We start from the raw sequence: 198,469 nt of genomic DNA on the forward strand, positions 1-198,469 counted from the left end.
GTTAAATTAAATAGCAAAATCTGTATTCGCGTTATTTGCATGATCTGTCATTTGGCCTGCATGCAGAATGCCTGTATTTTCCAAGACTCTCGTAGCACACCACGGTGGCCGCCATGAACCCTGAAACACTTGAACTGCTGGTCACCCGGGAAATGCCCTTCGGCAAGTACAAGGGACGCATCCTCGCCGACCTGCCCGGCCCTTATCTCAACTGGTTCGCCCGCGAAGGCTTTCCCAAGGGCGAACTCGGCGGCCTGCTGGCACTGATGCAGGAAATCGACCACAACGGCCTTTCCGATCTGCTCGATCCGCTACGTGCCAAGCACGGCAAGCCCAAGCCCCGCCATTGATCGCTGCCCCTTCCCTGAACCTCAATCACCGATAAAGAGCCCAGCATGCCAAGGACTGTCACCACGCTGGCCCGCGACGAAGAGCATTGGCGGGGCATTGCCCGGCAATTCGACCTCGAGTCCGGACCGATCAACCTCGAGAACGGCTATTTCGGGCGCATGACCCGCAAGGTGGCCGAGGACTACCAACGCAATATCCTCTGGGTCAACAGCAGCAATTCGGTGCATGTGCGCCAGCGCTTCGAGCAGGTCGAAGCCCTGCAGATCCGCCACCAGCTGGCGCGCTTGCTGGAAGTCCCGGATAACGCCGTGGCCCTGACCCGCTGTGCCTCCGACGCCTTGCAATCACTGATCCGCAACTACAATCGCCTGCAACCCGGGGACCAGGTGCTGCTCAGCGACCTGGAGTACGACACGGTGAAAAGCGCCATCCGCTGGCTGGCTCGCCACCGTGGCGTGGAGGTGATAGAAATCCAGCATCAGCACCCTGCCAGTTTTGACAGTCTTGTAGCGACCTACAAGGATGCATTCGAACGTTATCCGCGCCTCAAGTTGATACCCCTGACCCACGTCACCCACCGCAGCGGCCTGGTGATGCCGGTCCAGGCCATCGCTGCCCTGGCCAAGGAATACCAGGTCGATATCATCCTCGACGGCGCCCATGCCCTGGGCCAGATCGATTTCGACCTGCAGCAACTGGGCATCGCCTTCGCCGGTTTCAACCTGCACAAGTGGATCGGTGCGCCATTGAGCCTGGGCTTTCTCTACATCGATCCCGAGCGCCTGGACGCCATCGACCCCGACATGGACGAATTCCACTTTCCAGTGGACGACATCCGCGCCCGCACGCCCTACAGCACACCCAACATTCCGGCCTTGATGACCTTGCCGCTGGTATTCGAGGAACACCGGGCCATGGGCGGCGCGGCAGCCAAGGGCGCGCGCCTGAACTACCTGCGCGAAACCTGGACCGAAGCCGTGCGCCAGTTGCCGGGCATCGAGGTGATGACGCCAGCGGACCCGCGCCTGTGCTGCGCCATTAGCGCCCTGCGCTTCACTGGCCACCAGGACCAGCAAGCCCTGGTGGACCGGCTGCTGCGCGACTACGACCTGTTCACGGTGATCCGCAAGGGCGCAGGCTTCGGCCCCTGTATCCGCATCACCCCGGGCCTGGTGACGCCGCTGGAGCATATCCAGCGCCTGGTCGTCGCCCTCGAGGAGCTGGCCACCAGCTGAGGCCTTCCGGAGCCGCTGCCGCGGGGCCGCCACCAGCCCTTTGCGCCAGCGCTTGCGGGGGGGTCGGGCCGGCACTTTTTCCGGGCAAAAAAAAAGGTGCGCCGACCAAGCGCACCATAAAGCCGTAGAACACACCAACGAACAGGATTGGAGCTTCAGTCCAGCAAGGCCAGGGCCTGTGCCGTGCACTCCTGGATACGGGCCCAATCGCCGTCCTTGATCCACTGCGGATCGAGCATCCAGCTACCGCCCACGCACATCACGTTCTTCAACGCCATGTAGCTCTTGATATTGGCCGGGCCGACACCGCCAGTAGGGCAGAACTTGACCTCGCCGAACGGCCCCCCCAGGGCCTTGATCGCCGCCACGCCGCCGCTGACCTCAGCCGGGAACAGCTTGAAGCGGCGATAACCCAGGGCATAACCCTCCATGATCCCGGAGGCGTTGCTGATTCCCGGCAACAGCGGGATCGGGCTGGCGACGCTGGCTTGCAGCAGCTCGCGGGTGATGCCAGGGGTGACAATGAACTGCGAACCCGCCGCCTCCGCCGCCGCCAGCATCTGCGGGTCGAGCACGGTGCCGGCACCAGTCACCAGTTCCGGCCGCTGCTCACGCAGGATCTGGATGGCCTTGAGGCCGAACTGCGAACGCAGGGTGACTTCCAGGGCCGTCAGGCCACCCGCGGCCAGGGCGTCGGCCAGGGGCAGCACGTCCTGCTCACGGGCGATGGTGATCACCGGCAGGATCCGCGCCTTGGCGCAGAGACTGTCGAGCAGGGCTACTTTGTCCGCCATGGAAACGGTCGGAGGGAGGTTTGTCATCGCGGCTGATCCTTGGCTCATGGGCACCAGTAAATCTCTAACGGGGTTTGCAGGAAGGCGCGAATCGGCATATCGGCGACCACGTCGCCAGCCAGTGCGGCACCCAGGGTGGTCAGCTTGGACTGACCGGAAATCGACAGCAGGCTGCTACGGGCCGACGCCAGCAGGGCCCGACTCATGCTCAGGCGCTGGCGGGGCACGGTGGGCGCCAGCATCGGCCAGCACCGCCGGCTGCCAGCGGGCTCGAGCGCCTCGGCCAGGTTCGGGCTGCCGGGGAACAGCGAGGCCGTATGCCCGTCATCGCCCATGCCCAGCACCAGCACGTCGATCCCGGGCAACTGCGCCAGGGCCTCGTCGGCTTGCTGGGCGGCCTCTTCCAGGCTGGCCGCGGCGCTATAGAGACCAAGGAAACGCGCCTTGGCCACCGGCCCCACCAGCAAGTGCTGCTTGAGCAGGCCGGCATTGCTATCGGCATGCTCCACCGGAACCCAGCGCTCGTCGGCCAGGCTGATCAGCACCTTGGACCAATCCAGCTCCTGCTTGACCAGGGCCTGGAAGAACGCCACAGGGCTGCGGCCACCGGAAACCACCAGGCTCGCCTGGCCCCGCGCGGCAATGGCCTCGCGCAGTTGTTCGGCGACCTTCAGGGCCAGGCCCGCGGCCAGCAGGGTCGAGCTGCGAAATTCGTGGGCGCGCACGCCCGCCGGCAATTGCAAATCAGATATCGCCATACCATGACCTCCCATCCCGCGTGATCAGTGCAATGGAACTCATCGGCCCCCAGGACCCGGCCGCATAGGGCTTGGGCGCATCGCCGGACTTCTTCCAGCCGGCGATCAACTGGTCGCACCACTTCCACGCGGCTTCGATTTCATCTTTGCGCACAAACAGGTTCTGGTTGCCGCGCATCACTTCCAGCAACAACCGCTCGTAGGCGTCGGGAATCCGCGCGCTGCGATAGGTATCGGAAAAATTCAGCTGCAACGGGCCGCTGCGCAATTGCATGCCCTTGTCCAGGCCCTGCTCCTTGGTCATCACCCGCAACGAGATGCCTTCGTCCGGTTGCAGGCGGATGATCAGCTTGTTGCTGATCTGCAGGCGCTGCTCGGGGGCGAAGATGTAGTGCGAGGGTTCCTTGAAGTGGATGACGATCTGCGACAGTTTCTGCGGCATGCGCTTGCCGGTGCGCAGGTAGAACGGCACCCCGGCCCAACGCCAGTTGCGAATATCGACACGCAGCGCGACGAAGGTCTCGGTATCGCTCTGGGTGTTGGAGTTTTCTTCCTCCAGGTAGCCAGGTACCGATTGGCCCTCGCTGTGGCCGGCGATGTACTGGCCACGCACCACCTGGGTGGTCAGGCCTTCGGGACTGATGGGCGCCAGGGCCTTGAGCACCTTGACCTTCTCATCGCGGATGCTGTCGGCCGAGAGGTCGGCCGGCGGGTCCATGGCGATCAGGCAGAGCAATTGCAGCAGGTGGTTCTGGATCATGTCCCGCAGCTGGCCGGCCTTGTCGAAATAGCCCCAGCGGCCTTCGATGCCGACCTTCTCGGCCACGGTGATTTCCACGTGGGAGATGTAGTTCTGGTTCCACTGGGTTTCGAACAGGCTGTTGGCGAAACGCAGGGCAATCAGGTTCTGTACCGTTTCCTTGCCCAGGTAGTGGTCGATCCGGTAGATGCGGTTCTCCGGGAAGAACTGCGCCACGGCATCGTTGACCTTGCGCGAGGAATCCAGGTCCGAGCCGATGGGTTTTTCCAGGACCACCCGGGTCTGCTGGTTGAGTCCGACCCGCGACAGGTTCTCGCAGATTGCCCCGTACACCGCCGCCGGCGTGGCGAAATAGGCGATCAGGCGCTGCTCGCTGCCAACCCGCTCGGCCAGGGCCACATAGTCCTCGGCCTTGAGGAAATCCACATGCAGGTAGCTCAGGCGGGCCAGGAACCCCTTCAACACGGCGGCGTCGATGTCATGGGCGCCGACGTACTTGTGCAACTCAGCCTCGATATTGGCCAGGTGTTCCTGCTCGCTGCCCGGCTCGCGGGCCAGAGCCAGGATCCGTGTGTCCTCATGCAAGAGGCCGGCGGCATCGAGCTGGTACAAGGCAGGAAACAGCTTACGCAGCGCCAGATCACCCAGCGCGCCGAACAAGGCAAAGGTGCAGGGTTCAACCGTTATCGAAGGCATGATGTTTGTTCTTTTATCAAGTTAAGCTACAAATACCTTTTTTCAAGGTATCACTCAAGGGAAAATGTAGTAATAAACACAACATCTTCACAAAATATCGATTCCAGGTGGTCCTCACTCCGGGCCACCAGTACGATAGGCCACCTTTCAACTTCGCATTGCAGGCGCGGCGAGCCCGGCACGCAGCGTAATCCCGGGACCCCGGCGGCATCACGATCGCCAACGCCCTTCCCGGATTGACCGCCTCCCGGCTTCCCCGTTTCACCTGTCTAGCCGATCTAGGAAACCTGAATGGACCGAGTGCGAAATCTACTGGAGCAGATCCAGAACCGCCTTGAAGAATTGAACAAGGCGGAACGCAAAGTCGCCGAAGTCATCCTGCTCAACCCGCAGCAGGCCACCCGCTTCAGCATCGCCGCCCTGGCCCAGGCCGCATCGGTCAGCGAACCGACGGTCAACCGCTTCTGCCGTTCGTTCGGCGTCAGCGGCTACCCGGAACTCAAGCTGCAACTGGCCCAGAGCCTGGCCAGCGGCGCTGCGTACGTCAGCCGTGCGGTGGAAGCCGACGATGACCCGGCAGCCTACACCCAGAAGATCTTCGCCAGCGCCATCGCCTCGCTGGACAGCGCCTGCCAGCAGATCGACCCGCAGCAGGTCAGCCGCGCCGTGGACATGATGATCCAGGCCCGGCAGATCCACTTCTTCGGCCTCGGCGCCTCGGCTCCGGTGGCCATGGACGCCCAGCACAAGTTCTTCCGCTTCAACCTGGCGGTGTCGGCCCACCCCGACGTACTGATGCAGCGCATGCTCGCCTCGGTGGCGCACACCGGCGACCTGTTCGTGATCATCTCCTACACCGGCCGCACCCGCGAATTGGTGGAGGTCGCGCGCCAGGCTCGGGAGAACGGCGCCTCGGTGCTGGGCATCACCGCCGCCGGCTCGCCGCTGGCCAAGGCATGCAGCCTGAGCGTGCACCTGCCACTGCCGGAAGACACCGATATCTACATGCCCATGACCTCGCGGATCATCCAGCTCACGGTGCTCGATGTCCTGGCCACCGGCATGACCCTGCGCCGTGGCGTGGACTTCCAGCCGCACCTGCGCAAGATCAAGGAAAGCCTCAACGCCAGCCGCTACCCGGCAGGCGACGAGCTCGACTGAAGCCACAGGCTCCCGCGACCTGCGGGAGCCTCTTTGCCCTACCCCGCCGCGCGCGCCTGCAGGCTCAGGTGGGCCCGTTCCCCCGGCGCCAGGCGCAGGCTGTCGGTGCCACCGGCGGCCGCTTCGACACAGACGAAACGCGACACCTCGCTCCAACTCACCCCCAACAGTGGCCGGGTACCGGGATGCCAGACCACGGTGTCGGCGTCCTCGCCGGTATCGATGCGCAGCGCGCGCTGCCAGGCACGGTCCTCGATCTGCAACTCGCCCTCGTGCTGGAACACCCGCTGGCAGCCACCGTCGACACGCAACTCGCCCTGTTGCCGGCAGGCCTGGCGATTCAAATGATCGTAGCCCTCGGCGCCATCGAGCCCGGACAGCGCTACCTCACCGACATCGCCAATACGCCAGTAGGCGTGCAAAGCCTGGCTCAACTGGCAGGGTTCGCTGTCCTGGTGCTCGGTGCTCAAGCGCAGGTCCATGCCCCGACCCAGGTGCGCATGCAGCTCGACCTTCCAGTCGCACAGCTGCAATTGCCAATGCAGGCGCACACCCTCTGCATCGCTGTCGCTGCCCAGCAGCTTCCAGTCCAGCAAGCGCGCCCAACCATGGGAAGGCCAGGCATTCTCGCTCGGGTGCCGACCATACCAGGGCCAGCACACCGGCACCCCACCACGGATCGCCCCCACCTGCGGCCACTTCGCCGCGCACCAGAGCCAGGGTTTCTGCCCGGCGGGCTGGAAGTGCAGGAGCTGTGCGCCCTGGCGACTGAACACGGCCTGGCACAGTGGATGATCGATCACCAGCACATCGCGCATCTGGTAGCGCTCCCAGGCAAACACCGGGCGCTCGCGCAGGGTCTTGAAAAAACGTTGCAGGGGATGCTCATGCATGTGCCGCGGTCCTGAAAATCATGGGGGGTAGTCGTACAGCTGGCGGCCATCGCGAGAGCGCCTGGCAAAAAAAAGCGGATAGCCAAGGCCATCCGCAATATGCGCACAGAGAAAGGAGCTTATCGCAACAGCGTCAGAACACCGACTGAATTTTCAGGCCGGCCACCAGGGCGTTGTCGACCTGGTCCACACCGCCCGGATGGGTGATGTACTGCAGGTTGGGGCGCACGGTCAGCCAGTCGGTCACATGGAAACCGTAGTTAATCTCGTAGTTGTACTCGGTCTCGCGCAGCGGCGAGTACAGCGGGTTGTCGTAGTCGCTCACGCCGATGGCGGCGTTGGCCAGCTGGGCGTTCTTCTTCACGTCGTCGTTGACATGAATGCGGGCGAAACCGATGCCCACGTCATCCTTTGGCCGGGCATCGAACGGCCCCTTGTAGACGAACATCAGCGACTGGTAGTTGTCGATGATGTTGGTGTCCTTGTCATGGAAGGTGGCGTTGGCGGCGATGTTCAGGCCACGCGAGGCGTCGCCGTTATGGCTGGTAAGTTGCTGCTGGGCGACGAACCAGTAGCCGTGCTTGCTGTTGTGCACGCGATAGGCGCTGCCGGTGGTGGCGGCATCCTGGCCATTAGCGTCCTCGCGCACGTCATTGGCCTTGGCCGTGCTCTTGTAGTAACCCACACGGTACTCGCCCGGCAGGTTGTTGACCTTGGGCGACCACACCAGCTCTACCGGCAATACCGTGCCCTTGGTGCCGCTGCCGCTGAGCTTGAAGCCATTGCCGTGCTCGGTCTGCGACGGGTTCTGGTTGTAGGCGCCGATCTGCGCATAGAACTCGGGGGTGATGTGGTACTTGATGCGCAGCGCCGCCTGGCTGACCGGCCAGTTGTACCAGATGTTGGTCGCCCAGTTGCCCACCTGGGAACCGCAGAAGGCCAGGTTCTGGAACTCGCAGGGGAAGGTGTTGAAGTCCTCGCCCTCGCCGAAGTAACCGGCCTTGACGTCCAGCTTGCCGTCCAGGAACTGGTGCTGGATCCACAATTGGGTCAGGCGCACCATGTGCCCGCGGCCGTAGACCTCCTGGGAAGAACTCAAGGTGCCGGCCCGGGGATCGCCGACGCGATCGTTGGAGATGTTCTGGCCATTACGATTGGTCAGCTGGATCTTGGCCTGGGTGTTGTCCCAGCCCAGCAGTTTCTGCAGGTCGAACGCCACGCCCAGGCCGAACTGGTCGCTGTAGCGCCCGGTCTTGTCGTCGTTGTAGCCGCCATGCAGGTTGGCGCCCATCTCCGCGACGTAGTCGGCCTTGATGTCGATCCCCTGCTCCAGCAGCTTGGTGCGCGTACCGCCCCAATCGCCGGTCATCCACTTGGAGTTGGCGCCGAACGCTTCGTCGGCCATGGCCTGGCCGGACAGGACCAGCGCCGCCACTGCCGAAAGCTGGCAGAGCAGGCGGGTATTGCCGTGTTGCTTTTTCATCCCTACATCCTCGTCTTTATTGTTATTAACGGTTTATCCAACGCGGTTTACAGTCCTTGCGACGGATGACAGGCCATCCGCCCCGAATTCATCGCCCCTTGAATTGCGCCACATTGCCGCCGTGGCCCTGGGCCATGGCAGGGCCGGCCGCGCCCAGGCGCTCGCCGCTCTGGGCATCGAACAGCAGGACCCGGGCCGGGTCGAACTGCAGGGTCAGGTTCTGCCCGGCCGCGGGCGCCTGGTCCGGGGCCAGGCGGCAGCAGACCTTGGTGCCATTGAGGGTGACGAATACCAGGGTATCGGGCCCGGTGGGCTCCACCACCTCGACTTCGGCCCGGATGCTCGGCAGGCCGTTGGCCTCGGCGGGCGCCAGGGCGATCTGCTCCGGACGGATGCCGAGGATCACCTCGCGCTCCTCGAGCCCGGCGTCACGCGGTCCCAACGGCAGCTCGCAACGGGCCTGGCCACTGTCCAGCAAGGCCAGCAACCGCCCCTCCTGGCGCTGCAGGCGCAGGGGAATGAAGTTCATCGGCGGCGAGCCGATGAAGCTTGCCACGAACAGGTTGGCCGGATCGTTGTAGATCTGCTGTGGCGTCCCGAATTGCTGGATGATCCCGTCCTTCATCACCGCCACCTTGTCCCCCAAAGTCATGGCCTCGATCTGGTCGTGGGTGACATACACCGTGGTGGTCTTCAGGCGCTGGTGCATCAGTTTCATTTCGGTACGCATCTCGACCCGCAGCTTGGCGTCGAGGTTGGACAGCGGCTCGTCGAACAGATAGATCTTCGGCCGCCGCGCCAGGGCCCGGCCCATGGCCACGCGCTGCTGCTGGCCACCGGAGAGCTGGCCCGGCTTGCGCGCCAGCAGGTGCTCGATCTGCAGCAGCTTGGCCACTCGCGCCACCTCGGTATCGATCTCGGCGGTGGGCATCTTGCGGATCTTCAGGCCGAAGGCGATGTTGTCGCGCACGCTCATGGTCGGGTACAGCGCGTAGGACTGGAACACCATGGCGATGTCCCGGTCCTTGGGGCTCATGCCGCTGATGTCGGCATCATCCACCAGGATCGCCCCGCCGCTGATGGTCTCCAGGCCAGCGATGCAGTTCATCAGGGTCGACTTGCCGCACCCCGAGGGGCCGACGAGGATCAGGAACTCGCCGTCGTCGATCTTCAGCTCGATGTTCTTCAAGGTGTCCGGCAGGCCGGCACCGTAGGTCTTGTTGACGTTGCGTAATTCGAGAGTTGCCATGCCTTACCCCTTGACCGCGCCGGACGTCAGCCCGCGCAGGAAATACTTGCCGGCGAAGATGTACACCAGCAGTGTCGGCAGCCCCGCGATCATCGCCGCCGCCATGTCAACGTTGTATTCCTTGGCCCCGGTACTGGTGTTGACCAGGTTGTTCAGGGCCACGGTGATCGGTTGCGCGTCGCCACTGGCGAACACCACGCCGAACAGGAAGTCGTTCCAGATCTGGGTGAACTGCCAGATCAGGCAGACCATGATGATCGGCACCGACATCGGCAGCAGGATCTTGCCGAAGATGGTGAAGAACCCCGCGCCATCCAGGCGCGCGGCCTTGACCAGGGCATCCGGCACGCTGACGTAGTAGTTGCGAAAGAACAACGTGGTGAAGGCCAGGCCGTAGACCACGTGCACCAGCACCAGGCCGGTGGTGGTGTTGGCCAGGCCGAACCGGCCAAGGGTGAACGAGGCCGGCAGCAGCACGGTCTGGAACGGCAGGAAGCAGCCGAACAGCAACAGGCCGAAGAACAGCTGCGAACCGCGAAAGCGCCACATCGACAGCACATAGCCGTTCAGCGCGCCGATCAGGGTGGAGATCAGTACCGCCGGCACGGTGATCTTCACCGAGTTCCAGAAATAGCCACCCACGATGTCCCAGGCCTTGATCCAGCCGATGCCATCGACCACCTGGGGCCAGCTCAAAAGGTTGCCGGTGCGGATATCCTCGGGGGTCTTGAAGCTGGTGAGCAGCATCACCACCAGCGGCACCAGGTACACCGCCGCCGCCAGCAGCAGCGTGGCGTAGATGGCGATCCGGTTGAAATTCAGGCGCGGCCTGGCGAGCGAATCAGTCATGGCGCTTGCCTCGCAGTTCGGAATACAGGTACGGCACCAGGATGGTCAGCACCGCGCCCAGCATCAGCATGGCGCTGGCCGAACCGATGCCCATCTGGCCACGGCTGAAGGTGAAGGAGTACATGAACATCGCCGGCAGGTCGGAAGAGTAGCCAGGGCCGCCGGCGGTCATCGCCGCCACCAGGTCGAAGCTCTTGATCGCGATATGGGCCAGGATCATGAAGGCACTGAAGAACACCGGGCGCAGGCTCGGCAGAACGATCTTCAGGTAGATGGTCGGCAGGCTGGCGCCGTCCACCTGCGCCGCACGGATGATCGACTGGTCGACACCCCGCAGGCCGGCCAGGAACATTGCCATGACGAAACCCGAGGCCTGCCATACGGCGGCGATCACCAGGCAGTAGACCACGCGATCCTGGTCCACCAGCCAGTCCAGGCGAAAGCCTTCCCAGCCCCAGTCGCGCAGCATCTTGTCCAAGCCCAGGCCGGGATTGAGCAGCCATTTCCAGGCGGTACCGGTGACGATCATCGACAGCGCCATGGGGTACAGGTAGACGGTGCGGATAAAGCCCTCGCGGCGGATGCGCTGGTCCAGCAACACCGCCAGGAATACCCCCAGCACCAGGCTGATGCCAATGAACAAGCCGCCGAACAGCGCCAGATTCTTGCTCGCCACCCACCAGCGGTCGTTGTCCATCAGCCGCAGGTACTGCTGCAAGCCGACCCACTTGTAGCTCGGCATGAAGCTGGAGTTGGTGAAGGACAGAATGAAGGTCCAGATGATGTAGCCATAAAAGCCCACCAGCACGATCACCATGCTCGGCGCCAGCACCAGCTTGGGCAACCAGCGCTGCAAGGCATCCAACGGCGAGGCCTTGCTGAAAACCGCCACAGAGCTCATCGAGATAATCCAGTGTGAAGGAGTGAGTATCCGCAGGAACGAGGCTCGCCCGCGAATGGGCACCGACACTCAAGTCGATGCCCACCGATGCACCGCCTTCGCGGGCAAGCCTCGCTCCTGCCAGGGAGAGCGTTTCGGGAATGGCCGCAGGTACGCCTGCGGCCCGGACCTCACTGCGCGGCCTTGACCGCCGACGCCAGTTGCGCACTGGCCTTGGCCGGGTCCGCATCCTTGTCGTTCATGAAGTTGGTCACCACATCGAAGATCGCGCCCTGCACCGCCAGGGACGTGGCCATGTTGTGCGCCATGCTCGGCTGCAGCCCGCCGGTCTTCTCGTCCGCCAGGAAGTCCTTGGCGGCGGCCTGGGCGCAGGAGTCGAAACCTTCGGCGTCCATGGCGTTGAGCATGTCGGTGCGCACCGGGATCGAGCCCTTGTTGATGCTGAAGACTTTCTGGAAGTCCTTGCCCAGGGCGACCTTGGCCAGGTCCTGCTGGGCGGCGATGTCGCCCTTGCGGTCGGCCTTGAGCTTGAACACGGCCAGGGAATCGATGTTGTAGGTGAAGGCCTTGTCGGTGCCCGGGAACGGCACGCATTGGTAATCCTTGCCGGCGACCTTCTTGGCCGCGGTCCATTCGCTCTTGGCCCAGTCGCCCATCATCTGCATCCCGGCCTTGCCGTTGATCACGTCGGCGGCGGCGATGTTCCAGTCACGCCCGGCACGGTTGGGGTCCATGTAGCCGGAGAGCTTCTTCAGCTCGGCGAAGGTCTTGGTCATCTCCGGGCCTGCCAGGGTCTTCTGGTCCAGGTCCACCAGGGCCTTCTTGTAGCCTTCGGCGCCCATCACCGAGAGCACCACGTCTTCGAATACGGTGCTGTCCTGCCAGGGCTGGCCACCGTGGGCCAGGGCGATGAAGCCGGCGGCCTTGAGCTTGTCGCCGGCGGCATAGAATTCTTCGAGGGTGGTGGGCGCCTTGGCGATCCCGGCCTTCTTGAACACCTCGGGGTTGATCCACAGCCAGTTGACCCGGTGGATGTTCACCGGCACGGCCACGTAGTCACCTTCGTACTTGACGGTATTGGCCACCTTGGGTGAAAGCAGGCCGTCCCAATTCTCGCTCTTGGCCACGTCCTTGAGGGTATCGGTACTGAGCAGGCCGGTGCTGCCCCATTCCTGGATGTCCGGGCCCTTGATCTGCGCCACACCGGGCGGGTTGCCGGCCACGGCGCGGCTCTTGAGCACGGTCATCGCGGTGGAACCGCCACCGCCGGCCACGGCGCCGTCCTTCCAGGTGAAACCGTCTTTCTCCACCTGGGCCTTGAGCACATCGACCGCAGCCTTTTCACCACCGGACGTCCACCAATGGACCACTTCCACGGAACCTTTGGAATCGGCGGCCAGGGCACTCAGGGGGAACAGGGAGGCAAGGGAAATGACAGTGGCGAGGCGAGAAATCGCATTCATCTGAAGTACCTTTCTTGTTGTTATGCATGCAAGTCTGGTGCTTGCGCTGCAAACGAGTCTAAACAGCCTAGTCCAGCGCCCGGGTAACGAAGCGATGGAGAAATGTCACCGCATGGTTACACAGAGCCCGTGGCAGGCACTCGGGCCAGGGCCGAAGCCATGCTCGGCGCCAGCGGCAGGCGTGGAATCAGCACGGCCTGCCAGGCGTGATAAAGGTCCGGCTTGCCGCCCCAGATTTCTGCCGCAGGGCGGTTGTCCAGGCCCAGCTCGTGGTGCCAGCTGCCGAACTCGCAGTCGATGAAATGCGCCTGGCAGAACTCCCAGAAAACCCGATACCAGGTCTCGTAGCGCTCCTCTGCGGTGCGCCTGAGCAGGGCACTGGCGGCGGCGCTGGCTTCGGCGTGGGTCCAGTGCAGGCGCTGGCGCACCACCGGGCGGTTGTCCCAGTCCAGGGTGTAGACGATGCCCGGGGCGCCATCCACGTTCCAGCCATGACGGCAGTTGCTGTCGAACAGGCGCTGGGCATCCAGCACCAGCCAGCCAGGGGTCAGCATTCCGGCCTGGCCCCGCGCGGCCTCCAAGTGCAGCAACAGCCGCGCCCACTCGAATCCGTGGCCCGGCGTGGTGCCGAAGGGGCGAAAACCATCGGCGGGACAGTCCCGGTTGTAATCGCGCAAGGGCTGCCAATCCAGGTCGAAGTGCTCGACCACCATGAAGTCGTTGGCCGCGGCATGGCCGTGGATCAAGCGCTCGGCGATGCGCAGGGCGCGGCTGAGCCAGCGCGGGTCCTGGGTGACATCGGCCAGGGCGAGAAAGGCCTCGGTGGCGTGCATGTTGCTGTTGGCCCCGCGATAGGCCTCCTGTTCGCTCCAGTCGCGGCTGAAGGACTCGATCACCGCGCCCTCCTGCTCGCTCCAGAAATGCTCCTCGATCACGCCGACCGCCTGCTCCAGCAAGGCCTCGGCACCCGGGCACCGGGCCACCACCGCGGAACTGGCGGCCAGGGCGACGAAGGCATGCAAGTAGGCAGCCTTGCCGCCATTGCCGTCGGCCTGCCCGGCCACCGCGAACCAGCCGCCATGCTCGGCATCGCGCAGTGGACCTAAGAGCGCCGCGACGCCGTGGTCCACCAGCTCGGCAAAGCCAGGCAGCCCCTGGATATGGGCCATGGCGAAGCTGTGGGTCATGCGCGCGGTATTCATGGTTTCGGCCCGGGCGCCAGCAGGCAGGCAGCCCCGGGCATCCAGGTTGCCGAAGCCCTCGGCAAGCCGCGAAGCCTTGGCGAAATCCAGCAGCCGCAGGCCCTCGGCGGCCAGCCAGCTGTGGTGTGCGGGAGCGTTCAGCCAACTGCTGAACGGCAGGGAAAGAGGTTCCATGGACGACCTGTTGTTGTTCTTGTCGAAGGCTTGAGTCTAATCAAGCCAAGGTTCGCCCCAGGTAACGAAGGACACGGCAAATGTCACCAGGTCGTGACAAACCAGCGGGCGCCGGTAGGAGCGCAGCTTGCTCGCGATGCGCGATAACGCGCCCTGCCAGGCATGACGCTTGCCAGGCAGGCCTCGCTGCTACAGGAGAAGAAGAGTTGTTCAGTCCGCGAAACGCGGCAGGTACAAGGTCACCCGCAAGCCACCTTCGCGCAGGTTCTGCAAGCTGACTTCCCCGCCATGGCTATGGGCGATATTGCGCGCGATGCCCAGCCCCAGGCCGTAGCCCTGTTGCTGGCCGGCCAGGCGAAAGTGCGGCTCGAAGACCTGCTCCAGCCGCTGCTGGGGCACTCCGGGGCCCTCGTCGTCCACATGCAGGATGAAGGCGCCGGCGTCATCCTCGATATGCAGGTGGGCGTTCTGCCCATATTTCAGGGCATTGTCGATCAAGTTGCCCATGCAGCGCTTGAGCGCCAAGGGCTTGCCCGGGTAGCTGGCCAGGGCCCGCCCCTGCTGGGTCACCCGGCCATTGCCGGCGGGCGCCAGGTAAGGTTCCACCAGGCAATCGAGCACCTGGTTCAAGTCCACCGGCTCGATGTTCTCGTGGATGTCGGTGTCCTTGACGCATTGCAGTGCGCCCTTGACCAGCAGCTCCAGCTCATCGAGGTCGCGGCCGAACTTGGCTTGCAGTTGTTCGTCTTCCAGCAGCTCCACCCGCAACCGCAGGCGGGTGATGGGAGTGCGCAAGTCATGGGAGATGGCGCTGAACAGCTGGCTACGCTCGGTCAGGTAGCGGCTGATGCGCTCGCGCATGCTGTTGAAGGCCCTCGCCACCTCCACCACCTCGCTGCCGCCGCCCGGCGCCACCGGCTGCACATCGGCGCCCAGGGACAGCTCGCGAGCGGCCCGGGCCAGGCGCTTGAGGGGCCGGCTCTGCCAGTGCACCAAGAGGCCGATGAACAACAACAGGAAGCAGCTGGTCAGTAGGATGAACCACACCTGCTGCGCCGGCAGGCCCTGCTCCTCGAGGCTGGTGTAGGGCTCGGGCAGCAATGAAGCGATATACAGCCACTCGCCCGGGGCCATCTGGATCTGGGTCACCAGCACTGGCGGGTTCACCGGCTCCAGGGTCAGGGCGTAGTGGGCCCAGGACCGTGGCAGCTCGTCGAGCTTCAAGCCTCCATTGAAGATCCGCAAATCGTCGGGCCGTACGAAGGTCACAGAGATATCCGCATCGTTGCCCAGGGACTGGCGCAGCACCTGCTCCACCGCCTGCAATACCGCCTCCTTGCGCGGCGTGGCCGGCAACACCTGCATGTCCAGCGGCTTGTCGTTGAGGGTCACGACAAAACGCGTGCCGCCCATGCTGCGCAACTGATCGAGCACCAGCGGCCGATAGGCCACCGGTAGCGAACGCAGGTAACTGACGCTGGCGGTCATCGAATGGGCCAGGCTGCGGGCGCTGGTCACCAGGCCCTCGAGCTGGGTGGCGCGCAACTGCGAGACCCAGATCACGCTGGACAGGGCCTGGGCCAGCAGCACCACCAGCAGGGTCAGCAACAGCATCCGGCCCAACAGCGAACGCGGCATGGGCATCCGCTGCAGGCAGCCCTTGAGGGTTTCAGCGAGCACAGTCAGCGACCACATTGGCCGCCAGCTGGTAGCCGCTGCCGCGCACCGTGCGAATCAGCCGCGGCGGTTTTTCCGTGTCCCGCAGGCGTTGGCGCAAACGGCTGACCGCCATGTCGACGATGCGATCCAGGGGCATCAGGTCGCGGCCACGGGTGGCATTGCCGATGGTGTCGCGGTCGAGGATTTCCTGGGGATGATCGAGAAACAGCTTGAGCAGGGCGAAGTCGGCGCCGGAGAGGATCACTTCCTCGCCGTCATTGTGGAACAGGCGGTGGCTGATCACGTCCAGGCGCCACTCGTCGAAGCACAGTACTTCGCCGCCAGCCCGTTCCTGGGCGAATTGCGCGCGGCGCAACAAGGCCTTGATCCGTGCCTGCAACTCACGAGGGCTGAACGGCTTGCCCAGGTAGTCATCGGCCCCCAGCTCCAGGCCGATGACCCGGTCGGCTTCATCGGAGCTGGCGGTGAGCATGATGATCGGCACCTGGCCGCGCTTGGGGTGCTGGCGAAGCCAGCGACACAGGCTGAAACCGTCTTCGTCGGGCAGCATCACGTCGAGGATCACCAGGTCGCTGGGCGCCTCGTTCAGGGCCTGGCGAAAACCCGCGCCATCGGCGGTGCTGCGCACCTGGAAACCGCAACGGCTGAGATAAGTCTCCAGCAGCTCGCGGATTTCCTGATCGTCGTCGACCAACAAGATCGACCTACTGACTGAACTCACCCATGCCGTCCTTTGTTGTTGTCATGAATGGAGGGCGATTATGCCTGTTCCAGGGCCACCCCGGCGCCGGTCAGTCCGGAATAGGGCGCGGTCACCAGCCACACCGGGATGCCCTTGAAGTAGTCGCTCATGCAGCCCTTGTCGGCAAAGCTCTTGGCGAAGCCGCTCTGGATGAAAAAATCGGCAAAACGCGGGATCACCCCACCGACGATGTACACCCCGCCCCGGCCACCGGTGGTCAGCACGTTATTGCCCGCCACCCGGCCCAGCCAGCAACTGAACTGTTCCAGTACCTCGCGGGCGATAGGGTCGCCGGCCAACCCCGCGGCAGTGATCGCCTCGGGGGTATCCAGGCGCGGCTCGTGGCCGTCCACTGCGCAGATGGCCCGGTAGACCCGCGGCAGGCCGCCGCCGCTGAGGGCGGTCTCGGCGCTGACATGGCCGATTTCGTCGTGGATGTGTTGCCAGAGCTGGGTTTCCCGGGGGCTGCTCAAGGGCAGGTCGACATGCCCACCCTCCCCTGGCAGGGCCATGTAGCGGCCATCGCCGAAGTTCAGCAGGGTGCCCACGCCCAGGCCGGTGCCCGGGCCGATCACCACCGCCGGACGCAACGGCTCGGCAACGCCCTCGCAGACCACGCGGAATTCATCCGGTTGCAGCCGGGTCATGCCCAGGGCCATGGCCGAGAAATCGTTGACCAGCAGCAAGCGCTCGACCTGCAGTGCCTGGCAGAACGCCTGGCGGCTGAGGTGCCAGTGATTGTTGGTGAAGCGGAACTCGTCGCCGCTGACCGGCCCGGCCACCGACAGGCACACCGAACCCACCGCGCCCAGGGCCAGGCCCTGTTCCTTCAGGTAGGCCTTGATGGCATCTTCCGGACAGCTGTAGTCCGCCGTGGCATGGACCTGGATCGCGTCCAGCTGTTGGTCTTTCCACAACGCGAACCGGGCGTTGGTGCCGCCGATATCACCGACCAGGGCCAGTTTCAATTCAGTGTCTCCAGGGCAGAAGTGAAGGCGCTGGCGCCCTGCTCTGCCGAGCTGAAGGCCATGCGCATGAAGGCGAAGAGTTCGCGGCCGGTGCCGACGTTGTTGCCCAGGAGGCCCTTGGCCGGCTCGCGGGCGGCGAACTGTTCGGCGTCCACCTTAAGCTCCAGGGTGCCCTTGACGCCATCCACACGAATGATGTCGCCATCCCGCACCCGGGCCAGCGCCCCGCCGACCTGGGCCTCGGGGCTGACGTGGATGGCCGCCGGGATCTTGCCCGAGGCGCCGGACATGCGCCCGTCGGTGACCAGCGCCACCTTGAAGCCACGGTCCTGCAGCACACCAAGGAATGGAGTCATCTTGTGCAGCTCGGGCATGCCATTGGAGCGCGGGCCCTGGAAGCGCATCACCGCCACGAAGTCTTTCTCCAGTTGGCCGGCCTTGAAGGCGTCGGCCAGGTCCTGCTGGTCCTGGAACACCATGGCCGGAGCCTCGACGACCTGGTGCTCGGGAGCCACGGCGGAGACCTTCATCACTCCGCGCCCCAGGTTGCCTTCCATGACCCGCAGTCCGCCTTCCGGCGAGAAGGCCCGGGCCACCGGACGCAGGATGCTTTCGTCGAGGCTCTCGATCGGGCCGTCGCGCCATACCAGCTTGCCGTTGTCCAGGAATGGCTCCTGGGTATAGCGGCTCAGGCCGGGGCCAGCCACGGTGTTGACGTCTTCGTGGAGCAGCCCGGCCTCCAGCAATTCGCGAATCAGGAACGACATGCCGCCGGCGGCCTGGAAGTGGTTAATGTCGGCCTTGCCGTTGGGATAGACGTGGGACAGGGTCGGCACCACCTCGGACAGGTCGGCCATGTCCTGCCAGGTCAGCTGGATGCCCGCAGCCTGGGCGATGGCCGGCATGTGCAGGGTGTGGTTGGTGGAGCCGCCGGTGGCGTGCAGGGCGACGATGGAGTTGACCAGGCAACGCTCGTCGACGATTTCACCAATGGGCGTGAAGGCGCCGCTCTGGCGGGTCAGGCGGGTGACCTGTTGCGCCGCCTCATGGGTCAGGGCATCGCGCAACGGCGTGTTGGGGTTGACGAAGGACGCGCCGGGCAAATGCAGGCCCATGACCTCCATCAGCAACTGGTTGGTGTTGGCGGTGCCATAGAAGGTGCAGGTGCCCGGGCTGTGGTAGGACTTCATCTCCGATTCCAGCAGTTCTTCGCGACTGGCCTTGCCTTCGGCATAGCGCTGGCGCACATCGGCCTTCTGCTTGTTGGAGATCCCCGAGACCATGGGGCCACCGGGGACGAAAATCATCGGCAGGTGGCCGAAGCGCAGGGCTCCCATCATCAGGCCAGGGACGATCTTGTCGCAGATACCGAGCATCAGGGCGGCATCGAACATGTTGTGCGACAGCGCTACCGCCGTGGACAACGCAATGACCTCGCGGCTCGGCAGGCTCAGCTCCATCCCCGCCTCGCCCTGGGTCACGCCATCGCACATGGCCGGGGTACCACCGGCGAACTGGCCCACCGAACCGATCTCGCGCAGGGCCTTCTTGATCAACTCGGGGAAATGCTCGTAGGGCTGGTGCGCCGACAACATGTCGTTATATGACGAAACAATCGCCACGTTGGCCGCGTTCATCATCCGCAGGCTGTGCTTGTCTTCGGCGCCACAACCGGCCACCCCATGAGCGAAGTTCGCGCATTGCAGCTTGCCGCGCTGCGGACCGTCGCTGGCTGCACCGCGAATCAGGGCGAGATAGGCCTGGCGAGTGGCGCGACTACGGGCGATGAGCCGTTCGGTGACCTCAAGAACGCGGGGATGCATGTGTAGAACTCCAGGCTAACGGATGTGGCGACCTGTTTGTCTATGCTGGTCCAAAGTCCCGCCGCTGGGGGGCAGAGGAGGAAATTCCTGACCATTCGGACCAGTTGATTCAGGTCACTCGTTGTAGATAAGACAAAATACTGCCACTAAAAAGGCTTGTTTTCTATTTCTATGCGAATAATCTTGTAATTCCAACAACAAATCCTACGACAGGCGCTTACCCATGACTCTTCGAATCGCAATCAATGGTTTTGGCCGCATCGGCCGCAACGTCCTGCGCGCACTCTATACCCAAGGCTATCGCCAGGATCTGCAGGTCGTCGCCATCAACGATCTCGGAGACAGCGCTATCAATGCCCACCTGCTCAAGCACGACACTGTCCACGGCCTGTTCGACGCCGATATCCAGCATGACCAGGAGAGCCTGACCGTCAATGGCGACCGTATCGCGGTCAGCGCCATCCGCAACCCGGCCGAGCTGCCCTGGGCCGCAGAGAAGATCGACGTGGTGTTCGAATGCACCGGGCTGTTCACCGACCGGGCCAAGGCCGCTGCCCATCTTACTGCCGGCGCACGCAAAGTGATCATCTCGGCTCCGGCCAAGGGCGCCGATGCCACCGTGGTCTACGGGGTCAACCATGACATCCTGCGCCAGTCGCACCAGATCATCTCCAACGCCTCCTGCACCACCAACTGCCTGGCCCCGGTGGCCCAGGTGCTGCATCGCGAGGTGGGGATCGAGAACGGCCTGATGACCACCATCCACGCCTACACCAACGACCAGAACCTCACCGACGTCTATCACACCGACCCCTACCGCGCTCGCTCCGGCACCCAGAACATGATCCCGAGCAAGACCGGCGCAGCCGAAGCCGTGGGCCTGGTGCTGCCGGAGCTGGCCGGCAAGCTGACTGGCATGGCGGTGCGGGTGCCGGTGATCAATGTCTCCCTGGTGGACCTGACCGTGACCCTCAAGCGCGACACCAGCGCCGAGGAAGTCAACGCGCTGCTCAAGAGCGCCAGCCAGCATTCGAAGATCCTCGGCTACAACACCCTGCCGCTGGTTTCCAGCGACTTCAACCACAACCCGCTGTCGTCGATCTTCGACGCCAACCACACCAAGGTCAGCGGCGGTCGCCTGCTCAAGGTCCTGGCCTGGTACGACAACGAGTGGGGGTTCTCCAACCGCATGCTGGATAACTGCCTGGCCCTGTGCAACGCCGAATGATCGGCTGACCATCGGCCAACGGCAGAGGCTCCCGCCAGGAGATTGTCAACTGCCTGGCGGGATGGCCCACACAAGGCTTGACCACGGATGTATATGACAATCATTATCATCCGCTAAAAAATGGATCAGGCCTTGCTGTGAGTCAGACGCACTTCAACCACGTATTCCTCACTCAACGAACTTCTCTGCTGCGTACGCTGGAGCGGATGGTCAACAACCACAGCACCGCCGAAGACTTGCTGCAAGAGACCTACCTGCGCGTGACCCGGGCGCTTGCCGAGCGAACCATCACCCACCTGGAACCCTTCGTGTTCCAGACCGCCCGCAACCTGGCGCTCGACCACCTGCGGGCCCGGCGCATCCAGGACCGGACCCTGCTCGAGGACGTACCGCAGCAGGTACTGGAGAGCGTCGCGGCGCCCACCAGCAGCGCCGAGGATGCTGCCCATGCCGAACAACTGCTGGAACGCCTGAACCTCAGCCTGGGCCAGCTCAGCACCCGCCAACAACGGATCTTCATCCTCAGCCGCCTGCACGGCCAGAGCTACCAGGAGATCGCCGACGAACTGGGGGTCTCCCCGAGCACGGTACAAAAGGAACTGAAACTGATCATGGCCATCTGCATCGGTGTCGCCGAACGCCTCGAAGGCCAATGAGCCTCGACGACCAGGCAGAATGACTGCGTCGGCCCCGGGGCTTTTGCTACCCTTGCCCGGCTTTCGCTCTCTCTTGAAAAAACAGCTGCGCACAGACGTGGCCGAGGAACACCCGTGACGGACTTTCACAGCGCCGAGCCCCCCACCCCTGCCGGCCAGAATCCGAATATCCAGGCCATGGACCAGGCCCTGGACTGGCTGATCGAACTGGAACACCCGACCCAGGAACAGATAAGTCGCTTCCACCAATGGCTGGCGGCGTCACCGCTCAACGCCCAGGCCTTCGCCAAGGCCCAGGCCATCTGGGATGGTCCGCAAGTGGCACAGTCCGCCCTGGCCCTGGCCGCTCCCGCGAAGGTCTCGCCCCTGGCCCGCCTGCGCCCACATTGGAAACCGCTGGCCACCGCCGCCGTGCTGGTCCTTGGATTGTTCAGCTTCAGCAACCTGCCCCTGCGCCTGCAGGCAGACCACCTGACCCTGGTGGGCGAACGCCAGCGCCTGCAACTCGAGGACGGCTCCCGGGTGCTGCTCAACACCAACTCGGCGTTCTCCAGCGATGTCGACGAGCACCGGCGCACCGCGCGGTTGTACCAGGGCGAAGCGTTCTTCGAGATCCCGGGCAATCGCGGGCTGCCCCTGGAACTGGAGGCCGGCCCGGTACGCGCCAGCGTGCGCGATACCACCTTCGCCGTGCGCTACCTGGATGGCATCGCCCAGGTCCAGGTCCAGCGCGGGGATGTCGATCTGCGCGCCACCCAAGCCGACCAGAGCCTGCGCCTGAGCGCCGGCGAAAGCGTAAGGGTCGGTCCCCAGGGTTTCGACCAACCGGCCAAGCTCGACGCCGGCAAGGAGCTGGCCTGGGTCGAAGGTCGCCTGGTGTTCGAAAACTGCCCGCTGAGCCAGGTCCTGGCCGAGTTGCGCCGTTACTATCCAGGCTGGATCGTCAACACCAACGAACAGTTGGCCAGTGTCGCGGTGACCGGCAACTACCGCCTGGACCAGCCCCTGGACGTGGTTCGCTCCCTGGCCCACATCACCTCGGCACGACTGTCGGAGCTGCCGGCGCTGGTGATTCTCAATTGAGAACAATTATTTTTACGCGATAGCCACAGGTCGTACGTCTCGTTATAGCCAATGCAATTGATTCGCATTTTTGAATGTAAATCTGCACACCTATAAAAGATTCGTGCGACCCGGAGCGCTTTCGATGTCTTCTTGCCTCAACAGCCGATCCTCAGTTCCTCACTCCCGCCTGCATCACTGCACCCTGTCTCTGCTCACCGCGGCCATCCTGCTGGCCGGTGCCCAGGCCGCACCGGCGCTGGCCGACCAGCGTGCGGCGCCCGCCAGCCAGCGCATGGGCAACTACACCTTCGCCATTGCCCAACAACCCCTGGTATCGGCCCTCAACGCCTTCACCAGCGTCACTGGCTGGCAGGTAGGCCTGCCGGCCGAATTGGGCAAGGACGTGGTTTCTCCGGGAGTACGCGGTGCGCTGACGCCGGAGAAAGCCCTGGACCGGCTGCTGGCCGGCACCAACCTGAGCTATCGCAAGTTGGGCAACAACAACATCGTCCTGGAGAAACGCAGCAATCCCAATGCGGTGAACCTGCAACAGGTGACCATCAGCGCCACTCGCCAGGAACAGGACATCAACTCGGTACCGAGCACAGTGAGCGTGCACACCCGGGAAGAACTCGACCGCCAGAACGTCACCAACATCAAGGACCTGGTGCGCTACGAACCCGGGGTTTCGGTGGGCGGCGCCGGTCAGCGCGCCGGCATCAGCGGCTACAACATCCGCGGCATCGACAGCAATCGGATCCTGACCCAGGTCGACGGCGTCGAAGTCCCGAACCAGTTCTTCAGCGGCCCCTACGCCAAGACCAACCGCAACTACGTCGACCCGGAAATCGTCAAGCGCGTGGAAATCCTCCGCGGCCCGGCCTCGGTGCTGTACGGCAGCAACGCCATCGGCGGCGCGGTCAGCTACTACACCCTGGACCCCGACGACATCATCAAGCCCGGCCAGGACTTCGGTGCCCGCTTGAAGACCGGCTACAGCTCGGCCAATGACAGCTGGTTGAAATCCGGGACCTTTGCCGGCCGTGTAAACGAGTTCGACGGGCTGCTGCACCTGAGCCAGCGTGACGGCCACGAAACCGAATCCTATGGCGGCAACAACGGCACGGGCCTGGCGCGCACCGCCGCCAACCCGGAAGACACCCGCACCACCAATGTGCTGGCCAAGCTCGGCTGGAACTATGCAGACAATGCACGCCTGGGCCTGACCTACGAAAGATACAAGGACGATCGTGATACCGATCAGAAAAGCTCCTATGGCGGCCCCTTCGACAAAGGCAAACCTGCGATTCCCGGCAATATCCTGCCCGGAGGCATGTATCAATGGCGCAAGGGCAACGACACCCTCACCCGCGAGCGGTTCGGCCTGGAGCACAACTTCGCCCTGGACAGCCTCCTGGCGGACAACGTCAAGTGGAGCCTGAACCATCAGGTCGCCAAGACCACCCAGGGCACAGAGGAGTTCTACTACCCCATTACTCGTAAGGTCCTGCGCACCCGTGAAACCAAATACGAGGAACAACAATGGGTGTTCGATGCTCAGTTGGACAAGGCGTTCGCTATCGCTGAAACCGATCACCAACTGACCTACGGCACCACGCTCAAACGCCAGAAAGTCACCGGTTCGCGTACTGGCAACGGTGTCTGCCTGAGCGTCGGTCGCGGTTGCCCGAGCGTTGGAGCCATCAGCACTGCCGACGTGCTGAACAAGTCCAGTGACTTCCCTGACCCAACCATCAACAGCTACGCGCTGTTCGCCCAGGACCAGATCAGCTGGAATGCCTGGACCTTCACCCCGGGCCTGCGCTACGACCACATCCAGCTCAAGCCACACATGACCCAGGAGTTCCTCAATGCCGTCAATCCCAAAGGTACGACCCAGGTCAATGTCGAGGAAAAGACCTGGCACCGGGTCTCGCCAAAATTCGGCCTGACCTACGCCTTCGACGAGCACTACACAGCCTATGGCCAGTATGCCGAGGGCTTCCGCACGCCGTCGGCCAAGGCGCTCTACGGGCGTTTTGAAAACCTCGCGGACGGTTATGTGGTCGAGCCCAACTCCAACCTCAAGCCGGAAACCAGCAAGGGCATCGAGACCGGCTTGCGTGGCAACTTCGCTGCCGGCTCCTTCGATGTATCGGTGTTCTACAACCAGTACCGCGACTTCATCAACGAAGATGCGATCAACCCAGGCGCGCAACAGACGGCGGTCATCCAGAGCAATAACATCAAGCGCGCCACCATCAAGGGCGCGGAGGCCAAGGGCCGCTTGAACCTGGATGCCCTCGGTGCACCCCAGGGCCTGTACAGCATCGGTTCGGTGGCCTATGCCCACGGGCGCAACAATGACAATGGCGAGCCGATCAACAGCGTCAACCCGCTCAAGGGCGTGTTCGGCCTGGGCTACGACCAGGACGACTACGGCGCGTTGCTGAGCTGGACCCTGGTCAAGCGCAAGGACCGGGTCGACAGCACCACTTTCAAGGCTCCGGATGGCGCCAGTAGCCAGTTCAAGACGCCCGGCTTCGGCATCCTCGACCTCACCGGCTTCTACAAGGTCACCGACGACCTGACCGTCAATGCCGGCCTGTACAACCTGACCGACAAGAAATACTGGAACTGGGACGACGTGCGCGGCTACGACGGTGCGGGTGAAGCTGGCGCCACGGCCCCGGCCAACCTCGACCGCCTGACCATGCCGGGCCGTAACTTCTCGGTGAACCTGGTCTGGGATATCTGACCCAGCTGCTCCTCACTGCTCTTTTTCATCAAGGGCAGTGAGGATTTTTTACTGTGTCGCGTCTTCTTGTTCGTCTAGTTATAACTGCCTCTCATTCTCAAGGACATCGGTATGACCGCCCAGGCTTGCGCCCAACCTCACCACCTGCGTTCCCAACGCCTGAACCAGATCACCCACGAGCCGCATTCCAAGCTCGATGCCCTGGTCAAGGCCCACGCGCCCTTCGAAACCCAGGGCGCCTTCGCCCGTTTCGTGGTGGCCCAGTACCTGTTCCAGTCGGAACTGGTGGAGCTGTACAACGATCCCGAGCTGATCGCGATCGTCCCTGACCTGGCCGAGCGTTGCCGCGCCGAAGCGGCCAAGGCCGACCTCGCCGACCTGGACACCGAAGTACCGGCGCCGGTTGCCGGTGCCGTGCGCAACCCGAGCAAGGCCGAGGCCCTGGGCTGGATCTTCGTTTCCGAGGGCTCCAAGCTTGGCGCCGCGTTCCTGATCAAGCGCGCGGTGGGCCTGGGCCTGAGCGAAACCTTCGGTGCCCGCCACCTGGGCGAACCGGCCGGTGGCCGTGCCGAAGGCTGGAAGACCTTCACTCGCATCCTCGACGGCCTGGAGTTCAGCGCCGAGGAAGAAGCAGCGGCGGAAAAAGGCGCCCTGGATGCCTTCAATCGCTTCACCGTGTTGCTGGAACAGGCTTACTCCAGCGCGGCACAACCGGCCTGATCCCCGCGACTGTGGCCAGGGCACGGTGGAGTGTCCTGGCCCACAGCGGTATCCTCTGCCGCGGCCCGTCTCGCGGATCAGCCGTACCACGCGTTACCTCAGCATCGATGCCATGACCCCCATTCGCCCCCCCGCTTCGAAAATCTCCCGCCTGCTGTTCGGCGCGCTGGCCTATGTCAGCCTGGCCATCGGCCTGATCGCCATCGTGGTACCGGGCCTGCCGACCACCGAGTTCATCCTGCTGGCCGCCTGGGCCGCCACCAAGAGCTCGCCGCGCCTGAGCGCCTGGATGGAGAACCATCGCCTGTTCGGGCCGATCCTGAGCAACTGGCGCAATGGCCGGATCGTCAGCCGCAAGGCCAAGGTCAGCGCCACCATCAGCATGCTGCTGTGCGCCGGCCTGATGCTGGGCCTGCTCAACCACCACTGGACCCTGTATGCCGCCATCGCCGGGATGACCCTGGGCAACCTGTGGATCTGGTCACGTCCCGAGAGCCTGGCGCAGGCCTCCTGAAGCCCCTTATCTGGCTGCTATGCCCTGTGCCTTGGGGCATTTATGTCAAGGGCATGACCGTTCGTCGGCGGCGCCTCACGCAAAGATCGCCCTAGCCGATGTTCCGGGCATGGCGCTGAAATGGACTTGGCGAGCGGAGTCATCCGACTCCGTGCTTTCCATCTGTCCTTTCGCGAGATCGCCCCATGTTCGACTCTCTCTCCATTCGCCTGAAGATCGTGCTGCTGTCCGGATTGTGCCTGCTGGGGGTCGTGGCCCTGATCGTCAGCATGAACCTGTACCAGAGCCGGCAGAACAACCAGCTGGTCAACACCTCCAGCACCCGCATGCTGACCGCCGGAGTCGAAGACCTGCTGCAGGCCAAGGCGGCCGACCAGGCGGTGCGCATCCAGAAGACCTTCGGCGAGAGCCAACTGGCGCTCAACGCCCTGGCGGACCAGGTCCGCGACCTGCGCCAGATGGCCAGCAAGCGCGGGCTGGAAGCCTCCGCCCTGCGCGAGGAACTCAACCACAGCCTCAAGACCGCCTTCGAGCGCAACGCCAAGGTGCTCGGTATCTGGCTGGCCTACGAACCCAACGCCCTGGATGGCAAGGACAACGAGTTCACCAATGATGCGGCTCGCTCGTCCAACGAGCGCGGGCGCTTCGCCACCTACTGGAGCCGCTCCGGCGGCCAGGGGCTCAATACCGTGATGACCGAGGATGACCTGACCAGGACCACCCTCAACCTCAGCGGCACGCCCTACAACATCTGGTACACCTGCCCCCGGGACAACCGCCGCACCTGCCTGCTCGATCCTTATGCCGACACCATCGGCGAGGACAAGAAGCAGGTACTGATGACCACCATCTCCCTGCCGTTGCTGGCAGACGGCAAGGTAATCGGGGTGATGGGCATCGACATCGCCCTGGACTCGCTCCAGGCTGCCGCCGGCGAAGCCCAGCGATTCCTGTTCGATGGCGCCGGGCACATGATGATCGTCGCCGGCAGCGGCTTGCTGGCGGCGGTCGGCGCCGATGCCGGCCAGGTGGGCAAGAACATCAACGATACCCTGGGCACAGAGGGCAAGGACCTGCTCGCGGCGGTGACCGGCAACCAGGCCAAGACCCTGCAGCAAGGCGAGCTGATCCGCTCGGTCTACCCTTTCAGCCCGATCGCCGATGCCAAGCCCTGGGGCGTGACCATCGACCTGCCCCGGCAGGTGCTGCTGGCCGACTCGGTGAAGCTGCAGACACTGCTGGACGAAGCCCAGACCAGCGGCACGCTCAAGACCGTGCTGGTCGCCATCGGCGCCGGCCTGCTGGGCCTGGCCCTGATCTGGCTCAGCGCGTCGGGCGTGACCCGGCCGATCAACGGCGTGGCGCAGATGCTCAAGGCCATCGCCAGCGGCGATGGCGACCTGACCCAGCGCCTGGACTACAGCAAGAAGGACGAGCTGGGTGAGCTGGTGGGCTGGTTCAACCGCTTCCTCGACAAGCTGCAACCGACCATCGCCCAGATCAAGCAAAGCATCATCGAAGCCCGCGGCACCGCCGACCAGTCTTCGGAAATCGCCCGCCAGACCAGCGAAGGCATGCAGGTCCAGTTCCGCGAAATCGACCAGGTGGCCACTGCCTCCAACGAAATGAGCGCCACCGCCCACGAGGTCGCCAGCAGTGCGGCCAATGCCGCCCAGGCCGCCCGCGGCGCCGACCAGTCGGCCAGGGAAGGCATGACCATCATCGAACGCAGCACCCAGGACATCAGCCTGCTGGCCGACGAGGTGAGCAAGGCGGTGGGCGAAGTCGAGGCCCTGGCGGTGAGCAGCGAGCAGATCGGTTCGGTGCTGGAGGTGATCCGCAGCATCGCCGAGCAGACCAACCTGCTGGCCCTCAACGCCGCCATCGAGGCTGCCCGCGCCGGTGAAAGCGGCCGTGGTTTCGCGGTGGTGGCCGATGAAGTACGCAACCTGGCCAAGCGCACCCAGGACTCGGTGGAAGAGATTCGCGTGGTGATCGAGCGCATCCAGAGCGGCACCCGCGACGTAGTGACCACCATGCATGCCAGCCAGAGCCAGGCGCAGAGCAATGCCGGGCAGATCCAGCAAGCGGTCCAGGCCCTGGGCAAGATCAGCGACGCGGTGACGGTGATCAGCGACATGAACCTGCAGATCGCCAGTGCCGCCGAAGAACAGAGCGCGGTGGCCGAAGAGGTCAACCGCAATGTCTCGGCGATCCGCAGCGTCACCGAGACCCTCACCGAACAGGCCAGCGAGTCGGCCCAGGTCAGCAGCCAGCTCAATGCCCTGGCCACCCAGCAGATGCAGCTGATGGACCAGTTCCGCGTCTGAGCCAGGCCCTTGTGACGCGGCAACCCGCGTCACAAGACCCGCGCCTGCGCCTCGACAGGCCAGGGGATTTCAGGGTGCAATGCCCTCCTCTTGTCTCGAGGAGCCGTCCATGTCCCCGCTACTGGCATCCATTCAAGCCGCCCTGGACCTGCCGCCGTCCAATCTCAACGAACAAGGCGAGGGCGCCCTGCCCTCGGCCTTCGCCGTCAGTGACCTGGCCAGCGCCAGCATCGGCGCCGCCGGGCAAGCGCTGGCCGAACTGCTGCACAGCCACACTGGCCGTCGGCCCGTTGTCAGCGTCGATCGGCGCCTGGCCTCGTTCTGGTTCGCCAGCTCGCTGCGTCCCCAGGGTTGGAACCCGCCGGCGCTCTGGGACCCGATCGCCGGCGACTATGCCACCCGCGACGGCTGGATTCGCCTGCATACCAATGCTCCCCATCATCGAGCCGTGGCCGAACACGTCCTGGGCGCCGCCAGCGACCGCGCGACCATGGCCACCCGGGTGGCCGGCTGGAACGCCCTGGAACTGGAGCAGGCCATGGTCGAGCAAGGTGGCTGCGCGGCGCAGATGCGCAGTTGGGCCCAATGGCAGGCCCACTCCCAGGGCCAGGCGGTGGCCGGCGAGCCCCTGGTGCACTGGCTGCCCGGTGGCGAACCCCGGGGCAAGGCCTGGAGCGGTTGCAGCGAACGGCCACTGGCCGGGCTCAAGGTCCTGGACCTGACCCGGGTCCTGGCCGGTCCCGTGGCCAGCCGCCTGCTGGCCGGGCTCGGCGCCGACGTGCTGCGCATCGATCCGCCCTGGTGGAACGAACCGGCCGTCGAACCGGAAATGACCCTGGGCAAGCGCTGCGCCCGCCTGGACCTGCACGATCGCCAAGACCGCGCCACCTTCGAAGGCTTGCTGGCCCAGGCCGACCTGCTGCTGCATGGCTACCGCGGCGACGCCCTGGACGGCCTGGGCTATGACAGCGAGCAGCGCCAGCGCCTGGCCCCGGGCCTGATCGAGGTGAGCCTCAACGCCTACGGCTGGAGCGGTCCGTGGCGCAACCGCCGGGGGTTCGACAGCCTGGTGCAGATGAGCAGCGGGATCGCCGAGGCGGGCATGGCCTGGAAGGCTGCGCAACGCCCCACGCCATTGCCGGTCCAGGCCCTGGACCACGCCACCGGCTACCTGATGGCCGCCAGTGCCCTGCGGGCACTGGATCCGACCTGGCGCCACGGCGGCCAGGCGCGCCTGTCCCTGGCGCGTACCGCGCAGTTGCTGGTCGAGCATTCAGGCCAGGGGCCAGCCACTAGCGGGTTGCGCGGGGAAGATCAGGACGACCAGGGACTGGTGCTGGAGCAGACCGCCTGGGGTCCGGCCCATCGCTTGCGCGTGCCCCTGCAGATCAGCGGCACGCCGATCCAGTGGGATTGCCCGGCCGGCCCCCTGGGTGCCCATCGCGCCCGCTGGTGGTAGGCGCCTGGCTCCTCAGCTACCCGATGTCCACAGCTGCTGCGCCACATAACCGCGCCAGGGCCGCCAGGCCTCGGCCCGGGCCAGCAGTTGCCGGGCACTGGGCCGCTGGCCCTGGAGGGTGGCCATGGCATTGAGCAGGCCCACATCGGCCGCCGGGAAAGCGTCCATCTCACGCATGTGCCGCAAGGCGATGTAATGCGCCGTCCAGTCACCGATTCCTACCAGCCGCAGCAGGCCATCGAGCCCCTGCTGCAAACTGGCCTTGGGGTCGAGCAAACCCGGATCCGCCAGCAATGCCCGGGCCACGGTGGACAAGGTCCGGCCACGGCTGGCGGGCATGCCCAGGGCAGCCAGGTCCGCCACGGCCAGGACGGCGGGCGTGGCGAACACCTGGGTCAGTCCCGGCCAACCGGGATCGGGGAGTGCCAGTGGCTGGCCATGCACCGCCACCAGCCGAGTGGCGAGGCGGATCGCACCCGCTACCGTGATCTGCTGGCCCAGTACCGCGCGGATCGCCAGTTCGAAGCCATCCCAGGCGCCCGGTACACGCAACCCGCGATGGGCCAGCAGCAAGGGTTGCAACAGCGGGTCGGCGGCCAGCTCTTGGTGGATACGCAGTACGTCGGCATCCAGGTCGAACTGCCGGCGCACGCGCATCACCACCTGGCCGATCAGTGACGGGGACGGTTCCGCGCCCCCCAGGTTCAAGCGCAAATCCAACTGCTCGCCAGGTCCGGGGCGCAGGCTCAGGGTGCCCTGTCTCCCATCGAGCTCGAAGCTGCGAGCGTAGACACCGTCCTGCACCACCTCCAGGCCGCCGATGGCGCGCACCGCGAAGAACCCCAGCATGGCCTGCCAGTCATAGGGCCCCTGGTAGGGCAGCAAGAGCCGCTGCTGCGGGTTCATAGCGCCAGCAAACCACTGTAGAGGCCGTAGGCCGCCAGCAGCGCACCGACGATCACGGCACTGAAGATCAGCTTCTCCGGCAGGGTGAACAACGGCTCGCCCTGCTCATGCTTGGCCTTGGCGAACAGGATCACTCCCGGCGCGTAGAGCAGCGCCGAGAGCAGCAGGTACTTGACCCCGCCGGCATACAACAACCAGATGGCATAGCTCAGGGCGACCACGGCGATGCACAGATCCTTGAGGCGTTCCCCCGAGGCTTGCTCGTAGGTTTCGCCACGGCCACTGAGCAGCACCGCATAGGCCGCCGACCACAGATAGGGCACCAGGATCATCGACGACGCCAGGTAGATCAGCTTGGTATAGGTGCCGGCGGACACCAGGGTGATCAGCAGGAATACCTGGATCATCACGTTGGTCAGCCACAGGGCGTTGACCGGTACATGGTTGGCGTTTTCCTTGCGCAAGAAGGCCGGCATGGTCCGGTCGCTCGCGGTGGCGTGGAGGATCTCCGCACACAACAGGGCCCAGGACAGCAGGGCCCCGAGCAACGATACCGCCAGGCCGACGCTGATCAGCAAGGCGCCCCAGGGCCCGACGATATGCTCCAGCACCGCCGCCAGGGACGGGTTCTGCAAACTGGCCAGCTCCGGCTGGCTCATGATCCCCAGCGACAGCACGTTGACCAGCACCAGCAGCGCCAGCACGCCGAGGAAACCTATCACCGTGGCCCGCCCGACATCCGCGCGCTTCTGCGCCCGCGCCGAATACACGCTGGCTCCCTCGATGCCGATGAACACGAATACCGTGACCAGCATCATGTTGCGCACCTGGTCCAGCACTCCGCCGAAATTCGGGTTGGCGCGCCCCCAGATGTCGCGGGTGAAGATCTCCGCCTTGAAGGCCACTGCGGCGATCACGATGAACATCACCAAGGGCACGATCTTGGCCACCGTGGTCAGCTGGTTGATGAACGTGGCCTCCTTGATCCCGCGCAGTACCAAAAAATGCACGGCCCACAGCAACAGCGAGGCACAGCCGATGGCCACCGGGGTGTTGCCCTGGCCGAACACCGGGAAGAAGTAGCCCAGGGTGCTGAACAGCAGGACGAAGTAGCCGACGTTGCCCAGCCAGGCGCTGATCCAGTAGCCCCAAGCTGAGGAGAAGCCCATGTAGTCGCCGAAGCCGGCCTTGGCGTAGGCGTAGACCCCGGAATCCAGTTCAGGCTTGCGATTGGCCAGGGTCTGGAACACGAAGGCCAGGGTCAGCATGCCCACCGCGGTAATCGCCCAGCCGATCAGTACCGCCCCGGCGTCGGCCCGGGCCGCCATGTTCTGCGGCAGGGAAAAAATCCCGCCGCCAATCATCGAGCCCACCACCAACGCGATCAGCGCACCCAATTGAAGCTTCTGTGCCGGTTGTGACATCCCTACTCCTTATATCAGCGAGTCGCCCTGGCGATAAAATTAGACGCAATTAAATAACTTTCTAGGAATTTGATTCTGATAGTAACAGTCAATTAATCATCCTTTATTCGGGCACTCCGCGACTACCCGCCAGAACACACTGAATAACCGAGTATTTTGTCAAGAGTATGTACCAAGTGCCATCATCACTCTCGCCTTAATTAGCAAGCGGCATGATTTGCATATTCTTTGAAAGGGTCTAGCGTCAATCGACATCGATAATGGAAGCCACCTCTTGAAAGGAGATCAAAGCCTTATGGGATGGGCCTTGCAGGGCTGCATTCTACCTCTCGCTATAAGACTTAAGTCATTCATTCACAACGAAATGCAGCAATTGACTGATCCAAGTCAGCAGTTTGGATTGGCGACAGACTTAATCTGAAGTCTCTCTTCTCCTGCATTGGAGTCATGCGATGTCTGAATCTCCCGGAAAACTAAAACTGGGCGCATTAGTCGCCTTGGTAGTGGGTTCCATGATTGGCGGGGGGATCTTTTCCCTGCCGCAGAACATGGCAGCCAGCGCCGATGTCGGGGCAGTTCTTATTGGTTGGGCAATTACTGCAGTCGGCATGTTGACATTGGCATTCGTCTTTCAAACCCTGGCCAATCGCAAACCTGACCTGGATGGCGGTGTATATGCCTACGCCAAGGCCGGATTCGGCGACTACATGGGCTTCTCCTCAGCTTGGGGCTACTGGATCAGCGCCTGGCTGGGCAACGTCGGCTACTTCGTCCTGCTGTTCAGCACCCTGGGTTACTTCTTCCCGATATTTGGGGAGGGGAACACTCCTGCTGCGGTGATCGGTGCCTCGGTCCTGCTCTGGGCGGTGCACTTTCTGGTGCTGCGCGGGATCAAGGAAGCGGCTTTCATCAACCTGGTGACCACGGTGGCCAAGGTAGTGCCGCTGCTGCTGTTCGTACTGATCGCGCTCTTCGCCTTCAAGCTGGACATCTTCACCGCTGACATCTGGGGCGTGAAGAACCCGGACCTGGGCAGCGTGATGAACCAGGTACGCAACATGATGCTGGTCACCGTCTGGGTGTTCATCGGCATCGAGGGCGCGAGCATCTTCTCTTCCCGGGCGGAAAAACGCTCCGATGTGGGCAAGGCCACCGTCATTGGCTTCATCACCGTGCTGCTGTTCCTGGTGCTGGTGAACGTGCTGTCCCTGGGGATCATGACCCAGCCGGAACTGGCAAAGCTGCAGAACCCATCCATGGCCGCAGTCCTGGAACATGTGGTGGGCCACTGGGGCGCGCTGCTGATCAGCATCGGCCTGATCATCTCGCTGGTGGGAGCGCTGCTGTCGTGGGTCCTGCTGTGCGCCGAGATCATGTTCGCCGCCGCCAAGGACCACACCATGCCGGAGTTCCTGCGCCGCGAGAACGCCAACCACGTACCGGCCAACGCCCTGTGGCTGACCAACGTCATGGTGCAGGTCTTCCTGGTCATCACCCTGTTTTCCAAGGGCACCTACCTGTCGCTGATCTACCTCGCCACCTCGATGATCCTGGTGCCGTACTTCTGGTCGGCGGCTTACGCGGTGCTCCTGGCAGTGCGTGGCGAAAGCTACGAACAAGCCCTGGCCGAGCGCAAGAAGGACCTGGTGATCGGCGCCATCGCCCTGCTCTACGCGGTGTGGCTGCTGTACGCCGGCGGGGTCAAGTACCTGCTGCTCTCGGCCCTGCTCTACGCCCCCGGCGCGGTGCTCTTCGCCAAGGCCAAGATGGAATTGCACAAACCGGTTTTCACCCGTGTCGAGAAGCTGATCTTCGCGGCCGTGCTCCTGGGCGCCGCAGCGGCTGCCTACGGCCTCTACGACGGCTTCCTGACCCTGTAGCTGCACCTGCATTACCCCCTGATTGTTTTGTCTCTGGAGGATCACAGTAATGACCACGGAAAAAGTTAAGTACGGCGTCCATTCCGAAGCCGGCAAACTGCGCAAAGTCATGGTTTGCTCCCCAGGCCTGGCCCATCAGCGGCTGACTCCGAACAACTGCGATGAACTGCTGTTCGACGACGTGCTGTGGGTGGCCCAGGCCAAGCGCGATCACTTCGACTTCGTCACCAAGATGCGCGAGCGGGATATCGATGTGCTGGAGATGCACAACCTGCTGACCGACATCGTCGCCATCCCCGAAGCCTTGGACTGGATCCTGGAGCGCAAGATCACCGCCAACACCGTTGGCCTGGGGCTGGTGGAGGAAGTCGGCTCGTGGTTGCGTAGCCTGGAGCCGCGCAAGATCGCCGAATATCTCATCGGCGGGGTCTCGGCCGATGACCTGCCCAGCAGCTTCGGCGGCAGGACCATCGAGATGTTCCGCGACTTCCTCGGCCATGCCAGCTTCATCCTGCCACCGCTGCCCAACACCCAGTTCACCCGCGATACCACCTGCTGGATCTATGGCGGCGTGACCCTCAACCCCATGTACTGGCCGGCGCGACGCCAGGAAACCCTGCTGACCACCGCCATCTACAAGTTCCACCCCGAGTTCACCAACGCCGACTTCCAGATCTGGTACGGCGACCCCGACCAGGAGCATGGCGCCTCCACCCTGGAAGGCGGTGACGTCATGCCCATTGGCAACGGCGTGGTCCTGATCGGCATGGGCGAACGCTCGTCCCACCAGGCCATCGGCCAACTGGCGCGCAACCTGTTCAAGAACAAGGCCGTGGAGCGAGTGATCGTTGCCGGCCTGCCGAAGTCCCGCGCGGCGATGCACTTGGACACCGTGTTCAGTTTCTGCGACCGCGACCTGGTCACCATCTTCCCCGAAGTGGTCAATCAGATCGTTCCCTTCACCCTGCGCCCTGACGAGAGCAAGCCCCACGGCATCGATATCCAGCGCGAGAAGACCAACTTCCTCGACACCGTGGCCGCCGCCCTCAACCTCAAGGCCCTGCGGGTCGTGGAGACCGGCGGCAACAGCTTCGCCGCCGAACGCGAGCAATGGGACGACGGCAACAACGTGGTGGCCGTGGAGCCCGGCGTGGTCATCGGCTACGACCGCAATACCTACACCAACACCCTGCTGCGCAAGGCCGGTGTGGAAGTCATCACCATCAGCGCCGGAGAACTGGGTCGCGGCCGTGGCGGCGGCCACTGCATGACCTGCCCGATCGTGCGTGACCCGATCGACTACTGAGCCTTTAGAAGACCCGCTGTCCGACCGCGCCTGCCCGGCGCCGGTCGGGCCGATCACCGAATTCGAGGAAAATCACCATGGCCTTCAATATCCACAACCGCAACCTGCTGAGCCTGGAACACCACACCCCACGCGAGCTGCGCTACCTGCTGGACCTGTCCCGCGATCTCAAGCGCGCCAAGTACACCGGCACCGAGCAACAGCACCTGAAGGGCAACAACATCGCCCTGATCTTCGAAAAGACCTCCACCCGTACCCGCTGCGCCTTCGAGGTAGCGGCCTATGACCAAGGGGCCAACGTCACCTACATCGACCCCAACTCCTCGCAGATCGGCCACAAGGAAAGCATGAAGGACACCGCCCGGGTGCTGGGGCGCATGTACGACGCCATCGAGTATCGCGGCTTCAAGCAGGAGATCGTCGAGGAACTGGCGAAGTTCGCCGGGGTGCCGGTGTTCAACGGCCTGACCGACGAATACCACCCGACCCAAATGATCGCCGACGTGCTGACCATGCGTGAGCACGCCGACAAGCCGATCCACGAGATCAGCTACGCCTACCTGGGCGATGCTCGCAACAACATGGGCAACTCGCTGCTGCTGGTGGGCGCCAAGCTCGGCATGGACGTGCGCATCTGCGCGCCCAAGGCCCTGTGGCCACATGACGACCTGGTCGAGCGCTGCAAGAAATACGCTGAGGAAAGCGGTGCGCGCATCACCCTCACCGAGGACCCGAAAGCCGCGGTCAAGGGCGTGGACTTCATCCACACCGACGTCTGGGTCTCCATGGGCGAGCCGGTGGAAGCCTGGGCCGAGCGCATCGAGCAACTGCTGCCCTACCAGGTCAACACCCAGCTGATGAAGGCCACCGGCAACCCACGGACCAAGTTCATGCACTGCCTGCCGGCCTTCCACAACAGCGATACCAAGGTCGGCAAGCAGATCGCCGAGCAGTATCCGCACCTGGCCAACGGCATCGAAGTCACCGATGACGTGTTCGAGTCCCCGGCCTGCATCGCCTTCGAGCAGGCGGAGAACCGCATGCACACCATCAAGGCGATCCTGGTCTCGACCCTGGCCGACCTGTAAATCCCCTTCGGCACCGGCGCTGCCCAGGTAGCGCCGGCACCGGACTCTAGAAGGACTGCATTATGCGTATCGTCGTTGCATTGGGCGGTAACGCCCTGCTGCGCCGTGGTGAACCCATGACCGCGGACAACCAGCGCGCCAACATCCGCATCGCCACCGAACAGATCGCCAAGATCCATCCCGGCAACCAGCTGGTGATCGCCCACGGCAATGGTCCGCAAGTGGGACTGCTGTCGCTGCAGGCGGCGGCCTACACCCAGGTCTCGCCCTACCCGCTGGACGTGCTCGGCGCCGAGACCGAGGGCATGATCGGCTACATCATCGAACAGGAACTGGGCAACTTGCTGGACTTCGAGGTGCCCTTCGCCACCTTGCTGACCCAAGTGGAAGTGGACGCCAGGGACCCGGCGTTCAAGAACCCGACCAAGCCCATCGGCCCGGTCTACGACAAGGAAGAAGCCGAGCGCCTGGCCAAGGAAAAAGGCTGGGCCATCGCTGCGGACGGCGACAAGTTCCGCCGCGTGGTGGCGAGCCCGACACCCAAGCGCATCTTCGAGATCCGTCCGATCAAGTGGCTGCTGGAGAAAAGCAGCATCGTGATCTGCGCCGGTGGTGGCGGCATCCCGACCATGTATGGCGAGGACGGCAAGCTCCAGGGCATCGAGGCGGTGATCGACAAGGACCTGTGCTCGGCGCTGCTGGCCCGGCAACTGGAAGCCGACCTGCTGGTGATCGCCACCGACGTCAATGCGGCGTTCATCGATTTCGGCAAGCCGACCCAGAAGGCCATCGCCCAGGCCCATCCGGACGAAATCCAGAAGCTGGGCTTTGCCGCCGGCTCCATGGGGCCCAAGGTCCAGGCGGCCTGCGAATTCGCCCGGCAGACTGGAAAAGTCGCGGTGATCGGTTCACTCTCGGACATTGAAGCCATCGTCCAGGGCCAGGCCGGCACGCGCATCAGCACGGAGAAACCCGGCATTAGCTACCTGTAGACGCCCGCTGCCGGAACACGGGCAGGCCCATCGCCTGCCCCTCTTCAACGCCCAGGAGGACAACGCCTATGGCCATGTTTGAGCCCGGTCACCTGCATATCGAGCGCCATGCGCTGAACAAGGACGACTACAGCTACAACCTGTGCATCGACTATGAAGTGGCCCATGACCCCAAGGAGGGCCGGGGCATGCAATTCACCCTGCACGGCACCATCGAGGACAAGCCACTCAAGGAACAGTTCTTCCTGGCCAAGGACCAGGCCTTCGATTTCGCCCGCCATGCCGCGCGTATCGCCCAGCAACACGGGATGCCCAAGAGCGCCAATATCTCGTCCCTGCACAAGTACTACGACGAGATGTTCGAGGATGTGCGCAAGCAACTGGACATCAAGTCCGGCGACCCGATGAACCCCGAACACCTGGAATAAGTCCCGGGCAGCTGCGAGCCTGCCGGCGCCAGTCACGCCCGGCGGTCTTGCGCACCTGCCCCGGACCTTGCTCGGCGCCGGCCACGGCGACTTCGACTAAGCCCCGCGCCCAAGGCATACTGGCAGCCCTCCAGTGCCCCAGAACCTTCCGTCACCCCATGCGTATCCACGTCAGTTTCATCGACCGCGTCGGCATCACCCAGGAAGTGCTGGCCCTGCTCGGCGGGCGCAACCTCAACCTGGATGCGGTGGAAATGGTGCCGCCCAACGTCTACATCGACGCCCCGACCCTGAGCCCGCAAGTCCTGGATGAGCTGCGCGACGCGCTGTTCAACGTACGAGGTGTACAGGCCGTGACGGTGGTCGACATCCTCCCCGGACAACGCCGCCACCTGCAGCTCGATGCCCTGCTGGCCGCCATGACCGACCCGGTGCTGGCCCTGGACAGCGCCGGCAAGGTGCTGCTGGCCAACCCGGCGCTGGTGGCCCTGTATGGCCGTGAGCCTGCGGGGGAAAGCGTGGCCGAGCTGTTCGCCGACCCCGGCCTGCTGGCTACGCTGCTGGAACAGGGCTTTCGCCTGCCGCTGCGGGAAGTCACGGTCAATGGCCAGACCCTGTTGCTCGACGCCATGCCCATCACCGACGCCGGCGCACTGCTGACCCTGTACCAGCCCAATCGCATCGGCGAGCAGTTGTCGGCCCTGCACCACGATCATGCCGAGGGCTTCGATGCCCTGCTCGGCGAGTCGCCGGCGATCCGCACCCTCAAGGCCCGGGCGCAACGGGTCGCGGCCCTGGATGCACCGTTGCTGATCCAGGGTGAAACCGGCACCGGCAAGGAACTGGTGGCCCGCGCCTGCCACGCCATCAGCGCTCGCCATGGCGCGCCGTTCCTGGCCCTGAACTGCGCGGCGCTGCCGGAAAACCTCGCCGAGAGCGAACTGTTCGGTTATGCCCCCGGCGCCTTCACCGGGGCCCAGCGCGGGGGCAAGCCAGGGCTGATGGAGCTGGCCAACCAGGGCACGGTATTCCTCGATGAAATCGGCGAGATGTCGCCCTACCTGCAAGCCAAGCTGCTGCGCTTTCTCAATGACGGCAGCTTTCGCCGGGTCGGTGGCGACCGCGAGATCAAAGTCGATGTGCGCATCCTCAGCGCCACCCACCGCGACCTGGAGAAAATGGTCGCCGAGGGCAGCTTCCGCGAAGACCTGTTCTACCGCCTCAATGTGCTGAACATCGAAGTGCCGCCATTGCGCGAACGCGGTCAGGACATCCTGTTGCTGGCCCGCTATTTCATGCAGCAGGCCTGCACCCAGATCCAGCGGCCGGTATGCCGGCTGACCCCGGGCACCTACCCGGCGCTGCTGGGCAACCGCTGGCCGGGCAACGTGCGCCAGTTGCAGAACGTGATCTTTCGCGCGGCGGCGATCTGCGACGGCAATCTGGTGGACATCGGCGACCTAGACATCGCCGGGACCTCGGTAGCGCGCCAGAACGATGCCGAGGTCGAGAGCCTGGAGCAGGCGGTGGAAGGTTTCGAGAAAGAGCTGCTGGAAAGCCTCTATGTCCATTACCCCTCGACCCGGCAGCTGGCCAACCGCCTGCAGACCTCCCACACCGCCATCGCCCATCGCCTGCGCAAGTACGGTATCCCCGGCAAGCCCTGAAGCAGGCTGCACTGCTTCTTTAGCAGCGAAGCTCGCTCGCGAAAATCTCAACGACGCCGCAATGCCTGGAGCCTGCGCAGCGCCCTCGGCTTCTATCGCGAGCAAGCTGCGCTCCTACAAAAAACGGGCGAAAAGCGACCTCCATCTGTACTGAAAGCGCTACAGCGGAACGATATCGCTACAGTCGCGTCAAGCCTCTGTTCTCCAAGACTTTGATCCCAAAAGCGTTTTTTTCGCAGCCAGGGCTGTAGCGATTTCGCTACAGCCGATCCAGTCATTTGCTCGCCAAAATAACTCAAGCCATTGATTTATAAAGAATAAATAAGAATTGGCCATGTTCTTGCTATGGATATCGCCATTCGGCTCGGCCCCGCACGAGCATTCAATCGCGTCCACCAGACGAAATCTGGCCCCTGAGGAGTTTCCATGAGCGAGTTGCGTTTTACCGAAGATCACGAATGGCTGCGTGCTGAAGCCGATGGCAGCGTCACCGTTGGCATCACGGCTTTCGCGCAGAACGCCCTGGGCGATGTGGTGTTCGTGCAACTGCCCGAATTGCAGGGCTACGACAAGGGCGCCGAAGCCGCCACCGTGGAATCGGTGAAGGCTGCCAGCGGCGTGTACATGCCCCTGGACGGCGAAGTGGTCGCCATCAACCCGGCCCTGGAAGACCGCCCGGAACTGGTCAACGAAGACCCGCTGGGCGAAGGCTGGTTCTTCCGCTTCATTCCTGCCGATGCCGGCGCTGTGGGCCAACTGCTCGACCAGGACGCCTACGACCGCCTGATCAAAGCCAACGCCCAAGCCTGAGGAATCCGTGATGACCGTCAACCTCACCACCGCCAACGAATTCATCAGCCGCCATATCGGCCCGCGCCAGGACGATGAGCAAGCCATGCTCAACCGCCTGGGCTTCGACTCCCTGGAAGCCCTGAGCGCCAGCGTAATCCCCGAGAGCATCAAGGGCACCAGCGTGCTGGAACTCGGCGCCGGCCAGAGCGAAGCCGATGCCCTGGCTTCGATCAAGGCCATCGCCGCCAATAACCAGCTGTTCAAGACTTATATCGGCCAGGGCTACTACAGCTGCCATACGCCTTCGCCGATCCTGCGCAACCTGCTGGAAAACCCGGCCTGGTACACCGCCTACACCCCATACCAGCCGGAGATTTCCCAAGGCCGCCTGGAAGCCCTGCTGAACTTCCAGACCCTGATCAGCGACCTGACCGGCCTGCCGATCGCCAACGCCTCCTTGCTCGACGAAGGCACTGCCGCCGCCGAAGCCATGACCTTCTGCAAGCGCCTGAGCAAGAACAAGGGCAGCCATGCCTTCTTCGCCTCCGTGCATTGCCACCCGCAGACCCTGGACGTACTGCGCACCCGCGCCGAACCCCTGGGCATCGAAGTGGTGGTGGGCGATGAACGCCAGTTGACCGATGTCAGCCCGTTCTTCGGCGCCCTGCTGCAATACCCGGCCAGTAATGGCGACCTGTTCGACTACCGTGAGCTGGCCGAACGTTTCCATGGGGCCAATGCCCTGGTGGCCGTGGCCGCCGACCTGCTGGCCCTGACGCTGTTGACCCCGCCGGGCGAATTCGGCGCCGACGTAGCCATCGGCAGCGCCCAGCGCTTTGGCGTGCCACTGGGCTTCGGTGGCCCGCACGCGGCCTATTTCTCCACCCGCGATGCGTTCAAGCGCGACATGCCTGGCCGCCTGGTCGGCGTCTCGGTGGACCGTTTCGGCAAGCCGGCGCTGCGCCTGGCCATGCAGACCCGCGAACAGCACATCCGTCGCGAGAAGGCCACCAGCAACATCTGCACCGCCCAAGTGCTGCTGGCCAACATCGCCAGCATGTATGCCGTGTACCACGGTCCCAAGGGCCTGGTGCAGATCGCCCAGCGCATCCACCAGCTGACCGCGATCCTCGCCCAGGGCCTGGCGCAACTCGGCCTGGCCCCGGAACAGCAGGACTTCTTCGATACCCTGAGCCTGCACACCGGCGCCCGCACTGGCGCATTGCATGAACAAGCGCGTGCGCAGCGCATCAACCTGCGGGTGATCGACGCCGAGCGCCTGGGCCTGTCCCTGGACGAGACCTGCTCCCAGGCCGACGTCGAAACCCTGTGGCAGCTGCTGGCCGAAGGCAAGCCGGTACCGGACTTCGCCAGTGTGACCCAGGCCGTCTCCAGCCGCATTCCGGCGGCGCTGGTACGCCAGTCGGCGATCCTCAGCCATCCGGTGTTCAACCGCTACCATTCGGAAACCGAGCTGATGCGCTACCTGCGCAAGCTGGCGGACAAGGACCTGGCCCTGGATCGCACCATGATCCCGCTGGGCTCGTGCACCATGAAGCTCAACGCCGCCAGCGAGATGATCCCGATCACCTGGGCCGAGTTCGGCGCGTTGCACCCCTTCGCCCCGACCGAGCAAAGCGCCGGCTACCAGCAACTGACCGACGAACTGGAGGCGATGCTCTGCGCCGCCACGGGCTATGACGCCGTGTCGCTGCAGCCCAACGCCGGCTCCCAGGGCGAGTACGCCGGCCTGCTGGCGATCCGTGCCTATCACCAGAGCCGTGGCGAAGGCCGTCGCGATATCTGCCTGATTCCATCCTCGGCCCACGGCACCAACCCGGCTACCGCCAACATGGCCGGCATGCGCGTGGTGGTCACTGCCTGCGACGCCCGGGGCAACGTGGATATCGAGGACCTGCGAGCCAAGGCCATCGAGCACCGTGAGCACCTGGCCGCGCTGATGATCACCTATCCCTCGACCCACGGCGTGTTCGAGGAAGGCATTCGCGAGATCTGCGGCATCATTCATGACAACGGCGGCCAGGTGTACATCGACGGCGCCAACATGAACGCCATGGTCGGCCTCTGCGCCCCGGGCAAGTTCGGCGGCGACGTGTCCCACCTGAACCTGCACAAGACCTTCTGCATTCCCCATGGCGGTGGCGGCCCTGGTGTCGGCCCGATCGGCGTCAAGTCGCACCTGGCGCCGTTCATGCCGGGCCACGCGGTGCTGGACAACAAGCAGGGCGCCGTCAGCGCCGCGCCGTTCGGCAGCGCCAGCATCCTGCCGATCACCTGGATGTACATCCGCATGATGGGCGGTGCCGGGCTCAAGCGTGCCTCGCAATTGGCGATCCTCAACGCCAACTACATCGCCCAGCGCCTGGAAGAGCACTACCCCGTGCTCTATACCGGTAGCAACGGCCTGGTGGCCCACGAGTGCATCCTCGACCTGCGTCCACTCAAGGACAGCAGCGGCATCAGCGTCGACGACGTGGCCAAGCGCCTGATCGACTTCGGCTTCCACGCCCCGACCATGTCGTTCCCGGTGGCCGGCACGCTGATGATCGAGCCGACCGAAAGCGAGTCCAAGGAAGAACTGGATCGTTTCTGCGACGCCATGATCCGCATCCGCGAGGAGATCCGCGCCGTGGAGAACGGCACCCTGGACAAGGACGACAACCCGCTCAAGAACGCTCCGCACACTGCGGCGGAACTGGTTGGCGAGTGGACGCACCCGTACAGCCGCGAGCAGGCGGTGTACCCGGTGGCGTCGCTGGTCGAAGGCAAGTACTGGCCACCGGTGGGCCGGGTCGACAACGTGTTCGGCGACCGCAACCTGGTGTGCGCCTGCCCGTCGATCGAAAACTACGCTTAAGGCAGCCACAAGCTAATAGCCTCAAGCTGCAAGCAAGAGTTGCCCGACTTCTGACTTGCAGCTTGCAGCTTGCGGCTTGCGGCTTACAGCTGCCGCTATAACAAGAAACCGGAGAACCAACATGTCCCTGAGCGTGTTCGACCTGTTCAAGATTGGCATAGGCCCCTCCAGCTCCCACACCGTCGGCCCGATGCGCGCAGCCGCGCGCTTCGTCGAGGGCTTGCGCCGTGAACAGCTGCTGGCCGCCACCGCCAGCGTCAAGGTCGAGCTGTATGGCTCGCTGGGCGCCACCGGCAAGGGCCACGGCAGCGACAAGGCCGTGCTGCTGGGCCTGGAAGGCGAACACCCGGACACCGTGGATACCGAAAGCATCGGTGCTCGCCTGCAAGCGATACGCAGCAGCGCAAGCATCAACCTGCTCGGCGAACAGCGCATCGCGTTCAACGAGAAAGAACACCTGGCGCTGATCCGCAAGCCCCTGCCCTATCACCCCAACGGCATGATCTTCCGTGCCTTCGATAGCGCCGGATTGCAGATCCGCAGCCGCGAGTACTACTCCGTGGGCGGTGGTTTCGTCGTCGATGAAGACGCCGCCGGCGCCGACCGCATCGTCGAGGACGCCACGCCACTGACCTTTCCGTTCAAGACCGCCCGGGAACTGATGCAGCATTGCAGCACCTACGGCCTGTCCATCAGCCAGGTGATGCTGGGCAACGAAAGCGCCTGGCGCCCGGAAGCTCAGACCCGCGAGGGCCTGCTGAAGATCTGGCAGGTGATGCAGGATTGCGTGGATGCCGGCTGCCGGCATGAAGGGATATTGCCGGGCGGGCTCAAGGTCAAGCGCCGGGCCCCGGCCCTGTACCGGCAGTTGTGCAAACACCCGGAAGCCGCGCTGCGCGATGCGCTGTCGGTACTGGATTGGGTCAACCTCTACGCCCTGGCGGTCAACGAGGAAAACGCCAATGGCGGTCGGGTGGTCACCGCCCCCACCAACGGCGCGGCCGGCATCATCCCCGCGGTCCTGCACTACTACATGCGCTTCATTCCCGGGGCCAACGAGGACGGGGTGGTGCGTTTTCTCCTGACTGCCGCCGCCATCGGCATCCTGTACAAGGAAAACGCCTCGATCTCCGGCGCCGAAGTCGGCTGCCAGGGTGAAGTGGGCGTGGCTTGCTCGATGGCCGCCGGTGCCCTGTGCGAAGTCCTGGGCGGCAGCGTGCAGCAAGTGGAGAACGCCGCGGAAATCGGCATGGAACACAACCTCGGGCTGACCTGCGATCCCATCGGCGGGCTGGTGCAGGTGCCCTGCATCGAGCGCAACGCCATGGGTTCGGTGAAAGCCATCAACGCGGTGCGCATGGCCTTGCGCGGAGACGGGCAGCATTTCGTGTCCCTGGACAAGGTCATCCGCACCATGCGCCAGACCGGCGCCGACATGAAAAGCAAATACAAGGAGACCGCCCGTGGCGGTCTGGCCGTGAACATCATCGAGTGCTGATACCCACGCTTGGTATCGGTCCATTTTTCAGGAGTCGCCATGTCCACCGAAACACTGTTGAAAACCCCATTGCACAGCCTGCACCTGGAACTCGGCGCGCGCATGGTGCCGTTCGCCGGCTACGACATGCCGGTGCAGTACCCATTGGGCGTGATGAAGGAGCACCAGCACAGCCGCGAGCAGGCCGGGCTGTTCGATGTATCCCACATGGGCCAGATCCTGCTGCGCGGCGCCAACGCCGCCAAGGCCCTGGAGACCCTGGTGCCGGTGGACATCATCGACCTGCCGGTGGGCATGCAGCGCTACGCCATGTTCACCAATGAACAAGGCGGCATTCTCGACGACCTGATGGTGGCCAACCTGGGCGACGAGCAACTGTTCCTGGTGGTCAACGCCGCCTGCAAGGACCAGGACCTGGCCCACCTGCGCCGGCACATTGGCGAGCAGTGCGAGATCCAGCCGCTGTTCGAGGAGCGTGCCCTGCTGGCCCTGCAAGGCCCGGCGGCAGTCAGCGTGCTGGAGCGCCTGGCGCCGCAAGTGGCGCAGATGACCTTCATGCAGTTCAAGCCGGTGACGCTGCTGGGCGTCGACTGCTTCGTCAGCCGTTCAGGCTACACCGGCGAAGACGGCTTCGAGATCTCGATCCCCACGGCCCGGGCCGAGAAGATCGCCCGCGCCCTGCTGGCCGAACCGGAAGTGGCCCCGATCGGCCTCGGCGCCCGCGACTCGCTGCGCCTGGAAGCCGGCCTGTGCCTCTATGGCCATGACATGAACGAACAGACCACGCCGATCCAGGCCAGCCTGCTCTGGGCCATCTCCAAGGCCCGTCGGGCCGATGGTCCGCGGGCGGGTGGCTTCCCCGGCGCCGCAGTGATCTTCGCCCAGCAGCAGGAGGGCGTGGCGCGCAAGCGTGTCGGCCTGCTGCCCCAGGAACGCACGCCGGTTCGCGAAGGTGCGGAAATCGTCGATGCCGACGGCAATATCATCGGTAGCGTCTGCAGCGGCGGTTTCGGCCCGACCCTGGGCGGCCCGCTGGCCATGGGTTACCTGGATATCCGGTACACGGCGCTCGACACGCAGGTTTGCGCAATAGTTCGTGGGAAAAAGGTGCCAATGCTTGTAAGCAAAATGCCATTCGTGCCCCAACGCTACTATCGCGGCTAAACGACTGTTTCTATAAGTAACGCGGTTGCGTTAGAAGTGCACTAATCTGTAACGCAACCGCCATAAAACAGTGCATATTTTCGATACTGAAAGGCACTTATAACGCTCGAAAACAATTGAACAACTCTATCGAATAAGCCGTGCACGCTAGTTCCGCCAAACCTCGGCAAGCTATGTAAAACCGGGGCTTCGCGGGGCTTGTTTTTTCTCCCGTAGTTGGCGTAGAGTCTCCCCACTGTGTTTGCATGGGTCGCTTGGAATCGTGACCTGGGCAGTAGCTAACAAGTTTGCTACACCCGTTCGACGTCTCTTACTTTCCTGCAACCCAGCCCAGTACTCTTCCCCAGGGAAGAGACTGTCATTAATTTTTTAGCGTCAAAGGAAATAAGAAATGTCCCAACGTCAGAGCGGTACCGTCAAGTGGTTTAACGACGAGAAAGGTTTTGGTTTTATCACTCCAGAGAGCGGTCCGGATCTGTTCGTACACTTCCGCGCCATTCAAGGTAACGGCTTCAAGAGCCTGAAAGAAGGCCAGAAAGTGACCTTCATCGCTGTGCAAGGCCAGAAAGGCATGCAGGCTGACGAAGTACAAGCAGAAGCTTAATCGTCTGCAACGAAAAAGCCCCTGATGCTGACATCAGGGGCTTTTTTGTGCGCGCAAATCCGTAAAATGGCTTCTTTTTTCCAGATGAGAGCCTGTCATGCCCAAACACCTGCTAAGCCCCCAGGGCGAATTCCCCGCCGCCGGCCTGGGCCGTCGCCTGGCAGCGATGTTCTATGACTTCCTGCTATGTGTCGCCCTGCTGATCGTCACGGGCGGCATCTACAAGCTGATCCAGATGCAGATCATTGGCGAAGCCAAGATGCGCGCCCTGACCGAGTCCGGGGCCCTGGATGGCGACCCGTTGTACTCCACGGTCCTGCTGTTCGTGCTGTTCGGTTTCTTCGCCAAGTTCTGGACCCACTCCGGGCAGACCCTGGGCATGCAGGTCTGGGGCATTCGGGTGCAGAACGCCGACGGCAGCCGTATCAGCCTGTGGCAGGCGCTGCTGCGCTTCATGGTGTCCATCGCTTCCTGGCTGTGTGCCGGCCTGGGCTTTTTCTGGGTGCTGCTGGACAAGCAGAAACGCAGCTGGCACGACATCTATTCCAACACCCAGTTGGTGCGCATCCCCAAGCGGAAGAAATGATTCGCCCCCAATGAAAAACGCCCCGACAGATCGGGGCGTTTTTTTGCCGGGACAAGCTTCAGGCGTTGCCAGCCAGCTTCATCCGCGCGGCCTGGGTGAAATCCAGCATGCGCTTGAGCGGGCGGATAGCGTTGGGGATCAGCGCTGGGTCCACATGGATCTCGTTGCTGCCCTGCTGCAGGCAATGCAGGGTGCGCTCCAGGGTGTTCATGGCCATCCACGGGCAGTGGGCGCAACTGCGGCAGGCCGCGCCATTGCCGGCAGTAGGGGCCTCGATGAACACCTTGTCCGGGCACAGCTGCTGCATCTTGTAGAAGATGCCGCGGTCGGTGGCGACGATGAAGGTCTTGTTCGGCAGGCGCTGCGCCGCAGCGATCAGCTGGCTGGTGGAACCCACCGCATCGGCCAGTTCGATCACTGAGCTGGGCGACTCCGGATGCACCAGGATCGCCGCATCCGGATACAGCGCCCGCATGTCTTCCAACTGCTTGGACTTGAACTCTTCGTGGACGATGCAGGCACCGTCCCACAACAGCATGTCGGCACCGGTCTGGCGCTGGATGTAGGTGCCCAGGTGCTTGTCGGGCCCCCAGATGATCTTCTCGCCGTTGTCCATCAGGCTCTCGACGATCTCCAGGGCACAGCTGGAAGTCACCACCCAGTCGGCCCGGGCCTTCACCGCCGCGGAGGTGTTGGCATAGACCACCACGGTGCGCTCGGGATGCTGGTCGCAGAATGCCGAGAACTCCTCCACCGGGCACCCCAGATCCAGGGAGCAGGTGGCGTCCAGGGTCGGCATGAGCACGCGTTTTTCGGGGTTGAGGATCTTCGCCGTCTCGCCCATGAAACGCACTCCGGCCACCACCACGGTCTTGGCCGGATGGGCATTGCCGAAGCGGGCCATTTCCAGGGAGTCGGAAACACAGCCACCGGTCTCTTCGGCCAGGGCCTGGATCACCGGATCGCAATAGAAGTGGGCAACCAGCACTGCGTCCTGGGCCTTGAGCTCAGCCGCGATGGCGGTACGGAAATGGGCTTCTTGCTCGGCACTCAACGGCACGGGTTGCTTGGCGTCGAGGTGGGCTTGAACCAGAAGGCGTTCGGAAATTTGCGTCATGTTCGCAAGACCTGCAGGCGCTTGGGCGCGAAAGTCGAGTATACCACCGGCTCCGGACCGCTCAGGGCCCCGCCGGGAGAGTGGATGCATCAGGCACGGACAACGTTGGAGCCGCGCAAGGCTACAGAATATCCCGGGTATTCAAAAGCTTATTCTGCCCGGTGCCTGCCCTTCACCACCCGAGCCGACTGACGGCCAAGCCCCCCAGCAGGCCCGATGCGCGAGCGCTCCGGGCCCTGGCTGGCAGGGCATGCTCGAACCTCAGTCGATGCCTTGCTCGGAAGACTCTTCCAGGACCCGCTTGGGGTGCATGCCGTTGACCATGCCCATGAACGGCGCATGGATCGAATACCCCAGCAGGCGCTGGATATGCTCGCTGCACTGGCGCACGGTATGGCGGGGAATGGACAGGCTGAAGTTCTCTTGCTGGCGCGCCCAGGGTTCGCAGTACTGCGCGGTCAAGGCCAGGCGCGGTGCCGTGCTGCGATTGGCCCCACCGCCATGCCAGAGAGTACCGAGGAACAACACCAGCGATCCCCTGGGCATCACCACTGGCCGCGCCGCTGCACGCTCGGCCGCAGTGGGCAGGCGCGCGTCCCACAGGTGGCTGCCGGGAATCACCAGGGTCGCGCCGTTCTGCTCGGTGAAATCGTCGATGGCCATCACCGTCGCCGCGCCATAGGGCGGACGCGGGCGAGCCATGGGATAGAAGGCATCGTCGTAGTGCAGGCTCTGGGCGATCTCTCCTGGCAGGATATTGATGGCCTGCAACTGGGAAAGCAGGTAATTGGGCGCCAGGATTCGATCCAGCAAGCCCAGCACCAGGGGATGCTCCACCAGCGGGTTGCAGGCCAGGGTCTTGGCGATCACCGCATACAGGCGCTGGGTCCGCAAGCCTTCGAAGGCATTGCGGCCGGTATGGGGCGACAACTGCGCCAGCAGTTCTTCGCGCATGCGGGTAACCTGCTGCTCATCGAACAATCGTTCGAGCACCACGAAACCATCGCGCAGCAGATCCTCCAGGAGCGAGTCCAGGCGCTGCGCCGGCACGGGCTCCTGGGTGCCGGCGGTCGAGGGATAGGTTCTGGCATAGCCGCTGCTCATGAAGTCATGCTGCTCGGGCAAGGTCTTGTCAGTCATCGCTGCACTCCCGGGTGGTAGGTCGCATCAATGTGCAAGACTAGAGGAGCCATCGCCAATGACGCTTTGCCTCAACTGACATGACCGACTGGATCGTTGCCCCGACCATCCCCGCGCGCTTCGCCCGCGAAATGCTGGCCCAGCTACGCCTCGAGCCACCGGCCCTGGCTGCGCTGTTGCAGCGCAGCGGCTTGTCGGCGCAAGTGCTGCGTGACGGGCAACGCATCGCCCCACGGCACTACCGGGCCTTGAGTCGCCTGGCCGTGGGTAGCGGCCATGACGAGGCCTTCGGTTTCTTCGCCCGCCCGGTGCCCCCGGGCAGCTTCGCGCAATTGTTGCGGCTACTGGTGCACCTGCCGACCCTGGCCGATGCCTTCGACGAAGCGGCGCGCTTCTATCGGCTGTTCGACGACTCGCTGCCCTGGCACCTGGAAAAGGACCACAAGAGCGCCCGCCTGGTACTGACTCCACGGACCGCAATCCAGGCCGATTCCGCCTTGTGGCCGCACATGCTGTTGCTCGCCCTCTGGCACACCGGCAGCTGGCTGGCGGGCCAGACCCTGGCGCTGCGCAAGGTGGTCCTGCCCGAGGCCCTCGTCGGCTTCGCCGCCCAAACCCGCTTCCTGTTCGGGCGCCAACCCCTGTGCGGCACGCAGGCCCTGCTGGAGCTGCCCGCGGCGAGCCTGCGAGCGCCACTCCTGCGGCGCCCCGAGGAGGCCGCGCGTTTTGCCCGTCACTTGCTGCAAACCCTGCTCTCCCCCGGCCCGGCGGCCAGTTTCGAAGCTCATCTGCGCGGCTTGCTCAGTGTCGCCGACCCCTTTGCCGGCCTCTCCGAACCCCAGGCCGCCGAGGCCCTGGGCATGTCGCGGCAAACCCTGGCGCGCAAGCTGGCGGAACTGGGCACCAGCTTCCTTGGCATCCGCGATGACCTGCGGCGCGACCTCGCTTGCAGCCTGCTGGTGCGCGGTTCGATGAGCGTCGCGGACCTGGCGCAGTTGCTCGGCTATTCCGAACCCAGCGCTTTCCAGCGTGCCTTCAAGCAATGGACCGGCCTGCCACCCGGCGCCTACCGCGGCGGCAAGCGCACAGCGGCTGACGACGACTGATCACCAGGCCCGGGAACGCAGTCCCGGCGCCTCGGATGATCGGCGCCTGGCCACCCTCCCCCCTACCAAGCGTCCACGTAATCGGTGATTTGCCGCAGGTACGCAGCTTTCCTCTCGGCCGGCAACCAGCTGACCTCGAAGGAATTGCGCGCCAGTTGCACCATCTCGGCGGGGGTCATCGAGTAGCTCTGCGCCAGGGCGAACATGTCGTCGGACACATAGCTCTGGAAGTACGCCGGATCATCGGAATTGACCGTGACCTTCACCCCGGCCCGCAGCAATTGCAGGATCTCGTTGCCCTTCATGTCGCCGACGAAACCATTGGACACCGGGCAGCAGGTCAGGCCGATGCCCTTGTCCCGCACATACGCCACCAGTTCCTGGTCCTCGACGATGTTGGTGCCGTGATCCAGGCGATCGACCTGGATATCCAGCAAGGCCTGGCGAATGTTGCCGATGGAATTGTGCTGGTCGATGTCGCAATGCATGGTCAGGTGGAAACCCGCCTGCCTGGCCTTTTCGAAGACCTCCTTGAATTTCCCCGGCGGGTTGCCGTTCTCGTCGGAATCCAGGCCGATGCCCAGGATCTGCTCGCGGTACGGCAGGGCCTGTTCCAGGGTATCGGCGGCCGATTGCGCGGACATGTCCCGCAAAAAGCACATGACCAGGGCGCTTTCCACGCCAAGGGCGGGGCTCTCGCGGACGGCCCGGTGATAGCCGTCGATCACGGTCGCGAAAGCGATGCCACGGCTGGTGTGGGCCTGGGGATCGAAGAACAGCTCGACATAGCGGACATTGTGTTCCCGGGCCTTGTGCAGGTAGGCCATGGCCAGTTGGTAGAAGTCCTCCTCCTGCTGCAGGACGTTCATCGCCGGGTAGTACACCTGCAGGAACGACGACAGCGAATCGAACCTGTAGCTGCGCTTGATCTCCTCGATGGTGCCCTGGCCGATATCGATCCGGTTGCGCTGCGCCAGGGCCAGCTTCAACTCGGGCTCCAGCGTCCCTTCCAGGTGCAGGTGCAATTCAGCCTTCGGCAAGCCTTTGACGAAGTCGTGGGTAATGGTGGTCGGTAGCATCGGGTCAGCCTCCTGTTTTTATTGTCACGTCGGATCCCGCACCTGCGGGTTCGCCCTCGCCACCGATCGGCTGGTGGACCAGGGTGTAGTAGGCCAGGGCCGCCACACAGGCCACGCAGGCCGCCAAGACGAAAGCCAGGGCAATGGAATGAGTACGGTCGATGATCCAGCCGCTCACCACGGGGGCGAAGGAGCCGCCGAAAAAGCCGACGAGGTTCTGGATGCTGCCCAGCGAGGCCACGAGCTGGCGCGGTGCGGCCACGCTCACCAGCCCCCAGGCAGAGCCTCCGGCCAGGTTGACGAAGAACATCGCCAGCGAGAGGCAGGCGATGCAGGCGACGGTGCTATCCACGAATACCGAGGGCACGCTGAACAAGGCGCCGCCCAGTAGCCCGACGATCAACGGCAACTTCCTGCTGGCGATCGGCCTGGCCCCGGCGGCGATCAGTCGATCGGCCAGCCACCCGCTGCTGAACATGCCCAGGGTCGCGAACAGATAAGGAACGGTCAGTGCCCAGCCGGTGCCCGCCACGCTCAGCTGGCGTTCGCCGGCCAGGTAACCGGGCAGCCACGCCAAGGTCAGCAGCACCATGTACATGACGCCGATGAAACCCAGGGCGATGCCCCAGGTGGTGCGGTGCCGGAACAGCCCCTTCCAGTCGGCGAAGCTGGCCTGGAACGCTGGGGTATCGGCCGTGCTGGCGACCTGGAAACAGTCCAGGTCTGCGCAGGTGCACTGCGTTGGCTGGCGATCGCGGTACAACACCAGCCACACCAGCGCCAGCAGGCCACCCACCAGGCCCATGATGACGAACATCCCACGCCAGCCGAAAGCCAGCATCAGGCCGGTCAAGAGCGGCGGCGCGATCATCGAGCCCAGGGTGGTGGAAGCCAGGAACGCGCCGGTCGGCAGGCCGCGCTCGCTCACCGGGAACCAGTCGCTGATCACCTTGACCCCGCCGGTGTATTGCGGTGACTCGCCAACGCCCAGGCAGGCCCGCGCCACCAGCAACTGCAACATCGAGGTGGCCAGGCCACAGACCGCCTGGGCGGCCGACCATGCCGCCAGGGCCCAACCGAGCACCAGCCGCGCGCCCTTGCGATCCACCAGGGCACCGCTGGGCAACTGCGCAAAGGCATAGGCCCAGGAGAAGGCCGAGAAGATCCAGCCCATCTGCGTGGCGGACAGCGACAGGTCGGCGCTCAACAAATGGTTGGCGATCGCCACCGTGCTCCTGTCGAAATAATTGACGATGCCCATCAGCATCAGCAGCACCACCGCCGTCCACTGCGAGCGGCGCAGGTGCCGGGTCTTGGCATGGCTCATCACGATGACTCCCAAGCGTCGCGACAGCCTGGACTAGGCGGCCCGCTCACCGATGTAGGACGGCTTGATCCGTGGCCAGACCTGGACGGTGAGCCGGTCGATTTCCAGGGAGAACTCCTGGTGCAACGTCCTCTTGGCGTCAGCGTCCAGCCAACAGGCATCGACCCCGGCCAGGGCCAGTTGGCGAGCCTGGTGGATGCCCCAGCCGCAGTGGCTGAACAGCTTGGTCCAGGAATGCTCGAGGTCGGTGTGGTGCAGGTAGGGATCGTCGGTGCCGATGTTCAGGCGCAGGCCGGCATCGTGCATCAGCTTGATCGCGTCCATGCGGTTGTCCAGGTTGCTTTTCTTGGCGGTGCACACGGTGACATTGAAGGCGATGCCCTGCTCCCGCGCCGCGATTACCGCTTCCGGGTCGGCCAGCAGGTTGTAGCCATGGTCGACACGATCGCAGGCCAGGGCCTCGATGCAGGTCCGCAGGTGAGTGGGCGGTGCCAGCGCCAGGGGCTGGTTGTCCTCGCAGACATGGGCAGTGCGCCGCAGGCCATGGCGCGCAGCCAGCTGGTAGGCCTCGATGAACCGTTGCGGCGGGCCCTTGCCCTCGGCGAAGTCCATGCCGATGCCGGCCACTTCGTCACGTCGATGCTCCAGCACTTGCTCGACCATGGCCCGGGCCACCCCTGCCGGACGTTCGCGGTCGATACAGGGAACCAGCAAGCTGGAAATGGCGAAATCGCGCCGGGCGGCGTGCATGCCATCGACCAGGCCATCCACCACCACGGGATAACGCACCTGGTTATCGAGGAACACCGTGGGGTTGAACGACAGCTCCAGGTGCCGGCAATTGCCCTTGCGCTGGGCGTCTTCCAACAGTTCGTAGGCCACCCGGGCAAAATCCTCCCGGTCCACCAGGCACTGCCCGGCCAGGCGCAGGAGCTTCAAAAAGCCCGGAAAGTCCCGGTACTGGTAGATCTGCCGGGCATCCCCGGTGGGCAAAGACAGGCCATGCTTGCGCCCCAGGGCAGCGAGAGTGTCCGGGCGAATGGCGCCCAGCAGGTGGATATGCAAGTCGGTCTTGGGAATACGCCGCAGGAAATCACCCAGCACGGGATCTTGAATCATGGTCGAGCGCCCCTCTGATCATTATTGTTGTTCTGTCATCCAGCAGGCTCTGGCGGGCCAGTGGCCACGGCTTGGTGTTTCGAGTATATGCCGGCAAATCAATGGAAAAAGTTGTTAATTCTGCATGTTCATTAGATTTTCATTAATGAGCTGGCAGACTCTCCGACAGTCCTTCGCGCCAGGAATACCCCCATGAATTCCAAGGAAACCAGTGGCGTCTCCAAGCGCCTGCTCGCTGCCCTGTCGTTGCGCCACCTGCACTACTTCGCCACCCTAAGCCGGGTCCTGCACTTTCGCCTGGCCGCCGAGGAACTGGCCCTGACCGCCTCCGCCCTGAGCACCTCGATCAAGGAGACCGAACGCCTGATCGGCGCCCAGCTGTTCATTCGCAAGGGCCATCAGGTCACCCTCTCGGAGATCGGCGCGGCGATCCTGCCCATCGCCGAGCACCTGCTGAACACCGCGGGCAATGCCGTGGCCGACATGGTCCACATCAGCCAGGAACGCCAGCAGACCATCCGCATCGGCCTGGTTCCGTCGGTGGCCCACCGGATCCTGCCCAAGCTCCAGGAGCTGCAACGACAACATGCCGACCTGCGTTTCGACTTCATCGACCTGCCCACCCGGGCGCTGATCAATGATGTGCGCAGCGCCAAGGTGGACTTCGGCATCGGTGCCGGCGATGCGACAGCCGGATTGCCCATGCACCGCTTGCTGGTCGACGAACTGGTGGTGGTGGTGCGCCAGGACGATCCGCTGTGTGCCGCCCGTAGCGCGAGCTGGGCCCAGCTCGATAACCGGCCGGTGGCGCACTTCCTGCTGGGCAGCGTCGCCGACCTGGCGCTGGGTTCGCCCAAGGCCCAGGAAGTCATCGTCAAGGCGGCGTACCGGGTCTCCTTCACCGAAACCCTGTACAGCCTGATCCGCGCCGGATTCTGTGTCGGCATCGTGCCTCGCCTGACCGCAGAAGGCCTGCTGTGCAACGAGCTGACCTGGCTGCCCATCGTCAAGCCGCGGATCCAACGTGACATCGTGCTGTTCGAAACCAGCCACGGGCCACGCACCCCCGCGGTCGCCACCTGCCTGGCCTTTCTCAAGGCCCAGGCTTGCCAGGCCGCCGAGGAACCTGCCGCGGATACTTCAGGAGCGCACTGAACATGCACCACTGCTTGACCAACGATCCGCAGCTACAAGCTGCGCTGGCGCTCCTCAAGCAAGTACTCGGCCCCTGGGGCAACTGATGGACGACTGGTCCGACAAGCAGGCCCAGGCAGGACAGCTGGCCCGGGTCTTGCGCGAACGAATCGGCGAACTGCCCTGAGCCGCCGGCAGGTTCAGACCGGCTCGCCCAGCACCCGACGCGCCTCGCGCCAGCCCGATAGCAGCGCGCCATGGACCGTCGCGCTGTAGTCCGGATGGGTAGCCTCCCCGGCGAACAGCAAGGTATTGCCGACCGGGGCCGCAAGATCCTGGCGGTCGGACGGCCGCGCCCCGACCTGGGGAAAGGAATAACTGCCGCGGGCAAAGGGATCCGCATGCCAGCGAGTGATGTGCATATCGCTCGGCAGCGGGATCGAGGAACCGAACATCTGGCGCAGGTGGGCCATGGCGTCGTCCTGGATCTCCTGGTTCGACATGCCTTCGAGCAACCGGGCCGGGGTGCCGCCATGCAGGGCGCAGAGCACGGGTTTCTTGGCGTAGTGGTTCAAGGGGTACCAGTTGGCCCACAGGCCCTTGTCGGTATTCAACTGGCTGATGATCGCGGCCTGGCCCCAGAACACCTCCGGGAACAGGAACACCGCCTTGTTGTAGACCCCCATGCCCAGGCGCTCGATGGCACCGCGCTTGGCCACAGGCAGTGCCGGCGAGAACGTGACTCCGCCTTCCTTGAGTACTCCCAGGGGCAAGGTGACGATCGCGATATCCCCCGCCAGCTCGCCATGGCTGGTAACCACGCGCACGCCCGATGGGTCATGCCGGATGCCGGTGACCCGATGGTTGAAGCGAATCTCCAGGCCTTCGGCCAACCGGTCCACCAGTTGTCCGTAGCCCTTGGGAAAGATCACTTCATGGCCATCGAAGCCACTGCCTTCCTGCAACCCCCAGGCAGCGATGTCCTGCGGGTCGGCGGCGAGCCCGTCCTCCAGTTCACGACTGAACAGCTCCATGACCGTGGCCTTCTCGGCCTGCGTACCGGCCAACCCGGCGAGTACCTGCAGCATTTCATCCCGGGCATTGCGCTCCGGCGCGGCGCCTTGCACTTTGCGCCCGAGGAGCTTGTTCGCCTGGTCCTGAAGTTGCGTGAGCCACTCCAGCTCCTTACTGCCCAGCTTGCGTCCATCGGCGTCGTAGACCAGGTTCGACGCAGGTCTTTCCACGTCATACACCACGGTCTGGATCCCCAACTGCCGGGCCAGGTTGGCGACCGGGTTGCCATCGACGCCATGGATCCAGGAGGCCCCCAGGTCCACCGGAGTATCCCGCCAACTGCGATTGGTCCATATCCGCCCACCGACCCGGTCACGGCCCTCGATCACCGTCACACGATGACCGGCCGCATGCAGCATCCTGGCGGCGGCCAGTCCGGAAATACCGGCACCGATCACCAGGACGCTCTTGGCAGCGGGAGCTGGCGCGCCCCTGGCAATGACTGGAGCCACCAATGGCGATGCCGCAAGCAGGCTCAACTTGATCAGGGTTCTACGAGAAAAATCAGGCATGGTCCAAACTCCAGGATTGAACAATCCGAATGGTCCAGCCTTGTACCATGCAGAAACTTGTATTCATTGGGCCTCGAGGTCCCATGCTCCACGCAGCAGACTTATCGAGGCTTCAAACAATAGCCGGCAACTTGCAACTACCCGACCGGAAGCACAGCAGAACCCAGCCTGAACTTCCCCATCTGGTTAATTCAATATCTACCTGATATCAAAAAGCAGTATGACTGCACGTACCAGACCAACCATAAGCGCTATTTCATTGGCGTCGGCCTTCAACCAGCAACTTGCATCGGGGCTCATAAGAACCTCATCGAAGTTAAATCTTGGTAAAAAATCGATAAACCCCGGCGTATCGCCGCAGCACTTGTTCGAACATGTCGGAATTGCAATGAAAGCCGCGGGCTATTGAGCCCGCTACATTAACAATCAGGAAAAGTGATATCTGTAAATATAAGTAAGAACAAGTTCGTTCATATTCACAGGATGCGCGAACAGGCCAGCCCATATCCTCGTTCATCGACGCGGGTGGACAGCGAGTACCAGGCTCAACGGACCACGGTCGCCCAATCGCTGTACTGTGCCGCGTGGACCCGATCGGACTCCTGCAACTGTCGCTCCCGGGCGTAGACCGGGTCTGCCGCGATCTGCCGCTCCTGGGCCGGGCTCAGGGCGATGCCATGGTCGATCCCCGCCTGCTCGAGGAATGCCTGGGCGGCCAGATAATCATGCAGGTCGATGATCGATGCCTGGGCACACTCCAGGCTCGCCTCCTGCCCCTCCTCGAAGTACAGCAACAGGTCCGAGAAGGCATACAGGTACAGGTTGCCCAGCACCTGGGCGCCACTGGCATCCTGCTCGTCCACCACCACGGCATCTAGCTCCGCTTCCAGGCCTTCGCAGTCCGGCGACGCCCCTCCACCCAGGCAGATCCAGGCCTGGTCGAGAAAGTCCCGGCAGAACCCGGGAACCGCCAGCGGCTGCGGCAATTGGAGGCTTGCCAGTCGATCAAGGGACTTCAAGACGACGTACAGCTGGATGCGCTCTTGTGCTTGCATAAAATCTCTTCGCTCCCGGGCTTACTGATACTGATCCAGCTCGTCGTGGATCAAGCCTGCCAGGTCATCGGGGCTGATGAGTACTCCTGGATGCGTCGGCACGGGGAATACCTGGCAGGCGCGGTTGTCCGCCTGCAACCCCGGCAACCATCTGCCACGAAACTCGTCGAGGGCGATAGGCCGCGCGCTAAAACCAGCCCAGGCGCCGGTGGCGCAGGACTCGGCCAGCGCGGCCTCGGGCCAGAAGGGCACGGCCTCGCCAGCATCGCAAGCCGAGGTGGCCCATCCGCTGTCGTAGAGTCCCCATGCCTGCTCGAAATCCACCAGCTTGCGCACGAAATAGTCGAGCCGCTCCTCGGGCCCCAGGGCCAGGAGATTGTGCAATTTGCGCTCATGCATTCCAGGCACCTGCCGCGAGCTGTCGAAGGGTCATCGCCGATATCCGGCCTGGCAGGTCATTGGCCATTGCTGGCACACAGTGCTGCTGGTTGTCCCAACGCAGTCGCGCGATCGAGCGCGGATCGTCCTGCTCGCCGCACTCCAAAAGCTCCAGCAGGCTCGAACACCAGGCAAGCTCATGGGCGATTTCCTGCTCCAGCGGTTCATCCAGCACATCGATGGCCTCGAGCACCTTGCCGACGGCCCAGCGAGCCTTGTCAGGTTCGCCCGCAAGCAGGCACTCGATGCAGTAGCAAGTACCGATCACCGCGCACTGGGCCTGGTCGGCCAACTCGTCGCTGAAGTCCCGGGTATCCGGGATCGCCTCGTACAACCGCTGGTGCAGCGCCTGCAACGGCAAGCCATGCCAGCGACCGACCTGCTGGAACAGCAGCTCCAGGACCTCGGCATTGACGTCCGTGCCCGAACGGTACTTCTCGGAAAAAGCCCGGTAGACCGGCACCAGCCGCTTTGCAGCCAGCAGGCAGAACAACCCGGCTTGCGCCCTGGGCATGCCCTGCAGCCTTCCATGGTCGAACATCATTGCAGCCACTCTCCCGCTCAAGCTTCCAATTCCAGGCGCCCCGCGATCAGCGGCAGGGGCGCGCCATGGTAGACAACCCAGCGCCCTTCCCGAAACCCTGACGGAATCTCTTGGCGGCTTGCACGGAGGCCATATCGGCCCTCTGCCGAAGCGCCAGGACCAACCAGCGGCAAGCCGCGCCCCGTTCAACTGCTGGAACACTCCTGCACTTGCTGGCGCAACCAGCGATGCACCTGGTCGTTGTTCACCCGTGGATGCCAGGCCTGGGAGAACTCGCCGCTGGGGGTCACCACCGGCAGGGTGAAGATGCTCAGCGGCAGCAGCGGCAAGGACCATTCGACGAAACGCCGGGGAATCACCGCCACCAGCTCCGAGGTGCTGGCCAACTGCATGGCCGCCTGGAAGCCGGGCACCACCAGCGGCACCTTGCGTTGCAGGCCGATCTTCTCCAGCTCCAGGTCCAGCGGCCCGCGGGTGCGCCCCCGACGCGAGACCGACAGGTGCGGATAGGACACCAGGTCCTGGGCACTGACATGGGCCAGGCGAGCCAGCGGATGCTGGTTGTTGACCACCCCGACGAAGCTGTCGATGTACAAGCGCTGCTTGTACACCTCGGGGCCCAGCGGCCCGGCGATGCCGATGTCCAGATCGCTCAAGCCATCGCGCAGGGCAGCGACATCCTCGTTGCCCTGGGACATGAAGCGCAGGGTGACATGGGGCGCCTGCTCGGCGACCCGCTGGCTCAGGCGCAAGGCCCAGGCACCGGTGAAACCGTCCTCGGCGCGCAGGGTGAACACCCGCTTGATGGTGCCCAGGTTGAGCTGCTGCTTGTTGCCCAGGACATTGCGCGCGTCTTCCAGCAGGTCATGGACCTGAGGCGCCAGCTCCAGGGCCAGCGGCGTAGGCACCAGGCGCCGCCCCGCCAGGACGAACAGCGGATCGCCCATGGTCTCGCGCAGGTTGGCCAAGCGCCGGCTCATGGCCGGGATGCTCAGGTTCATGCGTTCGGCGGCGCCGGTGACGCTGCCTTCGCGCAGCATCGCGTCGAAGGTCAAGAGCAGGTTGAGGTCGGGGAAGTTCATCGTGGCGTCTCGTTTGCATTTGGTGCAAATCTAAACTCCGTTATTTGCAATTTTCAATACACCTGGGCCTCTCTAGCATCCCGTCACAACCTAATCGTTCAAGGACGTTGTGATGGCTCCTTATCGTTTGCTCCAGTCTGCAACCCTGCTGGGCCTGCTACTGACGCTGCCGGCCTGCATCAGCCCCCGGCACACGCCCGAACCGCCCAAGCTGCTGTCCGCCGACGCCCTCGCGGCCGGCCAGGACCTCACCCTGGCCACCACCCGGAGACCGGCCAGCGACCACGACCTGTGGTGGCGAACCTTCCAGGACCCGGACCTGGATCGCCTGCTCGACGCGGCCCTGGACCATTCGCCCAGCCTGGCTCTCGCCAGTGCGCGCATCAGCCGGGCCGAGGCCGAGGCCAACGTCGCCCAGGCCAATACCCGGCCCGGCCTGTCGGCCATGACCCAGATCCTGCGCAGCCAGGATTCCGAGCACTACAAGACCAGCGCCAGCGAATCCGGCACCTGGCATAGCGACGGCCAGGCATTGCTGCAAGGTCGCTACAACCTCGACCTCTGGGGCCTGAACCGCGCGTTGAACGAAGCGGCGGTGGGTAGCCTGCGGGCCGCCGAGGCCGACCGCGCGGTGGCGCGCCTGGCCCTGAGCGGCAGCCTGGTGGAAACCTGGTTCGCCCTGGCCGGCGTGCTGGAGCAGCAGACCGTGGTCGACCAGGCCCTGGAGCAGCGGCGCAGCATCTACCGCATCAGCGAACAACGCTTGCAGTCCGGATTGGGCACCCAGGTCGACGTGGTCCGTGCCCGCGGCCCCATCCCTTTGCTCGAGGCCGAGCAGGCCCGGCTGCAGGGCGCTGCCCGCGTGTATCAACTGCGCCTGGCGGCCCTGGCCGGCAAGGGACCGGACTGGGGCGAGCAATGGCGGCCTCGCGGCACGGACCTGCGACGCAGCGTGGTATTGCCCGGGCAGCTGCCAGCCGACCTGGTGGGCAACCGTCCGGACGTCATCGCCCAGCGCTGGCGCGTCGAAGCCCAGGCACAGCGCATTGGCGCGGCACGCGCGGCGTTCTACCCGAACATCGACCTGCTGGCCTTCGCCGGATTCCAGAGTTTCAGCTTCCAGAACTTGTTCCACCACGACAGCCGCACCTACGGCGTCGGCCCGGCGCTGACCCTGCCGATCTTCGATGCCGGCCGCCTGCGCGGCCAGTACCAGGCCCAACAGGCCGGCTATGCCGAGGCCGTGGCGAACTACAACCAGGTGCTGGTGGATGCCCTGGCCGACGTCGCCCGCTATCTCTCGCAACTGCAGGCCCTGGAGGGCCAGCGGGTGAAGACCGTGCAGGGCCTGGACGAAGCCGAACGGGCCTATGACCTGGAATACCTGCGCTACCGCCAGAGCCTCACCGACTTCCTGCATGTGCTCGACGCCCAGACCCGGGTGCTCGATGCCCGCATGCAACTGGTCCAGCTCAAGACCGCAGCGCAACAGAACCACGCCGGCCTGTTGCGTGCCTTGGGCGGCCGGACCGAAACCGACAAGAACGTCACCCGACTTGCAGAGACTTCCCATGACTGACGCCTCCCCAACCCCGCCCCCGGCCAAGTCGCGCCGTGGCCTGAACTTCCTGATCATCACCCTGGTGGCCCTGGCCCTGATCCTCGTGGCCGGTGCCTGGTGGCTGCTCTACGGCCGCCTCTACGAAAGCACCGACAACGCCTACGTGCGCGGCGACGTGATCCTGGTCTCGGCCCAGGCCCGCGGCACCGCTACTGCAGTGCACATCCAGAACACCGACACGGTGAAGGCCGGCGACGCCCTGGTGGAGATCGACCCGGTCGACGCCCGCCTGGGCCTGGATGCCGCGACCCATCAACTGGCCCTGACCGTGCGTGCGGTCAACAGCCTGTATGCCGAGGAAAACGACCTGGCGGCCCAGGTCAAGTTGCGCCAGGCCGAGGCCAGCCGCGCCAGCCAGGACCTGCAACGGCGACGCGCGGTGATCGCCCAGGGCGGGGTCTCCGGCGAAGACCTGCACCACGCCGAGGAAGCGGCGCAGGTGGCCCAGTCCGGAGTGCGCGCCGCCGAGGCCAGGCTGGCGGCCCTGCAGGCACGGATTCAGGGGACCACGGTGGAAAATCATCCGCAGGTTGGCGCGGCGGCCGAACGGGTACGCGAGGCCTACCTGGCCCTGGCCCGGACCAAGGTTCCCGCACCGGCCGATGGCCTGATCACCAAGCGTGCCGTGCAAGTGGGCCAGCACATCGAGCCCGGCACCGTGCTGATGGGGCTGGTGCCATTGGACAAGGTCTGGGTGGAAGCCAACTTCAAGGAGTCGCAGCTGGGGCAGATCAAGGTCGGCCAGGCGGTGGAACTGTTCGCCGACCTGTATGGCCAAAAAGTGACGTACCACGGGCGCATCCAGGGCATCGAGGCCGGCAGCGGCGCTGCGTTCGCCACTATCCCGGCGCAGAACGCCACCGGCAACTGGATCAAGGTGGTGCAACGGGTGCCGGTGCGTATCGCCCTGGACCGCGAGGAAGTGCTGCGCCACCCACTGCGCATCGGCCTGTCGATGACCGTCAAGGCGATCCTCGGTGAACCCGGGGAACAGCCCGCGCAAGCCAAGGTGCAAGACAGCACCGGGGTCTACGACAACCTCGAGCAGGGTAGCCAGGCGCTGGTCGAGCAGATCATCGCGCAGAACCTGCAAGCGTCGAAACTCAGCCTGTCGAGGAACGAACGATGATCGCCAAACGTCCCATCGAACCACTGAGCGGCGGCACGCTGTTCCTGGGCGCGCTGGCGATCGGCATGGCCAACTTCATGATGGTGCTCGACACCACCATCGCCAACGTCGCGGTGCCGACCATCTCCGGCAACCTCGGCGTGGCCCCCGACCAGGGCACCTGGGTGCTGACTTCGTTCAGCATTTCCCTGGCCATCGGCCTGCCCTTGACCGGCTGGCTGGTGCAGCGCTTCGGCCAGGTCAGGCTGTTCATGACCGCGGTCGCCCTGTTCGTGCTGGCCTCGGTGTGCTGCGCCCTGGCGCCGAACCTTGGTTCGCTGCTGCTGTTCCGGATCTTCCAGGGAGCGGTGTGCGGCCCCCTGGCCCCGTTGTCCCAGGCCCTGCTGGTGGCGATCTTCCCGCCTGAACGACGCACCTCGGCGCTGGTGGTGTGGTCGATGACCACCTTCCTCGGGCCGGTGTGCGGCCCGATCCTGGGTGGCTATCTGACCGACAACATCAGTTGGCCGTGGATCTTCTACATCAACGTGCCGGTCGGGGCGTTCATCCTGCTGACCCTCGGCCAGGTCCTGCATGGCCGGGACAACCCGACCCGCAAGCTGCCGGTGGATGTGGTCGGCTTGCTGCTGCTGATGGTCGCGGTCGGTTCGCTGCAGATCCTCCTCGACAAGGGCCAGGACCTGGACTGGTTCGCCTCCACGCCGATCCGCGTACTCGCGGTGGTGGCGGTGCTGGGTTTTGCGTCATTGATCAGCTGGGAACTGACCGAGCAGCATCCGATACTCGACCTGCGCCTGTTCAAGGAGCGCAACTACGCCATCGGCACCCTGTGCGTGACCCTGGGCTTTTCCCTGTACTTCGCCTCGCTGGTGCTGGTGCCGCTGTGGCTGCAGACGGAGATGGGCTACACCGCGACCTGGGCCGGGATCGCCACCGCGCCGCTGGGGATCGCCGGAGTGGTGCTGGCGCCCTTCATCGGGCGGCTGATGCAGCACCTGGATGCGCGGATGCTGGCGAGCATGGCCTTCATCTGCTGGATCGGCGCCTCGTTGTGGCGCATGGGCTTCGAGACCGGCCTGGACATCCAGTTCATCGGTTGGAACTCGGTGCTGATGGGCGCCGGCACGGCCTTCCTGTTCACCCCGCTGGTGGCCATTTCGCTGTCGCGCCTGCCACCGGAAAAGATCCCCGCGGCCCTTGGCTTGCAGAACGCCCTGCGCATGACCGGCGCCAGCTTCGCCGTGTCCCTCGGCCCGGCGTTCTGGGACCACCGGGCCCGTGGCCACCAGGTCGACCTGGCCGAACGCATGAGCCCTTTCGATCACTGGAGCGGCCAGGCCCGGGCCAACCTCGACAGCCTCGGCCTGTCACCCGAGGGCGCCCTGGAATGGCTGGGCCGGGCCATCGATCGGCAGGCCCACATGTTGGCGCTCAACGACTTCTCGCTGGCCAGCGCATGGCTGTTCTTCGCCGTGCTCGGCATCGTCTGGCTGGCTCATTCACCCAAGGCGAAAGCCAAGTAGATCCGGAGTATTCATGTTCCTGCGTAAAAAAATGAAGTACGACATCGAAGTCACCGCCATCCATGACCTCACCCCCCTGGTACGGCGCGTCACCTTCAGGGGCGAGCTGTTCGGCGGCGACCTGGAGTGCCAGCCGGCCCAATGGCTGAAGCTGTTCCTGCCCAATGGCGGCAACCCCGCCAGCCGTGCCTACAGCATCCGCCGGCATGATCGGCAAGCGTCCAGCGTCGATATCGATTTCGTCCGCCATGGCCATGGCCCGGCCGGACGCTGGGCGGAACAGGCCCGGGTCGGCGACTGGATCGGCTGCTCGGCATTGCGTGGTGGTTTCCAGCCCCAGGAAGAGGCCGAATGGTTGCTGCTGGCCGCCGATGAAACCGGCACCCCGGCGGTGATGAGCATCCTCGAGAGCCTGGCCCCCGGCGACCGCGCGGTGGTGGTGCTGGAAGCTGCGAGCATGACCGAGCTGCAGGCCATGGACACCCTGGCCACGGTCAACTACGAATGGATGTTCCGCGACGAGCATCCGCACACCACCAACCTGCTGCTCGAAGGCATCGACAAGCTCCAGCTGCCTTCGGGGGTCGGGCAGTTCTGGATCGCCGCCGAAGCCCAGGCGATCAACGAAGTCCGCGACTACCTCACCGACGCCTGCTCGATCCAGCGCCGCCTGGTACGCAGCAAGGGCTACTGGATGCGCGGCGTCGCCGACCACCGCGACCGCGACTGAAGCGCCCTCCTGCTTCTTCCCTGGGGCACGACGTCCAGCCGTGGGCCCGGCGCCGAGCCGGGCCCCAGGTCCTAGTCGATCCGCGGGTGCTGCTGCACCAGGTTCTTGCGCTTGGCCTCGAGCTCGGCGATCTGCGCATCGATGTCTTCGATCTTCTGCTCGATGTTGTCGTGGTGCTCTTGCAGCAACTCCCGGGCCTCCTCGATATCGGCCGCCGCCGGAGCGGCGCCACGCAATGGCTTGTTGGCCGTCTCGCGCATGGAAATACCGGTGATCAAGCCGATCACCGCAATCACCATCAGGTAGTAGGCGGGCATGTACAGGTTCTGGGTGGTTTCCACCAGCCAGGCGGCGATCGTCGGGGTCAGGCCGGCGATCAGCACCGAGATGTTGAACGCACTGGCCAGGGCGCTGTAGCGGATACGCGTGGGGAACATCGCCGGCAACGTGGAGGCCATCACGCCGATGAAGAAGTTGAGCAGCACGGCCAGGATCAGCAGGCCGGCGAAGATTACCCCCAGCACCCCGCTGTTGATCAGCATGAAGGCCGGGATGGCCAGCACGAACAGGCCGACGCTGCCGAAGATGATGAAGGGCCGGCGGCCGATCTTGTCGCTCATGAAGCCGATCAGCGGTTGCACGAACAGCATGCCGACCATGATCGCGATGATGATCAATACCCCGTGGTCTTCGCTGTAGTGCAGGTTGTGCGACAGGTAGCTGGGCATGTAGGTCAGCAGCATGTAGTAGGTGACGTTGGTCGCCACCACCACGCCGACACAGGTCACCAGGCTGCGCCAATGCTGGGTCGCCACTTCCTTGAACGACACCGCCGGGCCCGAGGCCAGGCCTTCGCGGTCACCTTGCTCGAGTTTCTCGACATGCTGCTGGAAGGCCGGGGTCTCCTCCAGGGCATGGCGCAGGTAGAGGCCGATGAGGCCCAGTGGCAAGGCCAGGAAGAACGGCAGGCGCCAGCCCCATTCGAGGAACTTCTCTTCACCCAGGATGGTGGAGATCAGCACCACCAGGCCCGCGCCAAGGACGAAGCCGGCGATCGAGCCGAAGTCCAGCCAGCTGCCGAGGAACCCGCGCTTGCGGTCCGGGGCGTATTCGGCGACGAAGATCGAGGCGCCGGTGTACTCCCCACCCACGGAAAAGCCCTGGGCCATCTTGGCCAGCAACAACAGGATCGGCGCCCAGATGCCGATCGAGGCATAGGACGGGATCAGGCCGATGGCGAAGGTGCTCAGGGACATGATCACGATGGTCGCCGCCAGGACCTTCTGCCGTCCGTAGCGGTCGCCCAGGACCCCGAAGAACAACCCGCCCAGGGGCCGGATCAGGAATGGCACGGAGAAGGTCGCCAGGGCGGCGATCATCTGCACGCTGGGGCTGGCATTGGGGAAGAACACCTTGCCCAGCGCATAGGCGACGAAACCATAGACACCAAAGTCGAACCACTCCATGGCATTGCCCAGCGCGGCGGCGGTGATCGCCTTGCGCATCTTGGCGTCGTCGACGATGGTGATGTCCTTCAAGCCGATCGGCTTGACCCTTTTCTTGCGCGACTTCATAGCAGTTTCCCTATGGCTGGACTGTGCTCATGCATACCTTTGCCCCGGGCCCGAATGGTGGCAGGTACGAGCTGACAGCGAGATGACCAGTGTTCTACCGGCCGGGGCTCCATGCCATCAGATAGCCAGGAATCCGAAAAAATTCACTGTCCATGGCAATTGGCGATTTGTTTGTCCCGTGGTGCCTGCTGGCAGGCCGTACGACAAGGGCGCCTTGCGCTTTCCATCCCTAGGGCTTTAGTGCTATTGAAAACGCCGATCAGGCTGTTCGACAGTGATCCAGTCGACGGCAGGTTGGAACTCCCGGTGCTGCCCATCCACTAACTTCGGTCGCCGCAACTCCAGTACCCAGACATGGCCTAGTGCCGATAAGGACATCCAATGAAAACTCTAAAAAGCCTGCGTTCCTTGGCGATCCTGGCCCCCGCCAGCTTGTTGGCCGCCTGCGCATCGATTGGCGGCCCTGCCAGCCCCGCGCAAAAGAACCCTACCAGCCAACTGCTGGACATGCTCGACCAGGCCACCCGCGAAGGCATGTCCGTGGTGCTGGTGCCGACGCTGATGCCCAACAAGAGCGTGACCGATCTTTCCAGCTATTCGCACCGGGTCATCTTCAAGAACAAGGACATGCCCGGCATCGCCTACATGCAGGCCTTCGCCAACAACGACCTGGAGAAGATCAAGGAGGCGGTCTATCTGTGGGACTTCCTCGAGGTCAACATCATCCCGCCGGGGACGTACCTGTTGTCCGGCGGGATCGACTACAAGATCGACAGCACCCTGGCCGACATCAAGGCGCCCAAGGGCCAGCCGGGGGCCACGCCCTTGGGCGCGGTGAACCTGTCCGCCGTGCTGTATCGCCGGTTCGTCAAGGAAGAGTATTGGCGTGATGCCTCCTATGCCGACAGGACCTATTCCCAGAACGTCTGCAGTGCCGTGCACATGGCGTCCGGCCAATGCGTGAGCTGGTCACAACAGAACTACACCCAGCGCGAGCAGGTCTCCCAGGGCGGTTGGACCGAAGGCACGAAGATTCAGGACGTCCAGTCCATCAAACTGCAAGCGCAGATACCCGACGCCTATGCCCCGCTGGCCTTCACCATCAAGCCGGGCCAGATCCTGCTCAGTGACCGCTTCCACCTGAAGACTCCGGGCGTGCACTACGACCCGAAAACCTGCAAGGCCGTGGACACGCAAAACATCAAGTGCGCCCTGCGGGACATCCAGGTCTACATGCGACCCGCGCCCATGGAGTTTACGCAGAAGTTCATCGATCACGAGCAACCGAAACTCTCCGAGACAGGCCGCCAGGTGCTGGCGCGCATCCAGCCGATGAAGACCCAGGTACTGGGTGAGAAAGGCATGGAGGACCTGGTGTGGGGCCTGCCGGTCAGCCTGAAGAAACCAGGCAAGTAGACCCGTCGCCGCACCGCACCCGGCCTAGGGAACCGGCTCGTCATCGGGCCGGAACTCCACCGTTGCCCCTGCTGCCTGCAGTTGCTCTTGCAGCGCCAGCAGGCGTATGCGCAAGCCACTGCCGACCAGGATTTCGTCCAGCTGCGCCAATGCCAGGGCCTGTGCCAGGGGCACATCGAGCGCGGCGCGGAAAATCTTCACCACCTTGATCTTCTGCGGGCCAATGCCGGTGATGAGCAATTGGCCGCATTGGTAGAGGCTCTGGTCCAGCACTTGCTGCTCGGCATCCGGTTCTGCCGGCTGGTCGCACTCGCTGCGTTGCCGATGGACTTCGCGCCACAGCTCAAGGGCCAGGTCGGTTTCATTCTCGATCAAGTGCAGGGCTTGCGGACTTGCCGGGGCCAGGTCGTGCAATGCCGACAACAACTGGGCGAAACCCTGGAGGCTGGGAGCGATCATCGTCGCCTCCCAATGACCCGCTCCATGCCGGGCAAAGTACACGGGAAAGCCCGCGGCCTGCTCATGGATATCGATGAAGAACGGATCGTCGAAGTAGTTCCTGGCGATCACGTACCAGCCCGGCCGCCAGGCGCCGCAGGTAGAGGCGACAAGGCTTTCGCCGGTCAGGCCATGGGAGCGATAGCCGATCTGGAAGCGCGCCCACTCGCCTAGCGTCGGATAGCTATCCGGCAACTCGAGGTCGCCGGTGACGATGGCTGCGGCCATGAACTCTGCGACCTCGCCCGGCATGGGGTCAGGGAGGTGGTCCTGGTCGGTGCTGGACATACGGCGGATCATCCTGGCTGGTATGGGCGCAGGGCCTGGAGTGCAGGCGCCATCATCTGGACAGTTGCCTGGCCTGGGTTTCATCGAAGCCCTCGGGCGCCAAGTCCTTGATCACAAGATTCATGTGGAAGACCCGGTGCTGGTCTTTCGACCAGGCGCCATGAACATGCCGCCAGGTCGGAAAGTCGGCCCGCGCCAGTTTTCTCTCGGCGAAATAGAGGTTCTTGCCATCACCCGAAAACTCCTCGGTGAGGATTCGCCATTGTGCGGCGAGCACGCCCTTGAGCGGCTTGCCATCGTAGTAGACGGCCTCGCCATCACAGGCATACAGGTCGTTCTCGGCAATGACCCGCAAGGCCATGCAGCGTGGGTTGCCGCTCATCTTCCGGCCGTAGTACCAGGCGCTGTGGTCGTCGGCGCCGTAACTGCCGCCCACATGGCGAAAGCTGCCGGGATCGACGTCCCGCAGGGCCTTGAACGAGGTTTCATATTCGAAGTAGACATGCTGCCGGTCCAGCCAATACAGGCCGACTCGGCGAAAGCTGTCGCGGTCTATTTTCGGCAAGCGGCTCCAGGCGTGGTAAATGCAGGAAGCATCCCGGCCCAGGAAATACTGCTCTTCGCAGAACTCGAATGTCTGCGGATCAGCGGCCGCCAGCTTGCGCCCTTGATGCCAGACCTTGCCCTCGCGAATGGCCCAGTATTGGATCCCGTAGGCACCGACGAACTTATGCTCGGGGAGTGCGGCCAGCTTTTTCCATGTCATCGAAGCGATCCCTGGTGCGAAATGAGGGCGAGGCTACGCCATCTGGCCTTGGGGGCGCTAGACAGGCGCAGGCGACAGCGGATGGCCTTGCAGCCCTGCGGGCGACTGATCTCAATCCGCTTTCAACTGCACCCAGAGCTTGCCAAGAACCTTTTGCAGCAGCGCGCATTCGTCCTGGTCCAGGCTGCTGGTCAGGGATTCGCACATCCCCCAGAACACCGGCAAGGACCGCTCCAGCAACTCGCGCCCCTGCTCGGTCAACTCCAGGGCGAAGCTGCGCCGGTCCTCGGTACTCAGGCGGCGCCTGAGCAGGTCGCGCTTCTCCAGCCAATCCAGCAGGCCAGTCACCGTCGAACGGGTCACGCCAAAGTAATCCGCGATGTAGGACGGCGTGACCGCCTGGCTTTCTATCAGGCCCCGCTCGGCCAGGCCGAAGAACATCAGCAGGTCGAACTTGCTTTCCGATAGCCCGAACGGCGCCAGGCTGGCATTGGCGCGTTGCTCGATGTCATCGCACAGCCAGAGCATCAGCAGGCCCAATCCGGCACGGGATCGATCGGTCGCGCCTTCGGCGGTATCGCGCATCAGGGCGAGGTGGGGACGGGTCGCGGCGGATGCGGCGAAAGATGTTCCGGAGCCTTGCTCGGGACTGGCGACAGGCTTGGATGCAGGTGGTTTTGAGCGGGACATGGGCGACATGGGTCAATGAGGAGGTTGCCAATCATACCAAGGGGAAATAGTATTTTATCCGTATAGTACGCTACACGTACTATATTTCGATATTGCTATCACGCCCCTTCCCGGGGCCAGCGCGTGCAAACCAACAAGGAAAACGCAATGTCCGTGAAAGTTGTTGAGCTTCACCACGTAGGCTTCGGCGTGAACAACGCCCAGGCCGATGCCATGCTGGACTTCTATCGCGATGTCCTTTCACTGCCCCAGGACCCGGCCCGCTGGAAGATCCCGGGTATCTACGGCTCGTGGTTCAACCTGCCCAATGGCACCCAGTTGCACATCCTCGGGTGCGATGGCGTTTCGCAATATGCCAAGCGCCCTGACCAGGACCCGGTCTCCAACCACTTCGCGCTTGCGGTGGAGGATGTACTGGCAGCCGAGAAGGTGCTCGTGGAGCGGGGTATCGAGTACTTCACCCTCGACAATGTGGCCTCGCCCTCCTTGAAACAGCTGTTCCTACGCGATCCGGCCGGCAACCTCATCGAGTTGCACCAGGCCAGCGAGCGGCGCCCTGGCGTCGACTCGGCCAACCAGGACAAGACCCCCACCGCCAATCGCTGAAACCGTTCAGGACATAGCCATGTATTTTGATATGAAGGCGCTGAGCCCGGAGCAGCGCAGCAACCTGGTGCACTCCACCGTGATCCCCCGCCCCATCGCCTGGGTCAGTTCCTGCGATGGATCGGGGGCGGTCAATGTCGCACCATTTTCCTTTTTCAACGTGATGTCGGGAGACCCACCGCTGCTGTGCCTGTGCATCGGCTCGCGCTCGGGAGAACCCAAGGACACCGCGCGCAACATCATCGAGCGTGGAGAGTTCGTGGTTAACCTGGTCTCGGCCCCGATGGCCGGGCGCATGACCGTCACCTCCATCGATTTCGATGCCCAGGTCAACGAGGCCCTCGAGGCCGGCCTGCAGATGCTGCCCGGCCAGCAAGTGAGCATTCCACGCATCGCCTCGAGCCCTTGCTCGATGGAGTGCCGGGTTCGCCAACTGATCGACATCGATGGCGTGCGTACCTTCATCCTCGCCGACATCGTCGGTACACACCTGTGCGAGGAAGCGATCATCGACGTGACCCGCATGTTCATCGACCCGACGTCCATGGCCTTGATCGGCCGGCTGCACAGCCCCGGCTGGTACTGCGAAGTGTCTGCGGATTTCCAGATGCCGACACCGACGCCACAGGCCTGGCAGTCCTTGAAGGCCCAGGGCCGAGAGCAGGAACTGCTGGCATGGCGGGAACCATCCACCTCGCAAACAGGCGCAAAAGAACGATGCTGAATGCCCATGAAATACAGGAATGCGCCAATCGCCTGGATGCCGCCGAACGCTCGCGCGAACAGATTCGCCAGCTTTCCCTGAGCCATCCGGACATGACCATCGCCGATGCCTACGCCATCCAGCGTGCCTGGGTCGAGACGAAACTGGGCCGTGGCCGGAGGATCATCGGGCACAAGATCGGCCTGACCTCCAGGGCGATGCAGATGGCCTCGCAGATCGACGAGCCCGACTACGGCGTGCTGCTCGACGACATGCTCTGGCCCGATGGCGGCGAGATTGCCCGCGAGCGCCTGATATTGCCCCGGGTCGAGGTCGAACTGGCCTTCATCCTCGATCGTCGCCTGGCGGGGCCGGAGGTGACGATGCTGGATGTGCTGGATGCGACGCGCTATGTCGTGCCGGCGCTGGAGATCATCGATGCACGTTCGGAACAGCTCGACCGCGACACCCAGCGGCCGCGCAAGGTGGTCGATACCATTTCCGACAACGCCGCCAATGCTGGGATCATCCTCGGCGGGCGCCCGGTGCGCGTCGACGACCTGGACCTGCGCTGGATCGGCGCCATGCTCCTGCGCAACGGCGTGATAGAGGAAACCGGCCTGGCGGCAGGCGTGCTGAACCATCCGGCCAACGGCGTTGCCTGGCTCTCCCGGCGCCTGGCGGTATTCGACACCGCCCTGGAGAAAGGACACATCGTGCTGTCCGGCTCCTTCACTCGCCCGGTGCGAGCGGAGGCCGGCGATACATTCCACGCCGACTTCGGTCCATTGGGCAGCGTGGGCTGCCGTTTTATCTGAGCACTGCATGTGCAGGAGATAGTCATGCATAACGAATTCAAGCAGGCCCTGGTGACGGGGACTCCCCTGATCGGCCTGTGGCTCGGCCTGGCCAACGGGTACACCGCGGAAATGCTCGGGGGCATCGGTTATGACTGGTTGGTGATCGACAACGAACATGCTCCCAATACGCTGCAATCGACCCTCGCCCAGTTGCAGTGCCTGGCGGCGTCCCCTACCCATGCGGTAGTCCGGGCGGCCAGCGACGATGCCGTGGAGATCAAGCACTTGCTCGACCTGGGGGCCCAGACGTTACTGGTTCCCATGGTGGAAAGCGCCGAGCAGGCGGCCAGTATCGTTGCCGCCACCCGCTACCCTCCCCATGGCATCCGCGGCGTGGGAGCGGCATTGGCCCGCGCCTCGCGATGGCAGCAGATCCCCGGCTACCTGGCGACGGCCGATGAACAGATTTGCACCCTGGTGCAAGTGGAAAGCCGGGCCGGCATCCAGGCCTTGGCGGAGATTGCCAGGGTCCCGGGGGTCGATGGCGTGTTCATCGGGCCTGCCGACCTGGCCGCCTCCCTCGGTCACCTGGGTAACCCGGCACATCCCGAGGTGCAGGACGCCATCGCAGGAGCCATCCGGGAAATCCGTGCGGCCGGCAAGGCCCCCGGGATTCTCACCAGCGACGCGGCCATGGCCCGGCGCTACCTGCAGTTGGGTGCCGTGTTTGTCGCCGTGGGCTCCGATGTGGGGTTGCTGGTGAGTGGCGCCAAGGCACTCAGGGAAGCATTTGGGCAGGTGCCTTGACCCCGGGGCCGGGATACCCGGCCTGCGGGTCGATGCCCCGATGATTGCTGCGGGTGGAGATTGCCCCGGTACTCGAGACAGAACCTGGCGAAGGGAAGCGAAAGGACCTGCTGCCAGGGTCGGGGCAGATGAAAAAACTCGGCCTTTGCACTGCGCTGGCAAGCCCTTCAAGGTCGTCTTGCGGCGGCCTTGAAGGGCCTGGGCTCGGCGCCGCTATTTGGACAACGACAACGGTACGCCCCAGATCGGGTCTTCCATGCCTTGCTTGCCCAGCGGCGTGATCTGCATGGGCTGGAGCCTGGACAGCAGTTGCCGGTGCTTGTCGCTCAGGACCCGTTGCTCGATGAGATTCTGCGTAAAGCTCATGGGCGCCGGCCAGGTGTAGACGGTCAGGTTGTCCAGCGGACACTCGATCTTCTTCGGATCGATCGCCCGGCACTTGGACTGCTGGTACTTGTAGCCAGGAGTCTTGAGGTGCATGCGCGGGGCCAGCAGCAATTGCCCGCCCTGGAGGGTGAAGCTGGCCAGCGCCTTGTCGACCGGCAAGCGCGCCTGGACCTTGATCGACGGCACATCGCGGGAATCGGTCTGTTGGTAATACCCGGCCCCAGAGCCCTGCGTCGTCTGGGTATATTGCTGCTCGCCCCAGGCCACGCAGGCGCCAGACGCCACGTGCACGGTGGTACAGACCTTCTCGGTCTTGATCTCGCTGCCATAGGTGGCGTCCTTCCAGACCTCTTCCCGGTAGTACTCGCGATAGAGTTCGGGGGACAGGTAGGCGGTGCCATTGGCGCCACGACCCGAACCGGGCGGGCCGCTACGGGCGCCTATCTGGTCGAGCAAGCCGTGGATCTGGTAGTCGTCGCCACCGGTCAGCAGGTATTTGCCGGGGGGCAGGATATGCACCTCGAAGGCCTTGAACAGGTAGGTCTCGCCAGGCTTTCTCTGCAGCGCGTTGGTCTGGAACTTGCGGCCGAAGGTGATCTTCGGGTCCTTCTCGTATTCCCAGATCGCTGTCGGCGTCCACTGGGTCATGGTCAGCGCATCGCTCAGCGACTTGTGCGGCATCACGTCGGCCACCAGCACCACCGCCATGTTCGCCTTCAGCGCCGCGTCCACCTGGTCCAGCAACTGCGCGTAGCGCGGATCGTCCATGCTGCCGTAGGCGCCCGAACCGAGGTCGGACACGCAGCCGGAAAGGGAAAGAGAGAGAAGCAGTGCAGCGGGCAGGGTAAAACGCGGCCAGGACAGTTTCATGTATCGATCCTTGATAGGCGTTGGTATGGAACCTCGAACGGCCATGATCACTGGCTTGGGGGGCGCAGCGCAATATTTGCCAGAGTGCGCCGGATGACTTGCAGGTGCGAGCGCCCACCTCGCTCCTCGCGCAAAGCCGTCCCCTGCCCCTGGACGGCAACTCGAACCTGTTGCCCAGTGGGCATTCAGCGGACCGCTTCAAGTCCAGCGCCGCCCGCAGAGGATTCCGGCCGCCTTCATTGGATCGGGCTCACATCCAGTTTTTTCTTGCGTGATGTTCAACTGATGTCTATTGCGCCTGTTTCCAAAAACCGAACGCCCTCCTACAATCGCGACTCATTCTTATCTGCACCTCATTCATGGGAAGAGGAAAGTGCCCACGGACTCCCTGTTGCAACCGCTCGATAGTCTTTACCGCAACCACCACAACTGGCTGCAGGATTGGCTGCGCCGCCGCCTCGGCGATCGCGAGCGGGCAGCCGATATTGCTCAGGACACCTTCCTGCGCCTGCTGGTGCAGCGACGCCTGCCGGAGCAGGGCGAGGGCCGTCGATACCTGGCGCAGATCGCCCGCAACCTGGTCATCGATCAGTGGCGTCGCCAACGCATCAAACAGGCTTATCTGGAAAGCCTGGCCGCCATGGCCGAACCGGAAAGCCCCTCGCTGGAAACCCGCGCGATCGTCATCGAAACTCTGATGCAGATCGACGCCATGCTCGACAGCATGCCGACCAAGGTGCGCAAGGCCTTCCTGCTGTCGCAGTTCGAAGGGCTGACCTATGCCCAGATCGCCGAGCGTCTGGGGGTCAGCGTCAGCTCGGTGCAGAAATACATGCTGCGGGCCATCACCGCCTGCTACCAAGTGCTGTACGCCGAATGAAAACCGCCAGCGAAGCGCCTATCCTCCCCGCCATCGTCGAGCAGGCAAGCCACTGGCTCATGCTGCAATGGAACGGCGGACTGGATGACGAACAGCTGCGGCGCCTGGCTGCATGGCGTGCCGCCGACCCCGAACATGAGCGCGCCTGGCTACGCCTGGAACATCTGCAGAGCACCCTTTGCAGCGTACCAGCAGACACCGCTCGAGTTGTTCTGAGTGAGTTGCCCGATGCGCGCCGCCGACATGCGCTCAAGCTCGTCGGCGCCTTGCTGCTGGCCGGAGGCAGTGGCTATCTCGTCCAGTCGCAACTCCCCTGGCGCGAGGCCATGGCAGACCTGCGAAGCGGCACGGGCGAGCGCCTGCAGCGCACCCTGTCCGATGGCAGTAGCCTGAGCCTGAACAGCGGCAGCGCCGTGGACATCCTGTTCAGCGCCAGCGAACGGCGCATTCGACTGCTGGCTGGTGAACTGCTGCTCGACAGCGGCCATGATCCGGCCAAGCGCCCATTGATCGTGGAAACCGTCGCCGGGGAAATCCAGGCACTGGGCACACGCTTTTCCGTGTACCAGCATGATGGCGGTTGCCAGGTCGCGCTATTCGAAGGCGAACTGGAATTGCGTCCCCGCCAAGCACCCGCCACACGCCTGCAAGCTGGACAGAGCCGTTGGTTCGACGCCAGCCGACTGGGCGATATGACCCCGGCGAACCGCAACGCCATCGCCTGGCACGATAACCGGCTGATCGCCGAGCGCATGCCGCTGGGACGGTTCATCGCTGAACTGGCTCGCCATCGTCCCGGCATGCTGCGCTGCGAGCCGGCCGTCGCCAGCCTGCCGCTCACCGGGGTCTTCCCCCTGGCAGACACCGACCGCGTGCTGGCTGCATTGCAGCAGTCGCTGCCAGTGAAGGTCCGCAGCTTGACACGCTATTGGGTGGTCGTCGGCCCTGCTTAGAGGGCGCTACACGCTTAACGCGCGTTATCCGGTGAGTCACCCGCCCTTTCTGTGCCACAGGTTAAAAAAAACCGCTGCAGCTTGTCGGTTTTGCCAACTGGCCCGGGATACCTCTTGAACTCAACTAAGAAGCATTCTCAAGAGGATTATCCAGAATGCCGCATCTGCCCCTCACTCCCCGTTCCCGGCTGAGCCTTGCGGTTCAGCGCGTACTGTTCGCCGGTTTGCTCAGCGGTGGCCTGCTGTTTGCCATACCCAAGACGCCGGCCTGCGCTAGCGAGCAAACCCGCAGCTACGCCATTCCCGCGGGCAACCTGGATCAAGCCCTGAACCGCTTCGCGAGCGAGAACGGCATCCTGCTTTCCGTCGATGCCCAGCTCACCGCCGGCAAGCGCAGCCCAGGCCTCGATGGCAGCTATCCGGTGGCAGAGGGCCTGTCCCACCTGCTAGCCGGCACGGGTCTGCGGGCGACTAACAGCGGGGGCAACTATGCCGTGGAAGTGGCGCCGGACAACGCAGGAGCGCTGCAGCTAAAGACAACGACGGTGACCGGTGCCGGCCTCGGCGCGACGACCGAAGGCACCGGCTCGTACACCACCGGCCAGACCAACACCGCGACCAAGCTCGACCTGAGCCTGCGCGAGACGCCGCAGTCGGTCAGCGTGATGACCAAGCAGCGCATGCAAGACCAGAACCTGCGCAGTATCGGCCAGGTGCTCGAGCAGACCCCGGGCCTCAATGTGCAGAGCCCCGGCAGCGACCGCTTGTATGTGTACTCTCGTGGCCTGCCCATCGACAATTTCCAGTACGACGGCGTGCCGACCACCTCCTTCGCCTTCAGCCAGGCAATGCCCCATGCGCTGTCGGACATGGCCATCTACGACCGGATCGAGGTAGTCCGGGGCGCCACCGGCCTGATGTCCGGCGCTGGCGATCCCTCCGGTACCGTGAACATGGTACGCAAGAAGCCCACCAGCACCTTCCAGGGCCATGTCAGCGCCGGGCTCGGCTCCTGGGATCTATATCGTACCGAGGTCGATGTATCCGGCCCGCTGACCGACAACGGCGCCGTTCGCGGCCGCGCCGTGGCTGCCTACCAGCAAGGCAACAGCTTCACCGACCACCTGCAGCAGGAAAAGACCATCCTCTACGGCGTGACCGAGATGGACCTGTCCCCCGACACCCTGTTCACCCTGGGCGTCGAGTACCTCAACAATGACCAACGCGGTTTTTCCACCACCGGCCTGCCCGTGGTCGGCAGCATCAGTCGCCATGGTTTCCAGTACAACATGCCGCGCTCATACAACGGCGCCAGCCGCGACAGCAGCAACCGCCAGGAGTCGGTCAACACCTTCGCCTCGCTCGAGCAGAAGCTTGCCAGTGACTGGACCCTCAAGGTGGCCGCCAACTACCTGTACGGCACACGTGACTACGACTCGATCATCGTCGGCACCACCACCGGCTTCCTCAATCCTGCAACCGGCAGCGGCCTGAACTACACCGCCACCAAGGGCGACAACACCCAGCAGCAGCGCGGCGTGGACATAGCCCTGAGCGGCCCGTTCGAGCTGCTTGGCCGCGAGCATGAGTTGGTGATGGGCTTCAACTACCAGACCTACGAAAACCGCCGCAACGGTTTCGGCAACCTGCTGGCCAACGGCAAGAGCGACAACGGCGTCAGTAGCAAGCCGGTGAACGTCTGGAGCTGGGACAACCACGCCCCGAGCGCGTCGTACAACTTCACCCGCGAAGACGACAACATCGACCAGCGACAGACCGGGGCCTACCTGGCCACCCGCCTGAAGCCCACCGACGACCTCTCGGTGATCCTCGGCGCTCGTGTCAGCGACTACAAGTACGGCGCGATGCTGCACTACAACACCTACGACATGGTGAAGTGGAATACCGACGATTCGGTCAAGGTCTCCGGTGAAGTGACGCCCTATGCTGGCGTGGTCTATGACCTGAACGACGTGCACTCGGTGTATGCCAGTTACACCAGCATCTTCAAGCCCCAGCCCTACCGCACCCGGCAAGGCAAGCTGCTGGACCCACGCGAGGGCGACAACTACGAGATCGGCCTGAAAAGCGAATATTTCGGCGCACGCCTGAACACCGCCATCGCCTTGTTCGAGATCGAGTTGGACAACGACGCGGTCGGCGACGGCACGATCGAAGGCAGCGGCGGCACCGTGACGGCCTACAAGGCGGAAAAGACCAAAACCAAGGGCATCGACATGGAGATCAGCGGTGAACTGAGCCCAGGCTGGAACCTGCTGGCCAGCTACACCTACTCGCAGGTCAAGGACAAGAACGGCGAGCGGGCCAAGACCACCATCCCCACCGACATGTTCAAGCTGTGGAGCACCTACCAGCTGCCAGGCGCACTGGACAAGCTGACCATCGGCGGCGGAGTCAATTGGCAGAGCGGCATGCACTTCACCGCGGACAACTGGCAGCTCAACAGCCCGGTCAAGGTCAAGCAGGATGACTATGCCGTCGCCAGCGTCATGGCCCGCTACCAGTTCACCTCGAAACTGTCGGCCACCGCCACTGTCGACAACCTGTTCGACAAGAAGTACTACAGCGCGCTGGATGAGAACTTCCGCAGCGCTTCGTACGGCAATCCTCGCAACTTCCTGCTTACCACCCAGTACGAGTTCTGATCCTGCAGCCGGTGGTTCCCACGCCAGCGTGTGAGAGCCACCGGACGCGAGCCCCATGAAAGAGCTGCGTAGCGCGCCGACAACCCCCAACGCAGATCACCCCGTACAGATGCCCCTGGCACAATCGGCCAGATGATCGGCCGCCTGATAGATCTTGCTTTGCATATCCTGATCGTACATATCGGCGCTGCTCGTCATGGAGCCCCACATATCGAGGAAGATCCCCGCCAGGTTCTTGGGAATGCTGCCCTGCCCCTCCAGCCCGATCTCGATCTGCTCCAGCAAGTCCATCAGCACCTCGAGCGAACCACAATCGAGGCCGCGTTTTTCACGCAGTTGCAGGTCAAAGTCCAGCCACTTCTCGATGAAGGTCGAGATCAACTGATCAGTCATTGATGAGTATTCCGCCAGTGGAAAAGATGTTTGCGGTACAGAGGGGCCTCAACAAGCCGCATCGCGGTACAAGACAGCCATGCTGTGCCCCCAAACCGATAGAGGGGGCCACTCTACAGCCTCGCCACGGGTTTATCTTGCCGCTCGCACAGACGTCCCCATTGCCTAGCAGGCGTTGGGTACGGGCCATGCCACCGCCTGGTCTGCATGACGTCGGCGGAGCGCAGGATGTCGGGTCTATCGCCTAGGCGGGATTGGGAAAATGTCGTCTGGCTGGGGCTATCAGCACTGCCCGATTCAAGCCTCCAGCACACTCGACACTTTGACCGCCTCTACAGTGAAAACCATCGCTGGTTGCAAGGCTGGCTATGGCGCCGATTGGGCTGCCATGCCAATGCCGAAGACCTGACTCAAGACACCTTCCTGAGAACCTTGAAACCCACCCAACTGGCGAGCATTGAGGAGCCCAGGGCGTTTCTATGCTTGATCGCCAGCCGCGTACTGTGCTCGTTTTGGCGGCATACCGAACTTCACCGAGCTTGCCTCGATGCCTTGGCGTCTCCACCCGCGGCTTCGAAGTCGAGGTTTCCGTCGAGTTGATGCCCGACTGGAACATGCATGGCGGCTATACCTACCGCCACTCCGAAGACCAGGACGGCAACAAGGTCGGCACCACTCAGCCCGAGCAGATACTGCGCGTGGTCACCACCTACCGACTGCCGGGCGTGTTCAACCGCATGACCGTGGGTAGCAACATCTCCTGGCAGAGCAAGATCTACTACGACACCACCCTGGGCTTTGGGGCCAATGCCATCGATGCCCACTTCGAGCAAAAGCCCTACACGCGGCTTGGGCTGATGGCCGCATATGATTTCACTGACAAGCTGCGCGGTACGTTCAACCTGAACAACCTGACCGGCCGCAAGTACTTCAGTGGCATGGGCAGCTACACCTCCACGTTCCATGGCGAACCACGCAACCTGATGGCAAGTATGAAATACAGCTTCTGAGCTGGTGGGCAATATCCGACATCACCGGCGGCCAGGCCGGCTGGAGGAAGGTCGCAGAAGGAGGACAATGGGGCAGCAGGCGCAATACCCAGGGAGTCGAGACACGTGACTTGTCAGGTGCAGCCACATGTCAATTTGGGTCGATACTTCGACCAAACACCGCACCAGACGGTGCGAGGGCCTGTATTGTGTCGGCAGTGCTTGATCGCCGCACACAACCTGTGCTGAGCGTCACGACACCATCGAGGTCTTCGCCGCACAGCCGGTAGGTTTCCTCGCCTACGCGCTTCAGCAGTGATCGTCCGCGAACAGTCCGACCTTGGCCAGCTCGACACGCTCGCCCACCTCCAGCGACTGCGCCATCGCGCACGAACATCGGCGTGCACTCCTCGACCTCCAACTCACCGTCGAGCAGCTCGTCACAGGCCGCTAGCGCGCAACCACGCGCTATAGCCCCGCGACGGATCGGCACGCCCTACCGCCGCCATCAGGCGACTTTCCCGTGGCGTATAGCCGAAATACTGCTTGTAGGCGCGACAGAATTGCGTCGGGCTGTTGAACCCATATCGATACGCCAGTTCGGAAATGGTCCGGTGCGACACCTGATGCGCGAGCAGGTGCGTACGAATCTTGATGAGCCGGCGCCGGCGAATATAGGTGGCGACACCATCCATCGGCGTGAACAGCCGGTACAGCGCCGATCGCGACAGCCCGACCTCGCGGCAGATCTGCTCGACGTTCAGGTCGGGCGAGTCCAGGTGCGTCTCGATGTATTGCCGCGCGCGCTCGTGCTTCAGGTGATCGACGCCCTGTGCAGACTGCTCGATCGTGTCGGCATCCTGAAACACGGCGTGCAGCAGGCTCAGCGTGCCCTGCGCGACGTGCGCGATCTGCTCCGCGCGCAGCACCGACAGGTAGCGCACGGCCAGTTGCAACTGGCTGATGAGCAGTAGGCTCGCGTGGCAATTCAGTAGTTGGCCGTGCAGCAAGCTCGCCGATACCGGAATCATGCTGCGCGGAACGATGAGGATCACCGATTCACCCTCCGGCACCGTGGCGCTGAATGGCTTCGACATGTCCAGCAGCGCCAGGCACGCGCACGGCTGCTCGAAACCGCGCCCGTCGATTTCATAGCGCAACGTGCCGACGGGATTCAGCAGCAGGTAGAAGAAATCGAAACCGTCCTGCCGGATCAACGCCACGGTCCGTTCGAAGCGATAGCTCAATGGCGCGGCCGCCGTGGTGCTCTCGAAACGCCGGAAGCCGAGCACCATCGACCCGAACGGTACATCGACCTGATCGAACGCGAAACAGCCCGCCTGCACGCCGTGCATCGTCAGTTCGAGCAGCCGATGGTGCCCAACCCACGATTCGACCCGCTGCTCGCTCGGATAGTCTCGCGTGGAAAACTGGTAGCCGTCGCGCTTGCCCCCTATCCAGGCTGGGGGCTCAGCGAGGCTGCGCCGGCCGGTCTCGAGCGCCAGCACGGGCATGCACGGCGTGCCCCACGCCTGCGTACGCATCTCTTGCACTTCTTCCATGATGTGTCTCGTTATTCTTGTAGGTTGACACTAAAAATACTTGTCCGAACGTGCAAGGCAGATGGTCGCCCCGTCGCCTATTCAGGCGCCCTCGACGCCTGAGCAACGCTCAGCCGACGTCTTTGCTCAACGAAGAGTCCGGCAACGGCATCTCGGATTCCTCGTGCGTCCGTACTGACCCTAGTGCAGCGAACACCACGAGCGCCGTGATCACGGCCGCCCCTGCCAGCAGATAGAACTGGAACTCGAAGGCCGCGTTATATACCTGCAGCAGCAGCTCACGCGCCGCGCCCGGCAGCAGCGATACGGCGTGCGTTACATCCGAGATCGCGAGCCGGTTCGCCGCCTCCTTCAGCATAGTGGGCTCAGCACCAGCGATCCCCGCGTGGCTCAGGTCACCGAGGATTCGCGCCGACAGGATTGCACCGACCACCGCGATCGCCACCCCATCCGCCGTGAGGCGCACCGCGTTGAAGATGCCGGTCGCCATGCCGGCCCGCTCCTTCTCCACGACGCTGACCGCCATCCCGTCCATCAACCCCCATGGCAGGCCAATGCCCACCCCGATCACGATCAGCGGTGCAACCGAGTTCGCGAGCGTACCGGACGCCATCGCGACACCGAGCCACGCGAGCCCAACCGCCGCGATCAACAGGCCGATGCCGGAAATCACCCCGGCCGTGAGCCAGCGCGCGAGATACGCTGCGACGAACGGCAGCACCAGCAATGGTGCGGACAGCGCGATCATGAAGCATCCGGCCTCGAACGCGCTCTGCCCGTCGATGCCCATCAGGCGCATCGGTAGCAGCAGGATCAGCACCACATAGGTATAGGCCGGCGCGGCCGCGAGCACCTGCACGCCGATGAAGCGCGCACTGCGAAACAGCGACAGTTCGAGCATTGGCCGACGCACGTGGGTTTCGATCGCGATAAAGATCGCGAGCAGCACCGCCGACGCCAGCAGCGAGCCGATTACGACACGGCTGCCCCAGCCGTTTTCCGGCACCAGCAAGATCGCATAGGTGAACAGCCCGAGCGTGGTCGTGAAGCTGATCGCGCCGGGCCAGTCGAGCCCAGCCGCGTTCGGGTCGCGCGACTCGCGTGCACTGATCTGCACGAACAGCACCACCAGCACGCCGAGTAGCGCGGGCAGCCAGAACACCCAGCGCCAACCAAGCGTATCGACCAGGAAGCCCGCCACCAGCGGGCCGAATGCGGCACCGAGCCCGAAGGTCGTGCCGATCATGCTGAACATCTTGGTACGGTCGCGGCCGTGGAACTCTTGTGCGAGCGCTGCCATCGCGCCCGCGAACGCGGCGGCAGCGCCGAGCCCCTGCACCAGTCGCAGCACATCGAGCACCAGCACGGTCGGCGCCAGCGGGATTGCGGCCGTCACCAGTACATAAACCAGCATGCCAAGCAGCCACAGCAGCTTACGCCCATATACATCGGCGAGACTGCCCGCCGCCATCGTCGCACTGCCATAAGTCAGCAGGTACGCGTTAGAAACCCAGTTCAGTTCGACCGCGGAGCCTCCCAACACACGGCTGATCGACGGCACGGTCACGACAGGTCCCGCGATGCTGAGCGGAATCAGCACCGCAGTCATGCAGGCGGTCAGCAACAGAAGGTTCGTGTGGCCCCGCTTCGGATGATGCTCGGATTGGCTCATAGAATGTCAGTGGCTCGGTAGGAAAGAGGAATGAGGGTTGTAGCGCGGGCTGACACGCCCTGCGCAGTCGCGCATGCGAATGCACGGATTGCCTATAAACCGATTCACCCGGTTTGATCCAAGCGTACGAGATTCAACGTGAGAGAAAAATCACATACAATTCCTTTGTCACGGGAAATATATTCCGCACTGAAATAGCCATGGATAGGTTGAGCGGTATCACAGTCTTCGTTCTGGTCGCCGAGACGCGTAGCTACGTCGGCGCCGGACAGCAGCTCGGGTTGTCCGCGTCCGCGGTCGGCAAAAGCATTGCGCGCCTGGAAAAACGCCTCGGCGTCAGGCTCTTGCATCGCAGTACCCGCAGTATGAATCTGACCGCCGAAGGCGCGCTCTACCTGAAGCGCTGCCAGCACATCCTCGCGGAAGCCACCGCGGCGGAATCGGAGCTGTCGCATACACTCGACGCTCCGCGCGGCAAGTTCCGTGTCAGCCTGCCGCTGGTGCGCGACCTGATGCTGCCCGTGATCGCCGCATTCATGCAGCGCTATCCCGAGATCGAACTCGACATCGATTTTACCGATCGACTCGTCGACCTGATCGACGAGGGTTTCGACGCAGCGGTACGCACCGGCACGCTCAACGATTCGCGACTGATGTCACGCCGGCTCGGCGTCTACCGCCTGCTGCTGGTCGGGTCACCCGACTACTTTGCACGCAAGGGCGTGCCGGAGCGGCCTGCCGACCTGCGTGAGCACGACTGCCTCCAGCACCGTTTCCCCACCACTGGCAAGCTCGAGAAGTGGCCGCTCTGCGCGGACTCGCTCGACGAAAGCCTGCAACTTCCAGCGCGGATGACCTGCAACAATATCGAGACCCTGCTGCATGTCGCGAAAGCCGGCCACGGCATCGCGTGCCTGCCGGATTTCGCGGTGCGCGACGCGTTAAGCGCGCGCGAATTGCAGATCGTGCTCGACAAATACACACAGAATTCGGGCGCGTTCCACGTACTGTGGCCATCCGGCAAGCATCCATCGCCGAAGCTACGGGTCTTCGTCGAGTTCCTGCATGCGAACCTGTTCACCAGGCCCGACGCTACGCGTTCACACGTAGACCATGCCGCCGTCAATGACGATTTCAGCGCCGAGCAGGAAGCTCGACTCGTCTGAGGCCAGATAGACGGCCGCACGCGCCACGTCCTCCGGCAGCCCGACCCGGCCGGCCGGAATCATCGCCTTGACCTCCTCAAACACGCGCTCGGTGTTGTCTATCCCGAGCTTGTCGAACGCGGGCGTGCGGATCGGGCCCGGGCTGATGCTATTGACGCGGATGCGCCGGCCGGTGAACTCGCCCGCCAGCGCGCGCCCCATCGACAGCAGCGCCCCCTTGCTGGTCGCATAGGCCGCGCTCACGCCACTACGCCCGAGATGGCCGCTGACCGACCCACACAGGATGATCGACGACGGCTCCGCCAGCAACGGCGCCAGAGCCTGGATCAGGAACAGCGGCCCTTTCACGTTGATCGCCATCAGCCGGTCATAGCTTTCCTCGCTCTCCAAGTCGAGTCCGTGACTGGTGACGATGCCCGCATTCACGAACAGCGCGTCGACGCGCGGCCAGCGCTCGCGCAACTCCTGAGCGAGCGCGTGTTGCGCAGCGACCGAGCCCGCATCGCTGCGGATCACCCACACGTCCCGTCCGAAGCGGCTTTGCGCCGCCGCGAGGGTCTCGGGGTTCTGGCCGGTGATCGCGACGATCGCGCCCTCCTCGAGAAACTGCCGGGCGGTCTCCAACCCGATCCCCGTCGTGCCGCCCGTGACCAGTGCATACTTTCCTTTGAGCCTTTCCATGCATCCTCCTTTAATTGATCGACAACGGGGCGACGCCGCGCACCACGTAGATCAGGGTTTCATAGCTGTGCCGGTGCAGCCGCGCCAATTGGCCGGGCCGGCAGATCGTCCACGCCCACCGCATCGCGGCGCGTGTGTCTGAACTCGGTGGTCACCGAGGCCAGCACTTCGCGATGGACGAACCGTTCCGACGTAGCCACCGCCAACTTGTCCGGTACCACCACGAAATCCTTCGAGGAGTCGGTCGTCTGGGCCATCATCGAGTCCCCATGAAGCAAATGGAGCCTGTCACTGTACCGTCGGGGCCGGTTGCGCGACGTGCGCGACCGGGCGCGACAGGCCAAGCAGCGGCAGCAGCACCTCGCGCAAGCGCGCCACGCAGGCCGCCTCGTCGCCTGACGCAGCGCCGATCCATGCGATGTGGCCGTCTGGACGGACCAGCACACACGACGCCTCGTCGAAACCGCAGCGGGCATGCAGGTCGCCGTACAGGTCCTCGACCGCCTCGCCCGGGCCGATCACCTGGGCCCGCAGCGGCAGGCCGAGTTGCACCGCGCAGCGCGCCGCGGCCTGTGCCCACGCGCGACCGGCGATGCCGGTCAGCACGGTAAATGCGCCGTGCCCGACTAGCTCGAGCGACGACACCTGCGTGCCACGCGACGACAGCCACACGTGTGGCACGCGCGCACCGGCGACAAACGACGAATGGAAGCGATAGAACAGGTCCGGGTCCTCGGCCGGCGGAGGTTCCTGCGGATCCGGCGCGATCGCCGCGGACCGGTACAGGTGATTGAGTTCCGTGCCATGTCCGTTGAATTCGTAGTTCTTCGCCCGCAGCGCACGATAAAAATGCTCGCGCCGGCGCTGCCCGGCCTCGCCGCCCAGCATGAGGTAGTCGTCGTCAAGCCCGCCCGCGCGGTCCAGGCCGAGCGCCGCACTCAGAGTGCGGCTCTCGTCGATGCTCTTCATCGCGCGCTCGACGATCCCGCGCCCAACCGGCGCACGCTCGTCGCTATAGGTGTCGAGTAACCCGGAGCCGGCCTGCCCCTTGATTACGTAGGCCAGTTTCCACGCCAGGTTGTACGAATCCTGGATCGAGGTGTTCGAGCCCAACCCGTTGTTAGGCGGATGACGATGCACCGCGTCGCCGACGCAAAACATCCGGCCGTTCGAATAGCGCGTCGCGTAGCGGCTATTGACCGTCCAGGTCGAAATCGAGCGCACGCGGATCTCGGTGTCGTAATCGCCAATCATCTGCTTGAGGATGTCGGTCGCATCGTCGGCGCTCAGCTTCGGCGGCGGGCGATCGATGTCGTAGTTCCATACGCCAAGCCACTCGTGCCACGGCCGCACCATCCGCAACGCGCCGACGCCTATGCCGCCCGCCATCGCCGCGCGGCTGAAGATCAGGAAAATCGCGCTCGGCCGGTGCTGCACCAGCGGCGCGAGGTCCGCATCGAAGAAGATGTTGATGCAACCAGCCTGGTTCTCCTCGCCGATCATCGGCAGCGCCGCGTCGGCCGCGACCTGGCTACGTGCACCATCAGCGCCGATCACGTATTTCGCGCGAATCGCGTATTCGCGATTGTCGAGACGGTCGCGCATAGTCACGGTCACGCCGTCCGCGTCCTGCACCGCACGGACGTACTCGGTCGAGAACTTCGCGTGTGCGCCGTTCTGCAGGGCCTTGCCAAGCACGATCGGCTCAAGGTAGGTCTGCGGAATATCGCACAGCAGGAAAGGGCTCGCGATCCGGTAGTCGCTGATCCGCTCGGGGTGCGCGCCCCAGGACTTGAGGCGGGCGATCTCGTTGCCCGCGAGCGTCTCGCAAAAGACGGTGTTGCCCATGATGTCGTTGAGCACGGAGTTCGCCATCAGCGATTCGCCGACGCCGAACTCGTTCAGGATCTCCATCGTCCGCTGGCCTGTGATATGCGCACGCGGGGTGTTGGCGAGCCAGCGGTGCTTGGTCACCACCATCACCTCGATACCGTAGCTGCTCAGGAACAGCGCCGCCGCAGCCCCAGACGGGCCGCTCCCCACAATCAACACTTCTGTTTCAATCATCGTGTTCTCCTGTGCCAAGAAAACCCATCCACCCTGCGCGGCCGTCAGATCCGGCCCACCGCACGATCGAGCACCGCGCCCGCGTGGCGCGGCGCCGTATCGCCGCGCCACGCAATGTGCTGGTCGGGTCGTACCAGAACCAAGCGCCGCGCGTACAACGCGCGCGCTGCATCCGATTCCACATCGACGATCGCCAAAGGGATCCCCCGCGCACGCGCTGCATCGGCCAGCCGCGTGGCGTCGTCGTCCCTCCCGCCGGTCGCGTCGCACGCGCGGACCCGCAGCAACGTGAAACCCGTACCAAGCAGGTCGAACATCGAACGCCGCACGCCGTCCGCCCCCGTCACCCACACATGCGGCAGTCGGCCGCCCGGCACACTGCTCGGCCGGTAGGCCAGCAGGTCATCCTCAGGCGGAACGCCATCCGGCCACACGATCGGCGAACCGTCATAGCGCGCGCCCAGTTCCACACCAGGCGCCTCGAACTGGCGACGAAACCCCGCAAGCTGTTCGCCGAGCTCACGCCGCGCCGCCTCGCCAGCCGCGTCGTCGGCCTCCACTTGCGCCGGCACCCGCAGTTCGCCGACCCGTTGCGTCAGGAAGCGCGCTGCTGCGGTGTTACGCTGTGCTATCGGTCGGCGCTCCGCCTCGTACGACGCCAGCAGGCTATCTCCCGCCCAGCCCTGCACCGCCGCCGCGAGCTTCCACGCAAGATTCGCCGCGCCGTCGATGCCGGTGTTCATCCCGAGCCCACCTGTAGGCGAGAACAGGTGAATCGCGTCGCCGGCCAGATACACCCGCCCTGTCGAGAAGCGCTCCGCCACCAGTGCCACGCCACCCTGCCACGGCGCATGTGCGAGCACCTCCACGTCCACCGCGCAGCCCACGCCTTCCTGGATCCGCCGGATCACCGTCGCATCGTTCGGCTCCGCCTCCCCGAGCGCCGGCTTCGACATCAGCAGAAACTCGTCGCCACCGTCCAGGCTCACCAGCAGCATCCGCGCGCCCGGTGCCATCACGTTGTACATCCAGGCCTTGCGGTCCCCAAGCAGTTCGCCGTGCAACGCGGGGATCCGCACGTAACTCGAGAACATGCGCCCGCCCAGGAAGCCATCGTGCGCGCCGCCAGGCCCCTCGTAGGCGATCCCCAGCGTACGGCGCACGAAGCTCGCGCCGCCGTCGCAGCCCGCCAGGTAGGCGACGCGCCAGAGCTCGCCAGTGCCTCCGTCGGCCGGTTCCGCCAACAGCGTCACGCCCGTCGTATCCTGCTCGAAGCCGCTTACCCGCCAGCCATAACGCAGCGTGATGTTCGAGCGCGTACCCGCATGCGCGAGCAGGAAGCGCTCCACATACATCTGGTTGACACGCAGCAGTGGCTCGGGCTGCTGATCAAGTTCACCGCCTTCGTGAGCCGCGCGCGACCGCTCGCGCTCCGTGCCCATGCCGAACCGCGCCAGCTCCCAGCCCGCAAGCCGTGTGAAGTAGGCGATGTCGCGCGGATGATCCACTGGCAACCCCAGCCCACGCACTGCCTCCGATACACCCAGCCGCCGATAGTGCTCCATGGTCCGCGTGTTGTGGGTACTCCCCTTCGGATGCCAGCGGCTGTCCTTTTCCAGGTTGAACACCACGCTCGCCACCCCGTGACGATCAAGGAACAGCGCCAGCATCAGCCCTACCGGACCACCGCCGACGATCGCCACGGGGCGCTGTCGGTCTTGCGACGGCGCGTCGAATGCATCCGCCATCACGCGCCGCCCCCTCCCACGTCGCGACCGGACGGCGCGCCACCGGGCCACAGCCGCAAAATATCGTAACGGTGCGCGCCCGGACCCTCGCCATACGCCGACGCAACCACCGTCGATGCATAGCCGTGCTCCGTCAGCAGCGCCTTGAGCGCGGACTCGTCGCCCTGGCTGCTGAAGCCGATCAGCAACTGGCCCGACGGACTCAGGTACGACGGCGCTTCCCGCAGGAAGCGGCGATGGGCGACGTAGCCCGCGTCGCAAAACGCGCGCAGGATCGGCTGCTCGAACGCGTAGTCTTCCGGCACGAACACGAAGTTCGAATTCCAGAAAATCATGTCGAACCGCTCACCGTCGTCCAGTACGTCAAACAGGTCGCCGTGGCGCGTCGATACTTGCTCCGTCACGCCGTGGCGCTCCACGTTCGCCCGTGCGTTGCGCACAGCCGCCTCGCTGATGTCCGACGCCACCACCCGCGCGCAGCCCGACAACGCAGCCGTCACCGCCGTCACGCCTGTACCGCAACCGATCTCCAGGAACGCGCCGCCGTGCGGATACGGCAGGTGCCGCGTGAAGATTCGCGTCGACTGGAAATGCGTTGGCGGAAACACGCCGTCGTGGACCTCGAAGATGCGCCCGTCGCATTCGTACTGCGTCAACCGCTCCGCCTCAGCGGCGGCCAGCCGCCGCCGTACCGACGCGACGGCGTCGGATTCATAGCCCTGATCAGCCATCTGCCTTGACCTCTCCATTCAGACCCCCACGCCGGCTTTCGCCCGACGCGTCACATGCAGTACGTCGCGGCTCGCCGCCCCACCGTCCGCCGCCTGCTGCAGCAAGGCCCCCGCCGAGTGGCGCAGCAGCCGCTTCAGCACTTTCCCAGTCGCGCCCACCGGCAGGAACGACAGGCTGCGCACCACGGCCACCGCGACCACCTCCTCCGGCAGCTGCGCGCCGATCGCATCGCGCAACGCGTCCCGTACACCCGAAGCCAGCGCGGCGGGATCCGTCACGCGGCGCTCCGGCAGCACCAGCGCGAGCAGCGCTGGATCCCCCAGCGCGGCGCCTTCCACGCCGACTACAGCCACGTCGCACACGCCATCCACCTGCTGCGCGACCTCCTCCAGCTGCAGCGTGTACAGCACACCGAACGGCGACGTCACCACATCGACTTCGCGGTCGATCTGATAGAACACGCCACCCTCGCAGTACGCGACGTCGCCAGTCAGGAAGTAGCCGTCGCGCCACGCGCCCTGGGTGCGCTGCGGTTGCTGCCAGTAGCCCGAGGTGATCGTGGGCGAGCGCACCGCCAGCAACCCTGTCTGGCCTGGCGGCATCTCGTCGCCCGTTTCCGAGTGCAGGATCTTCGCCACCGCGATGTCCACCGGCCGGCCGATCGCACGCTGCGGTGCCAGCGCGCCCAGCGTCGATTCGCTACGAAACAGCGCCATGCCCAGTTCGGAGCTGCCAAACGCATCGATGAAGCGCGACGCCGGCGCCCCCACCAGCAGGCGGCGCGTGTGGCTCTGGTGGGCAGCGTCGCCCATGCTGAACCAGCGCCGCACCGTGGCGAATTCGCGCTCCGCCACGCCGCCCTCCACTAACTGCATGTAGCTTTTCGGAAACGCCACCACCGTGGTCGGCGCAAATGCCTTGATCGCCGCGCGCACCATCTCGCCGTCCTGCGTGCCCATCACGAAGGTCGGGAGCCCGTGCAGCACCGCCGTCTCCAGATGGCTGATCGCCGCCGAATGTGACTGCGGCAGTGCCGTCAACAGGCGCTCGTCCGGACCTTCCGCGAAGCGGCCGATGCGCGCCCGCTTGCCCATGAAGAACTGCCGGTGCTCGAAGCGCACTGCCTTCGGCACACCGGTTGTCCCCGACGTATGGCTCAGCATCACCAGCGTCGAATCTTCCGGCGCGACCGGCCACCATGTGGGCAGTTCGACCACCGGCTCGAGGCGCACCAGCGATACATCGACGAGGGCCGCCGCGTTCAGCTCCCGCCACTGCTGCACGAAGCCGCTCGACGCCTGCGTCTGCGCGTCTACCACCAGCTTGCCGAAGCCGTTCTCGCGCATGTAGGCCAGGCCCACATCGGCGGGCATCGCCGGATTGATCAACGCGATCGCCGCGCCTAGGCTCGTCAGCGCCAGGTAGTGCAGGAACGGCGCGATGCCATCTTCCACGCAGACCGCCACAACGTCGTCGCGGCCCACGCCTTGGCGCAAATACCAGTCCGCAAGCGAACGCCGGTACTGCTGCAGCGTCTCCAGGCTCAGCGCGTGGAGCCGGGTACCGTCCGCATAGCTCAGAGGCTTGTCGAGGTACAGGAACTCGACACCCTTCACTGGGCTCAGCCCCAGGCACAAGTCGAGGAAGTTGCCACTGCCCAGCGACGCATCCGCCCGCAATGCGGCTAGCGCCGCTTCAGGAAGGCGCGCGCCGCCGTCAGTACCGTAGGCCAGCAGCTCGCTCAGCATTGCCATCCGCAGCCGCACCATCTCCTCGCCGACCGCCACCACCCGAGCGCGCAGATAGGGTCGTTCGCAGATCATCCGATCGATGATCTCGCGCATCACGATTGCGTGCTGCTCGTCTTCTTCCACATGGATCTGGAAGAACCGCAACGCTCGCGTCGACGCGTGCCGATGCCGCAACGCATCGAGGATCGGCCCGTAGACGATCGGCACGATCGCCTCCGCGCCAAGGCACAGGGCTGCCAGCCCATCCAGCGGATCCGCGCCGCGACAGTAGCGGAACATCGCGTCGATCAGCGCCCTCGTGCTCGATAGCACCGGCAGGCTGCGCGGCACAGCGCCCAGCTCGTCCATCGCCTCGCGGTACAGCTCCGCATGCGAGACCTGGTCCGTGTCATTGCCCGACAGCTCTTCCGCCAGGTTGTGCGACAGCGCCTTGAATTCGCCCAGGTCCGTCAGGCTCCCCATCAGCGAGCACAGGTAACGTGTGAAGTACTGCGAATAATGATGGTGCTGAATCAGGAAGCCGCGCAGTTGCGCTTCGCTCACCGTGCCCGCCCGGCAAGCCGCCAGGAACGGGTTCGCGCTCAGATCCTCCAGCAATCCCGCCGGAAACATGTCCACCCACAACGGCGAGAGCTCATGTGCGACCGGAGCTGGCAAGCCTGTTCCCTGGTGATTCGTTGTATTCATCGGTTCCGCCCTCAAGAACCGCGCCCGTCCTGGGCGCGGAGATCAGACTCATATCGGATTCACCTTCGCCCGCATGCGGCACTCACACTGCGTCGAGTTCCAGCACCCGCTCGGTTTCCTCTCCCTTCACACAGCCGGCAAGCAGCCTCAGCAACGCCTGCGGCCGCGCATGCTGAAACACGTTGCGGCCGATACACAGCCCGCTCGCTCCTTGCTGCACCACCGCCCGCGTCATTGCCACCAGCCCTTCTTCGCTCGTCTTTTCCCCACCCGCGAAGAACATCCGAATATCGCCGCCATGCCGCCGCACCAGTTCCCCGATTTCATGCAGCGATTCCGGATACGCCAGCTTCACCGCGTCCGAACCCAGTTCCGTTACCACCCGCACCAAATGGTTCAGCCGCCCCAACCGCTCCGCTGCCGTCGCCGCCTTGACCTTGTCGTACAGCATCGTCAGCAATGGCAGGCCAGCCTCGTGCGCCGCGTCCGTCACCGCGCCCAGCATCGTGAAGTTGTGCGCGAAGTTCTCTTCTGTGAAGTTCACCTGCACCGACACCGCGTCCGCCCCCAGCCTCAGCGCCGTCTCGATATCCGACACCATCACCTTGGTATCCGCGTCCGGTGACAGGCTTGCCATTCCATTCAGGTGCACGATCACCCCAGTCGCGGGGTGCAGCCGCTCGTGCACAATCAGCCGCTCGATCAAGCCCTTGTGCCCCAGTACCGCGCTGATGTGCGGACTGCCGATCCACCCCTTGAACGCGTCCATGGCATCCAGCCCCGCGATCGGGCCCAGCGTCAGGCCATGATCAACGGGTACGATCAGCCCGCGCTGCGAATCCGGGAACAGAATCCGACGCTCTCTCAGTTTCCTGCCGACGTAGCCCATGTTCCCTCCTACTTCTCGATGATCGTCTCGTTGATCTTGATCCCCACGTGACGACCCGGCTCCGTCACATAGCCCAGTACCTTGTCTCCAGGTTTCAGCTCCGAGATGTTCAGCGGCTTCGCCCCATCCGAGAACACCCGCACATGCCAGTCGTCCTGCATCAGGATGTTCACCCGCTCCCGACCCGCGAACTCCACCTCAATCAGCCGCAGTGGACGCTGCTCGATCTTCATCCGCCCCACCGATGCACGCCTCACCCGCCCTTTCGAGTTCACCAGCATTACCGGCGAACCCGCCTTCAGTTCGCTCATGTAGTCGGTCCGGTTGTCCGTGTTGAACACATATGAATGCACCGCTCCCGCATTCACTCGGAACGGCCGCAGCTCCATGTATGGCAGGAAGAACACCTCTGGGCAGCACAGCAACCCACCCTGCGACGTGCTCCCCACCAGCATCCCCTCGTCCGGTTCAAACAATGTCGAGGTATCGATGCATGCGCGGTAGCCCATCCCCACCGGCCGGCTTTCCACTACCGTCCCCACCTGGATCGCTAGGTTGCCGTGCTCCGCGTCTGACAATTGTCCCAGGAAGCACGTCATCACCGCGTGGTCGCGTGGCGAGAAGATCACCCCTTCCGCTCCGTACTCCATCACCCCGTACGAGACAATCGCGTCGTCCACGTTGGCCGGATCCTTGATCTCCTTCATCAGGATCGTTCCGGTCGATTGCAATGACGCGATCACCAGTTCCAGCGGAATGTTGGTCGGGTCACGGAACAGGATCCACAGATAGTTGAACGCCAACCCCTCGTTGATCGCGCTCAGCAGGCTCTCGCGATCATCCACATAGCTCGTGTAGCAGGTCGTGAAGCCTTCCGCGCCCAGTTGTCGCAGCGCACCCGCCTCGTGGTACGCAATGCTCCGGCAGTGCTTGTCGTCCGCCTTGAAGTCCGCACACTGCGGGCTGTCGCGGAACGCCTTCAGATCCGCGGCGTCGCGCAGCTTCAGCACTACCTGCATCCGCTCGGGGATCGCTGGTAGCAGGTTCGCCACGTTGTCCAGGTACACCACCACCCCGCTGTACAGCGAGTTGATCACCCGCACGAACATGCTGTCGTCCGGCTGCGGCTTCGCCAGCTGCACCGTGTCGTACCACACCAGTTGACTGTCCAGCCCCGAACGCTTCGACTGCCCAGCGCTCCCCAGATTGGTGAGCTTCACCGAGGTCCGTTTCGATACCGTCTCCGGTGTTTCAAACTGCTCTGCCGCCACCGGCGCTTCCTTGATCGACAGCGCTTCCTTAGCCTTCGCTACAACACTCACGTTGCTCATGCGGGTTCTCTCCAGGTGGATGTATGAAGCTGCGCCGACCAGGCGAACCGGTCGCCGCGTGCAGTACGACGTGAAAAACCTCGGGCGGCGTTGCCGCGCCCAGCTTTCGCAGCATGCTGACAATTACCGGCAGGCATTCGTCAAATGCGCTGACGGGCTCATTCGGGTGACATACATAGCTTTGCTTCTGGCAGGAAAAAACAAACCCCTGCTCAGGCAGGCACATCGTCTCGAATAATTTGACTTCCCATCTGATCCGTCGTGATTGCTCCATATGAGCGCTCCTTTGCCGGATTATTTTTGGCGGTCACGACGGCTTGGTTATCGTAGAGCCCACAACAATCCGACTGTTAAGCGTTTCGTCCCAATTGATTGACGTTTTGTCCCGCGAAAAAAATCATCGGCAAATAATTGGCCATGCGAAGCATTGAATATGGAGACGAGCACAGCCGGTCGGGGAATGGCGCGGACGGCCGTAGAGTCCGACCGGAAGGATGAGTCGTGCCGTCATGCATGCGGGAGGAGGTGAATACGGGGCTTTGTCCAAATATCCGCCATGCTCCCGCGGCAATCATGCACGACCAGCCCTGGTCGCTCTGCACCTCGACAGCGGTAAGGTCGTGCTGCAGTGCCGGCTGCAGCAGGTGATGGAAGGGGGAAAAATCACGGTCTCCAGGTCATAGGCCACCGGGAAGCACAGCATCAAGCTGGCCACCTTGATCGCTGCGCTGTTCGTCGATGAGGCTCAAGGCAGCCGCACTTATTTCAGAATTCATCAGTGACTTCCAAAGCTATATGCGTGTTGCCGTTGACCTGGATATTGAAAGACACCATTGCCTGACCTATCCGATGGCCCCAGCGCTGCTTCTTGGATCTCATGCGGCAACAGTTGAAGACTCACTCGCTCAGTAGTCCCCGACAGCCTCCGAGCTGCTGCAGCATTGCCCAGGCAGAGACGGACTGAACCGTACCCGCTGGAAAGATATCCAGGCCATGCACAGGGCTTTCTCATGAGCTGAGTTGGGACGGACCTGGGACGCTCTGGGCGGATCGAGGAATACCACCCTGCCACTCGATAGAAGATTCGTTTGAGCCAGCAGCCCTGATGGGGCTCATACCAGACCGAAGCGGCTCTTTCATGGGGAATTGACAACAAACTAAACGCCCGGCTTCGTTCGACTCCAGGAATGTCGGTATCGGCAAGGTAACTGTGCACGCCCGATCGGCGCCAGACATCGGCAAGTCGATGTTTGCGCGAGGCTTCCAGATACGAGCGTCGAATTGGAGCAGTTCGTGCCAAGGGCAAGCTGATCTTTTGACTGCTAGAACGAAAAAGCCCACTGACCGTTTCCGGCAGTGGGCTTTTCGTATGTACATAATCCAGGAACGTGGATTTACTCGTTCCAGACGTCTGCGCTACTAGTGGAACGGCTTGTATCGCCTGGTTCCTGGCATTGCATCCGACCTTGAATATGGTGGGTCGTGTAGGATTCGAACCTACGACCAATTGGTTAAAAGCCAACTGCTCTACCAACTGAGCTAACGACCCGCTGTGTGGTGGCGCGTATAATACTGATTTCTAACGATAATTCAACACCCTAGATGAAAAAAATCAAAAATAGGGTGTTGGATCGCTGACACCGGCTGCGCGGAAGCCATCGGCACGCAGGCGGCAGCTGTCGCATTTACCGCAGGCGCGGCCCAGGTCATCCGCCTGGTAGCACGAGACAGTCAGCCCGTAATCGACTCCAAGGCGTACCCCGGCCTTGATGATGTCGGCCTTGCTGAGGTTCTGCAGGGGCGCCTTGATCCGAAAGCCCTGCCCTTCGACACCGGCCTTGGTCGCCAGGTTAGCCATGCGCTCGAAGGCCTCGACGAACTCGGGACGGCAATCCGGGTAGCCGGAGTAATCCACCGCATTGACCCCGATGAAGATATCCCGAGCCTCGAGGACTTCCGCCCAGCCCAGGGCCAGGGAAAGGAAGACCGTATTGCGCGCCGGCACATAGGTGACAGGAATCCCTTCACCAGGTGCCTGCGGCACGTCGATGGAGCTGTCGGTGAGGGCCGAGCCACCAATGCCATCGAGGTTGAGGCCAATGACCTTGTGCTCCACCACTCCCAGGTCACGGGCCACTCGTTCGGCAGCCTGCAGCTCCGCGCGGTGGCGCTGGCCGTAGTCGAAGCTCATGGTGTAGCAGCAGTAGCCTTCGGCGCGAGCCATGGCGACCACGGTGGCCGAATCCAGGCCACCGGAAAGGAGGATTACTGCACGTTTTTCAGGTACTGCTTGGTGTTCTGCTGGCTTGGTCATTTCAACGCCCCGGCTCGTCGTTCCAAAGATACTTGTGCAACTGCAACTGCAGGCGCACCGGCAAGTTGTCGGCAACAATCCAGTCAGCGAGTTCCCGTGCATCCAGGTCGTGATGACTTGGCGAAAACAGCACTTCACCGGCTCGTTGCTCGAGGCGGTACTGGATCAGCTTGGAAACCGCCCAGTCATAGTCCTCGCGAGAACAGATGACGAACTTGACCTGATCGTTGGCCGTCAGCAGCTCGATGTTCTCGTAACGATTGCGCTGGGCTTCCTTGGAGCCCGGGGTCTTGAGGTCCAGGACCCGACTGACCCGTGGATCCACCGCCGAGATATCGAGGGCGCCGCTGGTCTCCAGCGAAACCTCGTAGCCGGCATCGCACAACTGCTTGAGCAAAGGAATGGCGTTGGGTTGCGCCAGCGGCTCGCCACCGGTGACACAGACATAACGCGGACGGAATCCGGCAACCTGCTCGAGCAAGCTGTCGAGGGTACGTTGGGTGCCGCCGCTGAAGGCATAGGCACTGTCGCAGTATTGGCAACGCAGCGGACAACCGGTCAGGCGCACGAAAACCGTAGGCAGCCCGGCAGTCCGAGTTTCCCCCTGCAACGAGTAGAAAACTTCGGTGATTCTCAATGTGTCTTGCATATTCGCCACGGGCGTAACAGCTAAACAGGCTGTCCGCCTCCATCAGGCACTTCAAGGAACCCCGTCAACGCGTAGATCCCAGGAAGCGTGTGTCATAAAAGGGCGCAGATTCTAACGAAAAAACCCGCGACAAGCGCGGGTTTCTTGTTACGGGCGCCAGCACTCTTACATGCGCTGCAAATCCCGTTGAGCCAATTGTGCGGCGGAAGTCCCTGGATACTGGGCCACGACCTGCTGCAGGATGCCCTTGACCCGGTCGGTATGACCCAGGCGGCGTTCTACGTCAGCCAGCTTGTACAACGAATCCGGCACCTTGCCGTGCTTGGGATAGAGCTGGGAAACCTTGGCGAATGCCTGGCCAGCGCCTTGCAGGTCGCCCTTGGCCAGGTTCACTTCACCCAACCAGTACTGGGCATTACCAGCGTACTGGCTGTTGGGGTACTTGCGCAGGAATGCCGAGAAGGCCTGGCTGGCCTTGTCGAAATCCTTGGCTTTGATCAGGTCGAAGGCAGCGTCGTAATAGAGCTTTTCCTTGGCCGGATCACCCGGTTCGCTACTGGCGGCAGGCGCTGGAGCAGCAGCTCCGGCTGCCGTACCGGCGGCGCTGGCACTGCCAGCGGCGGCAGAATTCTCAGGAGTCGCGGCAGGTGCCACACCGCTTCCTATACGCCGATCAAGATCCTGGTAACGCTCCAGGCTTTCTTGCTTCATGCGCGCTACATCATTTTGCAGAACTTCGATAACACCCTGTTGCCGTGCGATCTGCTCCTGCATTTGCTGCAGTTGCTGGAACAGCTCGCCCTGTGCCGAGACAGGGGTCGAAACCCCTCCCCCGGCATAGGCGCCGTTCGTGCCATAACCCGCTGGTGGATAACTGCTCCCGCTATTTCCATAGCCAGAGTTGCTATCGACCACAGGAACCGCAGACCACGCCGCAAGAGGCGTGAGACTGAGAGCCAAGATAGTTACAGCACGACGGCACGTTCGCATGACGAATTACTTACGCAGTTCGACGCGACGGTTTTGAGCCCAGGACTGCTCGTCGTGGCCAGTGGCAACTGGACGCTCTTTACCGTAGGAAACCAGCTCCAGCTGAGCTGGGGACACGCCCTGCAGTACCAGGTAGCGCTGAACGGCTTTCGCACGACGCTCGCCCAGAGCCATGTTGTACTCACGGGTACCACGTTCGTCGGTGTTGCCTTCCAGAACAACGCGAGCGCCGTTACCTTTCAGGTCCTTGGCGTGAACGTCCAGAGCGCGCATGGCTTCTGGCTTCAGATCCGAGCTGTCGTATTCGAAGTAGAAGGTGGTGATTGCGCGCAGAGCTGCTTCTTCGCTCAGGGAGCCATCAACAGCACCAGTGTTAGCGCCGTAACCAGCGTTTGGATCAACAGCGCCTTCACCAGCGTTGTCGCCGCCTTTGGAGGAGCAACCTACAGCCACAGCCATGGCCAGAGCCAGCGCAGCAAACTTACCAAACTTCAACATTTCCATCGTGAAACTCCTAATGAACCCCAGTGTGTTAAGTGAAACATTGTAGCGCCGCGTCAGTTCAGGTAAGGGGACCAGGACGGTTCTCTGACTTCGCCTTGAGCGGTAGGAAGCGGGAGCCTCACACGTCCATTAATGGACACGAGCATCAAGACTCCCCGGCCCTGCTGGCGGGTGGCGTAGATTACCATGGTGCCGTTGGGCGCAACAGTAGCTGACTCATCAAGGTTGGTATCTGTAAGGATTTTTACACTACCGCGCTGCAAATCTTGGGCAGCCACCCGGAAGTTGGTGAAACCATCCTGGCGGTGAATCATTACCAGGGTCTTTTCGTCAGCAGAAAGTTTCGGGTTGGCGTTGTAGTTACCAATAAAGGTCACACGCTCAGCGCCACCGCCGTTGACATTGCTTTTATATACTTGCGGCTTTCCGCCCCGGTCGGAAGTGAAGTAGATAGTCGAACCATCCTTGCCCCAGAACGGCTCGGTATTGATGCCTGGGCCGCTGGTGACACGACTGATCTGGCGCGAAGCCATGTTCATCACATAGATGTCGGGGTTGCCATCCTTGGACAGCACGAACGCCAGGCGACTGCCGTCCGGCGACCAGGCTGGCGCACCGTTGAGGCCTTCGAAGTTGGTGATCTGTTCACGACGGCCAGTATCGATGTGCTGGACGAAGATACGCGGACGCTTCTGCTCGAACGATACATAGGCGATACGCTTGCCATCGGGGGCGAAACGTGGCGACAGGATCGGCTCGCGGGATTGCAGCAGGGTCACCGCCCGGGCACCGTCGTAGTCCGAACGCTGCAGGGTGTAGCGGGTGTTGTTGGTGGAGAAACGCTCCGCGGTCACGTACAGCAGGCGCGTGGAGAACGCACCCTTGATGCCGGTGAGTTTCTCGAAGGACTGGTCGGAGATGTAGTGCGACATGTCCCGCAGTTGGTCAACCCCACCAGAGACACTGCCGGTCAGGACCTGCTGCTCGGTGGCGACGTTGAACAGCGCGTACTGCACCTGCAGGCGACCGCCGGCCGGCACGATGCTGCCGACCATCACGTACTGGGCGCCCAGGGCCTTCCAGTCACGGAAGATGACTTCGCTGGCCTGGGTCGGCAAGCTGATCATGTTCTGCTTGGGAATCGGCGCGTAGTAACCCGAGTTGCGCAGGTCATCGCCGATGATCTGCGCCATGTCGTCCGGCAGGACGCTACCGCCCTGCCAGCCGAACGGAACCACCGCGATCGGCGTCGCCCGGTCACTGCCACTGGTGACCAGAATGTTTTTTTCATCCGCCGCCGCTATCCCTGCCATGCAGCAAATAACGACAAGCATTCCTCGAAGAAGGTTTCTCACAAGGCTAGGTCCTCAGGTGTGAATGTCATCTTGAATGAACGATAGGGAGCGAAGTCCTTCGGACTCAGACCCTGCATTTCTGTCAAACGTCCAATGTTCTTGACTGCCGCTACCGCCGAAGCGTCGAACGGACCGTCACCACTGGACTTGATCACGCTGACCGTGGTCACCGTACCATCTGGCAACATGCCAATCCGCAGTTCCACCGTCATGCCCTTGCGCGCCGAAGGAGGACGAGCCCAGCCTTCCGCCGCACGAATACGAATCAGGTCATCGAAACTGCCTGCGACACTGTCACCTACCTCATCCGATTTCGTGGCTTCACGCTCCGGCTTATCGGAAAGCAAGTCCGCCAGGGCCTGGGCCTTTTTCTCTTCGGCAGATTTGCGCGCTGCTTCCTGGGCCTTTTTCTTCGCGGCGTCGGCGGCAGCTTTCTTCTTCGCATCCTCGGCGATCTTTTTCTTCGCCTCGTCAGCTTCGGCTTTCTTCTTGGCGTCTTCCGCGGCTTTCTTCTTCGCGTCTTCGACGATTTTCTTCTTCGCTTCTTCAGCGGCCTTTTTCTTGGCCTCTTCTTCAGCAGCTTTCTTGGCTTCTTCCTCGGCCTTTTTCTTGGCTACATCGGCCAGTTGCTTCTCTTCGGCCTTTTTTGCTTCAGCGGCTTTCTTGGCTTCATCAGCCTTCTTCGCCTCATCGGCTTTCTTGGCCTCGTCAGCCTTTTTCGCTTCCGCGGCTTTTTGGGCAGCCTCTTCTTTCTTTTGTTCCGCGGCCTTGATCTCTTCCTGCTCGACTTTCTTCTGCTCCAACTGCTCGGCTTCGGTCTGGCGCGCGGCGGATTTCTTCGCCTCACCCGCAATCTTGTGATTGGTCTGGGTGGTCGCCGGACTCTTCGATTTCAGCTGGTACAGGGTCGCCTGGACGATCGGCTTGGCCGGTGGCAACTCTGGAGTCATGGCAAAGCTGACGAACAGCATGCCGAACACCAGAACGTGCAGGGCGATCGCCCAGACACTAGGCCAGAAGTAGCTTTCCGAAGCGGACGGCTCTCGCTGTTGCTGCATCAGGGCGCCTCGGTAATCAGGCCAACGTTGCCGACGCCGGCTTTTTGCAGGCCGCCCATGGCACCCATCACGGCGCCGTAGTCGACGGATTTATCGCCGCGAATGAACACCTGGGTGTGCTTGCCGCCTTCGTTGCCGGCACGGATGATCTTGGTCACCGCGTCGGTCATCTGCGGCAAGGTCATTGCCTTGTCCTGTTGCTTGTCGGTATCGACTTCGCTGCCAAGGTTCCAGTAGTAGGTCTTGTCAGCCTTGATCGAGATGGTCAGCACCTGGGTGTTGTTGTCCTGGGGCAAGGCTTCGCTGGAAACCTTGGGCAGGTCGACTTTCACACCCTGGTTGAGCATCGGCGCGGTCACCATGAAGATGACCAGCAGTACCAACATCACGTCGATGTAGGGCACTACGTTCATCTCGGCAACCGGCTTGCGTTTGTGGCGAACTCGGGCCATTGGGTTTACCTGCTCACTCTTCGCTGGTGTGCACTTTACGGTGCAGGATCGCCTGGAACTCGTCGGCGAAGGTGTAGTAGCGGCTGATCAGCGTCTCGCCGCGAGCGGAGAAACGGTTGTAGGCGATCACCGCCGGGATGGCCGCGAACAGGCCGATGGCAGTCGCTACCAGCGCTTCGGCGATGCCCGGGGCGACAGTGGCCAAGGTCGCTTGCTGGGCGGAAGCCAGGCCACGGAAGGAGTTCATGATCCCCCATACGGTACCGAACAGACCGATGTACGGGCTGACCGAGCCGACGGTAGCGAGAAACGGCAGGCTCTGCTCGAGTTTCTCTTCCTCGCGGGAGATGGCTACGCGCATGGCCCGGGCCACGCCTTCCATCACCGCCTCGGGGTCGACGCCCGGCTGCTGGCGCAGGCGGGAGAATTCCTTGAAGCCGGCACGGAAGATCTGCTCGACGCCAGAGTCCGGATCAGGATTGCTACCCGCCTGGCGATACAACTTGGACAGGTCGATACCGGACCAGAAGCGCTCCTCGAAGCTCTCCAGGGCACGTCGACCGGCGCGCAGCAGGTTGCTGCGCTGAAAGATCATGATCCATGAAGTCACCGATGCGGCTACCAGGGTCAGCATTACCAACTGCACTACAACGCTGGCATTGCTGACCAGGCTCCACATGGAGGAATGGTCGACGACGTTAGCTTCCACGCTTTATCTCCTGCTCTGAGTGTGTACCCGCGCTGCCCTCGTCGGCGAAGGCCGTACGAAGGGCGTCTGGAATGGCGCGGGGTTTGAAATTGTCGGCGCGTACACAGGCCACCAGGAACTGCCCCTCGCAGAGCAGCACATGATCCGAGGACCGCCTGACCTGCTGGGTGAATCGCAGGCTGGCCCGGTTCAGCTCGGTGACTTGGGCACTGATCAGAAGCTCGTCGTCCAGCCGCGCCGGCGCGTGGTAACGCGCTTCGCTGGAATGCACGACAAACAACAGGTTCTCCCCCACCAGCTGCGATTGGGCAAAGCCCAGGTGTCGTAGCCGCTCGGTTCGAGCCCGTTCCATAAACTTAAGGTAATTGACGTAATACACGATGCCGCCGGCATCGGTGTCCTCGTAATAAACGCGACAACGATGTGCGAACGGCTCAAGCCCGTTTTGCGCGCGCATACTCTAGTGCTTACTCCTCGGGTTGCCAATCCGGCCAGGCAACTGTTTTTTCATTCTTGGACGACTTTCGCTGAAGTTTCGACGAAGCCAGCCCCTAGGACAGCACAAACTCCGAATAAGTCGACGAAAAGTGTGTCCGATCAATCGTCCACGGCATCGAGAAACTCGTCTACCACGGGCGCTTCTGCCAATCGTGACGGAATGTTTAGCCCGAAATGCAGGTAAGCATGCCGGGTCACCACCCGACCACGCGGGGTCCGCATGATGTAGCCCTGCTGGATCAGGTACGGCTCCAGCACGTCCTCGATGGTATGGCGCTCTTCGCTGATCGCGGCGGCCAGGCTGTCGACCCCCACCGGTCCGCCATCGAACTTCTCGATCATGGTCAACAATAGACGCCGGTCCTGATGGTCGAAGCCACGCTCGTCGACATCCAGCAGGTTCAGCGCCAGGTCGGCCACCGCCTTGGTGATATGCCCCTTGGCTCGCACCTCGGCGAAGTCGCGCACCCGGCGCAGCAGGCGGTTGGCGATCCGCGGTGTGCCCCGTGCCCGACGCGCCACTTCGATGGCGCCGTCCGGGTCCAGCGGCAAGCCGAGGATGCTGGCGGAACGACTGACGATGGTCGCCAGGTCCGTGATGCTATAGAACTCCAGGCGCTGGACGATACCGAAGCGGTCCCGCAGCGGGTTGGTCAGCATCCCGGCCCGCGTGGTAGCGCCGACCAGGGTGAAGGGCGGCAGGTCGAGCTTGATCGAACGCGCCGCCGGGCCCTCGCCGATCATGATGTCGAGCTGGAAATCCTCCATCGCCGGATACAGCACTTCCTCGACGATCGGTGACAGGCGATGGATCTCGTCGATGAACAGCACGTCATGGGGTTCGAGATTGGTCAACAACGCCGCCAGGTCACCGGGACGCTCCAGCACCGGCCCGGAGGTGCTCTTGATCGAGACGCCCATCTCCTGGGCGATGATGTTGGCCAGGGTGGTCTTGCCCAGCCCTGGCGGACCGAAGATCAGGGTATGGTCCAGGGATTCGTTGCGCCCGCGGGCGGCCTGGATGAACAGTTCCATCTGCTCGCGCACGCCGGGCTGGCCGATGTAGTCGGCCAGGCTGACCGGACGAATCGCCCGGTCCTGGATTTCTTCGCGCTCACGGGGGCCCGTGGCGGCGATCAGACGATCAGCTTCTATCACTTAGATCATTCCCTTCAGGGCCCGGCGGATCATTTCTTCGCTGCTCAAGCCTTTCTCTTTGATCGCGGACACTGCCTTGCTGGCCTCCTGCGGCTTGTAGCCCAGGGAAATCAGCGCACTGACCGCGTCCGATTCAGCACTGGCCACCGGCATCGGCGCATCCGGCTGGTTCGGCACCAGGGCGAACATGCTCGGGACCGCCTCCCAGGCCTTGAAGCGGTCCTTGAGTTCTACCAACAGGCGCTCGGCGGTCTTCTTGCCGACCCCTGGCACCTTGGTCAGGGCCGAGGTGTCCTGGGCCTGCACGCTGCGCACCAGTTCATCCACCTCGAGGCTGGACATCAGGGCCAGTGCCAGTTTCGGCCCCACGCCATTGAGACGGATCAACTCGCGGAAAAAGTCTCGCTCGCGCTTGCTGGCGAAGCCGTAGAGTAACTGCGCGTCTTCGCGCACGACCAAATGAGTGTGCAAGGTCAGTGGTTCGCCGACCGACGGCAAGCGGTACAGGGTGGTCATGGGCACTTCGACTTCATACCCCAACCCATTGACATCAAGAATCAGGTGCGGCGGCTGTTTTTCAGCCAAGGTGCCGCGCAAGCGTCCAATCACGTTCGAATCCTTAAGGCGATGGCCAGCGTTCGCTGGCGACTCACTGAGCAGGCATCCGGGCCGGGCACCCTGGCGCCACGATGCTCCACTCTTGAAATGACTGCGCCGATGCTATCAGAGACGCAAGCGGCCGCCACGACTGCGTGCCGTCCCCAAGCCGTGGGGCAACAGGCTGGAGCGGGTATGGGAATGACAGATGGCGATGGCCAGGGCGTCCGATGCGTCTATCTGCGGCTTGGCGGTCAGCTTGAGCAGATGCATCACCATCATCTGCACCTGCTCCTTGTTGGCGCCACCGGTGCCGGCGACGGCCTGCTTGACCTGGGTAGCGGTGTACTCGGCGATCTCCAGGCCCTCCTCGGCCGCGGCCACTATGGCCGCGCCCCGTGCCTGCCCGAGCTTCAGCGCCGAATCGGCATTACGCGCCATGAACACCTTCTCGATGCCCATGGTCACTGGCCCGTAGGTCTGGATCACCTCGCGCACCCCGCGATAGACGATCTGCAAACGCTCATGCAGTTCGCCGGCGCCAGTGCGAATGCACCCCGAGGCCACATACACGCAACCGCGCCCGGTGTCGCGAACCACGCCATAACCGGTGATGCGCGAACCGGGGTCGATGCCAAGAATAAGAGTCATAACGCCTGCTGCTGGAGTGAAAAGGCCTGCCGGGGATGACCGGGATAGCGAAAAGAGCGAAGCCGGAAGCGCCCTGCCGCACAATCATCGCGGCGTTGCGCATCCGGCTTCAAGGTCGGTGCAGTCGAATCAGCCCAACTGGGCAGCAACCGACTCTGGAATATCCGCGTTGGAATAGACGTTCTGCACATCATCCAGGTCTTCCAGCATGTCGATCAGCTTCAAGACCTTCTCCGCACCGTCCAGGTCCAGCTCGGCACTGGTGGTCGGCAACATGACGATCTCCGCATCCGCCGCCTTGAAGCCCGCAGCTTCCAGGGCATTGCGCACGCCATAGAAACCGGCGAAGGAAGTGAATACGTCGACCGAGCCGTCTTCGTTGCTCACTACGTCGTCGGCATCGGCCTCCATCGCCGCTTCCATCAGCCCATCTTCGTCGACACCTTCGGCAAAGGTCAGCTGGCCCTTGCGCTCGAACAGATAAGCCACCGAACCGTCGGTGCCCAGGTTGCCGCCACACTTGCTGAAGGCATGACGAACCGCCGCCGCGGTGCGGTTGCGGTTATCAGTCATGCATTCGACCATCACTGCCACGCCATTGGGACCGTAGCCCTCGTAGGTCAGCTCGACCACGTCGTCGCTGCCGGCAGCACCGGTACCGCGGGCGATAGCCCGATCGATGATGTCACGACTCATGTTGGCGCCCAGGGCCTTGTCCAGGGCCAGGCGCAGGCGTGGGTTGGAACCGGGCTCACCACCACCCTGGCGGGCTGCGACGGTCAGCTCACGAATCCATTTGGTGAAGATCTTGCCTCTCTTGGCATCCTGACGCTCTTTGCGGTGCTTGATGTTCGCCCACTTGGAATGACCGGCCATAATTTGCTCCAAATTCTCCTTGAAACCTTACCAGCGCTGCCATCAGGCAGGCGGATAACAAAAACTCGCCCCATAGAAAAAGCGCACCCGAAGGTGCGCCTTGTCGGGCCAGCTTACTCAGCCTTTGGCTGTTCGCGCAGACGGATGTGCAGCTCGCGCAGAGCCTTGGCATCCACCGCACCCGGCGCTTCGGTCATGACACAGGCCGCGCTCTGGGTTTTCGGGAAGGCGATCACTTCACGAATCGATTGCGCGCCGGTCATCAGCATCACCAGGCGATCCAGGCCGAAGGCCAGGCCGCCATGGGGTGGCGCGCCGTACTTGAGGGCGTCCAGCAGGAAGCCGAACTTCTCTTCCTGCTCCGCTTCCTGGATGCCCAGCAGACGGAATACCGCTTGCTGCATTTCCTTGCGATGGATACGGATCGAACCGCCACCCAGCTCAGTGCCGTTGAGCACCATGTCGTAGGCACGGGACAGGGCCTCGGACGGGTTGGCCTCGAGCTCGGCTGGCGAGCACTTGGGCGCGGTGAACGGGTGGTGCACGGCGCTGACGCTACCGTCGTCGTTCTCTTCGAACATCGGGAAATCGATGACCCATAGCGGAGCCCAGTCGCTGGTCAGCAGGTTCAGGTCGTTGCCGACCTTGATCCGCAGCGCGCCCAGGGCTTCGCTGACGATCTTGGCCTTGTCGGCACCGAAGAACACGATGTCGCCATCGACCGCGCCAACGCGATCGAGGATCACGTTCAGGCTGGTTTCAGGAATGTTCTTGACGATCGGCGACTGCAGGCCTTCGACGCCCTTGGCACGCTCGTTGACCTTGATGTAAGCCAGGCCCTTGGCACCGTAGATGCCGACGAACTTGGTGTAGTCGTCGATCTTGCTGCGTGGCATGCTCGCCCCGCCAGGAACGCGCAAGGCCGCCACACGGCACTTCGGATCGTTGGCCGGACCACTGAATACCTTGAATTCCACGTCCTTGAGCTGGTCGGCCACATCCACCAATTCCAGCGGGATACGCAGGTCCGGCTTGTCGGAACCGTAGCGACGCATGGCTTCGTGCCAGGTCATGTGCGGGAACTCGCCGAATTCCACGTCCAGCACTTCCTTGAACAGGTTGCGGATCATGCCCTCGGTGAGGCCCATGATGTCCTGTTCGTTGAGGAAGCTGGTCTCGATGTCGATCTGAGTGAACTCAGGCTGACGATCGGCACGCAGGTCTTCGTCGCGGAAGCACTTGGCGATCTGGTAGTAGCGGTCGAAGCCGGCCACCATCAACAGCTGCTTGAACTGCTGCGGCGATTGCGGCAGGGCGAAGAAGTTGCCGGCGTGGGTACGGCTTGGCACCAGATAGTCGCGGGCACCTTCAGGGGTGGCGCGAGTCAGGATCGGCGTCTCGACGTCGAGGAAGCCGTTCTCGTCGAGGTAGCGACGCACGCTGCTGGTGATTCGCGAGCGCAGGCGCAGCTTCTCGGCCATTTCTGGACGACGCAGGTCGATATAGCGATAGCGCAGGCGGGTCTCTTCGCCTACGTCGGTGTATTCGTTGAGCGGGAACGGCGGGGTTTCCGCGTCGTTCAGCACTTCCAGCTCGTAACCCAGGACCTCGATCATGCCCGAGGCCATGTTGGCGTTGCCGGCACCGGCCGGACGCAGGCGTACCTTGCCGGTGACCTTGACCACGTATTCGCTGCGCACACGGTCGGCGGTTGCGAAGGTTTCAGCGCGGTCCGGATCGAACACCACCTGGGCCAGGCCTTCACGATCACGGATATCGAGGAAGATCACCCCGCCGTGGTCACGACGACGGTGGACCCATCCGCAAAGGGTTACTTCCTGACCTTCCAGGCTTTCGTTCAGTTGGCCGCAATAATGGCTGCGCATCATGGTAGTGGTTTCACTTCTCGTAATTCGAAATTCGATGGAGGCCTTGCGCCCCACTTGGGGCCGGATAGTGCAAGAACTCGCGCGTGTCGTTCAACTTAGTCAGCTTTGTCGCCACCGGCCAGGTTCTTCTTCGAGCCGGTCTTGAAGTCGGTTTCATACCAGCCGGTGCCGCTCAGGCGAAAACCGGGCATGGACAGCATCTTTTTCAGTTCAGGTGCCTGGCAGGCAGGGCAGTCGACCAGCGGCGCAGCGCTGATCTTCTGAATGGCTTCCAACTGATGACCACAGGAAGCGCATTGGTAGTCGTACATCGGCATGGGGGCGTCTCGGCAATCAGGTTACTGCTTGAACTACAGCCAGAGCCCACGCCAAAGCTCGGGCTACGTAGCAAAGAGCGGGATTATATCCATTAAATCGGCCCTGTGCAGCCGAATGCCCCATAACCGATGCGCCTCGCAGATACGGATGACGCGCAAGGCGCCATCCATAGCGGAGGGCTTAACGGTTTTCCAGCAGCGAACGCAGCATCCAGGCGGTTTTCTCATGCACCTGCATGCGCTGGGTCAGCAGGTCCGCCGTGGGTTCGTCGCTGACCTTGTCCAACAGCGGGAAGATACCCCGGGCGGTGCGGGTCACCGCCTCCTGGCCGCTGACCAGCTGCTTGATCATTTCCTCGGCTGCCGGCACACCTTCTTCCTCTTTGATCGAGGACAGCCTGGCGTAGATGGAATAGGCGCCTGGAGCCGGGAAGCCCAGGGCACGGATGCGTTCGGCGATCAGGTCGACCGCCAGGGCCAGTTCGTTGTACTGCTCCTCGAACATCAGGTGCAGGGTGCGAAACTGAGGGCCAGTGACGTTCCAGTGAAAGTTATGGGTCTTGAGGTACAACACGTAGGTATCCGATAGCAGACGGGAAAGGCCGTCGACGATGGATTTACGATCCGCTTCGCTGATACCGATATCAATTGCCATGTTTCTCTCCGTTAACCAGATGAATTCACCCAATCGCTGCCGGACCACTCTAGCAAGAGCATCGCCCCTGCGCCGGCTTCTGTCCCCCGACCGGCCTGCGGTGGATTGTCCCGTGGCCAGCCGGCCCCTCAGACGCTGGGCTCGAGCCTGTTCTGACCACGGGGGAAACCCCATGTTCCTTGGAAAACCCGCCAACACCTGTCTAGCACAGGCCTTTGCCTGATGCTCCGAATCACCATCGCCCACGATGGGGTTGCCCCCTCTTGCCAGCCTGCGTCGGTGATTTGAGAAGGCCTGGGCTTTGCGGTTAAATAGAGCCCGTGTCGTTGTTGCCTATTTCTTCGGCCAACGCGCATAGGCTGACACCACGCATGTACCCGCCTTAACCTTTTTTTCCAAAGCGAACCGTGCGCGATCAGCTCTTCCTTAGTGCTACTTCTTAACGTGAGTTAATCAAAATGTTGAAAATCGTCCACCTGCTGACAGGCCTTGCAGCCTTGCTGCTGTCCTTGATTCCGAGTCTGAGATCTGACGCGGTTCCCTACCTGCAACAACCCGATGCTCTTTACCTGGCCATTTTCGGCCTGCTCAACCTGGCCCTGGCTCCCGTTGCTCCCCACTGGAACAAAGGCCCGCGCCAGCACCTGCAGAACCTGGTCAGCGCCCTGCTGGTCCTGGTCGTTGTCCTGCAAACCCTCACCCTGCTGGCTCCCATGCCGGTGATCGGTGGTCAACCTGCGGTCCTGGTCAGCCTGCTGACCGCATTGATCGCCGTGGCCCTGCACCTGGCCGTGAGCTTCTACAAATCGTCACCAGCCGCCGCTGCTTCACCTGCCTATGACATGAGCAATCGTGATACCGGCACCGTGAAGTGGTTCAACACCTCCAAGGGCTTCGGCTTTATCTCCCGGGACTCCGGCGATGATATTTTCGTGCACTTTCGCGCCATTCGCGGCGAAGGCCATCGCGTCCTGGTCGAAGGCCAGCGCGTGGAGTTCTCGGTGATGAACCGTGACAAGGGCCTGCAAGCCGAGGACGTGATCGCTGCTCTGCCGCGCCGCTGACCGCCTCGCTGCATAAAAAACCGCGCCAAGAGGCGCGGTTTTTTTTGCTCTGCAGTTCCCCCCTCAATAGTGGGGGGGCGGGGCTTCTTCTTCGAAGGAGCCGAACTGACCGACCATCTCCTCCTGGCGCTTGAGCATGGCCGTCATCTGCAGTTGCAGGCGCTCCAGCAACTTGTGCTGCGCCACCAGCTCATCATTGAGGGCCTGGATGGTGTCATCCTGAAATGCCAGGCGACTTTCAAGATCGATTACCCGCGCTTCCAGACTCATGGTTCAGCCCTCCAGAAAGCGAAAATCATCGGTCAGCACCAACCGCAAGCGCTCACGGATCTGTGCAACCTGCTCTGCACTGTAAGGTTTGGCCGGTTGCTTGCCCCATACCGGTGCAGGCCAGGCCGCATCGTCGCGCTTGCGCACGATCACATGCATGTGCAGCTGGCTGACCACGTTGCCCAGCGTCGCCACGTTCAACTTGTCGGCATCGAAGGAGTCCTTCAGCACTTCGGCCAGTGCTGTGGTTTCTCGCCACAACTGTTGCTGATCGGTGACATCCAGTTGAAACAACTCGCTGATATCTTCGCGACGCGGCACCAGGATGAACCAGGGGTAGTTTGCATCATTGGACAGCAGCAGCCGGCAAAGGGGGAAGTCCCCGATGGCTAATGTGTCTTGCTGCAATCGTAAATCTAAAGTGAACACCGCGCTTGCTCCCGCTCAACTCATTACAGCCTGGCCGTCCAGTATTACTGACACCTGCCAGGCGACAGAGGCGCAGCATACCTGCGAATGCCTCGCACTTCATGGGCAATAAGCCTGCGCCCCTCACCCCCACTTGGCAAGGAGCCACAGCATGCAACCGACTGCGCCCCGAGGCAGGACACTTTCCGAAGCCCCGCACCCATTGCCTACAAAACGTCAGAAGTGTTCGAAAGATGACCAGGCAAGCCCTTGATGTTTCTCGTTCTTTGCGCGCCAGTGCACATGGGACTCGCACCGCGTTTCGTTGGCCTTGCACCAAAACCGCACAAAGGGTCTACGCTGAACACCCCAAGCATCCGCCGTTTACTCACTTTGCAGTGTGCAGCGGTAACATTTTGCAAAGCTGTGCAACTTATTGCACACACCCCTGCACCATGGGTGCAGCCACGTCAAGCCAAACGAAAAGCCAGCGGAACAGGGGTTTTATGCAATTTTTACAGGCTCATATGACGCCTGGAACAAAAATCGCCGAGCAAAATGGATTTGTGCACGTTTGTTGCATTCAGCCCGGAACCGTCTGCGATGGCTCACAGGAAGTGAGAGCTTACAGACTCATGATAAGAGTGGCAGGGCTGCCCTAAAGTACTTTTAAAGTTTGTGCAACGGGGCCTTAACGGCCTCCTTACATCCTCCCCAAAAGTGCTATTAAAGTTGTCGGGCCGGATACATACCGGCCAAACAATTGCGACACCGGTCGAGCAATTTGCGACAGCCTCGTAAAGAAGGTGCAAGGATAGATAGGCAAGTATCGCCAATATTGTCAGCGTGATATAAGTTTGCGCCGACCCAAAAAGAAAGAGCCGCCCAGATAAAAATACAGGTGGGACGGCAATAGTCTTCTAAAAACCAAAGGAGCAAATCACGATGCGCGTGATGAAGTGGAGCATGATCGCCCTGGCTGTATCCGCAGGGACCTCGCAGTTCGCAATCGCGTCCTCCCAGGACGAGTCCAAGGGCTTCTTCGAAGATCAGAGCCTGAAGTCCAAGACTCGCCTGGAATACATGAATCGCGACTACAAGAATGGCGCCGGTAACATTTCCAAGCCAGGTGGAGGCTACAAGAGCGGTTATCGTCAAGATACCGGTATCAGTGAACTGCTGACCTACGAGTCGGGCTTCACCCAAGGCACCGTGGGTGTCGGCGTGGATGCCATGGCCATGGGTGCAGCCCGCCTGGACGGCGGCGCAGGTCGTGCCGGCAACGGTCTGTTCGCAGTCAATAGCGACGGCCAACCGGAAAAGACCCAGTCCAAGACTGGCGCCGCCATCAAGTTCCGCATCTCCGACACCACCCTCAAGTACGGTCGTCAATTCGTCGCCAGCCCGGTATTCGCCACCGACGATAGCCGCCTGTTGCCGGAAGTGGCCGAAGGCACCCTGATCACCAGCAAGGAAATCAAGGGCCTGGAACTGAACGCTGGCCGCTTCACCGCGCTGAGCAAGCAGACCGGCATGGGCAAGGACAGCATCGGCGGCGTGGCCGACCTGGATGGCCAAGGTGGCAAAGGCCTGCCTTCGGCGGACATCTTCGGTGCGACCTACGCCTTCACCGACAACTTCACCGGCACCCTGGCAGCCTCCAAGGTCGACCAGTACTTCAAGAAGCAGTACATCAACCTGAACTACACCCTGCCGATCGCCGAGTCGCAGTCCCTGAACTTCGACTTCAACGGCTACAAGACCGAAGGCGACAAGCGTGGCGACCTGGTCGACATGATCGGCGATGGCCGCAAGGGCGTAGACAACAAACTGTGGAGCCTGGCAGCGGCATACAGCCTCGGCGCGCACAAGTTCACCCTGGCCCACCAGCGCTCCAGCGGCGACAACGGCTACTACTACGGCGTTGACGGCAACGGCACGGTCTTCGTGGCCAACTCCATCCAGATCTCCGACTTCGTGGGCCGCGACGAGCGCTCCTGGCAAGCACGTTACGACCTGAACATGGCCACCTATGGCGTGCCAGGCCTGAGTTTCATGGCTCGCTACGTGACTGGTGACAACATCTCCACCAATGGCCTGGGCGAAGGCAAGGAAAAGGAGTTCAACTTCGAGACCAAATACGTCATGCAGGAAGGTCCGGCCAAGGACCTGTCCTTCCGCCTGCGTAGCGCAGTGTATCGCGTCAATAATGCCTACAGCGGCTACCAGTCGGATAACAACGATGTTCGTATCATCGTCGAGTATCCTCTGAGCATCTTGTAATCCCGATATCCGGCTAATTAAGCCAACGCTCGATATCAATAAAAACCGCCGCACTGAAATAGCGCGGCGGTTTTTTTATACCGACGAAAAGTACCAATCAAAATACGCAAACAAATAGCAAGCTAACTAATAAACCGTCTGTCGCTAGTTGATACTCATCAACCTCTAACAACCCACTTAGTTGCCAGTCCGCAAAACAAACAAGGGGCCCATGGCCCCTTGTCTTGAACAACATTAGCTGACCGAACAGCCAACTTATGAAACCGTCTTGTTACACGGCGGCTTCCTGGACCACGCGGATCACCCGTTGCGGAAACGGGATATCGATACCCGCGGCTTTCAAACGATCACGAGACAACTCGTTGAACTGGAACATGACATCCCAGTAGTCGGCAGTCTTGACCCAGACGCGCAACGACAGGGTGATGGCGCTGTCGCCCAGGGTCGAAACCACAGCCACCGGCGCCGGGTCGGCCAGCACACGCTCATCCTTGGCCAGTTCCAGCAGCACTTCACGTGCCTTCTGCAGGTCCGCGTCGTAATCCACGCCCACATCGAATACCACCTTGCGCGTGGGTTGGCGGTTGTAGTTGGTGATGATGCCGTTGGACAGGTTGCCGTTGGGCACGATCACCGTCTTGTTGTCACCGGTACGCAGTACCGTGTGGAAGATCTGGATGCTGTCGACGGTACCGCTGATGCCCTGGGCTTCGATGAAGTCACCAATGCGGAACGGACGGAACAGCAGGATCAGCACTCCGCCGGCAAAGTTCGCCAGGCTGCCTTGCAGCGCCAGGCCGATGGCCAGGCCGGCGGCACCGATGGCGGCGACGAAGGAAGTGGTCTCGACACCGATCATCGAAGCCACGCTGACGATCAGCAAGACCTTGAGCACGATGTTCGCCAGGCTGCTGATGAAGCCCTGCAACGCCAGGTCGGCATTACGCAGCGCCAGGAGCCTGCCCACTTTATGGGTCAGCTTGTTGATCAGCCACCAACCGATGGCCAGGGTGACCACGGCCAGCAGCACGCGACTGCCGTATTCCATGATCATTGGAATCCAGGCCTGGGAAGCCCGGACCAGGTTGTCTACTTCAGCATTCAAATCCATCTATCTCTCCAGGTTTCCGCGATTGCGCAGGATGCATGACTGACAGGCAGAACGACCGGCTCCCGGGGAGCTCAATCGTTTCTGCCATCGCTCCGGCCTCGGACGCCAACAAGAGCTGGAGGTTCCCGGAAGCGTCGATCAATCACGGAAGTTGTTGAACTGCAGCGGCATGCCGAATTCCTTGCCACGCAGTGCCGCGATGGCCTCTTGCAGGTCGTCGCGCTTCTTGCCGGTCACCCGGACCTGCTCGCCCTGGATGGCGGCCTGCACCTTGAGCTTGGCCTCCTTGATATGGGCAACGATCTTCTTCGCCAGTTCCTTGTCGATCCCTTCCTTGAGTACCGCTTCCTGCTTCATCACCTTGCCCGAGGCATAGGCGTCCTTGATTTCCAGGCATTGGACGTCGATCTTGCGCTTGACCAGGGCCAGCTTGAGGATCTCGATCATCGCTTCCAGCTGGAACTCGGCTTCAGCGGTCAGGTTGACGGTCAGGTCCTTGTCCTTGAACTCGAAGCTGCCCTTGCCCTTCAGGTCGTAGCGGCGATCCAGTTCCTTGACGGCGTTTTCCACCGCGTTGGTGACTTCGTGCTTGTCCAGTTCGGATACCACGTCAAACGACGGCATGTACTCTCTCCAAATAAAAAAGGGGCGCTGTTCAGAACATCGAACACGCCCGGCTTGCGGTTAAAATCCGCGCTCATTATAACGGGTCTTTCCCCTCCTTCACCGCGTGCCCTCCCCGGGCCTGCCAAACAGAGCGAAAACTTGATGTCCACTACCTGGCACGTCCTCGGCGCCGGCAGCCTCGGTACTCTCTGGGCCACACGCCTGGCCCGCGCCGGCCTGCCGGTACGCCTGATCCTGCGGGACCAGGCCCGCTTGCAGGACTACCAAGCCGCTGGCGGCCTGACCCTGGTCGAACAGGGCCAGAGCCACCTGTATCCGATCCCCGGCGAAACCTGCGACAGCCCGCAACCGATCCAGCGCCTGCTGCTGGCTTGCAAGGCCTACGATGCCGAGGCGGCCGTGGCGCGCATCGCCACCCGCCTGACGCCAGGGGCCGAGCTGATCCTCTTGCAAAATGGCCTGGGCAGCCAGGACGCCGTGGCCGCCCGGGTTCCCGCGGCACGCTGCATCGCCGCCTCCAGCACCGAGGGGGCATTCCGCGATGGCGCCTGGCGCGTGGTGTTCGCCGGACATGGCTATACCTGGCTCGGCGATGCCGGCCACCCCACCGCGCCGATCTGGCTGGATGAACTCAGTGCCAGTGGCATTCCCCATGAATGGACCACCCAGATCCTCACCCGGCTCTGGCGCAAGCTGGCGCTCAACTGCGCCATCAACCCCCTGACGGTGCTATACGATTGCCGCAATGGCGGCCTGCAGCAACACCGCTGTGAAGTCACCACCCTGTGTGCCGAACTGGGCGAGCTGCTGCAATGCTGTGGGCAACCCGATGCGGCGCAAGACCTGCAACAGGAAGTCGAACGGGTGATCCAGGCCACCGCCGCCAATTACTCCTCGATGTACCAGGACGTGGCCAACCAGCGGCGTACCGAAATCCGCTACCTGCTGGGCCACGCCTGCGCAGTCGCCAACCGCCATCGGCTGGCGTTGCCGCACCTGCAGCAATTGCAACTGCGCCTCAAGGAACACCTGCAACTGCACGGATTGCCCAGCGACTGAGCAGCGGCTACGCTGCCCACTTGCTCATTTCCAGCGATATAGCCGATGCCATTGCGCCAGCGTCTCGAAAACCTGCCGGTGGGCCAAAAGCTCCTGGCGGCCCTGCTTGTCTTGCTGACCACAGTGCTGCTGGTCGCCAACCTGACCTTCATCAGCGCCGCCTACTGGATCTCCCAGGAGAGCATGGCGCCCCAGGCCCTGCAGACCATCGGCCGGTTGGTGTCCAATCCGACCCTGTCGCTCCAGGCATTGAACTCGCCCCAGGATGCGGAACGGTTGCTCAGCGAACTCGATAGCTACTCGCCCCTGCGCGCAGCGGCCATCTATGACGGCAGCGGCCAGCGCATCGCCCAGTTGCAGCACGGCGATCGCCTCAAGCTGCCCGAGCGCTACCGGCATATCGAGGCCTGGCAGCTGACCGAGTTTCGCAGTAACCAGGTGATCCCCCTGCCCCGTCCGGGCCAGGAGTCGGGTCACCTGCTGCTGGTGGCCAGCAGCGAACTGCCCATGGCCTTCTATACCGGCACCCTCACCGCCAGCCTGGGCATCCTGATCTTCAGCGTGCTGCTGTGGCTGATCATCGCCCGACAGATCAAGCGCCTGATCACCCAGCCGATCCACCAGCTCGAGGAGCTGTCACGCCAGGTCACCCGTGAAGAGAACTACGCCCTGCGCGCGGCGCGCGGCAACCACGACGAAATCGGCAGCCTGGCCGAGGCCTTCAACACCATGCTGTCGCGGATCGAAGCCCGGGAGCAGCAACTCAAGCGCGCCCGGGACGATTCCCAGGCCGCCTACGACCAGGCCCAGGGGCTGGCCGAAGAGACCCGCCACACCAACCGCAAGCTGGAACTGGAAGTCCAGGTACGCAGCAAGATCGAGAAGAAGCTCACCGGCTTCCAGAACTACCTCAACAGCATCATCGACTCCATGCCCTCGGCGTTGATCGCCCTGGACGAACAGCTGTACGTCACCCAGTGGAACCAGGAGGCCAGCGCCCTGTCCGGGACACGCCTGGACGAGGCCCTGAACCAGCCGATCTTCCTGGCCTTCGAACCGCTCAAGCCATTCCTGCCTCAACTCAAGGAAACCGTGGAACAGCACACGGTGGCCAAGATCGAGCGGGTTACCTGGTTCAAGGAGGAAGAAGCCAAGCACTATGCACTGACCTTCTATCCGCTGATGGGCGGCGCCGGACGCGGGGTGGTGATCCGTATCGACGACATCACCCAACGCCTGTCCCTGGAAGAAATGATGGTGCAGTCGGAAAAGATGCTCTCGGTGGGCGGCCTCGCGGCCGGCATGGCCCACGAGATCAACAACCCCCTGGGGGCGATCCTGCACAACGTGCAGAACATCCGCCGCCGGCTATCCCCGGAACTGCCGAAGAACCTCGAATATGCCCAACAGAGCGGGGTCGAGCTGCAAACCGTCAATCGTTACCTGGAAAGCCGCGAAGTCCCGCAATTGCTCGATGGCATCCAACAGGCCGGGGGCCGAGCGGCGAAGATCGTCACCCATATGCTCAGCTTCAGTCGCCGTAGCAACCGGCAGATGGCGCCCTGCGACCTGCCGGCGCTGATCGACCAGGCAGTGGAGATCGCCGGCAACGACTTCGACCTGGCGATCGGCTTCGACTTCAAGGGCCAGGCGATCATCCGCCAGTTCGATCCGAACCTGGGCCCGGTTCCCGGCACCGCCAACGAACTGGAGCAGGTGCTGCTCAACCTGCTCAAGAACGCCGCCCAGGCCATTCACCAGCGCGACGACGACAGCGAGCCGGGACGGATCATCCTGCGCACCCGGCTCAATCCGCCCTGGGCGGAAATCCAGGTGGAGGACAACGGCATCGGCATGAGCGAGAACGTGCGCAAGCGCACCTTCGAGCCATTCTTCACCACCAAGGAAATTGGCCAGGGCACCGGCCTCGGCCTGTCGGTGTCGTACTTCATCATCACCAACAACCACAAAGGGCAGATGGAAGTGCAATCGACCCGGGGCCAGGGCACCTGCTTCACCCTGCGCCTGCCCCTGGCCAGCAACCAGCCCCCGGTCCAAGCACCGTTACCACTGGAGAACTAGACATGGGTTTTCGCTTGTCGAAGATTTACACCCGCACCGGCGACAAGGGCGAAACCGGCCTGGGAGATGGGCGCCGAGTACCCAAGGACCATCCGCGGATCGAGGCCATCGGCGAAGTCGACACCCTGAACAGCCAGCTGGGCCTGCTGCTGGCCGGCCTGGAAGAACAGCGCATGGCTTATCCCGGGCTGGCCCAGGTGATCGAGGTCCTGGCGCCCTGCCAGCATCGCTTGTTCGACCTTGGCGGCGAGCTGGCGATGCCGGTGTACCAGGCGCTCGATGAGCAGGAAGTGCAGCGCCTGGAGGCTGCCATCGATAGCTGGAACGAGGAGCTGGGCCCGCTGGAGAACTTCATCCTGCCCGGAGGCTCGATGCTGATCGCCCAGGCCCACGTCTGCCGTAGCCTGGCCCGCAGCGCCGAACGCCGCTGCCAGCAACTCAATGCGATCGAATCGCTGCAGGGAGTCGGGCTGGCCTATATCAATCGCCTGTCGGACCTGCTGTTCGTCGCTGCTCGCTTGATTGCCAAGCGCCAGGGCATCGCCGAGATCCTCTGGCAGGCCGCCGCCAAACCCTGACAGGCAACGACTTGGCGGGGCGGCACCGGCAAGCCGTTGCTTGATTCAGTCTTGCGGCCAGAAGGCACGGATCCCCGCCACGCCCTGGGCGCCGCAGGCCCAGGCCTGTTCGCACTGGGCTGGACCTACGCCGCCTAGCAAGTACACCGGCTTGTTGAAGCCGACGATCAGTTGCCCGGCCTGCTCCCAACCCAGGGGCTGGGCATCGGGATGGGTCTGGGTCGACTGCACCGGCGACAGGGTCACGAAGTCCACGTCCATCTGCTGCGCCAGGGCCAGTTCCTCGGCGTCATGGCAGGAGGCCGCCAACCAGCGATCCTTGCCGAATGGGCGCCCGGCACTGGCGTACTTGCGCAGTTGGGCCGACGTCATATGCCAGCCGGCCGACGGAAAGTCCCCCAGCCACTCGAAAGGTCCCTTGAGCATCAGCTGCGCCTTGCCGGCGCACAGGCCCACCGCATCCACCGCCAGGTCGCGATACTGCGGGTCGTAGCCACCGGGCGCCCGCAACTGGATCAGCTTGCAGCCCTGGGCAATGGCCTTCTGCATGCCACGCAGCAGGGCCGGGGTTTCCAGGCCCTCGGGAGTAATCAGGTAGTGCCCGGGCAAACGCGCTGCCGCGACGATCGGCTGGTTGGCCGCCGGGAACTCATAATCGCCCAATTGCCGTGGACTCACCCAGGCCAGGGGCTGGCCTTCGGCACCATGGGGCTCACCGCTGAAGGCCGAGACCTCCCATACATCCAGCAAAACCTGCTTGTCCGGATAGTCGTGCTGCACCTTGATCAGTGGGCGCGCAGCCTGCACGACAATGCCCAGTTCTTCCTGCAGCTCCCTGGCCAAGGCCGCCTGCACTGTTTCCCCGGCCTCGACCTTGCCCCCGGGAAACTCCCAAAGACCCCCTTGATGCTGAGTATCGGCACGTCGGGCGATCAGGATCTTGCCATTGGCATCCCGGATGACAGCCGCTGCCACATGTACTCGTTTCACCGCGTTTTCCTCTGGTCCGGCATTCGGCCGGCCCGGGTGGCCAGCCGATGAAAAAATGATGGTCGCCAAGCGCGAAGGCCTGCCCCGGATAGTTCCGGGGCGGCCATAGCGAATATCAGGTACGGTACTCGGCGTTGATCTTCACGTACTCGTGGGACAGGTCGGTGGTCCAGATGGTTTCGCTGCAGGTACCACGCCCCAGTTCGATACGGATGGTGATCTCTTCCTGCTGCATCACCGCCGCCCCCTGCGCCTCGGTATAGCTGGCCGCCCGAGCGCCACGACTGGCGATGCAGACCTCGCCGAGGAACACGTCGATCTTGCTCACATCCAGGTCCGGCACGCCGGCACGCCCCACGGCTGCCAGGATCCGCCCCCAGTTCGGATCGGAAGCGAACAGCGCCGTCTTGATCAGCGGCGAGTGGGCCACGGTGTAGCCCACGTCCAGGCACTCCTGGTGGTTGCCGCCGCCATTGACTTGGACAGTGACGAACTTGGTAGCGCCTTCACCGTCGCGGACGATGGCCTGGGCCACTTCCATGCAGACTTCGAACACCGCCTGCTTCAGCGCAGCGAACAGCGGGCCGCTGGCCTCGGTGATCTCCGGCAGGTCGGCCTGGCCGGTAGCGACCAGCATGCAGCAGTCGTTGGTGGAGGTGTCGCCGTCGATGGTGATGCGGTTGAAGGACTTGTTGGCACCATCCAGCAGCAAGTTCTGCAGCACTTCGCGGGAGACCTTGGCGTCGGTGGCGATGTAGCCAAGCATGGTCGCCATGTTCGGCCGGATCATTCCCGCGCCCTTGCTGATGCCGGTGACAGTGATGGTCACGCCGTCATGCCGGAACTGGCGGCTGGCGCCCTTGGGCAGGGTATCGGTGGTCATGATCCCGGTGGCGGCAGCGGCCCAGTTATCCACGGACAGGTCGTCCAGGGCGGCTTGCAAGGCACCTTCGATCTTCTCCACAGGCAGCGGCTCGCCGATGACCCCGGTGGAGTACGGCAGCACGGCGCTGGCGTCGACGCCGGTCAACTCCGCCAGCTTGGCGCAGGTACGGCTGGCTGCCGCCAGGCCAGGCTCGCCGGTACCGGCGTTGGCATTACCAGTGTTGGTCAGCAGGTAACGCACCGGCCCCTGCACGCGCTGCTTGGCCAGGATCACCGGCGCGGCGCAGAACGCATTGAGGGTGAACACCCCGGCCACCGTCGAGCCTTCGGCACAGCGCATGACCACCACATCCTTGCGCCCGGGGCGCTTGATACCAGCCGAGGCGATACCGAGTTCGAAACCGGCAACCGGGTGCAACGTTGGCAAAGGACCAAGACCAACAGCCATGAATGCGCTCCTCTTATCAGATGGGGCACCGTCGGCATAAAAGACGGTGCTGCAAATGGAAAAACGCCGCGACGGCTGATGCCGTCACGGCGTGGGTGTTTCAGTGTCTGGCGAGGATCTTAGTTGATCTGGCCGTGACAGTGTTTGTACTTCTTGCCCGAACCGCAGTAGCACAGTTCGTTGCGACCCAGCTTCTGTTCATTGCGTACCGGCGCGGAAGCCAGGGCCACGTCCACCTCGACGCCCTCTTCCATTGCTTCGGGCTGGTCCAGGCCTGGAGCCTCGGCGTGCTCGAACTGCATGCGACGGGCCAGGGCCTCGGCCTCCTGGCGCAGGCGCGCCTCTTCCTCGGCCGGGTCTTCGCGACGCACCTGGACGTGGGACAGCACGCGGATCGAGTCGCGCTTGATGGAATCCAGCAGCTCGGAGAACAGCGTGAAGGACTCGCGCTTGTACTCCTGCTTGGGGTTCTTCTGCGCATAACCACGCAGGTGGATACCGTGGCGCAGGTGGTCCATGGTCGACAGGTGGTCTTTCCACAGGTCGTCCAGGACTCGCAGCACGATCTGCTTCTCGAAGGTGCGCAGCGCTTCGGCGCCGGCCTGGTCTTCTTTTTCGTTGTACGCGGCGATCAGCTCGTTGAGCAGCTTCTCACGCAGGGTTTCTTCGTACAGGTGATCGTCTTCGTCGAGCCATTGCTGGATCGGCAGGTTCACCCCGAAATCGCTCTGGAGTGCAGCCTCCAGGCCAGCCACATCCCACTGCTCAGGCAGCGACTGTGGAGGAATATGGGCACTGACGGTGGCGCTCAGCACGTCCTGGCGGAAGTCGGCGATGGTTTCGCCGATGTTGTCCGCGGCTAGCAGCGTGTTGCGCATGTGGTAGATCACCTTGCGCTGCTCGTTGTTGACGTCGTCGAACTCCAGCAGTTGCTTGCGGATGTCGAAGTTGCGGCCTTCGACCTTGCGCTGGGCCTTCTCGATGGCGTTGGTCACCATGCGGTGCTCGATCGCCTCGCCGGACTGCATGCCCAGGGCCTTCATGAAGTTCTTCACCCGGTCGGAGGCGAAGATACGCATCAGGCTGTCTTCCAGCGACAGGTAGAAACGGCTGGAACCGGCGTCGCCCTGGCGACCGGCGCGACCACGCAGCTGGTTGTCGATACGCCGCGATTCGTGGCGCTCGGAAGCGATGACCTGCAGGCCACCGGATTCCAGAACCTGCTGGTGGCGTTTCTGCCAGTCGGCCTTGATCTGGGCGATCTGCTCGGGAGTCGGGTTCTCCAGGGAGGCGACTTCCACTTCCCAGTTGCCGCCCAGCAGGATGTCGGTACCACGGCCCGCCATGTTGGTGGCGATGGTCAGCGCGCCCGGGCGGCCGGCCTGGGCAATGATCTCGGCTTCCTTTTCGTGGAACTTGGCGTTCAGGACCTTATGCTCGATGCCTTCCTTGTTCAGCAGGTTGGATACGTGCTCTGAAGTCTCGATGGTCGCGGTGCCGACCAGGATAGGACGACCCTGGGCCATGCCGTCCTTGATGTCGTTGATGATCGCCGCGTACTTCTCGTCCGCGGTCAGGAACACCAGGTCGTTGTAGTCTTTACGTGCCAGCGGTTTGTTCGGCGGGATGACCATCACCTGCAGGCCGTAGATCTGATGGAACTCGAACGCCTCGGTGTCAGCAGTACCGGTCATGCCGGACAGCTTGTTGTACAGGCGGAAGTAGTTCTGGAAGGTGGTCGAGGCCAGGGTCTGGCTTTCGGCCTGGATATTGAGGTTTTCCTTGGCCTCGATGGCCTGGTGCAGGCCCTCGGAGAGGCGACGGCCGGGCATGGTACGACCGGTATGCTCGTCCACCAGGACCACCTGGCCGTCCTGCACGATGTACTCGACGTTGCGGTTGAACAGCTTGTGCGCCCGCAGACCGGCATAGACGTGGGTCAAGAGGCCCAGGTTATGGGCCGAGTACAGGCTCTCGCCTTCGGCCAGCAGGCCGACCTGGGTCAGCATCTCTTCGATGAACTGGTGGCCGGCTTCGTTGAGCTCGACCTGGCGGGTCTTCTCGTCGACGGTGAAGTGACCGGCCTTGGTGACCTGGCCTTCCACTTCCTCGATGTGCTGTACCAGGCGCGGGATCAGCTTGTTGATCTCGGAGTACAGACGGGAGCTGTCTTCGGCCTGGCCGGAGATGATCAGCGGAGTACGGGCTTCGTCGATGAGGATCGAGTCGACTTCGTCGATCACGGCGAAATTGAGCTCGCGCTGGAACTTGTCTTCCATGCTGAAAGCCATGTTGTCGCGCAGGTAGTCGAAGCCGAATTCGTTGTTGGTGCCGTAGGTGATGTCGGCGGCGTAGGCGGCGCGCTTCTCCTCCGGTGGCTGGAACGGCGTGACCACGCCGACGCTCAGGCCGAGGAACTCATACAGCGGGCGCATCCAGTTGGCGTCGCGGCGTGCCAGGTAGTCGTTCACCGTCACCACGTGCACGCCCTTGCCGGACAGTGCGTTGAGATAGACACCCAGGGTCGCCACCAGGGTCTTGCCCTCGCCGGTGCGCATTTCGGCGATCTTGCCTTCATGCAAGGTCATGCCACCGATCAGCTGCACGTCGAAGTGGCGCATCCCCATGATCCGCTTACCGGCTTCACGGGCGACCGCAAAGGCTTCGGGCAGCAGTTTGTCGAGGGTTTCACCCTTGGCGATACGGGCCTTGAACTCCGCAGTCTTGGCACGCAATTGATCGTCCGAAAGGGCCACCATTTGCTCTTCGAAGGCATTGACGATCTGTACCGTCTTGAGCATGCGCTTGACTTCACGCTCGTTCTTGCTTCCAAAAAGTTTCTTTAACAAAGGCGCAAACATATCGGCAGGATCTTCCACACATAGGGTTGGAGGGCGGCCCCGGTGAGTCGCCCGAGCAGCCCTCATGGCCGCATGCGAACGAGCATTCTACCCGGAAACGATGGTGAGGAAAGTGGCGTTATTCCACGATGCTGGCACAGCGCTTTGACGGGGCCCACCTAAAATAAGGGCTTTTCGTTGAACTTCAAGTACATTCCCCGCAGAAGTTACTGATCACGATCAGCAAAAGATCACCAACTCGGCGCCAGGCGGGAAAATGACGAACCGGGTGCGCCGGACGCTTTCTGTTACCATGGTGCCTCTGTAACTTCAGGTTTCTAACCATGGCATTTCGCCCTCTTACGGCACGTCCTCCCGCCGTTCTTCTTCGCGAAGCCAAGCCTCTCAAAGCCATACTCGGCCACGCCCAGCGCCTGGCGCACCTGCAGCGCCTGCTGGACAGCCAGTTGCAGCCGGCGGCTCGCGAACATTGCCACGTCGCCTCCTGGCGCGAAGGCAGCCTGCTGCTGATCGTCACCGACGGGCACTGGGCTACCCGCTTGCGCTACCAGCAGAAGCGCCTGCAGCGCCAACTCCAGGCGTTCGACGAATTCGCCCGCCTGACGCGCATCCAGTTCAAGGTCCAGCCCCCCACCGTCCAGCGGGGAGCGGCCGGACACAGCATAGACCTGTCGAACAGCGCCGCCGAGACCATCCAGGCCACTGCCGACGGCATCTCCGACCCCAAGTTGCGCGCGGCCCTGGAGCGCCTGGCCAGCCACGCCAAGCCGCGCAGCTGACTCAGCGGCGCTTGCCGCCCAGCAACGAGCCCATCAGCCCACGCACCAGCTGCCGCCCCAACTGATTGGCGGCCTGGCGCATCGCCGATTTCAAGGCCTGCCCGGCCGCGGTCCCCAGGAATTCACCAGCCCGGTCGGCCAGGCTCGGTTCCTCGGGCAGCGGTTTGCCAGCTTCGACCTGCCCCTGCGGCGCCAGCTCCTTGCGCCCCATCAACACCTCATAGGCAGATTCGCGATCGATCGGCTTGTCATAGCGTCCCAGCAGCGGCGAACTGGCGATCAGGGCCTGGCGCTCGGCCTCGGTCAACGGCCCGATCCTTGATTGCGGCGGCGCTACCAGCACCCGCTGGACCATCTCCGGCGTGCCCTTGTCCTGCAGGGTGCCAACCAACGCCTCGCCAATGCCCAGCTCGGTCAGCACCGAGAGCGCATCGAATGCCGGGTTGGGCCGGAAACCATCGGCCACCGCCCGCAGCGATTTCTGTTCCTTGGCGGTGAACGCCCGCAGACCGTGCTGGATGCGCAAGCCCAGCTGGGCCAGCACATCATCCGGCAGGTCCCCTGGCGACTGGGTCACGAAGAACACCCCGACGCCCTTGGACCGAATCAGCCGCACCACTTGCTCCAGGCGATCCTGCAAGGCCTTGGGGGTACCGGCGAACAGCAAGTGCGCCTCGTCGAAGAACAGCGCCAGCAACGGCTTATCGGCATCGCCCCGCTCAGGCAATTGCTCGAACAACTCGGCCAGCAGCCATAGAAGGAAGGTGGCATAGACTTTCGGCGCCTCGTGCACCAGGCGACTGGCATCGAGCAAGTGGATCCGTCCCCGACCATCGGCGGCCGGCTGCAGGATGTCCTCCAATTGCAGGGCCGGCTCGCCGAACAACGATTCGGCGCCCTGTTGCTCCAGCGTAGCCAGGCGCCGCAACAGGGCCTGGCTGGAGCCGGTGGTCATCAATGCCGCGTCTTCGCCCAGCAGTTGCGGATTGTCCTTGAGGTGGTTGAGCAGCGCCTTGAGATCCTTGAGATCCAGCAGCAACAAGCCTTCGCGATCCGCCACCTTGAACGCCGCATATAACGCCGACTGCTGGCTGTCGGTGAGCTCCAGCAGGCTGCCCAGCAACAGCGGTCCCATTTCGCTCAGGGTGGTGCGCAGTGGATGACCGGACTGGCCATGGATATCCCACAAGGTCACGGGATAGGCCTGGGGCCGGTGGTTGAGCCAGGGCATGCCGGCAATCCGCTCGGCGACCTTGCCCTGGGGATCGCCCGCGGCACCCAGCCCGCAGAGATCACCCTTGATGTCCGCGGCGAAGACCGCCACCCCGGCATCGCTGAAAGCCTCCGCCAGGCGCTGCAGGGTGACGGTCTTGCCGGTACCGGTAGCGCCAGCCACCAGGCCATGGCGGTTGGCCAGGCGCATGGCCTGGGCGATCGGTTGGCCGTCGAGGCCGGCGCCGATGATGAGTTGCGATGAGTCAGGCATTTTGTCACCCCTGGTTAATCTTTGGCCTTACACGGTCGATATGAAGAAATGATGGATCAGAAGTATCTGAAATGAAGGTCAGGTAATTCCCTTGGGATAGATGGAGATATCAGCTTATTTATAACACCGCCTCTTTGGCGCACCGTTCCAACCCGATGCCCTGGACTCAAAGACCTTAGCGGACACCCCAAGCCATGAACAAAAATCTGCGCTTCAGCCACAAGATCCTGCTTGCCGCCTCGCTCATCGTCATAGCTGCCTTTGCACTATTCACGCTCTATAACGATTACCTGCAACGTAACGCCATCCGTGATGATCTGGACAACTATCTTCAGGAAATGGGCGACGTCACTGCAAAAAATATTCAGACCTGGCTCGCTGGCCGTGCGCTGTTGATCGAGAACCTCTCCCAGTCGGTGGCCCTGAACCCCGACCCGGCCAATGTCAGCAACCTGCTGCAACAGAAGGCCGTGAGCTCCACCTTCATGGGTGCCTACCTGGGCAACCAGGACGGCAGCTTCATTATCCGCCCGGACAGCAAGATGCCCGATGGCTACGATCCGCGCGCGCGCCCCTGGTACAAGAGCGCCGAAAGCACCAATGGCTCGGCCCTGACCGAGCCCTATGTCGACCTGGCCACGGGGCAACTGGTGATTTCCATCGTCGACAGCGTGCTCAAGAACGGCCAGCGCACCGGCGCGGTCGGCGGCGACCTGAGCCTGCAAGTGATCGCCGACACGGTCAACGCCCTGGACTTCGACGGCATGGGCTATGCCTTCCTGATCAGTGCCGACGGCAAGGTGCTGGTCCACCCGGACAAGAACCTGGTGATGAAGAACCTCAAGGACATCTACCCCCAGGACACGCCGAAGATCAGCAATGAACTGAGCGAAGTCAGTGTCGACGGCAAGACGCGCATCGTCACCTTCACCCAGATCAAGGGCCTGTCCTCGGTGAACTGGTACATCGGCCTGTCGGTGGACAAGGACAAGGCCTTCGCGATGCTCAGTGAATTCCGCACCTCGGCGGTGATCGCCACCCTGACGGCGGTGGCCCTGACCATCGCCCTGCTGGGCCTGCTGATTCGCCTGCTGATGCAACCCTTGCACGTGATGACCCGTGCCATGCAGGACATCGCCGACGGTGAAGGCGACCTGACCCGCCGCCTGAACATCCATAACCACGACGAGTTCGGCATCCTGGGCATCGCCTTCAACCGCTTCGTGGAACGCATCCACGGCTCGATCCGCGAGGTGTCCTCGGCCACCGAACACGTCAACGAGGTCGCCCTGCGTGTGGTCAGCGCCTCCAACTCGTCGATGCTCAACTCCGACGAACAGGCCAGTCGCACCAATAGCGTCGCCGCCGCCATCAATCAGCTGGGCGCCGCGGCCCAGGAAATCGCCCGCAACGCCGCCCAAGCCTCGCAACAGGCCAGCGACGCTCGCAACCTGGCCGAGGATGGCCAGCAAGTGGTGGATCGCAGCATCCAGGCGATGAACCAGCTGTCGGACATGATCAGTGCCTCCAGCAACAATATAGAGACCCTCAACAGCAAGACCGTGAACATCGGCCAGATCCTCGAGGTGATCACCAGCATTTCCCAGCAGACCAACCTGCTGGCGCTCAACGCCGCGATCGAGGCCGCCCGCGCCGGCGAGGCCGGGCGTGGCTTCGCCGTGGTCGCCGACGAAGTACGCAACCTGGCCCACCGCACCCAGGAGTCGGCGCAACAGGTGCAGACGATGATCGAGGAGCTGCAAGTCGGCGCGCGTGAGTCCGTCAGCACCATGAGCAACAGCCAGCGCCACAGCCAGGACAGCGTGGAGATCGCCAACCAGGCCGGAGAACGCCTGAACAGCGTGACCCAGCGTATCGGCGAGATCGATGGCATGAACCAGTCGGTGGCCACCGCCACTGAAGAGCAGACCTCGGTGGTGGAGTCCATCAACATGGACATCACCGAGATCAATACCCTGAACCAGGAAGGCGTGGAAAACCTGCAGGCGACTCTGCGCGCATGCTCCGACCTGGAGCAGCAGGCAGCACGCCTGAAGCACCTGGTGGGCAGTTTCAGGATCTGAAGATCGGGGCGAACGCCCCTTGGACAGGCCGGCGGAGCATCAGGCGCCGGCCACCAGCCTCAACGCGATGGCGCTGGAGGCTCTTGCTGCAACTGCTCCCAGAGTTCGGCCGCCCCCGGGAAATCGGTGCCATCCTCGGCATCGAGTTCATCGGGGTCGTAGCGGCTCAGGCAACCCTCGCCCAGTACGGCGGGAGCCTGGGAAGTGGCTTTATCCAGAGGATCGGTCATGAGGCTGACCTCGTCGATTGCAAACCAGGACCGGGATATTCAGCGCCCGCTCCTGGTTTTTTTCAATCAGAACACCACGGTCTTGTTGCCGTGCACCAGCACGCGGTCTTCCAGGTGGTAGCGCAGGCCGCGGGCCAGCACCATCTTCTCCACATCACGCCCGAACCGCACCATATCCTCGATGCTGTCGCTATGGCTGACCCGCACTACGTCCTGCTCGATGATCGGACCGGCGTCCAGCTCTTCGGTCACGTAGTGGCAGGTGGCACCGATCAGCTTCACGCCACGCAGGGATGCCTGGTGGTAAGGCTTGGCGCCGACAAAGGACGGCAGGAAGCTGTGGTGGATGTTGATGACCTGTTGGGCGTACTCCTGGCACAGCTGCGGCGGCAGGATCTGCATGTAGCGCGCCAGCACCACCACGTCGGCACCATGCTCCTTGACCAGGCGCGAGACCTCGGCGAAGGCCGGCTGCTTGTCCTTCGGATCCACCGGAACGTGGAAGAACGGGATACCGTGCCATTCGACCATGCTGCGCAGGTCGTCGTGGTTGGAAATCACGCAAGGGATATCGCAGTCCAGCTCATTGCTGTGCCAACGGTGCAACAGGTCGGCCAGGCAATGGGACTCGCGGCTGGCCATCAGCACCACGCGCTTTTTCTCGGCGGTATCGGTGATCCGCCAGTCCATCGAGAACTCTTCGGCGATGGGCGCGAACGCCTGGCGAAATGCCTCGAGGCCAAAAGGCAGGGAGTCGGCACGAATCTCGTGGCGCATGAAGAACCAACCGCTCTGGTTGTCCGAGTGGTGGCTCGCTTCGGTGATCCAACCGTTATGGGAGGCCAGAAAGTTACTGACTTTGGCAACGATGCCAACGCGGTCAGGGCAAGAAATCACCAACCGAAAGGTGCGCATGGGGGGGAAACTCCAGAACTTCGCAAAGGTCGCCATTCTAGCCATTGCGCAGCAAAACTGCAGTATTCATTGCACCGGCACTGCCGATCGGTGCCGGCAACAGGGCCTTAGATCAGGCTTAACCAGCGGTGTTCCCAGTACAGATGGCAACACTTGCAAATAGCGCACAACTAATTTGTGAATATCACAAGAAAACCTGCGCTTCTATTAAATAGCGAAATGGCTGTTACGCCTAAAGACACTAAGAAGGCCAAATAAAGCATCGGTATTATGTTTACTTGTACAAACTCCGTGACTATTATTGCAACATTGTCATCCAGCCACCCAGCGCCCAACAAGGTAGCCCCCATGTCCCTGATCAACGAATACCGTGCAACAGAAGAAGCTATCAAAGAACTGCAAGCACGTTTGAAGAACCTGTCCCAAGACGACAAGCTGAAAGCCGAGCTGGAGTTCGAAGGCAAATTGCGCAGCCTGATGGGCGAGTACTCCAAGTCCCTGCGCGACATCATCGCGCTGCTGGATCCGGAATCCAAAGTTAAAGCACCGCGGGCCGCTGTGAAAACCACCGGCACCAAGCGTGCGCGTAAAGTTAAACAGTACAAAAACCCGCATAACGGTGAAGTCATCGAAACCAAAGGCGGCAACCACAAGACCCTCAAAGAGTGGAAAGCCAAGTGGGGTGGCGATGTGGTTGAAGGCTGGGCAACCCTGCTGGACTAAGGCTCGCAGACCGACCCGAGGTCTTTTAGCTACAATTAAAAAACGCCAGACCACTGGCGTTTTTTTATGCCTGGCGTTCACGTCGAACGCCGCCGGCAACTTTTTAAAGCCCCAGTCGCAGGGCCAGATCGCGAACATGTTGCCGCCATTGCTCCAGCACCTGGCGTTGACTCGGATCAGCACTTAACAGGGATTGCTCCAGAGCTTGCCGAAAACTTTCCAGGGTATTGGGCGCCCCCAGTTGCGGATCAAGCAAACGTTGCTGGCAGAATCCGCGCCAGCGCTCTTGCTCATCCTTGCTCAATGTTTCCGAAAAGTTACGGGCACGGTAGCGGAACAGAAGTTCCGGCAACCGCTCATCATCGAACGGCCATTCTTGCAGTGCCAAATGCTGCGGATCGGCCTGGCGCACTTGCTCACACAAGCGGCGATCGCGATCACCAATAAAGCCATCGTACAACTGCTGCTCCGGATCCTCGCTGGCAGCGAATTCATCAGGTCCGTAAATCAGCGAAAGTTTATCCTGCCAAACTTCCCGAGCCTCGCTCAGACGCAAAGCGCGGCGCTGGTATTCTTCCATATCCAAGTGCAGGCGCTGTTGATCTTCGACACGCAACACATTCAACGGCGCCACCACCGGGCAGCGATTGATATGGATGAGTTTCAACGGCACCGGCAATTCGCCTTCGGCCAGGTCTTCACGCCGGGTATACAGGCGCTGGCGCAACGTCTGGGCATCCAGGTCCAGGAGCCCTTGGGGATCCAGGTGCAGGTCGCAGACGATCAACGCATTGCGATTGCGCGGATGCCAGGCCAGGGGCAACACCACGCCGACATAATGCCGCGCGGCGGAGAAACGCCCGGAGATGTGCACCATTGGCTGCAACAGGCGGATCTGGTCCATCACCCGCTGCTTGCTGCGTAACTGGAACAACCATTCATAGAGCTTGGGCTGCTTGTCGCGGATCAGTCGCGCCAGGGCAATGGTCGCTCGCACATCGGACAAGGCCTCGTGTGCCTGGCCATGGTCGATGCCATTCTCTGCCGTCAGGCGCTCCAGCTTCAGCGTCACCTGGCCCTGTTCTTCAGGCCAGGCGATACCCTGGGGCCGCAGCGCATAGGCCGCCCGTACCACATCGATCAGGTCCCAGCGACTGTTGCCGCCTTGCCACTCCCGGGCATAGGGGTCGAAGAAATTCCGATACAGGCCGTAGCGAGTCATCTCGTCGTCGAAACGCAAGGTGTTGTAGCCCGCGCCACAGGTTCCCGGGCGGGCCAACTGCTGATGCACCCGGGTCATGAAATCAGCCTCGCTCAACCCGCGCTCGGCCAGGCGCTGCGGAGTGATGCCGGTGATCATGCAAGCTGCCGGGTGCGGCAGGATATCGTCGGCGGGCTGGCAATACAGGTTGACCGGCTCGTCAATTTCATTGAGCGCCAGGTCGGTGCGAATACCTGCCACTTGCAACGGACGGTCGTTGCGCGGGTTGATGCCAGTGGTTTCGTAGTCGTACCAAAAGAGGGAAGTCACGGCCTGTTCCTGAACTGAAAGACCGATGCAGTCTAGGCGCTTGCATAGCGCCAGGGCCAGCCGCATCGACCCGCAGCCCTGCCCCGAAGTGCTTTAATTCGCAGTTAATGATGTCGTTTGCCCCTCAGACACTGCTAGCATCGGCGCTGGATTTTTCTCCACCAGGCCATCCAGCAAGTTGCCCATGTCCGAAACACCAGCACCGCCAAGGAACGCATCGCTGCCCCCGCCATTGGATACGCGGTACCAGGTCGAAACCCCGGAGGGTATCGATCTGCCACTGCGACCGGCGGGACTGCTGGTCCGTACCCTGGCCTATGGCCTGGACCTGGGCATCCGCGCCCTGGTCATGGGCGTGCTGTTCGTCGCCCTGGGCTTTTTCGGCGAGATCGGCATCGGCCTGGGTTCGATCCTGCTGTTCCTGATCAGCTGGTGGTACATGGTGCTGTTCGAGGTGCTGAACCAGGGCCGCTCCCCCGGCAAGCAGATGATGGGGCTGCGGGTGGTACAGGACGATGGCACGCCGATCGGCTGGAGCGCCTCCCTGACCCGCAACCTGCTGCGCTTTGCCGACATGCTGCCGTTCGCTTACTTCCTCGGCGCCATCAGTTGCCTGCAGCACCCGGCCTTCAAGCGCCTGGGCGACCTGGCCGCCGGTACCCTGGTGATCTATCGCGAGCAGACAGTCGAACGGCCGCAACTTCCCCCGGCCACGCCCCGCAGCGCGCCCTTCGCCCTGAGCCTGGATGAACAACGGGCGATCCTCGGTTTCGCCGAGCGCCAGGCCCAGCTGTCCGCTGAACGGACCCAGGAGCTGGCGGCCATCCTGGCCCAGCCGCTGCACGTACCCACCGCCCAGGCCACTGCCGAACTCAACGGCATTGCCCGCGGTTTCCTGGGAGCGACATGAAGCAAAGTCTTTTCGAGAGCCGCCACCAGGCCCAATGGCAGCACTTCGCACAACTGCTCGAGCAACTTGAACAAGGCCGGGCCAAGGCCGAGCAATGCCAGACCTTCGTCCAGGACTACCGGCGCCTGTGCCAGCACCTGGCCCTGGCCCAGGAGCGCGGCTACAGCAGCTACCTGATCGATCCGCTGCAACAGCTGGCGCTGCGCGGCCACCAGCAGCTATACCGCCGGCGCACCGCCATCAGCGCCAACGTACTGGGCTTCCTGCTGGCCGGCTTCCCGCGCCTGGTGCGCCAGGAGTGGCGCCTGGTAACGATCGCCAGCCTGCTGTTCTTCGTCAGCCTGCTGGGCATCGGTCTGCTGGTGTACCTGTACCCCGAGCTGGTCTACAGCCTGATCAGCCAACAACAAGTGGGCGAAATGCGCGGCATGTACGACCCGGCCGCCGGTCACCTGGGTCGCGCCGTCGAACGCGCCTCCAGCGAAGACTGGGTGATGTTCGGCTACTACATCATGCACAACATCGGCATCGCCTTTCAGACGTTCGCCAGCGGCCTGCTGTTCGGCCTGGGCAGCGTGTTCTTCCTGGTCTTCAATGGCCTGATCATCGGGGCCATCGCCGGCCACCTGACCCAGATCGGTTTCGGCCAGACCTTCTGGCCTTTCGTCATCGGCCATGGCGCCTTCGAGCTCACGGCCATCGCCTTGTCCGGTGCCGCAGGCCTGAAGCTGGGCTGGGCGCTGATCGCCCCTGGGCGCCTGTCTCGTGGCGAAGCCCTGCTGCAGGCGGCGCGAATCAGCGTGCAATTGGTCTATGGGGTGATCGTCTTCCTGTTGATCGCAGCCTTCATCGAGGCCTATTGGTCCTCCATGACCTGGCCCGCGCCCTGGGTCAAGTACAGCGTCGGCGCAGCGCTGTGGGCCCTGGTCCTGTCCTACCTGGGCCTTGCCGGAAGAGTCCCCCATGCGCCTGAGTGATGCCAGCGTGGTGATCCGCCCGCGCAACGCCTGGGAAGCCATGGACCTGGGCATGCTCATGGGCCAGCGCCACCGGGGCTTGTTGATGACCAGCTGGGCCATCGTCAGCTTGCCGGTATTCGCCCTGCTGAGCCTGTTGCTCTGGGATTGGCCATCCCTGGCATTGCTGTTGTTCTGGTGGCTGAAGCCGGCCTTCGAGCGCCTGCCGCTGTTCATCCTGTCCAAGGCGCTGTTCGGCGATACCCCGAGCCTGGGCCAGGCTTTGCGGCAATGGCCACGCCTGCTCAAGCCGCAACTGCTGGCCAGCCTGACCTGGCGCCGCTTGAGCATGAGCCGCAGCTTCCTGATGCCGGTAATGCAACTCGAGGGGCTGAGCGGCGATGCCCGCCAGCAACGCCTGGGGGTCCTGTTGCAGCGCAACGCCGGGGCCGCACGCTGGCTGACAGTGATCGGAGTGCACCTGGAAGGCGCACTGTGGATCGGCCTGATGGCGTTGTTCTACCTATTATTGCCGCAGCAAGTGGAGCTGGACTGGAACTGGCAGACCCTGATCATCGCCGCCCAGCAGGACTGGCTATGGCTGGAACACCTGACCAATGCCTTCTACGCCCTGGTGCTGGTGGTCTGGGAGCCGCTCTACGTAGCCTGCGGCTTCAGCCTGTACCTCAACCGCCGCACTGAGCTCGAAGCCTGGGACATCGAACTGGTGTTCCGCCGCCTGCGCCAGCGCCTGGCCGGGGCCTGCGCCTTGCTGCTGGTACTGGGCGCGTTGTGGCTGGCACCCAGCCAGTCGCTCTGGGCCGCCACCGCCAGCAATGCCAAGCAGGTCGTGGCTGGTCCCGAGAGTCCGCGCCTGCTGCAACAGCCGCTGACCAGCAAGGCGGCGCAGGACAGCATCAAGGGCATCCTGGAAAAGCCACCGTTCAAGAATCAGGAATCGGTGACCCGCTATCGCTTCGGCGAAGAGCAGCCACAGAAAAAAGACGCCAAGGACAAGCCGCCGGGTTGGCTCAAGGATCTGCTGGAAGGCCTGGGCAAGAGCAACTTCAACGCCCTGGGCAAAGGCCTGGAGATATTGCTCTGGGGGCTGCTGCTGGGAGCGCTGGCATGGTTGCTGTGGCGATATCGCGACTGGTTGCGCACTTTCGTCGGCTGGCGCCCGCAGCCACGCAAGACCCGTCCACCGGCCATGCCTCAGCAACTGTTCGGCCTGGAGGTCGGCAGCCAGACCTTGCCGGATGATGTCGCGGCCCATGCTGCCGCGCTCTGGCCAAGCCAACCGCGCGAAGCCCTGGGCCTGCTCTACCGGGCCCTGCTCAGCCGCCTGCTGGAAGACTTCCACCTGCCCCTGGACATCGGCGACACCGAAGGCCAGGTGCTGGAACGGATCAAGGCCCTGCGGCACCCGCAGCTGGAGAGCTTCAGCATCGAACTGACCCGGCATTGGCAAAACATGGCCTACGGGCACCAGGTTCCCGGCGCCGAGGCGCAACCACGCCTGTGCGATGGCTGGCGCCAGCTCTTCGGCCCAGGAGCCGCATCATGAGCCGTACCGTATGGGGCATCCTCGCCCTGCTGGTGATCCTGGTGCTCGGCACTGCCGGCTACTACCTCTATCGCCACGCCACGCCCTACCAGGAGCTGGTGGATCACGGTCCGTCGCCGGAAGCCCTGGCCAACCCCTACCTGGCGGCGCAGATGTTCCTGCGCGAACGTGGCCTCAAGGTGGAACACGCCAATGGCCTGGAGGTGCTGGCGACTCTCAAGCCTGCCGGCAATAGCCTGCTGATGCTCGGGGACCGCTCGAACATGAGCCCGCACCAGGCCGACCAGGTATTGGACTGGGCTCGTGCCGGCGGGCACCTGGTGTTCGTCGCCGAAGCGCTGTGGGACGAGGAGACCGAGCAAAGCGGCGACCTGCTGCTGGACCGGGTCCAGGTGCAGCAAATGATGAGCGAGGACCTCGAGGAACCACCGGAGCCGGAGGCGGACGACGCTTATCCGAAGCTGACCAAGGTTCATGTCGAAGGCGAGCGGGCCCCGGCCTACATCAGCTTCGATACCGCCTACCACCTCGAAGACCCGCAAGGCCTCGCGCAGTCCTGGGCCAGCAGCGGCGTGGCCACCCACATGCTGCAGCTCGAGCACGGCAAGGGCAGCATCACCGTGCTGACCGATGCCGATATCTGGAAGAGCCCGGCCATCGGTCGCTACGACAATGCCTGGCTGTTGTGGTACCTGAACGCCGATACCGCGGTGACGTTGCTGTTCGACACCAACCATCCGAATCTCTGGCAACTGTTGTGGAAGAACTTCCCCCAGGCGCTGGTGGCCCTCGGCCTGCTCATCGTCCTGTGGCTGTGGCACGCCGGATTCCGCCAGGGCCCATTGCTGGCACCGGCGCCCAAGGCCCGGCGCCAGCTACTCGAGCACCTGCGCGCCAGTGCCGGTTTCATTCTTCGCCATGGCGGCCAGGGCCCCTTGTTGCAGGCCCTGCAACTGGATATCCGGCGCCGGGCCCGGCGCCGACACCCGGGCTTCGAACAACTCGAGCCCCAAGCCCAGTGCGAAGTGCTCGCGCTGCTCAGCCAGCAACCCGTGGAGGCAGCCAGGCAAGCACTGCAACCGCGGCCCGGGCAACGGCTGTCCAGTACCGACTTCAGCCACCTGGTCGCCCAGCTGCAAACCCTCAGGAATGCCTTGTGATCTTTTGTCCCACACGACAACCAAAGCATTGCGACAGCGATACCCTGGGGCGAGCCTCAGCCTACGAGAGCCCATCACAGCTGATGAGGGCATAGGCACTAAAACCCACTAGACCAGGCTTGAACATCGCAAGCTCCCGATATAGCCAAACGTGCTAACTAGCATCATGGGATGTGCTAGAAACTATTGAGAGCCTGCGGGCCCAACCTGGATACTTTTACTGTTGCGTTTCCAAACCTGACACACACCGGCTTCCCCTTCCTCTTTTCAATCTCCTTGGTCGTGACGCAACATCGGACTGAAAAACACAACCAACTATAAAACCATCTACTGACGCTTACCGAACATACTCAAGCGAAAAACATCATGGATAGAGACTGCTATTGGGAACGATTCCCACAAGATAAATCAACACTCTGGCTATGGCAAAACAGCAGCTTTACTTATTCCAGCTACCGAGCAAGATTCGTTAGCGCCTCCAGCGACAAAAAACTTGCAACTCCAATCCCGGTTATCAGCCATGTTGCACATGGTGCAGAAGAATACTGCCGGCCATCATTGGGTATCTCTACAAATAGTCACGTGAAAGCACCATATGAAGTCGCCAGTTCTACAGCTTTCCAAACTCTCCCGAGCCACCTTATAAAATCCTCTGTTCAAGGACAGCCATACTGCTCCAATACCTGGTGAAAAGTTATCGCCCCGCTACGAAGCACGGGGATTTCAGGGCCAATAAAACCCCAAGCCATCTAGATAGCCATAGACACCCCAGGGGACAACTTGACCATTGATGACCCACTGGGCAACCGCGCCGATAAACACCAGGCAGAGGCCACTGGCAATGAGATCAAGCTTGATCCGAAACCCAACAATAGAAACGCCAGCACTTCGTTCTTAATTGGATCACCAATAATCATGATTAAAAGGTGGCGGTTCTCAATGAACAGCATGACTGATGACGATACCCGGCTCTATCTTCCTTTCGACTTCAAGCCTCACCACTCTCAAAACACCGAGCTGCTTGGGAGCACCCTTTGGCTGAAGAAAATGCAGCTCATCGAAGACGGCAGCTTTGCCGAAGCCGTCGTACACACGGCCTCGCAGTACATACGCCTCATACACCCCTACATCGACAACAAGTTCATCAACGTCGTATTCGACCTGGCATCCTGGATATTGGTCATAGACGACATAATTGAAAATAGCGCTTCCGCCAACACGACCGATAGCACCATCGAGTTGCTCAGCACCATTAAATTCATCTGCGAGTTCGATCACGAGCAGAACCCAAGCCTGGATGACCAGCATCCCGCAATAAAATCCTTTATCGACATACGGCAAAGGTTCATGAAGCAACTACCCCGCAAAAACCACATGCACCTGATGAACGCCGTAAGCAATCAAATGTCAGGTTTCATCTGGGAAATATGCAGCAACCAGGCAAAATCCAGCATATCCCTCAATACATATTGCGCAATTAGAGCTTCAAGTTTTGGCGCACAAATCTGCTACTCACTCTTTCTTGCACTCAACAGCATTCCCATCAATGAAATGATCGAAGCGAGAAATGAATTCGTAAAAATGAAAAACTGCATCTTCCTTGCAGTCGGCATCGACAATGACCTTTATTCCTACGAAAAAGAACACACCAACGGCAGCAGGGCCTTCAATATCATCGACGTCATTCAGCAAGCACTGAATATCGACTTGTACAGCTCGATCAGAAAAACCATCAACCTAAGAAACATGCTAATAAATCGATACACCATCTTGAACAGCTCGCTATCAAGCGAAACAGAGATAAGATGCCGCGCAGTCCATCTTGAAGAATTGCTAGCCAGAAACATCCACTTCGGAAAGACCAGCGAGCGATATAGAAAAACCCCTGGGGGTGCAACAGGAGACGACAACCACTTCTTTTCTGCGTCCTACCGTTTCAACACAACCAATGCCTTTGAAAGCAAAGAAATAAAAGACATTCTCGAATTAGCCCCTCTAATATCAAGCTTGTGGCATGACCCGACGACAAACCCTGCTAGCCAGCTGGATTAGCCCAGCCAACGTGGATGGTGGCGTCCATCCGTTGCAGCCGCAGCGTTACAACCTGGGCCTTACTCCCAGAATTCAGCCAACGGCGGCGCCCTCTCCTGCCGACAGCAAGAGAGTCGTAGCGCCGCCTGCCAATGTCTGAATGTCGTCTCGATCAAGAGCGGTGATTCGAGCAGCCCCAACGATCAAGGCCAGGATGGCAGGCTTTGATGCAATCAAACTGACTGCATGGATAGAATGCGCATGGCTTGTCAGTCTCCCAGCCGGCCTGCAGGACACAAGCGCGAGAAATTCTGGTTATGCGCCTGTGTTATGGGCGCTAAAAACTAACCGTCAGTAAGGTTGCATAATCCATGAGTGAACAATCCGCAGAACCACTTGCCTGCGCCGAGCCGTCCCCGGCCACAGCGCCCCAGCAGCGGCAACGGGCCAGCCAGCTGGCCCAGGCCGTGCGCCAGGAACTGCAGAAGGCGGTGATCGGCCAGCAAGCGGTGATCGACGATGTGCTGACGGCGCTGATCGCCGGGGGCCACGTGCTGCTCGAGGGTGTTCCAGGCCTGGGCAAGACCCTGCTGGTACGTGCCCTGGCCCGCTGTTTCGACGGCGATTTCGCACGTATCCAGTTCACTCCCGACCTGATGCCCAGCGACGTCACCGGCCATGCGGTGTATGACCTTGCCAGCGAGCAATTCAAGCTGCGCAAGGGGCCGCTGTTCACCAACCTGCTGCTGGCCGACGAGATCAACCGCGCGCCGGCCAAGACCCAGGCCGCCCTCCTGGAGGCCATGCAGGAACGCCAGGTGACCCTCGAAGGCCGGGCGCTGCCCATTGCCCAGCCGTTCATGGTCCTGGCCACCCAGAACCCCATCGAGCAGGAAGGCACTTATCCGTTGCCCGAAGCCGAGCTGGATCGCTTCATGCTCAAGCTGCGCATGGATTATCCGGACGCCGTCCAGGAGCTGGAGATGGTCCGCCAGGTGGCGCGCTCGACCCGCGCCGACATGCTCGATGTGCAGCCCCTGCGCACCGTGTTGCAGGCCGAGGATGTGCAGGACCTGCAACGCATCGCCAGCGAGCTGCCGCTGGACGACCAGGTGCTCGACTACGCCGTGCGCCTGGCCCGGGCCACTCGCAGCTGGCCGGGCCTGACCCTCGGCGCCGGCCCGCGGGCTTCCATCGCCCTGGTACGCGGCGGTCGGGCCCGCGCGTTGCTGCGCGGTGGCGACTTCGTGATTCCCGACGACATCAAGGGCTGCGCCATGGCCGTACTGCGCCATCGGGTGCGTGTCGCCCCGGAACTGGACATCGAGGGCCTGTCGGTGGAACAGGTGCTTCAACAGATGCTCGAGCAAATTCCGGCACCGCGCCTGTGAGCGGCCAACGGCGATGAAACCGACCCGTTTGCTGCTGATCTGGCTCGGCGTCCTGGCCGGCCTGGGCACCATTCTCGGAGCGACCCGGGCCCTGGGCGTGGAGATCGCCCCACGCCTGGACTCGGTCGCCTGGGGCCTGGTGCTGGCGTTGTCGTTGCTGGCCCTGCTCGACGCCTGGCGCGCCTGGCGCCTGCCTGCACCGCAGGTACGCCGGCATCTGCCCGGCAGCCTGCCCCTGGGACGCTGGAGCGAAGTGCAACTGGAGATCCGCCACACCCATGGACAGGCACTGGATGTGCAGCTGTTCGATCATCCGCCCCAGGGCCTGGCCTTCGAACACCTGCCGCAGTCGGCCAGCCTCGAGCCCGGCCACGCCAGCCGCGTGAGCTACAACGTGCGCCCGTTATTGCGGGGCCGCTTCGATTTCGAGCGGTGCGCTATCAACCTGCCCAGCCCACTGGGCCTGTGGCAGGTCCGGCACCTGGTGGCGGTCCAGGACAGCACCCGGGTCTACCCGGACTTCGCCCGCCTCTACGGCGGCCAGTTGCTGGCGGTGGACAACTGGCTCAGCCAACTCGGGGTACGCCAGCGGCAACGCCGGGGCCTGGGCCTGGAATTCAACCAGCTTCGGGAATTTCGCGAGGGCGACAGCCTGCGCCAGATCGATTGGAAGGCCACCGCTCGCCAACGCACGCCGATCGCCCGGGAATACCAGGATGAACGCGACCAGCAGATCATCTTCATGCTCGATGGCGGACGCCGCATGCGTAGCCAGGACGATGAACTGGCGCACTTCGACCACGCCCTCAACGCCTGCCTGCTGCTGAGCTACGTGGCCCTGCGCCAGGGTGATGCAGTGGGCTTGTGCAGCTTCGCCGCCAATCCGTCACGCTACCTGGCACCGGTCAAGGGGCCGGCCCAGCTCAGCGTGTTGCTCAACGGCGTCTACGACCTGCAGAGCAGCCAGCGCCCCGCCGACTACCAGGCCGCCGCCAGCGAACTGCTGGCCCGGCAGAAGCGCCGCGCGCTGGTGGTGCTGGTCACCAACCTGCGGGACGAGGACGACCAGGAATTGCTCACGGCGGTCAAGCGCATCGGGCGCCAGCATCGGGTGCTGGTGGCCAGCCTGCGCGAAGAAGTTCTCGACCAGGTGCGCCAGACGCCGGTGCAGACCCTCTCCGAGGCGTTGACCTATAGCGCTACGGTCCACTACCTCAACAGCCGCGCCGAGCTCCACGAGCGCCTGGGCGCCCACGGCATCAGCCTGCTCGACGTCCGCCCGGGAGAATTGGGCGCCGAGCTGGTAAGCCGTTATCTGAACTGGAAGAAAGCAGGCAGCCTGTAGCGGCTGCCCGGGGAGTCAGGCCGAGGCCTGCAATGGATAGAAGCTGAAGTAATGCCGCAGGGCCTGCTCCAGCTCGGCCAGTTCCGGTGAGGAACGCTGCAGGCTGAAGCCACTGTCGTAGTGATGGGGCGTGAGGTCCTCATGGCACCACAGGCAACGGGCGCTGAAATCCACCAATTGCAACTGGCCTTCACCCGCTGGCACCTTGACCCGCAACTCGAACTCGCCACCGACCAACATCGGCAATTGGCTGATCAGCATCAGCCCATCGGCCGAGAGATTGCCGAGGAACCCGACGGGCTTGTCGGTGAACCGGTTGAAGACCTTCAAAAAAGACGGCAGCTGCTGCCGTTCGATCCGACGTTCCGTGAACATGCTGGGTATCGCTATGCAAAGGTCATTAAGCATGACCGCGCTAGTGCTTCGGAACGGCCCCGATACTGGCTCGCTCTCCCGGCCAGGTAGGCGAGCAACGTCGCCATAGGGCTCCATGCCCCTGCCCCGGAGAAGATCGGGGGCAGTCTTCGAACCGCACCTGCAGAACTACGCCTGCTGGGCCGCATGTACGAATGTTAGCTCAAGCACCCGGGGCGATGGCAATGCCCCGAGAGGATCTCACAAGGCGGTGCGACGAACCTGGGCCGCGCCATTGGCCGGGTAGTGTCCCAGTTGCTGCAAGGTGTCCAGGCGCGCCCGGGCGCGGTAGGCATATTCGCTGGTGGGGTACTGGGTGATGATGAACTGGTAGGTCTGGACGGCGTCGACGAACAGCTTCTGGCGCTCCAGGCACTGACCACGCAGCATCGACACTTCAGGCTGGATATAGCGCCGCGCACGACTGGCGCGATCGACCTGGCTCAGCTCGAGCATCACTCGCTCGCAACTGCCAGCGTCATAGGCGCGGTAGGCATTGTTCAGATGGTGGTCCATGGACCAGCGGGTACAGCCGACAACACTGACGGCCAGGGCAGCAATGAGTACGAATCGCATGGGGTATCTCCTGTCTTGTGCAGTGTATCGACTCATTGGCGAAAATCTTCAAGGTTGTCGCTGCAAACAAACAAAGCATTTAAGTAGTGCAAACGAACAATGACTACAGCTGCGGAGCATAGTAGCCTCTCGTTGCGCTTGAATTCAGGAGTCCGTGCATGTCCGTTCGTCGTACCAAAATCGTCGCCACCCTTGGCCCGGCCAGTAACTCGCCGGAAGTTCTCGAACAACTGATTCTCGCTGGCGTGGATGTCGCCCGTCTGAACTTCTCCCACGGTACTCCCGCCGAGCACAAGGCCCGCGCCCAACTGGTCCGCGACCTGGCCGCCAAGCATGGGCGCTTCGTGGCGATCCTCGGCGACCTGCAAGGCCCGAAGATCCGCATCGCCAAGTTCACCAACAAGCGCATCGAATTGAAGATCGGTGACAAGTTCATCTTCTCCACCAGCCATTCGCTGACCGAAGGTACCCAGGAAATCGTCGGCATCGACTATCCGGACCTGGTCAAGGACTGCGGCGTCGGCGACGAACTGCTGCTGGACGACGGCCGCGTGGTGATGCGCGTGGAAACCGCCACCGCCACCGAACTGCATTGCGTGGTGACCGTCGGCGGCCCGCTGTCGGACCACAAGGGCATCAACCGTCGCGGTGGTGGCCTGACCGCCCCGGCCCTGACCGAGAAAGACAAGGCCGACATCAAGCTGGCAGCCGAGATGCAGGTCGACTACCTGGCCGTGTCCTTCCCCCGTGATGCCGCCGACATGGAATATGCGCGCCAACTGCGCGACGAATCCGGTGGTACCGCCTGGCTGGTGGCCAAGATCGAGCGCGCCGAAGCCGTGGCCGACGACGAAACCCTCGATGGCCTGATCAAGGCCAGTGATGCGGTAATGGTCGCCCGTGGCGACCTGGGCGTGGAAATCGGCGATGCCGAGCTGGTGGGCATCCAGAAGAAGATCATCCTGCACGCCCGCCGCCACAACAAGGCGGTGATCGTGGCGACCCAGATGATGGAGTCGATGATCCAGAACCCGATGCCGACCCGTGCCGAAGTATCCGACGTGGCCAACGCCGTGCTCGACTACACCGACGCGGTCATGCTCTCGGCGGAAAGCGCCGCCGGTTCCTACCCGCTCGAAGCGGTCCAGGCCATGGCGCGGGTCTGCGTCGGTGCGGAAAAGCACCCGACCAGCAAGACCTCCAGCCACCGCATGGGCAAGGTGTTCGAAAGCTGCGACCAGAGCATCGCCCTGGCCGCCATGTACACCGCCAACCACTTCCCCGGCGTGAAGGCGATCATCGCCCTGACCGAGAGTGGCTACACCCCGTTGATCATGTCGCGGATCCGCTCCTCGGTGCCGATCTACGCCTACTCCCCGCATCGCGAGACCCAGGCCCGGGCCGCCATGTTCCGTGGCGTCTACACCATTCCGTTCGACCCGGCATCGCTGCCGCCGGAGCAGGTCAGCCAGGCTGCCATCGACGAGCTGCTCAAGCGTGGCGTCGTGGAAAAAGGCGACTGGGTGATCCTCACCAAGGGCGATAGCTACCACACCACCGGTGGCACCAACGGCATGAAGATCCTGCACGTTGGCGATCCGGTAGTCTGACTCAGGCTCCGCGCGAGACCCAAAAGCCCCGGCGTGAACGCAGGGGCTTTTTCATGTGCGCAGGGTTTTTCCGCATAGCGCCAGCGCCGGGCTCTCAGCTCTTGGCGAGGAACCCGGACAAGGCGGCGATCGCTTCCGGTGAACGCAGGCGCTGGGTAAATAGCCTGCCCTCCTCCTCGATGACCCGGCGCAGCAGCTCACGATCCGGGGCCTTCATCAGTTGCTTGCTGACCTGCACAGCTCCCGGCGCCAGCTGGCTGAAACGCAAAGCCGCTTCCCGGGCCTTGGCCAGGGCCGCCGCGCCGCTTTCCAAGGCAGCGGTGGCAATGCCCCAGGCGGCTGCCTGCTCACCGGAAAAACCCTCGCCCAGCAACAGCAACTCGGCGGCCCTGGCCTGGCCCAACAGGCGCGGCAGGATCAGGCTAGAGCCGAACTCCGGACACAATCCGAGGTTGACGAACGGCATGCGCAAGCGCGCGTCACGACTGACATAGACCAGGTCGCAATGCAGCAGCAAGGTGGTGCCGATGCCCACCGCCGGGCCGGCCACCGCCGCCACCACCGGCTTGCGGCACTCCAGCAGGCTGCGCATGAAGTGGAACACCGGGCTATCCAGGTCGGTAGGCGGTTGCTGGAGAAAGTCGGCGATGTCATTGCCGGCGGTGAAGCACTCGCTGCTTCCGCAGATCAGCAGCGCGTTGATTTCAGGGTCGGCATCAGCCTCGACCAGGACCTCGGCCAGGCGGCTGTACATGGCACGGGTCAGGGCATTCTTCTTGTCGGGGCGGTTCAGGCGCAGGGTCAGCAGCCCGCCCTCGCGTTGCAACTCGATGGCATCGGTCATGGGGATCTCGCTCTGGGGGAATCAGCACTCAACCACGAGGCAGGAACACATCGGCCAGCAGTTGGTTGCGCGGCAACCCAGCCAGGTAGAGGCGCCGGGCGAAGGCTTCGACACTGTCAGGGTGACCGCAGAGTAAGGCCTGGGTTTGCCGGGAAACAAGCCGCAATTGCGCCAGGAACGACGCCAGCTGCGCCCCCTCCAGCAGGTCCACGGTCAGTTCGGGACGATTGGCCGCCAGTGCCGCCAAGGGTTTGGCCAGGTAGTGCTCGCTCGCATCATGGGCCACGTGAATGACCCGGATGGGGCCTTGGTGATCCTGGCGCAAGGCCTCGCGCAGCACCCCGAACAACGGTGCCAGGCCGGTCCCCGCCCCCAGCAGCCAGAGCGGCCGCTGCTGCCAGTCCGGATCGTAATGCAGGGCACCGCCGCGCAACTCCCCCAGGCGTAGCGGATCGCCCACTTGCAACTGGCGGGCCGCGTCGCTGAATTGCCCCGGATGGCGGCAATCGAGATGGAACTCCAGGAAGCGATCATCCTCGGGCAGGCTGGCCAGGGAGTATGGCCGGGCGATCCGGCTGGCGGTCCACAGCACCAGGTGCTGGCCGGCCCGGTAGCGCAGCGGCCGACCGGGTTGCAGGCGCAGGCGCAGGACGGTGGTGGACAGCCAATCGATACCTATGACCGTGGCGGGCAAGCCATCACGCAAAGGATCGAAGGTCTCTACCTGCAGGTTTTCTACCACTTGGCATTGGCACGCCAGGCGCCAGCCCAGTTGCCGCTGCTCGTTGCTCAAGGCATCGGGCCGGCTGTCGGCGGGCAAGCCCTGGACGCAGTGCACCAGGCAGGCGTGGCAGCTACCGGCCCGACAGCTATAGGGAACGGCCACCCCTGCCTGGTTCAATGCATCCAGCAGGTTGCTGCCAGGCGCCACCTGCCAGCGCTGGCCGCCCACGGTCAATTCAGGCATCGAGTGTTTCCCAGGCTGCACAGCAACGATTGCGCCCATCGCGCTTGGCCCGATACAGCGCCTGGTCGGCGCGCTGCAAGGCGTTATCCAGCTCGTCGCCGGCCTGCAGCAGGGTCATGCCTGCCGACAGGCTGAGGTCGGGGATGTCCAGGCCCACCAGTTGCACTTGCATGAAGGCCAGGCGCAGGCGCTCGCAGCAGGAGGTCAGGCGCTCGGCATCGCATTCGGGCAGCAGCACCACGAATTCTTCGCCGCCATAACGCGCCAGCACATCGCCGTCCCGCAGGCAGGCGGTGGCCACCGCGGAAAACGCCTGCAACACCTGGTCGCCCGCGGCATGGCCATGGATATCGTTGATACGCTTGAAGTGATCCAGGTCGATCAGCGCCAAACCGTGGACCTGCAGCCGGTCCATGGCCTGAAGCTCACGGCCGGCGATACGCAGGAAGTGCCGGCGGTTGAACAAGCCGGTCAGCTCGTCGGTGGCCACCAGGTCCTCGAGCTGGCGCATCATGCCGCGCAAGGTGTCCTGGTGGGCCTGCAAGGCGAATCGGCGCTGGCGCATGCGTGAGCGCGAGGCCTGGACATAGGCGGCGTACAGGCACAACCACACCAGCATCACCAGCAGTACGCAGACCTGCAGCGCCGCCAGTTGCGGGTCGTCGAGGGCAAAGTGATAGCCGTCCCAGAGATTGACGCCGGCAAAGCAGAAGAAGATCAGCACCGTGCAACGCAGGTAGGCCCGGCGCGACAAATGGAACAAGCCGAACAGCAGCGGCAGGACATAGAACACCAGGAAGGCGCCCCGGGCCTGGTCGAGCAAGGCGACCAGCCAGGTCTGCCAGGCGATGCCCAGGACCACCTGGATCTCGGTCAGGCTGGGATCGGCCAGGCGCAGGTTGCGCCCACTGAGGAATACCCAGCACAACAATCCCTGGCTGGCCAGGACCAGGACCGTGCCCAGCAGTGCACTGCCGGTGGATGCCCGGTAGTGCCCCGTGAGAACGGCCAGCCAGAACAGCAGCAGGATCAGTCCGTAGGTGCCCGCAGCGATGGTGAAGCGCTTGAATAACAAGCTCTGGATGGCTTTATGGGTCAATCGTTGACTCACCGTGAGATAAAGAGGCTCAAGAGTTTCCTACTCTGCAGGCCACTCGCCACTTTAGTGCTGCGCCCGGCAAATGACTATGCAAATTTCCGGCAGTCCTCCGAGCGGTCGTCATCTCTGCAAGGCAAGAACAGCGCCCGTGCGCCAGGCGACTTTCGTTTGCCTGCCTGGCGGGTGTGCCCGGCACCCAGGCGCGGTATACTGCCGCGCCTTTTTAGTGTCGCGCCAGTTGTCTGTCCGGCGTGCCTAAGGTTCTGCACGACAACTCGCCTCGCCTGTTTTCAACGCCGCAGGGTCAGCGCGCAGGCCGTTTTCGTACATGACCCGGAAGGTGCCTGCAACCGACCGATCCACCCAAGCTGCAGTCACCTTATTAAATGTTCCCGTCTTTTAGAGGAGCGCGACTCATGACCGTGATCAAGCAAGACGACCTGATTCAGAGCGTTGCCGACGCCCTGCAGTTCATTTCCTACTACCACCCCGTGGACTTCATCCAGGCGATGCACGAGGCCTACCTGCGCGAAGAATCGCCAGCGGCCCGCGACTCCATGGCACAGATCCTGATCAACTCGCGCATGTGCGCCACCGGCCACCGGCCGATCTGCCAGGACACCGGCATCGTCACCGTATTCGTGCGCGTAGGCATGGACGTGCGCTGGGACGGCGCCACCATGAGCCTGGACGACATGATCAACGAGGGCGTGCGTCGCGCCTACAACCTGCCGGAAAACGTCCTGCGCGCCTCGATCCTGGCCGACCCGGCCGGTGCCCGCAAGAACACCAAGGACAACACCCCGGCGGTGATCCACTACTCCATCGTTCCCGGCAACACCGTGGAAGTGGACGTGGCAGCCAAGGGCGGCGGCTCCGAGAACAAATCGAAGATGGCCATGCTCAACCCGTCCGACTCGATCGTCGACTGGGTCCTCAAGACCGTGCCGACCATGGGCGCCGGCTGGTGCCCGCCTGGCATGCTCGGCATCGGCATCGGCGGTACCGCCGAGAAGGCCGCGGTGATGGCCAAGGAAGTGTTGATGGAATCCATCGACATCCACGAACTCAAGGCCCGCGGCCCGCAGAACCGCATCGAAGAACTGCGCCTGGAGCTGTTCGAGAAGGTCAACCAGCTGGGCATCGGCGCCCAGGGCCTGGGCGGCCTGACCACCGTGCTCGACGTGAAGATCATGGACTACCCGACCCACGCCGCTTCGCTGCCGGTGTGCATGATCCCCAACTGCGCCGCCACTCGCCACGCGCACTTCGTGCTCGACGGCTCGGGCCCGGCCGCCCTGGAAGCGCCGCCCCTGGACGCCTACCCGGAAATCGTCTGGGAAGCCGGCCCATCGGCCCGTCGCGTCAACCTCGACACCCTGACTCCGGAAGAAGTGCAAAGCTGGAAGCCGGGCGAAACCGTCCTGCTCAACGGCAAGATGCTCACCGGCCGCGATGCCGCGCACAAGCGCATGGTCGAGATGCTCAACCGTGGCGAACAGCTGCCGGTGGACCTCAAGGGTCGCTTCATCTATTACGTCGGCCCGGTGGATCCGGTCGGTGACGAAGTGGTGGGCCCAGCCGGTCCGACCACCGCCACCCGCATGGACAAGTTCACCCGCCAGATCCTCGAGCAAACCGGCCTGCTGGGCATGATCGGCAAGTCCGAGCGCGGCCCGACCGCCATCGACGCGATCAAGGACAGCAAGGCCGTGTACCTGATGGCCGTCGGTGGCGCCGCCTACCTGGTGGCCCAGGCGATCAAGAAGTCCAAGGTGCTGGCCTTCGCCGAACTGGGCATGGAAGCGATCTACGAGTTCGAGGTCAAGGACATGCCCGTCACCGTCGCCGTGGACAGCAACGGCGAGTCGGTACACATCACCGGTCCTGCCATCTGGCAGAAAAAGATCAGTGACAGCCTGGCAGTAGAAGTGCAATAAGCCTTCGCGGCCTGGTCAGAGCGGCGGTGCTGTTGATCCAACGGCCCGCCGCTTTTTTGTGCCGCGCCCTTTGCCGACACTGTCCGCGATCAACGTTCCACCCGGCGCTCATGCTATCGTTCCCGCCCCCAATGCAGCCTGCCCCGACCCATGGCCCAGATCTCACGCTCCCTTCGCCTGACGTTCTACATCCTGGTGATTCTCGCTGGCACCGTCGTCAGCGCCGGCCTGGCCATGCGCCACGCCGAACGCCAGACCCTGGTGGAGGAAGCCGCACGCGCCAACGAGCAATTGGGACTGTATGCCAATTCCCTGCACACCCTGATCGAACGCTATCGGGCACTGCCGGCCGTACTGGCCCTGGACCCGGAGTTGCGCGCGGCGCTCCAGGGATCGGTGACGCCTGAAACCCAGGACGCGCTGAACCGCAAGCTGGAGAAGATCAACGGCGCAGCCCGTTCCTCGACCCTGGAACTGCTCAACCATGACGGCCTGGCCGTCGCCGCCAGCAACTGGCGCCTGCCCAGCAGCTACGTCGGCCACAACTACGGTTTCCGTCCCTACTTCAAGCAGACCCGCAGCCAGGGCAGCGGGCGCTTCTATGCCATCGGCGTGACCAGCGGCATCCCCGGGTATTTCCTCTCCAGCGCGGTCAAGGCCGACAACGACGAGTTCCTCGGGGCCATGGTGGTCAAGCTGGAGTTTCCCGAGCTGGAACATGAATGGAGCCAGGGCAGCGATACCCTGCTGGTGACCGATGCCCGCGGCATCGTGTTCATCGCCAACCAGCCGGGCTGGCGCTACCGCCACCTGCAGCCGCTGTCGGCCAACGACCTGGAAGAGATCCGCCTGACCCGCCAGTACGACAAGCAACTGCTGGTGCCCCTGCAACATACCCAGCTGCAGCAGATCGACGACGGCAGCCAGTTGATCCGCGTCCAGGACGACCAGGGCGCGACCAATTACCTCTGGGAATCCCTGCCGCTGACCGCCGAGGGCTGGACCCTGCACCTGCTGCGCAAGCCGCCCAGTGCCTTCGAGGAAAGCCGCAATGCCGGCCTCGCCGCCGGTGGCGCCTGGCTGGCCCTGGTGTTCCTGCTGCTCTTCCTCAACCAGCGCTGGCGCCTGGGCAAGATCCGCCAACGCAATCGCCAGGAGCTGGAGCAACTGGTGGAGGAGCGCACCCGCGACCTGCGCACCGCCCAGGAAGGCCTGGTGCAATCGGCCAAGCTCGCGGCCCTGGGGCAGATGTCCGCAGCCCTGGCCCATGAAATCAACCAGCCCCTGACCACCCAGCGCATGCAGTTGGCCACCTTGCGACTGCTGCTGGAGCACGGCCGGGTGGACGAAGCCTACAAGGCCCTGCGGCCGCTGGACGACATGCTGACCCGCATGGCCGCCCTGACCAGCCACCTCAAGACCTTCGCCCGCAAGAGCCCCAGCGGCCTGCGCGAGCGCCTGGACCTGGCCGCGGTGGTGGACCAGTCCCTGCAACTGCTCGAAGCACGGCTGCGCACGGAGAACATCCAGGTCATGCTGCAAGTGGCTCGCCCCGCCTGGGTCCGCGGCGATGCCATCCGCCTGGAGCAGGTCTTGATCAACCTGCTGCGCAACGCCCTGGACGCCATGCTGGACAAACCCCACAAACACCTGCAGATCAGCCTCGAGGCCGAGGACCAGCTCTGGCAGTTGCGCGTGGCCGATACCGGCGGCGGGATCGCCGACGAGCATCTGCTGAGCGTGTTCGATCCGTTCTTCACCACCAAGCCGGTGGGCGACGGCCTCGGGCTCGGGCTGGCGGTGTCCTACGCCATCGTCCATGAACTGGGCGGCCGCCTGAGCGTCGCCAACCAGGACCAGGGCGCAGTCTTCACCCTGAGCCTGCCCATCGACCTGGAGGCACATATCCAATGCTGAACTCAGTGCTGGTGGTGGACGACGAAGCCAGCATCCGCAGCGCCGTGGAGCAGTGGCTGAGCCTGTCGGGCTTCGAGGTGCAGCTGTTCAGCCGGGCCGAGGAATGCCTGGCGCGACTGCCACGGGACTTTCCCGGGGTGATCCTCAGCGATGTGCGCATGCCCGGCATCAGCGGCCTGGAACTGCTGGCCCAGGTCCAGCGCCTGGACCCGGACCTGCCGGTGATCCTCCTGACCGGCCATGGCGACGTGCCCATGGCGGTGGAGGCCATGCGCGATGGCGCCTATGACTTCCTGGAAAAACCCTTCAGCCCCGAGATCCTCCTCAGCAGCCTGCGCCGGGCCCTGGACAAGCGCCGGCTGGTGCTGGAGAACCGCCGCCTGCACCAGCAGGCCGATAGCCGCGCCAGGCTCGACGCCACCTTGCTCGGCGTCTCCCAGGCCCTGCAGACCCTGCGCCGCCAGGTGCTGGAGCTGGCCCCGCTGCCGGTGAACGTGCTGGTGCGGGGCGAGACCGGTAGCGGCAAGGAGCTGATCGCCCGCTGCCTGCACGACTTCGGTCCCCGAGCCGACAAGCCCTTCGTCGCCCTCAATTGCGCGGCGATTCCCGAGCAACTGTTCGAGGCCGAGCTGTTCGGCCACGAAAGCGGCGCCTTCACCGGTGCCCAGGGCAAGCGCATCGGCAAGCTGGAATATGCCAACGGCGGCACCCTGTTCCTCGACGAGATCGAAAGCATGCCCCTGGCCCAGCAGGTCAAGCTGTTGCGGGTGCTGCAGGAACAGAAGCTCGAACGCCTGGGCTCCAACCAGAGCATCAGTGTCGACCTGCGGATCATCGCCGCCACCAAGCCCGACTTGCTGGAAGAGGCCCGGGCCGGGCGTTTTCGCGAAGACCTGGCCTACCGCCTGACCGTTGCCGAACTGCGCCTGCCGCCATTGCGTGAACGCCGCGAGGACATCCCCCTGCTTTACGAGCACTTCGCTCGCCAGGCCGGACAGCGCCTGGGCCGCCAGGTGGTCGCGCTGGACGGTCCACAGCTGGGACGCCTGTTCAGCCATGACTGGCCAGGCAACGTGCGCGAGCTGGCCAATGCCGCCGAGCGCCAAGTGCTGGGACTGCAAGAGCAGCAGGCCGAAGCGCTCGCCGTCGGCCAATCCCTTGCCGCCCAGCAAGAGGCCTTCGAAGCCCAGTGCCTGCGCGCCGCCCTGGCCCGGCACAAGGGCGAGATCAAGGCGGTGCTCCACGAATTGCAACTGCCGCGCCGCACGCTGAACGAAAAGATGCAGCGCCATGGCCTGAGCCGGGAAATGTTCGTCAAAGGCAATTGAAAATCCTGAGGGCCGCAAGGCATGCATCTGGCCCCTGGCGACGCCCCTTCCTAGGCAATTTCCCGCTCATAGCCCTCCCCGCGATAGGCGGATTTCCGCTTATCGATTCATCAAGACCCTTCTAGACCGGGCTTCCCGCTCCTGGCACAGCTCCTGCTATAGCCCTGGCAGGCTGCGTTTGCGCGCACTCCACAACAACAATGAATAGAAGGTTCGTGATGGATATTTCCAATACCCTGCCTGCCGGGTCGGCCGCCGTGCCCGCCCAGGAAAAGACCACCGCCAGCCGCCTGAAATCGATTTTCAGCGGCTCGATCGGCAACATGGTCGAGTGGTACGACTGGTACGTCTACGCCGCATTCTCGCTGTACTTCGCCAAGGTCTTCTTCCCCAAGGGCGACACCACCGCCCAACTGCTCAATACCGCCGCGATCTTCGCCGTGGGCTTCCTGATGCGCCCGATCGGCGGCTGGCTGATGGGGCTCTACGCCGACCGCAAGGGGCGCAAGGCCGCCTTGATGGCCTCGGTACTGCTGATGTGCGCAGGCTCCCTGATCATCGCCCTGACCCCGGGCTACGAGACCATCGGCGTTGGCGCGCCGATCCTGCTGGTGCTGGCGCGACTGATGCAGGGCTTGTCGGTGGGCGGTGAATACGGCACCTCGGCCACCTACCTCAGCGAGATGGCGACCAAGCAAAGCCGTGGTTTCTTCTCCAGCTTCCAGTACGTCACCCTGATCTCCGGCCAGCTCATTGCCCTGGCGGTACTGATCGTCCTGCAGAACATGCTGACCACCGAAGAACTGCAGTCCTGGGGCTGGCGGATTCCGTTCGCCATCGGCGCCCTCTGCGCCGTGGTGGCGCTGTACCTGCGCCGTGGCATGGAGGAAACCGAGTCCTTCGCCAAGAAGAAGGAAAAACCCAAGGAAAGCCTGATGCGCACCCTGCTGCGTCATCCCAAGGAACTGCTGACCGTGGTTGGCCTGACCATGGGTGGCACCCTGGCCTTCTACACCTACACCACCTACATGCAGAAATACCTGGTGAACACCGTCGGCATGAGCATTTCCGACTCCACCACCATTTCCGCAGCGACCCTGTTCCTGTTCATGTGCCTGCAACCGGTGATCGGCGGCCTGTCGGACAAGATCGGCCGACGCCCGATCCTGATCGCCTTCGGGGTGCTCGGCACCCTGTTCACGGTGCCGATCCTCAGCACCTTGCATAGCATCCAGACCTGGTGGGGCGCGTTCTTCCTAATCATGGCGGCCCTGATCATCGTCAGTGGCTACACCTCGATCAACGCGGTGGTGAAGGCCGAGCTGTTCCCGACCGAGATCCGCGCCCTGGGCGTGGGCCTGCCCTACGCCCTGACCGTCTCGGTATTCGGCGGTACCGCGGAATACATCGCCCTGTGGTTCAAGAGCATCGGCATGGAAACCGGCTACTACTGGTACGTCACCGCCTGCATCGCCTGCTCGTTGCTGGTCTACGCGACCATGAAGGACACCGGCAAGCACTCGCGGATCGAAACCGACTGACAAGACCACGCGCCCGGGTGCAAGGCCCGGGCGCTTGGTTCGACCCATCCGGGGTTCAAGACAGTTGCGCGGCGCCCTGGCGCGAGTCGCGCTTCTGCACCCAGCAAGCCCCGACGACCAGCACCAGCAGGATTCCCGCCAAGACCGCCGACGAGCCGACAGTGCCGAAGTCCAGGCCACCCTTTTCATGGGACTTGGTCAGGAAGTCGCCCAAGGTCGCACCGAACGGCCGGGTCAGCACGAAAGCCACCCAGAACAGCAGGACCGGCGACAGCCTGGTGCAGTACTTGAGCACCACCACCAGGGCAATGGCCGAGCCGATCAGCAGCGCACCGCCGGCAAAGCCCAGGCCCGAGTCATCGGCCAGGAAATCACCGAGCGCGGTGCCCAGGGTGTTGGAAAACAGGATCGCCAGCCAATAGAACAGCTCGCCACGAAAACCCTGGACCCGGTTCACGTTCAACGACTCGCCGCTCATGCGCCAGGCGGCGAAGATCACCAGCAAGATAGCGATCAGGATCAGCGACCCGCTGGCGTAGCCCAGGCCCAGGGTGCGGTCCATGAAATCGGACATGGTGGTGCCCGCGGTACTGGTGGAGAGGATCACCAGCCAATACAGCACCGGGTTGTAGGTCTTGGAAAACAGCTGGGTGACCAGCGTCAGCAGGAACACGCTGATGAGGATCATCGAGCTGATGGCGTAGCCGACATCGAGGGTCATCGACAGCAAGTCACCGGCGGTTTCGCCCAGGGTCGTCGCACAGATTTTCATGACCCAGAAGGCCAGGGTGATCTGGGGAAGTTTGTTCATTCGGTAGGGAGCTCCAAGGGTCGCATTCGAGGTGGCCTGTCTTGATATGCAGGCTTGCGTGGAGGCTGAACGGCGGCGAGTGAAAAATCGGTAGGGCGTGTATGAAAAAACCGTTGGCCGGCATTTTTTGGCGCATGACTGCTCAATTAATGATCAGTTAACCCAGGGTATCCAGCCTGTCAGCGGGATAAACCCGCATCCATCCAGAAGCCTGGTGCCCCTTATAGGCAGGTGAGCACAGACCGCAAAAACATCGATTTAACTGATTATTTAAAGCATTTATTTGCGCTTTTCAATCAAATTGATCGGAGTAGGATTCATCCCAAGCCCACCAACAACGTCCCACCCCATCCGGAGTCGCCATCATGAAAAACCAACTGATCCTGGCCCTGACCCTGTCGGTACTGGCTGCCCATTCCTTCGCTGCCGATGGCTACGACCGCACCGGGTCCGCCACCTTCGCCGCCGATGGCTACGACCGCACCGGGTCCGCCACCTTCGCCGCCGATGGCTACGATCGCACCGGTTCCGCCAGCATCGGCTGATCGTTCTTCTGGACAGCACAGCCCGGTACTTGCGCCGGGCTCGACCTTTCCAGGCCGCACATCCTGCACGGCGAAGCTGGAATTCGCCGGATGCGCACTGCACTATGGCGCCCCCTAAAGCTCCCAGCAGGAACCGCGAGCCATGCCCGACGAAATCCATTACTACGAACCCGCCCTGGGCCACGGCCTGCCCCACGACCCGTTCAACGCCATCGTCGGCCCGCGTCCCATTGGCTGGATTTCGTCCCAGGACGAGCAGGGTCGCCTGAATCTTGCGCCCTACAGCTTCTTCAACGCCTTCAACTACATTCCGCCGATCATCGGGTTCTCCAGCGTCGGGCGCAAAGACAGCCTGAACAACATCGAGAAGACCGGCGAGTTCGCCTGGAACCTGGCCACCCGGCCATTGGCCGAGCAGATGAACCAGAGCTGCGCCGCCGTGGCCCCCGAGGTCGACGAATTCAATTTGTCGGGCCTGACGCCAGTGGCTTCGAAAGTCATCGCCGTGCCACGGGTAGCCGAAAGCCCGGTGTCCTTCGAGTGCAAGGTCACGCAGATCATTCAGTTGCAGCGGGCGGACAAGGAACTGGTGCCGAGCTGGCTGATCCTCGGCGAAGTGGTCGCCGTGCATATCGCCAAGTGGCTGCTCAAGGACGGCATCTATGACACCGCCGCGGCAGAACCCATTCTGCGCGGCGGCGGTCCGGCGGATTACTTCCAGCTGGGCCCCGAGGCCCTGTTCAAGATGTACCGCCCGGGTGCGGTCAAATAGTCTTCCAGCACAATTGACCGTCGGCGTCGACGTCGATCAGCTGTTCGAGTTGTTGCGCGGCAGCCTGGTCGGCGTCATGGGCGGTCTTGAACTTCTGCTCGTCCAGGACTTTGTGAAAGCGCGGGGCTCCTGAAACATCCAGGGCCTTGATGGCGATGGCGGCGCTGTATCCCCCCTCCCCTGGAACCACAGCGGAAACTGCTTCGTAATGTGCGAACTCTTTGCGTGCCATGTTGCGGGTCCTGGCCAATGGAAAGTCGGCCATTCTAAACCTTCAACTGGCCAGCCTGTGCACCGGCACGCAGTGCAACTGGGGGTACTCGCCCGGCAGTTCCTGTGCCGAAACGGTATCGAAGGTGTGCAAGTCCAGGCTGTCGACCACCAGGTCCTGGACCAGCTCGCTGAAGACCTCCATGGCCGGCGAGCTGAAATAAGCGGTCATCGCCTGCTGGCTGCTCCAGAACCCGGACACCAGCCACAACTGGGCATCGCACTGCGAGCGTTGCAAGGCGAACTGCAGGCAGCCGGGCGCCTGGCGGGACGGTTCGATCAGGCTGCTCAGGCGAGCGCCCAGCTCTGTGGAGCGCCCCGCACGGGCGCGGACCAAAGCCATATGGCTGACGGGAATATGCGTGGACATGTGCGACCCTCCCAGGTGTCGTCGAGGCAGCCGGGGGACGGGCTGCGACAGGATCCAACGATACGGGCCGCGGGTGAACCCGGGTTAGTCGATTCCTGCCGCTGATTTGCCCAATCCTGCGATATCGCCCACCACCAGCTTGCTCGCCCCGCGCCATGGGACAAAATGACTACAGCGGTGTTTCAAGCAAGTGAAACTCCAGTCGATGGGACAACCTCGTACATCGCGCGCGCAGGTAGCAGGATCAGGCAAGTTTTACGCAGGATCGGCCTAGCCTCCCCGCTTGCACAAACTTAAGCTGTGCCGATCGCAAAACCCCGGAGGCTGCCCCATGTCATCCCAGGAAAACCTGCCGGCTCCCCTCGCCCCGGAAATAGAACGCCAGCGTGCGGAACTGGCGGCGATCATCGATCGCCATACCGTCGTCGACGGCAGCCATGCCACGGCCATCGATTCGCTGTTCGTCTCGCGCCACAGCCATACCCACCAGTTCGCCCCGGGGCTGGCGCAGCCGGCGCTGTGCATCATGGCCCAGGGCCGCAAGGAGGTGCAGCTGGCCGACGAGACCTACAACTACGACCCGTTGCACTACCTGGTGGTCTCGGTTGCCGTGCCCCTGAGCGGCAAGGTGGCGATGGTTTCCCCCGAGCAGCCGATCCTGGCCCTGCGCCTGGACATCGACCCCGGCGAGATCAACGCCCTGATCGCCGACGCCGGTCCCCTGGGCGTGCCCGCCCGGCCCACCGGACGCGGCCTGTACGTGGAACGCCTGGATTCGCCGATGCTCGATGCGGTGTTGCGCCTGACCCGCCTGCTGGACACACCCAAGGACATCGCCATGCTGGCGCCCCTGGTCCGCCGGGAAATCCTCTACCGCCTGCTGCGCAGTCCCCAGGGCCATCGCCTGTACGAGATCGCCACTACTAATAGCCAGAGCCACCGGGTCAACCAGGCGATCGAATGGCTCAACGGTAATTTCGAACAGTCGCTGCGCATCGACGACCTGGCGCGCGAGGTCAACCTGAGCGTGTCGACCCTGCACCATCGCTTCAAGGCGATGACCGCCATGAGCCCGCTGCAATACCAGAAGCAATTGCGCCTGCAGGAAGCCCGCCGGCTGATGCTGGCCGAAGGCCTGGAAGCCTCGGTGGCGGGCTATCGGGTGGGGTATGAAAGCCCTTCGCAGTTCAGCCGCGAGTACAGTCGCCTGTTCGGCGCGCCACCCTTGCGGGACATGGCGCGCCTGCGGGCAGGCAGCTTGGGACCGGGTTAGTTGGCCCGTACCACGTGCTTGATCTCCTGGAACGCCTGTAGCCCCCAGGGCCCCAGCTCACGGCTGATGCTGCTCTGCTTGTAGCCGCCCCAGGCCGTCTGGGGAAAGATCACCTGCGGTGCGTTGATCCACACCAGTCCGGCCTGCAGGGCATTGGCCACCGCCTCGGTATTGGCGGTATCGCCACCCACTACACTGGCGACCAGGCCGAACTCGCTGTCGTTGGCCAGTTCGATGGCCTCTTGCTGGCTGTCGAAGCTGCGCACGCACAGCACCGGACCGAAGATCTCCTCCCGCCACAACGCGCTGTCAAGCGGCACCTCGGTGAATACCGTGGGCTGGATGAAGTAGCCCTGGGCCAGGTGCGCCGGGCGACTACCGCCACATACCAGCCGGGCCCCGGACTGCAAGCCACGATCGATATGCCCCAGCACCCGCTGGTATTGCGCCTGGTTGACCAGCGCGCCCATCTGCGCCCCGGCCTCGAACGGCTCGGCCACCCGGATGCCTTCGGCCCGGGCCTTGAGCCGGTAGAGGAATTCATCGGCCAGTTCAGCCGCCACCAGCACCCGGCTGGTGGCCGAGCACATCTGCCCGGCGTTGAAGAATCCACCGCCGCAGGCCAATTCCACCGCCAGGTCCAGGTCGGCATCGGCCAGGACCAGCAACGATGACTTGCCGCCCAGCTCCAGGCTCACGCCCTTGACGGTTTCCGCCGCCCGCTGCATGACCTGGACGCCCACCGCATTGCTGCCGGTGAAGGAGATCTTCGCCACTCGCGGGTCCGCCGCCAAAGGCGCGCCCACTGCCAAGCCGGTGCCGCAGACCAGGTTGAACACCCCCTGGGGCAAGCCGCTCTGGGCGATGATCGCCGCCAGCTCCAGCTCCGGCAACGGCGTGACCTCCGAGGGCTTGAGCACCACGCTGCAACCTGCCGCCAGGGCCGGCGCAAGCTTCCAGGCGGTGGTGACCATGGGGAAGTTCCACGGCACGATGAGCCCGACGATGCCGCATGGCTCGCGGCGCAGGCGAGCGCTGAAATCCGCGCTGGGCAGCGCCACCTCGGCATCCTGGCGAGCGTCCAGGCCCTCGGCCAGTTCGGCGTAGTAGTCGAACGTGGCGATCACGTCGTCGACGTCCATGGCCGCCTCGGCCTGGGGCTTGCCGTTGTTGCTCGATTGCAGTTGCACCAGGCGCTCGCGACGCGCAGCCACGCCAGTGGCGATCCTGCGCAGCACCACCGCCCGCTCGGCACCCGTGCTTCGGGCCCAACGAGCCAGCCCGCCAGTGGCAGCACGCAGCGCGCGGTCCACGGCCTCTGGCCCACCGCCGGCCACCCGGGCCAGGGGGGCCTCGGTGGCCGGGTTGATCACTTGCAGCGGCTCATTGCCGGCCGACCATTGGCCGTCGATATACAGGCCGTCCAGCATGGGTTGCGCAGTCATGCCTGTACTCCCTGGGTCCAGCGATTCTGGTCGATTTCAATCAGGCTCGGGCCCAGGCGATCGACCGCCAGGCGCAAGGCCGCGCGCAACTGCGCGATGTTGTCGACGCGCTCGGCAGCGCAGCCCAGGCCCTTGGCCACGGTGATGAAGTCCGGGGTGTAGATGTCCACGCCCACCGGTTCGATGGCGCGATTGACCATGTACTTCTTGATCTCTTCGTACCCCTGGTTATTCCACAACACGACGATGACCGGGGTTTGCGCCTCCACGGCGCAGGCCAGTTCCGCCAGGGTGAACTGCAAGCCGCCGTCACCGATCAGGCAGGCCACCGGCCGCCGCTGGGCCGGGCTCGAGCCACCGCCGAGCCAGGCGCCGATGGCCGCCGGCAAGGCATAACCCAGGGTGCCGTAGCCGGTGGAAGCATTGAACCAGCGTCGTGGCTGGTCAGGATTGAAGGTCAGGTTGCCGCTGTATACCGGCTGGGTGGAGTCGCCCACCAGGACGATCTCCGGCAACTCCTCGACCAGGGTTTGCAAAAGCCGGGTCTGGGCCCGAGTCGGGGCATCCCAGATGAGCTCCAGCTCCTGGCGCAAGGCATCGACACGCACAGCCCCCCAGTCACTGCTGCGCTCGGCCAGGGTTTGCCGCGACAGCTCCGCCAGCAAGGCCTGGGCGGCGATATCGGCATCGGCTACCAGCGCCACTTTCGGCGGGTAGTTGCGCACGGTCTGGTCGGCATCGATATCGACCCGCAACAGCGTGCCGGGAATCTGGAAACCACCGGCGAAGGTCACGTCGTAGTCGGTTTCCGCCAGTTCGGTGCCGATGGCCAGCACCACATCGGCCTGGGCTACCAGGGCCCGGGTGGCCACCAGCGACTGGGTCGAACCGATCAGCAGCGGGTGCGCCGAAGGCAGCATGCCCTTGGCGTTGATGGTCAAGGCCACCGGGGCCTGCAGCAGCTGCGCGAGCTGGGTCAGGGACGCGGCGGCATCGATAGCGCCACCGCCAGCCAGGATCAGCGGACGCTTGGCCGTCGCCAGCAACTGGCCCATCTGCGCCACGGCCGCCGGGGCGGCGCCGGCCCGGGCGATCTGTACCGGCTCGCTGGCCAGCAGGTGGTCGGCGTCCTGGACCAGTACGTCAAGCGGGATTTCGATATGCACCGGACGCGGACGGCCAGCCTGGAACAGGGCGAAGGCCCGGGCCAGCACCACCGGCAACTCATCAGCACACATCAGCGTATGGGAGAACGCGGCCACGCCACCGACCAGGGCACTCTGGTTCGGCAACTCGTGGAGCTTGCCGCGCCCGCCGCCCAGTTGGCTGCGGGTCTGCACGCTGGAGATCACCAGCATCGGGATCGAATCGGCGTAGGCCTGGCCCATGGCGGTGGTGATGTTGGTCATGCCAGGGCCGGTGATGATGAAGCACACCCCGGGCTTGCCGCTGGTGCGGGCGTAGCCGTCGGCCATGAAGCCGGCGCCTTGCTCATGGCGCGGGGTGACGTGGCGGATGGAGGAACGGGCCAGGCCACGATACAACTCGACGGTATGCACTCCAGGGATGCCGAACACCTGCTCGACCCCATACCCCTCGAGTAACTTGACCAGTACTTCGCCACATGTCGCCATCTCATCGCCCTTTCTTGTTGGTTGATACCGTGCGACCGGGAAACACCCGTGGACGCCGGAAGGGGGCTATTGGAACGGCGCGCCGGTAGCCGGAACAATGGATAAAAAGTCATACTAGCCATGTCCTCACGTCATGCCTGGCCCTCCATGAAACGCCTGCCTCCCCTGCCCGCGCTGCACACCTTCCTGGTCACCGCCCAGTGCTGCAACTTCACCCGCGCCGCCGAGCAACTGCATATCACCCAGGGCGCGGTGAGCCGACAGATCGCCGGACTGGAAAGCCACCTGGGCTATCCATTGTTCCAGCGCCAGGCTCGTGGCTTGAGCCTGACCACCGAAGGCCTGGAGTGGCTGCCACGGGTGCAGCAGGTATTCGAGTTGATCAATGGCGCGGTGGACGAGATCGGCAGCCGCAGCCGCAACCTGCGCCTCAAGGCCCCGACCTGCGCCATGCGCTGGCTGCTGCCACGGCTGTTGCAATGGCAGAAGGAACGACCGGAAGTGCCGGTGCAACTGACCACCACCATCCAGCACGGCGTGGACTTCACCCGCGAGCCGTTCGATGCCGCAGTGATGTATGGCGCCCCGCCCTCCCCGAACCTCGGTTCGCGGCACTTGTTCAATGAACAACTGACCCCGGTGTGCTCGCGACCGCTGATGGAGGGCCCGACGCCCCTCAGGAGCCCGGCGGACCTGCAGCACCACCTGTTGCTGCATCCGTCCCATGACCAACGGGATTGGCAACGCTGGCTGAAGGCTGCGGGCACGCCTTTCAACACCCTGGGCAAGGGCCAGCATTTCGAGACCCTGGACCTGGCGATGTCGGTGGCGTCCCAGGGGACCGGGGTGGCGATGGGCGACTGGGCCCTGATCGGCGATGACCTGAGTGCCGGGCGGCTGGTCATGCCGTTCGAATTGAAGATACCGACGGGCCAGGCCTATTACCTGGTCTATCCGGAGCGTCCGGGGCCTTCGGCGCAATTGCTGGAGTTGCTGGACTGGCTGGTGGAACAGGCGCACCAGCGCTAGTGCCCCGCGCCTGACCTGGGGCCCTGCGGGCCCGTCGCAGCCTGGCAGGCTCTGGCGGCTACACCGGGAAGTGCAGCCGCCAGAGCCCGCTAGTCGGATCAGTAACCGACGGTGAAGCGCTGGCGCACGTGGGCGGGTTTTTCCACTTCGTCGAGCATGGCGATGGCGTAGTCAGCGAAGCTGATCCAGCTACGACCTTCGGCGCTGACCAGCAGGTGGTCCTGGCCCAGGCGGAACTTCCCGGTGCGTTCGCCTTCGACGAACTCCGCCGACGGCGAGAGGAAGGTCCAGTCCAGGTCCTGCTCCTTGCGCAGGGTCTCCAGGTACACCCCGCCGGCACTGGCTTCGGCCTTGTACTCCTCGGGGAAGCCGGGGCTGTCGATGACCTTGCCGCCACCGGGCAACAACAGCGAACCGGCACCGCCCACCACCAGCAGGCGCTTGACCCCGGCCTTCTTCACCGGATCGATGATGGCGCTGGCGGCGATGGGGGCGAAATGCGCGGCGCTGAGCACCACGTCATGGCCCGCCACGGCCGCTTGCAGCGCGGCGCTGTCGGCCACGTCCACGGCACGGCTGACGATCCCGGCCCGCTGGCCGATCTTCGTGGTGTCGCGGGCGATGGCGGTGACGCTGTGGCCACGACGCAGGGCTTCTTCCAGGAGTTGGCTACCGGCCCGGCCGGTGGCACCGATGATTGCGATCTTGCTCATGACGATTCTCCAGTTGGCAAAGAGAGTACAGCGCCCCCGCTCCCGGTCCGGGAGCGGGGGTCAGGAAGGTTTCACCACTTCATTTCGCCCTTGGCGACCTTGGCGCTCAGCTCCAGCGAGCTGTCCTCGCCCAGGTCCGGGTAGCGCTTCTTCATGGCGGCGATCAGCGCCGCGGAGTCCTTGGCCTTGGCAGTTTCCTCATCGAAGGCCTTGATGTAGTCCGCCGTGAAATGCACCGGCTTCAGGGACCGCGCGCTGTCGCCCAGGTAGTGACCGGGAATCACGGTCTTGGGCTTGAGGCCATCGATGGTCTTGAGGGTTTTCAACCATTGCTGGTGGGACTGGGCAGTCTGGGTATCGGCCATCCACACATGGATGTTCTCCGAGACCACCACGCCGCCGACCACTGCCTTGATCGAAGGGATCCAGACGAAGCTGCGGTCCGGTTGCTTGCCATCCAGGCCGATGACGTCGAGCTTCTGCCCTTCCAGGGTCAGGCTGTGGCCCTCGAGCACGCTTGGCACGATGGTCTTGGCCGGAACGTCGGCGCCCATTTGCGGCCCCCAGAAAGCCAGCTTGCCTTGGACGGTGGCCTTGATGTGTTCGACCGTCGGCTGCGAGGCCACGACCTTGGCGTCCGGGAAGGCGCTGGTCAGGGTGTCGAGGCCGAAGTAGTAATCCGGATCGCCATGGCTGATGTAGATGGTGGTCAGGTGCTTGCCGCTGGCGCGGATCTTGTCCACCAGCTGCTGGGCCTGGGACTTGCCGAACTGGGCGTCCACCAGGATCGCGTCCTTCTTGCCACTGACCAGCACCGAGCTGACCGGGAAGATGGCGTTGCTGCCAGGGTTGTAGACATCCAGTTGCAGGGCGGGCTCGGCAGCTGCGGCATGGGCGGCGAAACCGAGGACGGCGGTAGCCAGCAGCAGGCGTTTGAATGAAGTGAATCCGATCATGGGGGCAGCTCCAGCAGCGGTTGGCGTATTGGGAATGGAGCAAGCTTAGTTGCCAGACTCGTCACAAAAAATGCGATGCTTGGACATAGTTTGTTTCTGAAAGCGGGCAAATCATGGATCGTCTCCAAGCAATGCGAGTCTTCGTCACCGTGGTCGACCTGGGCAGCCAGTCGGCGGCGGCCGATCACCTGGACCTGTCGCGACCGGTGGTCTCGCGTTACCTGGCGGAGCTGGAAGACTGGGTCGGCGCGCGGCTGATGCACCGCACCACGCGCAAGCTCAGCCTGACCGCCGCCGGTAGCGAGATCCTGCCCCGTTGCCGGCAGATGCTGGAGCTGTCCAGCGACATGCAGGCGGCGGTGAGCGAGCCCGACGATGTCCCACGTGGGCTGCTGCGCATCAGCGTCAGCACCTCGTTCGGCCAGTCGCAACTGGCCGCGGCCATGGCCGACTACGTCAAGGACCACCCCGGGGTGAGCATCGACCTGCAGATGCTCGATCGCACGGTGAACCTGGTGGACGAACGCATCGACCTGGCGATCCGCACCAGCAACGACCTGGACCCGAACCTGATCGCCCGGCGCCTGACGGTCTGCCGCTCGGTGATCTGCGCGGCCCCGGCCTACCTGCGCGAACACCCGGCGCCCCAGCGGGTGGAAGAACTGAGCCAGCACAACTGCCTGACCCACTCTTACTTCGGCAAGAGCCTGTGGCACTTCGAACAAGATGGCGAGCCGGTGTCGGTGCCGGTCCAGGGCAACATCAGCGCCAACGAGGCCACTACCCTGCTGCGTACCACAGTGGCCGGTGCCGGCATCGCCATGCTGCCCAGCTACCAGGCCGGTGAATACATCAAGCGCGGGGAACTGGTGCGCCTGCTGGCCCATGCCGAGCCTCGCCGGATGAACATGTACGCGGTCTACGCCTCGCGCAAGCACATGCCGGCCACCTTGCGCAGCATGCTGGATTTCCTGGTACTCAGGTTTCCCCAGGAGCCTACCTGGGACCAGGGGCTCTAGCGGAAGGGGCGAGGCAGCGGGACGATCCATTTGCTGAATACCCCGCCAAACAGCCGAGGTGGGGTTCCTGGCAAGTCCGGACAGCTGGCCTATTCTGATAACAGTGCTTTGGAAAATACCGAGGCACCGGTTCAGAGGTCATCGCCATGAACGTCAAGACAAGAAGATACCTGGCCATTTTCATGACCTGCACCGTGACCCTGGCGCTGTACGGCACCGCTGCCTACCGCGTCGAACAGGCCCGCATGCAGACTCGCGCCTATGCCAGTTGCAACCTGGAACGCTGCATCCCCCACAACGCCACCCTGAACGCCCTCAGGTAAGCGACAGGGAGCCCGGATCGCCAGCCTGCTCGGCCTTCAGGCGGTCACGGAAGACCTTGGGCGAGATGCCTACCCGGCGCCGGAACAGCCGGGTGAAGTTGGTCGGGTCGGAAAACCCCAGCTCGGCGGAAATCTCGTAGATGGTCATCCCGGTGTAGGTCAAGAGGCGCTTGGCCTCCAGCAACTGGCGCTCGTGCATGATCTGCAGCGCGGGTTGTCCTGCCAGTTCCCGGCAAGTGCCATTGAGGTGCGATACCGAGATCCCCAGCTTGTGGGCCAGCTCCTCGACCTTCACATGCTCGCGATAGTGCGCCTCCACCAACTGCATGAAACCGTTGAAATAGTCCCGGGCTCGCTGCGGCCGCTGGCTGGCCTTGCTGCGCTGCAACGCCTGGCGCCCGACCCAGACCACGATCAGGCCCACCAGGGAATGCATGAGCATCTCCCGTGCTGGCTGCTGGCCCTGGTACTCGTCCTGCAGCGCGCTGAACAAACCGTCCAGGTACTGCGCATCGTCGCCCGCAGGATAGCTGGCGCAAGTGCCGAGGATGTCCCGTGCCTGCCCCAACTGGGCTTGCAGGTGCCCCACCAGCGGCGCCGCCAGGGTCACCACATGGCCTTCGATGTCCTCGGAGAAACGAAAACCGTGGACCGACAGCGGCGGCACGACCTGGATCGCCACCTCATCCAGCGAAGTCCGCTGGTCCTCGACCTGCATCTGCACCTGGCCACGCCGCACGAACAGCAGCTGGCACAGGTCGGCATGCCGGTGGGGTTTTATTTCCCAATGCAATTCGCGACCGCGCTGGCTGAAGGGCTCGCAGTGCAACAGATCGGGGGTGGGCCACTCCAGGCTCTCGCCATAGAGTTTGAAAACGGGAATGGATGCAAGGGCTGGCTTGTTCATCGCTGCAATCCGGGCCTCGGAGGAACGGGCAGGCATGGTGCCCAGGGGATGGGTACATGCAGATTCCGTTGGGTTGTCTTGCTCAATTGACGGATTCGCCCAGTCAAAATGCAAGCATAGGCAACATTCATAAACACTCATTCTGTAGCCTGCCAGGCAGGGCGTGCAGAACTGCCACTATACAGAATGCTTCCCATTTCGCTGCAAGCAACTGTAAATCCCCCCGCCCCAAACGCTTGATGAAATAACTGTCAGGAACATGCTTGCAGAGCTATCCGGTAGGTAGCTATCAAGTACACTGGCCCACATCTTCGCCGGCGCCCCCGCCCGGCCCATCAATGCCCGCAGGTTCCTTCGTGTCCCACCTCCACCAACCTGGCCCCCCACAGGTGGCCATCCGCAGCGTGCTGGTCGCCCTGATGCTGGCGATCTTCCTCGGTGCGCTGGACCAGACCATCGTCGCCGTCTCGATGCCGGCCATCTCCGCCCAGTTCAAGGATGTCGGCCTCCTGGCCTGGGTGATTTCCGGCTACATGGTGGCCATGACCGTGGCCGTGCCGATCTATGGCAAGCTCGGCGATCTCTATGGTCGGCGCCGCCTGATGCTGTTCGGCATGGGCTTGTTCACCCTGGCCTCGCTGTTCTGCGGCCTGGCCCAGAACATGGAACAGCTGGTGCTGGCGCGGATCTTCCAGGGCATTGGCGCCGGCGGCATGATCTCGGTGAGCCAGGCCATCATCGGCGACATAGTCCCGCCCCGGGAACGCGGGCGCTACCAGGGTTACTTCAGCAGCATGTACGCGGTGGCCAGCGTCGCCGGTCCCGTGCTGGGCGGCTACATGACCGAGTTCTTGTCCTGGCGCTGGGTGTTCCTGATCAACCTGCCCCTGGGCCTGGGCGCCTGGTGGGTGGCCTATCGCACCCTGGTGGGACTACCCGTTCCCCAGCGCAAGCCGATCATCGACTACCTCGGCACCCTGCTCTTGATCATCGGCCTCAGCGCCCTGCTGCTGGGCATCACCCAGATCGGCCAGGGACACTCCTGGCGCAGCGCCGAAGTGCTCGACCTGCTGGCCATCGCCATCATCGTCCTGGCGCTGTTCACCTGGCATGAACGGCGAGCCCGCGAGCCACTGTTGCCCATGCACTTGTTCGCCAACCGCAGCGCCCTGTTGTGCTGGTGCACGATCTTCTTCACCAGCTTCCAGGCCATTTCGCTGATCGTGTTGATGCCCCTGCGTTTCCAGAGCATCACCGGGGCCGGGGCCGATAGCGCCGCGCTGCACCTGCTGCCCCTGGCCATGGGCCTGCCCATGGGCGCCTACTGTGCCGGACGGCTGACCTCGGTGACCGGACGCTACAAGCCGATGATCCTCACCGGGGCCTTGTTGATGCCGGTTGCGATCCTCGGCATGGCCCTGGTTCCTCCCCAGGCGGAACTGGGCAGCGGCTTGTTCATGTTGCTGTGCGGGATAGCCAGTGGCATGCAGTTCCCCACTTCGCTGGTGGGCACCCAGAACGCGGTGGAACAGCGTGATATCGGGGTCGCCACCAGTACCACCAACCTGTTCCGATCCTTGGGCGGCGCGGTCGGGGTGGCGTTGATGTCGGCACTGCTGCTGGCCTTGTTGCAAGACTCTGGCCTGGCGCACCTGGGCGGCGGAATACTGAGCGAAGGCCACACCGGCAATGCCCTGCTCGAAGGCCTGAATGCCGCGCCCGGTCCGGATCGGGATGCCCTGCGCAGCGAGTTGCTGCTGACCTTCCGCCACCTGCTGCTGGTCAGCGCCGGAGTCTCGCTGCTGGGCCTGGCGGCGGCGATCGCCATGCCCAACCGCCTGTTGCGCGGACGCGAGGACAAGGCCCGCTAAGCGGGCCAGGATGCACCGGCCTCACGGACTGTAATAGCCCACCGCGACCAGCAGCCGGCCCACCTTGCGCAGGTAGGCGTGCTTGTCTTCGACCTTGCCGGTCACCGGGTTCTTCCAGCGGTACTGGTACTCGCCCTGCTCCTGGCGGGCCATGAGCGCCAGCATCGGCTCGCCCACCGGCTTGCCCTCGGGGTCCCTGACCTTGGCGAAGTCCGTGTCGAGCAACCGCAGGTTGGTGCCATGGGCCAGGTAGCGCCGGGTGTCCAGATCGACCACGAACACGTACAGGTCATCCTCGATGAACCCGCCCTGCAGGTCGTTGATGGCCGCGAGCGTCGCCGCCCGATCGCTGGCCAGGGCCTCGGCGCTGCGCTCCAGCAACGCCCGGGCCTGGTCGGCCGATGCCCTGGGCTGGTAGTAGCCCACCGCCAGGATCCGCTCGCCGACGCGCTGGAAGTACACATGCTTGCGTTCGATCTTGCCATCGGCCCAGTTCTGCCAGCGGTACTCGGCCTGCTGGATACCGCTGTCCTGGGGAGTATGCAAGGCGTCCTGGAACGCCTTGCGCAAATCCGCCCCCAGCACCGCTGAGACATCGCGGCCGATCAGCGCCGACGACGGACCACCGCTGGCCAGCATCACACCCTGGGTATCCACCACGAACACATAGCGATCCTGGTCGACGAATTCGCCCTGGCGGCTGAAGGCGGCGAACGCCTTGTCACCCTGCTCCTGGTAATAGGCCAGGGCCTTTTCCAGCAGCGCCCGCGCGGGGGCGCCATCATCGGCGGGAGCCGCATGCAGCGCAGCGACACATAGCAACCACCACCAGCCCAGCCAGGCATGCTTGCGCAACAGCTTCATCGCCCACTCCTCGTTCACATTGACGTTCGAAGAGCGTAGCCGGCTGCGACAGATGGGTGGACATTCAGCGAAGGAGCGTCGGGCCCGGCCGCGGGAGGCGCGTCGGGCCGGATCGGTCAGGGGCGGGTGTTGAGCTGTTGCTGCAGGTTCTGGATCTGGCTTTGCAGGGTGTTGATGTTACGAGTGACCTGGCCCCGGAAAGCGTCGAACTCAGCGGTGCTGGCACCGTTTTGCGCAGTAGCGGGACGGTTGTCCTGCTGGCTCTTGAGCACGATCAGGTCCTGCTCCAGGCGCTCGATGGCGGCGCCCGGGTTGCCCTGTTTCTTCAACGCAGCCAACTCGGCGGCCAGGCTCTTGAGTTGGGCATCGACCTTGCCGCCATCGGCCTGGGCTCCCTTGAGGCTCGCCAGCTCGCCGCCCAGGGCCTTGAGCTGGGCCTGCAACTGGGTATTGGCCGCCTGCAACTCGGCGCTCTGGGCGCCCATCTGCTCCAGGCGCTTGTCCAGGTCGGTAGCCTGGCCGACCACGCCCTGTTGCTGCCGGCCTTGATCCTGCAAGCGGCTTTCCAGCTGCTTGATCTGCAGCTTCAGGGCTTCGCTGTCGCTGGTGACGCTGGTCTGGCTGGCCACCACCTTGCCGGAGATGTCCTGCAGCCGGCCAGCGGCCTCCTCGCTGATCCTGGCAAAGCTTTCCTGGGTCGCCACCAGTTGCTGCTCCATCAGCGAGATCTGCTGGAAGCTCCACCAGGCAAGGCCGGCGAAGGCAAAGAACAACGCCCCCACCAGCGCCCACAGCGGGCCGGTGCCGGCACCCTTGGCCTTGACCGCCGGCGCGCTACGCGAGTGGACCGCAGTGCGCTCGCGGGCACTGCTGGTGGTCGGGAAGACATCGTCGTCGAGAGGATCGGCGCGCAGGCTTGGAACGTCGTCGAAGTCATCGTGTGCATCGTTACGCATTGGGCAACCTTTCTGAACCGCGGAGGGGGCTGGATGCGGCGAGTATAAACCGCCGATGGGCCAGGCCAATGGACAGGACCGGACGCAGCCGGTTCAGTCGCCGGTTTCAGCCCATGTCCTGGGCCTGCCACCAAGTGCAGAACTCGTCCAGGGCGGCCCACAGGCTGACCTTGGGCTCGTAGCCCAGGTAATGCCGGGCGCGGCTGATATCCAGGGTGAAATCCTTGTTCATGACTTGCATGCCCAGGCGCGACAGGGTCGGTTCCGGACGCCCCGGCCAGATCCGGCAGAAGCCCTCATTGAGCGCCGCCACGCTGTAGGCCAGGCCATAGGAACGGTAGCGGGTCACCTGCGGCACCTGCATCTGGCGCATCACGTAGTTGACCACGTCCCACAGCGGTACCGGGGCACCGTTGCTGATGTTGTAGGCCTTGCCCAGGGCCGAACCGCTGGCGTGCAAGCAACTGAAAAGGGCTTCGTTGAGGTTGTGCACGCTGGTGAAGTCGACCTTGTTCAGGCCATTGCCGACGATGGCCAGGCGTCCCTTGCGCTGCATCCTCAGCAGCCGCGGGAAGATGCTCATGTCGCCGGCACCGGTAACGAAACGCGGACGCAGGGCCAAGACTTCAAGGCCGAACTCCTGGGCGCCGAAGACCTTCTGCTCGGCCAGGTACTTGGTGGCGGCATAAGGGTGCTTGAAGCGCTTGGGCACCTGTTCTTCGGTCAAGCCCAGGTGATCGCGGCCATCGAAGTAGATCGACGGCGAGGACAGGTGCACCAGGCGCCGGACCCGCTGCTTGAGGCAGGCTTCCACCACGTTCTCGGTCACCTGCACGTTGCCCTGGTGGAAATCCTGGTAGCGCCCCCACAGGCCCACGGCGCCAGCGCAATGCACCACGGTATCGACGTCGCGGCACAGCTCGCGCACCAGGTCGGCGTCCCCCAGGTCGCCCTGGATGAATTCGGCGCCACGACGCACCAGATGCTCCGCGGCTTCGGCACGGCGCCCGTTGACGCGTACCTCCAGGCCCTGCTCAAGGGCGAAACGGGCGAAACGCCCGCCGATGAAGCCGCTTGCGCCGGTGACCAGAATCTTCATGAAATATTCCTAAGAAAGCAGTGACGAGCTACGAGCTGCAATCTGCAAGTTGAAAATCAGTGCGCAAGCTGTCTGCTTGCAGCTTGTCGCTTGACGCTTACGGCTGCTCCCAGGGCACCAGCCACTGTGCGGATGAACGAGCCAGGTGCTCGGTGAGCAAGCCCAGCAGTTGCCCACCATTGCGCCAATGATGCCAGTACAGCGGCACATCGATGGGTTTATCCGGCAGGAGTTCTTGCAGTACCCCTCGCTGCAATTGCTCGCGAACCTGCAATTCGGGCACCAGCCCCCAGCCCAGCCCGGCTTCGGCCAGGCGGATGAAGCCTTCGGAAGACGGGCATAGATGATGCTCGAAGCCGCCGTCCACGCCCAGGGACGCCAGGTAGCGATGCTGCAGGAAATCATCGGGACCGAACACCAGCGCCGGAGTCCGGGCCAGCTGTCCGGCGCACACTCCCTGGGGAAAGTGCCGGGCGATGAAGGCCGGGCTGGCCAGGGCCCGGTAGCGCATGGCCCCCAGCAACAGGCTGCGGGCGCCGGCCACCGGTCGCTCGCTGGCGCAGACGCAAGCGGCCACCTCGCCTGCACGCATGCGCTTGAGGCCCACGGTCTGGTCTTCCACCACCAGGTCCAGGAGCAAGTGGTGCTCGGCGCAGAACTCCCCCACCGCTTCGGCCCACCAGGTAGCCAGGCTATCGGCGTTAAGGGCGATACGCAGGCGCTCCGGCAGCCCCTCCTCGTCCAGGGCCGGCACCAGGCTCTGCAGGTCGCGCTCCAGCAACCGCACCTGCTGCACATGGTTGAGCAGGCGCCGGCCGACCTCGGTGGGGGCCGGCGGCGTGATCCGGACCAGCACCGGCTGGCCGATCCGCGCCTCCAGCAACTTGATCCGCTGGGAAATGGCCGACTGCGACAACCCCAGCACCTGGGCCGCCCGTTCGAAACCGGCCTGTTCGACCACTGCGGCGAGGGCCGAAAGCAACTTGTAGTCGAACATCAGTTTTCCTAATGAGAGATCAGCACTATTGGTTTTTCTTATACAGCCTGGAGCCGGAAAATAGCCAGCATAAAGCCTCTGTATCGCCTCTTAGTTCAAGGATCTTCTTCATGGCTGGTGAAACCTCCCTCGCGACCCTGCTGCGCAGCATGAGCCCGCAGCTCAACGACGGCGAGTATGTGTTCTGCTCCATCACCGACCCCAGCCTGCTGCGGGACTGCGAAGTGCTGGGCAGCTTTCGCGAGCACGAAGGTCTGACGGTGATCCTGCGCCGCGAGCAGGCCGAACGTCTCGGTCTGGGGTTCGACTACGTCGCCGCATGGATCACCCTCCAAGTGCATTCGGCGCTCCAGGCCGTGGGCCTTACAGCCGCCTTCGCCGGCGCCCTGGGCCGCGCCGGGATCAGCTGCAACGTGATCGCCGGTTACTACCACGACCACCTGTTCGTCGGCCTGGCCGATGCCGAAAAAGCCGTCCAGGTGTTGCAACGCCTGGCCGCCGGCGAGGAGCTGTAATCATGTGGCAAAGCTATGTAAACGGCCTGCTGGTGGCCGCCGGCCTGATCATGGCGATCGGCACCCAGAATGCTTTCGTCCTGGCCCAGAGCCTGCGCCGCGAACACCATTTGCCGGTGGCCGCGCTATGCGTGACCTGCGATGCCTTGCTGGTGGCCGCTGGGGTGTTCGGCCTGGCCACCGTGCTCGCCCAGAACCCGACGCTGCTGGCGGTGGCACGCTGGGGCGGCGCGGCCTTCCTGATCTGGTACGGCGCCCAGGCCCTGCGCCGGGCGTGCTCCAAGCAGAGCCTGGAGCAAGGCGGTGGCCAGACCGTACGCTCGCTACGGGCGGTGATGCTCAGCGCGTTGGCGGTGACCCTGCTCAACCCCCACGTTTACCTGGACACGGTGCTGCTCATCGGCTCGCTGGGCGCCCAGCAGGCCGAGCCCGGTGCCTACGTGGTGGGAGCGGCCAGCGCCTCGCTGCTGTGGTTCTTCACCCTGGCCCTGGGGGCGGCGTGGCTCGCGCCCTGGCTGGCCCGGCCGGGTACCTGGAGGATCCTCGACCTGCTGGTGGCGGTGATGATGTTCAGTGTCGCGTTCCAGTTGATCAGCGCCGCGTGACTTATTCCAAAAGGCTCTGGAACCTCTATCCCACACAGTTGTTGCGTGGTTATGCCTCCCCCCCGATGCTATGATCCGAAGCTTGCGCCGCAAAGAGTACAAACTCCCCGGCGCTTGTCCGGCCGCCCGTGATCGGCCTTGCGCTCACCGCAACTGACCTGATTAGGAGAATCACCATGGCTTTCGAATTGCCGCCGCTGCCCTACGCACACGACGCCCTGCAGCCGCACATTTCCAAGGAAACCCTGGAGTACCACCACGACAAGCACCACAACACCTATGTCGTGAACCTGAACAACCTGGTGCCAGGCACCGAGTTCGAAGGCAAGACCCTGGAAGAGATCGTCAAGACCTCCTCGGGCGGTATCTTCAACAACGCAGCCCAGGTCTGGAACCACACTTTCTACTGGAACTGCCTGGCGCCAAACGCCGGCGGCCAGCCAACCGGCGCCCTGGCTGATGCCATCAACGCAGCGTTCGGTTCGTTCGACAAGTTCAAAGAAGAATTCACCAAGACTTCGGTTGGCACCTTCGGTTCCGGCTGGGGCTGGCTGGTGAAGAAGGCCGACGGTTCCCTGGCCCTGGCCAGCACCATCGGCGCCGGCAACCCGCTGACCAGCGGCGACACCCCGCTGCTGACTTGCGACGTCTGGGAACACGCCTACTACATCGACTACCGCAACGTACGTCCGAAGTACGTCGAGGCGTTCTGGAACCTGGTGAACTGGAAGTTCGTGGCCGAGCAGTTCGAAGGCAAGAACTTCGTAGCCTGAACCTGTTCGCAGTGAAAAAACCCGGCCTGGCCGGGTTTTTTTTGCCCATTGCAAAATCAGGATCTTGTCCCGCCGGCTCCAGGCGCTAAGATTCCATGCAGGTAAAAAACAACGCTTTCCCCTCAAGTTGCATGACGTCGCTACCGACACACTGTCCACAGCTAGAGCAATCCTGATTCTGATCACCCGGGCTTCGCCCGCAGACGTCCTGTCCTCGGCCTTGATGTCACTTTGACGGCCATCACGGGATTGCCAATACTCATGGCAACTTGACGCTACGCGCACGGAACAAGGAATAGCCCCTTTGAAGCTGGAACTCAAAAACAGCTTGTCGGTGAAGTTGCTCCGGGTTGTGCTGCTGTCGGCACTCATAGTGGGTGTGGTCCTGAGCTGCGCCCAGATCGTCTTCGATGCCTACAAGACTCGGCAGGCGGTAGCCAATGACGCCCAGCGCATCCTCGACATGTTTCGCGACCCATCGACCCAGGCGGTCTACAGCCTGGACCGGGAGATGGGCATGCAAGTCATCGAGGGCCTGTTCCAGGACGATGCGGTGCGCATGGCCTCCATCGGCCACCCCAACGAAACCATGCTCGCGGAAAAATCCCGCGACCTGCAGAAATCCTCGAGTCGCTGGCTGACCGACCTGATCCTCGGCCAGGAACGCACCTTCACCACCCCATTGGTGGGCCGCGGTCCATACAGCGAGTATTACGGCGACCTGAGCATCACCCTGGACACCGCCACCTACGGCCAGGGCTTCATCGTCAGCTCGGTGATCATCTTCATCTCCGGAGTGCTGCGCGCCCTGGCCATGGGCCTGGTGCTGTACCTGGTCTACCACTGGCTGCTGACCAAGCCGCTGTCGCGGATCATCGAGCACCTGACCAATATCAATCCCGACCGTCCCAGCGAACACCAGCTCCCCTTGCTCAAGGGTCACGAACGCAACGAGCTGGGGATCTGGATCAACACCGCCAATCAGCTGCTGGCGTCCATCGAGCGCAATACCCACCTGCGCCATGAAGCGGAGAACAGCCTCCTGCGCATGGCCCAGTACGACTTCCTCACCGGCCTGCCCAACCGCCAGCAACTGCAACAGCAATTGGACAAGATCCTGGTGGACGCCGGGCGCCTGCAACGCCGGGTCGCCGTGCTGTGTGTGGGCCTGGACGACTTCAAGGGCGTCAACGAGCAGTTCAGCTACCAGACCGGCGACCAACTGCTGCTGGCCCTGGCCGATCGCCTGCGCGGCCACAGCGGCCGCCTAGGAGCCCTGGCGCGCCTGGGCGGCGACCAGTTCGCCCTGGTCCAGGCCGATATCGAACAACCCTACGAAGCCGCGGAACTGGCCCAGAGCATCCTCGATGACCTGGAAGCCACCTTCGCCCTCGACCAGCAGGAAATCCGCCTGCGCGCGACCATCGGCATCACCCTGTTCCCGGAAGATGGCGACAGCACCGAGAAACTCCTGCAAAAAGCCGAGCAGACCATGACCCTGGCCAAGAGCCGCTCGCGCAATCGCTATCAGTTCTACATCGCCAGCGTGGACAGCGAGATGCGGCGCCGCCGGGAACTGGAAAAGGACCTGCGCGAGGCCCTGGCCCGCGAGCAGTTCTTCCTGGTCTACCAGCCGCAGATCAGCTATCGCGACCACCGGGTGGTAGGCGTCGAGGCGTTGTTGCGCTGGCAGCACCCGGAGCACGGCCTGGTGCCGCCGGACCTGTTCATCCCGCTCGCGGAGCAGAACGGCACCATCATCGCCATTGGCGAGTGGGTGCTGGACCAGGCCTGCCGCCAGTTGCGGGAATGGCATGACATGGGCTTCAGCGAGTTGCGCATGGCGGTCAACCTGTCCACCGTGCAACTGCACCACGCCGAACTGCCACGGGTGGTGAACAACCTGCTGCAGATCTATCGCCTGCCACCGCGCAGCCTGGAGCTGGAAGTCACCGAGACCGGCCTGATGGAAGACATCAGCACCGCCGCCCAGCACCTGCTGAGCCTGCGGCGCTCCGGGGCCTTGATCGCCATCGACGACTTCGGCACCGGCTACTCGTCACTCAGCTATCTCAAGAGCCTGCCCCTGGACAAGATCAAGATCGACAAGAGCTTCGTCCAGGACCTGCTGGAGGACGATGACGACGCCACCATCGTGCGCGCCATCATCCAGCTGGGTAAGAGCCTGGGCATGCAGGTGATCGCCGAAGGCGTGGAAACCGCCGAGCAGGAGGCCTACATCATTGCCGAGGGCTGTCACGAAGGTCAGGGTTATCACTACAGCAAGCCACTGTCCGCGCGGGAGCTGGGCGCCTACCTGAAACAGGCCCAGCGCAGCAACGCAGCGATCCTCTGAAGCCAGCGCGGCGCGGGGCTTTGCGCCCTGCGCGAAGGCTCTTCGGAGAAGAAATAATTACAGCGGCAACCCTTTACACATAATGCAAATCTTTCGCATTATGTCGCAGTTTTTCGCGCGCCCCGCGCCGTCCACTCTCCTCTCGAAGCAGGATGTTCGCCATGATTCGTATGCCTCTGGCTACCGCCAGTCTGTTGGCCATCGCTATTTCCCTCGCCGGTTGCGGCGAAGGCAAAGACGACAAGGCTGCCGCTCAAGCACCGACCCCGGCTACCAGCACCGCGACTGCGGCCGGCGACGCCGCCAAGATCGACGAAGCCGCCGCCAAGGCCGTCGTCGCGCACTACGCCGACATGGTCTTCGCCGTCTACAGCGACTCCGAATCCACTGCGAAAACCCTGCAGAGCGCTATCGATGCCTTCCTGGCCAAGCCTGACGACCAGACCCTGGCAGCCGCCAAGGCCGCCTGGGTGGCGGCGCGCGTCCCGTACCTGCAAAGCGAAGTGTTCCGCTTCGGCAATACCATCATCGACGACTGGGAAGGCCAGGTTAACGCCTGGCCACTGGACGAAGGCCTGATCGACTACGTCGACAAGAGCTACGAGCACGCACTGGGCAACCCCGGGGCCAACGCCAACATCATCGCCAACACCGAGATCCGCATCGGCGAAGACAAGATCGACGTGAAGGACATTACCCCGGAAAAACTCGCCAGCCTCAATGAGCTCGGCGGTGCCGAGGCCAACGTCGCCACTGGCTACCACGCCATCGAATTCCTGCTCTGGGGCCAGGACCTCAACGGTACCGGCCCTGGCGCCGGCGCTCGCCCGGCCTCGGACTACCTGCAAGGGGCCGGCGCCACCGGCGGCCACAACGAGCGCCGCCGCGCCTACCTCAAGGCCGTGACCCAGCTGCTGGTCAACGACTTGGAAGAAATGGTCGGCAACTGGAAGCCGGACGTGACCGACAACTACCGCGCCACCCTGGAAGCGGAACCAGCCGAGACCGGCCTGCGCAAGATGCTCTTCGGCATGGGTAGCCTGTCCCTGGGCGAACTGGCGGGCGAGCGGATGAAGGTATCCCTGGAAGCCAACTCCCCCGAGGACGAACAGGACTGCTTCAGCGACAACACCCATAACTCGCACTTCTACGACGCCAAGGGCATCCGCAACGTCTACCTGGGCGAGTACACCCGTGTCGACGGCACCAAGATGACCGGCGCCAGCCTGTCGTCCCTGGTGGCCAAGGCCGACCCGGCCGCCGACGCTGCGCTCAAGGCCGACCTGGCGGCCACCGAAGCCAAGATCCAGGTCATGGTGGACCACGCCAGCAAGGGCGAGCACTACGACCAGCTGATCGCCGCTGGCAACGAATCGGGCAACCAGATCGTGCGCGACGCCATCGCCGCGCTGGTCAAGCAGACCGGCTCGATCGAGCAGGCCGCCGGCAAGCTGGGCATCAAGGACCTGAACCCGGACAACGCCGATCACGAATTCTGATCAGCACAGCGTCCAGCAGAAGGCGGCCCTCGGGCCGCCTTTTTCATGCCTGCGACCAGGTCCGGCGTCGGATGCAAATCAGTTCCGGCGCCCTTGTCCTGGATCAAACCAAACGATAATTCCTCTTATTCAAACCAGGCTGCCCTGTTAGACTTTGCGCCCTTGTTTTGCTCGTCCTGCAGGATATCCGATGCCTTCGTCGCTGCTTCGCTGGTCCGCGCTGTTCCTGGCCTTGAGCCTGGGCGCCTGCGATGAGGCGCCGCGCTTCACCCAGGCCGAGCCTGGCGAAGCCCGCGCCGGGGGCGCGACGACAGTCAACAAGAGCGATCGCAATGCCTTTTCCCTGCCGTCGGCCAACCTGCCGCCTACCCGCCGCCTGGATTTCAGCGTCGGCAACAGTTTTTTCCGCAACCCCTGGGTCATAGCCCCTTCCACCACCACCGCCCGCGATGGCCTGGGCCCCTTGTTCAACACCAACGCTTGCCAGAACTGCCATATCAAGGATGGCCGTGGCCATCCACCAGCCCCGGACGCGCTTAACGCGGTATCCATGCTGGTGCGCCTGTCGATCCCCGACGACCCGGCCCTGGCCCGGCTCATCGAGCGCACGGGGGTAGTGCCGGAGCCGGTCTATGGCAGCCAGTTGCAGGATATGGCGATCCCCGGGGTGGTTCCCGAGGGCCGGGTGCGGGTGGACTACGAACCGCTCCAGGTGCACTTCAAGGACGGCACCCAGGTTGAGCTGCGCAAGCCCAGGCTGCGGGTGACCGACCTGGGCTACGGCCCGATGCATCCGGACACCCGTTTCTCGGCCCGGGTGGCGCCCCCCATGATCGGCCTGGGGCTGCTCGAGGCCATTCCCGAGGAAGCCATCCTGGCCAATGCCAGGCCGACCCGGGAAAACCCCATCGCCGGCCGGCCCAACTGGGTCTGGGACGATGCCCGGCAAAAGACCGTACTCGGGCGTTTTGGCTGGAAAGCCGGGCAACCGAGCCTCAATCAACAAAATGTTCACGCGTTCTCTGGTGATATGGGCCTGACCACCAGCCTGAGACCCTTCGATGACTGCACCGACGCGCAAACCGCCTGCAAGCAAGCCCCCAACGGCAATGGCCCAGACGGTGAACCGGAGGTCAGCGACAACATCCTGCGCCTGGTGCTGTTCTACACCCGCAACCTGGCGGTGCCCGCCCGCCGCGATGTGGACTCGCCCCAGGTCCTGGCCGGCAAGAACCTGTTCTTCCAGGCCGGCTGCCAGTCTTGCCATACCCCAAGCTTCACCACGGCGGCCAACGCCGCGGAACCTGAATTGGCCAACCAGTTGATCCGCCCCTACAGCGACCTGCTGCTGCACGACATGGGCGAAGGCCTGGCCGACCAGCGCACCGAGTTCAAGGCCAGCGGTCGCGACTGGCGCACCGCGCCGCTATGGGGCATCGGCCTGACCGAAACCGTCAGCGGCCATACCCAGTTCCTGCACGATGGCCGTGCCCGCAACCTGATGGAAGCGGTGCTCTGGCATGGCGGCGAAGCCGAAGGTGCGAAACAGCAAGTCCTTGCTTTCAATGCCCAGCAGCGCGCGGCGTTGCTGGCATTCCTGAATTCCTTGTAACGCTTGACTCATATGCTTTCTCCACAATAAAGGGAGCCCGAACATGTTCCGCCCCAAACTGCTCTTCACCAGCCTTGCCGCGCTCGCCCTGGGCGCCTGTTCGCCCCAGGACCCACAAGCCGTGACTTCCGCGGCCATCGCCAAGCAGGTGATCCTGCCGACCTACAGCCGCTGGGTCGACGCCGACCGCCAGCTGGCCGTCAGCGCCCTGGCCTTCTGCGAAGGCAAGGAAAGCCTGGAGACCGCCCGCGCCGACTTCCTCCATGCCCAAAAAGCCTGGGCCGAACTGCAACCGCTGCTGATCGGCCCGCTGGCCGAGGGCAACCGCTCCTGGCAGGTCCAGTTCTGGCCGGACAAGAAGAACCTGGTCGGTCGCCAGGTCGAGCAGCTGGTCAACGCCAACCCACAGATCGATGCTGCCGCCCTGAGCAAGTCCAGCGTCGTGGTGCAAGGCCTGTCGGCCTATGAGTACATCCTCTTCGACAGCAAGATCGACATGGCCGATAGCATCCAGAAAGCCCGCTATTGCCCGCTGCTGACCGCCATCGGCGAACGCCAGAAGCAACTGGCCGAGGAGATCCTGTCGAGCTGGAACAACAACGACGGCATGCTGGCGCAGATGAGCAAGTTCCCCAACCAGCGCTATGCCGATTCCCACGAAGCCATTGCCGACCTGCTGCGTGTGCAAGTCACGGCCCTGGACACCCTGAAGAAGAAGCTCGGCACCCCGATGGGCCGCCAGACCAAGGGCATCCCACAGCCGTTCCAGGCCGATGCCTGGCGCAGCCAGTCGTCGCTGCAAGGCCTGGAGGCCAGCCTCAGCGCAGCCCAGACCGTCTGGGCCGGGGTCGACAACAAAGGCCTGCGCGGCCTGCTGCCGGCCGAGCAGAAACCACTGGCCGACAAGATCGACGCAGCCTATGCCGCGTGCTTGAAACTCTTCGCCAGCACCCAGCGCTCGCTGACCGAAATGCTCGGCGACGACGCCGGGCGCCAGCAACTCAACGACCTGTATGACAGCCTCAACGTGGTCCATCGCCTGCACGAAGGCGAACTGGCCAAGGCGCTGGGCATCCAACTGGGCTTCAACGCCAACGACGGTGACTGATGATGCTGCGACGTCAGGCTTTGGCACTGGGCAGCTTGCTGCTCAGTGCGGTGACCTTGGGCGGCTGGACGCTGTTCAAGCAAAAGGGCAAGCAGCCCTTGCTGCTTTCGGCCAGGGATGACGGCGACGGCAAGCATTACGCCGTCGGTTATCAACTGGACGGTAAACAGGTGTTTGCCACCCAGGTCGGCCAGCGTTGCCACGACATCATCAACCACCCGCGCTTGCCCATCGCCCTGTTCGTGGCCCGGCGCCCGGGCACCGAGAGCTACCTGGTCGACCTGCGCGACGGCAAGCTGCTGCAGACCCTGACCGCGCAACCCGACCGGCATTTCTATGGGCACGCGGTGATCCACAAGGATGGCGAGTGGCTGTACGCCACCGAGAACGATACCCGGGACCCGGGGCGCGGCCTGTTGGGTGTCTACCGCTTCGAGGGCGAACGCCTGGTGCACAGCGGCGAACTGTCGACCCACGGCATCGGCCCGCACCAGGTGTCATGGATGCCCGATGGGGAAACCCTGGTAGTGGCCAACGGCGGCATTCGCACCGAAGCCGAAAGCCGGGTGGAAATGAACCTCGATGCCATGGAGCCAAGCCTGGTGCTGATGCAGCGCGACGGCACCCTGCTGAGCAAGGAGACCCTGGCCCAGCAGATGAACAGTGTGCGCCACATGGGCATCGCCAGCGACGGCACCATCGTCACCGGCCAACAATTCATGGGCGCCGCTCATGAATCGTCCGAGCTGCTGGCGATCAAGCGCCCGGGCCAACCTTTCAGTGCGTTCCCGGTGGCCGAACAGCAATTGCAAGCCATGGGGCACTACACCGCCAGCGTCGCCGTGCACAGCGAACTGCGGCTGGTCGCCCTCACCGCTCCCCGGGGCAACCGTTTCTTCATCTGGGACCTGGACAGCGGTGTGCTACGAGTGGATGCCCCGCTGCCGGACTGTGCGGGGGTCGGCGCCATGGCCGATGGCTTCGTGGTGACCTCGGGGCAAGGTCGTTGCCGCTTCTACGATTGCCGTCAGGCGCAGATCGTGGCCAAGCCCCTGGAACTGCCTGCCGGGCTGTGGGATAACCACCTGCACCTGGCGTGAAGGCAGGATTCGGGAAAAATCAAAAGGCCTCGCATCGCGAGGCCTTTTGATTGGCAGGAAAACTCTTCAGCTCTGGGGCTTGAGACCCTGGCTCATGCCGAACATGAACAGCAACAGGTCATGATCGGGCTTGGCCGCCGTGGACACCTTCGCCACCCGTGGCAACGGACAGTGGGCATTGCCCTTGGCCGCGCTCAGCACCTGGGTGCGTGGCTGCTCCCAGGCAACCATCGCCAGGGAAGCAACTGCCAAGGCTCCTGCCAGGAATACACCTCGCGCAATTTCTAGCTTCATAGCTATAAACCTTTGATAGAGCTGCCAAACGCCGTTCTGTAAAAGTAGTAGAGCTTCTCCCAGTCGGTGTCGCTCCACGACGAATGGCGACGCAATTGCTTTAGATCATGAGCCGCGGCCCGCTTGCTGCTCAGGCGCTGGCGGCATTTCTCGAAATCCAGCAAGGCGATCTTCGGTCGAGCCTGCTCGCCTTCACCGTCCACCCGCACGAACACATGCTTGGAATACAGGCAACCGTGCTGCCAACGTCCCTTGTGCATCCGCGCCAGCGTCGTCGCCAGGGATTGCAGCACCTGGTCGTGGAAAGACTCACCATGGCGCTCACGCTCGCCGGCGGCGTACCAGTTGTCGATCTCGATGAAACCATCGAGCGACGCCGTGACCAGCAGGGCCTGCCATTCGTTCTGCGCTCCTCGCCTGGCACCACAGAACACCGGCTCCGGAACGGTCACCTGCAGCAAGCGCAGGCCCTTGAGTGCGTTGAGTTCACGCAGGACCGTAGGGCGTCCGAAAGGATGCAACCAACTGCGGTAGATATGCCCTACCTGACGCTTGGCATACAGCAGTCTTCCATTACTGCCTACAAGCCGTTGAACACCACTCTCACCGCCTCGGCGCTTGTTGGGTTCTTCAACCCATTCACCTTGCTCGTTCCAGAAGTATTCGAAGCGATCTGTGGGCACGGCATCCATTTCCGAAGCACATTCAACAGCCATCCTTTTACCTCTTGCGTAGTACGTAAACTCGCCACATGGCGTAGAGCGGAAGGAAGTCCAGGTGTTGCTGGACGCTAAAGCCGGCTTGCCGGAATTCTTCTTCGACCGTGGCCGCCGGTAACACGAAACGGTTCTGGTAACCCTTTTGCCCAACCTCGGATAGTCGCTTGCGCTCCATCCTTTTGCGTTTCCAAGCCTTGAAGTTGCCGTCGACCCACAACGAGACGATCACGCTATCGCGGGTCACCCGCTGGAACTCGCGCAACAGCGCCATGCGGTGCTGCGCTTCACCGACATGGTGCAACAAGCGCATGGAGAAAATGCAGTCCACGGCGTTGTCCGGCAGATCGATGGCAAACGCCGATGTCTGCAAGGGCCGTACCCGTTTCACCACTTCGGCAGGTTGCGCCACCGTGGCGGTGTTGAGCATAGCCGCTGAATAACCGGCGCCAATGATGATTCGATTGCTCTTTTCGGCCAGTAAGGGCCAGAAACGCCCAGCGCCACACGGCAGGTCCAGTACCAACCCCGGATCACCCGCCAGGGACAAGGCGGTGCGAGCCAAGTGCTCATCTCGCTTGTGGGACAGCTGGCGCGCCAGTCCATCCTGATGCTTGAGCAGGTACTCCAGGGCATGCCGGGTATCGTACTTCTCGGAAAACGTCAGCTTGATCGGTGCAACCATCGCCAGAACCTCCTGCAATTGATGGCGCTACCTTAAGCAGCGCCATGTCAGCGACAGGTTGTTCCCACGTGAAAACTTCGTACCGTCCAGCCAGGAAATATTGCAGGGTTTTACAGCGGGCGAACAGTGGCCTAGGGCCATTTCAGAGGAGAAATCGACAAGTGACAGGCCCTGTAAAACAGGGCCATGCAAGAAAATCAGAGCTTGGTCGATTGCAATTGCACGTGAAAACGACAGCCATTAGGCGTCATGGTGCTGAGGCTGACACTCCAGCCCTGGTTTTCACAAATGCGCTGGACCAGCGACAAGCCAAGGCCCAGGCCTTCCCCACGCTTCTCATCGCCACGCACGAAAGGCTCGAACATCGCCTCGCGCTTTTCCTCGGGAATGCCCACGCCGCTGTCTTCCACCGTGAAGCTACCGGGCGCCAGGCTCAGGCGAATGAACCCCTGCTCGGTATAGTGCAGGGCGTTGCGCAGGAGATTGCCCATCACCGCATGCAGGAAGGTGGCGTGGTAACGGGTATCGTCGGGCTGTCCGGGATCGAAGATCAGCTCGATGCCCTTGGCCTCGATGGACTCGCTCCACACCCCGAGCAGGTCGTTGGCGGCCTGGCTCAAGGTCAACTGCGGAGACATGCTGGCGTCCTCGCGCTGGGCTCGCGCTAGCATCAGGAAGGTCTGCACCAGTTCGCGCATTTCCGAGCAGGCCCGAGTGATCCGCTCCACCTGGGCCCGCCCGCGATGGTCCAGGGCCGGGTTTTCCAGCAACAGCTCGCAAGAGGTGGCCAGGACCATCAATGGCGTACGCAATTCATGGCTGACGTCACTGGTGAACAGCCGCTCGCGATTGAGCGCCTGGCGCAGGCGGCCCAGGGTCGCATCGAAGGCAATAGCCAGCTCTCCCACTTCGTCCGCCGCGTAGTCCGGTGCCAATGGTGGTGCCAGGCCCAGCAACTGGTCACGATGCCGTACCTGGCGTGCCAGGCGCACCACCGGCGCCATCACGCGCCGCGCCAGCACCCAGCCGAGGAACACCGCCAGCGCCAGGCTGAGCACGAAGCCCACCAGCACCACCGCGAACAGCACTCGCTCGCGCTCTTCGAAATCGCTCTGGTCTTGCAGCAGCACATAGCGCCGGCCATCCACCACCTCGACCATGGCGTGATAGGACAACTGTTCGCGAAACACTTCATGGAACCCGGGGTCCAGGTGACGCAGGTCCTTGGGCAGCTCGAAATCGCCGCGACCACCACTGTAGTAGAAGAGTTGGTCGGGCTCGGGGCGGTGGCTCCAGTCGCCGACGTTATCCATCAACAGCAGGCGTTGCAGGTCGCCTCCGAGGCCGGCGGAGATGAGCTTTTCCTCCACCAGGTGCACGGTGGCCACGATGCCCATGGCGAAGGCCCCGGCCACCAGGGCGCTCATCAGCGCAAAGGCGATGATGATCCGCTGGGCAAGGCTCTGCTTAAACTCCATCGCGGCCCTCGGCCAGGCGGTAGCCGACACCATGCACGGTGTGCAGCAGCGGCTTGGCGAACGGCTTGTCGATCACCTGGCGCAATTGGTGGACGTGGCTGCGCAGGCTGTCGCTGTCCGGACAGTCATCGCCCCACAGGGCTTCTTCGAGGATCTCCCGGCGCAAGACATGGGGACTCTTCTGCATCAGCACCGCCAGCAGTTTCAGGCCGACCGGGTTGAGCTTGAGCAGGCGTCCCTCACGAGTGACTTCCAGGGTGTCGAGGTCGTAGCTCAGGTCGCCCACCTGCAATGCCCGCCTGCCGCCACCCTGGCTGCGGCGCATCACCGCCTCGATCCGGGCGGAAAGCTCCGAAAGGGCAAAGGGCTTGACCAGGTAATCGTCGGCTCCGGACTTGAAGCCCTGGAGGCGATCGTCGAGCTGGTCGCGGGCGGTGAGCATGATCACTGGCGTGTCACGCCGGGCGTCTTCGCGCAGGCGCTTGCACAGGGTGTAGCCATCGATCCCCGGCAGCATGATGTCGAGCACGATCAGGTCGTAGTGCTCGGTGGCGGCCAGGTGCAAGCCCGACAGGCCATCCTGGGCGCAGTCCACGGTATAGCCCTTGAGCCCCAGGTAGTCAGCCAGGTTGGCGAGAATATCGCGGTTGTCTTCAACCAGTAGGATTCGCATCGGCACTCTCTCCGTATACAGTTACGGCCGTCTTGGCTCGCGCAGCTTAAGGCCAAGTCCAACTCACCGCCAGCCTTGTCGGGCGGCTCGGGTGGCTGTTTCCAGTGTCGCCATGGCTTGACGTTTTTTTCACCCGGGACTCACGCCCCGATCACAGCCAAGGCAACACAATGGCAGCCATTTGCCCTGGATTTGCCGCAGGACAACGGAAACGAAAAAGCCCCGCCGGCTTGCGCCGGCGGGGCTTTTCAGTACAGGGGTAAGGCTGGCTTACATCATGCCGCCCATGCCACCCATGCCGCCCATGTCTGGCATGCCGCCGCCAGCTGGAGCGTCTTTCTTCGGTGCGTCGGCAACGGCGGCCTCGGTGGTCAGGATCAGACCGCCGATGGAAGCTGCAGCTTGCAGAGCCGAACGGGTCACCTTGGTTGGGTCCAGGATGCCCATTTCGATCATGTCGCCGTACTCGCCGGAAGCAGCGTTGTAACCGAAGTTACCTTTGCCGTTCTTCACTTCGTTGACGACAACGCTTGGCTCGTCGCCGCTGTTAGCGGAGATCTGGCGCAGCGGAGCTTCAACGGCGCGACGCAGCACCGCGATACCTACGTCCTGATCAGCGTTGTCGCCCTTGAGGTCGACGATCGCTTGCAGAGCACGGATCAGGGCCACGCCACCGCCAGGCACCACGCCTTCTTCAACGGCTGCACGGGTAGCGTGCAGGGCGTCTTCAACGCGAGCTTTCTTCTCTTTCATTTCAACTTCGGAGCCAGCGCCAACCTTGATCACTGCAACGCCGCCGGACAGCTTGGCCAGGCGCTCTTGCAGTTTTTCACGGTCGTAGTCCGAGGAAGTCTCGGCCACTTGGGCACGGATCTGGGCGATACGGGCTTCGATGTCGGCCTGGTTGCCAGCACCGTCGACAACGGTGGTGTTTTCCTTGGACAGGGTCACGCGCTTGGCGCTACCCAGGTGCTCCAGGGTGGTGCTTTCCAGGCTCAGACCGATTTCTTCGGAGATCACGGTACCGCCGGTCAGGACGGCGATGTCCTGCAGCATGGCCTTGCGACGATCGCCGAAGCCTGGAGCCTTGACGGCTGCGACTTTGACGATACCGCGCATGTTGTTCACAACCAGAGTCGCCAGGGCTTCGCCTTCGACGTCCTCGGCCACGATCAGCAGTGGGCGGCCGGCTTTGGCAACGGCTTCCAGCACTGGCAGCATTTCGCGGATGTTGGAGATCTTCTTGTCCACCAGCAGGATCAGCGGGCTGTCCAGCTCGGCAACCATGGTGTCTGGCTTGTTGACGAAGTATGGGGACAGGTAGCCACGGTCGAACTGCATGCCTTCAACGACCGACAGTTCGTTTTCCAGGCCAGTGCCTTCTTCGACGGTGATCACGCCTTCTTTACCGACTTTTTCCATGGCTTCGGCAATGATGTCGCCAATGGAGTTGTCGGAGTTGGCGGAGATGGTACCTACCTGGGCGATGGCCTTGGTGTCGGCGCATGGCTTGGACAGAGCCTTGAGCTCCTTGACGATGGCGATGGTCGCCTTGTCGATGCCGCGCTTGAGGTCCATCGGGTTCATGCCGGCAGCAACGGCCTTCAGGCCTTCGTTGACGATCGACTGAGCCAGAACGGTGGCGGTGGTGGTGCCGTCGCCAGCGTCATCGTTGGCACGGGAGGCAACGTCCTTGACCAGCTGCGCGCCCATGTTCTCGAAACGGTCTTCCAGTTCGATTTCCTTGGCTACGGACACGCCATCCTTGGTGATGGTCGGAGCGCCGAAGCTCTTTTCCAGGATCACGTTACGGCCTTTCGGGCCCAGGGTAGCCTTTACCGCGTCAGCCAGGACGTTGACGCCAGTGAGCATTTTCTTGCGGGCGGAGTCGCCGAATTTAACTTCTTTAGCAGCCATGATCGATATTCCTTAAATACTGTGTAGTAGTGGGAAAATACGCGAGGAATCAGCCTTCGATAACAGCGAGAATCTCGTTCTCGGCCATTACCAGCAGATCTTCGCCATCGACTTTCACGGTGTTGCTGCCGGAGTACGGGCCAAACACCACTTTGTCACCCACTTTCACGGCCAGCGCACGTACTTCACCGTTGTCCAGCACACGGCCGGTACCTACAGCGACGATTTCGCCACGGTTAGGTTTTTCAGCGGCCGAACCAGGCAGAACGATACCGCCGGCAGTTTTCGATTCTTCTTCGCTGCGACGGATGACGACGCGGTCATGCAGAGGACGAAGCTTCATTGTCGATCTCTCCTAATTGTGGTTTTCAGCGGCCGGTGTCGATACCGGCGGGTTAACAAATCCGGCGTGGCCGGTTGCGGCTCGACGAGCGAGACGCGGAAGTCTGTCTGGTGTCAGCACCAGAAACCTTGCGGTGACCGTTACATAAGGGCGCACAAGGCTATTACAAGGGCTGGTCGATGAATTTTTTTAAATCGCCTGCGCAATAACCAAAACGGCACCCGAAGGTGCCGTGTTTGCGAGGCTGGAAGCGATCAGTCGCGGTGCTCGAACTCACCTTCGATGACGTTCGGCTCGCGCCCCAAGGGTTGCTGCGGCGCAGGACCACCACGGGCCGAGCGCATGTCGTCGGCGAAGGCGCGTTGGCGCATGGCCTGCTCCTCGGCACGCTCGCGCATCTTGTTGGCCAGCAGGCGACGGGTGAATGGCAGCAGCATCAGCAGGCCGAACACATCGCTGATAAAGCCCGGCAAGATCAACAAACCACCACCCAGGGCCAGCATCAGGCCCTCGAGCATCTGCTGGGCAGGCAACTCGCCACGATTGAGACTTTCACGGGCGCGCAGGGCAGTGGCCAGGCCGGCCACACGCAACACCATCACGCCAAGCAGCGAACCGAGAATGACCAGCAGCAGCGCCGGGAAAAACCCGATCGCCGCGCTGACCTTGACGAAGACGAACAGCTCCAACACTGGGAACAGCAGAAAGAGCAACAGAAAAGGGCGCATCAAATGGTTTCCTCTGCGGAAGAATGCCTTCCAGTAGACCGTAAATGACGTCGCCAATTCGTGAATTCAAGCATCCACGGTCTGATTTTTCGGCCATTGATCGGCGCGCGCCAGGAAAACCAGGGCCTCGCGCACTTGTGTCGGCGTGTTGCAAGGGGCTTGGAATGGCAACCAATACAGCGCCTGGCCAATACGCAGGTGCATGCCCTCGGTATCGATCCCGGCCATCTGCGCCGGCACCTTGTCAGGTAAGCCGGTCAGCTCGACGTAGTGGGCGATGGCCTTGGCATGATCGCTGTTCATGTGCTCCACCATGCCCGCCTCGGCCTGGCCGGCGAACGGGTTGGCCAGGGTCAACTGGTCGACCCAATGGATGGCGCCGAAACCACCGATGTAGCGATGGCGCACCGGCTTGAGCACCCAGAAGTCGAAGTCGTGGGCCTGGTGATAGTTCTGCGATTCGGGAAAGTAGCGGTAGTAGCGCTCGGCGGCCGCCTCGATCGCTGCCTCGTCGGCCAGCTTCTCGGCTTCAGCAAGGTAAGTCAGGCGCCCCACGGCCTGTATGTCGTCGGCATCACGCTCACCGACCAGCAGTGAACACTTGGGGTCCTTCTGCAGGTTGTGGGTGTGCTGGGCGATGCGGCTGATGAGGATCAGCGGACGACCTTCGGCATCGAGGCAATAAGGCACTACGGAACCGAAGGGAAAACCCGGCATGGACTTGGAATGCGTGGACAGCACGCCGCGGTATTCCTTGAGCAGCAGTTCTCGTGCATTCTTGGCAGCTTCAACGCTCACTTTATGACTCCTTCAATAGAATCCGTCGAAAACGGACGGGCGATCGGACCACGGTCCGTCTACGCCAACGGGGCAATACTCGTCTGCAGCCAGGCCAGGCCCAGCTGCCGGGAAGCGCCTTGGAATAAGGACAACCCCTCACGACAGCTGGCAAGACATGCGAATGCAACTCACTGACAAAGTAATCATTATCACCGGCGGTTGCCAGGGCCTGGGCCGCTCCATGGCCGAGTATTTCGCCAGCCGTGGAGCCAGGCTGGCCCTGGTGGACCTGAACCAGGAAAAACTCGACCAGGCCGTCGCGGCCTGCAAAGCCCATGGCGTCGAGGCACGCTCCTACCTGTGCAACGTGGCCAACGAAGAACAGGTCGAGCATATGGTGAATCAGGTTGCCGAGGACTTCGGTGCCATCCATGGCCTGATCAACAACGCCGGGATCCTGCGCGATGGCCTGCTGCTCAAGGTCAAGGACGGTGAAATGACCAAGATGAGCCTGGCCCAATGGCAGTCGGTGATCGACGTCAACCTGACCGGCGTGTTCCTGTGCACCCGGGAAGTGGCAGCGAAGATGGTGCAACTCAAGACCAGCGGCACCATCATCAACATCTCGTCGATTTCTCGCGCCGGCAATATCGGCCAGACCAACTACTCCGCGGCCAAGGCCGGGGTTGCCGCAGCGACCGTGACCTGGGCCAAGGAACTGGCGCGCTACGGCATCCGCGTGGCCGGTATCGCCCCGGGCTTCATCGAGACCGAGATGACCCTGGGCATGAAGCCCGAGGCCCTGGAGAAAATGACCGCCGGTATTCCGCTCAAGCGCATGGGCAAGCCGGAAGAAATCGCTCATTCGGCGGCCTATATCTTCGAGAACGACTACTACACCGGACGCATCCTGGAAATGGACGGCGGCTTGCGCCTCTGATCCGAAGACGCGGCTCCCGGCCCTTGCGGCGCGGGAGTTGATGCAACAACGCTCGCCGCAACCTAAATCGCGGCGAGCGCCTGCCCTGGGCTCAATCGTCGCTGACGGTGATGCTGGGCATCGCCGGGGCCGCAGCTTCCTGCAACACGATACGTGCCCCCACGTGCCGTGCCAGTTCCTGGTAGACCATGGCGATCTGGCTATCCGGCTCGGCGATCACCGTCGGCTTGCCGCCATCGGCCTGCTCGCGGATCAGCATCGACAGCGGCAGCGAAGCCAGCAATTCGACGCCGTACTGGCTGGCCAGCTTCTCGCCGCCGCCTTCGCCGAACAGGTGCTCGGCATGGCCGCAGTTGGAGCAGATGTGCACCGCCATGTTTTCCACCACACCCAGTACCGGGATGTTCACCTTGTGGAACATCTCGATGCCCTTGCGTGCATCCAGCAGGGCCAGGTCCTGGGGCGTGGTGACGATCACCGCACCCGCCACCGGGACCTTCTGCGCCAGGGTCAGCTGGATGTCGCCGGTGCCCGGCGGCATGTCGATCACCAGGTAGTCGAGATTGCCCCAGTCGGTCTGGGTCACCAGTTGCTGCAAGGCGCCAGAGGCCATCGGGCCACGCCAGACCATGGGCGTGTTGTCGTCGGTGAGGAAGGCCATGGACATGACTTCGACACCGTGGGCCTGGATCGGCACGAACCACTTCTGGTCCTTGATCTTCGGCCGTGTGCCTTCGGCGATGCCGAACATGATGCCCTGGCTCGGGCCATAGATATCGGCGTCGAGGATGCCCACCCGGGCACCTTCCCGGGCCAGGGCCAGGGCCAGGTTGGCGGCGGTGGTGGACTTGCCCACGCCGCCCTTGCCCGATGCCACCGCCACCACGTTCTTGACGTTGGCCAGGCCCGGGACCTGGGCCTGGGCCTTGTGCGCGACGATCACGCTGCTGGCCTCGACCTTGGCCGAGCCCACGCCTTCCAGGCCCTCGATGGCCAGTTGCAGCATCTGTGCCCAGCCATTGCGGAACAGGCCGGCGGCATAGCCCAGCTCCAGGCGGACCGAGACCCGGTCGCCCTGGATGTCGATGTCCCGCACACAGCCGGCGCTCACCGGGTCCTGGTTCAAATAGGGGTCGGTGTACTGGCGAAGCACGGCTTCCACCGCTGCGCGATTGACGGCGCTCATGGGCAACTCCGATAACAAGACAGGAAAATCAGCCGGCTATCCTACGCCGCCTCTTCCTTCGTGGCGAGGGAGCGGCGCCGCCCCTGGAGCTTGCCTGCGCTGCATAGCGACGCCTGGAAGGGTGAAAATTCCGTCCCGGCGTTTTATAGTGGCCGACCTTCGTTTCATCAAGTAGCCGAGCCCCATGTCCGAGCCACGCAAGATCCTCGTCACCAGCGCCCTGCCCTATGCCAATGGTTCCATCCACCTTGGCCACATGCTCGAGTACATCCAGACCGACATGTGGGTGCGCTTCCAGAAGCACCGCGGCAACCAATGCGTCTATGTCTGCGCCGACGACGCCCACGGCTCGGCCATCATGTTGCGCGCGGAAAAAGAAGGCATCACCCCGGAACAACTGATCGCCAACGTGCAGGCTGAACACAGCGCCGACTTTGCCGACTTCCTGGTGGACTTCGACAACTTCCACTCGACCCACGCCGAGGAAAACCGCGAGCTGTCGAGCCAGATCTACCTCAAGCTGCGGGATGCCGGGCACATCGCCACGCGCGCCATCACCCAGTATTTCGACCCGGACAAGAAAATGTTCCTGGCCGACCGCTTCATCAAGGGCACCTGCCCCAAGTGCGGCACCGAGGACCAATACGGCGACAACTGCGAGAAATGCGGCGCCACCTACGCCCCCACCGACCTGAAGGATCCGAAGTCGGCGATCTCCGGCGCCACTCCGGTGCTCAAGGAGTCCCAGCACTTCTTCTTCAAGCTGCCGGACTTCCAGCAGATGCTGCAGACCTGGACCCGCAGCGGCACCCTGCAAGACGCCGTGGCCAACAAGATCGCCGAATGGCTGGATGCCGGCCTGCAGCAGTGGGATATCTCCCGCGATGCGCCGTACTTCGGCTTCGAGATCCCCGATGAGCCAGGCAAGTACTTCTATGTCTGGCTGGACGCGCCGATCGGCTACATGGCCAGCTTCAAGAACCTCTGCGCCCGCCGTCCGGAACTGGACTTCGATGCGTTCTGGGCCAAGGACTCCAGCGCCGAGCTGTACCATTTCATCGGCAAGGACATTGTCAACTTCCACGCCCTGTTCTGGCCCGCCATGCTCGAGGGCGCGGGCTTTCGCAAGCCCACGGCGATCAACGTCCACGGCTACCTGACCGTCAACGGCCACAAGATGTCCAAGTCCCGCGGCACCTTCATCAAGGCCCGCACCTACCTGGACCACCTGTCGCCGGAATACCTGCGCTACTACTACGCCTCCAAGCTGGGCCGTGGCGTCGACGACCTGGACCTGAACCTCGAGGACTTCGTGCAGAAGGTCAACTCCGACCTGGTAGGCAAGGTGGTCAACATCGCCAGCCGTTGCGCCGGGTTCATCCACAAGGGCAATGCCGGGGTGATGGTCGATACCAACGCCGCCCCCGAGCTGACCGAGGCCTTCCTGGCCGCCGCACCGAGCATCGCCGAGGCCTACGAGGCCCGTGACTTCGCCCGCGCCATGCGCGAGATCATGGCCCTGGCCGACCGCGCCAACGCCTGGATCGCCGACAAGGCGCCCTGGTCGCTGAACAAGCAGGAAGGCAAGCAGGATGAAGTCCAGGCCATCTGCGCCACCGGCATCAACCTGTTCCGCCAGCTGGTGATTTTCCTCAAGCCGGTACTGCCGGTCCTGGCCGCCGACGCCGAGGCATTCCTCAACGTCCCGGCACTGACCTGGAACGACCACCAGCAATTGCTGGCCAACCATCAGCTCAACGAATTCAAGCCGCTGATGACGCGGATCGACCCAGTGAAAGTACAAGCCATGACCGACGCCTCGAAGGAAGACCTCGTCGCCAGCCAGACCGACACTGGTGCGCCCAAGGGCAATGGCGAACTGGCCAAGGACCCGCTGTCGCCGGAAGTCGACTTCGACACCTTCGCCGCCATCGACTTGCGCGTGGCGTTGATCGTCAAGGCCGAAGCCGTGGAAGGCGCCGACAAGCTGCTGCGCCTGACCCTGGATATCGGCGATGAACAGCGCAATGTCTTCTCCGGGATCAAGAGCGCCTACCCGGACCCGTCCAAGCTCGACGGTCGCCTGACCATGATGATCGCCAACCTCAAGCCACGGAAAATGAAGTTCGGTATCTCCGAGGGCATGGTGATGGCTGCCGGCCCAGGCGGTGAAGAAATCTACCTGCTGAGCCCCGACAGCGGCGCCAAGCCCGGCCAGCGGATCAAGTAAGGCCGTCGGCTGGACCCCGTCCCCCCGTTGCCCACCGGCGCAACGGGGGGATTTGCATATCTGGGCAGTCACGCGCGCGCGTGGAGTTTGCCTACTCTTGAGGGACAGCCTGCTTGCACCGGCATCGACCATGACCCACTTCCTGCTCGCTCTCATCAGCACCGCCCTGGTCAACAACTTCGTGTTGCAGTGGCCGCTGGGCGTCGATCCGCTGTTGCAGTCCCAGGCTGGCCACAGACGGCAGGTCCACGCCCTGGGCCTGGCCACCACGGTCTTGATGCTGGTCAGCAGCGTGCTGGGCCAGCTGCTCTATCGTGGCCTGCTCGAGCCTTGGGGGCTGGCATCGCTGCAACTGTTCTTCTGGCTGTCCCTGAACGTGCTGCTGATCCAGCCGCTGCTGGGCTTGCTGGCGCGGATCCTGCCCGGTTGGCCGTTCGACGGTCTCTGGCTGTTGCTCCTGGGCAATGCCGGCGTGATTGGCCTGTTGCTGGCGGGCAGCCGCGATGATCTGGGGCTGGCGACCCTCGGCGCCATGGCCCTGGGAGCCGGCCTGGGTTTCTGGCTGGTACTTGGCTTGTTCAGCGACCTGCGCCAGCGCGTCTGCAACAACGATGTTCCCCTGCCCTGCCGGGGCCTGCCCCTCGACTTGATCGGCGCCGGCCTGCTGGCAGTGGCGTTCCTGGGCTTCAACGGAATGGTCAAACCATGAGTCTGATTCAACGCATCGATGCCCTCTTGCCGCAAACCCAATGTGGCAAGTGCGGCCATGGCGGATGCAAACCCTACGCCGAAGGCATCGCCAAGGGCGAGGCCATCAACAAGTGCCCACCCGGCGGCGAGGAAACCATCGCCGGCCTGGCCCGGCTACTGCAATTGCCGGTCATCGAACTGGATCGCAGCCGCGGCGAAGCCCCGGCCCAGGTGGCCTACATCCGCGAAGCCGAGTGCATCGGCTGCACCAAGTGCATCCAGGCCTGCCCGGTGGACGCCATCGTCGGCGCGGCCAAGCTGATGCACACCGTGCTGGTCGATGAATGCACCGGTTGCGATTTGTGCGTGGCGCCCTGCCCGGTGGATTGCATCGACATGCTGCCCCTGGCCCTGGGCCAGGTGGTACCGATTGTCGGCGGCCTGGCCGGCAGCCCCGAGCAATTGCAGGCCCGCAGCAGCAAGCGCGAGCACGCCAGGCGCCGCTTCGAACAACGCAACCAACGCCTGCAGCGTGAGGAAACCCGACGCCTGGCCGAACGCCAGGCCCGGGCGCAAAAGGCTGCCCAACCTGGCGCGAGCGGCGACAACCCGGTCCAGGCGGCGATCGAACGAGTTCGTGCGCAGAAGGCCGCGGCTGCCGATGCCGCGCTGAAAAAAGCCAAGATCGAATTGGCCATGAGCCGGACCCAGTTGAACAAGTCCCTCAAGGCCTTCGGTCATCCGCCCACCTTCGAGCAACAGTCGCAACTGATCGTCCTGCAGCGTCAGTTCGAAGCCGCCGAGCAGGCCCTGGCTCGCCTGGAAGCCCAAACCCCAGCCACGCCACCAGTGGCGACGCCCAAGGATGCCAATCTCAAGCGCGCCAAGATCCAGCTGGCCACACGCCGCGCCGAACTGAAAAAAGCCCAGGCCGCAGGTGCTCCACAGGCTGAACTGGAGGCGCTGGACGCAGCCCTGGCGGCTGCCGAACAGGACCTGCATGCCGCCGAGGATGCCAGTGCCAAGCCGGCACCGGTGCTCACCCGCACCGAGAAGCGGCCAATCGACCCGCAACTGCGCCGCCTGAAGACCGAGCTGGCCTATGCCCGGGCCGAGCTGCACAAGTTGCAACGCCAGGCAGGCAGCAGTGCCGAACAATTGACCCAGGCCCAGGCACGCCTGAGTGAAGTCGAACGCCAGGTGGATGCCCATGCCGCTGGCTGAGGGCGCCGATCCACGCCTGCGCCAGGCCATGCAGCGAGTGCTGCTGGCCATTCTGCCAGGGCTGCTGCTACTGCTGTGGCTGTATGGCTGGGGAGTGCTGTTGAATCTGCTGCTGGCCGCTGGTGCCGCACTGGCCATGGAGGCCCTGGTATTGCGCCTGCGCAAGCGCCCGCTGCTGGCGTCCCTCAGCGATGGTAGCGCCCTGGTCAGCGCCACTCTGCTGGCCTTGGCCCTGCCGGCCTACTGCCCCTGGTGGCTGGCTCCAAGCGCCGCTGCCAGCGCCATGCTCCTGGGCAAGCACCTGTATGGCGGCGTCGGGCAGAACCCCTTCAACCCGGCCATGCTCGGCTATGCCCTGGCCCTGCTGTGCTTCCCGCAGTCGATGACCCATTGGCCTGCCCCCCAGGCCATGGGCTTGCTGGACGGCCTGCAACTGGTCTTCGGCCTGGACGGTTCGCGTCCCGATGCCTGGGCCCAGGCCACTGCGCTGGACAGCCTGCGCATCAACAAGAGCCTGACCATCGACGAGTTGTTCGCCGCCAGCCCGGCCTTCGGTCATTTCGCTGGTCGCGGCGTCGAATGGGTTAACCTGGGCTTCCTGGCCGGCGGATTGCTGCTGCTGCAACAGCGAGTCATCAGCTGGCATGCCCCTGTTGGCATGCTCGGCAGCCTGCTGCTCATCAGCCTGCTGTGCTGGAACGGTACAGGCTCCGACTCCCACGGCTCGCCGCTGTTCCACCTGCTCACCGGGGCCAGCATGCTCGGCGCCTTCTTCATCGTCACCGAACCGGTATCAGGCCCCAAAGCAGCCAGGGCACGCTTGCTGTTCGGGGTCGGGGTCGGCATGCTGACCTACCTGATCCGTACCTGGGGCAGCTACCCTGACGGCCTGGCCTTCGCCGTGCTGCTGATGAACCTGGCGGTGCCCGCCCTGGAACGCCATTGCGCCCGCGAACCAGCCGGGAGCCAACCATGAAGCCTCCACGCAGCCTGTTGTTGCTGGCGGCCCTTGGCATCCTGGGCATCGGTGCCACGCTGTGGTTGCAACATGCCAGCGCCCCGCGGATCGAAGCCGAGCAAAGAGCCCTGCAAGCGCGCAAGCTGCTGGACTTGCTGCCAACGGACAGCTATGACAACCAGCCCCTGGATCGGCCAGTGCCACTACCTGCCACGCAGCTGGCCAACAGCCGCCTGCTCGAGGGCTACCTGGCCACCCGCAATGGCCTGCCCAGCGCCCTGCTGCTGCGCAGCCAGGTTACGGGGTATGCCGGCCCCATCGAGCTGCTGATCGCCATCGACAATCAGGGCCGCCTGCTGGGCAGCAAGACCCTCAGGCAGGAGGAAACACCGGGCCTGGGCTCCCACATCGGCGATCAACCCAACCCTTGGCTGGCCGGGTTTTCCGGCAAGTCCCGCAACGATCCCGGTGACGCAGGCTGGGCACTGAAGAAGGACCAGGGCCAGTTCGACCAGATCGCCGGCGCCACCATCACCTCCCGTGCAGTGATCAGCGCCCTGCACGATGCCCTGCGTTACTTTGACGAACACCGCGCCCCCCTGCTCGAGGGAGCCGACCATGAATAAGCCGCTGGCGCTGCCCGGGCTGTTGATGCTGCCGGCACTGATCGGGGCGACCGATTCCTGGGTCAAGGCCCTGGGCATGACCCTGGGCTTTGGCTTGCTGGCGACGGCTTTCGGTCTTGGCATGCGCTCGCTACGCCCGCATCTGCAGGCCGGTGGCCCGCGCCTGCTGGCCAGCTTGTTGCTGGCCGCCGGCCTTGGCAGTTGCCTGTGGCTGGCCGCGCAGGCCTGGAGCCTGGAGTTGCACCAGCAACTGGGCCTGTACCTGGCGCTGCTGCCCTTGCAGTGCATAGCACTGGAACAGGTAGGATTTTTCCAGCATGCCGACCGGCTACGCCTGGCCCTGGCTTTTTGTGCCGCCCTGAGCCTGCTGGGCGCCCTGCGCGAACTGCTGGGCACCGGGGCCCTGGGTAGCCACCTGGGCTGGCTCATCGGCATGACCGATACCGGAAGCGGTTGGATAGTGGCCAATGGCGGCTTGCACCTGCTGACTCTCGCCCCGGGCGGTTTTATCCTGCTGGGCCTGTTGCTCGCCGTCACCCGGGCCTGGACCCTCTACCGATCGCCTTCGAGGACATGAATCACCCATGAATGCAGCCAAACGCCTGGAAATATTTCGCCGGCTCCATGAGGACAACCCCGAACCGAAGACCGAACTGGCCTACTCCTCGGCATTCGAACTGCTGATCGCCGTGATCCTTTCGGCGCAATCGACCGACGTCGGGGTCAACAAGGCGACTGCCAAGCTGTTTCCCGTGGCCAACACCCCTGCAGCCATCCACGCCCTCGGGGTCGATGGGCTGTCGGAGTACATCAAGACCATCGGCCTGTACAACAGCAAGGCCAAGAACGTCATCGAAACCTGCCGCCTGCTGGTGGAACGCCATGGCGGCGAGGTACCGCAGACCCGAGAAGAACTCGAAGCCCTGCCGGGCGTTGGTCGCAAGACCGCCAACGTGGTCCTCAACACGGCTTTTCGCCAATTGACCATGGCCGTGGATACCCACATCTTCCGGGTCAGCAATCGCACCGGGCTGGCGCCAGGCAAGAACGTGGTGGAAGTGGAAAACAAGTTGATGAAGTTCGTGCCCAAGGAATACCTGCTGGACTCCCACCACTGGCTGATCCTGCACGGTCGATATGTTTGCCTGGCCCGCAAGCCACGTTGCGGAAGTTGTCGGATCGAGGACCTGTGCGAATACAAGCAAAAGACTTCCGATGATTGATCGAGCATTGATTTTCTTCATGACTCGATTGAAAAAATCTTTTTTACCCGCCAGGAGAATATCGATATAAGGAGCGCCAATGGCAGTCCTAGCCTGGAGTCGACCTTATGAGCACTGGCAAAGAACAACTGGACGTAGAAGACGATTTCACCGCGGCTGAAACAGACGATGCCGAACCTGTGGTGGAGGTGGCGAAGACCAACCTGAGCAAGCGCCGCACCATCGACAATCTCCTGGAAGAACGGCGCCTGCAAAAGCAGCTGGCCGATTACGATTTCGATCTTTAGTAACGAGAAAACCTCCGACTGGAGGTTTTCTCGTTACTGGTTTCTCCTGCTCCCACGGTCGGCCTTAGAGGCCGACCAGGCGTTCGCAGTATTCAGGGATCATCCCGCCCGCTACAGTCCTTGCAATCGGCAAAACTTCATATCAACCGGTGCCGCTGGGCAAACTCGATCAGGTCGACCAGTGACCGGGCATTGAGCTTGGTGAGCAATCTTCGCTTGTAGGTACTGATGGTCTTGTTGCTCAGACATAGTCCTTCGGCGATTTCCTTGTTACTCATTCCACTGGTGAGTTGTTTCAATACCACCAACTCACGCCCTGACAGCAGTTCGATCATTTCTTCCTCGCTGCTGACTCCCTGGCTGGAACGGAAAGTGTGCAACGCTTCATTGGGGAAGTAGCTGTAGCCGGCCAGTACCGCCCGCACCGCGCTGATCAACTCGGTAATGTCCTGCTGCTTGCATACATAACCCGCCGCCCCGGCCTGCATGCAACGCATGGAAAAAGGCCCGGGCGTCTGCAGGGTCAACACCAGTATTTTGATCGGCATGGCCCGTGACATCAGCCGCGTTATAACTTCAAGCCCATCAAGTTGTGGAAGTCCAATATCCAGGATCAGGATGTCCGGCACATACTCCACGGCCAGCTTCAATGCATCCGCGCCATTGTCCGTTTCCGCTATAACTTCAAAACCATGTCGCTCCATCAACATACGTACGGCCAGACGAGTTACCGGATGATCATCCACGATCAAGACTCTTTTCATAGGTCCGTCCACGTCCTGAGATTTTTAGAGCCAGCACCATACCCGAGAGAATTGACGCTGGCACTGCGTATCAGGCGGCTACGACTGCAGGAGGACGTTCCTTACAAGCAATACCGAATTGCCTTACAAAATAACTTTCACACCGAACAACAAACTTTAAAGCCACATAAGACCAATCAACAGCCAAGCTACTTTC

At 63.2% G+C, this 198,469-nt stretch carries 183 protein-coding genes, 1 tRNA gene and 1 pseudogene; 86 read left to right on the forward strand and 99 right to left on the reverse strand.

Annotation, left to right across the window (positions count from 1 at the left end):
• Positions 1 to 113 precede the first annotated feature (113 nt).
• Positions 114 to 350, forward strand: a complete 237-nt coding sequence (locus tag AC3WK8_RS09685; RefSeq protein WP_068579239.1) for a DUF3820 family protein — start codon at positions 114 to 116, stop codon at positions 348 to 350.
• A 45-nt stretch (positions 351 to 395) separates the two neighbouring features.
• Positions 396 to 1,586, forward strand: a complete 1,191-nt coding sequence (locus AC3WK8_RS09690) for an aminotransferase class V-fold PLP-dependent enzyme (protein WP_085597342.1) — start codon at positions 396 to 398, stop codon at positions 1,584 to 1,586.
• A 155-nt stretch (positions 1,587 to 1,741) separates the two neighbouring features.
• Here AC3WK8_RS09690 and AC3WK8_RS09695 read toward each other — a convergent pair whose 3' ends face one another.
• Genes AC3WK8_RS09695 through zwf form a run of 3 tightly spaced genes read right to left on the reverse strand, consistent with a single transcriptional unit; the run spans position 1,742 to position 4,594 of the window.
• Positions 1,742 to 2,407 (reverse strand): bifunctional 4-hydroxy-2-oxoglutarate aldolase/2-dehydro-3-deoxy-phosphogluconate aldolase, encoded by a 666-nt coding sequence (locus AC3WK8_RS09695; protein WP_022640431.1) that lies wholly within the window; start codon positions 2,405 to 2,407, stop codon positions 1,742 to 1,744.
• Positions 2,408 to 2,424: 17 nt separating this feature from the next.
• Positions 2,425 to 3,138, reverse strand: coding sequence for a 6-phosphogluconolactonase (gene pgl / locus AC3WK8_RS09700; protein WP_031320362.1), 714 nt, complete (start codon positions 3,136 to 3,138; stop codon positions 2,425 to 2,427).
• On the reverse strand, positions 3,125 to 4,594 hold the full coding sequence (gene zwf / locus AC3WK8_RS09705) for a glucose-6-phosphate dehydrogenase (protein WP_022640433.1): 1,470 nt from the start codon (positions 4,592 to 4,594) through the stop codon (positions 3,125 to 3,127). Before zwf ends, pgl begins: the two co-directional genes overlap by 14 nt.
• A 300-nt stretch (positions 4,595 to 4,894) precedes the next feature.
• Between zwf and hexR the strand changes: the two genes are divergently transcribed.
• On the forward strand, positions 4,895 to 5,755 hold the full coding sequence (hexR, locus tag AC3WK8_RS09710; protein ID WP_172681684.1) for a DNA-binding transcriptional regulator HexR: 861 nt from the start codon (positions 4,895 to 4,897) through the stop codon (positions 5,753 to 5,755).
• A 38-nt stretch (positions 5,756 to 5,793) separates the two neighbouring features.
• On the opposite strand, the gene AC3WK8_RS09715 is transcribed toward hexR, so the two are convergent.
• The 11 genes from AC3WK8_RS09715 to edd all read right to left on the reverse strand — a co-directional run bounded on the left by AC3WK8_RS09715 (position 5,794) and on the right by edd (position 19,182).
• Positions 5,794 to 6,648 carry a D-hexose-6-phosphate mutarotase gene (locus AC3WK8_RS09715; RefSeq protein ID WP_085597344.1) on the reverse strand — a complete coding sequence of 285 codons (855 nt, stop codon included), beginning with the start codon at positions 6,646 to 6,648 and terminating at the stop codon, positions 5,794 to 5,796.
• Between the two features lie 133 nt (positions 6,649 to 6,781).
• Positions 6,782 to 8,131 carry a carbohydrate porin gene (locus AC3WK8_RS09720; protein ID WP_085597345.1) on the reverse strand — a complete coding sequence of 450 codons (1,350 nt, stop codon included), beginning with the start codon at positions 8,129 to 8,131 and terminating at the stop codon, positions 6,782 to 6,784.
• A gap of 88 nt (positions 8,132 to 8,219) precedes the next feature.
• Positions 8,220 to 9,380, reverse strand: a complete 1,161-nt coding sequence (locus tag AC3WK8_RS09725; protein ID WP_103324748.1) for an ABC transporter ATP-binding protein — start codon at positions 9,378 to 9,380, stop codon at positions 8,220 to 8,222.
• A 3-nt stretch (positions 9,381 to 9,383) separates the two neighbouring features.
• Complete coding sequence (locus tag AC3WK8_RS09730) at positions 9,384 to 10,229, reverse strand: carbohydrate ABC transporter permease (RefSeq protein WP_103324747.1); 846 nt, start codon at positions 10,227 to 10,229, stop codon at positions 9,384 to 9,386.
• Positions 10,222 to 11,130, reverse strand: coding sequence for a carbohydrate ABC transporter permease (locus tag AC3WK8_RS09735; RefSeq protein WP_022640439.1), 909 nt, complete (start codon positions 11,128 to 11,130; stop codon positions 10,222 to 10,224). Before AC3WK8_RS09735 ends, AC3WK8_RS09730 begins: the two co-directional genes overlap by 8 nt.
• Before the next feature lie 170 nt (positions 11,131 to 11,300).
• Positions 11,301 to 12,593: an ABC transporter substrate-binding protein gene (locus tag AC3WK8_RS09740; protein WP_085597348.1), complete on the reverse strand. Its 1,293-nt coding sequence runs from the start codon at positions 12,591 to 12,593 to the stop codon at positions 11,301 to 11,303.
• A 116-nt stretch (positions 12,594 to 12,709) separates the two neighbouring features.
• Positions 12,710 to 13,969 (reverse strand): D-mannose isomerase, encoded by a 1,260-nt coding sequence (locus AC3WK8_RS09745; RefSeq protein WP_103324746.1) that lies wholly within the window; start codon positions 13,967 to 13,969, stop codon positions 12,710 to 12,712.
• 210 nt (positions 13,970 to 14,179) lie between these two features.
• Positions 14,180 to 15,607, reverse strand: coding sequence for an ATP-binding protein (locus tag AC3WK8_RS09750; RefSeq protein WP_103324753.1), 1,428 nt, complete (start codon positions 15,605 to 15,607; stop codon positions 14,180 to 14,182).
• A 31-nt stretch (positions 15,608 to 15,638) separates the two neighbouring features.
• Positions 15,639 to 16,370, reverse strand: a complete 732-nt coding sequence (locus AC3WK8_RS09755; protein ID WP_103324745.1) for a response regulator — start codon at positions 16,368 to 16,370, stop codon at positions 15,639 to 15,641.
• Positions 16,371 to 16,408: 38 nt separating this feature from the next.
• Positions 16,409 to 17,359, reverse strand: a complete 951-nt coding sequence (locus AC3WK8_RS09760; protein WP_085597351.1) for a glucokinase — start codon at positions 17,357 to 17,359, stop codon at positions 16,409 to 16,411.
• Positions 17,356 to 19,182, reverse strand: coding sequence for a phosphogluconate dehydratase (gene edd / locus AC3WK8_RS09765; RefSeq protein WP_022640445.1), 1,827 nt, complete (start codon positions 19,180 to 19,182; stop codon positions 17,356 to 17,358). The genes AC3WK8_RS09760 and edd overlap by 4 nt, the downstream gene beginning before the upstream one ends.
• A 223-nt stretch (positions 19,183 to 19,405) precedes the next feature.
• Here edd and gap point away from each other — a divergent pair, with 223 nt between their 5' ends.
• The 8 genes from gap (at position 19,406) to AC3WK8_RS09805 (ending at position 29,912) form a co-directional block, all read left to right on the forward strand.
• Complete coding sequence (gap, locus tag AC3WK8_RS09770) at positions 19,406 to 20,410, forward strand: type I glyceraldehyde-3-phosphate dehydrogenase (protein WP_085597352.1); 1,005 nt, start codon at positions 19,406 to 19,408, stop codon at positions 20,408 to 20,410.
• A 137-nt stretch (positions 20,411 to 20,547) separates the two neighbouring features.
• On the forward strand, positions 20,548 to 21,066 hold the full coding sequence (locus AC3WK8_RS09775; protein WP_031320365.1) for an RNA polymerase sigma factor: 519 nt from the start codon (positions 20,548 to 20,550) through the stop codon (positions 21,064 to 21,066).
• Positions 21,067 to 21,180: 114 nt separating this feature from the next.
• The gene (locus tag AC3WK8_RS09780) at positions 21,181 to 22,149 is read left to right on the forward strand and encodes a FecR family protein (RefSeq protein ID WP_103324744.1); all 969 of its coding nucleotides are present in this window, start codon (positions 21,181 to 21,183) and stop codon (positions 22,147 to 22,149) included.
• 124 nt (positions 22,150 to 22,273) lie between these two features.
• A complete protein-coding gene (locus AC3WK8_RS09785) occupies positions 22,274 to 24,889 on the forward strand; it encodes a TonB-dependent receptor (RefSeq protein WP_103324743.1) in 2,616 nt (871 codons plus the stop codon).
• Between the two features lie 111 nt (positions 24,890 to 25,000).
• Complete coding sequence (locus AC3WK8_RS09790; protein WP_085597355.1) at positions 25,001 to 25,609, forward strand: biliverdin-producing heme oxygenase; 609 nt, start codon at positions 25,001 to 25,003, stop codon at positions 25,607 to 25,609.
• A 112-nt stretch (positions 25,610 to 25,721) separates the two neighbouring features.
• Positions 25,722 to 26,123: a YbaN family protein gene (locus tag AC3WK8_RS09795; protein WP_085597356.1), complete on the forward strand. Its 402-nt coding sequence runs from the start codon at positions 25,722 to 25,724 to the stop codon at positions 26,121 to 26,123.
• A gap of 185 nt (positions 26,124 to 26,308) precedes the next feature.
• Positions 26,309 to 28,453, forward strand: a complete 2,145-nt coding sequence (locus AC3WK8_RS09800) for a methyl-accepting chemotaxis protein (RefSeq protein WP_103324742.1) — start codon at positions 26,309 to 26,311, stop codon at positions 28,451 to 28,453.
• Between the two features lie 109 nt (positions 28,454 to 28,562).
• A complete protein-coding gene (locus tag AC3WK8_RS09805) occupies positions 28,563 to 29,912 on the forward strand; it encodes a CoA transferase (RefSeq protein ID WP_103324741.1) in 1,350 nt (449 codons plus the stop codon).
• A gap of 12 nt (positions 29,913 to 29,924) precedes the next feature.
• On the opposite strand, the gene AC3WK8_RS09810 is transcribed toward AC3WK8_RS09805, so the two are convergent.
• Both AC3WK8_RS09810 and arcD (AC3WK8_RS09815) read right to left on the reverse strand, forming a co-directional pair.
• The gene (locus AC3WK8_RS09810) at positions 29,925 to 30,818 is read right to left on the reverse strand and encodes a DNA-3-methyladenine glycosylase family protein (RefSeq protein ID WP_103324740.1); all 894 of its coding nucleotides are present in this window, start codon (positions 30,816 to 30,818) and stop codon (positions 29,925 to 29,927) included.
• Positions 30,815 to 32,242, reverse strand: a complete 1,428-nt coding sequence (arcD, locus tag AC3WK8_RS09815; protein WP_022640457.1) for an arginine-ornithine antiporter — start codon at positions 32,240 to 32,242, stop codon at positions 30,815 to 30,817. Before arcD (AC3WK8_RS09815) ends, AC3WK8_RS09810 begins: the two co-directional genes overlap by 4 nt.
• Before the next feature lie 452 nt (positions 32,243 to 32,694).
• Here arcD (AC3WK8_RS09815) and arcD (AC3WK8_RS09820) point away from each other — a divergent pair, with 452 nt between their 5' ends.
• The 12 genes from arcD (AC3WK8_RS09820) to AC3WK8_RS09875 all read left to right on the forward strand — a co-directional run bounded on the left by arcD (AC3WK8_RS09820) (position 32,695) and on the right by AC3WK8_RS09875 (position 47,125).
• Positions 32,695 to 34,122, forward strand: a complete 1,428-nt coding sequence (gene arcD, locus AC3WK8_RS09820; protein ID WP_085597359.1) for an arginine-ornithine antiporter — start codon at positions 32,695 to 32,697, stop codon at positions 34,120 to 34,122.
• A gap of 49 nt (positions 34,123 to 34,171) precedes the next feature.
• Positions 34,172 to 35,428 carry an arginine deiminase gene (arcA, locus tag AC3WK8_RS09825; RefSeq protein ID WP_053131448.1) on the forward strand — a complete coding sequence of 419 codons (1,257 nt, stop codon included), beginning with the start codon at positions 34,172 to 34,174 and terminating at the stop codon, positions 35,426 to 35,428.
• A gap of 77 nt (positions 35,429 to 35,505) precedes the next feature.
• Positions 35,506 to 36,516, forward strand: coding sequence for an ornithine carbamoyltransferase (locus AC3WK8_RS09830; protein ID WP_022640460.1), 1,011 nt, complete (start codon positions 35,506 to 35,508; stop codon positions 36,514 to 36,516).
• A gap of 62 nt (positions 36,517 to 36,578) precedes the next feature.
• Positions 36,579 to 37,508, forward strand: coding sequence for a carbamate kinase (arcC, locus tag AC3WK8_RS09835; protein ID WP_103324739.1), 930 nt, complete (start codon positions 36,579 to 36,581; stop codon positions 37,506 to 37,508).
• Positions 37,509 to 37,576: 68 nt separating this feature from the next.
• Positions 37,577 to 37,936 carry a DUF5064 family protein gene (locus tag AC3WK8_RS09840; protein ID WP_085597361.1) on the forward strand — a complete coding sequence of 120 codons (360 nt, stop codon included), beginning with the start codon at positions 37,577 to 37,579 and terminating at the stop codon, positions 37,934 to 37,936.
• A 158-nt stretch (positions 37,937 to 38,094) separates the two neighbouring features.
• Positions 38,095 to 39,603, forward strand: a complete 1,509-nt coding sequence (gcsR, locus tag AC3WK8_RS09845) for a transcriptional regulator GcsR (RefSeq protein WP_103324738.1) — start codon at positions 38,095 to 38,097, stop codon at positions 39,601 to 39,603.
• 426 nt (positions 39,604 to 40,029) lie between these two features.
• Positions 40,030 to 40,413 (forward strand): glycine cleavage system protein GcvH, encoded by a 384-nt coding sequence (gcvH, locus tag AC3WK8_RS09850; protein WP_103324737.1) that lies wholly within the window; start codon positions 40,030 to 40,032, stop codon positions 40,411 to 40,413.
• Between the two features lie 10 nt (positions 40,414 to 40,423).
• A complete protein-coding gene (gcvP, locus tag AC3WK8_RS09855; protein WP_103324736.1) occupies positions 40,424 to 43,273 on the forward strand; it encodes an aminomethyl-transferring glycine dehydrogenase in 2,850 nt (949 codons plus the stop codon).
• Between the two features lie 121 nt (positions 43,274 to 43,394).
• Positions 43,395 to 44,771 carry an L-serine ammonia-lyase gene (locus tag AC3WK8_RS09860; RefSeq protein WP_022640465.1) on the forward strand — a complete coding sequence of 459 codons (1,377 nt, stop codon included), beginning with the start codon at positions 43,395 to 43,397 and terminating at the stop codon, positions 44,769 to 44,771.
• Positions 44,772 to 44,810: 39 nt separating this feature from the next.
• On the forward strand, positions 44,811 to 45,935 hold the full coding sequence (gene gcvT, locus AC3WK8_RS09865; RefSeq protein WP_103324735.1) for a glycine cleavage system aminomethyltransferase GcvT: 1,125 nt from the start codon (positions 44,811 to 44,813) through the stop codon (positions 45,933 to 45,935).
• 391 nt (positions 45,936 to 46,326) lie between these two features.
• Complete coding sequence (locus AC3WK8_RS09870) at positions 46,327 to 46,539, forward strand: cold-shock protein (RefSeq protein WP_007977299.1); 213 nt, start codon at positions 46,327 to 46,329, stop codon at positions 46,537 to 46,539.
• A 97-nt stretch (positions 46,540 to 46,636) separates the two neighbouring features.
• Positions 46,637 to 47,125 (forward strand): RDD family protein, encoded by a 489-nt coding sequence (locus AC3WK8_RS09875; RefSeq protein WP_022640467.1) that lies wholly within the window; start codon positions 46,637 to 46,639, stop codon positions 47,123 to 47,125.
• 58 nt (positions 47,126 to 47,183) lie between these two features.
• Here the strand turns inward: AC3WK8_RS09875 and nadA are convergent, their stop codons facing one another.
• Positions 47,184 to 48,242 (reverse strand): quinolinate synthase NadA, encoded by a 1,059-nt coding sequence (gene nadA / locus AC3WK8_RS09880; protein ID WP_103324734.1) that lies wholly within the window; start codon positions 48,240 to 48,242, stop codon positions 47,184 to 47,186.
• Positions 48,243 to 48,503: 261 nt separating this feature from the next.
• Positions 48,504 to 49,382, reverse strand: a complete 879-nt coding sequence (locus tag AC3WK8_RS09885; RefSeq protein ID WP_103324733.1) for a phytanoyl-CoA dioxygenase family protein — start codon at positions 49,380 to 49,382, stop codon at positions 48,504 to 48,506.
• Positions 49,383 to 49,462: 80 nt separating this feature from the next.
• Between AC3WK8_RS09885 and AC3WK8_RS09890 the strand changes: the two genes are divergently transcribed.
• On the forward strand, positions 49,463 to 50,488 hold the full coding sequence (locus AC3WK8_RS09890) for a helix-turn-helix transcriptional regulator (protein ID WP_103324732.1): 1,026 nt from the start codon (positions 49,463 to 49,465) through the stop codon (positions 50,486 to 50,488).
• A gap of 62 nt (positions 50,489 to 50,550) precedes the next feature.
• Here AC3WK8_RS09890 and add read toward each other — a convergent pair whose 3' ends face one another.
• The 3 genes from add to AC3WK8_RS09905 are packed head-to-tail and all read right to left on the reverse strand — an operon-like array spanning position 50,551 to position 54,013.
• A complete protein-coding gene (gene add, locus AC3WK8_RS09895; protein WP_103324731.1) occupies positions 50,551 to 51,567 on the reverse strand; it encodes an adenosine deaminase in 1,017 nt (338 codons plus the stop codon).
• A 4-nt stretch (positions 51,568 to 51,571) separates the two neighbouring features.
• Entirely contained in the window at positions 51,572 to 52,894 is a 1,323-nt protein-coding gene (locus tag AC3WK8_RS09900) for an MFS transporter (protein ID WP_103324730.1), read from the reverse strand.
• Between the two features lie 33 nt (positions 52,895 to 52,927).
• Positions 52,928 to 54,013, reverse strand: coding sequence for an adenosine deaminase family protein (locus tag AC3WK8_RS09905; protein ID WP_103324729.1), 1,086 nt, complete (start codon positions 54,011 to 54,013; stop codon positions 52,928 to 52,930).
• A gap of 192 nt (positions 54,014 to 54,205) precedes the next feature.
• Here AC3WK8_RS09905 and AC3WK8_RS09910 point away from each other — a divergent pair, with 192 nt between their 5' ends.
• On the forward strand, positions 54,206 to 55,168 hold the full coding sequence (locus tag AC3WK8_RS09910; protein WP_103324728.1) for a LysR family transcriptional regulator: 963 nt from the start codon (positions 54,206 to 54,208) through the stop codon (positions 55,166 to 55,168).
• Between the two features lie 179 nt (positions 55,169 to 55,347).
• Here the strand turns inward: AC3WK8_RS09910 and AC3WK8_RS09915 are convergent, their stop codons facing one another.
• The 5 genes from AC3WK8_RS09915 to AC3WK8_RS09935 all read right to left on the reverse strand — a co-directional run bounded on the left by AC3WK8_RS09915 (position 55,348) and on the right by AC3WK8_RS09935 (position 59,852).
• A complete protein-coding gene (locus AC3WK8_RS09915; protein WP_085597373.1) occupies positions 55,348 to 56,733 on the reverse strand; it encodes a flavin monoamine oxidase family protein in 1,386 nt (461 codons plus the stop codon).
• Positions 56,734 to 57,278: 545 nt separating this feature from the next.
• Positions 57,279 to 57,788 carry a hypothetical protein gene (locus AC3WK8_RS09920; protein ID WP_085597374.1) on the reverse strand — a complete coding sequence of 170 codons (510 nt, stop codon included), beginning with the start codon at positions 57,786 to 57,788 and terminating at the stop codon, positions 57,279 to 57,281.
• 21 nt (positions 57,789 to 57,809) lie between these two features.
• A complete protein-coding gene (locus tag AC3WK8_RS09925; protein WP_103324727.1) occupies positions 57,810 to 58,187 on the reverse strand; it encodes a DUF2750 domain-containing protein in 378 nt (125 codons plus the stop codon).
• Complete coding sequence (locus AC3WK8_RS09930) at positions 58,180 to 58,770, reverse strand: hypothetical protein (protein ID WP_103324726.1); 591 nt, start codon at positions 58,768 to 58,770, stop codon at positions 58,180 to 58,182. Before AC3WK8_RS09930 ends, AC3WK8_RS09925 begins: the two co-directional genes overlap by 8 nt.
• 185 nt (positions 58,771 to 58,955) lie before the next feature.
• The gene (locus AC3WK8_RS09935; protein WP_085597377.1) at positions 58,956 to 59,852 is read right to left on the reverse strand and encodes a LysR family transcriptional regulator; all 897 of its coding nucleotides are present in this window, start codon (positions 59,850 to 59,852) and stop codon (positions 58,956 to 58,958) included.
• A gap of 112 nt (positions 59,853 to 59,964) precedes the next feature.
• Here AC3WK8_RS09935 and AC3WK8_RS09940 point away from each other — a divergent pair, with 112 nt between their 5' ends.
• Genes AC3WK8_RS09940 through AC3WK8_RS09955 form a run of 4 tightly spaced genes read left to right on the forward strand, consistent with a single transcriptional unit; the run spans position 59,965 to position 64,855 of the window.
• Positions 59,965 to 61,431, forward strand: a complete 1,467-nt coding sequence (locus AC3WK8_RS09940) for an efflux transporter outer membrane subunit (RefSeq protein ID WP_103324725.1) — start codon at positions 59,965 to 59,967, stop codon at positions 61,429 to 61,431.
• The gene (locus AC3WK8_RS09945; RefSeq protein WP_103324724.1) at positions 61,424 to 62,602 is read left to right on the forward strand and encodes an HlyD family secretion protein; all 1,179 of its coding nucleotides are present in this window, start codon (positions 61,424 to 61,426) and stop codon (positions 62,600 to 62,602) included. Before AC3WK8_RS09940 ends, AC3WK8_RS09945 begins: the two co-directional genes overlap by 8 nt.
• Complete coding sequence (locus AC3WK8_RS09950; protein ID WP_103324723.1) at positions 62,599 to 64,125, forward strand: DHA2 family efflux MFS transporter permease subunit; 1,527 nt, start codon at positions 62,599 to 62,601, stop codon at positions 64,123 to 64,125. Before AC3WK8_RS09945 ends, AC3WK8_RS09950 begins: the two co-directional genes overlap by 4 nt.
• A gap of 13 nt (positions 64,126 to 64,138) precedes the next feature.
• Positions 64,139 to 64,855 (forward strand): siderophore-interacting protein, encoded by a 717-nt coding sequence (locus tag AC3WK8_RS09955; protein WP_085597381.1) that lies wholly within the window; start codon positions 64,139 to 64,141, stop codon positions 64,853 to 64,855.
• A gap of 71 nt (positions 64,856 to 64,926) precedes the next feature.
• Here AC3WK8_RS09955 and proP read toward each other — a convergent pair whose 3' ends face one another.
• Positions 64,927 to 66,429: a glycine betaine/L-proline transporter ProP gene (proP, locus tag AC3WK8_RS09960; RefSeq protein ID WP_085597382.1), complete on the reverse strand. Its 1,503-nt coding sequence runs from the start codon at positions 66,427 to 66,429 to the stop codon at positions 64,927 to 64,929.
• A 381-nt stretch (positions 66,430 to 66,810) separates the two neighbouring features.
• Between proP and AC3WK8_RS09965 the strand changes: the two genes are divergently transcribed.
• Complete coding sequence (locus AC3WK8_RS09965) at positions 66,811 to 67,845, forward strand: hypothetical protein (RefSeq protein ID WP_103324722.1); 1,035 nt, start codon at positions 66,811 to 66,813, stop codon at positions 67,843 to 67,845.
• Between the two features lie 24 nt (positions 67,846 to 67,869).
• On the opposite strand, the gene AC3WK8_RS09970 is transcribed toward AC3WK8_RS09965, so the two are convergent.
• The 3 genes from AC3WK8_RS09970 to AC3WK8_RS09980 all read right to left on the reverse strand — a co-directional run bounded on the left by AC3WK8_RS09970 (position 67,870) and on the right by AC3WK8_RS09980 (position 70,087).
• Positions 67,870 to 68,631: a hypothetical protein gene (locus AC3WK8_RS09970; protein ID WP_256592266.1), complete on the reverse strand. Its 762-nt coding sequence runs from the start codon at positions 68,629 to 68,631 to the stop codon at positions 67,870 to 67,872.
• Positions 68,632 to 68,683: 52 nt separating this feature from the next.
• Positions 68,684 to 69,397 carry a DKNYY domain-containing protein gene (locus AC3WK8_RS09975; RefSeq protein WP_103324721.1) on the reverse strand — a complete coding sequence of 238 codons (714 nt, stop codon included), beginning with the start codon at positions 69,395 to 69,397 and terminating at the stop codon, positions 68,684 to 68,686.
• Between the two features lie 111 nt (positions 69,398 to 69,508).
• Positions 69,509 to 70,087, reverse strand: coding sequence for a MarR family winged helix-turn-helix transcriptional regulator (locus AC3WK8_RS09980; RefSeq protein WP_201770009.1), 579 nt, complete (start codon positions 70,085 to 70,087; stop codon positions 69,509 to 69,511).
• A gap of 147 nt (positions 70,088 to 70,234) precedes the next feature.
• Between AC3WK8_RS09980 and AC3WK8_RS09985 the strand changes: the two genes are divergently transcribed.
• From AC3WK8_RS09985 to hpaI, 4 genes are read left to right on the forward strand one after another with little or no spacing between them, the layout of a single operon-like run.
• Positions 70,235 to 70,693, forward strand: a complete 459-nt coding sequence (locus AC3WK8_RS09985; protein WP_022640490.1) for a VOC family protein — start codon at positions 70,235 to 70,237, stop codon at positions 70,691 to 70,693.
• 19 nt (positions 70,694 to 70,712) lie between these two features.
• On the forward strand, positions 70,713 to 71,417 hold the full coding sequence (locus AC3WK8_RS09990; RefSeq protein ID WP_022640491.1) for a flavin reductase family protein: 705 nt from the start codon (positions 70,713 to 70,715) through the stop codon (positions 71,415 to 71,417).
• Positions 71,411 to 72,214, forward strand: coding sequence for a 2-oxo-hept-4-ene-1,7-dioate hydratase (hpaH, locus tag AC3WK8_RS09995; RefSeq protein ID WP_103324720.1), 804 nt, complete (start codon positions 71,411 to 71,413; stop codon positions 72,212 to 72,214). Before AC3WK8_RS09990 ends, hpaH begins: the two co-directional genes overlap by 7 nt.
• 24 nt (positions 72,215 to 72,238) lie before the next feature.
• Positions 72,239 to 73,003, forward strand: a complete 765-nt coding sequence (gene hpaI / locus AC3WK8_RS10000; RefSeq protein ID WP_103324719.1) for a 4-hydroxy-2-oxoheptanedioate aldolase — start codon at positions 72,239 to 72,241, stop codon at positions 73,001 to 73,003.
• Positions 73,004 to 73,216: 213 nt separating this feature from the next.
• Here the strand turns inward: hpaI and AC3WK8_RS10005 are convergent, their stop codons facing one another.
• The gene (locus AC3WK8_RS10005; RefSeq protein ID WP_103324718.1) at positions 73,217 to 74,260 is read right to left on the reverse strand and encodes a hypothetical protein; all 1,044 of its coding nucleotides are present in this window, start codon (positions 74,258 to 74,260) and stop codon (positions 73,217 to 73,219) included.
• Positions 74,261 to 74,633: 373 nt separating this feature from the next.
• On the opposite strand from AC3WK8_RS10005, the gene AC3WK8_RS10010 reads away from it, so the two are divergent.
• From AC3WK8_RS10010 to AC3WK8_RS10020, 3 genes are all read left to right on the forward strand, one after another.
• Entirely contained in the window at positions 74,634 to 75,140 is a 507-nt protein-coding gene (locus AC3WK8_RS10010; protein WP_053131522.1) for a sigma-70 family RNA polymerase sigma factor, read from the forward strand.
• The gene (locus AC3WK8_RS10015) at positions 75,137 to 76,093 is read left to right on the forward strand and encodes a FecR domain-containing protein (protein ID WP_103324717.1); all 957 of its coding nucleotides are present in this window, start codon (positions 75,137 to 75,139) and stop codon (positions 76,091 to 76,093) included. The genes AC3WK8_RS10010 and AC3WK8_RS10015 overlap by 4 nt, the downstream gene beginning before the upstream one ends.
• 155 nt (positions 76,094 to 76,248) lie before the next feature.
• Positions 76,249 to 78,759: a TonB-dependent siderophore receptor gene (locus tag AC3WK8_RS10020; protein WP_103324716.1), complete on the forward strand. Its 2,511-nt coding sequence runs from the start codon at positions 76,249 to 76,251 to the stop codon at positions 78,757 to 78,759.
• Between the two features lie 96 nt (positions 78,760 to 78,855).
• Here the strand turns inward: AC3WK8_RS10020 and AC3WK8_RS10025 are convergent, their stop codons facing one another.
• The gene (locus AC3WK8_RS10025; RefSeq protein ID WP_103324715.1) at positions 78,856 to 79,152 is read right to left on the reverse strand and encodes a hypothetical protein; all 297 of its coding nucleotides are present in this window, start codon (positions 79,150 to 79,152) and stop codon (positions 78,856 to 78,858) included.
• A gap of 228 nt (positions 79,153 to 79,380) precedes the next feature.
• Between AC3WK8_RS10025 and AC3WK8_RS10030 the strand changes: the two genes are divergently transcribed.
• Together AC3WK8_RS10030 and AC3WK8_RS10035 are read left to right on the forward strand one after the other, a co-directional pair.
• Complete coding sequence (locus AC3WK8_RS10030; RefSeq protein ID WP_103324751.1) at positions 79,381 to 79,752, forward strand: sigma factor; 372 nt, start codon at positions 79,381 to 79,383, stop codon at positions 79,750 to 79,752.
• The gene (locus AC3WK8_RS10035; protein ID WP_256592264.1) at positions 79,692 to 80,162 is read left to right on the forward strand and encodes a TonB-dependent receptor domain-containing protein; all 471 of its coding nucleotides are present in this window, start codon (positions 79,692 to 79,694) and stop codon (positions 80,160 to 80,162) included. The genes AC3WK8_RS10030 and AC3WK8_RS10035 overlap by 61 nt, the downstream gene beginning before the upstream one ends.
• Positions 80,163 to 80,581: 419 nt before the next feature.
• Here the strand turns inward: AC3WK8_RS10035 and AC3WK8_RS10040 are convergent, their stop codons facing one another.
• Positions 80,582 to 81,703, reverse strand: coding sequence for an AraC family transcriptional regulator (locus AC3WK8_RS10040; RefSeq protein WP_103324713.1), 1,122 nt, complete (start codon positions 81,701 to 81,703; stop codon positions 80,582 to 80,584).
• Positions 81,704 to 81,812: 109 nt separating this feature from the next.
• Positions 81,813 to 83,375 (reverse strand): MFS transporter, encoded by a 1,563-nt coding sequence (locus tag AC3WK8_RS10045; RefSeq protein ID WP_103324712.1) that lies wholly within the window; start codon positions 83,373 to 83,375, stop codon positions 81,813 to 81,815.
• 200 nt (positions 83,376 to 83,575) lie between these two features.
• On the opposite strand from AC3WK8_RS10045, the gene AC3WK8_RS10050 reads away from it, so the two are divergent.
• Positions 83,576 to 84,541 carry a LysR family transcriptional regulator gene (locus AC3WK8_RS10050; RefSeq protein WP_085597395.1) on the forward strand — a complete coding sequence of 322 codons (966 nt, stop codon included), beginning with the start codon at positions 83,576 to 83,578 and terminating at the stop codon, positions 84,539 to 84,541.
• Here AC3WK8_RS10050 and AC3WK8_RS10055 read toward each other — a convergent pair.
• The 26 genes from AC3WK8_RS10055 to AC3WK8_RS10180 all read right to left on the reverse strand — a co-directional run bounded on the left by AC3WK8_RS10055 (position 84,476) and on the right by AC3WK8_RS10180 (position 109,099).
• Entirely contained in the window at positions 84,476 to 85,222 is a 747-nt protein-coding gene (locus AC3WK8_RS10055) for an SDR family oxidoreductase (protein ID WP_103324711.1), read from the reverse strand. The two genes, AC3WK8_RS10050 and AC3WK8_RS10055, sit on opposite strands and share 66 nt — an antisense overlap.
• 59 nt (positions 85,223 to 85,281) lie before the next feature.
• Positions 85,282 to 85,479, reverse strand: a complete 198-nt coding sequence (locus tag AC3WK8_RS10060) for a hypothetical protein (RefSeq protein ID WP_146043255.1) — start codon at positions 85,477 to 85,479, stop codon at positions 85,282 to 85,284.
• Positions 85,480 to 85,510: 31 nt separating this feature from the next.
• Positions 85,511 to 87,289, reverse strand: coding sequence for an FAD-dependent oxidoreductase (locus tag AC3WK8_RS10065; protein WP_103324709.1), 1,779 nt, complete (start codon positions 87,287 to 87,289; stop codon positions 85,511 to 85,513).
• Between the two features lie 44 nt (positions 87,290 to 87,333).
• Positions 87,334 to 89,037, reverse strand: a complete 1,704-nt coding sequence (locus tag AC3WK8_RS10070) for an FAD-dependent monooxygenase (RefSeq protein WP_103324708.1) — start codon at positions 89,035 to 89,037, stop codon at positions 87,334 to 87,336.
• A complete protein-coding gene (locus AC3WK8_RS10075; RefSeq protein WP_158091429.1) occupies positions 89,037 to 89,768 on the reverse strand; it encodes a methyltransferase in 732 nt (243 codons plus the stop codon). Before AC3WK8_RS10075 ends, AC3WK8_RS10070 begins: the two co-directional genes overlap by 1 nt.
• An 18-nt stretch (positions 89,769 to 89,786) precedes the next feature.
• Positions 89,787 to 92,177 carry an AMP-binding protein gene (locus AC3WK8_RS10080; protein ID WP_158250050.1) on the reverse strand — a complete coding sequence of 797 codons (2,391 nt, stop codon included), beginning with the start codon at positions 92,175 to 92,177 and terminating at the stop codon, positions 89,787 to 89,789.
• Positions 92,178 to 92,289: 112 nt separating this feature from the next.
• The gene (locus AC3WK8_RS10085) at positions 92,290 to 93,096 is read right to left on the reverse strand and encodes a class I fructose-bisphosphate aldolase (RefSeq protein WP_085597401.1); all 807 of its coding nucleotides are present in this window, start codon (positions 93,094 to 93,096) and stop codon (positions 92,290 to 92,292) included.
• Positions 93,097 to 93,104: 8 nt separating this feature from the next.
• Positions 93,105 to 94,427 (reverse strand): 3-dehydroquinate synthase II domain-containing protein, encoded by a 1,323-nt coding sequence (locus AC3WK8_RS10090; RefSeq protein ID WP_085597402.1) that lies wholly within the window; start codon positions 94,425 to 94,427, stop codon positions 93,105 to 93,107.
• Complete coding sequence (locus tag AC3WK8_RS10095; protein WP_146043254.1) at positions 94,396 to 94,701, reverse strand: hypothetical protein; 306 nt, start codon at positions 94,699 to 94,701, stop codon at positions 94,396 to 94,398. Before AC3WK8_RS10095 ends, AC3WK8_RS10090 begins: the two co-directional genes overlap by 32 nt.
• 1,199 nt (positions 94,702 to 95,900) lie before the next feature.
• Positions 95,901 to 95,976 (reverse strand) — tRNA-Lys (locus AC3WK8_RS10100).
• A 63-nt stretch (positions 95,977 to 96,039) separates the two neighbouring features.
• Positions 96,040 to 96,741 (reverse strand): 7-cyano-7-deazaguanine synthase QueC, encoded by a 702-nt coding sequence (gene queC, locus AC3WK8_RS10105; RefSeq protein WP_053131563.1) that lies wholly within the window; start codon positions 96,739 to 96,741, stop codon positions 96,040 to 96,042.
• A gap of 1 nt (position 96,742) precedes the next feature.
• On the reverse strand, positions 96,743 to 97,390 hold the full coding sequence (queE, locus tag AC3WK8_RS10110; protein ID WP_031320383.1) for a 7-carboxy-7-deazaguanine synthase QueE: 648 nt from the start codon (positions 97,388 to 97,390) through the stop codon (positions 96,743 to 96,745).
• A gap of 165 nt (positions 97,391 to 97,555) precedes the next feature.
• Positions 97,556 to 98,380, reverse strand: coding sequence for a tol-pal system protein YbgF (ybgF, locus tag AC3WK8_RS10115; protein ID WP_103324706.1), 825 nt, complete (start codon positions 98,378 to 98,380; stop codon positions 97,556 to 97,558).
• A gap of 6 nt (positions 98,381 to 98,386) precedes the next feature.
• A complete protein-coding gene (pal, locus tag AC3WK8_RS10120; protein ID WP_022640504.1) occupies positions 98,387 to 98,884 on the reverse strand; it encodes a peptidoglycan-associated lipoprotein Pal in 498 nt (165 codons plus the stop codon).
• A 53-nt stretch (positions 98,885 to 98,937) separates the two neighbouring features.
• Positions 98,938 to 100,218 (reverse strand): Tol-Pal system beta propeller repeat protein TolB, encoded by a 1,281-nt coding sequence (gene tolB, locus AC3WK8_RS10125; RefSeq protein WP_152898525.1) that lies wholly within the window; start codon positions 100,216 to 100,218, stop codon positions 98,938 to 98,940.
• Between the two features lie 17 nt (positions 100,219 to 100,235).
• Positions 100,236 to 101,297: a cell envelope integrity protein TolA gene (gene tolA / locus AC3WK8_RS10130; RefSeq protein WP_022640506.1), complete on the reverse strand. Its 1,062-nt coding sequence runs from the start codon at positions 101,295 to 101,297 to the stop codon at positions 100,236 to 100,238.
• The gene (tolR, locus tag AC3WK8_RS10135) at positions 101,297 to 101,749 is read right to left on the reverse strand and encodes a protein TolR (RefSeq protein ID WP_022640507.1); all 453 of its coding nucleotides are present in this window, start codon (positions 101,747 to 101,749) and stop codon (positions 101,297 to 101,299) included. Before tolR ends, tolA begins: the two co-directional genes overlap by 1 nt.
• Before the next feature lie 13 nt (positions 101,750 to 101,762).
• The gene (gene tolQ / locus AC3WK8_RS10140; protein WP_103324705.1) at positions 101,763 to 102,458 is read right to left on the reverse strand and encodes a protein TolQ; all 696 of its coding nucleotides are present in this window, start codon (positions 102,456 to 102,458) and stop codon (positions 101,763 to 101,765) included.
• Positions 102,448 to 102,915: a tol-pal system-associated acyl-CoA thioesterase gene (gene ybgC, locus AC3WK8_RS10145; RefSeq protein ID WP_022640509.1), complete on the reverse strand. Its 468-nt coding sequence runs from the start codon at positions 102,913 to 102,915 to the stop codon at positions 102,448 to 102,450. The genes tolQ and ybgC overlap by 11 nt, the downstream gene beginning before the upstream one ends.
• A 140-nt stretch (positions 102,916 to 103,055) precedes the next feature.
• Positions 103,056 to 104,114, reverse strand: a complete 1,059-nt coding sequence (gene ruvB, locus AC3WK8_RS10150; protein WP_022640510.1) for a Holliday junction branch migration DNA helicase RuvB — start codon at positions 104,112 to 104,114, stop codon at positions 103,056 to 103,058.
• Positions 104,115 to 104,723, reverse strand: a complete 609-nt coding sequence (ruvA, locus tag AC3WK8_RS10155; protein WP_022640511.1) for a Holliday junction branch migration protein RuvA — start codon at positions 104,721 to 104,723, stop codon at positions 104,115 to 104,117.
• A 114-nt stretch (positions 104,724 to 104,837) separates the two neighbouring features.
• Complete coding sequence (gene ruvC / locus AC3WK8_RS10160; protein WP_022640512.1) at positions 104,838 to 105,362, reverse strand: crossover junction endodeoxyribonuclease RuvC; 525 nt, start codon at positions 105,360 to 105,362, stop codon at positions 104,838 to 104,840.
• Positions 105,363 to 105,491: 129 nt separating this feature from the next.
• On the reverse strand, positions 105,492 to 106,238 hold the full coding sequence (locus tag AC3WK8_RS10165; RefSeq protein ID WP_022640513.1) for a YebC/PmpR family DNA-binding transcriptional regulator: 747 nt from the start codon (positions 106,236 to 106,238) through the stop codon (positions 105,492 to 105,494).
• 113 nt (positions 106,239 to 106,351) lie between these two features.
• Positions 106,352 to 108,127 carry an aspartate--tRNA ligase gene (aspS, locus tag AC3WK8_RS10170; protein ID WP_085595246.1) on the reverse strand — a complete coding sequence of 592 codons (1,776 nt, stop codon included), beginning with the start codon at positions 108,125 to 108,127 and terminating at the stop codon, positions 106,352 to 106,354.
• 95 nt (positions 108,128 to 108,222) lie between these two features.
• Positions 108,223 to 108,444 carry an FmdB family zinc ribbon protein gene (locus AC3WK8_RS10175; RefSeq protein WP_010457489.1) on the reverse strand — a complete coding sequence of 74 codons (222 nt, stop codon included), beginning with the start codon at positions 108,442 to 108,444 and terminating at the stop codon, positions 108,223 to 108,225.
• 181 nt (positions 108,445 to 108,625) lie between these two features.
• Positions 108,626 to 109,099 (reverse strand): Dps family protein, encoded by a 474-nt coding sequence (locus AC3WK8_RS10180; RefSeq protein WP_022640516.1) that lies wholly within the window; start codon positions 109,097 to 109,099, stop codon positions 108,626 to 108,628.
• A gap of 458 nt (positions 109,100 to 109,557) precedes the next feature.
• Here AC3WK8_RS10180 and AC3WK8_RS10185 point away from each other — a divergent pair, with 458 nt between their 5' ends.
• The gene (locus AC3WK8_RS10185; RefSeq protein ID WP_022640517.1) at positions 109,558 to 110,163 is read left to right on the forward strand and encodes a cold-shock protein; all 606 of its coding nucleotides are present in this window, start codon (positions 109,558 to 109,560) and stop codon (positions 110,161 to 110,163) included.
• Between the two features lie 63 nt (positions 110,164 to 110,226).
• On the opposite strand, the gene AC3WK8_RS10190 is transcribed toward AC3WK8_RS10185, so the two are convergent.
• Positions 110,227 to 110,433: a SlyX family protein gene (locus tag AC3WK8_RS10190; RefSeq protein ID WP_085595243.1), complete on the reverse strand. Its 207-nt coding sequence runs from the start codon at positions 110,431 to 110,433 to the stop codon at positions 110,227 to 110,229.
• A 3-nt stretch (positions 110,434 to 110,436) separates the two neighbouring features.
• The gene (locus tag AC3WK8_RS10195) at positions 110,437 to 110,862 is read right to left on the reverse strand and encodes an HIT family protein (RefSeq protein ID WP_103324704.1); all 426 of its coding nucleotides are present in this window, start codon (positions 110,860 to 110,862) and stop codon (positions 110,437 to 110,439) included.
• Between the two features lie 924 nt (positions 110,863 to 111,786).
• Between AC3WK8_RS10195 and AC3WK8_RS10200 the strand changes: the two genes are divergently transcribed.
• A complete protein-coding gene (locus AC3WK8_RS10200) occupies positions 111,787 to 113,124 on the forward strand; it encodes an OprD family porin (protein ID WP_085595239.1) in 1,338 nt (445 codons plus the stop codon).
• A 271-nt stretch (positions 113,125 to 113,395) separates the two neighbouring features.
• Here the strand turns inward: AC3WK8_RS10200 and AC3WK8_RS10205 are convergent, their stop codons facing one another.
• Positions 113,396 to 114,235 (reverse strand): mechanosensitive ion channel family protein, encoded by an 840-nt coding sequence (locus AC3WK8_RS10205; RefSeq protein ID WP_103324703.1) that lies wholly within the window; start codon positions 114,233 to 114,235, stop codon positions 113,396 to 113,398.
• A gap of 138 nt (positions 114,236 to 114,373) precedes the next feature.
• Positions 114,374 to 114,859 (reverse strand): YajQ family cyclic di-GMP-binding protein, encoded by a 486-nt coding sequence (locus tag AC3WK8_RS10210; protein ID WP_022640522.1) that lies wholly within the window; start codon positions 114,857 to 114,859, stop codon positions 114,374 to 114,376.
• 144 nt (positions 114,860 to 115,003) lie between these two features.
• On the opposite strand from AC3WK8_RS10210, the gene AC3WK8_RS10215 reads away from it, so the two are divergent.
• The 3 genes from AC3WK8_RS10215 to AC3WK8_RS10225 are packed head-to-tail and all read left to right on the forward strand — an operon-like array spanning position 115,004 to position 118,581.
• Positions 115,004 to 115,921, forward strand: a complete 918-nt coding sequence (locus tag AC3WK8_RS10215) for a putative 2-dehydropantoate 2-reductase (protein WP_103324702.1) — start codon at positions 115,004 to 115,006, stop codon at positions 115,919 to 115,921.
• A gap of 45 nt (positions 115,922 to 115,966) precedes the next feature.
• On the forward strand, positions 115,967 to 118,003 hold the full coding sequence (locus tag AC3WK8_RS10220; RefSeq protein WP_085595233.1) for a sensor histidine kinase: 2,037 nt from the start codon (positions 115,967 to 115,969) through the stop codon (positions 118,001 to 118,003).
• 2 nt (positions 118,004 to 118,005) lie between these two features.
• Positions 118,006 to 118,581: a cob(I)yrinic acid a,c-diamide adenosyltransferase gene (locus AC3WK8_RS10225; RefSeq protein ID WP_103324701.1), complete on the forward strand. Its 576-nt coding sequence runs from the start codon at positions 118,006 to 118,008 to the stop codon at positions 118,579 to 118,581.
• A gap of 45 nt (positions 118,582 to 118,626) precedes the next feature.
• Here AC3WK8_RS10225 and AC3WK8_RS10230 read toward each other — a convergent pair whose 3' ends face one another.
• The 3 genes from AC3WK8_RS10230 to secA all read right to left on the reverse strand — a co-directional run bounded on the left by AC3WK8_RS10230 (position 118,627) and on the right by secA (position 123,765).
• Positions 118,627 to 119,571, reverse strand: coding sequence for a Nudix family hydrolase (locus AC3WK8_RS10230; protein WP_103324700.1), 945 nt, complete (start codon positions 119,569 to 119,571; stop codon positions 118,627 to 118,629).
• A 115-nt stretch (positions 119,572 to 119,686) separates the two neighbouring features.
• On the reverse strand, positions 119,687 to 120,904 hold the full coding sequence (gene argJ, locus AC3WK8_RS10235) for a bifunctional glutamate N-acetyltransferase/amino-acid acetyltransferase ArgJ (RefSeq protein ID WP_085595227.1): 1,218 nt from the start codon (positions 120,902 to 120,904) through the stop codon (positions 119,687 to 119,689).
• A 119-nt stretch (positions 120,905 to 121,023) separates the two neighbouring features.
• On the reverse strand, positions 121,024 to 123,765 hold the full coding sequence (gene secA / locus AC3WK8_RS10240; RefSeq protein ID WP_103324699.1) for a preprotein translocase subunit SecA: 2,742 nt from the start codon (positions 123,763 to 123,765) through the stop codon (positions 121,024 to 121,026).
• A gap of 323 nt (positions 123,766 to 124,088) precedes the next feature.
• Between secA and AC3WK8_RS10245 the strand changes: the two genes are divergently transcribed.
• Positions 124,089 to 124,544 carry a DUF721 domain-containing protein gene (locus tag AC3WK8_RS10245; RefSeq protein ID WP_085595223.1) on the forward strand — a complete coding sequence of 152 codons (456 nt, stop codon included), beginning with the start codon at positions 124,089 to 124,091 and terminating at the stop codon, positions 124,542 to 124,544.
• A 1-nt stretch (position 124,545) separates the two neighbouring features.
• Here AC3WK8_RS10245 and AC3WK8_RS10250 read toward each other — a convergent pair whose 3' ends face one another.
• Positions 124,546 to 126,030 (reverse strand): helicase HerA-like domain-containing protein, encoded by a 1,485-nt coding sequence (locus AC3WK8_RS10250; RefSeq protein WP_103324698.1) that lies wholly within the window; start codon positions 126,028 to 126,030, stop codon positions 124,546 to 124,548.
• Between the two features lie 194 nt (positions 126,031 to 126,224).
• On the opposite strand from AC3WK8_RS10250, the pseudogene AC3WK8_RS10255 reads away from it, so the two are divergent.
• Together AC3WK8_RS10255 and AC3WK8_RS10260 are read left to right on the forward strand one after the other, a co-directional pair.
• Positions 126,225 to 127,256 (forward strand): annotated as a pseudogene (locus AC3WK8_RS10255) (HAMP domain-containing protein); the annotation flags it as partial.
• A 93-nt stretch (positions 127,257 to 127,349) separates the two neighbouring features.
• The gene (locus AC3WK8_RS10260; RefSeq protein ID WP_371263433.1) at positions 127,350 to 128,114 is read left to right on the forward strand and encodes a methyl-accepting chemotaxis protein; all 765 of its coding nucleotides are present in this window, start codon (positions 127,350 to 127,352) and stop codon (positions 128,112 to 128,114) included.
• Positions 128,115 to 128,173: 59 nt separating this feature from the next.
• On the opposite strand, the gene AC3WK8_RS10265 is transcribed toward AC3WK8_RS10260, so the two are convergent.
• Both AC3WK8_RS10265 and purU read right to left on the reverse strand, forming a co-directional pair.
• Positions 128,174 to 128,344 carry a hypothetical protein gene (locus tag AC3WK8_RS10265; protein WP_022640531.1) on the reverse strand — a complete coding sequence of 57 codons (171 nt, stop codon included), beginning with the start codon at positions 128,342 to 128,344 and terminating at the stop codon, positions 128,174 to 128,176.
• A gap of 66 nt (positions 128,345 to 128,410) precedes the next feature.
• A complete protein-coding gene (gene purU, locus AC3WK8_RS10270) occupies positions 128,411 to 129,259 on the reverse strand; it encodes a formyltetrahydrofolate deformylase (RefSeq protein WP_022640532.1) in 849 nt (282 codons plus the stop codon).
• A 348-nt stretch (positions 129,260 to 129,607) separates the two neighbouring features.
• Between purU and mvaT the strand changes: the two genes are divergently transcribed.
• Complete coding sequence (gene mvaT, locus AC3WK8_RS10275; protein WP_085595217.1) at positions 129,608 to 129,982, forward strand: histone-like nucleoid-structuring protein MvaT; 375 nt, start codon at positions 129,608 to 129,610, stop codon at positions 129,980 to 129,982.
• Between the two features lie 103 nt (positions 129,983 to 130,085).
• Here mvaT and sbcB read toward each other — a convergent pair whose 3' ends face one another.
• Positions 130,086 to 131,513, reverse strand: a complete 1,428-nt coding sequence (sbcB, locus tag AC3WK8_RS10280; protein WP_103324697.1) for an exodeoxyribonuclease I — start codon at positions 131,511 to 131,513, stop codon at positions 130,086 to 130,088.
• Positions 131,514 to 131,697: 184 nt separating this feature from the next.
• Here sbcB and AC3WK8_RS10285 point away from each other — a divergent pair, with 184 nt between their 5' ends.
• The 7 genes from AC3WK8_RS10285 to AC3WK8_RS10315 all read left to right on the forward strand — a co-directional run bounded on the left by AC3WK8_RS10285 (position 131,698) and on the right by AC3WK8_RS10315 (position 140,873).
• On the forward strand, positions 131,698 to 132,423 hold the full coding sequence (locus AC3WK8_RS10285; protein WP_085595212.1) for an RDD family protein: 726 nt from the start codon (positions 131,698 to 131,700) through the stop codon (positions 132,421 to 132,423).
• Positions 132,420 to 133,400: a stage II sporulation protein M gene (locus tag AC3WK8_RS10290; RefSeq protein ID WP_085595210.1), complete on the forward strand. Its 981-nt coding sequence runs from the start codon at positions 132,420 to 132,422 to the stop codon at positions 133,398 to 133,400. The genes AC3WK8_RS10285 and AC3WK8_RS10290 overlap by 4 nt, the downstream gene beginning before the upstream one ends.
• Positions 133,387 to 134,946, forward strand: a complete 1,560-nt coding sequence (locus tag AC3WK8_RS10295; RefSeq protein WP_103324696.1) for a DUF4129 domain-containing protein — start codon at positions 133,387 to 133,389, stop codon at positions 134,944 to 134,946. The genes AC3WK8_RS10290 and AC3WK8_RS10295 overlap by 14 nt, the downstream gene beginning before the upstream one ends.
• On the forward strand, positions 134,943 to 136,106 hold the full coding sequence (locus AC3WK8_RS10300; protein ID WP_085595206.1) for a DUF4350 domain-containing protein: 1,164 nt from the start codon (positions 134,943 to 134,945) through the stop codon (positions 136,104 to 136,106). Before AC3WK8_RS10295 ends, AC3WK8_RS10300 begins: the two co-directional genes overlap by 4 nt.
• A gap of 780 nt (positions 136,107 to 136,886) precedes the next feature.
• Positions 136,887 to 138,158: a terpene synthase family protein gene (locus AC3WK8_RS10305; protein ID WP_146043253.1), complete on the forward strand. Its 1,272-nt coding sequence runs from the start codon at positions 136,887 to 136,889 to the stop codon at positions 138,156 to 138,158.
• 350 nt (positions 138,159 to 138,508) lie between these two features.
• On the forward strand, positions 138,509 to 139,528 hold the full coding sequence (locus AC3WK8_RS10310) for an AAA family ATPase (protein WP_053131599.1): 1,020 nt from the start codon (positions 138,509 to 138,511) through the stop codon (positions 139,526 to 139,528).
• 13 nt (positions 139,529 to 139,541) lie between these two features.
• Complete coding sequence (locus AC3WK8_RS10315) at positions 139,542 to 140,873, forward strand: DUF58 domain-containing protein (RefSeq protein ID WP_085595199.1); 1,332 nt, start codon at positions 139,542 to 139,544, stop codon at positions 140,871 to 140,873.
• Positions 140,874 to 140,888: 15 nt separating this feature from the next.
• Here AC3WK8_RS10315 and AC3WK8_RS10320 read toward each other — a convergent pair whose 3' ends face one another.
• A complete protein-coding gene (locus tag AC3WK8_RS10320) occupies positions 140,889 to 141,248 on the reverse strand; it encodes a PilZ domain-containing protein (RefSeq protein WP_022640544.1) in 360 nt (119 codons plus the stop codon).
• Between the two features lie 240 nt (positions 141,249 to 141,488).
• Positions 141,489 to 141,863, reverse strand: a complete 375-nt coding sequence (locus tag AC3WK8_RS10325) for a hypothetical protein (RefSeq protein WP_022640545.1) — start codon at positions 141,861 to 141,863, stop codon at positions 141,489 to 141,491.
• 158 nt (positions 141,864 to 142,021) lie between these two features.
• Between AC3WK8_RS10325 and pyk the strand changes: the two genes are divergently transcribed.
• A complete protein-coding gene (gene pyk, locus AC3WK8_RS10330; protein ID WP_022640546.1) occupies positions 142,022 to 143,473 on the forward strand; it encodes a pyruvate kinase in 1,452 nt (483 codons plus the stop codon).
• A gap of 94 nt (positions 143,474 to 143,567) precedes the next feature.
• Here pyk and AC3WK8_RS10335 read toward each other — a convergent pair whose 3' ends face one another.
• The 3 genes from AC3WK8_RS10335 to AC3WK8_RS10345 are packed head-to-tail and all read right to left on the reverse strand — an operon-like array spanning position 143,568 to position 146,383.
• Complete coding sequence (locus AC3WK8_RS10335; RefSeq protein ID WP_085595197.1) at positions 143,568 to 144,317, reverse strand: enoyl-CoA hydratase-related protein; 750 nt, start codon at positions 144,315 to 144,317, stop codon at positions 143,568 to 143,570.
• Between the two features lie 28 nt (positions 144,318 to 144,345).
• On the reverse strand, positions 144,346 to 145,284 hold the full coding sequence (locus AC3WK8_RS10340; protein ID WP_103324692.1) for an iron-sulfur-binding ferredoxin reductase: 939 nt from the start codon (positions 145,282 to 145,284) through the stop codon (positions 144,346 to 144,348).
• Complete coding sequence (locus AC3WK8_RS10345; protein ID WP_085595193.1) at positions 145,277 to 146,383, reverse strand: GGDEF domain-containing protein; 1,107 nt, start codon at positions 146,381 to 146,383, stop codon at positions 145,277 to 145,279. The genes AC3WK8_RS10340 and AC3WK8_RS10345 overlap by 8 nt, the downstream gene beginning before the upstream one ends.
• A 416-nt stretch (positions 146,384 to 146,799) precedes the next feature.
• Between AC3WK8_RS10345 and AC3WK8_RS10350 the strand changes: the two genes are divergently transcribed.
• The 4 genes from AC3WK8_RS10350 to AC3WK8_RS10365 all read left to right on the forward strand — a co-directional run bounded on the left by AC3WK8_RS10350 (position 146,800) and on the right by AC3WK8_RS10365 (position 153,109).
• Positions 146,800 to 148,323, forward strand: a complete 1,524-nt coding sequence (locus tag AC3WK8_RS10350; RefSeq protein ID WP_053131611.1) for a fumarate hydratase — start codon at positions 146,800 to 146,802, stop codon at positions 148,321 to 148,323.
• 150 nt (positions 148,324 to 148,473) lie between these two features.
• Positions 148,474 to 150,240: an ATP-binding protein gene (locus AC3WK8_RS10355; protein WP_103324691.1), complete on the forward strand. Its 1,767-nt coding sequence runs from the start codon at positions 148,474 to 148,476 to the stop codon at positions 150,238 to 150,240.
• Complete coding sequence (locus AC3WK8_RS10360; RefSeq protein ID WP_103324690.1) at positions 150,234 to 151,568, forward strand: sigma-54-dependent transcriptional regulator; 1,335 nt, start codon at positions 150,234 to 150,236, stop codon at positions 151,566 to 151,568. Before AC3WK8_RS10355 ends, AC3WK8_RS10360 begins: the two co-directional genes overlap by 7 nt.
• 218 nt (positions 151,569 to 151,786) lie before the next feature.
• Positions 151,787 to 153,109, forward strand: a complete 1,323-nt coding sequence (locus tag AC3WK8_RS10365; protein ID WP_103324689.1) for an MFS transporter — start codon at positions 151,787 to 151,789, stop codon at positions 153,107 to 153,109.
• 55 nt (positions 153,110 to 153,164) lie between these two features.
• Here AC3WK8_RS10365 and AC3WK8_RS10370 read toward each other — a convergent pair whose 3' ends face one another.
• Complete coding sequence (locus tag AC3WK8_RS10370) at positions 153,165 to 153,920, reverse strand: COG4705 family protein (protein WP_103324688.1); 756 nt, start codon at positions 153,918 to 153,920, stop codon at positions 153,165 to 153,167.
• A 365-nt stretch (positions 153,921 to 154,285) separates the two neighbouring features.
• Between AC3WK8_RS10370 and AC3WK8_RS10375 the strand changes: the two genes are divergently transcribed.
• Entirely contained in the window at positions 154,286 to 154,465 is a 180-nt protein-coding gene (locus tag AC3WK8_RS10375; RefSeq protein ID WP_103324687.1) for a hypothetical protein, read from the forward strand.
• A 142-nt stretch (positions 154,466 to 154,607) separates the two neighbouring features.
• Positions 154,608 to 155,237: a flavin reductase family protein gene (locus AC3WK8_RS10380; protein WP_103324686.1), complete on the forward strand. Its 630-nt coding sequence runs from the start codon at positions 154,608 to 154,610 to the stop codon at positions 155,235 to 155,237.
• Here AC3WK8_RS10380 and AC3WK8_RS10385 read toward each other — a convergent pair.
• A complete protein-coding gene (locus AC3WK8_RS10385; protein WP_022640558.1) occupies positions 155,230 to 155,502 on the reverse strand; it encodes a hypothetical protein in 273 nt (90 codons plus the stop codon). The genes AC3WK8_RS10380 and AC3WK8_RS10385 overlap by 8 nt on opposite strands.
• A gap of 9 nt (positions 155,503 to 155,511) precedes the next feature.
• Positions 155,512 to 155,877 (reverse strand): putative quinol monooxygenase, encoded by a 366-nt coding sequence (locus AC3WK8_RS10390; RefSeq protein WP_103324685.1) that lies wholly within the window; start codon positions 155,875 to 155,877, stop codon positions 155,512 to 155,514.
• A 331-nt stretch (positions 155,878 to 156,208) separates the two neighbouring features.
• Between AC3WK8_RS10390 and AC3WK8_RS10395 the strand changes: the two genes are divergently transcribed.
• Positions 156,209 to 157,150, forward strand: coding sequence for an AraC family transcriptional regulator (locus tag AC3WK8_RS10395; RefSeq protein ID WP_103324684.1), 942 nt, complete (start codon positions 156,209 to 156,211; stop codon positions 157,148 to 157,150).
• On the opposite strand, the gene AC3WK8_RS10400 is transcribed toward AC3WK8_RS10395, so the two are convergent.
• Together AC3WK8_RS10400 and AC3WK8_RS10405 are read right to left on the reverse strand one after the other, a co-directional pair.
• On the reverse strand, positions 157,147 to 158,595 hold the full coding sequence (locus AC3WK8_RS10400) for an aldehyde dehydrogenase family protein (protein WP_103324683.1): 1,449 nt from the start codon (positions 158,593 to 158,595) through the stop codon (positions 157,147 to 157,149). The genes AC3WK8_RS10395 and AC3WK8_RS10400 overlap by 4 nt on opposite strands.
• On the reverse strand, positions 158,592 to 160,229 hold the full coding sequence (locus AC3WK8_RS10405; protein WP_103324682.1) for a 5-guanidino-2-oxopentanoate decarboxylase: 1,638 nt from the start codon (positions 160,227 to 160,229) through the stop codon (positions 158,592 to 158,594). The genes AC3WK8_RS10400 and AC3WK8_RS10405 overlap by 4 nt, the downstream gene beginning before the upstream one ends.
• A gap of 147 nt (positions 160,230 to 160,376) precedes the next feature.
• Here AC3WK8_RS10405 and AC3WK8_RS10410 point away from each other — a divergent pair, with 147 nt between their 5' ends.
• Entirely contained in the window at positions 160,377 to 161,258 is an 882-nt protein-coding gene (locus AC3WK8_RS10410) for a LysR substrate-binding domain-containing protein (RefSeq protein ID WP_022640563.1), read from the forward strand.
• A gap of 98 nt (positions 161,259 to 161,356) precedes the next feature.
• On the opposite strand, the gene AC3WK8_RS10415 is transcribed toward AC3WK8_RS10410, so the two are convergent.
• Both AC3WK8_RS10415 and AC3WK8_RS10420 read right to left on the reverse strand, forming a co-directional pair.
• A complete protein-coding gene (locus AC3WK8_RS10415; protein WP_103324681.1) occupies positions 161,357 to 161,971 on the reverse strand; it encodes an NAD(P)-dependent oxidoreductase in 615 nt (204 codons plus the stop codon).
• 71 nt (positions 161,972 to 162,042) lie between these two features.
• A complete protein-coding gene (locus tag AC3WK8_RS10420; RefSeq protein ID WP_085595166.1) occupies positions 162,043 to 162,927 on the reverse strand; it encodes an MBL fold metallo-hydrolase in 885 nt (294 codons plus the stop codon).
• A gap of 113 nt (positions 162,928 to 163,040) precedes the next feature.
• Here AC3WK8_RS10420 and AC3WK8_RS10425 point away from each other — a divergent pair, with 113 nt between their 5' ends.
• Both AC3WK8_RS10425 and AC3WK8_RS10430 read left to right on the forward strand, forming a co-directional pair.
• Complete coding sequence (locus AC3WK8_RS10425; protein WP_085595164.1) at positions 163,041 to 163,946, forward strand: LysR family transcriptional regulator; 906 nt, start codon at positions 163,041 to 163,043, stop codon at positions 163,944 to 163,946.
• 146 nt (positions 163,947 to 164,092) lie between these two features.
• A complete protein-coding gene (locus AC3WK8_RS10430; protein WP_164485040.1) occupies positions 164,093 to 164,269 on the forward strand; it encodes a hypothetical protein in 177 nt (58 codons plus the stop codon).
• Here AC3WK8_RS10430 and AC3WK8_RS10435 read toward each other — a convergent pair.
• The gene (locus AC3WK8_RS10435; RefSeq protein ID WP_085595162.1) at positions 164,262 to 165,176 is read right to left on the reverse strand and encodes a helix-turn-helix domain-containing protein; all 915 of its coding nucleotides are present in this window, start codon (positions 165,174 to 165,176) and stop codon (positions 164,262 to 164,264) included. The two genes, AC3WK8_RS10430 and AC3WK8_RS10435, sit on opposite strands and share 8 nt — an antisense overlap.
• A gap of 356 nt (positions 165,177 to 165,532) precedes the next feature.
• On the opposite strand from AC3WK8_RS10435, the gene AC3WK8_RS10440 reads away from it, so the two are divergent.
• The gene (locus AC3WK8_RS10440) at positions 165,533 to 167,047 is read left to right on the forward strand and encodes an MDR family MFS transporter (protein WP_085595278.1); all 1,515 of its coding nucleotides are present in this window, start codon (positions 165,533 to 165,535) and stop codon (positions 167,045 to 167,047) included.
• Between the two features lie 21 nt (positions 167,048 to 167,068).
• Here the strand turns inward: AC3WK8_RS10440 and AC3WK8_RS10445 are convergent, their stop codons facing one another.
• The 4 genes from AC3WK8_RS10445 to AC3WK8_RS10460 form a co-directional block, all read right to left on the reverse strand.
• Entirely contained in the window at positions 167,069 to 167,911 is an 843-nt protein-coding gene (locus AC3WK8_RS10445) for a cache domain-containing protein (protein WP_085595160.1), read from the reverse strand.
• A 116-nt stretch (positions 167,912 to 168,027) separates the two neighbouring features.
• A complete protein-coding gene (locus AC3WK8_RS10450) occupies positions 168,028 to 168,867 on the reverse strand; it encodes a coiled-coil domain-containing protein (protein ID WP_103324680.1) in 840 nt (279 codons plus the stop codon).
• Positions 168,868 to 168,973: 106 nt separating this feature from the next.
• Complete coding sequence (locus tag AC3WK8_RS10455) at positions 168,974 to 169,966, reverse strand: NAD-dependent epimerase/dehydratase family protein (protein WP_022640573.1); 993 nt, start codon at positions 169,964 to 169,966, stop codon at positions 168,974 to 168,976.
• Positions 169,967 to 170,063: 97 nt separating this feature from the next.
• Complete coding sequence (locus tag AC3WK8_RS10460; protein WP_085595156.1) at positions 170,064 to 170,963, reverse strand: LysR family transcriptional regulator ArgP; 900 nt, start codon at positions 170,961 to 170,963, stop codon at positions 170,064 to 170,066.
• A 110-nt stretch (positions 170,964 to 171,073) separates the two neighbouring features.
• Here AC3WK8_RS10460 and AC3WK8_RS10465 point away from each other — a divergent pair, with 110 nt between their 5' ends.
• The 8 genes from AC3WK8_RS10465 (at position 171,074) to AC3WK8_RS10500 (ending at position 180,531) form a co-directional block, all read left to right on the forward strand.
• A complete protein-coding gene (locus AC3WK8_RS10465) occupies positions 171,074 to 171,478 on the forward strand; it encodes an ACT domain-containing protein (RefSeq protein ID WP_085595154.1) in 405 nt (134 codons plus the stop codon).
• 2 nt (positions 171,479 to 171,480) lie between these two features.
• Positions 171,481 to 172,083: a LysE/ArgO family amino acid transporter gene (locus tag AC3WK8_RS10470; RefSeq protein ID WP_022640577.1), complete on the forward strand. Its 603-nt coding sequence runs from the start codon at positions 171,481 to 171,483 to the stop codon at positions 172,081 to 172,083.
• 176 nt (positions 172,084 to 172,259) lie between these two features.
• On the forward strand, positions 172,260 to 172,856 hold the full coding sequence (locus AC3WK8_RS10475; protein WP_016966196.1) for a superoxide dismutase: 597 nt from the start codon (positions 172,260 to 172,262) through the stop codon (positions 172,854 to 172,856).
• A gap of 304 nt (positions 172,857 to 173,160) precedes the next feature.
• Complete coding sequence (locus AC3WK8_RS10480) at positions 173,161 to 175,212, forward strand: putative bifunctional diguanylate cyclase/phosphodiesterase (protein WP_085595152.1); 2,052 nt, start codon at positions 173,161 to 173,163, stop codon at positions 175,210 to 175,212.
• A gap of 161 nt (positions 175,213 to 175,373) precedes the next feature.
• Positions 175,374 to 176,711 (forward strand): imelysin family protein, encoded by a 1,338-nt coding sequence (locus tag AC3WK8_RS10485; RefSeq protein WP_103324750.1) that lies wholly within the window; start codon positions 175,374 to 175,376, stop codon positions 176,709 to 176,711.
• Between the two features lie 190 nt (positions 176,712 to 176,901).
• Positions 176,902 to 178,323: a di-heme oxidoreductase family protein gene (locus tag AC3WK8_RS10490; protein WP_103324679.1), complete on the forward strand. Its 1,422-nt coding sequence runs from the start codon at positions 176,902 to 176,904 to the stop codon at positions 178,321 to 178,323.
• A 43-nt stretch (positions 178,324 to 178,366) separates the two neighbouring features.
• Positions 178,367 to 179,431, forward strand: coding sequence for an imelysin family protein (locus AC3WK8_RS10495; RefSeq protein ID WP_103324678.1), 1,065 nt, complete (start codon positions 178,367 to 178,369; stop codon positions 179,429 to 179,431).
• A 2-nt stretch (positions 179,432 to 179,433) separates the two neighbouring features.
• Positions 179,434 to 180,531, forward strand: coding sequence for a DUF1513 domain-containing protein (locus AC3WK8_RS10500; RefSeq protein ID WP_103324749.1), 1,098 nt, complete (start codon positions 179,434 to 179,436; stop codon positions 180,529 to 180,531).
• A gap of 66 nt (positions 180,532 to 180,597) precedes the next feature.
• Here the strand turns inward: AC3WK8_RS10500 and AC3WK8_RS10505 are convergent, their stop codons facing one another.
• From AC3WK8_RS10505 to AC3WK8_RS10545, 9 genes are all read right to left on the reverse strand, one after another.
• Complete coding sequence (locus AC3WK8_RS10505) at positions 180,598 to 180,825, reverse strand: hypothetical protein (protein ID WP_085595148.1); 228 nt, start codon at positions 180,823 to 180,825, stop codon at positions 180,598 to 180,600.
• A 2-nt stretch (positions 180,826 to 180,827) separates the two neighbouring features.
• The gene (locus AC3WK8_RS10510) at positions 180,828 to 181,541 is read right to left on the reverse strand and encodes a lipopolysaccharide kinase InaA family protein (protein ID WP_103324677.1); all 714 of its coding nucleotides are present in this window, start codon (positions 181,539 to 181,541) and stop codon (positions 180,828 to 180,830) included.
• Positions 181,542 to 181,545: 4 nt separating this feature from the next.
• Positions 181,546 to 182,226 carry a class I SAM-dependent methyltransferase gene (locus AC3WK8_RS10515; RefSeq protein WP_103324676.1) on the reverse strand — a complete coding sequence of 227 codons (681 nt, stop codon included), beginning with the start codon at positions 182,224 to 182,226 and terminating at the stop codon, positions 181,546 to 181,548.
• A 197-nt stretch (positions 182,227 to 182,423) separates the two neighbouring features.
• Entirely contained in the window at positions 182,424 to 183,704 is a 1,281-nt protein-coding gene (locus tag AC3WK8_RS10520) for a sensor histidine kinase (RefSeq protein ID WP_085595144.1), read from the reverse strand.
• Entirely contained in the window at positions 183,694 to 184,377 is a 684-nt protein-coding gene (gene colR, locus AC3WK8_RS10525; protein ID WP_053131653.1) for a two-component system response regulator ColR, read from the reverse strand. The genes AC3WK8_RS10520 and colR overlap by 11 nt, the downstream gene beginning before the upstream one ends.
• 270 nt (positions 184,378 to 184,647) lie before the next feature.
• Entirely contained in the window at positions 184,648 to 186,294 is a 1,647-nt protein-coding gene (gene groL, locus AC3WK8_RS10530) for a chaperonin GroEL (protein WP_053131655.1), read from the reverse strand.
• A 49-nt stretch (positions 186,295 to 186,343) separates the two neighbouring features.
• The gene (locus AC3WK8_RS10535) at positions 186,344 to 186,637 is read right to left on the reverse strand and encodes a co-chaperone GroES (protein ID WP_011063093.1); all 294 of its coding nucleotides are present in this window, start codon (positions 186,635 to 186,637) and stop codon (positions 186,344 to 186,346) included.
• A gap of 254 nt (positions 186,638 to 186,891) precedes the next feature.
• Positions 186,892 to 187,365: an FxsA family protein gene (locus AC3WK8_RS10540; RefSeq protein WP_022640597.1), complete on the reverse strand. Its 474-nt coding sequence runs from the start codon at positions 187,363 to 187,365 to the stop codon at positions 186,892 to 186,894.
• A 66-nt stretch (positions 187,366 to 187,431) separates the two neighbouring features.
• Positions 187,432 to 188,163: a HugZ family pyridoxamine 5'-phosphate oxidase gene (locus AC3WK8_RS10545; protein ID WP_085595139.1), complete on the reverse strand. Its 732-nt coding sequence runs from the start codon at positions 188,161 to 188,163 to the stop codon at positions 187,432 to 187,434.
• Between the two features lie 163 nt (positions 188,164 to 188,326).
• Here AC3WK8_RS10545 and AC3WK8_RS10550 point away from each other — a divergent pair, with 163 nt between their 5' ends.
• Entirely contained in the window at positions 188,327 to 189,085 is a 759-nt protein-coding gene (locus tag AC3WK8_RS10550; protein ID WP_085595137.1) for an SDR family oxidoreductase, read from the forward strand.
• Positions 189,086 to 189,176: 91 nt separating this feature from the next.
• On the opposite strand, the gene apbC is transcribed toward AC3WK8_RS10550, so the two are convergent.
• Entirely contained in the window at positions 189,177 to 190,271 is a 1,095-nt protein-coding gene (gene apbC / locus AC3WK8_RS10555) for an iron-sulfur cluster carrier protein ApbC (protein ID WP_085595135.1), read from the reverse strand.
• Positions 190,272 to 190,455: 184 nt separating this feature from the next.
• On the opposite strand from apbC, the gene metG reads away from it, so the two are divergent.
• The 8 genes from metG (at position 190,456) to AC3WK8_RS10595 (ending at position 197,509) form a co-directional block, all read left to right on the forward strand.
• Positions 190,456 to 192,501, forward strand: coding sequence for a methionine--tRNA ligase (gene metG / locus AC3WK8_RS10560; protein ID WP_022640601.1), 2,046 nt, complete (start codon positions 190,456 to 190,458; stop codon positions 192,499 to 192,501).
• 130 nt (positions 192,502 to 192,631) lie between these two features.
• Positions 192,632 to 193,210, forward strand: coding sequence for an Rnf-Nqr domain containing protein (locus AC3WK8_RS10565; protein ID WP_103324674.1), 579 nt, complete (start codon positions 192,632 to 192,634; stop codon positions 193,208 to 193,210).
• On the forward strand, positions 193,207 to 194,415 hold the full coding sequence (gene rsxB / locus AC3WK8_RS10570; protein ID WP_085595128.1) for an electron transport complex subunit RsxB: 1,209 nt from the start codon (positions 193,207 to 193,209) through the stop codon (positions 194,413 to 194,415). Before AC3WK8_RS10565 ends, rsxB begins: the two co-directional genes overlap by 4 nt.
• Entirely contained in the window at positions 194,402 to 195,391 is a 990-nt protein-coding gene (locus AC3WK8_RS10575) for an RnfABCDGE type electron transport complex subunit D (protein WP_103324673.1), read from the forward strand. Before rsxB ends, AC3WK8_RS10575 begins: the two co-directional genes overlap by 14 nt.
• Positions 195,388 to 195,999 (forward strand): RnfABCDGE type electron transport complex subunit G, encoded by a 612-nt coding sequence (locus tag AC3WK8_RS10580; RefSeq protein WP_103324672.1) that lies wholly within the window; start codon positions 195,388 to 195,390, stop codon positions 195,997 to 195,999. The genes AC3WK8_RS10575 and AC3WK8_RS10580 overlap by 4 nt, the downstream gene beginning before the upstream one ends.
• Positions 195,992 to 196,576: an Rnf-Nqr domain containing protein gene (locus AC3WK8_RS10585; RefSeq protein ID WP_103324671.1), complete on the forward strand. Its 585-nt coding sequence runs from the start codon at positions 195,992 to 195,994 to the stop codon at positions 196,574 to 196,576. Before AC3WK8_RS10580 ends, AC3WK8_RS10585 begins: the two co-directional genes overlap by 8 nt.
• 7 nt (positions 196,577 to 196,583) lie before the next feature.
• Positions 196,584 to 197,222: an endonuclease III gene (nth, locus tag AC3WK8_RS10590; RefSeq protein WP_022640607.1), complete on the forward strand. Its 639-nt coding sequence runs from the start codon at positions 196,584 to 196,586 to the stop codon at positions 197,220 to 197,222.
• Between the two features lie 107 nt (positions 197,223 to 197,329).
• Positions 197,330 to 197,509 (forward strand): PA3496 family putative envelope integrity protein, encoded by a 180-nt coding sequence (locus tag AC3WK8_RS10595; protein ID WP_022640608.1) that lies wholly within the window; start codon positions 197,330 to 197,332, stop codon positions 197,507 to 197,509.
• A 137-nt stretch (positions 197,510 to 197,646) separates the two neighbouring features.
• Here AC3WK8_RS10595 and AC3WK8_RS10600 read toward each other — a convergent pair whose 3' ends face one another.
• The gene (locus tag AC3WK8_RS10600; RefSeq protein WP_053131674.1) at positions 197,647 to 198,273 is read right to left on the reverse strand and encodes a response regulator transcription factor; all 627 of its coding nucleotides are present in this window, start codon (positions 198,271 to 198,273) and stop codon (positions 197,647 to 197,649) included.
• On the opposite strand from AC3WK8_RS10600, the gene AC3WK8_RS10605 reads away from it, so the two are divergent.
• Positions 198,244 to 198,469, forward strand: a 226-nt coding sequence (locus AC3WK8_RS10605) for a hypothetical protein (protein ID WP_492574068.1), incomplete at its 3' end; no start/stop codon positions are given. The genes AC3WK8_RS10600 and AC3WK8_RS10605 overlap by 30 nt on opposite strands.

The organism is Pseudomonas sp. FW507-12TSA (assembly GCF_058781435.1).

Excerpts from the sequence above, each read along its gene's own strand:
- AC3WK8_RS09685 (WP_068579239.1), top strand. The coding sequence starts at position 114 with ATGAACCCTGAAACACTTGAACTGCTGGTCACCCGGGAAATGCCCTTC.
- AC3WK8_RS09690 (WP_085597342.1), top strand. The coding sequence starts at position 396 with ATGCCAAGGACTGTCACCACGCTGGCCCGCGACGAAGAGCATTGGCGG.
- AC3WK8_RS09695 (WP_022640431.1), bottom strand. The coding sequence starts at position 2,407 with ATGACAAACCTCCCTCCGACCGTTTCCATGGCGGACAAAGTAGCCCTG.
- pgl (WP_031320362.1), bottom strand. The coding sequence starts at position 3,138 with ATGGCGATATCTGATTTGCAATTGCCGGCGGGCGTGCGCGCCCACGAA.
- zwf (WP_022640433.1), bottom strand. The coding sequence starts at position 4,594 with ATGCCTTCGATAACGGTTGAACCCTGCACCTTTGCCTTGTTCGGCGCG.
- AC3WK8_RS09715 (WP_085597344.1), bottom strand. The coding sequence starts at position 6,648 with ATGCATGAGCATCCCCTGCAACGTTTTTTCAAGACCCTGCGCGAGCGC.
- AC3WK8_RS09720 (WP_085597345.1), bottom strand. The coding sequence starts at position 8,131 with ATGAAAAAGCAACACGGCAATACCCGCCTGCTCTGCCAGCTTTCGGCA.
- AC3WK8_RS09725 (WP_103324748.1), bottom strand. The coding sequence starts at position 9,380 with ATGGCAACTCTCGAATTACGCAACGTCAACAAGACCTACGGTGCCGGC.
- AC3WK8_RS09730 (WP_103324747.1), bottom strand. The coding sequence starts at position 10,229 with ATGACTGATTCGCTCGCCAGGCCGCGCCTGAATTTCAACCGGATCGCC.
- AC3WK8_RS09735 (WP_022640439.1), bottom strand. The coding sequence starts at position 11,130 with ATGAGCTCTGTGGCGGTTTTCAGCAAGGCCTCGCCGTTGGATGCCTTG.
- AC3WK8_RS09740 (WP_085597348.1), bottom strand. The coding sequence starts at position 12,593 with ATGAATGCGATTTCTCGCCTCGCCACTGTCATTTCCCTTGCCTCCCTG.
- AC3WK8_RS09745 (WP_103324746.1), bottom strand. The coding sequence starts at position 13,969 with ATGGAACCTCTTTCCCTGCCGTTCAGCAGTTGGCTGAACGCTCCCGCA.
- AC3WK8_RS09750 (WP_103324753.1), bottom strand. The coding sequence starts at position 15,607 with ATGCCGCGTTCGCTGTTGGGCCGGATGCTGTTGCTGACCCTGCTGGTG.
- edd (WP_022640445.1), bottom strand. The coding sequence starts at position 19,182 with ATGCATCCCCGCGTTCTTGAGGTCACCGAACGGCTCATCGCCCGTAGT.
- gap (WP_085597352.1), top strand. The coding sequence starts at position 19,406 with ATGACTCTTCGAATCGCAATCAATGGTTTTGGCCGCATCGGCCGCAAC.
- AC3WK8_RS09785 (WP_103324743.1), top strand. The coding sequence starts at position 22,274 with ATGTCTTCTTGCCTCAACAGCCGATCCTCAGTTCCTCACTCCCGCCTG.
- AC3WK8_RS09790 (WP_085597355.1), top strand. The coding sequence starts at position 25,001 with ATGACCGCCCAGGCTTGCGCCCAACCTCACCACCTGCGTTCCCAACGC.
- AC3WK8_RS09795 (WP_085597356.1), top strand. The coding sequence starts at position 25,722 with ATGACCCCCATTCGCCCCCCCGCTTCGAAAATCTCCCGCCTGCTGTTC.
- AC3WK8_RS09800 (WP_103324742.1), top strand. The coding sequence starts at position 26,309 with ATGTTCGACTCTCTCTCCATTCGCCTGAAGATCGTGCTGCTGTCCGGA.
- AC3WK8_RS09805 (WP_103324741.1), top strand. The coding sequence starts at position 28,563 with ATGTCCCCGCTACTGGCATCCATTCAAGCCGCCCTGGACCTGCCGCCG.
- AC3WK8_RS09810 (WP_103324740.1), bottom strand. The coding sequence starts at position 30,818 with ATGAACCCGCAGCAGCGGCTCTTGCTGCCCTACCAGGGGCCCTATGAC.
- arcD (WP_022640457.1), bottom strand. The coding sequence starts at position 32,242 with ATGTCACAACCGGCACAGAAGCTTCAATTGGGTGCGCTGATCGCGTTG.
- arcD (WP_085597359.1), top strand. The coding sequence starts at position 32,695 with ATGTCTGAATCTCCCGGAAAACTAAAACTGGGCGCATTAGTCGCCTTG.
- arcA (WP_053131448.1), top strand. The coding sequence starts at position 34,172 with ATGACCACGGAAAAAGTTAAGTACGGCGTCCATTCCGAAGCCGGCAAA.
- AC3WK8_RS09830 (WP_022640460.1), top strand. The coding sequence starts at position 35,506 with ATGGCCTTCAATATCCACAACCGCAACCTGCTGAGCCTGGAACACCAC.
- arcC (WP_103324739.1), top strand. The coding sequence starts at position 36,579 with ATGCGTATCGTCGTTGCATTGGGCGGTAACGCCCTGCTGCGCCGTGGT.
- AC3WK8_RS09840 (WP_085597361.1), top strand. The coding sequence starts at position 37,577 with ATGGCCATGTTTGAGCCCGGTCACCTGCATATCGAGCGCCATGCGCTG.
- gcsR (WP_103324738.1), top strand. The coding sequence starts at position 38,095 with ATGCGTATCCACGTCAGTTTCATCGACCGCGTCGGCATCACCCAGGAA.
- gcvH (WP_103324737.1), top strand. The coding sequence starts at position 40,030 with ATGAGCGAGTTGCGTTTTACCGAAGATCACGAATGGCTGCGTGCTGAA.
- gcvP (WP_103324736.1), top strand. The coding sequence starts at position 40,424 with ATGACCGTCAACCTCACCACCGCCAACGAATTCATCAGCCGCCATATC.
- AC3WK8_RS09860 (WP_022640465.1), top strand. The coding sequence starts at position 43,395 with ATGTCCCTGAGCGTGTTCGACCTGTTCAAGATTGGCATAGGCCCCTCC.
- gcvT (WP_103324735.1), top strand. The coding sequence starts at position 44,811 with ATGTCCACCGAAACACTGTTGAAAACCCCATTGCACAGCCTGCACCTG.
- AC3WK8_RS09870 (WP_007977299.1), top strand. The coding sequence starts at position 46,327 with ATGTCCCAACGTCAGAGCGGTACCGTCAAGTGGTTTAACGACGAGAAA.
- AC3WK8_RS09875 (WP_022640467.1), top strand. The coding sequence starts at position 46,637 with ATGCCCAAACACCTGCTAAGCCCCCAGGGCGAATTCCCCGCCGCCGGC.
- nadA (WP_103324734.1), bottom strand. The coding sequence starts at position 48,242 with ATGACGCAAATTTCCGAACGCCTTCTGGTTCAAGCCCACCTCGACGCC.
- AC3WK8_RS09885 (WP_103324733.1), bottom strand. The coding sequence starts at position 49,382 with ATGACTGACAAGACCTTGCCCGAGCAGCATGACTTCATGAGCAGCGGC.
- AC3WK8_RS09890 (WP_103324732.1), top strand. The coding sequence starts at position 49,463 with ATGACCGACTGGATCGTTGCCCCGACCATCCCCGCGCGCTTCGCCCGC.
- add (WP_103324731.1), bottom strand. The coding sequence starts at position 51,567 with ATGCTACCGACCACCATTACCCACGACTTCGTCAAAGGCTTGCCGAAG.
- AC3WK8_RS09900 (WP_103324730.1), bottom strand. The coding sequence starts at position 52,894 with ATGAGCCATGCCAAGACCCGGCACCTGCGCCGCTCGCAGTGGACGGCG.
- AC3WK8_RS09905 (WP_103324729.1), bottom strand. The coding sequence starts at position 54,013 with ATGATTCAAGATCCCGTGCTGGGTGATTTCCTGCGGCGTATTCCCAAG.
- AC3WK8_RS09910 (WP_103324728.1), top strand. The coding sequence starts at position 54,206 with ATGAATTCCAAGGAAACCAGTGGCGTCTCCAAGCGCCTGCTCGCTGCC.
- AC3WK8_RS09915 (WP_085597373.1), bottom strand. The coding sequence starts at position 56,733 with ATGCCTGATTTTTCTCGTAGAACCCTGATCAAGTTGAGCCTGCTTGCG.
- AC3WK8_RS09920 (WP_085597374.1), bottom strand. The coding sequence starts at position 57,788 with ATGCAAGCACAAGAGCGCATCCAGCTGTACGTCGTCTTGAAGTCCCTT.
- AC3WK8_RS09925 (WP_103324727.1), bottom strand. The coding sequence starts at position 58,187 with ATGCATGAGCGCAAATTGCACAATCTCCTGGCCCTGGGGCCCGAGGAG.
- AC3WK8_RS09930 (WP_103324726.1), bottom strand. The coding sequence starts at position 58,770 with ATGATGTTCGACCATGGAAGGCTGCAGGGCATGCCCAGGGCGCAAGCC.
- AC3WK8_RS09935 (WP_085597377.1), bottom strand. The coding sequence starts at position 59,852 with ATGAACTTCCCCGACCTCAACCTGCTCTTGACCTTCGACGCGATGCTG.
- AC3WK8_RS09940 (WP_103324725.1), top strand. The coding sequence starts at position 59,965 with ATGGCTCCTTATCGTTTGCTCCAGTCTGCAACCCTGCTGGGCCTGCTA.
- AC3WK8_RS09945 (WP_103324724.1), top strand. The coding sequence starts at position 61,424 with ATGACTGACGCCTCCCCAACCCCGCCCCCGGCCAAGTCGCGCCGTGGC.
- AC3WK8_RS09950 (WP_103324723.1), top strand. The coding sequence starts at position 62,599 with ATGATCGCCAAACGTCCCATCGAACCACTGAGCGGCGGCACGCTGTTC.
- AC3WK8_RS09955 (WP_085597381.1), top strand. The coding sequence starts at position 64,139 with ATGTTCCTGCGTAAAAAAATGAAGTACGACATCGAAGTCACCGCCATC.
- proP (WP_085597382.1), bottom strand. The coding sequence starts at position 66,429 with ATGAAGTCGCGCAAGAAAAGGGTCAAGCCGATCGGCTTGAAGGACATC.
- AC3WK8_RS09965 (WP_103324722.1), top strand. The coding sequence starts at position 66,811 with ATGAAAACTCTAAAAAGCCTGCGTTCCTTGGCGATCCTGGCCCCCGCC.
- AC3WK8_RS09970 (WP_256592266.1), bottom strand. The coding sequence starts at position 68,631 with ATGTCCAGCACCGACCAGGACCACCTCCCTGACCCCATGCCGGGCGAG.
- AC3WK8_RS09975 (WP_103324721.1), bottom strand. The coding sequence starts at position 69,397 with ATGACATGGAAAAAGCTGGCCGCACTCCCCGAGCATAAGTTCGTCGGT.
- AC3WK8_RS09980 (WP_201770009.1), bottom strand. The coding sequence starts at position 70,087 with ATGTCCCGCTCAAAACCACCTGCATCCAAGCCTGTCGCCAGTCCCGAG.
- AC3WK8_RS09985 (WP_022640490.1), top strand. The coding sequence starts at position 70,235 with ATGTCCGTGAAAGTTGTTGAGCTTCACCACGTAGGCTTCGGCGTGAAC.
- AC3WK8_RS09990 (WP_022640491.1), top strand. The coding sequence starts at position 70,713 with ATGTATTTTGATATGAAGGCGCTGAGCCCGGAGCAGCGCAGCAACCTG.
- hpaH (WP_103324720.1), top strand. The coding sequence starts at position 71,411 with ATGCTGAATGCCCATGAAATACAGGAATGCGCCAATCGCCTGGATGCC.
- hpaI (WP_103324719.1), top strand. The coding sequence starts at position 72,239 with ATGCATAACGAATTCAAGCAGGCCCTGGTGACGGGGACTCCCCTGATC.
- AC3WK8_RS10005 (WP_103324718.1), bottom strand. The coding sequence starts at position 74,260 with ATGAAACTGTCCTGGCCGCGTTTTACCCTGCCCGCTGCACTGCTTCTC.
- AC3WK8_RS10015 (WP_103324717.1), top strand. The coding sequence starts at position 75,137 with ATGAAAACCGCCAGCGAAGCGCCTATCCTCCCCGCCATCGTCGAGCAG.
- AC3WK8_RS10020 (WP_103324716.1), top strand. The coding sequence starts at position 76,249 with ATGCCGCATCTGCCCCTCACTCCCCGTTCCCGGCTGAGCCTTGCGGTT.
- AC3WK8_RS10025 (WP_103324715.1), bottom strand. The coding sequence starts at position 79,152 with ATGACTGATCAGTTGATCTCGACCTTCATCGAGAAGTGGCTGGACTTT.
- AC3WK8_RS10030 (WP_103324751.1), top strand. The coding sequence starts at position 79,381 with ATGTCGGGTCTATCGCCTAGGCGGGATTGGGAAAATGTCGTCTGGCTG.
- AC3WK8_RS10040 (WP_103324713.1), bottom strand. The coding sequence starts at position 81,703 with ATGGAAGAAGTGCAAGAGATGCGTACGCAGGCGTGGGGCACGCCGTGC.
- AC3WK8_RS10045 (WP_103324712.1), bottom strand. The coding sequence starts at position 83,375 with ATGAGCCAATCCGAGCATCATCCGAAGCGGGGCCACACGAACCTTCTG.
- AC3WK8_RS10050 (WP_085597395.1), top strand. The coding sequence starts at position 83,576 with ATGGATAGGTTGAGCGGTATCACAGTCTTCGTTCTGGTCGCCGAGACG.
- AC3WK8_RS10055 (WP_103324711.1), bottom strand. The coding sequence starts at position 85,222 with ATGGAAAGGCTCAAAGGAAAGTATGCACTGGTCACGGGCGGCACGACG.
- AC3WK8_RS10060 (WP_146043255.1), bottom strand. The coding sequence starts at position 85,479 with ATGGCCCAGACGACCGACTCCTCGAAGGATTTCGTGGTGGTACCGGAC.
- AC3WK8_RS10065 (WP_103324709.1), bottom strand. The coding sequence starts at position 87,289 with ATGATTGAAACAGAAGTGTTGATTGTGGGGAGCGGCCCGTCTGGGGCT.
- AC3WK8_RS10070 (WP_103324708.1), bottom strand. The coding sequence starts at position 89,037 with ATGGCGGATGCATTCGACGCGCCGTCGCAAGACCGACAGCGCCCCGTG.
- AC3WK8_RS10075 (WP_158091429.1), bottom strand. The coding sequence starts at position 89,768 with ATGGCTGATCAGGGCTATGAATCCGACGCCGTCGCGTCGGTACGGCGG.
- AC3WK8_RS10085 (WP_085597401.1), bottom strand. The coding sequence starts at position 93,096 with ATGGGCTACGTCGGCAGGAAACTGAGAGAGCGTCGGATTCTGTTCCCG.
- AC3WK8_RS10090 (WP_085597402.1), bottom strand. The coding sequence starts at position 94,427 with ATGAGCAACGTGAGTGTTGTAGCGAAGGCTAAGGAAGCGCTGTCGATC.
- AC3WK8_RS10095 (WP_146043254.1), bottom strand. The coding sequence starts at position 94,701 with ATGGAGCAATCACGACGGATCAGATGGGAAGTCAAATTATTCGAGACG.
- queC (WP_053131563.1), bottom strand. The coding sequence starts at position 96,741 with ATGACCAAGCCAGCAGAACACCAAGCAGTACCTGAAAAACGTGCAGTA.
- queE (WP_031320383.1), bottom strand. The coding sequence starts at position 97,390 with ATGCAAGACACATTGAGAATCACCGAAGTTTTCTACTCGTTGCAGGGG.
- ybgF (WP_103324706.1), bottom strand. The coding sequence starts at position 98,380 with ATGCGAACGTGCCGTCGTGCTGTAACTATCTTGGCTCTCAGTCTCACG.
- pal (WP_022640504.1), bottom strand. The coding sequence starts at position 98,884 with ATGGAAATGTTGAAGTTTGGTAAGTTTGCTGCGCTGGCTCTGGCCATG.
- tolB (WP_152898525.1), bottom strand. The coding sequence starts at position 100,218 with ATGCTTGTCGTTATTTGCTGCATGGCAGGGATAGCGGCGGCGGATGAA.
- tolA (WP_022640506.1), bottom strand. The coding sequence starts at position 101,297 with ATGCAGCAACAGCGAGAGCCGTCCGCTTCGGAAAGCTACTTCTGGCCT.
- tolR (WP_022640507.1), bottom strand. The coding sequence starts at position 101,749 with ATGGCCCGAGTTCGCCACAAACGCAAGCCGGTTGCCGAGATGAACGTA.
- ybgC (WP_022640509.1), bottom strand. The coding sequence starts at position 102,915 with ATGCGCGCGCAAAACGGGCTTGAGCCGTTCGCACATCGTTGTCGCGTT.
- ruvC (WP_022640512.1), bottom strand. The coding sequence starts at position 105,362 with ATGACTCTTATTCTTGGCATCGACCCCGGTTCGCGCATCACCGGTTAT.
- AC3WK8_RS10165 (WP_022640513.1), bottom strand. The coding sequence starts at position 106,238 with ATGGCCGGTCATTCCAAGTGGGCGAACATCAAGCACCGCAAAGAGCGT.
- aspS (WP_085595246.1), bottom strand. The coding sequence starts at position 108,127 with ATGATGCGCAGCCATTATTGCGGCCAACTGAACGAAAGCCTGGAAGGT.
- AC3WK8_RS10175 (WP_010457489.1), bottom strand. The coding sequence starts at position 108,444 with ATGCCGATGTACGACTACCAATGCGCTTCCTGTGGTCATCAGTTGGAA.
- AC3WK8_RS10180 (WP_022640516.1), bottom strand. The coding sequence starts at position 109,099 with ATGGCAATTGATATCGGTATCAGCGAAGCGGATCGTAAATCCATCGTC.
- AC3WK8_RS10185 (WP_022640517.1), top strand. The coding sequence starts at position 109,558 with ATGTTGAAAATCGTCCACCTGCTGACAGGCCTTGCAGCCTTGCTGCTG.
- AC3WK8_RS10190 (WP_085595243.1), bottom strand. The coding sequence starts at position 110,433 with ATGAGTCTGGAAGCGCGGGTAATCGATCTTGAAAGTCGCCTGGCATTT.
- AC3WK8_RS10200 (WP_085595239.1), top strand. The coding sequence starts at position 111,787 with ATGCGCGTGATGAAGTGGAGCATGATCGCCCTGGCTGTATCCGCAGGG.
- AC3WK8_RS10205 (WP_103324703.1), bottom strand. The coding sequence starts at position 114,235 with ATGGATTTGAATGCTGAAGTAGACAACCTGGTCCGGGCTTCCCAGGCC.
- AC3WK8_RS10210 (WP_022640522.1), bottom strand. The coding sequence starts at position 114,859 with ATGCCGTCGTTTGACGTGGTATCCGAACTGGACAAGCACGAAGTCACC.
- AC3WK8_RS10215 (WP_103324702.1), top strand. The coding sequence starts at position 115,004 with ATGTCCACTACCTGGCACGTCCTCGGCGCCGGCAGCCTCGGTACTCTC.
- AC3WK8_RS10220 (WP_085595233.1), top strand. The coding sequence starts at position 115,967 with ATGCCATTGCGCCAGCGTCTCGAAAACCTGCCGGTGGGCCAAAAGCTC.
- AC3WK8_RS10225 (WP_103324701.1), top strand. The coding sequence starts at position 118,006 with ATGGGTTTTCGCTTGTCGAAGATTTACACCCGCACCGGCGACAAGGGC.
- argJ (WP_085595227.1), bottom strand. The coding sequence starts at position 120,904 with ATGGCTGTTGGTCTTGGTCCTTTGCCAACGTTGCACCCGGTTGCCGGT.
- secA (WP_103324699.1), bottom strand. The coding sequence starts at position 123,765 with ATGTTTGCGCCTTTGTTAAAGAAACTTTTTGGAAGCAAGAACGAGCGT.
- AC3WK8_RS10245 (WP_085595223.1), top strand. The coding sequence starts at position 124,089 with ATGGCATTTCGCCCTCTTACGGCACGTCCTCCCGCCGTTCTTCTTCGC.
- AC3WK8_RS10250 (WP_103324698.1), bottom strand. The coding sequence starts at position 126,030 with ATGCCTGACTCATCGCAACTCATCATCGGCGCCGGCCTCGACGGCCAA.
- AC3WK8_RS10260 (WP_371263433.1), top strand. The coding sequence starts at position 127,350 with ATGCTCAACTCCGACGAACAGGCCAGTCGCACCAATAGCGTCGCCGCC.
- AC3WK8_RS10265 (WP_022640531.1), bottom strand. The coding sequence starts at position 128,344 with ATGACCGATCCTCTGGATAAAGCCACTTCCCAGGCTCCCGCCGTACTG.
- purU (WP_022640532.1), bottom strand. The coding sequence starts at position 129,259 with ATGCGCACCTTTCGGTTGGTGATTTCTTGCCCTGACCGCGTTGGCATC.
- mvaT (WP_085595217.1), top strand. The coding sequence starts at position 129,608 with ATGTCCCTGATCAACGAATACCGTGCAACAGAAGAAGCTATCAAAGAA.
- AC3WK8_RS10285 (WP_085595212.1), top strand. The coding sequence starts at position 131,698 with ATGTCCGAAACACCAGCACCGCCAAGGAACGCATCGCTGCCCCCGCCA.
- AC3WK8_RS10290 (WP_085595210.1), top strand. The coding sequence starts at position 132,420 with ATGAAGCAAAGTCTTTTCGAGAGCCGCCACCAGGCCCAATGGCAGCAC.
- AC3WK8_RS10295 (WP_103324696.1), top strand. The coding sequence starts at position 133,387 with ATGCGCCTGAGTGATGCCAGCGTGGTGATCCGCCCGCGCAACGCCTGG.
- AC3WK8_RS10300 (WP_085595206.1), top strand. The coding sequence starts at position 134,943 with ATGAGCCGTACCGTATGGGGCATCCTCGCCCTGCTGGTGATCCTGGTG.
- AC3WK8_RS10310 (WP_053131599.1), top strand. The coding sequence starts at position 138,509 with ATGAGTGAACAATCCGCAGAACCACTTGCCTGCGCCGAGCCGTCCCCG.
- AC3WK8_RS10315 (WP_085595199.1), top strand. The coding sequence starts at position 139,542 with ATGAAACCGACCCGTTTGCTGCTGATCTGGCTCGGCGTCCTGGCCGGC.
- AC3WK8_RS10320 (WP_022640544.1), bottom strand. The coding sequence starts at position 141,248 with ATGTTCACGGAACGTCGGATCGAACGGCAGCAGCTGCCGTCTTTTTTG.
- AC3WK8_RS10325 (WP_022640545.1), bottom strand. The coding sequence starts at position 141,863 with ATGCGATTCGTACTCATTGCTGCCCTGGCCGTCAGTGTTGTCGGCTGT.
- pyk (WP_022640546.1), top strand. The coding sequence starts at position 142,022 with ATGTCCGTTCGTCGTACCAAAATCGTCGCCACCCTTGGCCCGGCCAGT.
- AC3WK8_RS10335 (WP_085595197.1), bottom strand. The coding sequence starts at position 144,317 with ATGACCGATGCCATCGAGTTGCAACGCGAGGGCGGGCTGCTGACCCTG.
- AC3WK8_RS10340 (WP_103324692.1), bottom strand. The coding sequence starts at position 145,284 with ATGCCTGAATTGACCGTGGGCGGCCAGCGCTGGCAGGTGGCGCCTGGC.
- AC3WK8_RS10350 (WP_053131611.1), top strand. The coding sequence starts at position 146,800 with ATGACCGTGATCAAGCAAGACGACCTGATTCAGAGCGTTGCCGACGCC.
- AC3WK8_RS10355 (WP_103324691.1), top strand. The coding sequence starts at position 148,474 with ATGGCCCAGATCTCACGCTCCCTTCGCCTGACGTTCTACATCCTGGTG.
- AC3WK8_RS10360 (WP_103324690.1), top strand. The coding sequence starts at position 150,234 with ATGCTGAACTCAGTGCTGGTGGTGGACGACGAAGCCAGCATCCGCAGC.
- AC3WK8_RS10365 (WP_103324689.1), top strand. The coding sequence starts at position 151,787 with ATGGATATTTCCAATACCCTGCCTGCCGGGTCGGCCGCCGTGCCCGCC.
- AC3WK8_RS10370 (WP_103324688.1), bottom strand. The coding sequence starts at position 153,920 with ATGAACAAACTTCCCCAGATCACCCTGGCCTTCTGGGTCATGAAAATC.
- AC3WK8_RS10375 (WP_103324687.1), top strand. The coding sequence starts at position 154,286 with ATGAAAAACCAACTGATCCTGGCCCTGACCCTGTCGGTACTGGCTGCC.
- AC3WK8_RS10380 (WP_103324686.1), top strand. The coding sequence starts at position 154,608 with ATGCCCGACGAAATCCATTACTACGAACCCGCCCTGGGCCACGGCCTG.
- AC3WK8_RS10385 (WP_022640558.1), bottom strand. The coding sequence starts at position 155,502 with ATGGCCGACTTTCCATTGGCCAGGACCCGCAACATGGCACGCAAAGAG.
- AC3WK8_RS10390 (WP_103324685.1), bottom strand. The coding sequence starts at position 155,877 with ATGTCCACGCATATTCCCGTCAGCCATATGGCTTTGGTCCGCGCCCGT.
- AC3WK8_RS10395 (WP_103324684.1), top strand. The coding sequence starts at position 156,209 with ATGTCATCCCAGGAAAACCTGCCGGCTCCCCTCGCCCCGGAAATAGAA.
- AC3WK8_RS10400 (WP_103324683.1), bottom strand. The coding sequence starts at position 158,595 with ATGACTGCGCAACCCATGCTGGACGGCCTGTATATCGACGGCCAATGG.
- AC3WK8_RS10405 (WP_103324682.1), bottom strand. The coding sequence starts at position 160,229 with ATGGCGACATGTGGCGAAGTACTGGTCAAGTTACTCGAGGGGTATGGG.
- AC3WK8_RS10410 (WP_022640563.1), top strand. The coding sequence starts at position 160,377 with ATGAAACGCCTGCCTCCCCTGCCCGCGCTGCACACCTTCCTGGTCACC.
- AC3WK8_RS10415 (WP_103324681.1), bottom strand. The coding sequence starts at position 161,971 with ATGAGCAAGATCGCAATCATCGGTGCCACCGGCCGGGCCGGTAGCCAA.
- AC3WK8_RS10420 (WP_085595166.1), bottom strand. The coding sequence starts at position 162,927 with ATGATCGGATTCACTTCATTCAAACGCCTGCTGCTGGCTACCGCCGTC.
- AC3WK8_RS10425 (WP_085595164.1), top strand. The coding sequence starts at position 163,041 with ATGGATCGTCTCCAAGCAATGCGAGTCTTCGTCACCGTGGTCGACCTG.
- AC3WK8_RS10430 (WP_164485040.1), top strand. The coding sequence starts at position 164,093 with ATGAACGTCAAGACAAGAAGATACCTGGCCATTTTCATGACCTGCACC.
- AC3WK8_RS10435 (WP_085595162.1), bottom strand. The coding sequence starts at position 165,176 with ATGAACAAGCCAGCCCTTGCATCCATTCCCGTTTTCAAACTCTATGGC.
- AC3WK8_RS10445 (WP_085595160.1), bottom strand. The coding sequence starts at position 167,911 with ATGAAGCTGTTGCGCAAGCATGCCTGGCTGGGCTGGTGGTGGTTGCTA.
- AC3WK8_RS10450 (WP_103324680.1), bottom strand. The coding sequence starts at position 168,867 with ATGCGTAACGATGCACACGATGACTTCGACGACGTTCCAAGCCTGCGC.
- AC3WK8_RS10455 (WP_022640573.1), bottom strand. The coding sequence starts at position 169,966 with ATGAAGATTCTGGTCACCGGCGCAAGCGGCTTCATCGGCGGGCGTTTC.
- AC3WK8_RS10460 (WP_085595156.1), bottom strand. The coding sequence starts at position 170,963 with ATGTTCGACTACAAGTTGCTTTCGGCCCTCGCCGCAGTGGTCGAACAG.
- AC3WK8_RS10465 (WP_085595154.1), top strand. The coding sequence starts at position 171,074 with ATGGCTGGTGAAACCTCCCTCGCGACCCTGCTGCGCAGCATGAGCCCG.
- AC3WK8_RS10470 (WP_022640577.1), top strand. The coding sequence starts at position 171,481 with ATGTGGCAAAGCTATGTAAACGGCCTGCTGGTGGCCGCCGGCCTGATC.
- AC3WK8_RS10475 (WP_016966196.1), top strand. The coding sequence starts at position 172,260 with ATGGCTTTCGAATTGCCGCCGCTGCCCTACGCACACGACGCCCTGCAG.
- AC3WK8_RS10485 (WP_103324750.1), top strand. The coding sequence starts at position 175,374 with ATGATTCGTATGCCTCTGGCTACCGCCAGTCTGTTGGCCATCGCTATT.
- AC3WK8_RS10490 (WP_103324679.1), top strand. The coding sequence starts at position 176,902 with ATGCCTTCGTCGCTGCTTCGCTGGTCCGCGCTGTTCCTGGCCTTGAGC.
- AC3WK8_RS10495 (WP_103324678.1), top strand. The coding sequence starts at position 178,367 with ATGTTCCGCCCCAAACTGCTCTTCACCAGCCTTGCCGCGCTCGCCCTG.
- AC3WK8_RS10500 (WP_103324749.1), top strand. The coding sequence starts at position 179,434 with ATGCTGCGACGTCAGGCTTTGGCACTGGGCAGCTTGCTGCTCAGTGCG.
- AC3WK8_RS10505 (WP_085595148.1), bottom strand. The coding sequence starts at position 180,825 with ATGAAGCTAGAAATTGCGCGAGGTGTATTCCTGGCAGGAGCCTTGGCA.
- AC3WK8_RS10510 (WP_103324677.1), bottom strand. The coding sequence starts at position 181,541 with ATGGCTGTTGAATGTGCTTCGGAAATGGATGCCGTGCCCACAGATCGC.
- AC3WK8_RS10515 (WP_103324676.1), bottom strand. The coding sequence starts at position 182,226 with ATGGTTGCACCGATCAAGCTGACGTTTTCCGAGAAGTACGATACCCGG.
- AC3WK8_RS10520 (WP_085595144.1), bottom strand. The coding sequence starts at position 183,704 with ATGGAGTTTAAGCAGAGCCTTGCCCAGCGGATCATCATCGCCTTTGCG.
- colR (WP_053131653.1), bottom strand. The coding sequence starts at position 184,377 with ATGCGAATCCTACTGGTTGAAGACAACCGCGATATTCTCGCCAACCTG.
- groL (WP_053131655.1), bottom strand. The coding sequence starts at position 186,294 with ATGGCTGCTAAAGAAGTTAAATTCGGCGACTCCGCCCGCAAGAAAATG.
- AC3WK8_RS10535 (WP_011063093.1), bottom strand. The coding sequence starts at position 186,637 with ATGAAGCTTCGTCCTCTGCATGACCGCGTCGTCATCCGTCGCAGCGAA.
- AC3WK8_RS10540 (WP_022640597.1), bottom strand. The coding sequence starts at position 187,365 with ATGCGCCCTTTTCTGTTGCTCTTTCTGCTGTTCCCAGTGTTGGAGCTG.
- AC3WK8_RS10550 (WP_085595137.1), top strand. The coding sequence starts at position 188,327 with ATGCAACTCACTGACAAAGTAATCATTATCACCGGCGGTTGCCAGGGC.
- apbC (WP_085595135.1), bottom strand. The coding sequence starts at position 190,271 with ATGAGCGCCGTCAATCGCGCAGCGGTGGAAGCCGTGCTTCGCCAGTAC.
- metG (WP_022640601.1), top strand. The coding sequence starts at position 190,456 with ATGTCCGAGCCACGCAAGATCCTCGTCACCAGCGCCCTGCCCTATGCC.
- AC3WK8_RS10565 (WP_103324674.1), top strand. The coding sequence starts at position 192,632 with ATGACCCACTTCCTGCTCGCTCTCATCAGCACCGCCCTGGTCAACAAC.
- rsxB (WP_085595128.1), top strand. The coding sequence starts at position 193,207 with ATGAGTCTGATTCAACGCATCGATGCCCTCTTGCCGCAAACCCAATGT.
- AC3WK8_RS10575 (WP_103324673.1), top strand. The coding sequence starts at position 194,402 with ATGCCGCTGGCTGAGGGCGCCGATCCACGCCTGCGCCAGGCCATGCAG.
- AC3WK8_RS10580 (WP_103324672.1), top strand. The coding sequence starts at position 195,388 with ATGAAGCCTCCACGCAGCCTGTTGTTGCTGGCGGCCCTTGGCATCCTG.
- AC3WK8_RS10585 (WP_103324671.1), top strand. The coding sequence starts at position 195,992 with ATGAATAAGCCGCTGGCGCTGCCCGGGCTGTTGATGCTGCCGGCACTG.
- nth (WP_022640607.1), top strand. The coding sequence starts at position 196,584 with ATGAATGCAGCCAAACGCCTGGAAATATTTCGCCGGCTCCATGAGGAC.
- AC3WK8_RS10595 (WP_022640608.1), top strand. The coding sequence starts at position 197,330 with ATGAGCACTGGCAAAGAACAACTGGACGTAGAAGACGATTTCACCGCG.
- AC3WK8_RS10600 (WP_053131674.1), bottom strand. The coding sequence starts at position 198,273 with ATGAAAAGAGTCTTGATCGTGGATGATCATCCGGTAACTCGTCTGGCC.